Below are 230,686 nucleotides of genomic sequence, written 5' to 3' on the forward strand. Positions count from 1 at the left end.
GTGGATACGTTCTAAGGTTGTCAGATTGCCGTCTATTTTCTTCATCTCCTTATAACGCTGTTATATATCACTGTTATATTTTATCTCGAGAGGCGGGTTCTGTCAAGAGGGAAATTACCCATAGAAGCATTTCAGAGACATTAGAGATAAAACAAGGTGAGGCAGCGTTTATACACTTCCTCACCTTTCTATTTTTCTTCAAACTTATAGCCGATACCGTAGACGCTTTTTACATAGTCCGGCAGATCAGGGGAAACCCTCAATTTTCTCCGTAGATTGCTTACATGGTTGTTTACCGCTTTCCGTGAATAGTAAGTATAATCTTCTTTCCATACCAGATCCATAAGCATTTCATAGGTGAATACTCGTTTTGGATTTAAGATAAGCAAGGAGAAGATTTCAAATTCTTTGACTGTCAGAGGAATCACATTGCCTTGCACCATCACAAGGCGTTGCTCTAAACAGAAATATAAATCACCTTCCCGGATTTCTGTTAATGGCTGATCCACCTGTAATGGAGTAAAATACTGGCCTCGAAAGTGCGTTGTATATGGAAGATCAGCCGGAATATCGCCAGCCTCATAGTCACGAACAAATTGAGCCAACTCCTTCTTTTGATTCGGGGAAAGCAGGGAAAGCAGTTTTTTGCCTATTTGTCTGCCAGAATCCTCTAAATCCAACACGGCTAATTTCCCATATCACCACCACCTAACCGTCATCAAATGCTTTCTTTAATTTTTGAAACGATTCTGAACTAACTGCGTGTTCAATGCCGCAAGCATCCTGCTCTGCGGTTTCGGGATCCACGCCAGCCAATATAAGTTGCTTTGTGAAAAACAGGTGCTTTTCGTAAATCTGTTCGGCAATCTGCAATCCTAGTTCCGTTAGGGAAAGTGTACCGTCAGCATTTTTAACAAGATGGCCGGATTTTATGAGTTCCTTGACTGCCCGGCTTACGGAAGGCTTTTTTACCCCCAACTGCTCTGCGACATCTACGCATCGAACATAACCGTGCTGCTGTTTTATCATTAAGATAGCCTCCAGATAATCCTCCATCGCTGGTGTCAAAGCCATTGGCACACCTCCCTTCCAGAACATTCTTCGTGTTCACTACCGTTATTTCGCCTTTGACATAATTGCAACTATACACCCGACAAACGCAAGCACAGATCCTGATGAAAGATCGATCCCTCCGGTAATAATGACATACGTCATACCCAGAGCTATAATTCCCGTCATCGATATCTGCGTAATAATATTGAGAAGGTTTGTCACCGAGAAAAACACATCACTTGTCAGCCCGAAAAAAATAATCAGTATTACCAGAAAAATCCATTTGACCAGGCTTGCCCATGCAATTTTTGATTTTTTTACCGTTTCCATCTCTTTCCTCCTGTTATCTAAAAGAGCAATTCCATCGCTCCATATATTCCGGATTTGTCTCCCAGCTTACTTTTTAAAAAACAGACCGGATACGAATCTTTGTTTAACTCATTAAATTTTTCTTTCAGCTGTTCCAGCATCTGCTCCTGCGCCTGTATCATCCCGCCATTGAATACAAAACAATTGATATTCAGCATCTCATACATGTTGTACAGCCAGACCGCAAGATATTCCAGCATCTGTTCCTTCACACGGACGGCAACCGGATCCTGCATATCCGCCGCTTTAAATATATGTTCCATCGAGATATTCTCTACAGACCCGGCCAGTTCCGGCAAAATCGATTTTTCTCCGGCCTGGATGACCCGCTTTGCACGCATGGCCGCCATTTTCCCCGACGCATAAGAATTGAAGCATCCCCGGTTTTCACAGCCACATAAGATTTCATCCCGGCAGCCCACATCAGCGATCATGTGTCCGCTTTCCCCCGCCCAGCCATAACTTCCTCGGAATAGTTTTCTGTCAATAATGATGCTCGAACCGATCCCCGTGCTGATCAGACAATAGACCATATGTTCAAATTCTCTGCCCGCTCCCCTCCGTATTTCCGCAAGGGCCGCAGCATTTCCGTCATTGTCGATAGATAAGGCAATACCTTGTCCCAGTTTTTCCATCAGATAATCCCTGACCGGAAAATCATGGAGTTCCGGCAGGCTTCCGGTCTTGATGATCCATCCTTTTTTATAATCAAGAAAGGAGGGCAGCCCTATTCCGATCCCGTTTATGTTCTCAATCCTGTATCCGCATCCTTTCAGAAATTCTTCCATATCATGGAGAAGCTTATCAAAAAAACTCTTTGCTTTCAGTTTTCTATCTGTCGGACTCCTGAAGGTATGTATCAATGTTTTGTTCCTGTCAAACAGCCCATAGGCAATTTTTGTTCCCCCTATATCTATTCCGATATACATAATGCACTTCCTTTTTAATTGCCGTTCCTGCACAATTCTTGAACTACAGGATCGGAACTTCTGATCCCTTTCTCTTTCAGACTCCGGATCACATCTGAAAACTGCGGCAGGAACTTCTCGTGGGCAACCAGTAATTCATCCAGGACCTGTCTCCCATCTCTTCCGTTTTTTACCAGCGGATTGATACAGAACGCCTGGAGCGCCATTCCATAATCTCCTGTCAAAGCTGCCGCGATCACGCATTGCTCCATTGCTTTCATAGATTTCAACATTGCTTCACATGCCGGGTTCAGTATATCGCAGGGAAGCGGTTCTGCCCCCTCTGAGGAAATAATGCACGACATTTCCCCCACACTAGACTCTCCCAGAACCGGGACCGCGCCATGGTTCACCGTATTTACCACAAGATGTATTTTTTTATCATTAAAGATCGCGCTGATGCATTCGCACGCAGTATCACTGTAGTATGCCCCGCCGCGCTTTTTCAGTAGTTCCGGCATGGTGTCCAGTCCTGGGTCCCTGTAGAGTTCTATAAGCTGCTCCTCTACTTTAAGCATCTGTTCTGCCCGAGTCTGTCTTCCCGCAAATTCCTGGATACTGTGGGCAACCATCTCTTCCGTCTGGAAATAATATCTGTGATATCCGCACGGAACAGCATCCATACTCTTTATCAGATCGAGATCAAAGGGAGCGCCGTAAATATTGACTGGTGTTCCCCCGTCCCTGTCATTTACAAATCCGATTACTTTCTCCGTAAGATCGTTCCCCTCTTTGTCCCAGACCTTATGCCAGTGAAAGTGATTGATGCCCGCAAACCGGTAGGTCAGTTCAGCAGGATCGATCCCCAGTTTTACAGGTTCTTCCATCATTGCGATCGTAGGCACATTGCACAGGCCGATGCATTTATCCCACCCAAAATACCGGATGATCACTTCTGTCAGTATCCCGCTCGGATTTGTAAAATTGATCAGCCAGGCGTCCGGGCATAACTCTTTCATATCCTCTATGATCTCCCGTACCACAGGTATCGTCCGGAATGCATTAAAGATTTCCGCCGCACCGTTCGTCTCCTGTCCGAGCATTCTGTGGAGCAGAGGGATACGCTCGTCCTTTATCCTCGCATATAACCGTCCTACCCGAAACTGAGAGACCACTACGTCCGCATCCGGAAGCGCTTCCCGTCTGTCAAGCGTCGCATAGATCTTTACATTTTTCCCTGCTCTTCTCCACATACGGACAGCCAGATTTTTGATGACTTCCATCTTCTCTCTGCCTTCTTCTATATCTACAAGCCAGATTTCTTTGACTGGCAGTTCGTCATATCGCACAATCAGCCCATTCATAAATTCCGGAGTATAACTGCTCCCAGCTCCGATGATCACGATCTTCATAAAATCCCTCCAACTCTTTGTTTGTTTAGTGATTAAATAAAGTGTAGCAAAAAAAGACTTTGTTGTCAATACCCAATTATTTCCTGGATATATAATGCTGCCGCTCCGACCACTCCTGCATCATCCGCCAACTCAGACAGAACAAACTCCGTATTTTTTCCCGACTCATACATACACAGCCGGACCGCCTCTTCTTTCAGCGGTTTGAGGATAAAGTCCCCCAGCTTTGACATACTGCCCCCAAAAATCACAAGATCCGGGTTCAGGATATTGACCGCATAGGAAACCGCTCGTCCTATATATGTACCGATCTTTGACAGCACTGAGATCGTAAGCTCATCCCCGCTTTCTGCAGCTTCCAGCACTCCTTCTATATCAAGAGAGTCTTTCTTTGTCTTTAACAGAGTATCTCTGCCTTTTTCAATCTCCTCACGTAGCTGATTCAGCATACTGTATTCTGTGGCAACAGTATCAAGGCACCCCTTCTTTCCGCACACACATTTTCTTCCGTTCTCCTGTACTCTGACATGCCCGATCTCCCCGGCTGCAAATCCGCTTCCCCGGTAAATCTCACCATCGATTAAAATTCCGGAACCGATTCCTTGTCCGATATTAAGAAACAGACAGTTTTTCGCCGTCCTTGCAGCTCCGAACCATCTTTCTCCTACAGCCATAGCATTAGCATCGTTGTCCAGATGCACCTCGAACCCTGTATTTTCTTCCAGATAGGCCTTCAGATCAAAGTTTACCAGCGTCCTGCTCGCCGGGACAAAAAGCGAAATACATCTGTTCAGATCGATGATTCCACACATGCCGACTCCAATTCCTAAAATCACCCTGTTCTGATTCTTTTTTATCACCTTTTCTATACATGTCAGCACATCAAGTTCATAATGCCCGTTTGGATTGGAAAACTCCTGAGCACAGCTTTGCAGCACTACTCCTGCCAAATTCACAAGTCCGCAGCTCACTGATGTTTTATGTACGTCTACTCCGATGATCGCTGTTTTTTCCTTATCGATCGTCAGAAGTACCGGCCGACGGCCCCCATTTGATTCGCCTGTCCCGATTTCCCGGACAAGGCCTTTCTCCATGAGTTCTGCTATATTGCTGGATACTGTGGCAGATGTCAGCTTTAATATTTTTGCGATATCCGCCCTTGAAATAGGTTCATGCTCTCTTATTACTTTCAGGATCGCTGTCTGATTTATCTGTTTGATCAACTGTTTTGTTCCAACCTGATATTCCATATAAGCCGACTTCCCCTCTTCGCTCGTATTTTTCATAATTACTAAAATTATACACTGCTGTTGGAAATATTGCAAAGCTTTCATCGCTTTTCCTAAATCAATATTCTGCCGGATATATTGGCAAATGCACTGACACTTTTGCACCAGCTGTTTGACTTATTTTTTGAATTTATATTTCCCTTTTCCGTGGCCGGATACTGGTTCAATAATATCTGCCTGAACTAAATTTGAAAGAAGTTTGGAAGTCCCTGAGCTTTTCAGCCCAAGAAGCTCCATAACTGCACTTCTTCCAAATATTTCATCAAACCCAAACTTCTCAAAGAGTCTATGGATATGAGCAGTCGTTTTTACTGCAAAACTTCTTCCTCTTGTAGAGAGTATGCTTTCAATATCCACTTTATCGCTTTCAATATCCACTTTTTCATCTTCAATGTCCACTTTTGCTTCATTTAAAATTCCACTTATGTGGAGATTTCGATTATGAAGCTCATTTTTTTTGTTCAAAAGCAGATTCCTGAGAAATATTTCAAGATATTCTGTTGTTTCGTAAATACCTTTTTGCAGGTTCGTGTAGTTTGCGCGCACAAGTGCATTTCTGAAATACCACGCATTTTCCGCAAAAATATCATTGGTTGCAGAGAAACCAAGTGTCCTCAAATATTTAATGAAAAACACTGCGGTTGTTCTCGTATTGCCTTCGCCAAAGATATGGATCTGCCATAACCTTGAAATGAATACTGCAAGATGATGAATGATCTCATCCATTGAAAGACCTTTATAGCTAAAGTTTTTCTCCTGCGAAAAATCATATTCAAGCGTTGCTTTCAGCTCTAAAGCACTGCCATACACAACAGTTGCCCCATCCAACACCCATTCTTTTTTTGTAATGTTATAATCTCTGATTTTTCCGGCTTCTTTGTAAATTCCCTGAAAGAGTCTGCGATGGATAGAGATATACTCATTCGGAGAAAATGAGAACGCTGTTTCAGAAAGAATTTCTGCAATACGGGAAGAAACCTTATCTGCTTCTTCGGTACGCTCATCATCTGGCAAATGCACGGGTCTTTCTTCATAGTAGCTGTTAATAAGCATCTGTGCTTCTTTCATCGTAATTTTGCCTTCAATGTTCTGAATGGCAGTATCTATCAAATATTTAGATGGCCTGAGTCCGTCCACCGCCTGAAGTCCGATTGCTGTACTCCAGGCATAGCCCCTATAAGCTTTATCTGGTTCAGACTCCCTCAAATATCCTTTAAACGGGTCTTGTTCCATATCCACTACCTCACTTCATGGTCTTTCAATCAGTCTGATATCTTCATTATAAGCAAATCCACATCCCCTGTCTATCTTGATCACCTTGAGTTTCCGCAGTTCTGTCCACAGAACTCCCAATCAGACCTGCTGATTACCCACAACTTTCAAAAATGCATAACTCTTATCTTTCCCATGTAAAAGCAGATGTTTCCGTTTGAAAACTTCTGTGTACGGAAAAAGTACATTTCAGCTATTACCGGCTGGCAAAAGGGATCTGCGGTATACTCTCAAATCTAACTGGAAGTTCAGCTTTTTCCGAAAAATAGAACACGCCGAAAACCTGATCACTTATCAAAGTTTTCGGCGCATTTCCCGTCGCTAAGAGGATTCGAACCTCCGACCTACCGCTTAGGAGGCGGTCGCTCTATCCTGCTGAGCTATAGCGACATATATCATTGCTACGTCCGTTTCGACGCAGTTAATAATATATCACGTTTTCTCTGATTTCTCAACCTTTTTCTAAATTTGTATCAGAAATTAATATATCCCTGAAGCCAGACAGTCGCCTTGAATCTTCTCCCGATCTCCGGCTCTCCCATTACTTCTGCCGCAGGAACACACACATCGAACTGCAGCTCATTTACATTCAGCTTCATCTGATAAAGCTCCACCCCGGTGGATATATTTTTCCGCTTTCTCACAGCCAGTATCTCACCCATGATCGAATACAGATCACATTCTACGCCATAGGGCATAAAATAAGTGTCCACGATGGAAAATACGTCCTCTCTGGCCAGCCGCCGGGATACCTGGGAATAGATATCAATGTCATCCAGCGTCAGCGTTTCTATCGCTGTCTGATCTCCATTCCGGGCTGCATTTAAGAGCATCTTCCTGTTGTCCGAGGCTTCCTGCTCACTTTTTTGTTTCTGTTCGTCTTTTATCACGGGCAGCAGAACCGTACCTGAAAGAGCCAATCCGGCCAGCGTAACAGATGTAGTTACTTCCGCTGATACAAATCCCGCCTGGCGCTCTCTCATATATTCAATTCCGTTCTGCAAAGTGAAGATCAGGCTGATACCGATCCTGGAATCTTCGCACATCCCTACATACTGTTCCTTCTCTATCCGCCGTTCTACAGCGATCTCCGCGTAGGTACTGATGCCGCTTCCAAGAAAGTATGGAAAATAGTAGGACGGCTCAAAGTTTTCATATTCGTCGAGTTCACCGCAAATTGCCACTCCGATACATTGTCCGTACTCTTTCCTTATCTCACAGAAATCCTCGCCGGGCTTGTAGGAGACTATGGTCTGATGGCCGTACTCTGCCCGGACTTCCTCCATGATCTCTTTCAGGTCTTTTCTTGTGCGGACATTATCAAACCCGACTGCTTTCAAATATTGATGCATTTTTTTATTCCTTTGGAATCAATTTTTCATTTCCGCCCATATATGGTCTCAGAACTTCCGGAATCCTGACAGATCCGTCCGCCTGCAGATTATTTTCAAGAAAAGCAATAAGCATTCTCGGCGGCGCGACCACTGTGTTGTTTAATGTATGTGCAAAATAGCTCCCTTTTTCGCCTTTAATGCGGATTCCCAGTCTTCTCGCCTGAGCATCCCCGAGGTTGGAACAGCTTCCCACCTCAAAATATTTCTTTTGGCGGGGTGACCACGCTTCCACATCGCAGGATTTCACTTTCAGGTCTGCCAGATCTCCGGAGCAGCACTCCAGCGTCCGTACCGGGATATCCATGGAGCGGAACAGGTCTACTGTATTCTGCCATAATTTATCATACCAGTGCATACTCTCTTCCGGTTTACAGACAACGATCATCTCCTGTTTTTCAAACTGATGTATCCGATATACCCCACGTTCTTCAATTCCATGGGCTCCTTTTTCTTTTCTGAAACACGGAGAATAGCTGGTCAGTGTCTGCGGCAGCTGATCCTCTGTGAGCTGCGTATTGATAAACTTCCCGATCATGGAATGCTCGCTGGTCCCGATGAGGTAAAGGTCTTCTCCCTCGATTTTATACATCATGGCGTCCATTTCAGCAAAACTCATGACACCTGTCACTACGTTGCTTCGGATCATAAAAGGCGGAACACAGTATGTGAACCCTCTGTTTATCATAAAATCCCGGGCATAGGAGATCACCGCAGAGTGGAGTCTTGCAATATCTCCCATAAGATAATAAAATCCGTTTCCGGCAACCCGTCTTGCGCTGTCGAGATCGATCCCGTTAAATGATTCCATAATATCTGTATGGTATGGAATCTCAAAGTCGGGAACCACCGGTTCTCCAAAGCGCTCGATCTCTACATTTTCACTGTCATCTTTTCCGATTGGAACAGAAGGATCGATAATATTCGGGATCGTCATCATGATCTTCCGGATCTTTTCTTCTACATCTTTCTCTTCTGCGGAAAGTTCATCGATCCGTCCGGCGCTTTCTGCCACTTTTTTCTTCAGAGCTTCTGCTTCTTCAAGTTTTTTCTGTGCCATCATGGCGCCGATCTGCTTAGAAGCCTTATTTTTTTCTGATCTCAGCGCTTCTACTTCCTGTTTGATGTCACGGTTTCTCCGGTCAAGCTCTATTACTTCATCTACTAACGGAAGCTTCTCGTCCTGAAATTTATTTTTAATATTCTGTTTTACGATGTCCGGATTCGTTCTTACAAATTTAATATCTAACACGTTTATTCCCTCTCTTCCTTTTCTTTATCTTTCTGTTCTTTTTCTATCTCGTTCTTTTTTTTGACGGAAGGACGTTCTTCCTTCATATCCTTTATATCGTACTCTTCCTGATAGATCGTCTTTTCGAGACACTGTCGTTCTTCTTCCGACAATTCGATATAACTCTCACCTTTTATAATTTCTTTTATATAAGTATAACAGCCCTCTCTGCTGTGCATTGCGTTAAATATCCATCCGTTGTTATTACTATCCAACATGGTCAGTACAAAGCTGAGTGTGCCTCCCATTTCCTGAAACGCGTCATATTTTACTATACCTGCTTTCTGATAATGGCCTTCCATCTGACGGAATATTTCCTGAATCTGCGCTTTATTCTGATCTACCTGTTGTGAAATTTCCTCCAGCTGCTCAAATTTCTTAAAAATGCTTTTTTCCAGGTCCTTACCGTTTTTCCCGCGCATAAATGTTGAATAACTTCTTAGCAGACGTTTATATTTATAATTCAACATGGAATATATGATGATCAGCGCGATCAGCAAAATAAAGACAACAACAAATAAGTAAAAGGGATCTACTCCCATACTTTCAAGTATTCCGTTCATTTGTACTGCATCTCCTTTTAATTATATATCCCCATTCCGAGTAAAGTGCCGCTTTCTCAGATTCCATTCTCCCTGTATATTAGTTTCTGTTAAGCCCATCCTGTTCCCTTACACTTATTACTTTGTCTGGATAGACAGAATCAACTCATAGATTCTCTCCAGTTCTTCCTCTGAATAATATTCTATCTCTATTTTTCCTTTTCCATTCGCTCTGGGCGTAACACTTACTTTTGTTCCAATAACATTTTTCATATGCTCTTCCAGATTTTCATATACGAACGTATGTTCTGTTTTGGGCTTCTGGATTTCTTTTTTAGGATTTTTCAGTGCCTTCACCAGTTTTTCTGTCTCACGAACGCTGAGTTTTTCATCAAATATCCTGTTTGCAAGAAGGTACTGTTGTTCCTCATCATCTATGGCCAGGAGTGCTCTTGCGTGTCCAGTACTGATCATATCATCTACAATCATTTGCTGTACACGTGTACTGAGCTTTAAAAGTCTCATTGAATTGGTAACAGCTGTTCTGCTTTTTGATACTCTTTCCGCCACTTCATCCTGTTTAAGATTAAATTCTTCGAGCAGTCTTTTATAGGCCATGGCCTCTTCGATCGGATTAAGATTTTCTCTCTGGATATTTTCTATCAGTGAAATTTCAACTATTTCCTGATTTGTATACTCCTTTACAATTACAGGGACCTCTTTAAGCCCCGCGATCTTAGCCGCCCTCCATCTTCTCTCTCCTGCTATGATCTCATAATAGTCTTTTTTCTTTTGAACAAGAAGGGGCTGAAGAATACCAAATTGTTTGATCGAGTCAGCAAGCTCCATCAGAGCATCTTCATCAAATTCTTTTCTTGGCTGTTCTCTGTTCGGCTCTACTTCGTTTATTTTAACAAGCATTTCACCGGAGCTGTTGATAGTCTCTTCCTTTTTGATTTTCGTTCCGCTTCCCGCAGATGTTCCTCCAGTTTTATTTGGAATAAGACTGTCCAGTCCTTTACCTAATCCATTTCGTTTAACCGCCATATTAATCCTCTCCTTTATGAATAACTTCTTCTGCCAACATCATATAACTTTCTGCGCCCGTCGATTTAGGATCATAAAGATTGATAGGCATACCATAGCTTGGAGCTTCCGCCAATCTTATATTTCTGGGAATAATCGTCTTATAAATATTCTGATTTAAGTTATCCTTTACATTTTCCACTACCTGAAGAGAAAGATTTGTTCTTGCGTCATACATAGTAAAAACAACTCCTTCTATTTCCAGACCCGGATTTAGTCTTTCCTGGACAAGCTCAATTGTATGGATCAATTGACTGAGTCCTTCCAGAGCGTAATATTCGCATTGAATAGGAACAATTACTGAATCGGCGGTTGTCATGGCATTTATTGTAAGCATACTCAAGGCCGGAGGACAATCAATTACGATGAAGTCATAATTTTCTCTTATCTTTTTTACTTCTCCTTGTAATATATACTCCTTATTGTCAATTCCTATCAATTCAATCTCTGCTGCTGACAGATTAATGTTTGAGGGAAGAACATCCAGATTTTCCAGTGCATCTTTATATATACACTCATCTATGCCGGCGTTACCTATAATAAGATCATATACTGTTTTCTCTACACTCTCTTTGTCCACACCAAGCCCACTTGTCATATTACCCTGCGGATCCATGTCAAGGGCAAGGACCTTTTTATCCATACTTGCCAATGCTGCCGAAAGATTAATAGCCGTTGTAGTCTTTCCTACTCCACCTTTTTGATTGGCAATAGCAATTATTCTCCCCATTTTTTCCTCCTTGTAAATATTCCCAGCTGATACTTTTTCATTATAGCACCTTTCTATTTATTAATCTATAAAATGTTTCACGTGAAACAAAAATTTAATGTTTCACGTGAAACATTTACATAAATAATTTAAAACCGGAACCTTCTTAATATTGCTGTCGTTCCTTGAATTAGATAATTCTGTGTAGTATAATCAAATAAAAGAATGAAAGCAGGTGATATAATGGGTTGGAAAAAGAAACTTGGGTTTATAACAGCTTGCGCTGGAATTACCACAGCAACAATGCATGTAATAAACAGAGTTTTTTCTTATATAGCAACAGCAGACGATCTTCTTCAGGAAGATTCTTTTCAATTCTACGACTGGAGATTTGGGCAAATTGCGTATAAAAAAACAGGTAATGGTGCTCCCGTACTTCTAATTCATGACTTTAGCGTATGGTCATCATCATATGAATGGGAAAATATCCGGACAGAACTTTCTAAAACTAATACCATATATACAATTGACCTGCTGGGATGCGGGTGCTCTGAACGTCCAATTTTCACTTACACGAATTTTTTATATGTACAATTAATTACTGATTTTATTAAACATATAATTGGAGAAAAAACCGACATAATTGTTTCCGGAAATTCGTGTTCTTTCGTTTTGATGGCCTGCGCTAATGATGAATCAATCATAAACAGGGTAGTAATGATCAATCCTGATAACATGGTACATCTTGCGAAAATTCCTACTAAACGCACAAAATTAATAAAATATATACTGTTTACTCCTGTGATAGGCACTTTTATTTACAATATTAAGGTAAATAAGCGCACAATTTCACATGTTTTTGCGTCATCATATTTTTATAATCAAAATGAAATCAAGGAAAAAGATATTCTGGAGTGTTTTGAAGCTTCTCAACGCAACAAAGCTCGATCAAAATATTTATATGCCTGTCAAAAATCAAGATTTACAAACGCGAATATTATGTCCTGTCTGAAAAAACTTAATAACAGCATTTTTATTGTTTCCGGGAATTCTAATCCAGAAAATCTACTAACAGCGAGTCAATATCAAAATCAACTTCCGTCCATTGAGATCGTAAGCATCAATAATACAAAACAGATGCCTCACGTAGAAAAGCCTGACGAATTTCTTGAACAGATAAAAATATTATTTTCGACAGATGAGTAAATCTGAATTTGTTGGAGTGATCCAGGAAATACCGGGGAGAATAGTTAAAGCGTAGGGTATAAAAAGCTGATATCGAAAAATGTATTCTGCGGCGGCAGAAAGAGCTCTTCCAGCCACGGATCTTTGGCATATATTTTCTGATTTTCTTAAAAGCAGACCATATCGTCGATAACGTTCCGCTTTCTCAATCACTTCTAAATCGCGAGATTGTTGAGACGGTAGGATAAGAAGCCGGGAAAGGAAAAGGTGTCCATCGAGGGCCGTGCAGCAACGCCGGCATTTGGGGCGCGTCCTTTGCGCCCTTATGTGCCGTTGCGTTGCAGCTCCGAGCGAAAGCGTGCCCGAGATGGATATCCTCTTCCTTCCCTGGCGGCCACATCCACCCTCAACAAACTCAGATTTCTATTTCAGAGGTTCTTTAGAGGGCATTCCAGCTTTTCTCGGATACCCATTAGGGGTATTTTTAATTTTTTCTATCTGTACCAAGGCACGTCCCATATCTGTACCGGGCAATTCAAATTTATCAATTTTTTTAATTTCTCCGCCCAGTATTTTTACAGCATTTTTTGATTCTTCTATTTCTTCTTCACAATTGCTGCTTTTATACGCCACAAAATTTCCACTTTTCTTTACAAATGGAAGACTGTATTCACTCAGAGTTGAAAGATTCGCAACGGCGCGTGACACACAAAGATCGAATTTTTCTCTGTATTCCAGCTTTTTGGCAAAATCTTCGGCCCTGCCATGTAAAGTGCTTACATTTTCAAGTTTTAACGTTTCCGTAACAGCGTTCAAAAATTTAATTCTTTTATTCAGAGAATCCAGAAGCACCAGTTTAATGTGGGGATAAACGATCTTTACAGGAATTCCCGGGAATCCGGCACCCGTTCCCACATCAATCATCCAGGATATTTTATTTAAGTCAAGGATCCTTGAGATCATAAGACTGTCCATAAAATGCTTGACCAGAGTTTCATGGCAATCAGTAATGGCTGTAAGATTCATAACCTTATTCCATTCAATCAACATTTCATAATAACAGTTAAAAGATTCAATCTGTGAAGAAGATAATGTGATATCTAAATATTCTGATATTATATTTTTAAAATAATTATATTCTGACATATTTTTCATTTTTTTGTATTTTTATTATAATATAATTGTTTTCTGATAACTTTGAAAAAAGGGGTCAGGTACCTTTTAAAAGGGGACAGGCACTTTTTAAAAGGTACACGGCCCCTTTTAAGAAGTACGCGTCCCTTTTAAGTATATAAGCAGCACTGATATATCTGCCGGCGACACTCCCGATATTCTGGATGCCTGGCCGATAGAAGAGGGGCGGATCTGTGTCAGTTTTTGTTTTGCTTCAATTCGCAGGCTTTTAATTGTATCATAATCAATATCTTCGGGTATTTTTTTATTTTCCATTTTCCTGAACTGTTCCACCTGACGCATCTGGCGTCTGATATAGCCGTCATATTTGATATTGATTTCTACCTGTTCTTCTACATCTTCGGGCAGATCCGGCCTGTTTTCATCTATGTCCTCAAGTTTTTTGTAACTGAGTTCGGGCCGTCGTATGAGTTCTGCGAGTGTGGTTCCTGAATTAAGGGGGGTACTGCCGCAGGAAGCCAGAAGTTTCTGCACTTTTTCCGAGGTCCCTATATTTGTTTTTTCTACGCGCTGGATCTCTTTCTGAATCTGTGATTCTTTTTTCAAAAGGTTCTGATAGCGTTCTTCGCTTATGAGTCCGATTTCATATCCGATTTTTGTAAGCCGCAGATCTGCATTATCCTGGCGCAGAAGGAGGCGGTATTCGGCGCGTGATGTCATCATCCGGTAAGGTTCATGGCTTTCTTTTGTAACCAGATCATCAATCAGCACTCCGATATATCCCTGAGAACGATCGAGAACGATCCCTTCCTTCCCCTGCAGTTTTCTGGCGGCATTGATTCCCGCCATGAGACCCTGGGCCGCGGCTTCTTCATAGCCGGAACTTCCATTAAACTGTCCTCCGCTGAACAGACCTTCAATACTTTTAAATTCCAGTGTACTCTTCAGCTGCCGGGCATCAATACAGTCGTATTCGATGGCATAGGCATTTCTCACGATCCTGGCATGTTCCAGGCCCGGAACGCTTCTGTACATGGCGTACTGGACGTCTTCCGGCAGAGAACTGGACATTCCGCCTACATACATTTCATTTGTATGGATTCCCTCAGGTTCAATGAATACCTGATGCCTGTTCTTATCCGGAAATTTAACTACTTTATCCTCAATAGAAGGGCAGTATCTGGGCCCCGTACCCTCGATGGCTCCGGAGAAAAGAGGAGAGCGGTCCAGATTCTTTCTTATGATCTCATGGGTCTTTTCTGTTGTATATGTGAGCCAGCAGGATACCTGGTCGATCTGGATATCTTCCGGATTTGTCGTGAAAGAAAAGGGGACGATCTTTTCATCGCCTTTCTGTTCCTCCATCTTTCCAAAATCAATAGAATTTCTGTCTATACGGGCAGGAGTCCCTGTTTTAAAACGATACATCTGAATCCCAAGAGCCTTCAGACTGTCCGTCAGATAGTTTGCGCTCTGAAGTCCGTTTGGGCCCGTATACGTGCTTATATCGCCATAAATGCATCTCGCCTTCAGATATGTGCCTGTACACAAAATAACGGCTCTGCAGCGGTATATAGCGCCTGAGAAGGTCTGTACACCTGTCACTCTGCCGTCTTCGGCAAGTATGTCTGTCACTTCCATCTGCCGGATATCCAGATTCTCCTGAGATTCCAGTACCTGTCTCATTGCCCTGCTGTAATCCGATTTATCCGCCTGGGCTCTTAAGGAGTGTACTGCCGGCCCTTTTGACTGGTTCAACATCTTAGATTGGATGAAGGTACGGTCAATGACCTTTCCCATTTCACCCCCCAGAGCATCTACCTCCCGGACAAGATGTCCTTTGGAACTTCCTCCGATATTTGGGTTGCAGGGCATAAGAGCGATACTGTCCACGCTGACAGTAAACACTATCGTACGAAAACCGAGCCTCGCGCAGGCCAGAGCAGCTTCACAGCCTGCATGCCCGGCACCGACAACTGCAACATCATATTCGTCTTTATTTTCCCATACAGAATTTGCTGAATATTTCATTGATTAAATCTTCTCCTGCGGACTCTCCGGTAATTTTTCCAAGGGATTCATATGCGTCCATAAGATCAATAGTATAAAAATCTTCCGGCAGAGCGTTCTCAATACTTTCAATTACCTTTTTCATACTTCCGGAGGCATCTTCCAGTGCCTGTTTCTGTCTTGCGTTTGATATATAAATCTGATTATTAAAAGAAATATTTCCGGTCAGAAACATTTCTTTTACAGCATCTTCCAGATCTTTGATCCCGTCTTCTTCCTTCGCGGATACAGAGATAACAGGGATTCCGTCCTTGATATGGCTTTTTATTTCTTCCTGTGAGACAACCATTTCCAGATCAGACTTATTCAGAAGTACAATGGTCTTTTTATTCTGGATTATTTCCAGTATCTCTTGATCATTATCATCAAGTTTTCTTGACGCGTCCACCACATAAATGATAAGGTCCGCGCTTTCCGCGTATTTTCTTGCTCTTTCTACACCGATTTTTTCTATGGTGTCTTCTGTCTGCCGGATCCCGGCTGTATCAACGACGTCAAGGGTTAAATCACCGAGATTTATCTTTTCTTCCAGAATATCTCTTGTGGTTCCTTCTATGTCTGTAACGATTGCCCTTTCATGTCCGGAAAGAACATTCAAAAGAGAAGACTTTCCTGCGTTTGGCTTTCCCACGATAACCGTACGGATTCCTTCTTTTATCACTCTGCCGTTATCTGAAGATCGGATCATCTCTTCAAGTTCCCCTATAATTTCTTCAGAAACATTTTTTAAAACGGTCCCATAACCATCTAAACTGATATGCTCCGGATCGTCAAGCGCAGATTCTATAAAAGCAGTGTTGTATATTATTTTATTTCTTATATTATTTATTTTATTTCTTATACTGCCTTTTAATTGATTCACAGAATTCTGAAGGGCATAGTCATTTTCTGAATGGATCACATCAATGACTGCTTCAGCCTGAGACAGATCCATTCTTCCATTTAAAAAGGCTCTCTTTGTAAATTCACCTGGCTCTGCCGCACGGGCCCCGTTTTTAAGGACTGTTTCCAGAACTTTCCTTACAACATAAGTTCCTCCGTGACAGTTAATCTCAACTGTATCCTCCCCTGTAAACGTGCGGGGAGCTTTCATCACCATAACAAGCACTTCATCGATCAGTCCACTGCCGTCTAAAATATGTCCATAATGGATGGTATGGCTTGCGGCATTCTTTATTAATTCTTTTCCTTTATATACCCTGTCAGCGACGGTAAAAGCATTTTCGCCACTGATTCTGACGATTCCTATCCCGGAACTTGTCATTCCGGTAGATATTGCGGCAATGGTATCTTTTTCCATTGATAAACTCCGTTTCCAGATATTACATCGAAGAAAAAGGGCGTTTAACGCCCTTTTATCATTTCTGACTATCTTTTTAATGTAACTACGACTTTCCTGTACGGTTCTTCTCCTTCACTGTGAGTCGTTACATATGGATCTGACTGCAGCGCAGAATGGATGATCCTTCTTTCATAAGGATTCATTGGCTCAAGTATAACAGGTCTCCTGGTCCTCTTGACTTTATGCGCAATATTTTTTGCCAGGTTTTTCAGCGTTTCTTCCCTTCTCGCGCGGTAATTTTCTGTATCCAGCTTTACCCTTACATATCCTGACTGATGTTTATTCGCGACTCTGTTTGCCAGATACTGGAGAGCATCAAGTGTCTGTCCTCGTTTTCCGATCAGGATCCCCATATGCTCTCCCTTCATATCTACGCAGAGAGCTCCGTCATCATCGATCGAAGATGTGATCTCCACATCCATATCCATTGCTTTTAATGTATCTTTTATAAACTGTTCTACAGCCTGTATCGTCTGATCTTCTACTTTAGCAAGGACCTGTTCTTTTCTTTCTTCTTCCGGGGCACTTTCTGTTTCTTTTTCTTCTTTCTTTTCTGTCTCCCGTTTTTCCGCGGTTTTCTCGTGCTTTTTCTTCTCTTTTCTGGGCTGGAGTGGTTCTGATTTTTTCTCGGATTCATCAGATCCGGAACCCGTTTTTTCTGCAATTTTTTCTTCTTCCGGTTCTTTTTCCTTTTTCCTCCATGCCTCGATCACGGCCTGTTTCATACCGATTCCAAGGAATCCCGCACTGCCTTTTTCGATCACTTCATATTCCAGTCTGTCACTTGTGACTCCCAGCTGGATCAATGCTTCTGTAATCGCATCATCCAATGTTTTCGCTGATACCCTGATACTATCCTTCATCCTCTATTCCTTCCTTTCTCATATGCAGTCCATCATATGATCTGCCAGGACAGACAGTTACTTTTTCTTTTTGTCTTGTGCTTTATCCTCCGGTTCTTTTTCTGCATTACCTGATGCAGGTTTCTCTGTCTTGTTCCCACTGTTATATCTGCTTACGAGATTAGCCTTTGAGGTCAGGCTTCCCGGTTTTGCATTCTGTGCCAACTGCTGCGCCCTCTGGATTTTTTCTTCCTTTTCAGCTTCAGCCTTCTTACTATTTGATCTGGCCGTATTACCTACATTTCTTGTACTTGTTGTGGCCATCTTATTAATCTCTTTTGCGGAAGCACCTTTTTTCTCACGCTTCTTCTGTGCTTTCTTCCTGTTTTCCTCAATGATATCCTCAACACTCTTTTTCTTCAGATATTTATTCACACACAGCTGCTGAATACTTCGGACCACCGCGCTGACAACCCAGTAAAGTCCAAGTCCGGCCGGAAGAGTGAAACCAAATACAACTGAGATCAGCGGCATTGTATAGGTCATCGTCTTCATAGAATTGACCATCGGATTATCAGAATCATTCAAAGCCGCGCCGGTAGAACCCATCTGCGTAAGTTTTACACTGATAAACTGTGTCAGACCCGCAAGTACAGGGATCAGTATGGCAAGAATAATCCCTACGATGGATGCGGCCGCGAAAGCGTCTTTTAACATTTCCCAGGGATGTGATCCTATATCGATCCCGAGAAAATTATTAAGATGCGAAATTTGATTCATTGTCGAATGCGCGACACTTTCGAGATTCGGCATCTTGTCGATCAGAGCTTCCCATGTAGAATTCTGGAACCGGTACAGCACCTCGATCAGTTGTCCTGGATTGGAATAATCAGGACTTCCGATAGCTATTCCTTTCGCAACTTCTTCCATGATTCCCTGATATCCTGATGTAGCCTGTATTCCATCTACAAGAGGAAGATATACATTTCTGACTTTTGTTACATAATCCGGAATATACTGAACAACCGGATAAAGACCAAACAGGATCAGGATCTGGAGAAGAGAAGGGAGACATCCGCTGGACATCTTAACACCGTATTTCTCATACACCATGTTCATTTCGTCCTGCTGTTTCTGCATGGACACCTGATCTCTTTTATTTGCGTATTTTTTCTGGATCTTCTGGATCTCAGGCTGCAGTACAGTCTGCATCTTCGAGAATTTCTGCTGCTTGATCGTAAGAGGCATCAGAAGCATATAAACGATAACTGTAAATATGATGATACAGATACCGATATTTTCTATGCCGATCGAACTCATTACATTATAGATTCCATTCATAACCTGGCCGAGCAGCCATGAAATCTGTTTGATCACCGGCCAGTTATAAATTCCGCTGGCAGCCAAAAGCCCGTATAATTCCATTGCTTGTCCTCCTTAGGGTACCGGATCATATCCGCCTTTTGAAAATGGATTGCAGCGCAGGATCCTCCACAGGGCAAGCATTCCTCCCTTTAAGGCTCCATATTTTTCAATCGCCTCAATTCCGTACTGGGAACAGGTAGGGTAATATTTACACGTACTGTACCCTTTCATACCGGATAAATACTTTCTGTAAAAACGGATCATCCATAACAGGATATGTTTCATCCGCGCCACTTCCTTTATTTATATATCTTATGAAGTCTTCCCAGATGGACAAGTGCACTCTCAATATCACGATAACTTTTTCCTTTTGCACTTTTTCTCGCAATCACTATTATATCATATCCACTCTGGAAATGTTCTTCTGACAGTCTGTAACTTTCTCTGATCAGCCGCGTCAGACGATGTCTGACAACACTGTTTCCAACTTTTTTACTGACCGAAATACCTATTTTGTTTTTGTCAAGCCCGTTATCCAGTACGTACATTACCAGATAACTGTTGGCGAAGGATTTTCCTTTATTATAAACGTTCTGAAAATCTTTTGTCTTCTTTAAAGATTCGGAAAATCTCATCAAAATCTCTTCCTTAATTTCTTTTTATCCCTGCTTTTGGCAGGGATTTAAATAAAGCTGAATAGAAGAAAAGGCCACATATCTGCGGCCTAAGCTGATAACTGTTTTCTTCCTTTTGCTCTTCTGGCAGCTAAAACTTTTCTTCCGCCCGGTGTGCTCATTCTTGCTCTGAAGCCATGAACTTTAGATCTTGATCTTTTCTTTGGCTGAAATGTCATCTTCATCCCCGATACACCTCCCTTTATCTGATATACTTTATTAAAAAGCAATCACAATAATTAACATTTTTTTAAGTATCCTTTTTCTGAAAAGACACTGCTCTTAATTATAGTTAAAAAATCGGTATAAGTCAAGTAAAATCAAGGGTTTTATATGCAAATATTTATCCACACTCCTGATAAAAAAGAAAAACTTTGTGGATAACCTGTTCATAAGTAAAAAATAAAATGTAGATAAAAATTATTTTTCCAGATAAGACTTTATATTTCAAAGTCTGAAACTGTGAACAAAGTTATACACATTATTTTCCGTTGATTAAGGCCTCCTTTTGATGTAAAATGTAGTGGAGAGAGTCTGCCTTAACCTCTCTTTATTCTTAAAAGATCAGGAGTTACTTTCGATGAACATTGTAGAACAAAACTGGGACCGGATATTAGAGAAAATGAAACTTGAATACTGCTCATCCAATATTTCTTATAATACCTGGATTGCGCCTCTTACCGTATATGAAGTCAAAGACAATACCGTATATATCCTTGTAAAATTAAGAGCAAGTCTTGAACATATTGAGGAAAAATATCTTCTTCCTTTCAGAGTTTGTATCGCGGAAGTAACCGGAATTGAATATGAAGTTGCCTTTGTAACTGACAGCCAGGCAGTGATACAGGAAAAACAGGAAAACACTGCTAAGAAGAACCGTGCCAACGCTGTATTTGAAAAAGCCAACTTAAATCCGAAATATACATTTGACACTTTTGTAGTAGGCAGCAATAACAATTTTGCTCATGCCGCCTCACTTGCCGTTGCGGAATCTCCGGGTGAAGTTTACAATCCTCTTTTTATATACGGAGGAGTAGGACTTGGGAAAACTCATCTTATGCATTCCATCGCCCACTTTATCCTTAGCAACGACCCTACAAAGCAGGTTTTATATGTCACAAGCGAGACATTTACAAATGAGCTGATCGACGCTCTCAAAGCCGGTAAGACAGGAAGCGAGCTGGCCATGACAAAGTTCCGTGAAAAATACCGGAACAATGATGTTCTTTTGATTGACGATATCCAGTTCATTATAGGAAAAGAGAGTACACAGGAAGAATTTTTCCACACATTTAACCAGCTGCACGTATCCGGAAAACAGATCATCATATCCAGTGACAAGCCTCCTAAAGATATCGAGACTCTGGAGGCCAGGCTCAGAACCCGTTTTGAATGGGGTCTCATCGCTGATATTTCTTCTCCGGATTACGAGACAAGAATGGCTATATTAAGGAAAAAAGAAGAACTGGACGGACTGGAACGATACCATATTCCGGATGATGTAATGGAATATATCGCCAATAATATTAAATCAAATATCCGTGAACTGGAAGGTTCTCTTAATAAACTGGTGGCGCTGTCCAATCTGGAAAATCGTCCCATTGATATTCCTCTGGCCGCGGAAGCTCTGAAAGATATGATATCCCCTGACAGCAACCGTCCGGTTACGCCGGAACTTATCATTGATATCGTATCAGAGCATTTCAATATTCCTGTAGCAGAATTAAAAGGAAAAAAGAGAAATGCCGAGATTGTTCTTCCCAGACAGATTGTGATGTATCTGTGCAGGATGCTGACAGATACTCCTTTGAAAGCCATAGGCGCATTTCTCGGGGGAAAAGATCACGCGTCTGTAAATCATGGGGTTAAAAAAATTGAAAATGAGCTGAAAACAGATGAAGCGCTTAACAACACCGTCAATATTATAAAAAAGAAGATCAATCCATTATAGATCTGTAAATCTTTTCATAAATAAAAGAATCTGAATACGATGTTGATAAATGTGTTGAAATGATGTGAAATAAAATGTGAAGAAGTTTCCGTAAAATAAAATCTATTTTTTACCAAAGACTTATACCCACATTTTCTTCATATAAACATCACAGAATACACAGACTTTTCAGTACCCGAAAGCTTATATTTTAACGGGGTTTGAAGCAGTTATTAACTTATTCACATCCCCTAATATTAAGAATACGGAATTGCTTTATATCAATATACATACCGCACTTCCGGCTGAATTTTCCACACACCAAGAAAGGAGTCAATCGTATGAAAATCATATGTACGAAATCAAATCTCGCAAAAGGAGCAAGTATTGTCTCAAAGGCAGTTCCTTCAAAAACTACAATGCCTATTCTTGAATGTATTCTGATCGACGCTTCTACAGACGTGATCAAACTGACCGCGAATGATATGGAACTGGGAATAGAGACATCGATCAACGGAGAGATCATTGAAAGAGGAATCGTCGCGTTAAACGCCAGGATCTTTTCCGATATTGTAAGAAAGCTTCCGGACAGTGAGATCACCATTGAGACTCAGGGAGACAGTCAGGCGCTCATAACATGCGAAAAAGCAAAATTCAATATTGCTTCACAGCCGGGAGATGATTTTTCCTATCTGCCCGCGGTTGAGAAAGATGATTTTATCACAGTATCAGAATTTACTTTGAAAGAAGTGATCCGTCAGACAATCTTTTCTATCGCGGACAGTGATACAAATAAGATGATGACAGGAGAACTTTTTGAGATTGAGGACAATATTCTGAAAGTAGTTTCACTGGACGGACACAGGATCTCTATCAGAAAGATCGAACTGAAGGATTCCTATGCGCCTAAAAAGGTCATAGTTCCTGGAAAAACACTTCAGGAGATCAGCAAGATCATCGGAGGAGAAGCGGAGTCAGACGTAGATATATCTTTTACAAAAAATCATATCGTTTTTGAGTTTGACAGAACCGTGGTTGTATCAAGACTCATAGAAGGAGAATATTTCAGGATCGATCAGATGCTCTCAAGTGATTATGAAACAAAAGTAAGGATAAACAAGAGAGAACTTCTGGACTGTATTGACCGCGCGACTCTGCTTATCAAAGAAGGAGATAAAAAGCCTATTATTATTGATATCAGGGATGAATCTATGGAATTTAAGATCAAATCACAGATCGGATCCATGGATGAGGAAATTATGTGTGTGAAAGAAGGAAAAGACCTGCTTATTGGATTTAATCCCAAGTTTCTGATCGATGCTTTGAGGGTTATCGATGATGAAGAAGTTGATCTTTATTTCATGAATCCGAAAGCTCCGTGCTTTATCAAGGATGAGGCTCAGAGTTATGTTTATCTGATCCTTCCTGTGAATTTTAACGCGGCGGTGTAAACGATCGTTTTGAACTTATAAGGAGCAGATAGATGGAAATGTTTCAGTTAAGAGCCGAAGAAGGATTCATCCGGCTCGGACAGGTTTTAAAAGCATCCGGGATCGCGGATTCCGGAGCTGAGGCAAAGCAGATCATACAGAGTGGAGAAGTATGTGTCAATGGTGAGATCGAGACCAGGAGAGGAAGAAAACTCTATAAAGGTGATATTCTCTCCTTCGGCGGCAGAGAGATAGAGATGGAATGACTCTCTTTGGATTGAAAAAAAAGCAAAAAAAGTGTAAAATAGATTAGATGGGAAAGTTATGGTAATCAAATCTCTGAAACTGAAAAATTACAGAAATTATGATCTGCTGCAGATGAAATTTGATCCTGACACCAATATTCTGTATGGAGATAATGCCCAGGGAAAGACAAATATCCTTGAGGCACTTTATCTGTCAGGGACAACGAAATCACACAGAGGGACAAAGGACAGAGACATCATACAGTTCGGATATGAAGAATCCCATATAGAGACTGTTGTTGAAAAGAGGGGAGTTGATTTTCAGATCGATATGCATCTGAAAAAGAACAGTCCGAAAGGAATCGCGATCGATAAAGTTCCTTTGAGACGTGCAAGCGAATTGTTTGGAATTGTTTATTTTGTGTTTTTTTCTCCGGAAGATCTCAACATCATAAAAGAAGGGCCTTCCGGCAGAAGAAGATTTATTGATCTGGAATTGTCACAGCTTGACAAAATATATCTCAGCAACCTTTCAAATTACAATCGGGTTATCAATCAGAGAAATTCCTTGCTAAAAGACATATACGGACAGAAAAATCTTATTGAAACTCTGGATATATGGGATATGCAGCTTGCGTCATATGGAGAAAAAATACGGGAAAGAAGAAAAAAATTTATAGAAGAAATAAACAAAATAATTTCTGATATACATTTTAAGTTAACCGGAGGAAAAGAACATATCTTTTTATCATATGAAGAAAATACAGGAAATATGACTCTTGAAGAGGCTCTGAAAAAAAACAGAGAACGAGATATCCGGATGAAGAGTACGACGTCCGGGCCTCACAGGGATGATATCTGTTTTACTGTTGAAAACAGGACCGGAGAAAGAAAAATAGATATAAGAAGATTCGGATCTCAGGGACAGCAGAGGACTGCGGCCCTTTCGCTGAAACTGTCCGAGATCGAACTTGTAAAAAGTGTGATCGGAGATACACCGATCCTGCTTCTTGACGATGTTTTGTCTGAACTGGACAAACACCGGCAAAACTATTTACTGGACAGTATCCATGACATACAGACGATAATCACATGTACCGGACTGGATGAATTTGTTGATCACAGATTTTCTATCAACAAGATATTTCATATCAAAAACGGACATGCGGCAAATGCGAATTAGGAGGTTATTAAATGGGCGCATCAAGTACAGAATTTGACGCTGAATACGGAGCGGACCAGATCCAGATACTGGAGGGACTGGAGGCAGTAAGAAAAAGACCGGGTATGTATATCGGAAGTACTTCATCCAGAGGACTCCATCATCTGGTATACGAGATCGTGGACAATTCAGTAGACGAGGCTCTGGCCGGATACTGTAATGAGATCCAGGTAGATATCAATAAAGATAATTCAGTTACCGTGCAGGACAACGGAAGAGGTATCCCTGTGGGAATCAACCATAAGGCCGGACTTCCGGCAGTGGAAGTGGTTTTTACAGTGCTTCACGCAGGCGGAAAATTCGGCGGTGGAGGATACAAAGTGTCAGGAGGTCTTCACGGTGTGGGAGCTTCTGTTGTGAATGCGCTTTCCGAGTGGCTTGAAGTGGAGATCTGTCATGAAGGAAAAGTCTACAAACAGAGATATGAGCGGGGAAAAGTTATTTATAAATTAAAAGTAACAGGAGAATGTGAGCCGGATAAAACAGGAACAAAAGTAACTTTTTACCCGGATAAAGAAATCTTTGACGATATTGTTTTTGATTATGATACATTAAAACAACGGTTCCGGGAAATGGCATTTCTTACGAAAGGGCTCAGGATCGTCTTAAGAGACTTGAGGGGAGACGAAGTCCGGGAGCATACATTTCATTATGAGGGCGGAATCAAGGAATTTGTAACATATCTGAACCGGAGCAAGACACCGCTCTATGATCAGATTATTTACTGTGAAGGCATGAAAGACGGTGTAGCTGTCGAGATCGCCATGCAGCACAATGATTCCTACAGTGATAATACGTATGGATTTGTAAACAATATTACGACTCCGGAAGGAGGAACACATGTAGAAGGTTTCCGGAGCGCTCTGACAAAGACATTTAACGACTATGCTAGAAAGAATAAACTGCTGAAGGACAGCGAGCCCAATCTTTCCGGTGAGGATATCCGGGAAGGCCTTACCGCGATCATCAGTGTAAAGATCGAGGATCCGCAGTTTGAAGGACAGACAAAACAAAAGCTTGGAAACAGTGAGGCAAGAGGCGCTGTTAACGCGATCTTAAGCTCACAGCTGGAGATATTCCTGGAGCAGAATCCGGCTGTAGGAAAAGTCACCATTGAAAAATCAGTGATGGCTCAGAGAGCCAGGGAGGCGGCCAGAAAAGCAAGAGATCTCACAAGGAGAAAATCAGCTCTTGACAGTACATCTCTTCCCGGAAAGCTTGCGGACTGTTCAGATAAGAATCCGGAAAACTGTGAGATCTATATTGTTGAGGGAGATTCTGCCGGCGGTTCCGCAAAGACTGCAAGAGACAGAGCAACACAGGCGATCCTGCCGCTTCGTGGAAAAATTTTAAATGTAGAGAAAGCACGGCTGGATAAAATATACGGAAACGCGGAGATCAAGGCAATGATCACGGCCTTCGGCACAGGGATCCATGAAGATTTTGATATTTCAAAACTGAGATATCATAAGATTATCATCATGACGGACGCCGATGTGGACGGCGCTCATATCAGTACATTATTATTGACATTTTTGTATCGTTTTATGCCTGATCTGATAAAAGAAGGATATGTTTATATGGCTCAGCCACCGTTGTATAAACTGGAAAAAAATAAAAAAGTATGGTACGCATACAGCGATGAAGAGTTGAACGAGATTCTTCTGGAAGTGGGAAGAGACAGTAATAATAAGATACAGAGATATAAAGGTCTGGGAGAAATGGATGCGGAACAGCTCTGGGAGACAACCATGGATCCAGAACACCGGATCCTGCTCAAAGTCACTATGGATGAAGAAACATCATCTGAGCTTGATCTCACTTTTACTACTCTGATGGGAGACAAAGTCGAACCAAGACGTGAATTTATCGAAGAAAACGCAAAATTTGTAAAAAATCTGGATATATAGCACTTAACAGCGACGGGCCGATGCTCCCGTAAGGCAGAAATCGAGTTTACTCGAATTTCTGCTTTTAAGGGAGCGGAAGAAGCCGGAACCGGTGAGAAACCGAAGGTTTTAGAACTGGGACGGAGCGGAGCAAAAACAAAAGGAGATAAAGCATGGAAGATAATATTTTTGATAAAGTTCATGAGGTCGACTTAAAAAAGACAATGGAGACTTCCTATATTGATTATGCCATGAGCGTGATCGCGGCGAGAGCTCTTCCTGATGTAAGGGACGGCCTCAAACCTGTCCAGCGGAGAATCCTTTACTCTATGATCGAGCTGAATAACGGACCGGATAAGCCCCACAGAAAGTGTGCGCGTATCGTCGGTGATACAATGGGTAAATATCATCCTCACGGTGACAGTTCTATTTATGGAGCTTTAGTCAATCTGGCTCAGGAATGGTCCACCAGGTACCCACTTGTAGACGGACATGGGAACTTTGGTTCCGTAGACGGGGACGGCGCAGCGGCTATGCGTTATACAGAAGCTCGTCTTAGCAAAATTTCCATGGAAATGACTGCGGATATCAATAAAGATACGGTTGATTTTGCTCCAAACTTTGATGAGACAGAAAAAGAGCCGACCGTTCTGCCTTCCAGATTTCCTAACCTGCTTGTAAACGGAACTTCCGGAATAGCTGTTGGCATGGCGACCAATATTCCGCCTCATAATTTAAAAGAAGTGATCGGCGCGGTTGTGAAAATCATCGATGATCAAATTGAGGATAAAGAAGAGACTGCCATCGAAGAAATTCTGCAGATCATTAAAGGACCTGATTTTCCGACAGGAGCTGAGATCCTTGGAACAAGAGGAATCGAAGAAGCTTATAGAACAGGACGCGGCAAGATCAGGGTCAGGGCAGTCACAAATATCGAGCCTATGCAGAACGGAAAGAACAGGATCATCGTAACAGAGCTTCCGTTCATGGTAAATAAAGCAAGACTGATCGAGAAAATAGCAGAACTTGTAAGAGACAAAAAGATTGACGGAATCACGGATCTTAGCGATCAGTCAAACAGAGAAGGAATGAGGATCTGTATTGAGCTGCGCCGTGATGTAAATCCAAACGTCATTTTAAATCAGCTTTATAAGCATACACAGCTTCAGGATACATTCGGTGTAATCATGCTGGCTCTTGTAAACAATCAGCCGAAAGTCATGAATATTCTGGAGATGCTGAATTATTATCTTCAGCATCAGGAAGAAGTCGTCACAAGAAGGACGAAGTATGACCTGAATAAGGCGGAAGAAAGAGCGCATATCCTGCAGGGACTTTTAATCGCGCTTGATAATATCGATGAAGTAATCAAGATTATCCGGGGTTCCAGAAATGTTCAGATTGCCAAGTCAGAATTGATGGAAAGATTTGAACTCTCGGACGCGCAGGCACAGGCTATTGTGGATATGCGTCTCAGGGCTCTCACCGGTCTGGAGAGAGAGAAGATCGAGGCTGAATATGCCGAACTCATGAAGAAGATCGAAGAGTACAGAGCGATTCTTGGGGACCGGAAGCTTCTTCTGGGAGTGATCAAAAAAGAAATTCTCGCGATTTCAGAAAAGTATGGAGATGAGAGACGGACCCATATCGGATATGATGAATTTGACATCTCAATGGAAGACCTGATCCCGCGAGAAAATGTAGTCATAACAGTCACAAATATGGGCTATATCAAGAGGATGAGCATGGATACCTTTAAGAGCCAGAACCGCGGCGGCAAGGGGATCAAAGGAATGCAGACTCTGGAAGACGACTTCATCAGAGAACTGTTTATTACGACCAGCCATCATTACATTATGTTCTTTACAAATAAAGGGCGTGTGTACAGACTGAAAGCGTATGAAATTCCAGAAGCGGGCAGGACTGCCAGAGGAACAGCTATTATCAACCTGCTTCAGCTCATGCCGGAGGAAAAGATAACAGCTACCATACCGATCAAAGAATATGAAGACGGAAAGTATCTGTTTATGGCAACCCGCAGAGGCCTGGTAAAGAAGACGCCGATCCGGGAGTACATGAATGTAAGAAAGACAGGACTTGCAGCTATTGTGCTCAGAGAGGATGATCTTCTGATCGAGGTAAAGGTGACAGACGACGAACAAGATATCCTTCTCGTTACCAGATATGGACAGTGTATCCGGTTCAGAGAGACAGATGTGAGGTCTACCGGAAGAGTTTCCATGGGTGTCCGGGGAATGAATTTAGGTGATAATGACGAAGTGATCGGAATGCAGATGAGCAGTCAGGGAAAAGACATGCTTATCGTATCTGAAAAAGGAATGGGCAAACGCACCAATATGGATGAATTTACAAGGCAGAACCGCGGCGGCAAGGGTGTGAAATGCTATAAGATCACAGAAAAGACCGGAAATGTAGTCGGAATGAAAGCTGTGGATGAAGACAGTGAGATTATGATCATCAACACAGAAGGGATCATCATCCGTATGAAGTGCTCGGATATCTCACAGTATGGCAGGATCACTTCCGGAGTAAAACTGATCAACCTTCCGGAAACAGACACAGTAGCCAGCGTGGCAAAAGTAAGAAAGGCTTCCGCAGAGATCGACGGAGAACAGGTTGAGATCAGTGAAGAAGCAAAAGAAGATGAAGTAGGATTATAATAAATCTCGATTAAAAAGGGTATGTTTTGATTCTTAAAATTAAAGCATACTCTTTTATTATATTTTATAATGTTGTTGGATAAACAGATCAGGATGATGAAAAGGCTGTGAAAAATCAGGAAATTCATATGGATATCTCAGAATGGACAATACAAAGTATGTGGATAATTCTTGTTCTGTGTAAAGGAATAAAAGATATCTTTTCAGAATATGATAGATTATAACCCCGGGATAAAGGGAGCGGTAAATTTGGGAAAAAAGGCTGCGGCTGCAGTGGTCAATTTTTTTATACGAGCGGCGGTAGGGATGGCACTGATTTTTTTTATCAATCAGTATGTGATCCCGCCTGATTCTTCAATTAATGTGGGACTGAACGCTGTGTCCTTTTTGACATCCGGAAGCCTTGGAATTCCAGGGGTCGGACTGCTTTATGGGATTGTTTGCTATCAGATTTTGTGATATTTTTACAAAAATCGGCGGATTTAAATTTTGCTCTGGACAAAATAAAATCCGCCGTTTATAATGCGTCTTACACGGCAGAACTCAACTGCCAGACACCGCTTTTTAGAGGGACAGCGCGGTGTGTCATAAAGCCGGATGAGGGAGGATATTCCGGCGGTCATAATCTTTATTCACGCTGCAGAGTTTCGCGGCAAAATTCAGATCATGTCAGAAAAGAAAAATAAAAGTATATCAGGGAATTTCGTTGTCTGTGATATACAGGAAGAATACGCGGATCATCTTTTTGAGATCCTGACAGAGTATTTTGCGGGGCAATATCAGTTCCATCTTTTTCACAACACGGACAGGATGTCAGAGTTTCTCAGTGCATCAGAGGCGGAAGTCCTGCTGATCGGGGAGGAATGTATCTGCAAGTCTTTGTTGGAACAGGTAAAAGGGAATCTGTTTATCTTGACCGGGAGACCAAAGAGAAAAGAAAAGGACGGGATTGACAGTGAGAGTGTAACGGGAATTATCTGCTATCCGATTTTCCGGTATCAGTCTGCAGATCAGATCCTTCTGGACATTCGGAAAGGACTTGGGTGGACAGATTTCGATCCTACGGATCTTTTGAAAACTGCCGGGAGGAACAAGAAAGGATCGGAAAAGGTATCCCAGGTCCGGCGTGAGGGGGAAAAGAAACCACGGATCCGCGGGGATCCCGGACTGCGGGGATTAATCGGAGTCTATTCCCCTGTGCACAGGATCGGTAAGACCAGGTTTGCGATCCGACTGGGAGAAAAAGCGGCACAACATCTGCCCGTACTCTACCTCAATCTGGAAGGATATTCAGGACGTGGACATTATTTTCCGGACGGACCATCCCGGGATCTGGGAGATCTTCTGTATTGTGCGAAGCAGGATCTGAAAGATCATGGTCTCAGGATCAGTACCATGGCCGGACAGTTCAAAGGGCTGGACTATATTATGCCCATGGGAAATGAACCGGATTTAAGAGAAATAAAGAAGGAGGAATGGATCCGTCTGATAGATATGATCCTGGAAAAATGTATCTATGAAACAGTTATCCTTGATCTTGGAGACTGTGTTGACGGTCTGTATGAAATCCTTCGAAAATGCGAAAGGGTATATACACCTTACATTACGGACAGGATTTCTGTGGCAAAACTGGAACAATATGAACAGAATCTGAAAGATGCCGGATACAGCGATGTCCTGCGGCGGACAGTGCGCAGAAGAATGGACAGTGCGGACCATAGAAGAAAGGCGGAGCTGGATAGTGAAAAAGACCGAACGATTGTATGAACAGGTTCTGGAACGTCTGGATATGGCGAGGGAGACCGGGGAGGAAGAACTTCAGGAAATTATCCGGGAAGTGCTGGAGGAAGCCCGGAGAAAAGAATTTTTTTCTTTGAGCGAGAAGATCCGTCTTGGCCGGGAACTGTTCAATGCTTTTCGAAGACTGGATATCCTGCAGGATCTGATCGAGGATAACGCAGTCACAGAGATCATGGTAAACGGGACGGAAAATATTTTTTATGAAAAGGAAGGCAGACTTTTCCGGTCCGAACGGAGATTTCCTTCAGAAGACAGACTTTTTGACGTGATCCAGCAGATAGCAGGAGAAGCCGACCGGTATGTCAATGAGGCATCACCTGTGGTGGATGCCCGCCTTCCGGACGGATCACGGGTCAACGTAGTCTTAAAGCCTGTGGCAGTGAACGGCCCTGTTCTGACAATAAGGAAGTTTCCGTCAGAAGCCATTACAATGGGACATCTGGTGTCCATAGAAAGCCTTACAGATGAGGCGGCAGAGATGATAAAAAAGCTGGTGCGTTCCAGATACAATATTTTTATAAGTGGAGGCACAGGGGCCGGAAAGACTACATTTTTAAACGCCATGTCCGATTTTATCCCAAAAGATGAACGGATCATCACGATCGAGGACAACGCGGAACTTCAGATACAGGGTCTTGAGAACCTCGTACGGCTGGAGGCAAGAAATCCCAATCCCGAGGGGGAAGGAGCTGTGACAATACGCGATCTGATCAGAGCAGCTCTCAGGATGCGGCCGGACAGGATCATAGTAGGAGAAGTCAGAGGGGAGGAGACAGTGGATATGATATCATCTGCCATGTTAAACGGCCACAGCGGATCCATGTCCACCGGACATGCCAACAATCCGGGTGATATGCTCCGCCGGCTGGAGACCATGATGATGATGGGGATCGATCTGCCGCTTCAGGCTATCCAGAGACAGATCGCGTCGGCTCTGGACATTATCATCCATCTGGGAAGACTTCGGGACAGGAGCAGGCGGGTACTTCAGATCGAAGAGGTGACAGGCTGGGATCCCTCCGGGATCCAAACCCGGACATTATATGAATTCAGAGAGGAGGGAAGAAAAGATGAAAAGATCAAAGGACGCCTTATGAAGGTGGGTGAGATTGAGAACAGGGGGAAACTTATGGCTGCAGGATATCAGGAAATCTGAGATTGTTGTGGGAATTGCAAAGACGACGGGAATCTTTCTTCTGATGCTTTATATATTTTATGAGTCTCTTCTGCCGGGAGCAGTTTTGTTTCCAATCTGGTTTTTGTATTTCAGAGAATGGCTGAAAGATCTTTCAAGAAAAAAGGAGCAGGAGTTCCGGATACAGTTCCGGGACAGTATCCAGGCCATGTCAACAGCACTGAAAGCAGGTTGCTCTGTGGAGCATGCGATCCGTGAAGCAGGCAAGGATCTGAGCGCGCTCTATGGAAAGGGGACCAGGATACGCAGAGAATATGAAAGGATGTCTCATCAGCTCGATCTGAAAATGGCGGCAGGCAGTGTTCTGGAAGACTTTGCAGAACGAACCGGTCTGGAAGATGTGGAAAATTTTGTCCGCGTATTTGCGTCGGCAAAGAAAAGTGGAGGGGACAGTATTGCCATTATAAGAAACGCAGTCAGGATCATAAGCGGGAAGATTGATACAGAGAAAGAAATCCAAACGCTGCTGGCATCCAAAAAACTGGAATTTGAGATCATGTGCGCGGTTCCTTTTGTGATCATCCTGTACATGAAGCTGACCTTTGGTGAATTTCTTTCTGTGCTGTATGACAGTACGGCGGGGACAGTGGTGATGAGTGTCTGTCTGGCTGTATATCTGGCCGCTTATCAACTGGGAAGAAAGATCACGGCGATAGAAGTTTAAAAAGAAAATCCCGGTGTCGAAGAAATGTAAAAAGAAAGAGATTGGAGATTATGGAACGAAAAACAATCAGACAGCGGATCAAATCGGACCCGGTATGGGTCAAGGCGGGAATCCTGTCAGTAATAACTGTGATATGCTTTGTCTCCGTGTATCTGCGGGACAACAGCAGGAATATTGAAACTAATGAGCAGGGACAGGAAATCCTTTCAAGAGACGGGACAGGACAGGATCGGACCCAGGAGATGACAGTGTCTATAGACGGGAGAGAAAAGAATGTGAAGATCCCGGTATCCGGCCGGCAATATGACAGCCGGGAATTAAAACAGGTATTCCAAAGCTCCGCGGACAGTCTGGATAAGCTGATACTGGGAGAAAATACAAGTCTGGATGAGGTGAGAAAGGATCTGGATCTGATCACCGAAATCCCGGATACAGGAATTTCGGTGTCATGGGAGACGGACAATTATGATGTTGTAGATATACAGGGACATTTAAATCAGGAGGATCTGGACGGAGGCGGAACAGAAGTAAAACTGACCGCGGTTATGCGGTACGGAGCCGAGCAGGCTGTTCATGAACTCTGGGTCAGAGTATTTCCGCCTCTTTTGAGCGGGGAAGAAGAACTGATGAAAGCGCTGGATGAAAGTATCAGAGAATCGGATGAAGATACCAAGACTAAAGAGTATCTGATTCTGCCCGAAACAGTCAACGGGAAAAAAGTAGTCTGGAAGTATGGGACGGAAAACAGGGCATTCGCGATCCTGGCAGCCGGAGCAGGGGCGTCCTGTATGCTGGTCGTATCGGCGGCTCAGAAAAAGAAAGAGCAGGAGAAAAAAGAGGTTCGGCAGATGAAGATAGATTATCCCGGCATTATCAATAAATTTAATCTCTATATCCGGGCGGGAATGACGATCCGCAGAGCATGGTTTCTCATAGCAGAAGATTATGAAAAAAGGAAGGGCAAAGAAAAAAGACGTGCATATGAAGAGATGATTTACACCATGCGCCAGATCCGGGACGGCCGTCCTGAGGGAGAATCTTATGAAAATTTTGGGATCCGCTGTGGAGTTCCCCCTTACAGGAAATTTGGCGCAATGTTGTCCCAGAATGTAAGAAAGGGATCAAAGGGGCTTACGGAACTCCTGGGGCGGGAGGCGGAGGAAGCATTTGAGGACCGGATCAACCTGGCAAAAAAACTGGGAGAAGAAGCAGGGACCAGACTGATGATCCCCATGTTCCTGATGCTGGCAATTGTGTTTGCCACAGTGATCGTCCCCGCGTTTTTTTCCATCCGGATCTGACGCAGTAAGAAAATTAGTAGAAGGAGGAGATTTATGAAAACAGTAAAAATATGGATCAGACAAAAAACCCTAAAGGCAGGAGCCGGGAAGAAAAAATTTCCGGGAGGACACAGAGAAGTTTCGGGGATCACGGTCATTGAACTTGTCCTTATTCTTGTCATTATCATTGCGCTCCTGCTCATATTTAAGAGCCAGCTCATTGACCTGATCAATACGATCTTTGACAAGATCACTTCGGAGAGCGCGGGGATCTGATCATGAAAAAGGCTGAGATCACTGCTTTTTTAAGTCTTGTATTTGTGCTCCTTGTTTCCTTCGTGCTGGGGATGCTGGAAATAACGGTGATACATACAGCCGGCAATCTGAGCCGCCTGGCAGTGGACCGTGCTGTATTCTCCGTTTTCGGGGAATATCAGAGAAACCTTCTGGAAGATTATCATATTTTTTCTATAGAAGGCAGTTATGGGACCGGTGATTTCAGTGAAGAAAGGCTGACGTCGAGAATGCATTATTACGGAAGCAGCGGGATCGGTCACGAGATCACGGCCATACAGTATCTGACAGATAACAGGGGACAGGCATTTCGTGAACAGGTGCTGGAATATATGGAAGATCAGTATGGGATCGGCCTGATCCGAGATTTTACGGGACTTACCGGAAAGTGGGAGGAGGAAAGCATTCAGGGCCAGAAGATGGAGGAAGCGGAAGAAACTATCCTCCATGGATATGAAGAAATCAAAGCAGCGTCAGAAGCAAAAGAAACGGAAGGATCGGCTGTTCCTGCGGATGATGGACAGGATGGAAATCCTTTCGGGTTTGTAGAACAAATCCGGAAATCCGGACTGCTGTCTCTTGTGATGCCGAAAGACATGGAGCTTTCAGGTCTTCAGATCCGTCCGGAAGAGCAGGCTTCCCACAGACAGCTGAGGACCGGAAGAGGGAGCTTTCCCATGCGGCAGAGCACGGGAGTGGAAGATCGGCTTCTCTACGATGAATATGTTCTCAGACATTTTTCCAGCGCGGCGGGACTCCCTGAAGGAAGTACTTCTGAAGATTTCGCCGGCAGGAGTCTGGCCTATGAAGTGGAATATATCATTGAAGGAAAGTCATCGGATAAAGAGAACCTGGAGTCTGTGCTGGGAAAGATCTTTCTTGTTCGGATGGCGCTGAACTACGGATATCTCCTCGGAGATTCCGGGAAGAAGGCCGAGGCGTCAGCCCTTGCTCTGACAATCACAGCCCTGCTGTTAATACCCGAAATGTGGGAGGCGGCAGAACAACTTATTCTTCTGGCATGGGCAGCAGGAGAAAGTATCGTCGATATACGGACTCTTTTATCGGGGGAAAAAGCGCCGCTGATCAAAAATGCCCGGAACTGGCAGCTTCCCTTATCTTCCCTTCTTATTTTTGGCAGCGGATCAGAGGATATCGCCGGGACAGACGTGGAAGACGGGATTTCTTATCAGGAATATCTGAGAGCGTTTCTGTTCCTGAAAGATCCGGATGAGGTGACGATGCGGACGCTGGACCGGATCGAGGAAAATCTGGCTTCGGAACATGGATTGAAGTATTTCAGGGCCGACCAGTGTATTACCAGGACAGAGATACAGAATACTGCAGAAATACTGGGAGGCATTACGTATACATTTCCTGTCTGGTTTGGCTACGGATGAGTTCGCTGTTAGATGTTATCCCCGGTGCAGATGCCCTTTCTTTCTTCGATCCGCATTCCCTCATGCGGAACTACACCTTAACCAGTAAACAAACTTATAAAAAAATGAAAGGAAAATCGGCTGCGATGATACAAATGAATAAAGAGACATCCCTAATGAAATCAGAAAGGGCATCTGCACCGGGGATAATCGACGGGGGAAGAAAAAGTACAAGATCCGGCAGCGTAACGATAGAAGCATCTGTAGCCATTCCTTTTTTCCTGTTTGCGGCGGTCTGCCTGATCTGGCTCATAGAAATGCAGAGTATCCGCATCAGCATTCTTACCGCGGCACAGCATGCGGCCAAAAGCGCGTCGGAACAGACAGCTTTTATGCCGGTACTCAATACAGTGAAGTTAAAGTCAGATATCGTTTCGCTGATCGGAGAAGAGAGGATTGGCAGGAGTATAATCGAAGGAGGCGCCTCGGGAATCAGCTGCTGGAAATCCTGGATGTCTCCGGCGACGGGGGAGATGGAAATAACGGTGGATTATAAGATACAGCTTCCTCTGGGAATCTTCGGGAATCCGTCTGCAGATCAGAGAGAAACATTCCGGCTTCACGGATGGAACGGATATAAGGGTGGAAATGACGATGGAACAGACTCGGAGATTGTATATATAACTGATCATGAAGCTGTCTTTCATGAGGATATCCACTGCTCTTATCTGGAGCTGTCCATCCGATTTGTCTCATCCACTCAACTGGCAGATATGCGCAATGAAGGCGGCGGGAAATATCATGCCTGTGAGAAATGTGTATTCGGTACGGCTATGGCAGGTGTATACATTACAGGGACTGGCACAAAATATCACAATTCATTAAATTGCAGCGGTCTGAAGAGAACCATATACGCAGTGGAAAGGTCGGAGGTTAAAGGATTGAGGGGGTGTTCGAGATGCACAGATTAAAACAAATCGGAGAACTGTTCATACAGAACCGATGGATTCTGTGTCAGGGAATATTTGGGATTTATATGATCATACTGTCCGTTATGGATCTGAAAAAGAAAAAACTGGATCTTCTGTTTCTCTTGTCGGGATTTCTGATTGCGGCAGCGGGCTGCCTCTGTGAAAGGGACACCCCGCCAGTCCTCCTGGCGGCAGGAGGAGGAACCGGTCTTGTGTTCCTGATCATCAGCAGGGTAACAAAAGAGGCGTTCGGTTATGGGGACAGCATCCTGATCACGGTAACAGGATGCCTGATCGGATTCTGGAATCTTCTGTCCGTCCTGATGGCGGCATTTTTCATGGCCGCAATGTTTTCCATGTTTCTTCTGACGGTCCGTCATTTCAGCAGGAAAGCAGTATTTCCGTTTGTTCCATTCCTGGCGGCAGGATATATAGGAGGAATGATTATTGGGATTTATTAGAACACGATTTGAAAAAGAGACCGCACAGGGCAGAAGGAATGAAAGATTTTGCGTAAAGGGAAGTTCTGTCATTGAAATGTCCTATATCATCCCCCTGTTCCTGGGCCTTTTTGTTCTTCTTATACAGACGGTATTTTATTACCATGATAAGGCAGTCTTAAACGGAGCAGCTTCAGAGACAGCCGTACTTGGAGCTCAGGCTGCCCGGAAACCGGGGGCAGAGTATGATCTGGAGAAATTTTTCCGGGAGAGGGTCCGGGGAAAACTGATTTTTATGACAGATACCGATTTGTCGATTCAGGAAGGAGAGAGGGAGATCCGGGTATCGGCATCCGCAGGGAAAGGGTTCATGGAACTCGACATATGCCAGAAAGCACTTATTGTAAAGCCAGAGGCCCGGATCAGACAGATGGGATAAGCAGGAAGGGGTGACCGCGGTGAAAGTGACATATGAATATGAATGGGAACATACTGTGATCTACATTGATCTTCCGATTCCCTATGAAGAAGATTATCAGACGCGTATGCTGGGTCATAACGATATGAAGGGGCTTCTGCCTGTCAGGGGAAACGGAAGGGACGGAGAAAGCCGGTATACGTTCCGTTCTGTGGGTGGTATGAGTATGGAAAAAAAGTATGCCGGCCGCAGGATGTCAGGGACAGAGATCGAGAGATTTGTGGATCAGCTCATAGAAACTGTTGAGAATTTAAGGAGGCATCTGCTGGATCCGGACGGCCTTCTGATCATGCCGGAACTGATCTTCCTGGAAGGAGAAAATTTTAAATTCTGCTATCTTCCCGTGAAACGAGAAAACAGAGAAAAATCACTCTGCGCTCAGTTTCATCAGATAACAGAATATTTTGTTAAAAATATTGATTACGAAAACGCGGAAGGGGTTTTTATTGTATGCAGGCTGCACAGAGAGACCATGAGTGAAAATTATGAACTGAAAAAGATCATAGAGGCATGCAGAAAGGAGGCGGACAGTCTGAAGCCGCCCCCGAAAAACAAACAAAGAGCCAGAAGGAAAGAAGGAGCGGAAAAGCCCCGGATAGCCGAAGAATTTACAGATCTTTCCGAATCGGCAATATTCACGGTAGATGAGGAGGAAGAAAAGGCGAAGGAATCCCGCAGCCGACCTGTCAGAAAGGCCGCGCAAAGGATTAAGACCGGACGGTGGGGAGAGTGGAACGATCTGATCACAGAAAGAGATCTTCAGGCAGGATCCTATTTTCATTTAGATAAGTAAATCAGGTGCCTGCCGATTATAACAGAGTAACTGTCAGACATTGAAAATAGAAGCGGATATTGAAAATGGGATTGAAAATGGAAGCCCATATACTTGCCAGGAACAGCCGGAGCCTTTATAATAAAAAGACTATCTGATACGGAAGTCTTTACAGAAAATGGAGGTTCCAAGTGAAACAGAAAACGGAAGCCATATGTACAGTTGCTCTGATCATTATAAATATAGCGGTATTTCTTATTCTTACTATACTGGGAAGTACAGAAGATGCGGTATTCATGATCCGCTGGGGAGCCATGTATGAACCGCTGATCGCACAGGAACATGAATATTACCGGATCTTTACCAGCATGTTTCTGCATTTTGGGATATCCCATCTTCTCAATAATATGGTATTGCTGGGTGCTCTGGGATGGAATCTGGAGCTGGAGATCGGGAAAGTACGTTTTCTCCTTATCTATCTTCTGAGCGGAATCATGGGCAATATTGTGTCTATGTATCATAACGCTGCCACGGGAAACTATGTTGTCTCCGCAGGAGCGTCCGGAGCAATATTCGGGCTTATGGGCGGACTGATCTATGTTGTGATCGCCAACAGAGGAAGACTGGGCAGACTTTCTGCCAGGGGCCTGCTTTTTATGGCGGCTCTGAGCCTCTATTTCGGACTGACCAGCAGCGGTGTTGACAATCTGGCCCACATCGGAGGTCTTGTCACTGGTTTTATCCTGGCGGCAGCACTGTATCGCGGAAAAACTGATTCGCGGTTCAGATCGGCAGTGTGACGGTAAATACCGTTCCCTTTTCAGATGTAGATTCTGCCCGGATGGTCCCGCCATGAGCCTCTACGATCCGCCTGGAGGAAGACAGCCCAAGACCGGTGCCGTTTTCCTTATAAGTTACAAATGGATCAAAGATCGTGCCCAGGAGATCTTCCGGGATCCCGCATCCATTGTCCGTACAGCGGATCACCACACAGTCATGGAATCTGTCCGCTTCCAGAGTGATCTTTCCCTGAGAGCTGACGGCGTCTCTTGCATTCTGCAGCAGGTTCAGCATTACTTCCTCAAGTTTGATCTTATCTCCGGTGAAATCTCCCATACCGGGAGCAATTCTGGACGTAAACTCAATATCAGAATCAGCGGCGTCAAGAGAAATCGCAAAAGATACCGCGATGTTCTTCAGGAGCTGCTCAATGGAAAATACAGAATGATGGAGTGTGCCGCTTTTATTAAAAGAAGAAAGCTCATTCAGAAGGCTGCACATAAACTGTACATCCTCCATCGTCTGTTTCCAGTTATGGAATTCTTTTACTTCCGGGTGCTGAGCCTCCATGATCTGGAGCGATGAAGAGACAAGAGTCAGGGGATTGCGTATTTCATGAGCGATCATGGAGACAGCGACATGATGGTTTTCAAGCAGCTGAGAGATGATCTGCTTCGCGTCCTTATTCTCTTCCATCAGCCGGTTCATTTTATTGATATCTATATTGGTGAACATGTGGTGGATCCTCCTTATTATATGTCCTCATACCGGTAAAAGCGCACAGTACGTGATTGATCTGCTGTCCGCCCGCATGTCAGGAAAAAGGGCGGCAGACCTGTTCTTATTTAGTCTAGCATGCCCGGGGACAGGCTTCAATAGAATCAATGCGACAGGTTTCGACAAAACATTTGGGGAAATGGCAGAAAACAGGGGATTTTCCGGCAGATAAAAAACTTCTCTTTTTCCATAAAATGGTCTATACTACAATCAGAAATAATTTGTGGAAAAGAGGAATGAAAAATGAGAGAAAAAGACTGTATTTTCTGTAAGATCGCCTCGGGAGAAATCCCTTCGGCAACGCTTTATGAGGATGACGATTTCCGGGTGATCCTGGATCTCGGACCGGCGTCAAAGGGCCATGCGCTGATCATCCCGAAAGAACATTTCCGGAATCTGTATGATATTGACGAAGACACAGCTGCCAAGGCCATTGTCCTTGCCAAGAAAATGGTCAAGAAAATGACAGATGTGCTCGGGTGCGACGGATATAATCTTGTACAGAACAATGAGGCGTGTGCCGGCCAGACGGTGTTTCATTTCCACATGCATCTGATTCCCCGCTATGAGGGAGATCATGTGGGACTTGGATGGCATATGGGTGAACTCACAGAAGAAGATAAAAAAGAGATCCTCGAAAAAATAAAATAAACCGGAGATATTATGGAAACATGTAATCGTGAATTTAACGAGATTTATAAAAAGTATAAGAATCTCGTCCTGAAAGTAGCCTATACGAATTCAGGAAACAATTACGATGCGGCAGACGATATATCTCAGGAAATATTTCTGAAATTGTATGAAAACTTTGACAGTTTAAATACGGAAAGGGTTGGCGGCTGGCTCAGTAAATCAGCCAGGAACAGCGCCATAAATTTCAGAAAGAAATACGGCAGGGAACTGCCTGTGGAAGACGACATCTTACGTTCCGAAGAACCATCCCGTGAAAGCGCGGAAGAAGACTATCTGGATCATGAACTCGAAGCAGAAAGAAGGATACTTCATGAAAAGATATTTGCCGGACTTTCGGAGAAAAATCCAAGATGGCACGAGGCTATTTTGCTCGTCTACTATATGGAGATCCCACAGGCAAAAGCAGCGGAAATTATGGGAATACACGTGAGTGTTCTTCACAGTATGCTGCACAGAGCAAGAAGATGGATAAAGAAGACTTACGGTGCTGAATACGAAGAGATGAAGGTTATAAAATGATACGAAAAAGCAGGCGCCTTAAAAGGCACCTGCCAAACGTGCTAAGCTACACTGTTTACCGTGAGAAAGGATTATTTGCCTGTAATGTCACCTGACGAGGCATCCTCGATCAGAGACAGGATCGTGTTGATAGAATCCTGCTGTTTGGAATCACGCATGGAATCGATAAATGTCCCACGATTATCGTAAAGATCGTGGACAGCCCGGACAAGAGAATCTTCCGTGAGATTTTCTTCTTCCAGGACCATGCTGAATCCCTGGCGTTCAAAAGAACGGGCATTGAGGATCTGATCTCCACGGCTGGCGTTGGCCGAGAGCGGGATCAGGAGGTTCGGCTTGCGCAGTGCCAGAAGCTCACAGATCGCGTTTGCTCCCGCGCGGGAGATCACAATATCCGAGAGGGCAAAAATATCCCGGAGCTCGTCTTTGACATATTCAAACTGGCAGTAGCCTTTTGTATCCTTTAAAGATTCATCTGTCTTGCCTTTTCCACAGAGATGAATGATCTGAAAATCTTCCAGGAGTTTCGGAAGACCCTGCCGTACCGCATTGTTTACAATAACAGATCCCAGACTTCCGCCGATCACAAGGATGACTGGTTTATCCGCGGTAAACCCGCATAGATCCATTGCGGCGATCTTGTTTCCCGAGAGGAGTTCCTGTCGGATCGGAGAACCCGTGAGTATGGCCTTTCCCTTGGGCAGACAGTCCAGCGTCTCAGGGAAATTACAGCATACTTTTACTGCGGAGGGGATCGCGATCTTATTGGCAAGCCCCGGAGTCATGTCTGATTCATGGATAATGACAGGGACTTTGCATTTCTTTCCGGCAAGGACGACAGGAACAGAGACAAAACCACCCTTTGAGAAGATCACATCGGGCTTCAGGTCTTTGATCAGTTTGCGGGCTTCGCTGAAGCCCTTGACAACCCGGAAGGGATCCGTAAAGTTTTTCACGCTGAAGTAACGGCGCAGTTTACCCGAGGAAATCCCGTGATAAGGGATACCAAACGGTTCTATGAGCTCTTTTTCAATTCCATTGTAAGAGCCAATATACTGTATGTCATAACCCAGCTCCCTGAGTCCGGGGATCAGAGCGATGTTGGGAGTGACATGTCCGGCGGTGCCGCCGCCGGTCAGGATAATACGTTTCATAAAACTTAACCTCCGGAGATAGAATAGACAAACTTTCATGCACGTAATGATCCGTATACTGTCGGACAGTACAGCTGTGCATGGCTGAAGTTAATTTCATCTTAACCTTATTTGGTGAAATGTCAAGGAAAAATATAGGACAGAAAAAGGTGCAGAGAAATGAAAAAACTGAAAAAATTGTCGCTGAAAGAAGAAATTGACAGAGAAACCAGACAGATGGAAAAAGAAATCGAGAGCAGGAAGGACCTCGATGATATTAAAGTGACTGAAGAGATGGAGGCTTCTCTTTTTAATAAAATCCAGGAATATGAATATGACAGGCGCAAGAAGACTGAAAAAAGGACCGTGCGCCGGAGAAAGAAAAAACGCTATATTGTACTCGCACTGGCAGCGGTGCTCATTCTTGTGTTCGGAAGCGTGATGACAGGCACAGGAAGCAAGTCATACTGGAAAGTGCTGTGGGAGAGGATGACCGGGGAGGAGAACTTATCACATATTGATGTTGAAGAGATGGAGTCGCGGAATACAGAAGATATTGATGAGGTATATGCGTACAAAAAAATTCAGGAAGAGTTGGGGATCGTTGCTGTCAGATTCGGATATATGCCGGAGGGAATGTATTTAACAGAGTATGAGTTAGATTCGGAACAGAGATATGCTACCATGTTATATCAATATGCGGGAAAAACTTTAAAATATACAATGTACATGAATGATACGGACTCTTCTCTTGGACAAACAGAATTAGACGAAGTTGCAGATGAATACACAATAGATGCTTACAGTGATATCAAAATTGATGTTAAAGAATATAAAGTTAAAGGGATTAGCGAAAAGAGGTATGTAGCAGAATTTGAATATATGGACGCACAATATGAACTTAAAGGTCAGATTGAGAAGGAAGAATTTGACAAAATTTTAAAAAATTTAGCTTTTTTATGAAAATATGCGTAAGTTTTTTGATCTTTGATTGTTTATTTATATAGAAGCATGGAAATATGGACTTGAAAAGGATGGTACAAAAGATGAAAAAGCGTATTTTATCAATTATAGGTAGTCTGTTAATTCTTTGCAGTTTGATGACAGTGTCCGTATTAAATGTAAAAGCGTCAGACGAAGAAGTAAAGATTGTGGATGGATCCCGACTTACTACTGATGACAGTTCTACAGGATACACCTCACCTAAGACAAGGAAATATTTGATGGATGGTGTATCAACCATCTCAAAGGCAGGACGCAACAGAGTATACGCCTACGCATCTACTACAGCGGATATTGTGGTAGATTATATGGCTACCATTGTCTATGTAGAGAAGTACAATAAGGTCGGAGAAGAAGAGTTCTGGGATCAGGTAACCTGGTGGATGGAAAAATCAGAAAATGACAATTATATGTCAACGGCGGATTCTGTTACTGTAGACCGCGGCAATTACTATAGAGTACGTTCTAACCATATCATCGGATATACCGATGAAGAGACCGGAGAGTATGTCTATGAAGAAACTGCATCTGTAACAAATGGAATATTAGTCCCCTGACATACATACAATTTAATAATACCCTCCTTTAAATTCTGAGAGCAGCCGTCATTGAAACGCCGCGGAAACTATTAAAAAATTAGATTAAATAATTTGAGAAACCTGTTCCGAGAAACACCACAATTTATTGGCGATACATATGGCGGCTGCTCTCAGGATTTAAAGGAGGGTATCCATTTACTGTACTGAGAGTAAATCATATAGAGAGGGCAGAGAAAAGCAGCTGGTTATTTTCCGGCTGCTTTTTTCAATGCCTGCGCAAGCTGATCAGGGCAGGAAGTCTGCTTAAATCCGCATCGGATCCCTTCGATGCGGGAGATTGCCTCATCCACATCCATGCCTTCGATCAGGCGGGAGATGCCCTGGAGATTTCCGTTGCATCCGCCGCGGAAAGACACATTTCTGACTTTATTATCTACAATATCAAAATGGATCTGCCGGGAGCAGACGCCGCTTGGTGTGTAATCCATCTTTCTGCTTCGCCTCCTTTAAATAGCTGGTCTTATAAGACTGGATCTTTTTTGACAAATCCTTTTGCAATTATAACAGAACAAATTGGAAAACACAAATCAGCATGCCGGAGATTCGATATGGAGCAGCTGAAGATAGTTTTCTGACAGGACTCAGAAATTTTTTGTATGTCAGCATTCGTGAAGAGCTGACTGCTTCTGACATAAAAAGAAACTGCATGAAAGGAAGAGAAAGACTGGAATCCGCAGCTCTCTGCCGCAATAATTCCAAGGGTCATATAAGCGTCATAAAAAGCCGGGGAGGAGTCAGGATACGAAGAGGGGAGAGGGCCTGTGCTGTAGAATTATGTAGAACGGTTTTTGAGGACAACCCCGGACAGATGGTCTATAATGTGCACAAACACAATACGAACCGTCACAGGACATGGGAACATTGTGGGAGATCAAACGAGACAGGAGGGTTTTCTATGTTAGAGAGATTGGCAGCAGATACCAGCATCATCACATATCTGATGGCAGCTATGGGCATCATGGGGATTCTTGCAAAGATCATTAATCATTTTACCCTGGTCAGGCTGGTAAACGCAGCGGGCAACATGCCGAAGAGTACACACCGATTGATAAAGCTTGTACGGGCAAAATACGAACATGCGTGTATGATACACGACTCTGTGGAAAATATCGACGCATTCGTGGAGAAATACATATATGAGTACAGAGGATTTTTGTTCCGGATTCACACATGGAGGCAGATTGAGATCCTGACGGTATGGTTTTCCGGTATTCTGGCGGCGCTGGGAGCGTCGCTCCACTATTTTTTCTATGGGCCGACAGAGCCCGTTTACCAATATATTGCAGGGGGGATTGCGGAAATGGTTCTTCTCTCAGTTCTTATCCGGCTGTCGGATGAGCCGTATAAGATCAACGCGGTAAAAATGTATATGGTGGACTATCTGGAGAATATCTGTGCGTTCCGTTTGCGGAAACAGCTTCAGAGAGACAGGGAGTCCATTGATGTGATCTCAGCGGAGGGAAATAGCAAAGGCGTGTTCCAGCCGGTGGCTGATACCCGCGCGGAGATGCAAGGAGACGCGGGCAGTCCGGAGAGGACACAGGAGATCGCAGGGGCGGCGCCAAAGAAGCGCGGAGATAACCGGCAGAGTGTGTACGCGGCGCAGGATGCCGGAGAAGACACACCCCACATCGCACAGAATGCGGAAGCAGCACAAAGGAACGATGTGGATCAGACATACCGTCAGGATCAGGAAACTGTCCGGGGGCAGCGGGTCATATCGGCGGCCGAAGAGTCCGGGGCAGCCGGAAAAGCCGCGGACCGCAGGAGGGCAGAACAGAGGATCCGGCCAGAGTCCGGGCTTTCTATAAATATTGAGGGAGAACCCAGGGACGCGAGAAAAGGAGACGCGGCAAGACAGGCGGTCCGGCAGTCTGCCGTCAGAAATGAAACAGATCCGGACAGGCCGGCCCTGCGGGAAGAGGCGATCCGGCAGATACTGGAGGAGTTCCTGGCATAGGAGACCGGGAGCGCATCGGTGCATGAACAGCACATTTCTGTACGGCCGCAAGGCTGCCTGCATGATGACAAAAGCTGTCCGCATGATACTTGAATAAGAGCACAAGATTTGGTAGAATATGTTTAAAGTGGCGGCACAGGCGTTTCCGGCCGGTGTCGCGCTTCAAATGATGAGAATGATATCAGAGAATATCAGAGAGGAAGGATAACGATGAGCAAAGTAACATTTGACTATTCGAAGGCGTGCGGTTTTGTGCAGGAGCATGAAATGCAATACATGGGCGAGCTTGCTGCTCAGGCGAAGGAAAAGCTTCTTGCAAGAACAGGAGCGGGGAATGATTTCCTTGGATGGATCGATCTTCCGGTGGATTATGACAAAGAAGAGTTTGCGAGGATCAAGAAGGCGGCGGAGAAGATCCGTCAGGATTCAGAGGTCTTGCTTGTAATCGGGATCGGCGGCTCCTATCTTGGAGCAAGGGCTGCCATTGAGTTCCTGGGACACTCTTTTGCGAATATTGTTTCAAAAGATATCAGAAAATCTCCGGAGATCTATTATGTTGGAAACAGCATCAGCAGCACTTACATCAAAGATCTGATTGATGTGATCGGCGACAGAGATTTTTCCATTAACATGATCTCAAAATCCGGAACGACGACGGAGCCGGCCATTGCCTTCCGCGTATTTAAAGAGATTCTTGAGAAGAAGTACGGAAAAGAGGAAGCCGCGAAGAGGATCTACGCGACGACAGACAAGGCAAAGGGAGCTCTTAAAAATCTTGCCACTGAGGAAGGATATGAGACTTTTGTAGTGCCGGACGATGTAGGCGGACGGTTTTCTGTACTTACGGCAGTAGGCCTGCTTCCTATTGCTGTCAGCGGCGCTGACATTGACAGCCTGATGGAAGGAGCTGCCGCCGGGAGAAAGGAAGCTCTGGAGAATGATTTTGCGGAAAATGACGCGATGCAGTATGCGGCAATACGTAATATTCTGCTGCGTAAAGGAAAGACGATAGAGGTGCTTGCGAACTATGAGCCAAGCCTGCACTATGTATCTGAGTGGTGGAAACAGCTTTACGGAGAGAGCGAAGGGAAAGACCAGAAAGGCATTTACCCCGCATCCGTAGATCTGACAACAGACCTGCATTCCATGGGTCAGTTCATCCAGGACGGAAACAGAGTCCTGTTCGAGACTGTTCTCAATGTTGAGAAGTCCAGGGAAGAGATCATCATCAATGAAGAACCGGTAGATCTGGACGGACTGAATTATCTTGCGGGAAAGAATGTTGACTTTATCAATAAGAGTGCCATGAATGGAACGATTCTGGCTCACACAGATGGAAATGTGCCGAACCTGATGGTAAAGATCCCGGAGCAGAATGAATTTTTCCTGGGGCAGCTGTTCTATTTCTTTGAGTTCGCGTGCGGAGTGAGCGGATATTTACTCGGCGTTAATCCGTTCAATCAGCCGGGCGTTGAGAGCTATAAGAGAAATATGTTCGCTTTGCTGGGCAAGCCGGGATATGAGAAAGAAAGAGAAGAGCTCATAAAGAGATTGTAATCATGATCATCACGTGCAATTTCAGCTTTCGGAGCTGAACGGGAATAGCTTGTTCCGTTCTGATAAATGAGGTATAATAATAAGCAGTCGAAGAAACGCGGCTGCTTATTTGATTTTAAAGCTTTTAATAGACCGGGAAAGGACGCAGCCGGGAAAGTAAAGGAGGAAGCATTATGTTAAGAATTGGAATGTTGACCAGCGGTGGGGACTGCCAGGCTCTGAACGCGGCTATGAGAGGAGTCGTGAAGGGGATCTGTTCAAAAAGGGATGACGTAGAGATCTATGGATTCAGAGACGGATATAAGGGACTGATCTACGCGGAATTTGATATGCTTACCTCAAAGGATTTTTCAGGGATACTGACGCGGGGCGGAACGATCCTGGGGACATCCAGGCAGCCGTTCAAACTGATGAGAGTACCGGACAAAGACGGGCTTGACAAGGTAGAGGCGATGAAGCATACATACCATAAGCTCAATCTGAACTGCCTTGTCATTCTGGGCGGAAACGGAACGCATAAGACAGCGAACATGCTCCGTGAGGAAGGACTGAATGTGATCACGCTTCCGAAGACGATCGACAATGACCTGTGGGGTACGGATATGACCTTCGGGTTCCAGAGCGCGGTGGATATTGCGACGGATACGATCGACAGGATTCACACGACAGCTACGTCTCACAGCCGGGTATTTATTATAGAGGTTATGGGACATAAGGTAGGACATGTCACCCTGCATGCCGGGATCGCTGGGGGAGCGGATATCATTCTTATTCCTGAGATCCCATATGACATCAAGTCCATTGTAAAGGTGATCGAGGGACGCTCCAAAGCAGGAAAACCGTTTACGATCCTGGCTGTGGCAGAGGGGGCGATCTCAAAAGAGGACGCGAAATTAAAGAAGAAAGAGTACAAAGAGAAGCTGGCAAAAAGAAAATATCCATCCATTGCCTATGAACTGGCGGAGCAGATCCAGAAGGAGACGGACAAGGAGGTCCGTATTACCGTGCCCGGACATACACAGAGGGGCGGCTCTCCGTGCCCGTATGACAGGGTGATCGCCACAAGAGTCGGCGCCAAGGCGGCGGAGCTGATCCTGGAAGGAAAATTTGGATATATGATCGCCATCAAGAAGGATGAGACTACAGCTGTGCCGCTGGAAGAAGTGGCCGGAAAGTTAAAGACAGTAGATCCGAAATGCGGTCTTATCAAAGAGGCGCGGATGGTGGGCATCAGTTTTGGTGATGAATGATGATCTCAGAGAAGATTGTTTCTGGGAACAATTGATCAGGTAAGAGGTGTAATACATGTCATATACGGCACTTTACAGAAAGTTCCGCCCTGCGAAATTTGAAGATGTGAAAGGGCAGGACCATATCATTACTACATTGCAGAATCAGATCAGGGCGGACCGTATCGGACATGCGTATCTGTTCTGCGGGACAAGAGGGACCGGGAAGACTACCGTCGCGAAGATATTTGCCAAAGCAGTAAACTGTGAGCATCCTGCCGATGGGAGCCCATGCGGAGAATGTGAGATCTGTAAGTCTATCGCGGCGGGGACCTCTATGAATGTGATCGAGATCGACGCAGCATCCAATAACGGTGTGGACAATATCCGTGAGATCCGGGAAGAGGTCGCGTACCGCCCTACAGAAGGGCGATATAAAGTCTATATAATCGATGAAGTGCATATGCTTTCCATAGGTGCTTTTAATGCGCTTTTAAAGACGCTGGAAGAGCCGCCGGAGTATGTGATCTTTATTCTGGCCACCACGGAGGCGCACAAGATACCGATTACGATCCTGTCCAGATGTCAGAGATATGATTTCAAAAGAATCAGCATAGAGACGATCACAGACCGGATGGGGGAACTGATGGACGCAGAGCAGGTAGATGTGGAGGACAGAGCTCTGAAATACATTGCCAAGGCGGCGGACGGATCCATGCGTGACGCGCTCAGCCTTCTGGACCAGTGTATTGCGTTTTATCTGGGGCAGAAGCTTACCTATGATGATGTGCTGGAGGTCCTGGGGGCAGTGGACACGGATGTGTTCAGCCGTCTGTTAAGAACGGTCATCGCCCGGGATGTGCCGGGGGTCCTGGATGTGGTCGAGGAACTGGTCATGCAGGGCCGGGAGCTGACCCAGCTGACAGCGGATTTCACATGGTATCTGCGGAACTTGCTTCTGGTAAAGACTTCTGATAATATAGAGGATGTTCTGGATGTATCAACAGAAAATATGACGCAGCTGAAGGAAGAGGCGCAGATGGTCGAGCCGGATATGCTGTTCCGATATATCCGCATTTTTTCTGAATTATCAGGGCAGCTAAGGTACGCCTCTCAGAAGAGGGTGCTGCTGGAAGTGGCACTGATCAAGCTGTGTACTCCTGCCATGGAGACAGAGCAGGATTCTCTTCTCGACCGGATACGTTCGGTAGAGGAAAAGGTGGAGAAAGGTCTGGAGAATCCTTCCGGTGAGAGAATCGTATATGTGAATGGTTCCGGAGCAGGGGACACGGGTGAAGGCCGCGATTCTTATGCGCAGAAACCGGAACTGCCTGACGCAATTCCGGAGGAAGTACAGGAAGTAGTGAAGAACTTCAGATCCATTGCAGATGAGACATCCGGGATGATCCGAAGTTATCTGAAGAAGGCACGGCTGAGCCTGGGCGGTGATAACCGGCTTCTCCTTGTACTGCCGGATGAGCTGGCAGCCAGCGTGGTCGGGAGTCCGGATCATGTGGCGGAGCTTGAAGAGCTGATCCGTCAGAAGATCGGAAAAAAAGTAGAAGTGGAAGTGCGGCATGTCGAAGAAGGCAGGCATTTTGAGGATACATTTATAGACATAGAACAGAAGATCAATATGGAGATAACAGTGGAGGATTGATATGGCAAAGCGTGGAGGATTTCCGGGCGGCGGAATGCCGGGAAATATGGCGAATCTCATGAAACAGGCGCAGCGGATGCAGCGTCAGATGGAAGAACAGCAAAAAGAGCTTGAGGCAAAAGAATTTACAGCGGCAGCAGGCGGCGGAGCGGTTGAGGTAACTGTTTCCGGAAAAAGAGAAGTCCTTAAGGTGAAGCTGGCGGAAGAAGTGGTGGATCCCGAGGACATCGAGATGCTGGAAGATCTTATTGTGGCGGCGACAAACGAAGCGCTCCGTCAAGTAGATGAAGAAAACGGAGCCGCGATGTCAAAGCTGACAGGAGGACTTGGCGGCGGAATACCGGGGATGTTTTAAGTAAATTATCAGAAAACTTTGATAAAAGGGGGACGTGTACCTTTTAAAAGGTGCCTGACCCCTTTTTACGCCGTTTTCTGACAATTCAACTTATTGATTCTACAACAGGAGTATGATCATGGATTATTATAGTAACCAGATCAGCCGTCTGATCGAAGAGTTCTCCCGTCTGCCGGGGATCGGGAGTAAATCAGCTCAGCGGCTGGCTTTTCATGTTATCAATATGCCGGTGGATCAGGTTGAGAGCCTGGCGCAGGCTATCGTGGAGGCGAAGAAAAACGTCAGGTATTGCAAGGTGTGCTGTACGCTTACGGACGGTGATATCTGTCCGATCTGCGGGAATGAACAGCGGGATCACAAAATGATTATGGTGGTGGAGACTCCCAGGGATCTGGCGGCCTATGAAAAAACAGGAAAATATAACGGTGTGTATCACGTACTTCACGGAGCCATTTCTCCGATGCTGGGGATCGGGCCTGGAGATATCCGGCTAAAAGAACTGATGGAGCGCCTCCAGGGGGATGTGGACGAAGTGATCATAGCAACAAATTCCAGTCTGGAAGGTGAGACGACAGCAATGTATATCAGTAAGCTTATCAAGCCTGCCGGGATCAAGGTGAGCAGGATTGCCAGCGGAGTGCCGGTGGGAGGCGATCTGGAATATATCGATGAGGTTACGCTGCTGAGAGCTTTGGAAGGACGCACAGAATTATAGAGGCCGAAGTAAAGCATGAACTGAGTGAGAGGTGTTTCTATGGGGAGAAACAAAGTGACATCCTCGGACGTGGCAAAACGTGCGGGCGTGTCCCAGGCCACAGTGTCGATGGTGCTGAACAAAAAATACAATGTTTCATTTTCAAAAGAAGTTGTGCGGAAAGTGGAAGAAGCGGCTGAGGAGCTGGGCTATGTCCTGCCGAAGCGCAGGGCCCGGAAGGAGGAGCGCAGGGAAAAGTTTCTGGTAGTGATCAGTCCGAATCTTACCAATCCCTATTATGTTATGCTGCTCCAGGGGATTGAGTCAAGAGCGGCGGAACAGGAGCTGGGAATTTTTGTATGCAATACGCAGAGGGACTTAAAGCTCGAAGAACGATATTTGAAAATGATCGCGGCTATGAACCCCCAGGGGATCATCTATATGTGTAATCCGGGAAAATGTTTTATGGGTCAGGTAGAGAAGCTTGCTCAAAAACTTCCGGTGGTGGTCATTAATAATCAAAACGAACACTTGAATGTGGATGCGGTGGAACTTGACAATTCCAAACTGGGACGCCTGATGGCCAGGCATCTTCTGGAGCTGGGGCACCGGGATGTGGCTTATATCGCGCCGCCTCTTACTGTCAGGCAGAAACAGCGTTCCAGGAGAGTAGAAGGATTTCTCGAGGAATTTCGAAAAGCGGGACTGGGTGATCACGTGGTGATCAAGGCGGCCAGCGAGGAAATCGACAAGGACATGGCAGGAATTGATTCAGAGTATCGCATCGGGTATGATCTGACAAAGGAGCTTTTGAAGGAGCACCGAAAACTGACCGCTATCGTGGGGCTTAATGATATGATCGCCTTCGGGATCATGGATGCTCTGCATGATGAGAAATACAAAGTTCCCGGCGATATGTCAGTTATGGGATGTGATAACACTCTGTTCGGTAGAGTCAAAAGAGTGTCCCTGACAACCATCGAACATTTTGTCATTTACAAGGGAATGGATGCCTGTGACATCATTATGAAGAAAATGCTTTCACAGAGGAAGAAATATACAGAGATCGAACCTGTGAGTATTTATCATGTAGAGTATGAACCTAAAGTCGTGGTGCGTGGAACAACGTCATATCCATGTTATCAAAAAAATAAAATTAATAAAAAATAGATATATTATTATTAATAAATTTTATTTGCTCTACAGGCGGATACTTAAAAGAAATAAGAATTTTCCGCAGTTTAAATAATTTAAATAAAATTCAGATTTGTAAAATATTAATTTGTATTAATAAAGTGCCGATAATAATTCATATTTTTAAAAGTGAGATATAATTAATAAATTTTCAGCGTGTTGACCTTCATTTTTTATCCTTATATAATCAGGACAGAGACAGAAACAAGTATATTTGATCTGTTCATTTTCAAAAGGAGCAGACGCTTACAAGGAGGAGTAAAAATGAAATTCTTTATCGACACAGCAAATGTAGATGATATCAGGAAAGCCAATGATATGGGTGTTATCTGCGGAGTCACTACAAACCCCTCACTTATCGCCAAAGAAGGCCGCGTGTTTGAGGAAGTCATTGCTGAGATCGCTTCTATTGTGGACGGGCCGATCAGCGGGGAAGTAAAGGCCACAACAACAGACGCTGAGGGGATGATCCGGGAGGGCCGGGAGATCGCGAAGATCCATCCCAATATGGTGGTTAAGATTCCTATGACAGTAGAAGGGCTTAAGGCTGTGAAAGTGCTTGCAGCTGAGGGGATCAAGACAAATGTAACGCTGATTTTTACCGCCAATCAGGCGCTTCTCGCAGCAAGAGCAGGAGCTACATATGTTTCCCCGTTCCTCGGACGGCTGGATGATATTTCCGTAAGAGGAGTAGATCTGGTAGCGGAGATCGCGGAGATCTTTGCGGTAGCCGGGATTGAGACAGAGATCATAGCAGCCAGCGTCCGCAACCCCATACACATTACAGACTGCGCACTCGCAGGAGCTGATATCGCTACAGTTCCCTATAAAGTAATCGAACAGATGACACATCATCCACTGACAGATGCCGGAATTAAGAAGTTTCAGGAAGATTATATTGCTGTGTTTGGAGAATAAATGTGAAAATTCTGTGAAAGGGGACGTGTACCTTTTAAAAGGTGCCTGACCCCTTTTCTCAAAGTTTTCTGAATATTTAAAAAGGAGAAGCTTATGGACAAGTTAGAATTAATGAAGACGGCAAATGAGATCCGTAAGGACATTGTGACTGCGGTTCACAGTGCAAAGGCAGGACATCCTGGCGGTTCGCTGTCTGCGGCAGATATTTTCACATATCTGTATTTTTGTGAGATGAATATTGATCCAAAGGATCCGAAGAAAGCAGACCGGGACCGGTTTGTGCTTTCTAAAGGGCATACAGCTCCGGGCCTTTATTCTGCACTGGCCGAGAGAGGGTATTTCCCGAAAGAGGATCTTAAGACGCTGCGCCATATGGGCTCTTATCTTCAGGGGCATCCGGATATGAAACATATCCCGGGGGTGGACATGTCTTCCGGATCCCTGGGACAGGGGATTTCTGCCGCAGTCGGAATGGCGATTGCCGGAAAACTTTCAAATGCGGACTATAGAGTGTATACATTGCTCGGAGACGGAGAACTGCAGGAAGGACAGGTATGGGAGGCTTCTATGCTGGCATCCCACCGCAAGCTGGACAATCTTGTTGTCATAGTGGACAATAATAATCTTCAGATCGACGGAGCCATTGACGAGGTAAACTCTCCGTATCCGATTGACAAAAAATTTGAGGCATTTAATTTCCATGTAATCAAGATTGACGGAAATGATTTTGATCAAATTGATGCGGCATTTAAAGAGGCCAAATCCGTGAAGGGGCAGCCTACGGCAATCATTGCGAAGACCGTGAAAGGGAAAGGTGTTTCTTTTATGGAGAATCAGGCCGGATGGCACGGCAAGGCGCCGAATGATGAAGAATATAAGATTGCGATGCAGGATCTGGAGAAGGCAGGTGAAGCGTTATGTCAGATGTAAAGAAGATTGCTACGAGAGACAGTTATGGAAATGCGTTGGCTGAACTTGGAACAGAGCATGAAGATGTCGTTGTGCTTGACGCCGATCTGGCGGCAGCTACAAAGACAGGTGTATTTAAAAAAGCCCATCCTGACCGTTTTATCGACTGCGGTATTGCGGAGAGCAATATGATCGGTGTGGCGGCAGGTCTTGCGGCAGCAGGTAAGGTGCCGTTTGCCAGTTCATTTGCTATGTTTGCAGCGGGCCGGGCTTTCGAGCAGGTAAGAAATTCTGTCGGATATCCTCATCTGAATGTGAAGATCGGGGCGACTCATGCGGGAATCTCCGTGGGAGAAGACGGAGCCACCCACCAGTGTAATGAAGACATAGCTCTGATGAGGACGATCCCGGGGATGGTCGTGATCAATCCATCTGATGATGTGGAGGCAAGAGCGGCAGTCCGCGCTGCTTATGAACATCAGGGACCCGTCTATCTGAGATTTGGCCGTCTGGCTGTGCCGGTAATCAATGACCGTCCGGATTACAAATTTGAACTTGGAAAGGGCGTTGTGCTCCGGGAAGGAAAAGATGTGACGATCATTGCCACAGGACTTCCGGTAAACAATTCTCTGGAAGCGGCGGAGAAACTGGCATCAGAGGGAATAGAGGCGAAGGTCATCAATATTCATACGATCAAACCGCTGGATGAAGACTTGATTATTGCGGCAGCCAAAGAGACCGGAAAAGTCGTTACAGTTGAAGAACATTCCGTGATCGGCGGACTGGGAAGCGCGGTGTGTGATGTGTTGTCGGAAAAATTGCCGACGAAAGTCATGAAGATAGGAATTAATGATGTATACGGTGAATCCGGACCTGCGCTGGAACTGCTCAAAAAATACGGATTGGATGCGGACAGCATTTATAGAAGAATAAAAGAGTTTGTGTAAATTCTGTGAACGGGGACAGGCACTTTTTAAAAAGTGCCTGTCCCCGTTTATCAGCAAATTCAGAATTGTTTTACAGCAACCGTAATGTTTCCAGCAGACTACAGTATTTATCGGACAATACGATGAGCCAGCCTTCTTTTGTACGTGGAAAATGAAAAAAGGTAACAGGCCACATATGATTTAAAATGGTATCCTGCTCTATATGATTTAAACGAAAATGGCGCCTAGCATTTAGAAGAGCTGTTTTTGGGTGGGTCAGTCCATGAAGTCTTTCCCCGGTTTCTCTGGCGTGAGTGTGCCAGTCATAGAGAAAAAGATCGTGCAGCATGCCGGCCCGTGCGGCGGAAATGTGATCCAGCTTGAACCTGCGCGCCCACATATAATTAAAAAACGCCACATGGCGGCAATGATCATAACAGCTTGTCTTCCCGTGATGAGTATAGTATTTCATACGGAGGACCTCAGGATGTCTGGATGTTCTTTGAAGTGTACGATGGAAATCCAGAATCCAGCCTTCCGGGTAGGTCGATTTTTTTGATCTGCCTCTGTGAAGATAATTTTTAAACAGCATTCGAAAAACTCCATTTCTAATTCACCTATATCTTTATGATAGCAGTTTCTTTAACAGGATTCATAAAATGATTGCAAAATTTTTCTTTAATTTCTCTTTAAAATAAATAAAAGAAATGTTATCCTGTACATATCTTAATTTATTCTGAATCGCTACTTACCTTGTAGAAGGATCTTTGTTGATCGGTTCCCTGTCGGGAGATAATTCAGACTCAGTAAAATTTTATACCAAAGGAGATAATTTATGCCAAGAAGCAAGAGAAGAAAAAGCGGCACGGATGTTTACCATGTTGTTTCAAGGGGAAACGACCAGATGGATATCCTGCCACAGGACGGTGATAAGAAATATTTCCGCGGATTAATGAAAAAGGAAGCGGACCGGATGGGGGTAGAAATTTATGCGTACTGCGTGATGTCCAATCATCATCATATGCTGGTGAAGACAGATTTCAAGAATTTATCACAGTTCATGAAAGAAGTAAATTTTAGATATGCCGTTTATTATAATGGAAAATATGATCATAGCGGACACGTTTTTCAGGGCAGATTTTACAGCAGCGGGGTGGAAACGGAAGCATATTTGCTGAGCTGTATCAGATATATCCATAATAATCCTGTAAAAGCGTACATTGTTCCGGATATTCTTGAATATCCGTTCAGCAGCGCGGCAGAATATTTTTCTGATTTTCCCAGAGATTTTTCTGGAAAACTATCTGAAAATATCAAATTCCGGAAAGGCTGCATATCACAGGAAATAGTTCCCATTTTAAATTCAAGATTCGAAAATATTGAAGATTTTTTGAAATTTCACAATATTTTCGACAGTCAAGAATTCATAGATATCGATGAAGAAAAATCAGAATACGATTATTTGAGAGTAAAACATTTCATCGAGTCATATAAAAAAGAAAACGAAATTAAAGACAGTGATTTACTTGGAAAAGTACCATCTCTGAGAGATGAGTTTATAACGCGATGCAGCAGGGAGACCGGACTGGCGAAAAATCGAATAAAGAATATTCTGAAAATGGTGATAAAAGGTGCCTGACCCCTTTTAAAAAGTACCTGACCCCTTTTGTCGAACTTATCTGACACCAACTGATAAATTCAGCTAATTCCATATGCTATGCTTAGAAAAAATTTGATCAGAGGTGCATATAAATGGAGAGACAGATACCAAAAAATGTTCGGCAGATCGGGAATGTCAGTGACAGTCCCAAGATCTATGTGGAGGATTATGTGGATACATTTTTTGCCCAGCTGTGCGAAAAATGTGAAAAGGCCGGGAAGGGGCCCATGGGAGCGTTCCTGATCGGAGATCTCCAGCCCGGAAAGGACGAGGAATATGTCTACATATATGGAGCGGTCCAGATGCATGACCTGAAAATGTCGGGCAGCGACTATGTTATCGACGAGGATACATGGAAGCGGGCGTATGAGGACTGCAAGCAGTATTTTGAGGATGGGGAGATGCTTGGATGGTTTGTGGTCCATCCGGGTGTGCCGCTCATCCCGGAGGCATCCACAGTAAAGCTCCACAAGAAATCTTTTCCCAAGAAAAATACAGTGTTTATTATGAAAGACCCTGTTGAGAAGGACGAGACATACTATGTACATAAAATGAATGACCTGATGGAGATCGGCGGCCACTACACGTATTATGAGAAAAATCCGTGCATGCAGAACTATATGATCTCCAGTCGAAAAAAAAATGGGGTATTTCCCTCGGAGACTGTTGAGGACAGAGCTGCGAAGGACTTTCGTAATCTGGTTAGAAAGCGAGAGGAACGTCAGAAAGGGAAAAGAGCAGGAGGCCTGATGTACGCGGCCAGCGCGTGCCTGGTCCTTGTGCTGGTCATTATGGGCGTTTCCATGATCAACAGTTTCGATCGTATGAAATCCGTTCAGGATACGCTGGATACGCTGGCCGGAACAACAGATGAAGTGGAGACAAGAGAGACAAGCGGTTCAGTGACAGCGGTGACAGAGGAGCAGACAAAAGACGGACAGGCCGCGGACAGCGGTCAGGAGGAGAAGACAGAAAATGAAGCCGGGCAGAACAGTACAGGCCATTCCGATGTGGCCACATCTGCGGAAACGACCCGGGAGGAGAATGCTGCCGGGGCGGCGGATACCACTGCTGATACAGAAAACGGATCAGATTCCGCTGCGGCACAGGACAGTACCTCTACAGATAGTACCTCTTCAGGTGAAAATGGAAGTGATGGGGTATATATCGTGGAGGAGGGCGACACACTGGCGATCATCAGTAAAAAAATGTACGGGGATGTCACACATGTGGACGCGATCTGCAAAATGAACGGCATCACAGACGGCAATCTGATTTATGTCGGTCAAAAATTGCTATTGCCGTAAAATCGTGTTATACTCAACAGGAAAAACAAGATCATAAAAGCGGGACTATAAAAACAAGACCATAAATAAGGGGAGTTTTATGACGCAAAAGAAAAAAACACAGTTTAAGATCTTGGCGTCCCCGGATGATTTAAGTGAGCTGAAGAACAAACTGAGAAAGATCCGTTTCGCGAAGGCGCGGCGGTGGCTGGTGCTGGCAGTACTCATTCTCCTTGCCATATGCGGAACATTCCTTCTTCTGAAAAATCAGGCTTACGGACAGGCACGGACTGCGGCGGAGTATCCCGGAGAGACCACGGATTCGAGCAATTTTGCCGAATTTGCCGGAGGGATCGTCCGATACAACCGGGACGGAGTGGCCTTTCTGAATACGAAGAACGAGGAACAGTGGATCCAGCCCACCCAGATACAGAATCCGGTGATCGAGATAAAAAAGAACGCTTTCGCCGTGGCAGACAGCGGAGGCAATACGATCCTTGTGTTTACAGAGGACGGGCTCAAGGGGGAGATTGAGACCACGCTCCCGATCGAGAAGATCGCTGTCTCAGACCAGGGGATCGTAAGTGCTATCCTGAAAAATGAAAATACGCCGTATATCATAACTTATGACGCCACGGGGAATATCCTTGTTGAGCAGCAGGCCACCCCGGGGACGACCGGGTATCCGGCAGCTCTGGAAATGTCTGACGACGGGGAAGTGCTGGGGGTTTCCTATCTTTACACAGAAGGGACTGCCGTGAAGTCCAGAGTGATCTACTATAATTTTGGAGAAGAAGGGCAGAGCAGGACCGACAACATTGTTTCTACAGCAGAATATACGGATACGTTGATCAGCGACCTCTTTTTTATGGACGCGGATACATCTGTGGCAGTAGGTGATAACTCTTTTATTATCTACAGGGGGAATTCTGTACCAGAGAAAGAAAAAGAAATATCGCTGGATCAGGAGATACAGAGTGTGTCCTGCTCAGAGGACTATTTAGGACTGGTGCTGCTGAACAGAGAAAAATCAGGGTATGAGCTCAGGCTGTATAATCGTTTGGGAGAACAGGTCATCAGCCGGGATCTCCCGGGGAAATACAGCAATATGAAAATAGACGGAGATGAAGTTATCCTGTTTGACGGCAGCCAGTGCTGTATCGTGACGGCCACCGGCCTTATCAAATTCGAGGGCGACATCAGGATAGAAGCGCAGGAAATTTTCCGTGCGTGGGGACTGAACAGATACTATGTGATGAACGCGGATGAATTGCGGATAATTTATCTGACGAAATAGGAGATATCATGAATAATTGGCTTTTGATCATTGTTGCGACAATCTTTCTTGTCTGTATTGTGGTTGGGTATGTAAAGGGATTTTTGAAACTTGGGATTTCGCTTCTGTCAACGATCCTGACACTTGTCCTTGTACTGTTTCTTTCGCCTTTTGTGGCAGACGCTCTGGTGAAATTCACACCGGTAGACGATTACATCGAGGAAAAGACCGTGGAGGCATTCATGCCGGAGTTGACGGAAGAACAACTCGCCGATATTGATGTTTCAGGGACTCCGCTGGAGGATCTGTCACAGGAACAGCTGGCGAACCTGGGGGATCTGGACTGGGAAATGCTGGGAATTACCGCGGATGACATTTTGAGCATTATCGGAGAGATCCCAAAAGATATGCAGATCAAAGAGATTGAGGGCGCAGCCATGCCCCAGTTTCTGAAAGATCAGCTTATTGAAAATAACAACAGTACGATCTACAGCGAACTGGGAGCGGACAGTTTCCCCCAGTATGTGGCAAAATATATATCCAGACTGGTGCTCAATCTGCTGTCATTTCTGGTAACATTTTTATTGGCCATCATTATCGTAAAGGCACTGATGTTCGCGGTCAATATCATTGGTGAGCTTCCGGTTCTGGGGCTGATCAATCATATCGGGGGCGGCGTTCTGGGGCTGGTGCTGGCGGTGGTGATCGTGTGGATCGGTTTCCTCATCATGACCCTGGCGTATACGACAGATGTAGGAACAGCGTGTTTTGAGATGGTGGAGAAAAGTAAGATCCTGCGGTTTTTATATGAGACGAATCCTCTGCTCATCCGGCTGTTGGGATTTTGAAGACCTGCTGAGTCAATTAAGGATTACCGTATAATAAAAAATATGGAAATACAGATAAGGTATTCATGCGGAGAAAGGTACCGCATGGGTACTTTTTCTTTTTGTCCGGAGGTTTGCGGTATCTCTAGATCCCCGTTCATGGAACTGTGAGTGGGACTGTGAAATCTTTCCCGTTGTGCGCGCGGGAAAAACAGGGTATAATCGAGACAAGAAGACACGAATCGGATGAAGAGACAGGGAGAACAGTACAACGGAGAAAGAGACGACAGCAAAAGACCTTCAAAAAGAGAACGGCACAGACCTGCAAAAAAACTCCGGGCAGAAAAGGCATGGAAGGAGAAGGCGTAATGAGGGCGGGGTGAAAAGCCGTATGGTGTGGGCAGTGATCCTGCTGACGGCGAGTGCGGGGCTGATGATCGCCGGCGCGTATCTGCCGGATTTTGCGGAATGGTATTCGGAGAATATCTATCCGCTGTTTGTGACGACAGCCGGGCGTCTGTGGGGGATGGTCCCGTTTTCTGTATCAGAGGCGGCACTTTACATACTGGCGGCGATATTTGTCCTGTCGCTTGGGAAAGGAATCGTCCGGGTCATACGTGCGGATGGCAGCCGGAGGACAGAAGCGGGAAGGCAGGCAGTATCCTTTTTTTCGGGCCTGCTTCTGACAGCGGGAATACTGGCGGCGCTTTATACATTGTGCTGCGGGATCAACTATCACCGAAGGTCATTTTCGGAAGAGGAAGGGATCGTGACCGGCCGGTACGATGTGCAGCAGCTGAAAGAGATCTGCCTCTGGTTGACAGAAGAAGTGAATGAGTTAAGCAATGAAGTATCCAGAGATGAAGATGGCATAATGGAGCTGGACGCGCCCGAGGGAGACAAAGCGGTGGAGGCAATGGAAAGGCTGGCAGAAAAATTCCCTGCGCTGGAAGGGTTTTACCCCAGGCCGAAGAAGCTGGTGATCTCTCAGATCCTGTCTTATCAGGGACTTTCAGGTATCTATTCTCCATTTACGGTGGAAGCCAATTATAATGGAGATATGACTGCCTATAATATGCCGTTTACTGCCTGCCATGAGTTGTCCCATCTGCGGGGGTTCATGCAGGAAGAGGAGGCTAATTTTATCGCTTTTCTGGCCTGTGTGGAGTCAGAACGGACCGATTTCCGATACAGCGGGTATCTGTCCGGATGGGTATACTGCATGAACGCGCTGTACCGTGCGGACTACGGGCAGTGGCAGGAAGTGAGAAGTCTGCTGAGTGACGAGGCGGAGCCGGACCTGGCGGCGAACAGTGCGTTCTGGGACAGCTACGAAGGCCGGATCTCCGAAACCGCGGATAAGATCAATGACGCATACCTGAAAGTAAACGGCCAGGCTGACGGGGTGAACAGCTATGACAGGATGGTTGATCTGATCGTTGCTTATTACGGGAGGTGAAAAGTGCGTTATTATTTATTGAGAGGGGTGTCATCTGTCTGACAGATGAGCAATACAATCAACGGAGGAAAAAGTAATGAAAAGACGAAAAGAAAGACTGGCCGCTGCAGGACTGGCAGCGGCAATGGCAGCGATGCTGCTGGCAGGATGCAGGGCAGGAGGGACCAAGGCCACACCGGAAAATCTTATCCGGGATATGGAAAAGAATTCCCAGGCCATAGAATCCGTCCTGATGAACATCAAGATGGAGATGGAGATGGCCTACGATTCCCAGAGCATGGCGCTCCGGATGGATATGGATATGGAGAGCACCAGCGATCCGGAGGCATCTCACGGAAAAGGAACTGTAGATATAGAAATGAGCGGGACAACTCTGGGAACCGAGACAGAGGTCTACATGGTCAGAGAGGACGATGAGTATATCACATATACCATGCTCGAAAATCAGTGGACAAAAGAGACCAGTGACGTGGAAGCAATGACCGGCGATCTGGAGGAGATAACCGGCAGTATGGAAGATTATGCGGATCAGTTTGATCTAAACGCGGAACTGGTGGACGTAAACGGGAAGGAATGCTTTGAGCTCAACGGAGAACTGGACGGGGACATCTTCGCGGAGATCATGGACACAGATCTGCTGGATTCCCTGGGCGAATACGGTACGGCAGCCGAGGCTATCGAGTCTCTGACATTCCCGTGCACGATCGACATTTACCGGGACAGTATCCTTCCGGCAAGACTCAGCTTTGATATCGGAGATACACTGGCTCCGATGGTGGAGGAAGCAGGCATTGAGCTGCCGGCCTGCTATATAGAGATCACATTTACAGAGTATGACAGTGTAGACGCCATTGAAGTGCCGGAAGATGTGATTTCTCAGGCAGAAGATGCATCCGGGGACGATGGCGGGCTTCTGGATCTTGACGGCGGCGGGGCAGGGGTGACGCCCGCGGAACCGGCAGAACAGAACGCGGATCTGGGGGATGACTGGGAAAGCTATACCGTACAGATTAATGATACGGTAGTGACTCTTCCCTGTACGATCGCTGAACTGGAAGCGGCCGGCGTCACGATGGACCGGGAGTATACACCGGAAGACTATGTTGTCAATTCAGGAGAGTATGAGCTGGCATGGTTCGTAGATGTGAGCGGCAATGAGATCATGGCAGACATGGTCAATACTACGGACAGCCCGATCGAACTGAAGGACTGTCTGGTCGGAGGAGTCGCGGTCTACTCTTATAACGTGGAGTACGGCGGACTTACCGTGATTTTCCCCGGCGGCATTCAGATCGGTTCTGCACAGGACGATGTGCTGGCGGCTTACGGAGACGCGGACGATGTCTATGAGGATGAGGAGTATGGCAACTCTTATTACTGGTACGCGCAGGACAGCTATTTTAACGGGTGTACGATTGATACGGAAGCCGGCACCGGGCTGGTGCAGTCTATGAGTCTTGATCATATGGAATAGGAGGAATGAGAGATGTTTTGCAGATACTGTGGAAAAGAGATACCGGAAGGAGCGAAATTCTGTGTTGGATGCGGCCGGGAAGTAAGCGCCCAGGACAACAGCGGACAAAACGCGCAGCAGCCGCAAAATTTTCAGGCCGGTGAGCAGCAGTCATGGCCGAACCCGCCCCAGATATATCCGATGAAATGGTTTAAATTTATCATTTACTTCCAGCTGTTCGCAAGCGCGGTCCTGATGGCGATTTCAGCAATTGTCCTGATCACGGGCGCACAGTATGAAGGAGCCGCGGAACTGGTGTACCTTGTCTGCCCGCCTTTGAAGGCAGTGGATGTGATCTACGGTATTGTGTGCATTGCGATCACCGTGTGCGCGATCCTCATCCGTCAGAGACTGGCCCACTATGTAAAAGGCGCGCCGGCTCTCTACATTGGATTTACCGCGGTAGTAATGGCCTCCTCCCTTGTCTATCTGTTCGCGGCCATGGGGGCGCTGTCGACAGTATCATCAGACGCGGTGTTTACAGCCACGGGGGATATTGTGGGCACGGTGATGGGCACGCTCATCGGAGCGGCAATCTTCCTTCCGCTGAATTATGTCTACTTTAAAAAACGCAGAGAACTGTTCGTGAACTGAAAGAAGAAAATTTAATATAAGAAGCCAAAATGGCATAAAATCCAGGAATCATGTGAAATCTTCGCAGGCACTTCCCCAAGAGGAGCCCTGTACGCGATTTTCCCAAGAAAAATTTTACTCGGCAAGTGAAATGTGGTAAGATAAATGGGTATCAATCGTAAAAAGGAGGTTTCACATGATTCGTTTATATGACAATGGTGTCTATCTCTTAAATGGCACTGAGATAGTGGAAGATACAGGAAATGTCCAGGTTCCGGTATCAAAGGAAGAAGCCGCGCGCGGCACGATGGCTTACGGTATTTTAAAAGACCACAATACTTCCGGAAATATGCAGAACCTGCAGATCAAGTTTGACAAGCTGACATCCCACGATATTACGTTTGTCGGGATCATCCAGACAGCGAGGGCGTCAGGGCTTAAGAAATTCCCCATCCCCTATGTGCTGACCAACTGCCACAACAGTCTGTGCGCGGTGGGCGGGACCATCAACGAGGATGACCATATGTTTGGGCTGACCTGCGCCAAGAAGTACGGCGGTGTCTATGTTCCGCCTCACCAGGCGGTCATCCATCAGTTCGCCAGGGAGATGCTTGCTGGCGGCGGGAAGATGATCCTTGGTTCCGACAGCCATACCCGTTATGGGGCCCTGGGCACCATGGCCATGGGAGAAGGCGGACCGGAGCTTGTAAAACAGCTGCTCAATAAGACATATGATATCAAGATGCCGGGAGTGATCGCGATCTACCTGGACGGCGAGCCTATGAAAGGCGTGGGGCCTCAGGATGTTGCCCTGGCGATCATCGGAGCTACATTTAAGAACGGCTACGTAAATAATAAAGTTATGGAATTCGTGGGCCCGGGCGTGAAGAACTTAAGCGCGGATTTCCGGATCGGCATCGACGTTATGACCACAGAGACAACCTGCCTGTCCTCCATCTGGACCACAGATGAAAAGATTGAAGAATTCTACGAGATCCATGGCAGAAGAGAAGACTATAAAGAACTGGATCCAGGCGCTTGTACTTATTACGACGGCTGTGTTTATGTGAACCTGAGCGAGATCCGACCCATGATCGCCATGCCGTTCCATCCCAGCAATGTCTATACCATTGACGAGGTGAATGCAAACTTAAAAGACATCCTCCACGATGTGGAGCAGAAAGCGCTGATCAGTCTGGACGGAGCGGTCGAGTATTCTCTTCAGGATAAGATCCGGGATGGAAAGCTCTATGTGGAGCAGGGGATCATCGCGGGCTGCGCGGGAGGCGGATTTGAAAATATCTGCGCCGCGGCAGACATTATAAAAGGGCGTAATATCGGATCTGACGCATTTACGTTCAGTGTATACCCGGCAAGTATGCCGGTCTATATGGAACTGGTGAAGAACGGCGCGGTGGCCGACCTGATGGAGGCGGGAACGGTTGTGAAGACTGCGTTCTGCGGGCCCTGCTTCGGCGCGGGGGACACACCGGCGAACAATGCGTTCTCTATCCGTCACACCACAAGGAATTTCCCCAACCGTGAAGGAAGCAAACTTCAGAGCGGGCAGATTTCTTCCGTGGCGCTCATGGACGCGCGCTCGATCGCGGCGACAGCGGCCAACAAAGGATTCCTTACACCGGCTACAGCCATGGATGTAGAGTACAAGGGACAGAAATATCATTTTGACAGCAATATTTACGCAAACCGTGTCTTTGACAGCCACGGCGTGGCAGATCCGGATGTGGAGATCCAGTTCGGACCCAACATCAAAGACTGGCCGGAGATGTCAGCATTGCCGGAGAACCTGATCGTCAAAGTGGTATCTGAGATCCATGATCCGGTTACCACAACGGACGAGCTGATCCCCTCCGGAGAGACTTCTTCTTACCGTTCAAATCCACTCGGACTTGCAGAGTTCGCGCTTTCCAGAAAAGATCCCGCATACGTGGGACGGGCGAAAGAAGTACAGAAAGCGCAGAAAGCCATCGAGGCGGGCACATGTCCTTTCGACGCTCTTGAAGAACTGAAGCCTGTGATGGAGACGATCCAGAAGACTTATCCGGAAGCGGGCAAAGGCAATATCGGAGTGGGGAGCACGATCTTCGCTGTGAAACCAGGCGACGGTTCCGCGAGAGAACAGGCGGCTTCCTGCCAGAAAGTACTGGGCGGCTGGGCGAATATCGCCATCGAATACGCTACAAAGAGATACCGTTCCAACCTGATCAACTGGGGAATGCTTCCATTCCTGACGGATGCGGATCATGAACACCTTCCGTTCAAGAACGGAGATTATATTTTCGTGCCGGATGTCAGAAAAGCAGTCGAAGAAAAAGCAGAGGTTATCAAGGCATATGTAGTAGACGGTGACCTGAAAGAGATCGACCTGAGGCTGGGAGACCTGACGGACGCCGAGAGACAGATCATACTGGACGGATGCCTCATCAACTACTATAAAGCGACAATCTGAGTTTGCCGGAATGATTCAGGAGACACCGGGGAGGATGGATAGAGCTTGGTGAACAGAGAAGAGCCGCTCTCGAAAAACCATATTCTGCGGCGGCAGATGGGTGTCCCGCCTCCGTTCCGGAATCCGGGAAAAACATAAAGGGACTTAAGCTCCACCTAAAAGCAAGACAGGCCGATGGGCAGCTCACTTCGTTCGGACAATCCCATCGGCCTGCCTGACGGTGCAGCTTAAGTCCCTTAAGTTTTTCTGCGGATTCCTTCAAAGTCGTCGGTCCACCCATCTGCCGCCGCAGAAAGGCTCTTCCGATCGCTGCTCTTTCCCTGCTCTGCACTTTATCCACCTCTCCGTCGTCACGATTCATCCCCCGTCAATCTCGCGATCAGAAAGTAATGCGAAAGCGGAATGCTATTGAAAAAAAGATATTTACGAATCTCGGGCATATGTTTTCTGACTTTCGTGAAGGCAGGATATATAGTCAATAACGTTCTACTTTCATGATCACTTCTAAATCGCGAGATTGTTGAGGGGGAGGATGGGGAGCCGGGGAAGGAAGAGGTGTCCGTCGAGGGCCGTGCGGCAACGCCGGCATTTGGGGCGCGTTTTTTGCGCCCTTATGTGCCGCTGCGTTGCTGCCCCGAGCGAGAGCGTGCCCGAGATGGATATCCTCTTCCTTCCCCGGCGGATACATCCACCACCACAACAAACTCAGATTTTTTATTTTTTGATGCAACAATTCCATGTCCGGATGACTCTAATTAATATAAAGGAACGATTCTAAGACCAGATTCCACTGTCGGCGCGCAGGAAGGGAGGAGGGAGCGGATGTACGATTATGAGAACAGCCCGGAGCCGGATTTGATCCGGCGGGCGAAACGAGGCGACGTGAAGGCGTTTTCCCGGTTGTATGCGGGAATCTATCAGGATCTTTACAGATTTGCCCTGTACATGACAAGGCACAGGCAGGACGCGGAGGACGCGGTGAGCGAGACAGTCATGACTGCTTATGAGAAGATCGGCAGGCTCAGGAAAGAGGATTCTTTCAGAAACTGGATGTTTACGATTCTGAACCATCAGTGTAAAAAGATGCTCAAGAGCGGACAGAAAGAGCTGGCTCATCGGGCAGAGACCGGTCTGGAAGCAGAAGAGTCTGAAGGCACAACTGCCGGACGGAGGGAGCCGAAAGGGCATGAGCCGGATTATGCCCAGTGGCACGACGTACGACGGGCGTTTGACAGTCTGGACGAAGAGGAGCGCATGATCGTTGCGTTTTCAGTATTCGGGGGTTACCGCAGTGATGAGATTGCCCGGATGCTGGATAAAAACGCGGCCACAGTACGTTCGAGAAAAAGCCGTGCGCTGGAAAAGATGAGGAACGCTCTGATCTGAGCATCGGAAAGGAGGACGGACATGGACGGAAATGAGAAAAAATGGGAAAACGGGAATGGAACAGAAGAGGCGCGGGCAGAGGAGATCCAGATGGAAGAGATGCTGCGTGATCTGACCGATGATGTGCAGGTGCCGCTTTCTCTGGAGCCGGAGGCAGTGGAGGAGATGCTGCTGAAGAGGAAAAGGGAGAAGAAGCGAAAGAGCGGCGGGAGATACTGGAGGAAAAACGCGGGGATTGCCGCGGCGGCCTGCCTCTGTCTTGCGGTCGGAATCGTGGCTGCTGTGAACTTTGGCGGGCTGGGGAATCTTGTTTCCGGCACGGCGGATCAAGCCGTATCCGGAAAGAATTCTGCGTCGGAGAGCAGCATGGCAGAAGCCGGCGGGACGGAAGACGGGACCGTGGAGAATATGGTCACGGCAGCAGATTATGATGAAATCTATGATTATATTCAGGAAGGGGTAAAACAGCAGGAAAAACAGGCGCGCCTGTTTGATTCCGGCAGCGCCACAGGCGACGGGGCTGTGGCCTACAGCACCGAGGAAAGCGCCATGATGGACAGTGGGGCAGCTGCGGACACTGGAAATACCGGAGCGGCTACCGGGGACTATTCAGATACCAATGTCAGGGAAGAAGGGGTTGGAGAAGCCGATGTTGTCAAGACAGACGGTGAATATCTGTATCTCGTTGCCAGGGGGAAGGTCAGAATTGTTGACATTCGGTCTGATGAGATGGATGAGCTGGCCGAGATCGGTGTGGATGAGGATGGTGAAATCCGGGAGATCTACGTGGAGGATGACCGGCTGGCGGTGCTGTATTACCGGGCGGAGTATGATGACGGGGAAACAGGATATGACGGATATTTCCGGAATTTTACCTGTACGGATGTTTATGATATCAGCGATCCGACAGCCCCGGAGAAACTGAGTACCATTTCCCAGAGCGGAACCTACAATACCATGCGGGCAAGAGACGGATATCTGTATGTGCTCAGTGATTTTTATGCGGATACCGCGGCGCCGCGTTCCGGTGTCGATCTGTATGTACCTGAGGTTCAGGGCGGGATGCTGGAGGCGTCGGATATCTATATGCCTCAGGGCGGGACCGGAAACTCTTACACGGTGATCTCGGCGTTCTCCCTTGCCGATCCGGCGGAAAAGACGGATGGCAAGGCAGTGTTCGGGAATTCGGGGATCTGTTATGTGAGCACGGAAAATATCTATATCACAGAATCTTACTATGGACTGGCTGATGTGACCCAGACATCCGTCCGCAAGATATCTTATCATGACGGGCAGCTGGAAGGCGTGGGCCAGACGAAAATAGACGGCACACTCAACAATTCCTTCAGTATTGATGAATATAACGGATATCTGCGCCTGGTGACTACGGTGGAGCCATGTGACACAGGGAATGCAGTTCCCATTTTGGGAGACGGACTGTTTCGTTCTGACTCGGAGGATGCAAAGAGCAATTCTCTGTATGTGCTGGATGAAGAGCTGGAGATCACGGGACAGATCACGGATCTGGCAAAAGAGGAGCAGATTTATTCCGCCAGATTTATGGGAGATGTAGGATATTTTGTCACTTTTAAACAGGTGGACCCGCTGTTTTCAGTAGATCTTTCTGATCCGGCAGATCCCAGGATCATCGGAGAACTGAAGATCCCGGGATTCTCCGATTACCTGCATCCCTACGGCAGCGGGCGCCTGCTGGGCATCGGGATGGATGTGGATGAGGAGGGCGTGACCACGGAGGGGGTCAAGGTGTCTATGTTCGATATTTCTGATCCGGCGGATGTGACGGAAATGTCCAAGTATGTTCTGGAGGATATGTACGGCACAGATGTGTATGATTATCGGGCAGTGTTTGTGGACGTGGAGAAAAATCTGTTTGGATTTACGGCTTATGGAGATACGACAGAATATTATATGTTCTCCTATGATGAGACGGAAGGATTCCGGGAAGTGTTTTCAAGAGAACTGATGTCCTATGGAAATGTAAGAGGACTGTATGCGGGAGAGCGGTTCTATCTGGTGGATGGAAATACCGTAATATCCTATACGCTGGACGGATTTGAGAAGATCGATGATATCGTGCTGTAAACAGACAGGGGCTGTCGGTTAATACCGATTTTTAGCCCCTGACATGCAGGGAAGAGACAATCCCAGGGAATTCGGACTTTTTTAAGTCCTGAATTCTCCAGTGGACAGTCTCTTCCCTTTTGTAACCCTTATTTCAGGGCACAAAATCCCCTTGTCTGGATTTTTTGAAGCACGCCTTTCGCTAAGCGGTTTTCTGCTCCTTTTTCCCTTCGTATTTCTCAATCTCATGATGTAAAAATCGATGGTATTTCATGATATTCCTGCCAATCGCATACAGCATGAATTCTTTATATACCTTCTCGTATAATCCAATCATATTAGATAGTGATTGGAAATTGATATTTCCAAGTACAAACACGATTGCTGCATCCTCTCCGCAGTTGATCAAAACGTCGTTACGAAATTTGCTATCAAAAATGATAACTCTGGATTTCAACAGCTTATCAAAACTTTACATTCGCTCTCCAATCCCGAGGATATAAAAATAGGGTTTGAATCTACTGCCCACTATGCCCTCAATCTGGAACTTTTCCTTGAGAATGCCCACCACAGCTTCATGGAAATCAATCCACTCCTCATCAAGGAATATAAGAAATCCTCTTCTCTCAGGCGTACCAAAACCGACTCTGTTGACTGCGAATCAATAGCCCGCTGGTTAATGACAGTAGAGTACAAACCCCATTCAAAAGGATTTTACCATGCTTACTCTCTAAAGTCACTAACTCGTTTAAGGGATAGGCTGGTTCGACAGCGCTCTTTCTATCTTGTGAAAATCACAAACGTTCTGGATCACACTTTTCCTGAGTTTAAGCCATTCTTTCATGAACGCTTATCTAAAACTGCACTGTATCTGCTCGAAAACTACGGTTCTGCTGAAAAATGGCACGAATGAACTCCGCTTCTTATGAAAAACTCCGCTCTTTATCAAGAGGACGTTTCTCCCCACAGCAGTTCCTTCGCCTAAAAGAACTTGCTGCCAATACGGTCGGCATAAATAATTCTATCTTTGATGTGGAACTCAACAGCCTTCTTACGTTATACAAATCTCTTGTAAAGGAGATTGGCACACTGGAAGCAGAAATCAACAAGTTGATCGAGGAGGTCCATCCTCACTATATGTCCGTTCCCGGAATCGGTCCCATATCTGCCGCTGTCATCTACTCTGAATACGGAGATCTGTCAAATTTTTCTACACCGGCTCAGATGCTCGCCTTTGCCGGCATTGAACCTGACATAAACGAATCAGGAACAGAATCTCACGGAGGGCGGATGGTAAAACACGGCTCATCACGGCTCCGGTATGTCCTCATCAACTGCTGTCTTCCATTAATTCGTTTTGATATGACATTCGCAGCTTACTATGCTAAAAAACGTGCAGAAGGCAAACCACACAGAGTCGCGATCACTCATGTTGCCAAAAAGCTTGTTAGAGTCATCTATGCATTGGAGAGGCAGGGGACAGACTTTAACACCCAAAAACTCAGATAGCTGCTTACATCAATAAACGTTGTCCCATCTGAAATACGATGTATTCAGATGGTCTGTTAAAGTTACCCTTTTTTATACATCAAAAAACTTCCAAAATCCTCTTGACTATTTATAGTTTGTCACCTCTGAACGGTAGTTAAACCGCCGGAAGTTTTCATTCTCTTTGATATCTCCAAAGTGCCCCTCTGTCTGGATCGACCGTATCTGCCGTTTCAGGATCCCTTCTTCACTCTGGATATTCCTGTTGGACTCTTCCTTCAGTTCTTCCCAGCGTTCGCTGATCTTCATGACCTTATTCCGGTCCGGATTTTTTTCGGCTTCGTATTTAGAAAGACATCTGGATTTCTGCTCACAGCCGCTGCAGTCCGCACGGCCGTATACCTCTACCGTCTGGGTATAGCCGTCCTGCTCTTTGCTCTCCGTCCGGATATGGCGCAGCTCCCTTCCATCATGGCAGATATCAATAATGCTCATCTTCAAAGACGGTGTATGTCATGTTGGAATACTTCCCGATGTCCTCTTTGTACGCCCGTGTCTTCCGCTTCTCATGGTCTTGAAGTTTGATATAACTCCGGATCTCATTCTCTTTCAGGTATACCAGGTTCTTTTCACTGCAGTAGCCGCTGTCAGCCGTCACTGCCTCCAGGGTATCCCCAAACGCGTTCCGGTGCTTTTCCAGAACCGGGATCAGCGTATTGTAGTCTGTCCGGTCATTACTTACATATCCGTGGACAATAAAGTAATTCTCTACCGCGATCTGGACATTGTATGCCGGTTTCAGCTGCCCGTTCAGCATATGGTCTTCTTTCATCCGCATGAAGGTTGCTTCCAGGTCGGTTTTTGAATAGCTGTTGCGGTCTTTCCCCATGATCTCAAAACATTCCTTATATTCCATCAGGCGGCTCCCGCATTCTTCCAGTTCCTCGTAGAGCTTCTGGATTTCCGGCTTATGTTTTCCCTTTCCAAAAACGAACCGGATCCCTTCTCCTTCTGCAATCCGCATCAGGTTCTTCTGCAGTTTCAGGATCTCAAGCGGGGAACAGTGATCGATCTCGATGATGGTGTTATTGGAGATCTTCTTATGCTTTGTCAGCTTCCGTTTCCTGTTTTCCGCGATAACCTTCCTGACTTTATCCATTCCTTCGATCACGAACATATGGGCATCCCCGAGGTCGTATTTGGGGCCGTATCCATTCTCAAGCAGAAAGGCATTATACTTTGCGTAAAGGGCATCTATGCTGTCCAGCAGTTTGACAAGGTGATAGTTCAGGCTGCCCCGCCAGACGAACGTATACCTGTTTGCATTCGCTTCGATCTTTGTCCCATCGATATAAAGCTCTTTCAGCGTGATCAGCCCTTCCTTTTCCAGACGGCGCATGAACTGATAGTTCAATTCATCTAACGCTTCTCCCGTCAGCTTTTTCCCTTTAAAATCGTAAAAAACATCCCGCTGAGGCTTCTGCCCTTTGGTCAGCCAGATAAAGGCAAGATCTCTCTGGCATAAGTCTACAATACGGTCAACCGCCCTGACCCCGCGCATGTTTGCGTAGGTAACAACAGCATACAGCATGATTGGATTATACCCGGTTCTTCCCTTATCTGAATAACAGGCCAACAGGCCTGAAAAATCTAATTCCTCCATCACGTTTTTCAGGGTATAGACTGGATCGTCATCGGGTAAATTCAATTCGAAGAAACTGAAGTTAATTTTTTGTTGCCCAATTTCAAAAAAGTCGTTATAATAATCTTGTTTTTGCATAGTTCCATTATAACATGGAACGGAGAGAAGGATGGTTGTCGTTAGCCATCTTTCTCTTTTTAGGGGATAAACTCAGGGGCAGGTGTGACTCGTGCGAGTCACACCTGCCCCTGTTTGGAACTATCTATTTCCCGATAGCCCCTTCTTCAGGATGAAATCGCCAAAACAGTTCCGCTTACTCTTCAGCGGCGGTGTCAGCCGCTTCATCTGCATCCGTATCAGCGGCGGCCGAAGCGCGGACTTCTGTTACGATTACGACAGTCGCGTCCAGGTCTGTCATAAGATCTACATCTTTATCTTTCGCGATGTCAAGGTCCTTCACATGGATCGTATCTCCGACTTTCATGTCTCCGATATCCAGCTCGATCTTTTCTACCAGAGCGGATGGCAGAGCCCGGAAATCAACTTCATGCAGCATCTGCTGGGCGACGCCAGCTACAAGCTTGTCTGCATTAAGAAGATGGATTTCCGCAGAGGAGTGTACCTTCTCTGTGCTCACCAGAGCCTGGAAATCGATCTCATCCACCCAGCCTTTCATCGCGTTGTAATCAACCTCTTTAATGAGAGCGTCAAAAGTCTGGCCTTCAACCTCAAGGCGTACTCTTCCTCCTTTGCCCTCTGTCTTGAGCAGCTGGTCCACATCTTTTTTCGTCATCTTGAGCGGAATGGATTCCGTCATCTCACGGCCGAAGATGCATCCCGTAACAAATCCTTCACGTCTGAGTTTCTTGGCTTTGATCGTCATGTCTCTTTTTTCAGCTTTTAAAGTATTCATTTATCTTTTCCTCCAATCACTGAATCACGCTTAGCAGCCTTCAACTTTTCATCACAAGCAGGTCTTGTTAAGTGTATTTCTTTGTTACACCTATAGTATAGCACCGGTGTCAAGGGGATCCGTATTTCAAATTTTACGTAAGATGGAAAGAGGCGGAAAATAAGGATTTGCAGTCAATTATAATAAAAAATTTTCAGGGGGGGGGTGTAAAAATTCAGTAAAAATACTTGCAAAATACAAATAGAAATAGTAATATAAAATGCGATCAAAATAATATGTGTAAAAGTGAAAAAGAAACATTTCCGTTTCGATTTAACTTCTGCCGCAGAAGGCAGAAGGATCAGAAATAAAATAAATTCTACGGGCCGATTTATCAGGCATCAAGAACAGTCATAAGCATATCGGAGTTATTCTAAATATAAAGTTTAAAGGAAAAGGGTGTGACAGGGTTATGAAAAGACACCAGTATCAAAGAAAGATTCCAATGATAAAACGAATAATGGCAGGACTTCTGTCTCTGTTACTTACCGTGGGAGTATTTCAGTGGGATATGCTCGTAAACGCCGCAGAGTATGTGCAGGCCGTGTTTTCTGAAGAGCTTTCAGAGGACAAGGCTTCTTCCGATGTAACGATAACCGTGTCTAAAGCAGCGGAAGATGTAGAGATCGTCCGGATCGAGACCCCGGATGGAACCGTCCAGGAAAACGCTGTTGAGACAACGTATCATGCCACAGAAAACGGCGATTATGAATTTACCGTAGTATACAGAGTCGGGGAAGGATCAGAAACAGAAGAAACTTTTTCATATACTGTCAGTGATATAGAAGATTCAGGAAATACAGAAGATAAAAGTCAGGATACGGAAGAAAATGCCCCGGCAAAAGCTCCCAGGGCAGCAGGTGATGTGACGATAAATTCAACAAATTTTCCGGATGAGGCGTTCCGGAATTTTCTGCTGGATCAGGAATATGGCGCGGACGGCGTGATCAGAGCGGCTGAGATAGAGAATATTACAGTTATTGAGCTGCCTTCAGGAGTAAGTTCTTCATATGGATATGTAGAAAGCCTGGAGGGAATTAAATATTTTACAAACCTGAAGGAACTAGAATGCAACAATAATAATTTATTAAGCATAGATGTAAGCGAGAATACAGCGCTTGAAAGGTTAGAAATTGATTACAATGAACTGACCAGTTTGGATGTAAGTGAAAATATAAATTTGACGGATTTAGCTGTTTCCTATAATAGTATTGCTTCACTGGATGTAAGCAGAAATATAAATCTTGAGTGGCTGAGATGCGGTGGCAATGATCTGTCAGAACTTGATTTAAGCAACAACCCTGCGTTGCAGTATCTTAATGTCGGGCGTAATCAATTGAAAGAATTGGATGTGAGCGATAATCCGGAACTGTATCATTTAGAATGCCGTTATAATCAATTGACTGAGCTGGATTTAAGCGAGAATCCGGAGATCAGCACTCTTTATTGCGATAATAATCAGCTTACAGAACTGAATCTGGCAAATAATAAGGAAGTATATTCCCTGCAGTGTGATAACAACCGGCTTACACAGCTTGATTTTTCGCCTAATACAGCCTTAAAATGGCTGGAATGTCAGGACAATGAACTTGAAAGCCTGATTATAAATTCAAGCAGGATAGAAGAGATTAATTGCAGCGGGAATAAGCTGACCAATATAGAATGCGCTGACGCGTCGAGTCTGACAGAATTTGACGGAAGTTCTCAGACGCCGGAAGTCGGATTGTACGAAGACAGAAGCCGGATGCGGTATCGAAGTGTTGCAGGTATTTTCCCGGAATCGACTACTATAACAAATTCTAATATCAGATTCGATAAAGACAGCAGATATATCTGGTCATTAAGTAACAGTGGTATATCAAATGTAGGCTTTACGGCATATCCTTTTGAAGATCAATCTCTGGGAGCGCTGACAGGGACAATGAACCTTACATATAGTGAATCCGGATTTACGATTGACGAACTGAATTTCCCCGATGAAAATTTCCGTAATTTTCTTCTGGAGCAGGATTATGGAAAGGATCGTGTCATTACAAATACCGAGCTGACCGGGATTACGGAAATAAACTGCAGTGGACGGGGAATAGAGGATCTGACAGGGATTGGATTTTTCACCTCACTTATAACCCTGGACTGTTCGGATAACAATCTGACAGAACTGGATGTCAGCAGTAACACAGTTCTGAGGAATCTATACTGTTCAGATAATGAACTGACCAGCTTGGTTACCGGAAACAGCCAGACGTTAAATTATCTTGACTGCCAGAGGAACCATCTGACAAACATGGATCTTTCAGGACAGCAGTCGATAGGAACCTTTTTTGCTGGCGGACAGACGATTACCGCTCCGGTTGAATACAACAGATACATACATTATTATACGGAAAGCGGCGTGCTGGAACCGGGAACAGAGTTGATACAGAGTGACGGGGCCACACTTGGAGACGATGGATCGATTACGATCAATAATATATTACAAACGCCCAGTGTAAGATTCAGTCTGGAAGTTTTAGAGTCGCATTATTCGGGCTATCTTCAAGGTACGGTTACTTTTTCATACGTGAAAGATATTACTGTCAAGGGTGGAATTATTACACAGACCGAAGCGCAGTCGGATGATGCATCCGCTGTATTATCGGAGAATGACTTGATCAGCGGGTACCCTTCTTATATGGGAGATACTGTTACGGCAACACCGGATAATACGAGGAATTTCTCGGAAGGTGTGCTGGGGAAATACCGTGTTACATATACATGGTCGGATCTTCCGGATGGAGCCCATGAGGAAGAACGGGATGTATATATTGTCCGTGATGACAGTGTGATTTCTTCTGACCGATCACAGAGTATCTATGCGGGGGATATAACGATAAACGCAGACGATGTTATTACGGCTGAGGAAGTTTTGACAGAGAGCGCTCCGGAATATACATATGTAGGCGATGAAACCAGTTATGTTTCTACGGATATTGCGGACTTCAGCATTTCAGAAGAAGATATTGATAAAGTAAACCAGTCGGAAAATGACAGTGAAGTCATCACCGTCACGCACACTGCCAGCGGTCTGTCAAAAGAAATTACTGTACAGCTGGAAAGGTTTACCGGTGTATGGATAACAGAAGAGTATTTCCCGGATGAGAATTTCAGAAATTATATTCTGGAACAGGAAAACTGGGGAGTAGATGACAACTTCCTTTCATTGGAAGAGCTGGCTGCTATCACGGAAATAGACTGTTCCAACAGAGGAATTTGGGATCTGGCCGGAATCGAATATTTTACGGCTCTGGAGCGGCTGACCTGTACCGGGAATCATCTGACAACGATAAAGTTCAGCAAGGAACAGACGATAAAAGCGCTTTTTGCTACAGATCAGGAACTGATTGTGCCGGTTACTCCGATTAATCCTTACCAGTATCAGACAGAGCCGGGCGTATTTAAAGGGAGCAATAGCACTTATATGTTCTCGCCTTATTCGATTCGGATAGATTCAGAGGGGCGTGCGATAGTAGGGCTCAATGTAGGATATGTGGAATATAGTCAGTATATTTTGACAGGGGTTCCCGAAGAGGGAAGCGCGCGCCTGGAAGGAACTGCTTATTTTGAAGGGTTTGGACTGCTTATAATAAAACAGAATTTCCCTGATGATAACTTCCGGGCATGGCTGCTTGAGCAGAGCTGGGGACAGGACAGACTGATAACTGACGGCGAGATGTCAACGATCACATCCATGAATTGCGCAGGAGAGGAAATAGCCGATCTGACCGGAATTCAGTATTTTACATCTCTGAACACCCTTGACTGTTCAGGAAACAGTCTGACAAGCCTGAATCTGAACGGTATGTCAGCACTGGATGATTTATATTGTCAGAATAACAATATCAGCAGTATAAATCTGACAGGATGTACGCTTGAAAATGCGGATATCAGCGGTAACAGTATCCGGGAAATAGAGTGTACGGCAAGTGTATTTCAAAGCCAGGAAAATTTCCGGGGAAGTAATCAGAGCTTGCCGATAACAATGACATATGATCTTGGCAGCGGTAAGTGGAAAAGTACGGAGCCGGTATTTAACACAGCACTGAATCCAAGATTGCCATCAGGAGCGGCTCTGGGTGCAGAAGTAGATGAAGGTGGATACATTTTACTGGATTCTACAGACAACCCTGCGTCAACGGTGTTTGAGACAGCAAACGCATCGGAGTATGACCTGGGATATCAGTTGAGTGGTACAGTTGCCTTTAGTTATCCGGAAGGTATCGTTATAAACGAAAAGAATTTCCCGGACGAAAACTTCAGGAACGTTCTTCTTGAATTAGAAGAAGGGAAAGACGGATTCTTCACTGTGGAAGAGATTGCGGGCATCACCACGCTGAACTGCCAGGGAAAACGCATCAAAGATCTTACCGGAATCAATTATTTTACCGCGCTGGAGACACTGAACTGCAACGCAAACGAGCTGACCTCGCTGAATATCGCGTACCTTGAAAATCTGCGGGTTCTGTACTGCGCGCATAATGAACTTACCAGTCTTAGTTTTGGAAGAATAAGGAATCTGGTGGAGATCGACTGCGGATTCAATCATTTAAAGACGGTACCGTCGTTGGGGGTTATGTCGAATCTGTACAAGTTTGAAGGAAGAAATCAGACGCTGGTATTTCCGGTTACATATGATACCGAAGACGCAGTTTATAAAACTGCGGAGTTTGTTCTGGAAAGCGGGACGGCAGTCACGGGAGACGGAATCAGTTTTGATGATATCTTCTGCCAGATTTCGCTCGAGACAGTGACCACAGAAACTCAGGCTAACTTCAGTTTAAAGGTTGCGAATACATACACGCCGAATCTGGAAGGAACGATCACATTTACCAACGTACAGGATATTACGGTTAAGGATGGGATCGTTACAGAATCCGAGGCAAAGCAGGGCGCGGATGCAGAGAATTTAAAGAATCTTGGCCTGATTACAGCGAATCCGGAAGAAGCGGCAGATACTGTCACAGCTACGGTCGGTTCTGACGCAGATTTTGCAGCGGGTAAATCCGGAGATTATGATGTCACTTATGAATGGACAGATATTCCGGACGGATCTCACAGCGAACAGCGCATGATCCGGGTAGTCCGGGACGGCAGCGTAATATCCGATGACCGTTCCCAGAGCATATATGCCTCTAACATTACGGTCAATGCCAGCGAATTAAAAGATATCACCGTGACAGATCTTTTGACGGAGTGTGCGCCGGAATATAACAAAATAGACAGCTCCGGCGGCTCTGCAGAGACTTCCCTGGGGGCTTTCAGTATTACAGAAGATGATCTTGCCAAAGTGCGGGCATGCGGAGGCGGTGAAGTCCAGATCACAGTCATCCACACGGGAAGCGGCATGGAGAAGGAGATCACAGTCCATATCAATCCGGATGAACCGACAGCTCTTGTGATTATTCCGAAAGAGATCGAGCTGGAGAAAACAGAGGGAAGCAGGACCGTGGAGGCCTCGGCCGAGTCATCCGTGAAAGTGGCTCCGGGACTGGGAGCAGATGTAGTGACTGAGGATATTACGATCATGTCGGATGCCACATTTGTGATCAGAAATGAAGAGAATGATTTGTTGAACTGCAATATCTATGTAGACGGAAAGAAATTCGGAGGAAGCCTGGTGGAAGGACGCTGCAGGCTTGCGGTGCTGAATGTATCAGGCAAACAGGAACAGGCCTTCGAGATCCGGGCGGTAAAGGATGAGCAGGATCCCAATACCCGGGGAATTTATACGGGAATAATGAATTATACGGTGAGGTATGGAGAGTAGAAAAGTATGAAGAGAATATTAAAAGCAATCACAGGTATTCTTGCCGTCTGCTCCTTCACTGTACTTACCGTACTTACGGCAGGGGCGGCAGAAACAGGAGAAGCGGAGACAAAAGTCAGCTTTACCGTCTCCCGGGATGGGAAATACACTTTAAGCGTTGAAGCTTCGGGCAACGGTGTGATCCGGGATGGAGAAAAGGACATCCGGGACGGTATCGTGGAGTACCAGCTGTCTGTGGGTGAGACCAAGGTTTTCCGGATCGTGCCGGACGAAGGATACAGGATCGGAAGAGTTATCTACGAGCAGCCGGAACTGTCCAGAACAGAAGATCTGACACAGCAGGCGCTTTCTGGAGAGATTCAGATTTCCATGGAGAGTACGGGGGCTGTCCTGAGAGTAGAGTTCGTTCCTGATACGTCATCAGGAGAAGTCGGACAGGAAGGTTCCGGAGCAGACGCAGCCAGGACCGGAGATACGTCTCGAATGCTTGGGTATATGGCGGCGCTGGCAGGAGCAGGACTGGTTCTTGCGTATCTGTCAAAGAAGAATAAGAAAGAACAGCAAAGCCATTTAGATTAAATGCATATGAACCGCATATGTGTGCACACAAAGTGCATTTGACATATGACGCCGGACTTCCGGCGGAGCAACAAAATTTCATTTTCAAGGAGGAGAAAAAATGAAAAGAAGAATTTTAAGTGGAATTCTTGTAGCTGCAATGGCTACAGCAATGTTCGCTACAACAGCATTTGCGCTGGAGGACAATCAGGCTGAAACAAAAGTCAGCTACAACAACACAAATCAGATCCCGGATCCGGACAATCCGGAAGATCCCCAGTGGGCAGTGGAAGTTCCGAGCAGCATCGTATTTACGGATGATATAAAGGAAGTTGACGCTACAGTAAAACTGGTTGCCACAGAGGGCGGCAGCATTTCAGGAGTCAGTGGCGTTAATGTAGCCGTTGCTTCTGCGCATAAGTACAAGCTTGAACTGGCAGGCGGCGCTGACCCGGTAGAGTATACGCTGACATACAGCGGACAGACGGCGAACAGCGGAACAGTCGGAACTCTGGCCGAGACTACTGCAGAGGAAATCAGCGGTAAAGCTGTGATGACAGGTACTGCTACACAGGCAGGAGACCATACAGATACTCTTACATATACGGTAACAAAAGAGTAAAGTCAACAACTTCATAAGAAGGGCTGCAGAGCAGCCCGCCTTTCACCGGGGGAGGGGCATTCGCCTTTTCCCCGGAAATTATGTTATAGAAAGCAGGTGATCTGCATTGGACCTTTCTTACATCAGGAGAAAAGGCTATGACAAAGAGCTGAAGAGGGCAGACGGCTCTATTATTGAATATTACAGCAAAGCAAGAATGAAGAAAAAATTTCCCCGGGGAGGGTATATCCTGGCAGGAGGGATCGGGAGCGGAATGGGCAGGCCCATCGGCCGTCTCCATACGGAGGAGGACAGCGTGCCTTATTACACGCTTCAGTATTCCCGGTTTACCCATGGCATTGACGGATATATTGACTGCGGGGATAAACAGTTTCTGGCTGTGGTGAAGAACCGTCTTCCCAGGAACCTGGCTCTGCTGATCCTTGCCATCGCTCTTGTGGCGGGCCTTGGGGTGCTGATCTGGTATCTGGCCGGAAGAGGAGACGGGCAGGGGCTGGATCCCAACGCTGAGGATTACGAGCCGTCGTTCGAGTACCAGGGATCCACAGACCCGGATCATATCGCCCTGCCGGGATATGAGGAGATCAATATGGCTGCGGGGACGGATACGGCCTATGTGGCGCTGTGGAATCCGCCGAGCAATCCCTGCTATTTCCAGTTTCAGGTGACCTATGAAGGAGAGACTCTCTACGAGAGCGGCCTGATCGAACCGGGGAAAGCAGTGACGGAAGTGCCTCTGGGACGGACCTTTGAAGCGGGCACTTACGATCTGGAGATCGTCATTAAGACGTTCTCGCTGGAGGATGCCGAGACGCCTATGAATGGCGGAAACATCGAATGTACTCTGAACGTATATGAGCAATAGACGGAAGGGGAGCAGACAGGGAGGAGAAAAAGGATGGAATACCGTTTAAGAGAGCGGGAAGAATGTGACAAGACCTGGCCTTTGGGAGAAGGAAGAGAGGCAAAGGGATACTCCTGCCGGGCTTTCCAGGAGCGATATCCGAAAGAAGCCGGCGGCTATACAGTGATCGGAGCCGTTGGTGAGGGATGTGGAGAAGAAGCCGGGGAATGGCATCTGGGGGAGGAGACAGAGAAATACTATGAACTTCCTGCCGGGCATTTTCTGTATAAGACGGCAGGATACATCGAGGTGGGAGAGAACGTTTATCTGGCAGTAAGAAAGAGCAGGCTGGCAGAGCGGATCTTAGAACTGCTCCTTCTCATTGCCGTCATTGCCGGGATCGCGGCCGGAGTATATTACCTGTTTCAGGAGAAAGAAGGGCCGGATATTGATCCGGGAGCGGGAAAATATACAGCGGATGTAGAACTGCCGGAGAATGTTGATCCGGACCGGATCACTCTGCCGGGCTATGAACAGATCACAATAGCGGCCGGTACAGATACGGCTTATGTGGCGCTGTGGAATCCGGATCAGAACCCCTGCTATTTTCAGTTTGAGATCGTGCTGGACGAGACAGAGGAGACAATCTATGAGAGCCGGCTGATCCCGCCGGGAAATGCGGTGACAGAGGTGCAGTTTGACCGGACATTCGGAGCGGGGACATATCCCGTGACGATTCGGATCTCCACATATAATCTTGAGGATTATGAGCAGGAGATGAACGGGGGAGAAGTTAAGGCTGAGCTGGTGGCAGTGGCGCAGGAATAGAGGGATATACAGACATAGAGAAACCGGAGGCGGACTTGCTTCCGGTTTCTTGGTTTTCGGGAGTAATAGTGAAGAGATTTTGCGCATTTTGGTAGAAATTCTGAGACAGATATGGTAGTATAAACACAAAGCATTTTCCACATTTCCATCATGGTTTATTCTCAGACGGCATGTGCCGTGTCAAAGTTCTGATAACAGATCCAGGAAAGAATTTCAATGCTTTTATCCCCAATCAATATGGCAGAGAGGCTTTCCCGGAGACAGAAGAAGGCGGGGCCTCCTGCACCAGTTTTACAAGAGGAGGGCGCCTATGAAGGACACGAAAGACACCAATGAGACCCATGTGAACCGGACCTATAAGTCCACGGTATTTGCCATGCTGTTTACAGAGAAGGAGAACCTGCTGGAACTGTATAATGCCATCAGCGGGAAGCATTACACAGATCCGGAACTGCTGGAAGTGAATACCCTGGAGAACGCCATCTATATGTCCATGAGGAATGACATTTCCTTTGTGGTGGACGGAAGGCTTTCCCTGTATGAGCATCAGTCCACTTACAGCTCGAACCTGCCCCTGCGGTTCCTGTTCTACATCTCGAACCTGTATTCGGGGATGACCCGGGAGGCGAACCTGTACGGGACGCGGACAGTGAAGATCCCGGGGCCGGAGTTTCTGATCTTCTATAACGGGAGAGAGGAGATGCCGGAGCGGCAGGTGCTGCGGCTGTCAGATATGTTTACCGCAAAGGGAGAGCAATGCGGACTGGAGCTGGAAGCGGTGATGCTGAACCTGTGCGGGGAGCACAACCGGAAGCTGAAGGAAGCATGCCGGAGCCTGCGGGATTATGCAGAGTATACGGACCGGATCCGGAAGTATGTCAGGGAGATGGAACTGGAGGACGCGGTGGAACGGGCGATCCGGGAATGCATCGGGGAAGGGATCCTGAAGGAATTTCTGGAGAAACACAGAGCGGAGGCGAAGAGCATGAGCATATTTGAATATGATCAGGAGAAGCACATGCGGATGGAGCGGGAAGAGGCCTGGGAGGAAGGCCATGCCCAAGGCCATGCAGAGGGTCATGCCCAAGGTCATGCGGAAGGATTTGCCGAAGGACAGACTGAGCTGCTGCAGAATCTCATCCGAAAGAAGTTGAAGAAAGGAGAGAGTGCTGCTGAAATTGCGGCTGATCTGGAAGAAGATGAAGCCATGGTCCGGAAGATGATAAAACAGCTGGAAAAGGCAGGTTCAAACAGCGGACCAAACGGTATGGAGATTCCGGAGAAAAACTCTTGCAATTGAATCCAGGTTATGTTAATATAAAAAACGGTCACTGCATATGCAGTGACCATTACAATGGCCCCGTGGTCAAGCGGTTAAGACATCGCCCTTTCACGGCGGTAACACGGGTTCGATTCCCGTCGGGGTCAGTCGCACGTAAGCGACTAAAATACAGTCGCTAAGTGCTCATACTCAAGGCGCAGTAGCCAAGTGGTAAGGCGTGGGTCTGCAACACCCTGATTCACCGGTTCAAATCCGGTCTGCGCCTTTTAAGGAACTCAGAACACATTATTTTGAGTTCCTTTTTTTATGCAGATTAATCAGTATCAAATTTTATACAGAAAAAATAAATTGCCCTGATTTTTCCGCTTTTAGAGCTTTATTTCAGTGATAAGCCATCATCCGCCTCAAGATTTTCCAGACAATATTCCAATGCCTGTATCACAAGTTCGTTAAATGATATCTCATGTTGAGCGGCGACTTTGGAACAGCTGTCGATCAGTTTCTCAGGAAGTCTCAGTGTTTTGTTCTTATACGTCTCTTTTTCAATTCTGAATCCCATTGCAATCTCTCCGTTCTTCTTTAATGTATATGTTTACAAGTCGTTACGTTTATAATACATTTTATTGCAAAAATTGTTCGATTTATACACTCTTATTTGACACAACAAGAAATAAACGGAATAATTAAAGATATTTGCAAATGAAAACATGTGTGTAAACTTATTTTTTATATTGTTAAAAAATGAGTTTCATATCGTTTAATCCGTATACAGGTTATCCTGATCCTGTTATTTTATGCCCTGTCTTTTCCTCTTAGAAATGATTATGAAAACGCTGAAAATCCGATTTTAGAAAGATATTATCTGTAAGTCTGTTAAATTCACGTTAAGAGCAATTTTTAAGGGAGAAAGTTATGGATATAAGTATTTACAAATATAAAAATAAGTGTAAAATATAAATATGAAAAAGTGTGTTCATTGGCGGAAAGAACATATGAAGAGGTGGAAAAAGTGAACGTAATGAGAGGGAATCTTAAGCGGCTAATTCTTACAGCGGCTTTTATAGCCGCATTCTGTCCTGTTTCGACACAGGCTGCCGGACAGGGGATCGTTAATATCCAACTTGAAGACTTGAAAAAAGAAGATTCTGATCGGACCGGAATCCGGTTTGAGCTGTATCAGGTAGGGGAAGTGACAGAAGGAGACAAACCATATTTGTATCCGGAGTATGAGATTACCTCCTATCCTCAGAGCGCGGATGAGACAGAGAAAGCGGCTGCTCAGATCATGGAGCGGCTGGAGGATGAAGCAGTGGCGTCCGGCATTACAGATCCGGAAGGAAAGCTGTCATTTACTGATCTGCCCAACGGAGTATATCTGCTGGTCGCGGAGGAACCGAATCATTACGGGACCATTCTGCCCATTCTTTTACATCTGCCTCATTATGAAGTGATTGATGATGTGCTGACAGGACCGGAATATACAGTGAATGTGGAGCCTAAGGCATCGGTGGAGGAAGAACCCGAGGAGCCGGGCAAAGAGCCTGACGACACAGAAGGGACAAGTGTAAAAACAGGAGTCGAAGACGGCCTGTATGTCTGGATATTCCTTGCCGCGGTTTCAGGAGCGGCTGTATTTTGCCTGAGAGGTAAAAGGAGGGTGGAAAAATGAAGAGATCAATATACCAGAAAATAACATCCTGGATCATCCTTGCCGCTGTTCTCGCGACGAGCGTTGATCTTTCTGCTTTTGCGGCAGATGGCAGCAGCGTACATGCAGTAAATGGCCGTATTTTTGAAGACGCCAATCAGAATGGAACATGGGATGAAGGAGAGGCAGGCATTGCCGGAGTTACCGTAAAGGCTTATTCGGAAAGCACAGGTGAACTTGTTACATCTGCGGATACAGCAGGGGACGGTACCTATAAGCTGGTGGATCTTGCAGATGATTCTTATACGGTTCGTCTCTGCGCGGAGGATGGACAGACCGCCGCGTATGATCTTGACACAAGTATTGCGGTACAGGAAGCACGGCTGGCACAGCTGGGCGGAAAGCTGGCAAAGCCCGCTGAGGGCGAGGAAGGCTTTCTCTGCTATTCTGAGCTGGCAGTGGCCCAGGATATGGAGCTGGATCTGGGGCTTTTAAGGAGCGTGGATAACAGCCTGACAGTTCAGGCAGGAGAGAGTGCAGACGCGTCTGCTGAAAACAGCGCGGACGTATCCGGGGGAGAGGCTGAAGAACCTTTCTCTGGAGATTCCGCAGAAGGTTCAGAAGAGGATACCAATGCACCTTCTGAAGGATCTGATACGGCGACAGACGGAGAGCAGGAAGCAGAAACCGGGGAAGAGACAGGTTCTGAAGGAGAAGAAGGCTCTGACACAGAGACTCCGGTTTACGCTGTCAACGGACTGGTCTACGATGACGCGGACAGCGATGGAGAAAAAGGCGAAGACGAAGCAGGTATCAGTGGGATCGAAGTGACTGCCTATAAAGCGGATACAGCGGAGGAAGTTGGAAGCGCAGTTACCGATGACAACGGAAACTATAGGATCGAAGGGCTGGCAGCAGGTTCTTATGATATCGAACTGTGGCTGGATAATGAGACGCTTGCGCCTTACGATCTGGCCATGACTATGGAAAATAAAGAGGGATTTACAGGGCTGTACGGCGAGGATGGATGTTACCTTTCTTATACAGCTGTAGAACTCAGCGAAGACACGTCGCTTGAACTGGGACTGTTAAGAGCAGAGGAAGAGACGGAAGAGGAAGTTTTATCTGAAGATGAACTTGCAGATTCTAACGAAGCAAAATCCAGCGCCGCGTCTTCCCGGGCGAATTATACAGTGGCAAAAGAGGTTCTGAAAGTGAGTTATGGCGGGAAGTCATATGAAGTGCAGTGCAACATCCATATGCCAGGCGGGAATGCAATCGGGAAGGGTGATTTTCATTATATTTATCTAGTAGGCGATAAAGGACGGCTGTTCTGTATTTCTCCGGGGATCCCTGCGGAAAAGACCGTAACGTCCGTAAATGGCAAAATGGCTGACTACAATGATCTTAAAGTGGGAAATTATGCGACAACAAGAGACCAGCGGATCAAAGCGCAGCGTATTGCGTATTACAGTGGATGGTATACGAATCATGACAATACTTCAATGAATAACAGAAAACAGAAGGAATATTATATAGCGGCACAGATCCTGATCTGGCAGGCGCTTGGATGCAAGGATATCCCGGTCAGTCTTAAGGGAGCAAACAGCGCAACGAACAATGAGTTTCGAAGCAGCATTAATGCGAAAAAACAGGATATCAATACCGTGCTGGCGCAGCATGGCCCACCGGAATTTAAAGGAAGTTCCTACAATAAAAAAACAAATACATGGGAGATCATAAGGTCAGGCGCAGAACCGAATAAAGTTTACTCGCTTGAAGATACGACAAAGTCCTTGCAGCACTTTACAGTTCAGTCTTATGGCAATGGGCTGCAGTCTGTGGACATCCGTAAAGTGACGAATCGGGAAACCGGGGCGGTAAGCACATTTCTTGATGTGCGGGTCAAGGCAAATGCGACTCCCGGACAAAGTTATGAGATAAAACTGAATCGAACCTTTCCGAAGATGACAGCCGACAACCGATATTACAAACCGCAGGATGGGAAGCAGGCACTGGCGGAATTCGGGCAGCCGAATGCCATCACGGCAATCGTGAATGTCAGGGTTGAAACAAACGGTACCGTACAGATCCAGAAAAAGGATGATGCGGGGAATCCGGTGGCAGGTGTTGTATTCAGGTATGGCTACAGCGCAAATGCGCTGAATTATACTACGGCTGCGACAAACGCAAGCGGTGTCGTAACACTGACGGAACAGACACCCGGACAGACAATCTATGTCAGGGAGCAGTCGGTGCCGTCGCATATTGTGATAAGCAATGAGATAAAAAGCGTAAAAATAGTGAAATCAAAAACGGTTTCACTGAATTTTAAGAATGACAGAGTGACCAGGACATTTACTCTGCGTAAGGTCAGCGCGACTACGGGAAAGCCGATCGCGGACGCCATGTTCCAGTACAGGGATGTAAGGGAATCCTGGTACTACACTGCGTACACAGACGAAAATGGTGAGTTCACATCGGCTGTGGCATACCCGGCAGGAACGGATGTACAGATTATTGAACAGTCAGCCGGGCCGGGATTTATAAGGCCAAACGACGGATCAGAGCAGCAGCATTTAATCATCAGCGCAAATGCCGCGGATAATGTTGTCCGCTTTGTTAATACGCCGATACAGGTAAATCTTACAATCTATAAGCGAAACGCCAATACCCAGGAACCGATCCAGGGGATGGTATTTAAAGTGGGGCCGAACCTGAACGGCACACTGAATGATCCCGCCGGGTATCAGCTGCTGACTACGGATGCCCAGGGCAAGATAACGACCCGGAACTATGACGCACGGACGACGATTTACTATCAGGAAGTGAGCGGGCCCGGGAATATTTTGGTAGACAGTACAATAAAACGGGTCGATTTCCTCGACAGTAATGAAGTGGAATATGTCTATAACGAAGAAATGCCGGTGACGATCCGGGTGATCAAAACAGGAGTAGATGATCTGCCTCTTGCAGGTGTTCAGTTTGATCTGCAGCAGTATGTAAACGGGACGTGGAGAACCCAGGCAATGGGCGTCACCAATCTATCCGGTCAGTTGGCCTTTTCCACGATGGTCAGCAGGGAGGATATCCGCAACGGTCTGGTGCGCCTGGTGGAGACAAAGACGGTAACAGGATATGAATTGCTGAAGGATCCAATCTATGTGTCGTCCGACAATCTGAACGTAGAAAATAACATCATAGATGTCTCTGTGGAAAATCCGAAGATTCCTACAGAGTTTACTGTCTATAAATATGATGAGGACACGCGGGAACCAATAAAAGGTGCTGTCTTCCATATTACAGACGCAAGAGGCAATCTGGTGCTCGAACTGGAAACAAATGAGGAAGGAATTGCAAAAACAGAAGAGCTTTTTGCGGATACGACGTATTATATCGAGGAGGTCACGCCTCCGAGAGGATATGAGATTATTGACACGGGAAGAAAAGCCTTCCGGCTTACAGAGGATATGAACTATGAAGCCAGAAGGGAATATCCCAATAAGCCTATTTATGGATATATTGAGATTAATAAAGTAAACCAGAATGATGTTCCTCTGGAGGGAATCGAATTTACGGTTTACAAAAATAATATGCCTGTTACAAGGCTTATCACAGATGAGAACGGTTATGCAAAATCGAACAAATTACTGGCAGACGCAGAATACACGGTAAGGGAGACGTATGCTCCCGCACAGTTTAATGTGGAATTCCCGGCTCATACTTTCGATTTCCTTGATGGAAGAAGTGAAAGCGGGGACTATTGGAGTGCGTCCTTTAACGAAGAAACTCTGACCATGAGCTATGAGATCGAGAATCCGGAGAAGACCGGAACGATCACGCTTACCAAAGTGGATTCAGAAGATCCCTCTATTGAAGTACAAAATGCAGAATTTATCCTTGTAAATCGTTATACAGGTGAAATTTTAGACAGGCAGGTAACAGGAATATATGGAACGGCAACATTTAATGAAGTGCCAATTGTAAATCCGAGTGTGGATCCCCGGCAGGGTTATTATTATCTCGAAGAAGTGACACCTGGAGATAATCATATCCTCCCAGAAAATACAAGAAAGTATTTCTCGATGACTGTACAGTCATTGGATTATAGTGTTACTTTTGAAAATCCACCGATTAGAGGCGATATAGTAATTAAAAAAGTGGATGAAGATAATCCAGATAAAGTTCTTAAAGATGCAGAATTTGCACTTTATAAAGTAAGTGATATGGAAAATCCTATAAGAACAGGTATTACTGACGAAAATGGGATTTTGAGATTTGAAGATTTGCGTTATGGTTCCTATTATGTTGAAGAAACAAAACCACCAAAATATTATTATCGGGATTTAGAATATGGAAAAAAGGGAGAGTACGTTCTTATTGATGAGCATGAAGAGGTTATAGAGCTTCAGATAACTAATCCCAAGCTTTATGTTCAGGTTGAAGTTAATAAAACCGGATTTAATGACGTTAAATTGCCAGGTGCTAAATTTAACATTGTTTCATCAGACGGAAAGGTGCTTGACACTGTTATTACTGATGAAGATGGCAGAGCGGTAAGTAAGGAGCTTAGCGCTGAAGAGCTAGGGGATGATGCCTATGTAGTAGAGGCAGAAAAGCTGATCAATTATGAACTTAATACAACAAAATATCCCATTTCTATAGACTCTAACTCAACAGTTAGAGTGCAATTAGTAAAACAGGATATAAAAAATACTATCGAAGTACCGAAATTAAAATTAAATAAGGTAAATGAAGCTGGAGAAGGTGTAGCAGCGACATTTAAAGTGTCTGCTTCGACCACGAACGGCTATATGAAAGATTTTACATATAGTACGACAAAAGAAGATCATATTATAGAACTAGATGATATGTTAAGAACTGTCGTAGATGACATTGATGCAGGTCATTATGGATCATTGGTGATTTTTACCCTACAGGAGATTGAGACGGAAGATCAATATCAGTTGCTTCCTGGGGGAAGTAATGGGGAAAATCTTTTCGGGTACTATTATATAGAAGAAGGAAGATTTGAATGGTCTCGGGTGCAAGAAGGCGTAAGTTGGGACAATGATACATTAACAATAACAGCCGTAAATAAAAAGATTCCTATTACTTTAAATCTAATTAAACAAGGCACAGATGATAAATATCTTTCCGATGCTGTATTCCAGATTACACCAAACCGTGACGGGGTAGATTTGGAGCCGATTGAGGTCATAACGGATGGAACTGCGGAAGGCGTAGAAGTCAGCCTGCCATATGCAGACAGTTATTTGATAGAAGAGACAGAAGCCCCGGAAGGGTACCGGGGAACTGTATCTCAAAGAATATACCTTGATGATTTTCAGCAGGAAACAACAGGTACGGAAGGCCTTATAGTCGGATATAATCATACAGTTACGTTTACTAATGAGAAAATGCCAGAGTTAAGGATCAGAAAGATAGGCTCTGATGGGAAACCGCTGGATGCAACTTTTGAGCTACAAATAACAGAACGTTCCACTATTATTCAAACAATAAATACTTCTGCAGAAAACGATGGATATGGGGAAATAGATTCCAATATATTTTACAACTATGCAAGTGGAGACATAGCAATTACGGAACGTGCAGTAAATTCTAATTATGTCGGTTTATCACAAAGTATAGAGGGATTCTATCTTCGCACTCGTAATGCTGAAGGAGAATGGGAGGTTGATTTCCAATTTGACCCAATGCCGGACGGGGTACAGATGCTCACAGAATCCGATGGATCAATTACTTTTGTAGTTACAAATGAGCGAAGAACCTTTGATTATCAAATTAAGAAAAAAGGAACCGGAGACGATTATGTCAGTGCAGAAATAGCGGTAGATGCTATATGCAAAGATGATAGCGGTGAGGGCATTGACTGGGCATGGATGATGACGCTTGATACTGTTTCTGAACAGGAGCTCAGCATTTTTAAAGATAACCTGACGGATGAACAGGGATATGAGATATACATAACAGAATATAGTACTTCCACTGGCTACCAAATATTAGACCGGTTTAAGGCATTTGATTATTATCCGGAAAATGAAGGCATCGAGAAATTCCAGAATATTGATGAACATATATCAGTGTCCTTATCTGGAGATACTTTTGAGATTACACTGGAGAATCCGCCAATCCCAGCGGAAGTTACCTTGAAAAAAGTGGATGAATCTACCGGTGAGCCGCTGGCAGGAGCAGTATTTGAAGTAACGACAAGCAACGGAGTAACGGAGCGTATTACGACAACCGGAAGCGAAGAGGGCGATAAGGTTACATTGCCCTATGCGGCTTCTTATACTGTGACAGAGATAGAAGCTCCGGCAGGATATAAGCTGCTTGATGAACCACAGACCTTTAATATCAGTTCCTTTACCGAAAAGGAGGATGAAGACGGGAATACTTATTATGAAAAGGAAATTATATTAAAAAACACCCATGAGTTTGGCCTGTATTTGAAAAAGACAGACGAATTTGGAAATAAGGCAAACGCTAAATTTAGTGTAAGGGCAACTACTCCAAGTGTACAGTACGGTCCCATGTGGGAAATCGAGACAGTGGATGGTATAGCGGATTTAACTCCGTTTTTAGAGGAAATCATTGAGGAATATGGTTCTAATCTGGATTGGAATATCTATGTAGAAGAAATAGAAACCGAACCCGGGCTTATTCTGTCTTCAAGAACACTTCAAATGGTATTCCGGTCAAGCCTTTTGGATTCTAGTCCGGGATATATAGATATAATGAGCGGCGGTTCAGAATGGATATCAAGCGAGAGAGATCCGTCCAATATGTTTATCGCAACTGCTATATATAGGAATGAGAATATTCCAATTAATTTGACAGTGATAAAAAGGGACAGTGAATCTCCTGATAAATACCTGGCAGGTGCAGTCTATGAGATTACACCGGAAGGTAAGAATCCGATTACCGTGGAGACGACAGCTGATGCCAGCGGAACAACGGTGAAGCTTCCTTTTGCAGATACTTATATTGTTCGAGAAATTACAGCTCCCGAAGGATATATACTTGATCCTACAGTATATGTATATTCACGTGACGATTTTGGCAGTATGACAAATTACCATATGACTGCGGAGTATACCAATGATCCCATCAAGGGTCAGATAGAGATTACCAAGTACGACGCCAACGATTCGACAACGGACAAGGCGAAGCTTCAGGGGGCTGTTTTCGAGATCTACGAGGGAACAGTACCGGAGTCCGGAACCGAAGATGAGAAGTACGATGAGGTAAGTACTGATAACGGATATGTGTTGGCAGATACTGTCACGATTGGAGAGGACGGAACCGGAATTTCAAAGGAAATTCCATACGGGCAGTATATTCTCAAGGAGATCACTGCTCCGGAGAACTATCAGCTGTCTAAAGAGCTTATCCAGACTGAGGTCAGAAGGGAAGGGGAGACAGTTTATGTAAACATTCCTAATGATCCGATGGAAGGGACACTGCGTATCTTCAAGTATGAAGAAGGCACGGATCCGAAAGCGCCTCTGGCGGGAGCTGTATTTACCATCCACCGGGCGGACACGGATGAGCAGATCGGCGATCAGTATACTACAGGTCCGGATGGATATATCGGGCCGGTATCTCTTCCATATGGAGAGTACTATGTGAAGGAAGTCAGCTTCCCGGCAGGATATATTACATCTAAGGGAGCAACACATCCGTTTACGCTGAACGGAGAAAATACCGAAGCAGTACTGGAGATCGCAAACGAGAAAGCCGAGTACAGTTTCCGTCTGCACAAGATCAACGGAGATACAGGTGACCGGCTTGCCGGTGCCAGATTCGGACTGTTTGCTGACGGGGAATCCCCGTACGATATCCAGAATCCGGCTGAACCGATCCTGGAATTTGAGACGAATACCAACGGCGTTGCCACAGTAATGCTGGAGAATCCGGGAGATTTTGACATCTATGAGCTGCAGGCTCCGGAAGGCTACGTAAAGCTGATAGAAAAAGTGGCGGACATCCATGTGGATGAAGAGGAACGTACTGCCGAAGTAACTGTAGAAAACTTCAGCCAGAAGATGACGATCCGGATCGAGAAGAGCGATGAACAGAGCGGGGAACCGCTGCCTGGAGCTGTTTTTGAGATCTACAACAGAGAGACAGGCGAACTGGTTGCCACTACAGGAGAGACAGGAGCGGACGGTACAGTGACCGTGGAAGTTCCCGCCCGGAATGTAGAATATACAGTCCGTGAGATCAAGGCTCCGGATGGATATATTCTGAATGACGCAGTATATAACGTAATGGTGAACCGGGAAGGAGATGCGGAAGGCAATGTGATCTATACCGCGGAATCGGTCTATGTTACGAACCGACAGATCACTTCCGGAAGTATCCGGGTGATCAAGGTGGATGCTGATAACCCTGAAAAACGGCTGGAGGGAGCAGTATTTGAAGTCTATGACGAATCCGGGGATAAGGTCGCGGATCTGGTGACGAATTCTCAGGGAGAAGCCATGACGGGCAACCTGCCGATGGGAACCTATACTGTAAGAGAAACCCAGGCCCCGGAGGGCTATGACCTGAGCGATACCACAGAGTATACTGCCCAGCTGCTTGCCAGCGGACAGGTTGTGGAGATTACGGTAGAAGATCCCCAGAAGACAGGTGGGTTCACTATCCGGAAAGTGGACGTACAGGACGATTCCAAAGTGTTGGAGGGTGCGGAGTTCACGGTTTATGGAACTTACGATGACGCATGGGATATGACGGATCCGATCCAGGCAGATGTCATTACCGGAGAAGACGGAATCGCGGAATTCTCAGGACTGCCCTATGGCACCTATTATGTGAGAGAGACGAAAGCGCCGGAAAACTATGAACTGAGCAATGAGATCATAGAAGTTGAAGTAAATGCGGACAGTGCGGCAGCGCCGTCGATCACATATGTAGATTATCCGCTGCCGACGACAGCGTCCTTCCGTGTGGTCAAGAGAGACCTTGATACAAGGGAGACACTGGAAGGAGCAGTATTCCGGGTAACAGGAGGTCCGGACGGCACCTATTCAAGAGAATATACGACAGGCGCCGGTGGAAGCTTTATGACAGAGGAGCTGGCATTCGGCACCTATCAGGTAGAAGAGATCCAGGCTCCCGAGGGGTATAAGCTTAGCAATCCGACAGTTCAGACTGTGGTGCTGGATCAGGAAGACGCGGAAGAAACGCTTACGGTTGAATTTGACAACCCGCAGATTTCGACATCCATCCGTATTGTGAAGACAGATAACAATGCGGAGGATCCCAAACCTCTTGTCGGCGCAGTGTTTGATATCTACTCGCTGGATGAGGATGGGAACCGCGGCGAGACTGCGGTGGACCGGCTTGTGACGGATGTCAACGGTGAGGCGGTATCACGCAGACTGCCCCAGGGCAGATATGAAATCGTAGAGGTTATGGCGCCGTTTGGCTATGTGCTGGTCAGCGGCAGTACAACAGATAATTTTATCACCATAGATCAGGACAGCCCGGAGGTCATTGACAGAACATTTACCAATGAACCGGTGACAGGAAGCCTTGAGATCCACAAGACAGATCTGGATACCGGAGAGCCTCTGGAGGGTGTTGAATTTACAATCTATCATTCGGACTGGTCGGTCTATAAGACAATCGTAACGGGGGAGGACGGAATTGCTTCCCTTGAGGATGTTCCCTACGGTATGTACCTTGTAAGGGAGACCGCGGTGCCGGACGGATATGCGGTGGATGATGCATATTCGGACGTATTCAATATCGGCAGCGAAGAAACACAGAGAAATGTTGTTCTGGAAGTCACCAATGAGAAAGTGAAAGGGACATTCTCCCTTGTGAAGGTGGACAGCACCGACAATACGATTGGAGTGGCCGGAGCGAGATACGGGATTTACACGGCACTGATTGAAACTACGCAGGGTGTCGTGGATGTAGATCCGGAATCTTATCTGGGTTCAGAGTACGATCTGGTGACAATGGCGGATACCATACTTCCGGATGAAGAAGATCCGGACACCGGAGAGATAACCGGCGGAGGCCGCCGGCACAATCCGGTGGAATCAGCGGAACTTCCGCTGGGAACTTACTATGTGAAAGAGCTTGCTTCACCGGTAGACTACAAACTCAATGATACGGTTTACATAGTCAGCCTGACAGAGGAAGATCCCTTTATTGAAGTTACGGCTGAAGATGAACCGCTTACAGGCACCGTCAGTGTAAGGAAAGAAGACGCTCAGGGACAGCCTCTGCCCGGCGCGGTATTTGCGGTATATACGGAAGACCAGTATGAAAAAGTGCTGGCGGAGGAAGAACTTCCGGAAGAGCCCCCGGTGATCTATATTGAATCGGATGAGACAGGGATCGCCAGTACGTCGGAGCTGAAGCTGGATGAAAACTATGTGCTGGTCGAGTACAGAGCCCCCGGCGGCTACGAGGCAGATGAATCCCATGTTGAGAGATTTACGCCGACGCTGGAGGAGCAGACTTTTGAATTCACTTACGTAAATCATAAAAAGTCGGAGATCGTGATCTATAAAGTAGATGAAGCCGGAGAGCCTCAGCAGGGAGTGACATTCGGGCTGTACAAACTGGGAGATGACGGACGCGCAGAGACGGCAGATGATGAATTTGTCGCATTCTTCGGAACCAGTATTGAAGAATCCGGAGTCGCGAGATATGAGACAGATGATCTTGCAAACGGCTGGTATTTCGTAAAAGAGGAGGTTGGCCCCGCCGGCCATGATATGACGGACAGGGTTGAGATCTTTGAAATTACAGACGACCGGAGAGAATTTGAATTTACATACGTTAATCCCCGGTCGAAAGGAGCTTTGGAGATCCGGAAGACCGACGAAGATGGACGGCCGCTGGCAGGCGCGGAGTTTGAACTGTATATTGCAGGTGATTCCTGGTTTGATGAAAGCATTACTGAGAATACGGATGAATTCGTGCAGACTGTGAAACTGGATGAAAACGGATATGCGCTGGTCGAAGATCTTCTGCTTTATACCTATGTGCTGAAAGAAACAGTTGTGCCTGACGGCTATATGAAAGCAGACGATATTCTCGTCGACCTGGGAGAAGGGACCATTGAAGACGGCAGATGGGTCTATGAAGTGACGGTGCCGAATGAGCTGATCAAAGGGCAGATCCAGATACAGAAGGCGGCAGAAAATACCACCGGTATTGAAACAGGCATCGATCTGTCGGGAGCTGAATTCGAGATCGCAGACCAGGACGGAACCGTGGTCGATACGCTGGTGACGGATGCGGACGGCCAGGCTCTGAGCAAAGAGCTGCCGGAAGGTACGTATACCATTACCGAGACGAAGGCGCCGGAAGGGACTGTACTGAATTCGCAGCCGGGACAGGTTATAATCGACGGATCCAAAGAAGACCGGATTTACACATACACACACCAGAATCCTTTGGTGACCGGGCGGATCAACATCGTGAAAGTGGACCAGGATGGCGCGAAACTGGGCGGAGCGGAGTTTGACATCCTTAAGAAAGACGGCACGGTCGTAGACCATGTTGTCAGCGATAATAATCTTGAGTATATCAGCAGGCCGCTGCCTTATGGAGAATATATTATCCGGGAGACAAAGACGCCGGATGGCCACAATATGGAATCGCCGGGACAGATGTATGAATGTGAGATTAGGGAAGCCGACCAGACAGTAGAAATACAGATCACAAATCCGGAGGATGGCGGACACGGGCTCTATGTTGTGAAATATGATAAAGACGATGTGCAGCAGTATCTGCCGGGAGCGGTGTTCCAGATTTCAAGCGCGGCGGATCCGGAATCTGTGCTGGGAACTTACGAAAGCGGCCCGGATGGAATTCTTGAGGTTACGGATCTTGAGGCAGGAGATTATATTTTGACGGAGATCCAGCCGCCTCCGGGATACCAGTTAGACCCGACCCCATATCCGTTTACATTAGGTGAGACGTCTTATGTGACCTTATATATTGCGAATGAGCAGGAAAAAGGCAGGATCCGTTTTGAGAAGACCGGCGAGATGCCTTCCGAACTCAGGGATGATACATCTTATCCGGAGCTGAAAGAGATCGTCTGGAGTCAGCAGGAGCTGGAAGGAGCCGAGATCGGCATTTACGCTACGGAAGAGATCGTACTGGAAGGGAAGATCTATCAGCCGGGCGAGCTGGTCACGACGGTGAAGAGCGGAGAGACAAGTATTTACCTGCCTGCAGGCGATTATCAGTACAGAGAGCTGAGCGCTCCGGGATCATACATCCTGGATCCGCAGATGTATGATATCACAGTGGAGCCGGAGGAGATTGCAGAAGCAGAGCCGACTGTGGCTCAGATGGAGAATCCCCATGCGGGTGTGGATCTGGAGATCTATAAGACGCTTGAGAACTGTACGGATCCGGAAAAATACCGGGAAGTGAAATTTGGGCTGTTTAATAACAGGGCGATCACGGCTGGTTCTGTGGAGATCGAAGAAGATACTCTGCTGGCAGTCATCGGTATTGATGAGACCGGAAAGGGCACATGTACGGATCTGAAGCTTCCAGAAGGAGCGTATTACCTCCTGGAGCTGGAGGCGCCGGATGATTATATGATAAGTGAAGAGTCCCAGGAATTCACCGTATCCTACGAAAACGGCGACACGTCCATCCAGATCGGCAGTCCGGAAGAGCCTATCGTAAATGAGCAGGTGTACGGCACGATCCGGATCGAGAAAACCGGTGATATCTTCAATACAGTAAGCTGGAGAACAGAAGGCTCCTATGAGATCTGTGAGCCGGTATACGAGACAGGAGATCTTGAGGGAGCGGAGTTTACCATCTATGCCGCGGCGGAGACGGTAATAGACGGCGTAACCTACCAGGCCGGCGACGCGGTTGACACAGTGGTCACTTCCACGGCCGGATCAGACGAAAATGAGAGCCGGCACCTTCCATTCGGGACCTATATCGTGAAGGAGACGAAGGCTCCGGACGGCTATATCCTGGATGATACAGAGTACGAGGTGACGCTGGAACAGCCGGCAGAGCCTCATACGATCACGGCAGAAGAGATCTACCCGTATAATCGGAAAGCCTCCGTGGAACTGACCGTTTACAAGCAATTCTTCGGATCAGAAGATGCGGATCTGTATGAGAGCGTTCTGTTTGGTGTATACGCCGACGAGGAAATCAGAGGCGCGTCTGGTGGGGCCGTGCTGGCAAAAGATACGCTGATCCAGTTGATCGAGATCGGCGCTGACGGAAGCGGCAGCATAGAACAGAAGCTTCCGCCGGGACACTACTACATCAAAGAGCTGGAGACCGCGCAGGGATATGAGGTGGATGAGACAAAGTATTCGTTTACTGTAGAAGGAAACGCTACAGGCGCTGTAGAGATCGAAGGAATCAGTGAACAACAGCCGGTAGTAAATTATCCGGAGGGGACAAGGACACCGTTCGCGTTCAGGAAAGTGAATGATCTGAAACAGCCTCTGGACGGGGCAGTCTTCCGTCTGTATATGTGCAGTCAGGATCATGAACACAGTGATCTGGCCGGAGAGAGCGGAAGCTGCTGGATGGAAGCAGAAGGACTGTCGCCTCAGACAAGCGGCGAAGACGGAATCGTGAATTTCGGTCAGCTGCCGGACGGAGACTATCAGCTTCAGGAAACCGAGGCACCCAGTGGATATGAACTCCCGGCAGGACAGTGGAGGATTCACATTGATTCTTCCAGTCCGGAACCAATAACAATCACTGCCCAGGGGACAGAGACTCCCCCGGCATTCGCAAAAGTGGATGGACAGGAAACTTACCAGTACCAGTTGGCAAATCACAGAAAGAGTGAACTGCCGATATTAGGCGGTGCGGGAATCGTACCATATATAGGAGGCGGAGGCATCCTGCTGTTCGTTGCAGGACTGTTCCGCAGGAAAAAGAAAAAAGGAGGAGATGTAGAGACAGGGTAACAATTTAAAAAGAACCAAATCAGCAGCAAAGAAAGGAAGGAAAAAACATGAAAAAGGTGAAGAAAATTTATGCATGGCTATTGAGTTTTGTAATGCTGGCTTCTGTCCTGGCCGTAACCGGCATACGGACAGAGGCTGCGGATCCTGCGGATTCTGAAACAGGAAGCATTACGGTTCACAAGTTAAGAGTGGAAACCAACGAAGAATATGAAACGCTTACAAAAAGAGGGGACGGTAATGAGATCACCGACGGGACCCTTGACAGATATGAGCCGCTGGAAGGCATCACATTCACCCTGATCAAGGTGCAGGAGACAGATGATCTGACAGTTGAGAACGCACAGCCGGATTCAAGTTTTGCGCAGCGGCAGCTGACAACAGGGGTAGATGGAGTCATCACATTTGACGAGCTGCCGCTGGGTGTCTACAAGCTGACAGAGGAAGAAAGCCCGGCGGTCAAAGAGGCAATGGAGCCGGTGCTGATCCAGGTTCCTACCTATAATCAGGTATATAAAAAGGATCCCAGTCAGCCGGAATTCATCTATGACATCCATGTATATCCGAAGAACCTGGTGAACTCTGACGGACCGGATATCGACAAAGCTGTGAAGGTGGAAGACAATCAGCATGCGAGCGCCGACATCGGAGAATCCTTCCCATGGATCATCTCCACGGATATTCCGGAAGGGATCGAGAACGGCCAGCACTATATCATTACAGATACGCTGGACTCAAGGCTGGATTATGACAGCGAAGTGACACCGGTTGTAAAGATGAGAGCGGAAGGCGGAAGTGAGACACAGCTGACAGCGGATACGGATTATGCATTCTCCACAGGCGACAGCGGACGTGACCTTACCTGGACGATGACATCGACAGGTTTGACGAAGCTGGCAGGAGCTGTGAACGGCAAGGTGATCATCACATTTAATACCAAGATCAATGGGACGGCAGAAATGGGAACCGCCATTGAAAACCAGGCGAAGCTTGACTACCTCAATCAGGCAGGAGAGCAGTATGTCCCAAGATCTCCGAAACCGGAGGTACATACCGGCGGCGTGAGGATCAAGAAAGTAGACAAAGAGAATCCGGAGACAGTACTGCAGGGAGCGGAGTTCAAGATCTACACGTCAGAGGCTGACGCGAAAGCCGGCACCAACGCGGTTCAGAGAGAGGGGAAAGACTATGTAGCTACATCTGGCGCTGACGGATTCGCGGTATTCACAGGACTTGAGTACGGCGTAAATGGACAGAGTGCGACAGAGGGCAGCTCCGAGTACTGGATCGTTGAGACAAAAGCTCCCACCAAAGACGGCGAGCAGTACAATCGTCTTAAGGATCCTGTAAAGGTGACAGTCAACGCGACGAGCCATCAGGATGAAAACGCGATCGAGATCAGAAACTCGAAAGACGGCTTTGAACTTCCGTTCACCGGCGGCATTGGCAGGATCATCTTTATGGCAGCAGGCTTGGCCCTGATCGGAGCAGCTATTGTGGTCATGAGACGCGGCGGTAAGAAAGAAAAGAACTGACGGCAAAGCAGATTGAAGACAAGAAAACTTATAACAGTTATTTTGGTGGCGGCGGGACTGGCTCTGGTTTTATATCCGAACCTTCAGACTGTGATCTCGCAGTTTTACCAGTCCGAAGCCATCCGGAAATATGAGGACAGCCTGCTGCACTATGACGAAGAGCAGGTGCGGCAGGAGCTGGCAGCGGCCGAAGAATATAATAAAAGTGTTGCCGGCACGGAAGTGCATGATCCTTTCGTGCCGGGAAGCGGCGCTGTCATACCTGACAATTATGATGAAGTCCTGAATATCGATCAGGGGATCATGGGACGGCTGGAGATACCGTGTATCAGTGTAGATCTTCCGATCTATCACGGAGTGGAGGAATCTGCGCTGAGAAACGGTGTCGGTCATCTCAAAGAGACTCCGTTCCCCATCGGAGGCGAGGGAAATCATTCTGTGCTGAGCACCCACCGGGGGCTGCCTGAGGCGCGGCTGTTTACAGATCTTGATAAGATGGAGATCGGAGATGAATTTTATATTCATATTTTAAATGATGTTCTGGCATACCGGGTGGATCAGATCAAGGTCATTACACCGGACAGGACGGATTACTTAAAGCCTGTGGAAGGCGAAGACCATGTCACACTTCTCACATGTACACCCTACGGGATCAACAGCCACCGGCTGCTGGTGAGAGGGATACGTACGGAATACAATCCGGAAGTAAAGGAAACGGTACAGACAAGAGTAATTCCAATCGAATGGCTCGTGCTGGCCGCAGTATTTGTGGGGCTTGTCATCGTCCTGATCTGTGGGATATCCCGCAGACGGAAAAAGCGCAGGAACAGAAACGGCAGAGAGTCAGACTGCCGGGACATAAAAAAGAGGAACACAGATGAAGAGAAGACTTAACCATTGTATCGTGATATTGATGACAGCATGTTTTTTGCTGTCAGCCGCCGGCTGCTCTTCGAATAAGGAGCCGGATCTAAGTACCCCGTCCGGGATCACAGAGGCATTTCTCGAGCACATGAAAGCCGGTGAATACAGCGAAGCATGTGAAGTGGCGGGGACAAAGTTCGACGAAGAGGCGTATGAGAACAGTGTTCAACTTCAGAAAAATGTTATGAAAGAGACATATGCCCAGATGGACTATGAGATCGTCGAGGAGAAGATAGAGGAAGATGAAAGCAAGGCCGGTGTGACGGTAAAGATTACCAATATCAATTATATTGATACTCTGAATGACGCTGTATATGAAACGATGCAGGCGAATGAAGATGACGAATATACAGAGGAACTGTATAAAGAGGCCATGAAGGACGCGGAGAGAAATGAATCTACCGTTCTTGTAAGCTACAGGAAAGATGAAGGCAAGTGGGTCTTCGACGGCAGTAACTCGCAGCTTTACGCGGCCATGCTGGGATATCTGCAGGAAACAGATACATAATACAGCCTCCACTTTAAATGAAAATAGATTGGAGTATGTCATTGTCGTGCTCCGGATACGCTCCCCTTCTGAGGACTGGTAAAACGTCATTCAGGAGGGGAGCGTATTATTTGAAAAGTCATAAAAACTGGACGAATAACTTATGTCAATAACTTATTGAAAAGTCATGAAAAATACAGATATAATATATTGAAATGTCGGATTAAAAATCCAATATGACCAGGAGTTATAGAAATCACATATGATGTAAGGATGGATACGATGAAATTTTTATTTGCGTCAGATTCTTTTAAGGGATCCCTCTCCTCGCGGAGAACCGCGGAACTGCTCTCACAGGCAGCAGGGGAGGTTTTTCCGGACTGTATGTGCAGTCATGTGGAAGTGGCTGATGGAGGAGAAGGGACGACAGACGCTGTAACAGAGGCAGCCGGGGGCAGCAGGATCTCTGTGAAGGTACATGGGCCGCTCTGGGAAGAAGAGACAGCATTTTTGGGGAAACTGGATGACAAAAGAGCAGTTATAGAGATGGCGTCCGCGTCAGGTCTGACCCTGATACCGGAGAAACAACGGGATCCCAGGAAGACTACAACATTCGGGACGGGGGAATTGATCCGGGAAGCGCTGGACCGGGGATTTTGCGATATTTCTATCGCCATTGGAGGCTCTGCCACCAATGACGGCGGGATCGGCTGTATGAGAGCGCTGGGTGTCCGTTTTCTGGATGAGCACGGACGGGAACTGGAAGGGTGCGGAGAAGACCTGATCCGGATCCGCGAGATCGACACGTCAGGATTGGATCCAAGGACGGCCGACTGTACGTTTACTGTGATGTGTGACGTGGTCAACCCGCTCTGCGGAGAGAATGGGGCTACATATACATTCGGGAAACAGAAGGGAGGGACGCTTAAGATTCTGGAAGCGCTGGAAGCGGGAATGCAAAATTACAGAGATCTCCTGATCCGAAAGTTCGGAATCGATATGGACCATGTCCCGGGAGCCGGCGCGGCCGGAGGACTGGGCGCGGCCCTTATGGTATTTCTCAAAGCGTCGCTGAGATCTGGAATTGACACCGTGCTGGATCTGATAGAATTCGACAGGAAATTAGAAGGAGTTTCTCTCGTGATTACGGGAGAAGGACGGGCAGACTGGCAGTCTGCCTATGGAAAAGTTATAAAAGGCGTGGGACTCCGGTGCAAAGCACATGGGATTCCCGTGGTGGCTCTTGTGGGGAGCATGGGAAAAGGGGCAGAGGACCTTTTTGAGTATGGGATTGACTCCATGCTGACAACAGTGAACGGGATCATGTCTCTGGAGGAAGCGCTGGACCGGGCAGAGGAGCTGTACCTGGGCGCGGCCAGGAGGATGTTCCGTATGCTGCAGGCGGGGACTGACCTGTGAAAATACTTGCTTTTTATGGATGCCGCCTATATACTGTACGTGTATCAAATCAGGGGGAAAGCGGCAGCTGCGGGTATTTTACGGGACATGCCGTTTAAAAGAGAAAATGATCATCAGAAAGCAAATGAAAAAACAGGGAAGGAAGTCCCTGAAAAAGCACTATATTATTTTTGTGGCGGCCTGCCTGATCTCGGCATTTCTGGCCGCTGAATTCAGTGGATCTCTGGATTTTCTGACAGCAAGAAATTATGAACAGACCTATACCCAGATCAAGAGCGATCTGATCGGGGAAGGGGATTTTAAAATTAAGACCACGGTAAAAAGCGTCAGCTGGGAAGACGTGATCCGGATTATGGCAGAACGGGATACGGAAACCGGTAAAGAACTTTCAGAACAGGTCCGGGAGAACGCTGTCGAGCATGCGGAAAACGGGAATCCCATGTTTGGCCGTACCAGAGGCGTGTTTTCTCATATTGTGAACCAGATCAGCTCCGGCTCCTTTGTAGTGACAGCCGTGGCAGCCATTTCATCGATCACGGGTTCTGAAAACCTGGGGATTCTGATTTTGATCCTTCTGGGAGCGCTGGGTCTTCTGACATTCTGGTTTTTTGTGCAGAATACATTCGCGGTCGTAATGCGGAGACTGTTCCTGGAAGGCCTGGGGTATGAACGTGTTACGGCACAGCGTTTTCTGTTCCTGCTCAGGATCCGGAAATGGATGAAAGCCGCCTGGATCATGTTTGTGAAATATATTTTCTATTCGTTGTGGTGTCTGACCATTGTAGGGATTGCGGTAAAACGGTATTCCTATTTTCTTGTGCCCTACATTGCGGCGGAAAATCCGGACATGAAGGCCTGTCAGGCGATCACCCTTTCCAGGAAGATGATGAAAGGGCATAAATGGGAATGTTTCGTCTTTGAACTTTCCTTTATCGGGTGGGAGATCCTGGGATTTGTTACCGTGGGAATCCTTAACATTTTCTATACGAATCCATATAAGACAGCGGCATTTACACAGTATTATGCGAAGCTGCGTGCGGAAGCGCTGGAAAAACATCTGCCGGACGCAGATCTTTTGTATGACCGGTATCTATATGAAAAACCGGCAGGGCAGGCTATGGAAGCGAAGTACGCGGATGTTTTTGCCGCAATGGAAAACGCAAAGACAGGACAGGACAGCATGCCCGGATGGAGAGGATTTCTGGCCAGGAATTTCGGCATTCTTTTTCTGCCCAGAGAACAAGAGAGAGAATACGAGAAGAGACAGGCAGAGTTTGTCAGACTTTATGAACTCATTGATGACGCGGAAGGAAAAGCTTATCCGGTGCGGTTCTATCCGCTTCCGGAAGAGAGCCGGCGAAAGCTGGTACAATCCATGAACTATATGCGCCATTATTCTATTTCATCCCTGATCGCCATATTCTTTGGGTTATCGATCTTCGGCTGGCTGTGGGAGGTCGGAATCGGGCTGGTCACATACGGGGAATTTATCAACCGTGGAGCGCTTCACGGCCCATGGCTTCCGATCTACGGGTCCGGAGCGGTGCTCATCCTGACCGTGCTGAACCGGCTGCGCAGCAATCCTGCGCTGGAGTTTACGGCTGCTATCATTCTGTGCGGATTCCTGGAGTATATGACGTCCCTTGTAATGGAGATCGTGACCGGAGGAACAAAATGGTGGGACTACAGCGGGTATTTCCTGAACTTAAACGGCAGGATCTGCGCCGAAGGGCTGCTGGTGTTCGGCATCGGGGGCCTGGCAATCGTGTATGTGGCAGCACCTGTTATCGATAATCTGCTGGCCAGGTTTGACCGGAAGAAGATACGTGTGATTTGTATCGCGCTGCTGATCCTGTTTTTGGCTGATGTGGCATATTCCCAGGTGCATCCCAATGTGGGGAAAGGGGTAACAGACATAAAGGCGGAAACACGGAGCCGGGAATATCCAAAGAATGAGTACACTTTCTAAAATATGTGTCATAGGATACCTTCTTTTTTCATGCTATTGTTGAGAAAATGAAGAGAGGTGCTTATGACTATGAAAATAACGGTTTTGGGAGGGACAGGCTGGCTGGGCGCGGAGATATGCGCTGAAGCGACAGCACGGGGCCATGATGTGACGGTCGTCTCCCGTCACCCGGATGATATCAGATATACGCTGACGCCGGAACTGGTCTCTTTAAAAGCGGACGCGGCAGATTTAAAACAGCTGGTGGAGGTGATGCCGGAAGATACGGACGTATTGGTCAATTCGTTGATTCCCGATCCCTTCCAGCATGATACATTTCCCGGCTGGTGTGAAAATGTGATTGAATGCTGCCGGCAGAAAGCGATCCCGAGGCTGATCGCCGTGGGAGATTCCTGTGTCTTTCCGGTAGCCCCGGGGAAAAGATTGATGGATACTACTTTTCTGACTCCAATGTACAGAGAGTGGTTTGGCGAGCATGTCAATACTCATGAATTGTATTTGAAAGAAAAGGAGATTGTATGGACTGAGATTGCGCCGGCGGCAAAATGTCTGCCGGACAAACAGTTGAAGCAATATATCGTGGCGGAAGATTCGCTGTGTACCCTGGATCCTGCGGTTGCGCGGCTGCAGACGCCGGATCCGGACCACTATCCTTTTGCGGACAGCAGCTATATTTCGACGCAGGATTTTGCGTACGCAGTGCTGGATGAGATCGAGCAGAACCGGTATCCCTTCAGTCGGATCTGTGTGGCATGGAACAGAAGACATGAGATGTACTGGAAGGGGGAAGAGGCATGAGAATAGCTATACTGGGAGCCAGTGGACGGGTAGGAAGCAGAATCGCCAAAGAGGCACTTATGAGAGGGCATCAGGTGGTGGGGATCGATCTGAATATCAGAGAGGATCTGAAAAGGCAGGTGGAATTCCATAAACTGGATATGGAAGATGTAGAAGGGGTCGCGGATGCGATCAGGGGGTGTGATGTCTATATCTTTGCTGTTATTCCGGTACTTAAAGGACTGGACAAGATCACTTGCGTAGTACAATGTGCCATAGATGCCTGTAAGATGGCGGAGGTTCCAAGGATGATTTATATCTGCGGCGGAGTGTCATCCTGGGTGAGGCCGGGAGTATATATGCTGGATGACCAGAAGACACCGGGCCATCGACAGACTCATAAGGCCAATGACGCGATCATAGGAAGTCACGAGGTGGCTTTGGAATATCTGCGAACGGTAAAAGATTTTGACTGGTGCTGTCAGACCGCGCCGCTCTGGATGGAAGAGAATATGGGCGGAAGGACCGGGAAATACCGAATGGGAACGGAATATCCGGTATTGATCGATCCGGACAACAAAGAGATCAGTCTTCAGCAGAACTGCCATATCTCAATGGAAGATTTTGCCGTGTGCATGATCGATGAAGTGGAGCAGAAGCGCCATCACCAATGCAGATATACAGTAGGATATTAGCGGGGAATATAACAGATAAAGAGAATCCACAGGCATCCTTTAAGGATGCCATTTTTTAGATAGTGTGATATTCTGATAATATGGTTTCTGTCTGTGAAAAGCAGAAATTTCGGCAATACTGAAAAAAGAGCAGCAAAAAGGAACGGGCAGGTGAGAACGATGAAGAGTGTACTGATTGCGGACGATGAAATTCATGTGAGAAGTTTGCTGAAACATTTGATCCACTGGGATGAGTTTGAACTGATCCTAAAAGGAGAATTCGACAATGCGGAAGATGTAGTCAGTTTTGTAAAACAGGAAAAGGTGGATATTATTATCACGGATATTATGATGCCGGGGATGAACGGGATCGAAATGATAAAAACCGTCAAAGAAATACAGAACCAGTGCAGATTTATACTGATCAGCGGGTACCGGGATTTTGAATTTGCCCAGGCGGCGGTGAAGCTGGGAGTTTCAGATTATATTCTGAAACCATTAAATGAGGAAGAGGTGAACACTGTTTTAAAAACGCTTGCTTCTGAAAAAGATGAAAACCAGGAAGAGCTCTACAAAAAGACAGTGCTGCGGCAGAAATTCCGGGAGATTCTGGAGGGAGAAAGAAAACTGGATGACCTTGGTATGGCGGAAGAAAAATATGGGATGCATTTTGAAAAGGAAGGGGTATTCCGTGTGCTCCTGTTGGGATTCTGCAGCTGTTCCGAGGAGGAGAACATTGAAAAATGCGCGGGGGAAATCCTGCAGGTGCTGAAAAAGAGCATCCGGGAATTCTGTACGGAACAGGAGACTTTCCAGGTTTCCAGGCTGCGCTATAATGTTGTGATACAGATCAGAAAAGGGATGGAAGTACAGGTGCTGCGCACGCTGGATACGACTTACCGGGAGCTGGCGAAAGAAGACAGGAGCTTTACAGCGGCAAATTTTTATCTTGCAGTGGGAAAAGCAGTAGATGATATAAACGAAATAAAGAGCTCAGCCCAGAGCGCGGCGTTCTTCCTGAGCGGAAGGCTTGTGTGGGGAAAACAGAGAGTGTACGTGGCAGATATCCTTCCCCAGGCAGATCGGCTGCTGGGGGAGAGTATTCAGATCGAGCCCGCGGTTATCCGGAGATTTGAGCGTTCAGTGGAGGCTATTGATGAAGCGGGGATTAAAAGTGTGATCCGGCAGGTTTTTGAGGAGTACCAGAAGCAGAGCGAACAGAATTTTATGCTGTATTTCTACATGGTATATGAGCTGGGAAACCATCTGGCTCTTGTGCTGAACAGACTGAACATACATCCGCGAGAGACAAAAGAACTTCAGGCAAGGCTGGAAAAACTGACAGAGAACTGCGACACGATCCAGACGCTCAGATCTGCCGCGGAGAAATTCTGTATTGACACGATGAACAAGTATCTGGCAGATAAAAAAGACCATGGCCTCTCCTATGTTCATTTTGCCAGAGAATATATTGAACAACACTATGCGGAGGAAATCACCCTGAATCTGATCGCGGAAAAAGCGCATGTAAATCCGGCGTATCTCTCTACCATATTCAAAGAAAATACAGGCGTGAATTATTCTGCCTATCTTACATCTGTGCGCGTGGAGAGGGCTAAGAGACTTCTGGAACAGCTGGATATGAATCTTTCTCAGATCGCGAATGCGGTTGGCTACAGCAGTACACGCTATTTCAGCAGGACATTTGAACAGGAGACGGGGATGAAGCCAAGTGAATACAGAAGGATCTATCTGAGAGAACTGAGAGGATAAACATGTCGGAAAAAATGAACGTGAAAGAGAAAAATGACAATACTACGCAGAGGATCCGGCTGCTCTGGCTGTGCGCGGCTGCCGAGGCGCTTGTCACAGCCGCTCTTTTTATGAAAGATCCGGATGTGATTACAGCGATCCTTCTTGTGGCATGCTACGGGATTCTTTTTGTAATCATTCGGATCTCAGTAAAAAGTATGCAGCAGATCCGCCAGATTCTTCTGCAGAAAGCCGAGTCAGAAAAAAAGGCAGTAGAGGCTGAGCTGGAGCAGAAAAGGCAGCATCTTCTGGCACTGGAAAGCCAGATAAACCCCCACTTTCTTTATAATACACTGGATACATTCAGAGGGATCGCGCTGGAAGGCGGGAACAGGCAGCTGAGCGATATGATAGAGGCACTGTCGCGGATGTTTAAATACAGCGTAAATTATGAGGCAGAAATGGTAACGATCAATGCGGAGCTGGATTATCTCTCCAGGTATATTCAGCTCCAGCAGCTCCGGTTTCCCGGAAGGTTTGTGTATCAGGAGGATATCAACTGTACGCCGGAGCAGCTTCTGCTGGAGCCCTGCCCCAGATTTGTTTTGCAGCCCATCGTGGAAAACGCTGTCCGGCACGGGCTTAAAGACGTAAGAAGCGGAGGATGCATAACCGTGGCGATGGAGATCCGCCACGATGATTTTTACATTTTTGTAGAAGATAACGGATGTGGGATGAGTCAGCAGGAGACAGCCCGGCTGAATCAAAAGCTGGCAGAAGGAGCAGGAGAGGAATCCGGCCGGAAAGAGAAAATGCGGGAGAGGGGCGGGATCGGACTGTTTAATGTAAATAAGAGGATTAAGATGTTTTGTGGAGAGGAGTATGGACTGAAGGTGAGCAGTGTGCCGGATGTGGGAACGCAGGTCTCCATCTGTCTGCCACTCTACGAGGAAGCACGTACCAGAGTATAAAGGTCATTGCCGATGCAGAAGAGATTCTGTCCGGCAATGATCTTTTTTTATAAAAAATGTGCCCTTTTTCTAAATATAGATACATTATAAGCGGCCTCAGGGAAAGATAAAATTAAGACAGAAAAAAGCTAGAAGAAAGACAGGAGGTACAAAATGAAAAAGAAAAAAATCGCGGGAATCTTTCTTGCGGCGGCAATGTGTCTTATGGCAGTGACAGGATGTTCATCAGAAAGCCCTGCAGAGGCGGACAATGGAGGAGACAGCAGCAGCGCGGAGGGCAGTGGCTCCATAGGAATCCTGGTGGTAAGTACGGGATCGCAGTGGTGCAATGATATTATAGATTCGGTGTCCGCGGCGGTGGAGAAAGAGGGGTATGAAGTGATCGTATCAGATTCCCAGACATCAGCTGACAATGAACTGTCCGGAATGGAAAATCTGATCAACGCAGGATGTGAGGCAATTGTTGTCAATTCCATGAATCCGGCCGGACTTGCGGACATTTGCAAGGAAGCACAGGACCAGGGGATCTATATCATCGGCTGGTCGGACCTGCTGGAAAATTATGATGCGCTTGTAGTAGAAGATCCGGCGGCGGAGGCAGAAATGATCGCGGGGGCTATCACAGATTATATAGACGAAACAGAAAATGAAGGCTGTGAGATGGCTACAATCTGGCTTGCAGACGCGGCAAATCCGGATACGACAGCAGGTGTTTTCAAAGAAGCGCTGGAAGCAGAATTTGAGGAGACCCTTGTCCAGGGGAAAAATGTAAATATTGTCAACAGCCAGTATGCGTCTGACACAACAAATGCCATGAATACGGCAGAGGCGATCCTGGCCGCCAATCCGGATGTGAAGGTGATCTTCTGCCAGAGTGATGAGATGGGTGTGGCAGTAGCGCAGACTCTTGAGAGCAGCGGGATCGGAGCTGATGATATCATGGTATGCGGGCTGGACGGCAGCAGTGAGGCAATCAGTACGATCGCGGGAGGCCAGTCTACATTAAGGAGCACTGTCTTTGCGGACACGACGACAGTAGGGACGAAAGTTGGAGAATCGATCTGCAATTATCTGTCCGGTGGAGAGGCTGAGGATGTAGTGGCGGAGTACGCTCTGGTTAACCGTGAAAACGCATCAGAATACATCACAGAATAAAGCAGAAAAACAAGGCGAGGAAAAGGACAAAATCATGAAGAAAAAGGTATTGGAATTCCGTAATATCTGTAAAGTATATCCGGGTGTAAATGCTCTGTCCGATGTGTCGCTGGATCTGTATGAAGGCGAGATCCTCGCCCTGATGGGAGAAAACGGCGCCGGTAAATCTACATTGGTCAAATGTATTACCGGTGCCAATGTGCCTACATCAGGCAGGATCATTATTGACGGACAGCCGTATTCTGAAATAACGCCGGCGCAGGCAAGACAGATGGGGATCAGCGCGGTATATCAGGAATTTACTCTTGTGCCGGAACTGCCCGTGGTAGAGAACATATTTATGGGGAATCTCCCCGGCAATAAAATCCTGGTAGACAAGAAAAAAATGAAAGAAGAAGCAGAGAGGATCTTTGAAAGTTTTGGAGTCTCTATTGATCCGACGGCGTTGGTGAGCTCTCTGTCCCCTGCGATGATGCAGATCGTGGAGATCGCTAAGGCAGTCTCCTTAAAAGCCCGGATCCTTATACTGGATGAACCTACCGCGCCTCTTACGATAAAAGAGGTAGACACACTGTTCTCCATTATCAGAAAACTGAAAAAGGACGGGGTGTCCATTGTGTATATCAGTCATCGGATGGAAGAGATTTTCGAGATCACGGACCGGGTAGTCGTCATGCGGGACGGGAAGTATGTATGTGAGATGGAGACAGAGATGACTTCCCGCCCGGAATTGATCCGCGCGATGATCGGGAGGAGTCTGGGGGATATTCAGTATCCCCATACATGCTGTGCCTCTAAAGAGGTAGTCATGGAGACGAGCCATCTGAGCGGGAATGGAGTGACCGATATCAGTTTTCAGCTGCACAGGGGCGAGATCCTTGGCTTTGCGGGCCTGGTAGGAGCGGGAAGGACAGAACTGATGAGCGTTCTGTTTGGAGATGTAAAAAAAGACATGGGAGAGATGATTGTCCATGGAAAATCTGTAAATATCAGGCAGCCATATCAGGCGATCAGTCTTGGCATCGGACTGCTCCCGGAAGACAGAAAGGCAAAAGGACTGCTGCTGGATAAATCTGTGCTGGTCAATATTACTTTGTCCAGCCTCAGGAAATATTGTCGGAAGGGGAAGATCAACAAAACTCTTGAAAGAAAACAGGTAGAGAAGTACATCAAAAGCCTGAAGATCAAGACTCCGGACCTGCAGAAGGAGGCGCAGTATCTGTCCGGCGGGAATCAGCAGAAATTGATCGTGGCAAAATGGCTGGACATGGAAAGTGATATTTTGATATTTGATGAACCTACAAGAGGAATCGATGTAGGCGCAAAATTTGAGATCTATCAGCTGATGCATGAACTGGTGGAACAGGGAAGATCGATCATCATGGTTTCCTCTGATTTTGAAGAGCTGATCGGCATGTCGGACCGCATTATTATTATTGCAGAGGGCAGGATCGTGGGGGAAGTCAAAGATGGTGATTTCGATAAAGAAAAACTGCTTGATCTGGCATCGGGCAGCAGGTAAGGAGATAAGAAGATGAATACAGGCATGACGTTATCAGATAAAATAGGGTATTACGCAAAAAAATTTGTGGCACAGATCCTCCTTGTCATCATCATTATTATTTTTGCGGTAATGGAGCCTTCTACATTTTTTACACTGGATAATCTGCTGACGATTGTCAGGCAGGTGGCGACCATGGGAATGGTGGCGCTGGGAGTTTCGTTCCTGATGCTTACCGGCAATCTGGATTTTTCTGTGGGAAAGATCTATGCGTTTGCGGGAGTGCTGTGCGCGCTTCTGTATCAGAAAGGAGTGCCGATCTGGCCGGCGGTCTTGATCGCCATTCTGGCCTGCATCGGAATCAGTATGATCACCGGGTATGTTTCCATGAAGTTCGGGATCCCGATGCTGATCGTATCTATCGCGATGATGCAGGTGGTGGACGGACTGAACCTGATCCTTACGGATGGAGCGACGATCTACGGATTACCGGACAGTATCAAATTTCTTGGACAATATTATATTCTGGGGATCCCGGTAGCGGTAATTATTTTTGCTGTCCTGGCCCTGATTGTGGCATTTGTGCTGAATGAAACTTATCTCGGAAGATACTTTTTCGCGGTGGGCGGCAATAATGAAACGGCAAGACTTTCCGGGATTAATGTGAATAAAGTGAAGATGATTGCCAGTATCCTCTGCGGTCTGCTGACAGGGATAGCCGGAATTATCATGATGTCCAGATCATTCTCGGGAAGTCCTTATACAGGAACAAATATTGGAAATGACGTGATCAGTGCGGCAGTTCTGGGAGGAGTTTCTATATCAGGAGGCACCGGAAAGACAAGCGGAGTCGTTACCGGAGTTCTGATTATCGGTGTACTGTCACAGGGGCTTGTAATGGTGGGATTGAGCAGCAATTATCAGAATATGATCAAAGGCGCTGTCCTCATCCTGGCTGTGATCATGGATACCCGGTCCAAGATCGTAAAGACAAAGACGGTAGAACGGGAAAACGTGGACAGGAATGCTAAAAAATTACAATCAGAACAATGAAACGGAGAATGCAATGACAGAATTAAGAGGAAATCCCTTCTTTCTCGAGGAGGAAGAAGTGGTGTGGGTGGAGACGACCCTGAAAGCAATGACGATGGAGGAAAAGGCAGGGCAGCTGTTTCTTGCGATAGGGATTTCGGACAGAGACGAAGACATTCTTGAAATGGCTGAAAAATACCATATTGGTGGGATTATGTACCGGCCAAATCATGCAAAGAAGCTGAAAGAGAGAAACGATAAATTGCAGGCAGCAGCAAAAATTCCTCTTTTGATCGCTGCCAATCTGGAAAACGGAGGCAGCGGCGCAGTGTTAGAAGGGACAAATTTTGCCAGCCAGATGGAAATCGCGGCTGCCGGTGAGACAGAACAGGCCCGCCGGCTTGGCGAGATCAGTTCCCGGGAGGCAAAGGCGGTAGGAGTGAATCTCTCCTTTGCTCCGGTATGTGATATTGACAGAAACTGGAGAAATCCGATTACAAATACAAGAACCTATGGAAGTAATCCTGAAACAGTACGGGAAATGTGCGCCGCGTACATAAAAGGCGCCCACAGCAATGGTCTGGCCGTATCGATCAAACACTTTCCCGGTGACGGATGTGATGAAAGAGACCAGCATCTTGTAACTTCCGTGAATGACTTAAGTTGTGAGGAGTGGGACGCCTCTTATGGGAAAATATATAAAGAACTGATCGATCAGGGAGCCCAGACGGTGATGGCGGGACATATCCTGCAGCCTGCCTATTCCCGATATTTCAATCCGGAAATAAAGGAAAGTGAAATGATGCCGGCCTCCTGTTCCAAAGAATTGATCCAGGGCCTCCTGCGGGGCCGTCTGAATTTTAACGGGGTAGTACTGACAGATGCCGCGAATATGCTGGGGTACTGTACGGTGATGAAGCGCAGCCGTCTTATACCGGCGACCATCAATGCAGGAGTGGACATGATCCTGTTTGGGAAGAATCTGGGTGAGGATATCAGTTATCTGAAAAATGCCATAGAAACAGGAGAAGTAAGTGAAGAACGTCTGAATGAGGCAGTCACGAGAGTTCTCGCGCTGAAAGCCTCTCTGGGTCTGCATAAAAAGAAAAAGTTTACATCAGACACTTATGAGGCAGAACTGTGTACAGATGAAGCTCTCAGAATGGCGAAGGAATGTGCGGATAAGGCGATTACTCTTGTGAAAGACACGCAGCATCTCCTCCCGGTTACGCCTCAGACTCACAGAAGAGTTTGGCTGTTTGTAAATGGAGACAAGCCGGGATTTACGGGAGGAAGCCGCTGCCGGGAAATGGTCATCCACGCGCTGGAAAGAGCCGGGTTTTCTGTGGATGTTTATGACCCTGAGCATGCGGACCTGAAAGAAACCGAAGTGACGACAGAATTCATCAGAAAGAAATATGATGTTATTATGTATTTTTCCAATGTGATTAATGCCAGTTACCAGACTACGGCTCGGATCCAGTGGCAGGGCGCCGTAGCCCAGGAGGGACCATACTATGTAAAAGAAGTTCCGACCCTGCTTGTTTCTCTTGGGAATCCTTATGGGTTTGTAGATGCCCCGATGATTCCGACCATTATCAATACTTATCATGTGTCGGAGACGATCATTCAGGAGACAGTAAATAAGATCATGGGGAAAAGCTCCTTTAAAGGCATTTCACCAGTTGATCCGTTTTGCGGAAAATTTGGCAGCAGGATTTAATGAACAGAGGCGGAAAACGGAAAATGAAATGGAAAGGAATCATTTTTGATCTGGACGGAGTACTCTGCACAACAGATCAATATCACTATAAAGCCTGGAAACAGGTCGCAGACAGGCTGCCGGCATATTTTGATGAACAGATCAATCAACGCCTGCGCGGGGTGTCAAGGGAGGAAAGTCTTGAGATTATCCTGGAAAATTATGCCGGTCCGCCTTTGGCCGAAAGCGAGAAAAAGAAAATTTTAGAAGAAAAAAATCAGATCTACAGGCAGTACCTGAAGAACATCGGCAAAAAAGACGCGTCAGAGGGAGTGTATGAGACACTGCGGGGATTACAGAAGGACGGGTATCGATTAGCTGTGGGCTCCTCCAGCAAAAATACAGCCCTGATCCTTGAGCGTCTGGACATGAGAACGTTTTTTCAGGCGGTTGTAGACGGAACACAGATTACATATTCGAAACCCTATCCGGAGGTGTTTCAGAAGGCTGCAGAGGCCCTGAAGCTTCCTGCTCAGGACTGTCTGGTAGTGGAAGACGCTGCGGCCGGCGTAGAGGCAGGGCACAAGGCAGGTATGGAAGTGGCATGTGTTGGACAGGCCTCTGCGGAGAAACTGGGAGATTATAATCTTTCCCGGATAAAGGATATTCTGAATATAGTCGGCTGTACAGGACAGCCGGTGTGGAGATAAAAATTTTCTGTCACATGGGTTTCCTTCTTGAAGCAATATCCTGGAACCGGAAGTAGTCCGGCCTGTGCCTGGACTGTGTATATTCAAACTGCATGCCGTTGTCATCAAATGTCTGGCTGGTGATGACGGCCATGCAGTTATAGTCATTCAGATCGATATATTTTTCGTCCAGCTGAGTCACCCGCTCTACAGTGAGCGTTCTTTTACTGGTGGTGATCACAAGCCCCAGTTCCCCCTCGAGATAATCATATATAGAACGGGACGCGATCGTCGGTGTAAGTCCGGGGGTCAGTGCCTTCAGAAAATAATTGTGGTCAAGAATGAGCGGCGTTCCGTTCAGTGAGCGGAGCCGCTGGATATAGTAGAGTTCGGCTCCGGGCTCAAAACCGGTACGTTTTGCCACTCTCTGATCCGCGATGATCTCACTGAACTGGAGGATCTTTGTGAAGGCCTCCCTGTGATTCCGCCGGGCAGATTCTTTAAAGGATTCAATCCCGCCTACGGTAAACGCGGCCTGTTCCACTGGCTGGAAGATATTCCGGACCCCCTTGCCGTGCATGGGCTGCACGTAGCCCTCAGCGGTCAGTTCTGCCAGCGCCCTGCGTACGGTATTGCGGGAGCAGTCATATTCCAGCACCAGCCCATGTTCTGACGGGAGCATCTCCTGATAAGAATAAAAGCCAGTCTCAATCTTTTCTTTTAAATCTCGATAGATCTGTCCATATTTTGCTTTCGGCATAATGATTCCTCTCTTGTTTAAACATCTTAATTTTATTATAAAAATACATGCCTAAAAATGCAAGTAATTAACAAATAACAAAGTTGAAAATTTGTTGACATGTTTAAACAAGTATGCTATATTAAAGTTGTTCAAACAAGTTGAGACTTATTCATGACTGAAATACGCGATTTTGGAAACACTGGATTCAGATACGTTCTGGATATACCTGGAGAACGTACATGAGAAAGGAAAGGAAGAGAAGCGATGGGAAAGTATGAAAGCGACGTCAGGCAGCTGCTTGAGCTGGTGGGAGGGAAAGAAAACATCCAGGCAGTCTCCCACTGCATGACGAGGATGCGGTTTGTCCTGGTCGATGCCAGGAAGGCAAGGGAGAAGGAGATTGAAGCTCTGCCAGGCGTAAAAGGGACGTTTACGCAGGCAGGACAGTACCAGGTCATCATCGGAAATGATGTGGCCGCGTTTTACAACGAATTTACTGCTTACGCGGGTATCGAGGGAGTGAGCAAGGACGCGGTAAAGGCCGCGGCCAAGACGAATCAGAACTGGCTCCAGAAGGCTATGGGAACGCTGGGCGAGATCTTCGCTCCTCTGATCCCGGCTCTGATCTGCGGCGGTCTGGTGCTGGGGTTCAGGAACGTGATCGGCGAGATCAATTTCTTCAACAACGGGACTCAGAGTCTGGCTGACATCTCACAATTCTGGGAAGGAACATACAACTTCCTGTGGCTGATCGGCGAAGCGGTGTTCCACCTGCTTCCGGTGGGCATCGTATGGTCCATCACGAAGAAGATGGGCACTACCCAGATCCTTGGTATCATCCTGGGACTGACACTGGTATCCTCCCAGCTGCTGAACGGATTCAGTGTTTCCTCTACCCCGGCGGCTGATATTCCGGTGTGGGATTTTGGATTCGCGAAGGTGCAGATGATCGGGTATCAGGGACAGGTCATCGCTGCGATGATGGCGGGATTCGTCCTTGTCTACCTGGAGAAATTCTTTAAGAAGCACTGTCCGGAAGTGGTCAGCATGATCGTTGTTCCTTTCTGTTCTCTGGTACCGGCGGTGATCATCGCCCACACAATTGTAGGTCCCATCGGATGGAGGATCGGAGATGCCATCGGAAATGCTGTTTACGCAGGACTGACCTCTGATTTCCGGTTTGTGTTCGCGGCCATCTTCGGCCTGCTGTACGCGCCTCTTGTCATGACCGGACTACATCACATGACCAATGCCGTGGATTCCCAGCTTCTGGCGATTCCGCCCAAGACAACGATCCTGTGGCCCATGATCGCCCTTTCCAATATCGCGCAGGGTTCCAGTGTGCTGGCAATGTCCGTGCTCCAGAAGAAAAACGAACGTGCCCAGCAGGTGAACGTGCCCGCATGTATTTCCTGTTATCTCGGGGTGACAGAGCCGGCGCTTTTTGGCGTGAACTTAAAATATGTATTTCCTCTTATCTGCGGAATGATCGGATCTTCCTTTGCGGCAATGATCTCCGTAGGATTCGGGGTGGAGGCATTCAGCATCGGCGTAGGAGGCCTTCCGGGGATCATTTCCATCCTGCCGAAATATTATCTGATCTTCCTGCTGGCCATGGCAGTGGCCATCGTAATCCCGTTCACGCTGACTTTTATCGTAGGAAGAGTCCGCCTGTCCGCGACAGACCGTTTCGGAGCGGAAAGACCGGCCAAGACCGGTGAAGAAAAATCCGTGGTGAATGAAGCGAAAGAGAGTGCCCGGGCCGGAGAAACTCCGGAGGAAGCCGGTGCGGCAGAAGCTCCCGGAGAACTGAAGTCCATCCTGGACGGGAAGGTAATCCCGATTACAGATGTGCAGGATGAAGTATTTTCCCAGAAGGTCATGGGAGACGGCGTGGCCATCGAACCCACAGGCACGGTGGTGACAGCCCCGGCAGACTGCGAGGTGACCGTTGTTATGGCAGATACCGGACATGCGTGTGGACTGACACTGGCAAACGGACTGGAACTGCTGATCCATGTAGGAGTAGATACCGTCGATATGGGCGGTGACGGATTCCGCCTTCTTGTAAAAGAAGGCGACCATGTGAAGACCGGACAGCCGCTGATCGAGTTTGATCCGGAGAAGATCCGGGCAGCGGGACATCCGTGCACTACCATGCTGATCGTCACCGGAGAAGGAAGCGCGAAAGATATTACGATGCATACAGGGACAGAGACAAAAGCCGGAGAGACGGCAGTCATAACGTGGAAATAAATGTGAAAAAAGTGTGAACGGTGCCTGACCCCTTTTAAAAGGGGTCAGGCACCTGTGAAAAGGGGAACGTCCCCCTTCACAGTTTTTTCATATTAAAGAAAGGGCAGATGAAATATGAATCAAGATTTCAGAAAAAGTGTTGTTTACCAGATCTATCCGAAGTCCTTCCGGGATACGAACGGGGATGGAACAGGTGATCTCAGGGGAGTGATCGAGAAGCTGGATTATCTCGGGGAGCTGGGCGTGGATTATATCTGGCTTACTCCGTTCTTTGTCTCGCCTCAGAACGACAACGGGTATGACGTGGAAGATTATTATAAGATCGATCCTGCCTACGGGACTATGAAAGACGTGGAAGAGCTGATCGCCGAGGCAGGGCGGCGCGATATCAGGGTGATGTTCGACATGGTTTTTAATCATGTGTCCACCCGCCACGAATGGTTCCGGAAAGCCATGGAGGGAGATCCTTACTATAAAGAATTTTTCTTTTTTAAAAAAGGGAAGCCAAACGGCAGTGCGCCCACAGACTGGGAGAGCAAGTTCGGCGGGAGCGCCTGGGAGTATGTAGAGAAATTCGACGAGTATTATCTGCATCTTTTTGACATATCCCAGGCGGATCTGAACTGGGACAATGAAAATGTACGTCGGGAGATCCGGAAGATCGTGAAGTTCTGGATGGATAAAGGAGTGAAGGGATTCCGGTTCGATGTGGTCAACCTGGTCAGCAAGGGTGAATTCCGGGATGATCCCACAGGCGACGGGCGGAAATATTACACGGACGGCCCGAACATCCACAAATATCTGAAAGAACTCCACGACATGACATTCGGGACAGACGCTGAGATCATAACCGTGGGAGAGATGTCCAGCACGTCCATTGAGAACTGTTACCGGTACGCCGGCTGTGACACAGGGGAGCTGTCTATGGTATTCAGTTTCCATCATCTGAAGGTGGATTTCATGGGCAATGAGAAATGGGTCCTGGTACCTGCGGATTTTGGGAAGTTAAAGAGCATTCTTTTTGAGTGGCAGACGAAAATGGCAGAGCACAATGCCTGGAATGCGGTGTTCTGGTGCAATCATGACCAGCCCCGGGTCGTCTCCCGCTTCGGAGATGAAGGAAAATACTGGAAGGAGTCCGCAAAGATGCTGGCCACGGTTATCCACTGCCTGCGGGGCACGCCCTATATATATCAGGGCGAGGAACTGGGAATGACCAATACAGATTTTACGGAGATCGGCCAGTTCCGGGATGTGGAAAGTCTGAACCACTATCAGATCCTGCAGGAAAAAGGTCTGTCCCCGGCGGACGCGCTGAGAATCATCCAGATCCATTCCCGGGATAACGGGCGGACTCCGATGCAGTGGGATAGTACAAAATACGCCGGTTTTACCTCCGCGGACGGCAGGGAGCCCTGGATCGGGGTGAACGGGAATCATACCCGGATCAACGCGGCAGATCAGCTTCGGGATGAGGATTCTATTTTTCATTACTATCAGAAATTGATCCGCCTTAGAAAAGAGCTGGATGTGATCGCTTACGGCGATATTGAGCCGCTGGCCTTAGGTCACCCGATGCTCTTTGCCTACAGAAGATCCTGGGAAGGGCATGAACTCATCGTGACGGCGAATTTCTATGGAAGAGATTGCCGGTGGACGGATGCTCCGGATCTGAGCGGATATACCTCCGTACTGTGCAATTATGCTGAGGCAGGACAACAGAAGGACGGAGTTCTCACGCTGCGGCCTTATGAAACAGTGGTATGGTATCAATAGGTATCGATCGCATATAAAAGCAAAAGCAGAGCCCGGCAGTCCGCTCCACGTTGTGGAAGGGGATCCATTTTGTATCGAAGCCGACGAAAGAAAAAATACCCTTCATATACCGGTTGTATTCTTTTAGTTCCAGAACAGAATCTGCCATTGTCCGGTTCATCATCCGGAAATCCCCCTTCCCGTCGCCCATGTCCAGTCCGCAGGTTTTTCCGATGATGTGATAGAAGGAGCGGGACAGAAAGGAGCGGAGCCGGTTTTCGCCCTGGCGGTCCTCTCTCAGTCCGGCACAGCAGTCATAGCCGTCCTCTTTTATCGTGTGGTACATCTCGTTTAACAGTTCCGGCGGATGCTGCAGATCTGCGTCCATGAACACACAGTAGTCTCCGGAAGCATTCTGCAGGCCTGCGTACATGGCTGCTTCCTTTCCGAAATTCCTGGAAAAGGAAAGGAATCTGCACCGGCTGTCTGGCCGGGAGAGATCCTGGAGGATGTGCGGTGTTCGGTCCTGACTCCCGTCATCTACAAAGATGAACTCACAGTCTGCTCCCCGGATTTTGCCCACAGCCTCTGCTGTGGCACGGTAAAACGCGGGCAGCGATTTTTCTTCGTTGTAGCATGGTACGATGATGCTGATGAGATCCACAGAGGTTTCTTTTTCTGTTCTGACGGTTTCTTTTTCTTTCATGACAGGATCACCTTCCTTTCCCGGCAGTGCGTATTTCTTTTAAAGACGCCGTATTTACAGAGCACATAATTCCCGCTCACAGTGACGATGCTCACCAGAACTTTTGCGGGGATAGGCAAAAGGCCCAGTCTGCCGATCAGGAGCCAGAGCAGCGCGTTTTCCGCAAGCAGCGTGAGCAGCCGCATGGCCGTAAATGAGGCCAGCTCCCGGACGACGTGGTTTTCCGAGCGGAATACCCAGCGCCGGTTGAGAATGTAAGCAGTCAGTACCGCGCCTGCCCAGGCAATGCTGTTTGCAGTCAGATATGGAAGATGCAGGTACATAAATCCGGCATACAACAGATAGTTCACTCCGGTGGTGATACCGCCGCTTAGCAGGTAAGCGATCAGTTCTTTCTTTGTCTTCATAAAAATTCACTCCTTTATAACTTTTATATAAATATTCCCCTTTTGGCGCCGTCTTTCCGGCGCGCTTTTTTCAGACAGGATGCCAGGAGGAAGCAGGTATATCCGGTTATGGACGCCAAACTGACCACGCAACCCAGGAGTTTCCCCGGCGGTGAAAATGTGATCAGGATCCGGTGACTCCCCTGTTCCAGGAAGGCGCCGATAAAAGCTTCATTGACTGTGACCGCGTCGGCAGGTTTTCCGTCTACATAGATCTGAAGTCCGTTCTGCATGGGAACAGAAGTGGCAAAGAGGCCGTCATTTTTGGCTGTAACTGTGCCGGACAGGACCTGAAATCCCTGGTCTGCTGTCTGCCTGGTATCCAGATCAAGGGGAGTATACTGCTTCTCTTTAAATGCCGCCTGATCGTACAGGTGCCAGGTCACGTTCTTCAGATCATAGTGCCCTTTGGAAAATGTGACGGAAAACCGCGTCACTCCCTCTTCCGAGTCTGTGCTGAACTGGTAGTGGAAATCCCGGTTCCTGTTGGGATAAGGCGCAAAGGTTCCGGACAGTTTGTTGCGGATATTGTTAATATCGATGACGACAGGATCCCATGTGAGATTCTTTACCTTGAACTGAAGGAGCACGATATTCTGCGGGACCGGATCCGTAACCGCAAGTTCCAGCGTGCAGGTTTTTTGGGCTGTGACTTCATATCCTTCTTCCGTCGGGCGGATGTCAAGTCCGTCCGGCAGGCCGGACGCCAGAGTGAGAGAGGGATTCCATGATTTTAAGCCGGAGTTATTTTTGGCGGACGCGGGGTGGGCGTAAGCCACATCAGCGGGCATGTCCTCTACCACGGTCATCCTTGTAACTGCATCCAGCTGTTCCTCAGGGGACAGAGATTCATATTCCTTGCGGGAAATGAGATCCTCGGTAAAGTAAGCGGAGGGCAGAACTTGTTCATTCTCGGCGATCACACCGGAGTCGGTCTCCTGGATGATGTGATAGCCTGCAGGCACGTTGTCCTTAGTGGTTTCCAGATACCGGACGCCCAGCAGATGGAATAAGAAGGGGTTGTCCGATATCAGCAGGGCCACCCGGTTGTTGATCCGGATGGGTGTCTGCAGGGTATCGTAATAAAACGAGGAGTATGCCTGGTTCATTACGGAAGAATACATGGTGCTGCGGGGCATATCCGGACGGACCAGTTCATTTCCGGTGGCAAGAGGCTCTGTCAGACTGTCGAAATGATAGAGAGGATCCAGATCCAGGTCTTCTGTCTGACCGGCAGCAAGAACGGTATTGACCTGATCGGCGCTGACCCAGTCTTCTGTACCGGAAGTAGTAAGATACAGGCCCACGGGAGCGGCCAGAAGAAGAAGGAAGGCACCCGTTCCTGCCAGCAGCCTTTGCATATAACAGCCAAGGCAAGAGGTCTTCGGAAGCCTGACAGAACCTCTCTGGATCAGGCAGAAGATCAGCAGGACCCCTGCCTCCCCCAGGATCCAGGGAAACTGCTTCTGGCTGAACCAGAGGAGTCCCACCGGCAGGATCACCGCAAAGGGCCAGAGAGGCCAGACGGAGCGCGGATGTTCTCTTCCGGCAGCCGCCCGCCCGAAAGTTTCCTGGAAAAAGCGAGTGCAGTGGAGGATCACCAGAGGCATAAAAGGGATCAGGATCTTGGGACGGGCGTAGAGTGTGCCGTTCAAAATCCAGGAGAAAATGCCGAAGACTCCAAACAGCAGGAAAAGGATGCTGTTTCTGCGGAAGTTTTTTCGCGCCAGACCGGCGAGGATGGCATACAGGCAGACAAAGGTCAGTCCCATGCCGTACTCGTTGAACAACAGATTGTTCATGACCGGATTTGGGGCGAAGAGTTCCAGCACAAATTTCAGCGAAGAGCGGCACGAATCCGCGCGGTGCTCCAGCAGGACCAGCGCGGTGGGAAGGAGCAGAGCCGCTGACATGCAGGCGGCCGCAACTGCGGAAGGAAGAAATTTCCGGAAGAGGGATGTTTTCCAGAAAGAGGCCCCTTCTTTTTGATACCAGTACCACGCTACGGCGGCGAAAGCGGCTATGGAAAAGTAGAAGCTGCTCAGGCAGATAAGGCACAGGCACACAGGAAGCCATCGGATCCGTTTTTTACTGACGCAAATAAAAGCAAGCAGCAGGAACGGCAGGTAATTAACGAACATGACCTGGCGGTGCATATGGAAGAGACAGCCGGCAGTCATGAACAGGACGCTTCCGCCAAACGCAAGGACCGGCCGGACGCCTTCTCCTTTCAGCCAGAAAAAGCAGAGGAGGACAGAGATAAGATAAACAGCCAGCATGCAGCAGATGAGGATGGTGACCATGGGGATCCGGGGCAGCAGGCATCCGATGAGGATATCCGGGCGGAGAAAGCCATAATACGCGACCTGATATCCGTTGCTGCCTCCGCACAGAGGAATCCAGGATGGCAGAAGAGTATGCTGATCCAGGCAGGCGTCCCGTATGGTTTCAGCAAGAGATGCGTGCTGGCTTAGCCAGTCGGTGTTTGATCCAAATACAGATCCGGCAGGGATAACGGCCAGGATCAGGAGGATAAAAAGTGCGATGAGGAGGAAAGGGTATGTGTATTTACTTCGTAATATCGTTTCGAGTTTCTTGTGGAATCTTTCTGTATTCGTGTCCATAGTGTCAGTTCCCTTTCTGTAACGCCGGAGGTCCATAAGAACACGGGTACTGTTTTTTGCAGATATAAGGGTAGTACCCATTTCTTAATAAACGGCCGAAGAGAATCTAAAGAATTTTTAAGAAATATCCCCCAATTCTTAAAAGCATAGTCAGAATTGTCTATCAATATTCAGCACACTACATAAATATAGTGTGTGACAGCGCGGGAAGACACTATGGACCATATAAATTATCAGAAAATTCACAAAAAATAATTAAGTAATAAATTTATTTAAAATAAATTTTAAAAATGTGTTGACAAATAACGGGTGCGATGCTATTATATAACCATCCAAAAGAGATTAAGAAAAGTCTCGAAAGGATATTTATCTAAGAGAACAGACGGAAGAATAACCAGTTGTTCGATTAGGTTAAAAATAAAAGGCAACAGGAGGTTAGTCCCATGGACAGTATAGTTTCAGTTTCTTATCAATATGTCAGTGGTACGGCAGATGGAAGTTCCTGTGATGTAAGAGACCTTTGCTGTAGAGAAGATTAAGGATCCGGAAAAATCAGAATGAAATGAAAATGATCGGAGAGTTGAGAAGTCCGGATGAAGATAAAAAGATTTAACATCTGCAGACGTATTGAATATAGATACCACATATAGCAGAATTTCGAAAGATGTGTAAAGAAACATTGAGTAGAATATCATTTTATAGTAAAGGATATCGAGTTATAGAAGGAATAATCCAGTAGACGGTTGGAATACCAGATTATGGTACTGCGACGGACAAACGATTATAGGAAGAATAACCGGGGATATTCTTTAAGAATATAAAACGGTACCGGGAATGTGGACAGAAGAGAAAGCAAAAGGATGCTGCTATGAACCTCAGTTTGTTATTGAAGGAGGAAAGATTTAATAAGCAGGTCTTAATAAATCGACCGCAGATCAGATAACAGATGGCAGAGGTCTCACAGGAACTGAATCTGGTAATTGTCTCCGATTTCAAATATAAAAGAAAAATGAAAAAATTAAATAAAAATTAAAATGCATCTTCAGCGTCAACTGAGGATGCATTTTTTTGACATTGAAGTGCTCATATGATAAACTATTGAAAGAATATCGGCCTGTGTCCGGAAGGGTTCAGGCGGCAGAGACTGACCGATGGAATATATTTTCGATGAGGTGAATACGGTGGATAAGTACGAATATAAGTTAAAGACAGAACAGATGCTTGAGCTTATGGAGGAGGGTTCATACAGGAAAGCCGCGGAGATCGCTGATACGATCGACTGGAAGAGAGTGCGTAATGCAGCGATGTTGACGAATGTCAGTGACATTTATGAGAAGAACAGAGAGTATGAGAAAAGCTATGAGGTACTGAATCTTGCCTATCGCCGCGCGGAGGGGAGCAGGAAGATTATCAGCCGCCTGTGTACGCTTGCTCTGAAAACGGGCAATGTAGATGAGGCAATTGACTATTATGATGATTTTATGCAGGTAGCGCCGAAGGACCCGAATCAGTATATTTTGAGATACCAGATTCTCCGCGCTCAGAGGGCTCCGATAGAACAGCAGATCGAGGCTCTGGAAGAGTACAAGAAATCTGAATATATTGAAGAGTGGGCCTATGAGCTGGCAAAGCTGTATCAGGAAGCGGGTATGACTGCGGAATGTCTGGAGGAGTGTGATGACCTGATCCTCTGGTTCAGTGAGGGCCAGTATGTATACAAGGCGATGGAACTGAAGATGCAGTATAAACCGCTGACTCCGTCGCAGCAGGAAAAGTATGACCGGCGCTATGAGAAGCTGTCTTCAGAGACAGAGGAGATGCCCGATATCGTGACTTACGGCGAGAAAAAGGCGGAAGGATCAAAAGAGACAGAGGAAACTTCAGACGTTCTGGCATTAGGAGAAAGTGGGGAAAACAGTTCCAGAGTTACCGGGGAAGAAGATCAAAGCGCGTACCGGTCAGAAACGGGAGAGACAGACAGAAGCGGAGATGGCAGCGGAACGCAGGAAAAGAAAAAGATCGGCGATACTATGCCGCTTGACGAAGCACTGAGAAAGCTGTTACATCCGGAAAAGGAAGAAGAACCGGAGCTTCAGGATCTCCAGGAGGATATTGGGGAGATTGAGGCCGTGGCAGATATGGATATCGTTTCCCAGATCATGGATGAGAAAAAGAAATCAGTATTGCCTTCCGGCGAGATGACCGAGATCACACCGGATACACTGCCCGTGGATACCGGTGCAGAAGACGCTGAGGAGTTAGAGGAAATCAGAGAAAATATGGATGAAGGGGCTGCCAATGTAACAGAAGAGGCAGCGCCGGTAAGCGCTGCGGAAGAGTCTGCTGCGGATGAGGATAAAGATGATGATCAGATCACCGGGCAGATGAGCCTTGAAGATATCCTCACCGGATGGGAAGGAGAACCGGAGAAGGAAGAGGATATTATGGAGGAAGTGGAGCCGAAAGAAGAGGCGATCATCGAGGATGCCACAGAGCCGGAAGCTGCGGCAGAGGCTGCGGACAGCGAGATAGCCGTTGCAGAAGAGAATGAGGACAGTGATAATAAGGCCGCGGAGAAGGAAACAGAAGACAGCAGATCTGTGGAGAAAAAAGCGGCAGAACCGATTCTTCCCCCGGATATCCAGAGAATGATCGATGAAATCGAAGGAGTGATTCCACCGGAGGAGGAACATCCGGTGCCGACAGTGAAATCTGATAAGAAGAAAATAGAAGAGCCCCACGAAAATATGGGTAAAGTGACAGAAGAACTGCGCATTGACGATATCCTTGAAGATGAAGATGAATTCCTGGATGAAGAAGATGAAGAGGAATTCTTCGATGAGGAAGAAGAGCTGGAAGACGACGATTCAGAGCTTTTCGATGAGGGAGAAGAATTGGAAGAGGATGACTCAGAACTTCTCGATGAGGGAGAAGAATTGGAAGAGGATGACTCAGAGCTTTTCGATGAGGGAGAAGAATTGGAAGAGGATGACTCAGAGCTTTTCGATGAGGGAGAAGAATTGGAAGAGGATGACTCAGAATTTTTCGATGAAGAAGACGAGGAATTCTTTGAAGAGGAAGAAGATCTGGAAGAGGATGATACAGATGAAGCAGAACCGGAAGGCGCGGTATCTGATCTGGATGAGGAGTTTCGTGTGAATCCGGATCATGCACGGCCGGATGACAGAGAAATTCCGGATGATGACGATGACGACATGGATATTCTTTCGGCTACAACTCCGCTGAGTCGGAAAGAGACAGCGAAGATGATCGCGACTGGAAAGACCGCGCCGCTTCCACTGGACGAAATTTCAGACGCACTGTCCATGTCTGATACCGGATTTATTGTACACGGACGCTATGAACTGGAAACCCAGAGCGGCATCGGAACGAGGGCGGGCCTTACAGAAGAACAGAAGAAACTGTTTTCATATTTTGTGCCTGTGCGTGGAATGAGCGAACAGCTGGTTGATGTTCTGGAACAGGACAAGAACTGTACGAACAGAGAAGGTACATCCAGATCAGGAAATCTGCTCATTATTGGAAATAAAGGAAACGGTAAGACTGTCCTGGCTGTAGATGTGGTGAAAGCAATCCAGAAACAGCGTAATATTCGTCAGGGTAAGGTGGCGATCGTTACCGGAGATTCCCTGAACAAGAAGAAGATGAGCGATATTTTTGACAAATTGTACGGCGGAGCCCTTATTATCGAGAAGGCCGGCAAGATGAATGAAAAGACAGTTGCCCGTCTGAATAAAGCAATGGAAAAGGATACCGGGGAACTGCTGATCGTACTGGAGGAACAGAGAAAGCCTCTTGACAGACTTTTGTCTTCCAATAGAGAATTCAGAAGAAAGTTTACATCCCGTCTGGAAATTCCGATCTTCATCAATGATGAGCTGGTTACATTCGGCCAGACTTATGCTCAGGAGAACGGCTATCGCATCGACGAGATGGGAATCCTGGCGCTTTACAGCAGGATCGATTCTCTCCAGAGAGAAGACCATGCGGTGACAGTCGCTGAGGTGAAGGAGATTATGGACGGAGCGATCCAGCATTCACAAAAAGCGTCCGCCAAAAAACTTGTAAAGCGCGTATTAAGGAAAAATACAGATGACGCGGACAGGATCCTTCTGTCGGAGAAAGATTTTAATATCTGACCAGAACTGACAAGACATAAACGGCAGGTGTTTCGGCAAGAAACAGCTGCCGTTTGCATAAAGAGGAATACATGATGAGCCTGACGGATGAGATAAAAGAATATGCCCGGCATCTCGGATTCTGTAAGATTGGAATCACGACAGCACAAAAATTTGAGCGGGCCCATGAAGAAGCGGATCTGCGAGAGGGCTATGACTGCTGGAAGGAAAAATTCGAAAAAGGAGCGGATCCCCGGAAACTTTTGCCCGGCGCCCGATCGGTACTGGTCCTGGCATATGACTATGCGCAGTGCGCGTTTCCTGAGAAACTGCTTCCTATGATCGGGAGAGCGTATCTGTCCGGGTGCTATCTTCCGCAGCCCGGGACGCCGGTATATGAACGGCTGCAGAGCATGCATCAACGCCTGCCCAACGAAAGCCCTGTATGCGCCTTATAAACTGGATCCTGCAAAATGCATTGGATATAATAACTGGATAAGAAGAGAAGGCCGTATAGATCCGGTTATACCGAGAGATATACGGTCAGAACTCGGGTGTCATATTCATGGATGTGATGTGTGTCAGGAAGTCTGTCCCCATAATAAAGAAAAACTTACCCATCTGTATCCGGCAGATGAGAAGCTGGAGAAAATGGCCGAGGAATTTACACTTGAAAAGCTGCTGCATATGCCGGAGGGATTTTATGAAAAATGTGTCCGGCCGATTATGTATCACTATTTGAAAGACAAAAAATATTTTCAGAGAAACGCCGCGATCGCTATGGGAAATTCAAAAAATACAGAGTATGTTCCCCATCTGATAAAAGAACTTTCAAATCCTCATGAAATCGTGCGGCAACATGTTGTATGGGCACTGGGGGAAACAGGAGATGACGATGCCATGTGTGCATTAAGACAGCATGTAAAAGAAGAAACCTGCCAGGCAGTAGTGGAAGAAGCAGAGATCATTCTAAAGAATACACAGGCCGGAATATGTAAAAAATATTCATAATACGGAATAGGGTTTCTGCTTTTCTTTTCCTCTTCTATCAAGTATAATATTACTATATAAAAATCGAGCGACGAGGTGGGCTTTATGGAAAAAAAGAACACAAAGAAAAAAAAGCAGCCATATGAGATCGGCGAGCTGGATCAGTATCTTTTCGGACAGGGAAATCATTATGAGATCTATGAAAAAATGGGAGCTCATAAAGCTGTCCGCGGGGGCAAAGAAGGGGTTTATTTTGCCGTGTGGGCTCCGAACGCGCGCCGGGTTGCCGTTGTGGGAGATTTTAATGACTGGGATTTTGAGGCAGATTATATGGAACGGCAGGAGCCGATGGGGATTTATACATGTTTTGTACCGGGCGTGAAAGAAGGCGATCTGTATAAATTCTGCATTGAGACGCAGCAGGGGAAACGGATCTTCAAGGCAGATCCGTTCGCGAATTATGCGGAACTGCGGCCGGGGACAGCTTCCAGAGTTACGGATATTTCTCACTTGAAGTGGACGGACGACGCCTGGATGAAGACGAGGGAGAACTGGGATAACCGGGTCAGTCCCATGTCTATTTATGAAGTTCACATGGGATCCTGGATGCGCCATCCGGGGCGGGAAGACGAAGGATTTTACACATACAGAGAGTTCGCGGAAGCGATCACAAAATATGTAAAAGACATGGGATATACTCATGTGGAACTGATGGGGATAGCAGAGCATCCGTTTGACGGATCCTGGGGATATCAGGTGACAGGATACTATGCGCCTACATCCCGCTATGGAACACCGGAAGATTTTGCCTATATGGTGAATTATCTGCACCGGAACAATATCGGCGTGATCCTTGACTGGGTGCCGGCACATTTTCCGAGAGATGCCCATGGACTGGCTGACTTTGACGGGACTCCTACATTTGAGTATGCGGATCCCAGAAAGGGAGAGCATCCGGACTGGGGAACAAAGATCTTTGATTACGGGAAACCGGAAGTGAAGAATTTTCTCATTGCCAATGCGCTGTTCTGGATCGAGCATTTTCATGTGGACGGGCTCCGGGTGGACGCGGTGGCATCCATGCTCTATCTGGATTACGGGAAGCAGGATGGACAGTGGGTGGCCAATAAATATGGCGGGAATGAGAATCTGGAGGCCATAGAATTCTTCAAGCATCTCAATTCTGTTGTCTTGGGAAGAAATAAAGGCGCGGTCATGATCGCGGAGGAATCCACTGCCTGGCCGAAAGTAACCGGAGCGCCCGAAGATGATGGCCTTGGATTCAGCCTGAAGTGGAATATGGGATGGATGCATGACTTTACCGAATACATGAAACTGGATCCCTATTTCAGGAAAAACGCCCACAATATGATGACATTTGCCATGACATACGCATACAGCGAAAACTATATCCTGGTATTGTCTCATGATGAAGTGGTGCATCTGAAATGTTCCATGATCAATAAGATGCCCGGGCTTGGGTTTGACAAATTTGCCAATTTAAAAGTCGGATACGCGTTTATGACAGGACATCCCGGAAAGAAGCTTCTCTTTATGGGGCAGGAATTCGCGCAGCTGCGTGAATGGAGTGAGGAGCGGGAGCTGGATTGGTTTCTTCTGGCGGAGCCGGAACATCAGTATATCCAGAACTGGTACCGGGATCTGCTCCACCTGTATAAGAAAAATAAGGCGATGTATGAGCTGGATACCGATCCGGAGGGATTCGAATGGATCAACGCCAATGACGGATTCCGGAGCATCTACAGTTTTGTCAGACATTCAAAAGACAAGAAAAAGAACCTGCTCTTTGTGTGCAACTTTACACCAATGGAACGACCGGATTACCGTGTGGGTGTCCAGCGGAGAAAGCAGCATAAACTTGTACTGAACAGTGATGATCCCAAATACGGTGGAAAGGGAGAGCAGCGGCCACTGGTCTATAAGCCTGTAAAACAGGAGTGTGACGGACAGAAATACTCGATCGCATATCCACTTCCGGCATATGGAGTCGCAGTGTTTGAATTTTGATCATCAATAAAATGTAAAAAAAGTGTGAACGGGGACGTGTACCTTTTAAAAGGTACCTGTCCCCTTTTTAAGATAAAATCAGAAAATTATATAAAAAATCAGAATTTAGTGGTATAATCATTTGTATACATAATAATTGTTTTTCAAAAGAGGAATGGAGGAGAAAATGTAATGGACAATCAATTAGCGTTACTGACATTATGCGGTTCCATCATCGCTCTGGTCTTCGCGGCGAGCAGGGCGCAGAAAGTTCTTCGCTTTCCGGAAGGCAATGACAGGATGAGGAAGATTTCGGCATCGATCCATCACGGTGCGATGGCGTATCTCCGGCGGCAGTACAAGATCCTGATCGCGTTTTTTGTAGGAATGTTTGTAATCCTGTTTATTATGGCGGCGTTGGGTCTTCTGACATGGTTCGTTCCTTTTGCCTTTGTCACAGGAGGATTTTTTTCTGGTCTGTCCGGATTTGTAGGAATGCAGATCGCCACGAGAGCAAATGCAAGGACAGCGGCTGCCTGCCAGAAGAGTTTGAATAAAGGGCTTAATGTGGCATTTTCCGCCGGTTCTGTTATGGGGTTTACTGTTGTAGGACTGGGACTTCTGGATATTTCCATCTGGTATCTTCTGCTGAGGCTTGTGTTTGATCTTCCCATTGAGGATATCACCAGCACGATGCTGACCTTTGGTATGGGAGCCTCATCCATGGCGTTGTTTGCCCGTGTAGGCGGCGGTATTTATACCAAAGCGGCCGATGTGGGCGCAGACCTTGTCGGGAAGGTGGAGGCCGGAATCCCGGAGGATGATCCCAGAAACCCGGCTGTTATCGCAGACAATGTAGGGGATAATGTAGGGGATGTCGCCGGAATGGGCGCGGATCTGTATGAATCTTATGTGGGATCTATCCTGTCGGCATGCGCGCTGGGAGTGATCGCTTTTAATAAGATCGAGTCTGTCGACCGGGTAAACGCTGTCGTCATCCCTATGATCCTGGCAGCGGTAGGCGTGCTGGCGTCCATTATCGGTTCTTTGCTTGTAAAGACAGGTGAGAGTACGGAACAGAGTACCCTGCTGAAAGCACTGAGAAGAGGGACAAATACCAGTGCGGTGATCATAGCCATTGTTGCGTTCCCTGTAGTATGGTTTATCCTGGGAAAGGAATTTATCGGATTTTACTTTGCCATCCTGGGAGGTCTGCTGGCCGGTGTACTGATCGGATTCTTTACGGAATATTTTACATCAGACACCTATAAACCTACTCAGAATCTGGCGGGGAAATCGGAGACAGGCTCAGCCACGATCATTATTGGCGGACTCAGCCTTGGAATGCTTTCCACCGCAGTTCCGATCATTATAATCGCCATCTGTGTTATGGCGGCATATGCGCTGTCCGGAGGATTTATCGAGGCTACAAGAGGGCTTTATGGAATTGCGCTGGCAGCAGTGGGCATGCTTTCCACGCTGGGAATTACTCTGGCGACAGACGCCTATGGCCCCATCGCGGACAATGCCGGAGGTATTGCGGAAATGGCAGGTCTGGAGGCTGACGTAAGAAAACGGACAGATGCCCTGGATTCCCTTGGAAATACTACGGCCGCGACAGGAAAGGGATTTGCCATCGGCTCGGCGGCTCTTACGGCACTGGCGCTCATAGCTTCTTATGTTGAAAAAGTGCAGGAAGTAGGCGGTTCCAATGTCGTACTCGATATGAGTGTAATGAATCCGACAGTACTTGTGGGAATTTTTATCGGAGCATGTCTGCCATTTGTGTTTGCCGCGCTGACGATGGAATCCGTAGGCCGCGCGGCTCAGAGTATTGTAGTTGAAGTGCGCCGCCAGTTCCGGGAGATCAAAGGGCTGATGGAAGGCAAAGCAGACGCGGATTACGAGACATGCGTTGATATCTGTACAAAAGCAAGCCTTCATGAGATGATCCTGCCCACTCTTCTGGCGATTATCACACCGGTCATAACGGGACTGATCCTGGGATATAATGGGGTGATCGGAATGCTGGCAGGCTCCACTGCGACCGGATTTCTGATGGCTATTTTCATGGCCAATGCCGGAGGCGCCTGGGATAACGCCAAGAAATACATAGAGGGCGGAGCGTATGGAGGAAAAGGGAGCGAGGCTCATAAGGCAGCCGTTGTAGGAGATACGGTGGGAGATCCTTTCAAAGATACATCAGGTCCGTCCATCAATATCCTGATCAAGCTGCTGTCCATGGTATCCATCGTGTTCGCGGCCCTGGTGGTGAATTATCATATTTTTTAAGGCGGATGGATGCAGAATTTAATAAATCCGATTTGCAATTGAACAGCCTAAAGTAAGGCCACTGTATGAAAAAAGCTGTACAGCGGCCTTTTTATGAAGAGTTTGTGAAGGGAAAACAGATGTGTACAAATGAAAAGAAAAGGCATATGAAAAAAGGAGCAATGAAAAATATAAGAAATGTTAGTATTGCAGTGTTCATTATCATTGTAATTAATTACTTATTCCGCTCGCAGGATAATATCCTGGAAAAAGTTTCGGAAGGAGAAACCATTGCGATTATACTGACAGTCTATGTGATCCTGATTTTTATAGTGAATTTTTTTGAAAGTGATAAAATAGAAAAGATCGTAAGGATCATAGAAAGAAACGGAACTGTAAATTCGATTCTGACAACAACTCTTTTAATGTCTTTTATTACGGTATTTCCTGTGATCCAATCCAATCAGATAGCTCAAAGACAAGTAGAAATTGAAAACAGAGAAGCGTCTCCGGGACTGAGCATATCGACCCGGGGAGAGGAAGATGAAAAAACTTATGAAATTACAAATGAAAAAGGAATGGCCTCGAACATGACATTGATATGCTCCCCTTTAGGTAGACAGTTGAAATAATAAAACTGTTTATCTGGAGGGGAGTTTTATTATGCCTAGAGGAATATTACCAGAAGTGAAGCTGCAGGCTGTAAAAGATTACATTTCAGGAAACGGATCCTATCTATCACACGCCAGCGAACTTGGAGTGAATGAAACCGTTTTTAGAAGATGGGTTAACAAGTATAAAGCATTTGGAGAATCCGCTTTCCTCAGAACAGGGCACAATCAATCCTATTCAGCCTCCTTTAAAAAAGATGTTGTTGAAGCGTATCTAAACGGAGAAGGATCTTACAGGGAACTGGCAGTCACCTATAACATTCCTTCCGAAGATACAATCAGGAAGTGGGTTTTGAGGTATAATGGACATGAGAAGCTGAAAGCTTCCGGAACAGGAGGAAATGCTATCATGACCAAAGGAAGAAAAACCACTTTCGATGAACGGGTCGAAATCGTGCAATACTGCATTGCCCATGATCATAATTATGCCAAGACATCAGAACAGTTTAAGATTTCTTACCAACAGGCACGTAATTATACTATAAAATACGAGAAGCAGGGAGTGGAGGCTCTTCGTGACAGACGTGGAAAACGAAAACCAGAAGCGGAAATGTCAGAACTCGAAAAGCTGCGGGCAGAAAACCGGATTTTGCGGGCAGAAAAAGAACACGCGCAAATGGAGGCGGACTTCCTAAAAAAACTTGCAGAAATCGAAAGGAGGCGGGGCTGAGCCGGCAAAGAAACAAACACATTTATCAGGTGATCAAAGAGGAACATGAAGAACACCATTACTCGATCCGATCCTTATGTAAACTTGGCGGCATTACAAGAGCGGCTTACTACAAATGGCTGAACCGTATAGAAACAGCAAATGACCGGCTGAACAAACAGATTTCTGACCGGTTGGAAGCAATCCATCAAGAACATCCTGACATGGGATATCGGAGATTAAATGACAAGCTCCGTCACGATAACGGCATCAAAGTAAATGACAAAAGAATCCTGCGCATATGCAGAAAACAGCAGATAAGATCAAACTTGAGATATCGTTATGACGGCTGTACCCGGCCATCAAAAAATCCGGCTTTTATAGCAGAAAATGTTTTAAACAGAGACTTTCATGCAGATGGTCTGAACAAGAAATGGGTAACTGATGTAACAGAGTTTAAGTATGGCACTTCATTTGATCATATCCATAAGCTATACCTGAGTGTGATTCTGGACTTATGTGATCATCGTCCAGTTGCATATGTGTTAAGTGATCACAATAACAATCAATTGGTATTTGATACTTTCGATCAGGCAGTAAAGAACAATCCGGGAGCTCATCCAATCTTTCATAGTGACCGGGGCTTCCAATATACCTCCCGCGCGTTTCACCAAAAGCTAATAGACGCGGGAATGACACAGAGCATGTCCCGAGTAGCACACTGTACGGATAATGGACCTATGGAAGGATTCTGGGGGATACTAAAACGCGAAATGTATTATGGGAAGAAGTATCATACCAGAGAGGAACTTGTACAAGCGATAACGGCATATATAGACTATTACATAAATGACCGCCCGCAAAGGGGCCTTGATGTATTAACACCGTTTGAATTTCATGAACGGTTATTAGCCGCATAAAAAGATTGCCCGGCACAAGCCGGGCAACACAAAAATTTTATATTTTTTTCATTGTCTACTTGACGGGTAGCACACCACATTTCATGCCTATGAACAGTTTTATTTTATGTATCGAGGAGAAGGATATGAGATTAATCTGGCAAGCTTTTATGAGGAAAAGAACGGCCAGTCAAATTTGGATGAAAGCTGCAGTCAGTTAATTTTTGAGCCGACATATGAAGAATTTGACAGAGAACTGGCATTTGAATTGATAAGAAATTATGTAAATGAAAAGACGGAAGAGGAGGTTGAGGTTTACAGAACCAGAAAGATGGAGGTGGGGTTCTTTGATTATAAAAACGAAAGCTGCCGATTCCAGTATACTGAAAATGATGGGAAAATCAGTCTTCTGAGTACCAGTCAGACCGTTTCAAGAGAACATAATTATACTATATATGTATCAGACAGTGCGATGCTGGAACAGTCCATAGAACAGGCAGTAGCTTTTATATTAAACGATGAATAAAAGCAGATGAGGTAAGCCGGGATTGTGTTGACAGTAAGCTGTTAAGTTCAAATGAAAGAAGGAAACTTAAGGAAAAAGTAAGAACAAATTTTATGATTATGATATACTGTTCGTAACAGAGGAAAGAAGATATTTTACAGATCAGTAGAAGGAAGAAGGAAAGATGAAATCATATCAGTTAAAAATAATACTTAAAAAATCAAAACCACCGGTATGGAGGCGCTGTGTCATTCCATCCGGGATCACTTTTTCCCAGCTTGCGCTAATTCTGGAGGAGATTACGGAAACGGAAATATCCTCTGATTATGAGTATGAATTTTACCATGCGGGGATCCAGATCCGGGAATGGACAGAGGCAGAGCGGCATGTTACGTCATATTACTATGATTATATGTGCGCTTCCGATACATATATCGATACGCTGGCTGATACAGAAGGATGGTTTACATTCCGCCCGGGCAACGGCGAAGAATATCGGGTTGAGATCGAAAAAAGGCTGCCAGACAGGATCCCGTGGCCATCTGTCCTAAAACAGAAGGGCAGCAGGCCGGTCCGGGAATGGTCAGATACAGAGACTGTGAATGGAAAGTTGCGGAAGCGGTATCCGGTCTCCTATGGAGAACCGGACTACAGGACTTTTGCTGAACTGGCAGAGGAGCAGAGCGCCGGAAGGTGCGGGATCAAAGGGACGGAAAAACCCACAGACCGTACAGAGAGAAACGAGAAATCCGGAAATTCTATGATGAAAGACTTCGCGGAGAAGCTGACCCGCGCTTTCTCAGATAAAGTGACAGAAAAAATACTGGAAGAGACAAAAGAATCGGGAAATCCGGCTGATATCAGTGTAGACAGACTGCGGGATATTCTGGAGGAAAACGTGTGGCAGATGAAAAAAGAAGCCAGAGGGCAGATATTCGGAATGTCTGGAGAAGAAGAGTCCCGAAAACCAGATCTCAGAGAATTTCTTTTCAGCGCAGACAGGGAAGATCTTCTGGAAATGGCTGGAGATTTAGGGCTTTCTCATTTCACATCCCTCAACAAGAGTCAGCTGGCGGAACGGATCCGGGATGAGATCCTGAAACCGGAGGTGATGGCAAAGCGTATGCTGCTCCTGAGCGATGACGAGATCCGGGAATTTGAGAAAGCGGCGGCGAAGGAAAACGGGTTTTATCCCGAGAGGGATGAGATGAGGAAACTGGAGAAGCTCTATGATCTGGCATACATAGTGATCTACCATGATGATTATGCCGAAGTCCCAAGGGAGGTTGTGCGCGTTTACGAAAAGATCAATACGCCGGAATATCAGGAAAAGAGAAAGGGGACATTCTGGATGTACCATTGCCTGATGGCGGTGGAGATGTTTTACGGGACAGCGCCGGAACAGATTGTCCGCAGAATGCTGAGAAAATGTCTGGGGCATAAAGTAACGCCGGAGGAGTTTAAGACATTCTTCTTCAATGTACCGGAGGATCTGAATTTGTGCGTGCTGCGGAATGGGAGGGTGATCGATAAGGAACTCCTGAGAGACGACATGTTTCTAAAACTGGAAGAGATCCAGGAAGGGAAAGATTTCTATATTCCCGGACCGGAAGAGATTTTGGATTATACGGAAAACGGATACCCTACCAGCGATCTGTACTACTGCAGACTGAAGACGTTTCTGGTAAAAGTGCTGGAGGTTGGCCTGGAGGAAGCAGAAGAGTTTCTGGCGCTGATCTGGCGTCAGCTGAGTGTGGGAAATGATTTTCCGGATGTCATGGAAATGTTCAGAGAGGAGAACATCGTCTTCCCGGACGAGGATGCGCTGAAGGAATTTGCGGAGCTGATCCCGGATGTGAATAATCATACAAGAATGACGATTCACAGAGGGCATACTCCCATTGAGATGATGAGGAGTATGCCGGCTATGCCAAAGGGAAAACGCCCGGTGATCGTCCCTATGAGCAGCGGGGCGGCAGAACTGCTCGGCAGTGCTGCGGATGAGATTGGGGGAATGGGATTTGATCTGGATCTTGACTACAATGCGGATGAGATCACGACAATGGCTATGCCGAGCGGAGTTTCAGGGGAAATGGTAACCGGAAAGAAAAAGATATATCCCAATGATCCATGCCCATGTGGGAGCGGGAAAAAATATAAGAAGTGCTGCGGGAAAAAGTAGTTTTGAGAAGAGGACAGAGAAAAAAGTTTTGGCATGTTTGGAGGCAGGGAGCAGACAGTAAGGCTTCTGGTGGATAACAGCCTTGCCGGCGTTATCATCGACCGCTTCGGGAAATCAGTCATGATGATCCCTGCGGATGAGAATCATTTTACGGTAAATGTAACAGTTCTTGTCAGCGGCCAGTTCCTGGGATGGATATTTTCTCTGGGAGAAAAAGTTAAGATCATCGGACCAGATGAGATGGCAGAGCAGATGAAAAAGGAAGGGGAAAGACTGCTGCGGCAGTATGGACAGGTTTAAAAAGGAAAAGGAGGCGTAAGGCATGAGACTGTTTGTGGCGATCCGATTATCGGATGAGATGAAAAATGCGCTGGTCGCCTGTATGCATGATCTGAAAAAACAGGGAGTGGAGGGCAGCTATGTCCCGGCGAGAAACCTGCATCTGACACTGGCTTTTATCGGGGAGTACGATGATCCGGCACGGGTGAAAAATGTTCTGGCGGATGTTCCTCTTCCTGAGTTCCGGCTGGCTCTTTCAGAGAAAGGAAACTTTGGAAACCTTCTGTGGGCGGGAGTCAAAGGCAATCAGAAATTGAAATCCTATGTAAAGGATCTGCGCGGGGCGCTGAAAAAGGAAGGGATACCTTTTGATGAAGATAAATTTGTCCCCCATATCACACTGATCCGCAGGGTGTCTGCCAGGAAGCCTTATCAGGTGCATCTTCCAAAGGCAGAGATGGCGGTAAAAAAGGTTTCCCTTATGAAGTCGGAGATGAAAAACGGGAAGACGGAATATCGGGAGATCCAGTTTGAGTTTTGATATAATTAATTTTGCCATGGAGTAAAAATAGTGTGATATACTAGAAGAAAATCAGAAATCGTTATTTTGGGGAGGTGAACTGTGTGATGTTAGAAAATAAATTAGGAATTGAGAATTCTGCAGAACTGGCTCGAGAAGAAGAAAAAATAAGTAAGGCAAAAGCGATAGAACTATTTGAAAAAAATTTGCTGGATAACTTTGAAGTAGGAACATTTAAAGGATTGTCCCAAATCCATAAGTATTTATTTGATGAGATTTATGAATTTGCCGGGAAGATCAGAGAGGTAAATATAGCCAAAGGGAATTTCCGTTTTGCGCCTGTAATGTATTTACATGCGGCGTTGGAAAATATAGATAAGATGCCGCAAGGAACCTATGATGAAATCATTGAAAAATATGTAGAAATGAACGTGGCGCACCCTTTTCGAGAAGGGAACGGGCGCAGTACCAGAATCTGGCTGGATCAAATATTAAAAAAGGAGATAAAGCAGGTTATAGATTGGAGTAAAGTTGACAAAGGAGACTATTTGCTTGCTATGGAACGCAGTCCGGTCAAAGATATTGAGATTAAGGTGTTATTGAAATCCGCTTTGACAGACGCTGTTTCAGATCGAAGTCTGTACATGAAGGGAATTGATGTGAGTTATTATTATGAAGGATATAATCTATATAAAACAGAAGAAATTGCGGCTGGGAGTTAAAATGGAATTAACCGTTTCCCGCTTCTGACGAAACGCAAAGATATTGAAACACTCCCTCCTAATAACCAAAATACACATCGATCCCATTGGCGATCCCCTGGACGAGGCTGTTCTGATATTCGTCTGTCGCCATAAGGGCGTCTTCCGTCGGATTGGTCATATAGCCCATCTCCACGATAGTGGCCGGCACCTGGCTCCAGTTGTTGCCGCTCATGGTGTCCGTCTCCCACACCCCGTCATTTTCGCAGCCTGCCGCGGCGCACAATTCGTTAATAATACTGTCTGAAAGGGCTCTGGACTGCTGATAAAGCGCCGGGTAGAAAGGATTATATGGAGTGATGCAGATCGTCATAGCCCCCTGGGCCGAAGGATCCTCACTTCCGTTGGCATGGATCCGCACAAGAGCATCCGCTCCCGCGCTGTTGGCGACTTCTGCCCTCTGGACGCAGCTTACCGGCACATCATTTGACGCTCTTGTGAGGAGGACAGTATATCCCCTGGCCTCCAGTTCTGTCTTCAGTTTCTGGGTTACCTGCAGATTCAGCTCATACTCCGCAAGTCCGGTAGAAACACCGCTGGTTCCGGTAGAGTCTGCCGCCTTCAGTTCCGCAGAACCGGGGCCGAGGGGCTCTGTTCCCCCGGCCACAACCGCGGAATGGCCCGGATCCAGTACAATAATTTTGTCTTTTTCCGGGATCTCCGGTTCTGTGTTTTCGGTTTCCTGTTCAGAACTGTCCTTGGAGAAGCTATCGTCCTCGATTTCGATCACAAGATCCGGCGCATCCTGCTCAGTATCCTCTGTGTTTTCCGCAGTTTCCTGTCCATCTCCCGTTTCATTGGAGGCACAGGCGGTCAGCAAAAGGACCAGCGCCAGAAACAGAACTGCCGGAAATTGCTTTTTTATCTTATATCCCCATTTATTGATCAAGCTGATACCCTCCCGGTGAAAGTTCATTTTCCGCATCGCTCAGGAACTCCGCGTTCGCTTTTTCTGTCGCGTTCAGGACCGAGCCGCTCATCTCGTCAAATTCATCCGCGGTGTATTGGCCGTCATACCAGGACTTACTCTCAAAATACTCCCTCAGCTCCGCGGAATCAAATATACGTCCATGTCTCGCATAGATCTCGTTCTTTGCATAGTTCAGCTCCCGTGCTGACAATCCCTCGATATCCGAGTCAGTCAGAAGTTTTGTGTCACTGTCCGGGATAATATAATCTGCGGTCAGATCTTCATTATCATCGGCGGCCGGAGCTGCTGAACCTGTGACCTGGATTTCCTGGCTGACCTGCGCTTCCGAATCCAGAGGGGCAGCGGCCTGCAGTTCTGTCTGTGACGGTTCCAGTACGGATCTGCCGCTGCCGGATCCCACAGGCCATATAAGAAGCAGCACGATTCCCGCGATCACTATGACCAGCAACAGTCCAAGCAGTGCTGCCATGCATTTCCATACGGTATTGTTCGTTGTATTTTTTTCCATTCTATATACCCTCCATCCATTTTATGAAACAACCGGCGTCCTACTGCCACCATAAGTAGTTGGTAATGGAGGCAGGCATAAGTTTATAGGTGTCTTCCTCATATATGAAAACCGCGCTTACGCTGTTGTTAGTCCCGGTGGAGGTGTCGCTTCGGGTACCGCCGAAGCCGCTGTAGGTGTATGCGATCGTATAATCGAAATAAAGTTCTCCCATGAGCATTCCATTCTCCATATAAGATTCAAAAGAGAAATTGTCGAAGGTGATCTGATTGAACGTATAGTAATCGTCGGCATCATGAGACATCGAGTCTTTCAGATCTTCATACCGGTCTTTTATATTGTCATAAATATCGGTATTTTCCGTTTCCGCGGCAAACATTCCTTCAATCTCGCTGAAGTCTGCTCCTGACGCAGCCGAAGAATAAAATGTTTCCAGCATTTCCTGCAGTTTTGCCTGGAATGCCAGGGATCCCTCGGAGGTGGGGGTCAGCCCTGACAGGACCAGACTGCCGCCTTCCGAAGTATTAAATTCACTTTCGTACATTTCGCACCAGGGTGCCGCCGCGGTGATCGTATGGACACCATTGAATAAAGTTAACTGATAGGTGTCTGTTCCGCTGCCGGCTGACGCAATTTTGGCGTCATCTGAAAGTTCTGTTCCGTCGACAGCTATCCGGGTTCCGGCCGGCACTGTGATCTGATAATCTTCGGAGAGGATTCCGTCCATCCATACCTTCCAGTTATCAAAAAAGAGCATTTCATTATCTCCTTGTTGCACAAGGGATAAATTCATACTTGACGTTCCGGATCCGGCAATGGAATACTCTACAGAGTAATTTCGTGAAATACCGTCCTCCGAGCCGCCCGCAGGCGTGATATTATAATTGGTAATGCCCTGGATCTGAGAATTTTCCATCATTTTCTCGAACATATCCTCCTGCAGGAAAGCTCCCTCCGGAAGATCCAGGTGTGCATACATGGTTTCCCAGTCCCCGGATGCATACGCGGCGAAAAAACGTTCAGCCACCGTTTCCGGACTGTATTTGTGGTTTCCGGCTACGAAAAAAGCCGCGACAGCCACGATCAGGCATATTGCTTCTGCGATTACGGCTTTCTGGAGTTTTGACAGTTTCTTCTTTTGAATCGGGGCCGCCGGTATCTGCTCTTCCCATACCGTTTTATCATCGTAGTGGAGAGAGCCCTCCATCTCATTTGTCTGCTGGCCGGCATTATGATACTCTTCGTCAGGAATGGCGTGTGAGTCCGGATTTTGGGGATTTGTGTTGTCTTCCCGATCCAGTTTTGTTCCGCAGTTTTCGCAAAATCTGTCATCGTCACCATTCATAGTTCCACAGGATGGACAAAAACGCATGATCTTACCTCCTATTTTTATGGCGTAAATTGATATAAATGACTTTATATGTATAATTATAAATTTTTTGTGCTTTTTTTCAATATAAAACAGCAAAATTATATTGGAAAAATTCCAAAAAAACTGCAGAATTTACAAGGTAATAAGATGTTTAAAATATTGACAATAAAGGGAGGTCTTTTCTATAATAAAACTGTAGATTTATAAATAATTTATAAAGGAAATCTATGGGGCAGGAGGAGAAAACAATGGCAAAATATTGTACAAAATGCGGAAGAAAGCTTGAAGATGGTGAAGTCTGCAACTGTACTTCCCAGAGTGCCGGCAGTACGCAGAACGCGGAGCAGCAGGCAGGTGCGGGCCAGCAGCAATATCAGCAGGGACAGTCGGGAGCGACTCAGCAACAGTATCAGCAGGGGCAGACAGGAGCAGTTCAGCAGCAGTATCAGCAGGGACAGACAGGAACAGCTCAGCAGCAGTATCAGCAGGGACAGCCGGGATCCCAACAGCAGTATTACCAGCAGGGACAGCCGGGCGGCACCACGAAGGAGTCTGAATGGATCAATCGTCAGAAAGACGTGATTATATCCGGAACAAAAAATATGTTTTCAGAGATCATTCCCATATTAAAAGCTCCTGTGAGCAGAGTCCGGGAAATTTCAGCGGCAGGCAGCAGTGCAGGGCTCCAGCTGATCATCGCAAAAGCGGTCATCTTCCTTGTTGTTATGCTCATTGCGATGCTGGTAATATCCAGCCGGATCAGAGAGATCAGTTATGGGTTCGTAACGATTGACATGCCGTATTTTCAGCTTATTCTGCTTACTCTTCTCCTGACGGCAGGTGTTGATCTGCTGGAAGCTGTGCTCTTAAAGTCAATTACCGGAGCTTTTAAAGGAACGACGAACGTCAATACGATGTTCAATGTCATCGGAGGCAGGTGCATTTATGATACAATCGTATTTCTGCTTGTGATCATATTGGGGATCATCTCGTGGAATGCGGCCTTTGTTGTATTGATTTTCGCAACACCGATCAGTGTTTACATACAGTTTTCTGCCTATCAGGGATGCGTGAGGATGAATGAGAATCGCAGGCCTTATGCATATTTCCTGACAAAACTGTGTATGAGCGTGATCAGTTTTCTTGTAGTATATCTGATCATCAGGAATTACATCAGTACTATAATGAACTATATATTATATTAGACGGAATCTTTTAACAGCAGGAAACCGCCGGATCCATGAGCAGAGCAGACATGTATATGATATTTTGGACGAATGCAGATATGAATTATAAATTAGACGGATAAGAGAGTATGACTTTCTTTTCCTCTGCATACACTGTAAAAAGAAAACAGGCATATTGCAAAAAGAAGCATGTGTCTGTTTTTTGCGCGCAAGAACAGTTTGTTTTGTACTTTTTCCATTGAAATTTCCAAGGGCTGTGTGATAATGTTTGAATAAAAATGGTAAAAATGTCAAAAATATTCAATATGGAGTTGTGAAAAAAATATTGAACGTCTATAATTATACTAAATAAAAACGGTAAAAGTGTCAAAGATATTCAATATAAGGAGAGAAAAGGATGGAAATTAAAAGAGATAAATATCTTCGGGATTTGATCAACCGGATGCATAATCATATGATTAAAGTTGTGACGGGCGTGAGAAGATCGGGGAAATCCTATCTGATTTTTCACATATTCCTAAATTATCTGCTGGAACAGGGGATATCGGAATCTCATATTATCCGAATTGAGCTGGATCAGAGAAAGCACAGGAAGTATCGTGATCCCGACTCCATTCTGGAATATATAGAATCTTGTATTCAGGATAATGAAATGTACTATGTTCTTCTGGATGAGGTGCAGCTTTTAAATGAATTTGAAGAGGTATTGAATTCACTGCTGCATATTGAGAATGTTGATGTGTACGTCACGGGAAGCAATTCCAGGTTTCTATCCAAGGATATCATAACAGAATTTCGCGGCAGAGGAGATGAAATCCATATCTTTCCACTGACGTTTAAAGAATTTATGCAGGTGTACGGGGGAGATATGTACCATGGCTGGGCGGACTATATGCTGTATGGCGGGCTTCCTCTCACTGTGATCATGAAGACAGAGGAGCAGAAGATTTCCTATCTGACAAGCTTGTTTGAAGAAACGTATCTGAAGGATATTATTGAGAGACATCATATTGAAAAGACACAGGAGCTGGAAGATCTGGTCGATATCCTGGCCTCAGCAGTCGGCTCTCTTACCAATGTTCCGAAAATTGAATCCACATTCAGAAGTGTGCTGCAGTCAAAGATCAGTGGAAATACAATACGTCAGTATATCGAATATCTGGAAGATGCTTTTATTATTCACAAGGCAAACCGGTATAATGTAAAAGGAAGGAAATATATCGGAACTCCTGTTAAATATTATTTTGAGGATGTCGGACTGCGGAATGCCAGGCTGAGATTCCGGCAGACAGAGGAGACACACCTTATGGAAAATATTATTTATAATGAACTTCGAAGCCGCGGCTATATGGTAGATGTGGGAATTGTGGAAAAGCGGAAGAAAGATGCAGCGGGTAAGGCAGAACGAAAACAACTAGAAATAGATTTTATTGCCAACAGAGGGAGCCAGAGATATTATATCCAGTCTGCTTTTGCCATGCCTGATGAAAAAAAGCGGGAGAAGGAGAAAATGTCCCTGCTTCAGGTTAGAGATTCTTTTAAAAAGATCATTGTGGTAAAAGACGTAGTGAATGTGACACGGGATGAAAATGGAATTACAACAATGAGTGTGTATGATTTTCTGTTAAAAGACAATAGTCTGGAACTGTAGTATCTATTTGTTTACATAGGAGAAACATTTTATGAGTGGATGGAAAAAGTTATTTCGGGAGCATATCCTCGCCCGTGGAGAAGCGTATTACTATGATGCCGCAGTTCTGGAACTCCAGAAAACAGAACATGGATATCATGCCGTTGTGGAGGGGACGGAGGATTATGAAGTAGATATTGAGATCGAAGAGGGACAGATCTATGAGATGTACTGTTCCTGCCCCTACGCAGAAGATGGAAATAATTGCAAGCATATGGCGGCTGTTCTTTTTGAGATTGAGGACCAGGTAGAAGAGGATACTCTGACAGAAGAGACTTGTCCGGATAACCCGGAAAAAGAAGCAGAAGAAATCATTGAAAACATGCCGGAAGAGGAATTACGATCTTTTGTAAAGGGGATTGCTGCGCAGGATAGTGAGATCCGGAATATGCTTGTGACCAGATATGCGGTAAAGATAGACGAGAAACAGATGAATTGGCTAAAACAGGGAGTAGATCAGCTTGTATGGGAGTACGGTGACAGAAGCGGTTATATTGATTACCTGAAAGCCCCGGATTTTATCTGGGAGATGGAGAATTATCTGGAAGATAAAGCGGATATATTGATTGACCGGAACTGTTATCGCCAGGCATTTGAACTGACAAATTATGTTTTCAAAACGATTGGAAATATAGAGATGGATGATTCTGACGGCGGTATATCCCAACTTGCAAATCTATGTTATGATAAATGGAAAGAAATACTGGAGAATTGCGGTGAAGAAGAAAAAAGCGAGATGTTTTCCTGGTTTATGAGTCATCTGTCATGTGATTATGTTGTAGATTACATGGAAGACTATATGGAAGATTTCCTGACTCATGAGTTTCAGAACCGTGATATGTTAGAAAAGAAGCTGAAATATCTGGATGAAAGAATTGAAATACAGGCATCATCTGCAGATTGTGGAAGTACGTGGAGCAATCAATACGGCTACGAGGATAATATTATAAAGCGGCTGGAACTCATGGAGCGGCTGGATTTTTCAAGGGAAGAGATTAGAGAATATCGAAGGAAACACTGGAGATTTCCGGAGGTAAGGGAGCTGGAAATACAAGAGAACCTTAACAATGGAAATTTGGATGAGGCGATTCAGATCTTGCAGGAAAGCAAAATTCTGGATAAAGAGTATCCGGGGCTGATTGACCGGTACAGTGAGCAATTGGTTTCTATATATGAAACACGGTCAGATCAAGAAGCGTACAAAAAAGAACTGCTGTATTATGTCTTTGAGTGTCCACAAAAAAATCTGATCCACATTTATAAACTTAAAGCGGTCTGCACAGAGAATGAGTGGGATGATTATAGGGAACAGATTCTGAAAAGCAGTAAAAATTACAGGATTCTGTATCCGCTTATGGAGGCAGAGGGAATGTATGAGCGTATGCTTGAATGCATTAGGAAAGAAATGTTCATCTATAATCTGGACAGATATGAAAAAGTGCTGAAGGACAGATTCCCGGAGCAGGTACGGGATATCTATATTTCATATCTGAATCATGAATCGGAAAGGGTAAGTGATCGAAGCCGGTACAGAGAATTAATGAAATATTTGAAAAAGATCCAAAGATATCCGGGCGGGAAAGAAAAGGCGTCTGAGATTGCGAAGAACTGGCGGGCAGTGTATTATCGAAGGAAAGCCATGATGGATGAAATGCTGAAAGCAGGGTTTTAAGAACAAGGGAATAGCAATAGAAAAATTAAAAGCGCGAAGCTTAAAGGCATGACTTTATATCCTCTTGCATACATTGTAAAAACGATGTTTGCAGGGGGATTTTTTTGAAAGATTATATTGAGGAGAGAGCCGTGGAAATCGCTGATTATATTATAGAAAATAACGCGACTGTGAGGCAGACGGCGAAACAGTTTCGAATCAGCAAGAGTACGGTACATATAGTTGTAACAAAAAAGAACTATTTATAGAGATAAAATATAGGGTGAAGTAAATTACAAATTAGAGAGAGGATGTGTGCTATAGGCATATGTCCTCTTTTGTTTGAAAAGTTAAAAGCTGGATTATGGAATAGAAGAGATTGGAAATTCGCGAAAATTACAAGACCTTTTCTGGAAAATGTAATAAGCAAATACGCAAATAAGTGTTGCTATCACGTTAACGTGATGGGCTATACTTTGATTTGCGGAGAAAGGAAAGGCCGTAATGAAAAAAATTAATGAAGTAAGTGGAATTGTAGGGGTGAGCAAACGAACGTTACAATACTACGATGATGAAGGAATTCTTCCCATAGAAAGAGCACCTAATAATCACAGAGTATATGACCAACAGACGTTAGAGCAGATCTGGCAGATACTCATTTATAAAGAAATGGATTTTGAATTAAAGGAGATCAAAGATTTAATTAAGCTCCCACCCGAGCAAAAAGAAATATATTTTATTAGACAGAAAAAGAAAATAGAAAATAAGATCATCAGAATGAAAGTACAGTTAAAATTTATTTCATTGGCGCAATGTGATAAGTTTCCTATAAGACCGGAAGAGTATTTAGAAAAGACATATAGACTGTATATTGAAGAACTGAAAGAAAAAATAAAAGAAGAAATTATGGAAAGGGCAAAAGAAAATGAAAAAGAGTAAAGTAGTATTGGTAATGTGCAGTGTGATAGTATTGTTGTCAGCATGTGGACCGACAAGAAGTGATGATATGGGAAAAAGTGTGGAAAAGCAAACAGAGGAGAATGAGAAATCTTCAGAAGAACATAAACCTAAGAATGTAAAAGTTTCTCCGGATAAATATACTTGGTATATTAAGGATTACGTCGGAAGAAATCTTGCTTCATTTGGATATACGTCCATGGGCGGTGATAGAATGGATACATATGGAGAAGGTTATTTAAAGCTTGTCTTTGTCAATGGACAGGGAACATATATTAATATTGACGATGAGGAAGAGTTGAAAAAATATGTTGTAATAAATCAGAATATAACGCCTGATACGGAAATGAAATATGTTTTTGAGAAGGATGAAGGAGGAAAAGAGTTAGACGGATTGATCGAACATCAGACATATGAAGAAATCGTACTTTCGATAAAATTAGTAAAAGAATCTGGAAAATCAGAGAAAGATGTGCTGGAAATTAAAGCTTCTCCAGATAAATACACACAATATATTCGTGATTATACAGGAAGAAATCTTGCTACGTGTGGATATGTATCAATGGCAGGAGATTTCAGAGACTCATATGGGGCGGCTAATGTTAAACTTATTCTTATACCGGAGGATGGATCATATATCGATATCTCTGATGAAGAAGTGCTGAAAGAATATAAAGTAACTCAGCAAAGTATAGAACCAAATACAGAGATGAAATTGGAGTTTATGAAAAATGGAAATGGGGATGAGTACAGTAACCTTGTGGAGAATCAAAATATAAGTGAAATTGAGTTGTATGTGACTAAGATATCAAAGTAGAAAAAATTTTAAATACAATGGGGAATTATGATTTAAATGAATCATAGTTCTCCATTTTGAGTATGGAAATTTATTTATCTCTAGTATAGAGTTTGTAGTATAAAATATTTTATCAAGGTTTCTATAAAAAAGTAAAAACTCTTTTACGAATAATGAACATTTGGTGTAAAATAATAATGAAAAATTTTTATGTCCTAAAGTTTGGTTTTACATTTTTATTGATGAGAAGAAAGGAGAATAGCAGAGGCTGCCCAAGGAAGATGGAGAAAAAGTTTGGAAAACTAATTACAGGTATATCAGAAAATACAAAAGAATTGTTAGAAAAATCAAAGAACATTGTGGTAAAAACAGTAGATCAAAATGATGATGGAAAAGTAGATTTAGAAGATGTTTCAGTAATCGCAGAGTCTGTTGGGAGCATTGTGAGAAAAAGTGCAAAGACGTTAAAAGAAACTGCAGATGAAAAGGCGCGTCAAATAGAATTAAAGACTTTACAGCCAATATTTTTGGAAACTTTGAATGATGCAGATTTTCTTATGCCTAAACTTATAAGAATAACAGAAAGGGATAAAAAATATGCAGAAAAAGAAGTATGTAAAGGTTCTATTGGGTTTATATCTAATCAAAAAGGACTTTATGTTATAAATATTTTTAGAGATTCTATAGACTTATATGGACTTTTATTTTATCCAGATCAAGAGAATGAGTTTTATTATGTGGATCCAAGCGAAAGACGAAATTATATTGCGTTAGATGAATATTTTAGTTATTTGAAACAAGTCCGTATAAATGAGTTGCAAAAGATCGCACAGGATCTTGGTGCAAAGCACTTTAGGGTTACCTACAAAGAAGAAAAAATATTATTTTCCGAAAGAAATAAAAAGAGAGATGTAGATCTGCAAAAAACAGGATCTGTAGACATTGAAGAAAATTATACAGATAAAAAATATACTACAGTGGAAATTGCTGCTGAGATGGAGTGCCCAGGGCATGATCCAGTAAATCCTAAATTGAAGTATATGAGATATGATCCCAGTATAGTAGGGCTTGTGGAAATGCGAATGAACAAACAGGCACCATTGCTTCATCAAAAATTCATGTTGAAACTTAGTAATTCTTCTGGGTTAAAAGAGCGGGATGCTATAAAAATTGATGCTGTATTAAAGGGGATGAAATGTACTGGGAATTCAACAGTAGTGAATGAGGTACAGAACGAATCCAGAAGATATCTTGAATATGAGATAGATTTTTGATTTAATTATATATTCTATTTATACTAAGGAAAAAGGAGAAGTGCAGTTATGCAGGAAAATGCTACAAAAAAGAAAAAGAATAATAGATTTAGAGAAATGGTTAGTAATCTTTTTGCAAAAAGAATAATAATGCTACTCGTGTTACTAATAGTTATAGTGCTTATAATTATTGGTGTGAGAAGAGTAGTTTCTTTTGATAATCAGACAACGAAAATAGGATTTGAAGATATTGGTGAAATAGCGACTCAATCAGCTTACTGCACTCAAGTGAGCGTTACGGATTCATCGAGAAAATTGTTTGGTGCAAAAATTCCATTTACACAGAGCAAATACATATATAGTTATGGTGTAATTATTAAAGCAGGTTTTAATTTTGAAGAGATAGAATGGAGTGAAAAGGAGAATACCATTGAAGTTAAACTGCCGGAAACAAAAATATTAAGTAGTGAAATTGATACGGATTCTTTTAAGGTATATCATGAAGAAGAAAGCATTTTTAATCAGGTGACTTTAGAAGAGAATAACACGGCACTTAAAGAATTAAAACAGGAGGCAGAAGAGGAAGCTGTTGCCAATGGATTGCTTGATAATGCACGCAGTAATGCAGAAGCTATTTTGACAGGATTTTTCGGACAAGTGTATGATCTGGATCAATATAAAATAGTCTATGAGGATAAATAAAAGGAGACTTATGATATGAAAAAAATATTAATAGTACTAGCAGTTATAGTAGCAATTATTATTTTGTTTTATTTTGCATTATTTCTTACAGCGAGGTAGTTTTGCTTGCAAGACATGATTTAGTGGTCTTTCTATTCATAAAAATAGTGCTATTATGAGATGAACGGTAAAACAGTTTAGATTAGTAAGTGTAGAGAGGAGCTTTCACGAGAGCAAGATCCACTGATGTATTACTATAGCGCAATTTTATTGCTGAATGTTAATCCTGTATAGTTAGTTTCTTTCGAGTATAAAATATGTGACTTTAGAGTGAGGGATGATAAGATATATGTAGATTAACCGGAGCAACAGGATAGGTAGAGCGAAAAATTTCTGAGTGTCATAATGTTCATTGGAAGTTTGTGTCTAGGGTGAATCCTATAGTATATATCACCGGGCAGGGCAGAGACAGTAAAAATACAAATTGTTAAATATATACATACGAGGAGAAGAACAGTATTGAATGTGTTTAATGAAAATTTACTAAGGGAAGGATTTACAACTGCATACGTGGATAAAGCGTATTCGTCAAATCTGGCTTATAAGCCGCAGTTCATTTCCAATAATTATAAAGAAGGGCGTAAAGTTCTCTCATCCATTGAGGATGAGCTTTTGTCATGTAAGGAATTCTTTATCAGTGTTGCTTTTATCACTATGGGTGGAATTACTCCTCTGCTTCAGACATTAAAAGAGTTGGAAATACGTGGGATACCGGGGAAGATTCTCACAACAGATTACCAGAACTTCAGTGAACCCAGGGCCCTTCGAAAGCTGGCTGAGTTAAGTAATATTACACTGAGAATGTACCGGACTGATAAGGCGCAGCAAGGTTTTCACACCAAAGGGTATATTTTCAAAAACAAAGAGCTTTATCGGATCATTGTAGGAAGTTCTAATTTGACCTTGAGCGCATTGACAAAAAATAGAGAGTGGAATACTAAGGTGGTTTCCACAGCTCAGGGGGAATATACGGAAGATCTGATGGCCGAATTTACAGAACTATGGAATTCAGAGAATACAGTTGCATTTGATGATTTCATTGAAGAATACGCACTTAACTATCAGATTATCCGAAGTCAGAGAAGGATTGCGAAAGAAACACAAATTATATCGCTGGAACAATATAAACTGCAGCCCAATTCCATGCAGTTGGGGTTTATTGCTAATCTTGAAAAAATTTGCGCAGCAGGAGAATCGAAAGCACTGCTGATTTCAGCAACGGGAACGGGGAAAACTTATGCGTCCGCATTTGCACTGCGGGAAGAAGGTGCAAAGAAAGTATTGTTCCTGGTACACAGAGAGCAAATCGCGAAGCAGGCAATTGCCAGTTATAAAAAAGTCTTTGGAAACACAAGATCTTTTGGATTGCTTTCCGGTAATTCAAAGGATTATGATGTGGATTATCTCTTCTCGACCATGCAGATGATGGCAAAGGAAAAGATCCTTACAAAGTTCCAAAAAGATGAGTTTGATACGATTATTATTGACGAGGCTCATCGCACCGGTGCTGCTAGTTACCAGAATATCATGCAGTATTTTACGCCCCAATTTTGGTTGGGAATGACTGCATCACCAGAACGAACAGATGCTTTTGATGTTTATGCGGCTTTTGATCATAATATTGCGTATGAGATACGACTTCAGCAGGCACTGGAAGAAGATCTGCTGTGTCCGTTTCATTATTTTGGAATCACGGATCTGCAGATTGATGGTAAAGCTATAGATGAAAATACCGGGCTGAAAGATTTTAATAGACTTACCAGTGAGGAGCGTGTCAATTACGTGATCGAGCAGATGGAGTATTATGGTTATTGTGGAAAGAGGCCGAAAGGGTTGGTTTTCTGCAGCTCCAAGAAAGAAGCCTGCGTCTTGAGTGCAAAATTTAATGAACGAGGATATCGAACACTGGCATTGACAGGAGATGACAGTCAGGAAAAACGAGAGAATGCGGTTGAGCGCCTTGTCCTCGATGATGGAGAAGACAAGTTGGATTATATTTTTACTGTGGATATATTTAATGAAGGTGTTGATATACCGGAAGTGAATCAAGTGATCATGCTCCGGCCAACAGAATCACCAATTGTATTTGTACAGCAACTGGGACGTGGCCTCCGGAAAGCAGATGAAAAAGAATATGTAGTGATCCTGGATTTCATTGGGAATTATAAAAATAATTTTATGATACCGATCGCGTTGTCTGGAGACAGAAGCTACAATAAGGATAATATCCGGCGGTATGTGCTGGAGGGAGAACGGATTATTCCGGGCTCTTCGACGATCCATTTTGATGAAATATCACGAAAAAGAATTTTTGCGGCCATTGATAATGCAAATTTCAGCGATATTAAGTTGATCAGAGAGAATTATAAAAATCTGAAAAATAAACTGGGACGAATTCCGGATCTGAAAGATTTTGATGATTACGGAGAAATGGATGTCCTTCGTATTTTTGATAATAACAGTCTGGGGTCTTATTATAAGTTTTTGGTTAAATACGAAAAGGAATATACAGTCAGACTTTCGTCTGCAGAAGAAAAAGTGGTCGAATTTATTTCAAAAAAGCTGGCCAGCGGGAAACGGATTCATGAACTTGCCATGCTCAATCGTATGCTGACTTACCACCATGGATTTTTTAATCTATGGAAAAAAGATCTGTCAAATGCTTATGGAATAGAGCTGCAGGAAAAAACGATCAAAAATGTGGTTAATGTAATGACCAATGAATTTCCTTCCGGTTCAGGAAAGAAAACCTATGCAGACTGCGTTTTTCTGGAGAGAACGGGTATGGGGGAATATGATATATCGCAGGATTTTGAAAAAATGCTGGAAAATCCTGAGTTCTATAAGATTGTAAAAGAACTGGTTGAGTTTGGTGTTTCAAGATATAAAGAGAATTACAGTCACAGATATCAGGATACAAATTTCGTGCTTTATCAGAAATATACTTATGAGGATGTATGCAGGCTTCTGGAATGGGAAAATAACGAGGTTCCATTGAATTTGGGCGGATATAAGTATGATCGGAAAACGAAAACATTTCCAGTATTTATTAATTATGATAAGGATGATGATATAAAAGATACGATCAAATATGAAGACCATTTTGAGAGCCCGAACAGACTGGTTGCAATATCAAAGCAGAGCAGAACAAAAGAGTCTGAAGATGTGCAGAATTTTCTTCATGCAAGAGAGCGTGGAATTAATGTAGAGTTGTTCGTTCGCAAAAATAAGGATGATAAGATATCAAAAGAATTCTATTATCTGGGAAGGATGACAGCAACTGGAAAAGCAGAAGAGTTTATTATGGCAAACACGGATAAGACGGCGGTAGAGATTGAATGGGAGTTAGATACTCCGGTACGCGAAGATATCTACGAGTATATTGTAAATAATTAGCGGAGGACTAAAATGAAAACAGTAAAGGTAGTTGCGGCAATCATAATAAACAATAATAGAGTGTTTGCCACACAGAGAGGATACGGTGAGTTCAAGGATGGCTGGGAATTCCCGGGCGGCAAGATTGAACCGGGGGAGACACCGCAGGAAGCGCTTGTACGAGAAATAAAGGAAGAACTGGATACTGAGATTGAAGTAAAAGATTATCTGGAAACAGTGGAGTATGATTATCCGGAATTCCACCTGTCAATGGATTGCTTTTTCTGTAGGATCAAGTCAGGAGAGCTTGTGTTGAAAGAGCATGAGGCAGCGAAATGGCTGACAGCGGAGACTCTGGACAGTGTGGATTGGCTGCCTGCAGATAAGGGATTGATAGAACAAGTCCGTAATAGGATTAAATTATAAATTGGGCGTTTATGCTATAGTTATATTTTCTAATACTAGAGCCATTGAAAGTTGAATCAGTGGCTCTTTTTTAATTTCAAAAATTGGGAGAATATCTATCCGTTTTGGTTATCTTTTGGATTTTGGAACAGAGCGAGGGGCGGATTATGGACTGGAAACAGTGTATAGTGTTCTGGGTGCCAGGTAAACAGAGGGAAAAAGATGATCATTATGATCAATCTTTCCCTTCAGCAGATAAAGAATCCGGAAGATGAGATGCATAAAAAGATTTATGACCGGACAAAAAAATGTGTGCCGGTTCAGTTCGATGGGGAAAGCAGGCGTCAAGCTGCGGGAAAAGATAAAATGCAGCAATTCAAAAAGATGCTGCTGGAAGCGGAGGAAACTATATAAAATGCCTTTAAAATCTATTCTAATCTGTGACTGATTTTCATAGGCTGTAAAAAATGGACAAGGAGGTGGGACTGCCGTGAAGAGGAAAAAACTGAATTACCGCTTTCATGATCCAAATGATCCGGCAGTTGCTGCCGAGTATATATTGAAGGTGTTTATTGAGGCGAATCAGAAAAAGGTGGAAGAGGTGATCAGAAAGGCGAGTATGGAGAAACAGATATCGGAAAATGAAGGAATACGAATTCAGGTTTGAAGATATGTTTTTTGAGATGAAAATCATCTGATACGATATTGCATCAGGTGATTTTTTATCTTAAAACAGCACAAATCAGGGATTACATAGAAAAATATGAGATTTTATCTCAAATATTGTTTACAAAATGGGAGAAATGAATATAATAGAGGGTGAGAGAATATAAAATTGTGGTGTTGAAATAAAATGGAGGTAAACACAAATGTTATGCCAGTTTACAGTAAAGAATTTTAAAAGCATTCGTGATGAAATGACATTTGACATGCAGGCAGCCGCCATTTCAGAGCATGAAGACAGGGTGATCAAAGATAGAGACGGAGAATTATTTCTTCCGGTATCAGCGGTTTACGGACCGAATGGCGGGGGAAAATCCAATGTGCTGGAGGCACTGCACAGTCTGGTGTTTAAAGTGCTGAGACCGTTATATGCGACCAGTGATAATGAAAATGCGGCAATCAGAATAAAAAGAATATTGATCGAACCGTTTGCTTTTTCTGCTGAAACGGTGAATGCGCCGACAGAGTTTGAATTATTTTTCAGGACTGCATTAGCAGAATACCGCTACGAGTTGACTGTCAGGAAAGATGTGATCGAGTATGAAAGGCTGGACCGGGTAAAACTGGAAACCGGCCGCAGATCAGCGCTTTTTGAAAGAGATGAAAATGAAATCACGCTGAAAGGTGTTTTTTCAAAATTAAAGATAAGTGAAGATTTATCCGAGACTTTGCCACTGCTTTCTTATTTGGGTATTACTTATGCCAAGAATGAAGTGGTGCAGGATGTATTGAGCTGGTTCGATGATGGAATCGATTTCTTGAATTATGGAAATCCGCGCCAGGAACTGCGTATGGCGATTTCAAATTCGGAACATGTGAAGAAACTGATGCTGGATATGATACAGGAAATGGATCTGGATATTGTGGACTTCCGAGTGGAAGAGAGAGAACATGATCGGATTGAAGTATTTACAAAACATGTCGTTGACGATTACGAGACGGAATTAAATCTGTTTGATGAATCCAGCGGAACAAAGAAGCTATTTGGCCTGCTTCCGTTTATTGCGAAGAGCCTCTCAGTGGGAACAACGCTGGTAATTGATGAACTAGATGCTAAAATACATCCGGTTTTGCTCCGATACATTATTATGATGTTCAATAATATGAAGATAAATAAACATGGGGCTCAGTTGATTTTTACATCTCATGATTTATCTACGATGAATAGCGAAGTGTTCCGGAGAGATGAAATCTGGTTTGTTGCCAAAGGAAATAAAGAGAATTCTAAATTATATTCTCTGGTAGAGTTTAAAAATGATAAAGGCGAGTCAGTACGGAAAGATGCAAAATTCGACAAACAGTACCTGGAAGGGAAGTATGGGGCTGATCCGTACCTCAGAAAAATCATAGATTGGGGGAAGGTTAATGCCTAAAAAAGCCGGAATGGAGGCATGGAAGAAAAAACGACGCAAGGAATATCTGGAAAAGAGAGAATTCAGATATTATATCTTCTGTGAGGGTCAGCAGACGGAGCCATTATACTTTGAAGGATTTAAAAGATATATTGAAGATAATCCGATTTACCGGGATATGGTACTGATCGAAATAGAACCATGTCAGTCAGAAACGATGCGCGTGATTGGTATGGCGGAGAGATATGTGAAAAAGAACAAAATCCAAAAAGGACAGGTTTGGTGTGTATATGACAAAGACAGCTTTCCACCGGAAGATTTTAATGGAGTTGAACAGCGGGCAAGGAAGTTGAGCCAGGAGAATCTAGATTTGCAGTATCACGCAGCATGGAGTAATGAGTGTATCGAATTCTGGTTTCTGCTGCATTTTGCATACTATACGTCAAATAATCATCGAACCGAATATATTTCATTTCTGAATGATAAGTTCCGGGATTTGGGAATTGGAAAATATCAGAAGAATATGAAAAGCATATTCGAGATTCTGATGGAAAAAGGAAATCCGAAGCTGGCGATACGGTATGCGAAGAGGATCATAAAAGATGGACAAGGGAAAACGCCGACAGAAATAGCACCGGGAACGAAGGTGTATGAGTTGGTGGAGGAACTGGCGAAGTATTTGCCGGAGGAGATACGTTTGAAGTATTGAGAGGAGAATATGATTGGAAACAGTAGAAAAAATAAAGAAATTACAAACATTACCGTGGTATGCTTTGCATGATATAGCTATTCAGAATGGCGTTGAGCAAAAAGAAGTTAATGGAAAAGATAAAGAAGTAATAATAGAAAAAATACTGTCAAATGGTATCTTAACTGATGAAGAAATCGAACAATATGTAAACGACTATATTTATGGGGATAGGATTACATTTACATTATGGACTTTTCAAGAGAGTTTGAAAGATGAGGATTTTGATGAGATTTGGACCTTAGTGAATACGGAAGATGAGTATTTGTCTATTTCTGGGTATAGAAAGATGAAAATTCTTTCTGTTAATGATTATGAGAATCGTGTTGAAATTTTATATGTATATAGTAAAGAATATTCATATGTAAATGAAGAGGGCAAAAATGATGGAGTTTGGGAACAGCATAGAGGATGTCTGTGGGTTGGAAAAAAAGCAACATATCTTGCGTGTATGAGCAAACATGAAAAAATGACAACATTTATTACTCATTTTATCTCAGACACATTATCAAATCCGATAACTCAAATCAAGCCACCTAAATCTGCAATCGATAAATGTACAAATTTTAAAGCGATTAGCAGGATGGTTTTACAAGGTCAAGCTGGAGAAAAGACGATTGTATCGCGAGCAGGTGGAATTACAGATAAACAAGAAGAAGAAATTGGAAGAATTCGTGCCGAAAGAATAGATACTTCTGGAAGTTTTATTGCAGAAATTACGGATGATATAGATGCAACTATCAAATATAATATAAGAAAGGGCAGCATTGGTATATATCGTCACTTGCCAGCACCTGTTTTGTTTGAGTGGTCTGAAAAAGCCATTGAAACAATTTTTGAGGAAATTGAAAATTTAAAAGGGAAACCGGCAGAAGAAATTTACAAAGAAACAGGACAAGAGATAAAATGGACAGGAATTTCTACAGCAGAGTATCCACAATTAAATTGGTATTTGACACAGGTAATATCTGCCCTTGAGCAAGAAAATTATGAGGTACAGATTCCCCAAGATAAATTAGCTGTTTTACAAAATAATAAATTTTTTCTCAAGTTTATTAGAATTTATTGTAACTCATGTGATTCCTATGAAATACCGTATTGTGCTAATTGCGGAGCAGAATTACAAATAATTAAAGGGAAAATTCAGCCATGTGGATGTGGTGCTCCAATTAGGATTCAATGTTCAGAGGGGCATAACGGTTGTGATATTGTTCCATGGTTTATAGGTACAGAATCATTAAAGCGAATGATAGATAAAAATATAAGAAAAATTTTTAAGGATTCAACATTAAATTATAATATTTTTATTGTGGATGATAAGCTTAATATTATTAACGGAATAGATAATATACAGACGGAAGTTGAAGTTCCATTTGAAGAAATAGAATGTTTTAAACATGACACGATAACTTTATCGAATAGATTAAAAGCATATGCAGTAAACATGAATGAAAAATGTAAATCGGGAGTTTGTTCTAATAAAAAAATTAATGAGTGCATAAAAAATAAGGATATGGTTTGTCTGCCTAAATTGTTCTATTCGATTTTGCCTAATTATCGTCCCCAACCGCATAAAGGAACAGAATATGGTGATGTATCTTCTCAAGTGCGAATTGGCAATAAATCATATGAATTGCTAGGAATTATAAAAAAGAATAGTAAAAATAATTCAAGGGGGAATAAAACAGTTGATGATAAAATTTCAAGTCCGTTATTATCAACTTCATCAGAAGGTCAGGAAATAATACGACAGTTTATAGAACAAGGAATGTCAGACAATCGTTGCGAAATTATAGCGGTAATTGTTCCGCAGTATATAGATGCGGGACTAAAAGGCACCTTAAGATATCTGGCAAAATTATCAGGTAAAAAAGTAACATTTATTGAATTAGATGAGGTATGCGAACTAATTTCTATGAATGAAAATATAAGAGTTTCATAATATTAAGAAAATATATCCGGCGTATATGCGCCGGAATTTTCTTTTCGCTCTGTACAAATCAGTCTTATGTGTTATAATCAAAATATAAATAGTAACTGATTGTAATAGATGTAACAGAAAGGCAAATGCTTATGAACATCGCAGCCTATTGCCGTGTTTCCACGGATAAATCCGACCAGCTGAACAGTTTAGAGACCCAGAAGCAATTCTTCACTGAATATGTGCAGCGTACCGGCGATCATCTCGTTAAAGTATATGCGGATGAAGGCATTTCCGGAACCAAAATCAAAAACAGAAAAGAGTTTTTACAAATGATGGCCGATGCGGAGCACGGCCTTTTTGATATGGTTGTTGTCAAGGATATTTCCCGTTTTGCCAGGAACACAGTGGATCTGCTCCAGAATGTACGGAGATTAAAGACATTGGGAATAGAGACACAGTTCCTCACTGCCAATATGACCAGCATGGGCAACAGTGAATTCGTCCTGACTATATTCGGCGCCCTGGCGCAGGAGGAGAGCGCCAATACATCAAAGCGTATCAAATTTGGCAAGAAAGTGAATGCGGAGAAAGGCCGGGTGCCAAATATTGTTTACGGCTACGATAAAACGATAGGGGATTATTTCAATCTGACGATCAATGAGAAAGAGGCGAACGTGATCCGTCAGATTTTCCAGTGGTACATTCAGGACGGTTTTGGCTGTGCGTCCATTTCCAATAAATTGAATGAACAGGGGATTCGGACGAAACGGAACTGCCGATGGAGCCAGAATGCCATCAGCCGTGTCCTTACGAATGAACTCTATACCGGAAAGATAATTAATGGCAAACAGGAAGTAGCAGATTTCCTTACCGGTCAGCGGAAGGAAAAGGAAGAGACGGAATGGCTTGTGACGGAGCGGCCGGAATTGAAGATCATTGATGAGGAAGTGTTTGAGCAGGCACAGAAGATCCTCCATTCCCGTCATCAGGCATTTAACTTGAATCATGAAAGGCAGAGCAACAAGTATCTTTTCTCCACGCTGATCAAGTGTAAAGAATGCGGCTGGTCGTTCCGTCGGACGGTCCGTAAGTATAAGAACACCTATGTACGTTGGGTGTGCTCAGGGCATAACGGACGGGGCGCAGATTCCTGCCCTAATACGGTGACACTGGATGAGGAGGAATTGATTGAAGTTCTACAGGAATATTTTTCAAATGTATTGAAGAATAAAAAGAAAGTGATCCAGTATGTGGTGAAGGAATTCCAGCGGGTATATAAGGCGAAAGATGAAAATGTGGAGTACGAAAAAGAACTGCGGGATAAGCTTTCCAAATTGAAAGCCATGCGTGAGAAATATATGGACATGTACACTGATGATCTGATTACACGCCAGGAGCTCAATGACCGGATCGGCGGGGCAAGGCAGGAGATCGAGCGTCTGGAAAATGAACTGAAAATGGTTTCCTATCAGATCACCAAGGGCGACCAGTTGGAGGAACTATTGAATACAACTTTCAGGGAAATTGAGGATATCACGGATGTGCACCAGATGACGAACACGCAGCTGAAAAAGATCATCCAGAAGATCGAGGTGGACAAGGACGGAAATGTGGATATTTATCTGAAACTTCTGGGTGAACTGGGGCTGGATGAAACGGTATTGATCGAAGATGGATCTGCTGAAAATAAAACAGTTCAAAATCATCACGACCGCACATAAAGATGTAACCGAGCGGCTCCTCCAGATCAATCCCTCCCTTGCCAGGGAAGCCCGAAAGGTGCTTGACACAAATAAATCTGAACGGCATATCCGGGGTGGGATGGCTACGAGAGAGAAATATCTTCATCAGCATTAGATTGAAATACGAGGCGCAAAGAATTCCCGGCAGATTTTTGCAAACCTGTCGAGAATTCTTTTTTTATCGGGAATGACATGCAGAAAACAGGATAATTCTGTAGAAAAATAGAGGAATTTGGAAGACAGAATGTAAAAAGCTGTAAAAATAATTCGATTTTGTTAAAATTTTATCTTTCTTTGAATGGAATTATGTGGTAGTATGGATAACGGAAAACTGTAAAAGAAGACCAGAAGACATTTTACTGAAATGTGTAAACAGATTGCAACATAAGTTCTCACAACGATTCAAAGAAGAGGTGAAATGAGTAATGAATGAAATGAAGGTTACTTTTAAAAATCCGGATGAGATTCTTGAATTTGTAAACACAGTCTCCAGGTATGACTTTCACATGGACATGAAGAGGGGACGGATTGTGGTTGACGCAAAGTCCCTGCTTGGTATCATGAATCTCGGACTCAATCAGGAAATTCAGCTTCAGATGTATTCGGATGACTGCGATGAGCTTCAGAAAGAGATTGCGAAATACGCAGCATAAAAGCAGAAACTGGAAGAAATTGGTCTGTATAAATTTCCCGGCGTATTAGCGCCGGGAATCTTTGATTATCCGAATATAAAATAGCGTGTGTTTTACGGAGAGTTTTATCTGGATCCGGAGGAGTGAGATCCGATGGAAGGAAGGGGAAAATGAGAGGCAGATGGTTTATGAAAAAGTATAACATTGAAAAAAGCAGGTTGTTATTTGACAATAAAAAACTGGCAGCGCTGATTCTTCCATTGATCATCGAGCAGTTTCTTACTGTGCTGGTCGGAATGGCAGACTCCGTCATGGTGGCCAGTGTCGGGGAGGCAGCGGTATCCGGAGTTTCCCTTGTAGATAATATCATGACTCTGTTTATTAATCTTTTCGCGGCTCTGGCAACGGGCGGCGCAGTCATTGCAGGACAGTATCTTGGACAGAAGAATGAAAAGCAGTCGTGCAGGGCAGCGACACAGCTGGTCTGGTTTACCACGATCCTCGCGGTGGTGATCATGGCGCTGATCTACTGCGGAAAATGGTTTATCCTGCATGTTGTGTTCGGGCAGATTGACGCAGATGTCATGGCACATGCCAACACCTATCTGCTGATCGTGACGGCATCGATTCCGTTTATCGCTCTTTACAACGCAGGCGCGGCAGTTTTCCGTGTGATGGGGAATTCCAGGATATCCATGCAGGTAGCAATCATCATGAATGTGATCAATGTAGCCGGAAATGCCACTCTGATCTACGGATTTCACAGAGGGACAGAAGGCGTCGCGATTCCGACGCTGGTATCACGGATCACGGCGGCAGTGCTGATCATTGCGCTGCTCTGCGGGCAGCATCATGTGATTCATTTAAAAAAGACATTCCGCTACCGGCCGGAATGGACGATGGTGAAACGGATCCTGGGCATCGGAATCCCGAATGGAATGGAAAACGCCATGTTTCAGCTCGGAAAGATCATCGTGCTCAGTCTGGTATCTACATTTGGGACATATGCCATTGCGGCAAATGCGGTCTGCAATGTAGTCGCCAGTTTTCAGATTCTTCCGGGAATGGCTATCAATCTGGCGATCACGGCGGTTATCGCGCGGTGCGTGGGCGCGGGAGATTACGAGCAGGCAGAGTATTTTACAAAGAAGTTGCTCAAGCTGGTGTACGTATGTATGTGGGTGATCAACCTTGTGATCCTGGCGCTTGTACCGTTTATTCTGTGGGCATATAACCTTTCTGACGTGACTGCGGAAACTTCCCGTGTGATCATATATTTCCACAGCGTGAGCGCGTGCCTGATCTGGCCGGTAGCATTTTCTCTTCCTGCTACGCTGAGGGCGGCAGGGGACGCAAAAGTTACTATGATTATTGCGCTGGCGTCCATGTGGATTTTCCGGATTGTATTCAGCTATATACTGGGCGGATATTTTGGCCTTGGTGTGCTGGGAGTATGGATCGCTATGGTAATCGACTGGTGTGTGAGAGCGGTATGTATGGCACTCAGATATAAGACAGGGAAATGGAAGCTGATCCATTCGATCTGAGGATTGGGAATACTAAGGGGAGACGGGCAGCGGCAGGGCTGTGGGGGACCGGGAGACAAGATTTCGGAGATCGCAATGAGAGACACAGAGTATCTAAGAAATGCTTGTAAAACAAAAGTCGCTCAACTATAATTGATATCAACAGGAAAGTTAAAAACAGAAAAGTGTTCTGTATGGAAGCCAGACCATGACGGATGCATGTTTTACAGGAGGGAAATCTTGAAGAACGAATTAGTGATCGTGCTGGATTTCGGCGGGCAGTATAATCAGCTTGTCGCCAGGCGGGTAAGGGAATGTAATGTATATTGTGAGATTTATTCTTACAGGACAGAGATTGAGAAGATCAAGGAAATGAACCCCAAAGGGATCATCCTGACAGGGGGGCCCAACAGCTGTTATGAGCCGGACTCTCCTACATATACGGACGAGCTGTTCCGGCTGGGGATTCCGGTACTGGGACTTTGTTACGGCGCTCAGCTGATGATGCATGTGCTTGGCGGCAAGGTAGAGCGCGCGGATGTCAGGGAGTACGGGAAGACAGAAGTGATTATTGACAAGGCGGCATCCAAAGTGTTCCAGGGCGTTTCCTCGCCCACAGTCTGCTGGATGAGTCATTTCGATTACATCTCTCAGACCGCTCCGGGATTTGAAGTTACAGCCCATACTGCCGACTGCCCTACAGCTGCCGCTGAAAATGAGGCGGAGAAACTGTATGCCATCCAGTTCCATCCGGAAGTGCTTCACACGGCGGAAGGGACGAAGATGATCAATAACTTTGTCAAAAATGTATGTGGCTGCGCCGGTGACTGGAAGATGGATGCTTTCGTAGAAAATACCGTAAAGGAGATCCGCGGGAAGGTAGGTGACGGCAAAGTGCTGTGCGCTCTGTCCGGCGGAGTGGACTCTTCTGTGGCTGCGGTTATGATGTCCAAGGCGATCGGGAAACAGCTTACATGTGTATTCGTTGACCATGGTTTGCTCAGGAAAAATGAGGGCGACGAGGTGGAGGCTGTGTTCGGTCCCGAAGGTCCCTATGACCTGAATTTTATCCGCGTGAATGCCCAGGAGCGATTCTACGGGAAACTGAAAGGAGTGGAGGAGCCGGAGAAGAAGCGGAAGATCATCGGAGAAGAATTTATTCGTGTGTTTGAAGAAGAGGCGAAAAAGATCGGCGCTGTGGATTTCCTTGTACAGGGAACGATCTATCCGGATGTGGTGGAGAGCGGCCTGGGAGGTGAGTCGGCTGTGATCAAGTCCCACCATAATGTGGGAGGTCTTCCGGATTATGTAGATTTCAAAGAGATCATTGAGCCGCTGCGCGATCTGTTTAAAGACGAGGTACGCAAGGCCGGACTTGAACTGGGGCTTCCGGAACATCTTGTATTCCGCCAGCCGTTTCCGGGACCGGGGCTGGGTGTGCGCATTGTGGGTGAGGTGACTGCGGAAAAGGTGCGGATCGTCCAGGATGCGGACGCGATCTACAGGGAAGAGATCGCAAACGCCGGGCTGGACCGCAGTATCGGACAGTATTTTGCCGGGCTGACCAATATGCGGAGCGTGGGAGTCATGGGGGATGAGAGGACCTATGATTATGCCGTGGCGCTGCGGGCTGTGAATACAGTGGATTTCATGACTGCCGAGGCGGCCGAGATCCCATATGAAGTGCTGAATAAGGTGATGAGCCGAATCATTAATGAAGTCCGCGGGGTCAACAGGGTCATGTACGATCTGACCAGTAAGCCGCCGGGGACGATCGAGTTCGAATAATTTAAAGCGTTTGGCATATAATTTTAGAGGGAAGTTCTTGAGTTTCCGCAGATTGTACTAAAAAGATGAGTATGTCTTTCTAAAGTACCAATCTGCCCATTTTTTGAGAGATTTAGAATGGCAGCACCGAGAGTAGAGGCACTTTTATAAGCCCCGCCGGAACCGGGCTTTGGGAGACATATACTTTTATCTATTCAGGCGGTCAGCTTAAGGCAGAGTTGACGGTATGTCGGACGCTTTGTCCTGTACCAGAGCCGGATGCCCTCTTTGGCATGTGACAGTATGCCGGAGATGCCTTTTGCCAGCCGGTAATAGCAGAAACTGACTTTTTCCTTGATCGGGTCTGCTTCCTGTATGATTGAAACTTTCAGGGCGTTTGTCTCAGGACTTAATTCTTCCTGAGCTAAAAATGCCATGGCTAAAGTAATATAAAAGTTAAGCGCATTAATGGCTTCCAGTTTTCTTACACGGAAATTTTCAAACTGATAGGTCTGCTTTTTACAACGGAAATATTCCTCGATCCGCCATCTGGAAAAATAAGTTCTGGCAATGCGGATCACATCATCCTTTGAACGGATCTCTTTGTTTGTAGCCAGCATCATGGGATGTTCCGTGATCCCATAGACCAGGACCAGATAAATATTTTTCCGGGAGGCAGTGATCTGAACTTTTACGTGGGAAAGATATGCGGTATGCTCTTTTCCCTTATAGAAAACATCCGCTTTTACTTTCCCTTTCCTCCGATTCTGCAGTTCCGTTGCCTTTGTCCATTTGTTGTGATAAAGAAGTTTCCGGTTGGATTTCAGGCGGATCACGTAATCCTGCTTCAGATGGTCGAGGATGAGAAAGATCTTATTGTCATCATAACCGCGGTCCATAACAAAGGTGGCCTTTCCGAAAAGAGCAGATGCCTGTTTGATCGCATCAAATGTGATGGTATTTACAGATTTATAGTCCTTCTCAACAGAAGAATGGATCATGGAAAAAACACTGACAGGATGCTTGTTGGCAGTCAGGACACAGGCCTCTGTTACATGGTATCCTTTTTTATAAACACTTTTCGTCTGTGTGCTTTCAGAACCATCGCGAACGATACCAAGAGCTTCAAACTGTTTTCCATCTGGTTTTACGATATCACTTTCATCAATGAGGACCACTGGTTCAGAGGGAACGAGTCTCTTTACGGTGTGGAGATAAGAAGCGGCAGCAGAAGCCGGCGTTCCTTCCGAAAGATGATTTGAAAGCCGTTTTACAGTATTCACCTTATGTACCGTTTCATGAAGCTGGTCGGAAATATCAGTGAGCAGACAGCTTCTGGATGCCAGAATGCCATAAACCATATCTGCTGTGAACTTCCGATCTGGTTTCGAAAGTCTGCGGGAGATTTTATTAGTAAAAGTCAAAATTTTTCTTTTCAAACGGTAGGTAATTGATGTAGAATTAGCCATAAGGAATCCCCTTTCTTTTTGTTTAGTAAGGTTTTTGTTTTGCAGCTTAATTTTACATCAAAAAGGGACAGGATTCCTTATATTTTGGCCATTTTTTGAAAGTTGTGGATAACAAAACGCAGCAGATTTGTCTGAGGGAATAATTCTGCGGAAACTCAAGGAGGGAAGTTCTATTGACTTTCCGGTTTGTGCTTGCTAGAATATAAGCACAAAGAAAGTTTACCACTGACCGATATGTGGTATATAAATGGTCGGGTTGAAAGTTTACCGCTGACCAATATGCGGTATATAAATGGTTGGGTCGAAAGTATAGTCCTTCGCCGCAAGGCGAGGGACTTTTTCCATAATCAGGATAAATAAATGAAGAAAACAGGATTTTATATTATCAAAGATAAATTTTTTAAAGATATGTCAGATCCGTATCTTAAAGGAAATAAGGCGGGAAATAGACCGCATTATTACTGCTTTGAGGATACAAGTACCGGAATATACTGGATGATACCATTGTCCAGCCGTATTGATAAATATAGACGGCTTATGGAGAAAAAGGAAAAAGCAGGGAGACCTTGCGATATTATCCATATTGTCAAACTGGATGACAGCCGGGAAAGCACATTTCTGATACAGGATATGTTTCCGATAACAGAAGAATACATAGAACGGGAATACACGATTGCCGGAAATCATTTGATGCTGACCAGTGAGCATACCGCCAGAGAGATTGAGCGAAAAGCAAGAAAAGTTATGGGGATGTTGAAACGTAACATTAAATTTACCCCAACACAGCCAGATGTTATGGCGATATTGAAGAAGCTGAAGGGACGCATCCAGTGATTCTAACTGGCTCAATCTATCCACTGAGGAGTTCGAATAAGCAAAAAATCTGAGAATCCACATAAACAGGGCGTTTGAGATGCATTAGAGTTGATAACACCGGCAGAGACATAGATTTAACTGTCATTTTTGTTATGGTCCATTAATCCATATGTCCGATAATAAGACAACATCGCCTGAAGGTGCAGTTTATTGGCGAAAAGCTGGCGGTAGGTGACGGTTTTCTCCCTGCCTTCAGCTTTAAGTCTTGCCATTTTTTCTGATGTATCGTCATACTGCCTGCAGATGGCGGCAAGCATATCTTCAAAGGCTTTCAGTCTTTTTTCATCCATTGCATACCTCACTGTTTCTCAGCCCGAGTTTAATCTTTGATCTTCAGATTCGTTTTGTTGTCTCGGTATTGGGAGATTTAAAAATACAGCATAATTGTACAGTGAAGCAGGAATAAAATCGATGCTATTCGCCGGGTTATTTCCGTTATTTCCGGTTTACTGGGAATTTTTCAGGGTATGATTGTTATCGGGGCTTGAACATCCCGGGAGGGCCGGAAGTTCCGGTTGCCCATATCCTGTTTTTCATCTATACTGTGTTTAGTAGTACAAATGATACATCAATTATAAAATAGAAAAGGAGACGAAACGATGGATAATAACAAACGTCCGGATGACATGGTCCGCATTTCAACAAGCGAGTTGGCTGAAGCTTTTATTGAAGAGCAGGTGAAAGAGATCCAGGCGCAGGTTGGAGATAAGAAAGTACTGCTGGCGCTGTCAGGCGGGGTAGATTCTTCTGTTGTGGCCGCCCTGTTGATCAAAGCGATTGGCAGGCAGTTGGTATGTGTTCATGTAAATCACGGACTGCTCCGCAAGGGAGAGCCGGAACAGGTGATAGAGGTATTTCGTAATCAGATGGACGCCAATCTTGTGTATGTGGACGCGATCGATCGATTTCTTGGCAAGCTGGAAGGAGTGGCAGAGCCGGAGCAGAAGCGCAAGATTATTGGCGCGGAATTTATCCGGGTGTTTGAAGAAGAGGCCCGGAAGCTGGAAGGGATCGAGTTCCTGGCACAGGGCACGATCTATCCGGATATCCTGGAGAGCGACGGAGTGAAAGCGCACCACAACGTGGGCGGCCTTCCGGAAGATCTGCAGTTCAGCCTGGTAGAGCCGCTGAAATTGCTTTTTAAGGACGAGGTCCGCGTTGTTGGAAAGACGCTGGGGCTGCCGGACGGTATGGTGTACCGTCAGCCGTTCCCCGGACCGGGGCTTGGAGTGAGATGCCTTGGCGCGATCACACGCGACCGATTGGAAGCAGTGCGTGAATCTGACGCGATCCTGCGAGAGGAGTTTGCGAAAAATGGACTGGAAGGCAAGGTATGGCAGTATTTTACTGTGATCCCGGATTTCAAATCAGTGGGTGTGAAGGACGGCAAGCGCTCCTTTGAGTGGCCGGTGATCCTCAGGGCCGTGAACACAAAAGACGCGATGACAGCGACGGTCGAGGACGTGCCGTTCTCCCTTCTGCAGCACATCACAGACCGGATCACAAAAGAAGTGCCGGGGGTAAACAGGGTGTGTTTTGACCTGACACCGAAGCCGACGGGGACGATCGAATGGGAGTAAAGGTCAAAATTCCACAGAGTATCTGTTTTATTTGAAAAGAACTGATTCCACTGTGCTTATCCATGTCCTTTGGATTATTCTCTTTTTTGAGATAATACTGTTTTAAAAAAGTGAATCGTTCCAAGTATCCTCTGATCCCTCTGATCCGGAAGCTGATCCGGATCGTTCATGAAGACCGGGATGGGGTAACACTCAGCTCTTTGCCATCATATCGCCTAGTTCTGCGAGAGACTGCATCCACTTTTTGTGGATCAAAAGCAGCCTCTCGTATTTTTTATTATTTTCGGGATCGGGATAGATAAGTTCCTCCTGTCTGTGCAGAGAGGAGATTTGGCAGTATCCGTCCCACAGGCCCACGGCGTTTGCGGCCAGAGCGGAAGCTCCAAGGGATGCGGCATTCTGATCGATATTGGTTTTCAGAACCGGCATGTTATAAATATCCGAGAAGATCCTGCGCCAGAGGGGGCTCTTACTGCCGCCGCCGCAGAGGAGCATTTCACCCTGCACGCTGATCTGGGAACGAAGGATGTCCAGAGTGTGGCGCAGTGACATGGCGATCCCTTCCATGGATGCGCGCACCAGATCCTCCCGGGTGTTTTTCAGGGTCAGCCCCATAAAGCCTCCGGCCAGGTAAGGGCTGGGCTCCTGTGCGCTGCCTCCGGCCAGGGTAGGATTAAAAAGTACGCCATTACTTCCGGCAGGAATATTTTCAGCCATTTTGTTCATTACTTCGTATACGTCTGTCTCTGGCGGATAATCCCGGCACAGATTATCCCGGATCCACCGGAAAGAATTGCCTGCGGAAAAGATTGAGACCGCAGAGGTATAATATCCTTTTCTGACATGAGCAAATACAAATGGATGCGTTCGGATATCGAGCACAGGGGTGCGGGAGGTTACGGCGATCCAGCTGGAGGAGCCGAGGGAAGTATAGACGCTGCCCTCGCCAAGTCCTCTTGCGCCCAGGGACATGCATGTATTGTCGACAGCGCCGCAGGCGACAGGCGTCCCTTCCGCAAGTCCGGTGGCCTGCGCGGCTTCCCGGGTGACGGTCCCCACTGTGGAATCTGACGGGCGGATCCCGGGGAAGATCGAGAATGGGACCCCGGCGGCATCGGCAAACTCCGGGCGATAGTCCCATGCGGCCAGATCGAAGATGCCGGATCCGGAGGCGTAAGATGGATCGGTACAGATCTGTCCGGTCAGGCGGTAATTGATATAGTCTTTGGAGCCGAGGACTACCCGGATCTGTCGGAACAGCTCCGGCTGATGTTCTTTCATCCAGATGAGCTTGAAGAGGGTATATGTCTCCGGCGGATCTCCGTTTCCGGTGGTCAGATACCAGCGGTCATAGTCCGTTTCTTTGAAAAAATTTTCGGCCTGTAAAAAAGAGCGGGCGTCACACCAGATAGGAACAGAAGAACACAGCTCCCGGCCATTCCCGTCCAGCGGGACGGCGACGAGGCTGTGTCCTGACAGAGCGGCGGCCGCAATGTCCTTTTTATCTGTGCCGCTCTCCTCGAGCAGGATGCGTGTGGCGGCGCATACGCCATTCCACCAGTCTTCCGGACGTTGTTCACAGTATCTGTCTTTTGGGAAATAAGTAGGATACTGCCGGAATACATCCTGGATCACATCTCCGTTTTCTGTAAACAAAGAGGCCTTGATGCCTCCGGTACCCAGATCATAAGCGATAAGATATTTCATCTCCTTCATCTCCTTCGGTTCCGATTCTATTGCTGCTCAGTATAGACGATGTATAAACCGGAATATTATGGTTCAGGTAAAACTGTTTGTATTTGGCGGGAGTACTCTCGTTGATGATCACACTGTGGGGGAAATCCATATCGGCGATCTTCAGGAAGGTGCGCTTTCCGTATTTTGATTCATCGATAGCCAGGAACAGTTCATCGCATTTGGTGCGGAGCAGATTGATGGTATCGTACGCGTCGATATCAGTCAGGGTGTACCCATACTTGATCCTGGCGCCGTCGACGGAAAAGAAAGCTTTGCTGATATGCTTATTCTCCAGTTCTTTCTCCAGATTATCAGGCAGAGTATACATTCCGTCGGCATGGACAATCCCGCCGATGACCAACGTCTGGCAGGAAGGATTGGCGCCGAGGATATTGGCCACGAGCATATTGTTGGTGAGTACAAAGATATTGCGCCTCTGGGACAGGGCCTTCGCGATATAGTAGCTTGTGGTCCCCAGACCGAGGAAGATCCATTCCCGTTCCTGGATCAGGTGGGAAGCGATCTTCCCAAGTTCTTCCTTATTTTGATTATATTCCACATTGCTGCCCCGGAGAGCAAGGTTGATCTCGGCCTCGTGGAAGCCGGCGGAATTTAATGCGGCTCCGCCGTGGAAACGGACAATAAACCCGGCTTTCTCCAGCTCGTTGAGATCGGTCCGGATGGTGGCGCCTGAAACGCCGAGCATGCTGCTCAGTGTCTGCACATCTGCCTGTTTGTGTTCTGTGATATAGTCTTTGATCTGTTTGTGTCGTTCCTGTTTATACATGATTGGAAATCTCCTGAAAATCTATTTGAAATTATCATACTACATTTAAAAAGAAAACGCAAATAAATGATAATAAAATATTTAAAAATTGTCAGAAAAATTAATTTGAAAGAATATAAAAATTTAAAATAAAAATAAATGAAAAAATATAATAAATAATAACGAAAAATAAAAATAAATATTGACTAAAATGAAAATTAATGATAACATATAAAAAAAGAACGAGACGGAAGGAGCGGAGCAACAGAATTGTTGAATACAAGAGAAAAGGAGGTTGAAAAAGTGGCTGAGGATTATTTGCTGGAAGTCAGGGATGTTACAAAACGATTTGGAAATGTAACAGCGCTGGACAAGGTCCGGTTTGATGTGAAGAAAGCGGAGATCCATGTACTGTGCGGCGAAAACGGCGCGGGGAAATCTACTTTGATGAATGTCCTGGGCGGGATCTACCCGAAGGGGACCTATGAAGGGGAATTCCTGTTTGAAGGGAATGTATGTCATTTCCGCGATATTAAGGACAGTGAAGCAAAGGGCATCGCTTTCATTCACCAGGAACTTGCGCTGATTCCTTCGTTATCGATCGCCGAAAATATTTTTATGGGAAATGAGCAGGGCAGAAACGGGATCATAAACTGGGATACCACAAGGCAGGAAGCAGTAAAGCTTATGGAAGAGGTGGGTCTTAAAGAAAATCCGGAGCGCCTGATCCGTGATATCGGCGTAGGACGGCAGCAGCTGGTGGAGATCTGCAAGGCTCTGTCCAAGAAGGCAAAGCTTCTGATCCTGGACGAACCTACGTCTGCGCTGAACGAGGAAGAGAGCGACGCGCTTCTTAACCTGCTTGTGGAATTCAAGAAACAGGGACTGACCTCGATCCTGATCACACACAAGCTGCATGAGATCACAAAGGTCGCGGACCGGATTACGATCATCCGCGACGGGAAGACGATAGAGACTCTTGAAGTGGTGGACAACAATATTTCTGAGGACCGGATCATCAAGGGCATGGTAGGACGGGAGATGTCCAACCGGTTCCCGTCCCGGGAAAAACATATCGGAGATATGAAATTTGAAGTGAAAGACTGGAACGTGTTTGATCCGCTGAACGATTCCAAACAGATCATCCACAACGTGAATTTCCATGTCAACAAAGGAGAGGTCCTCGGGATCGCCGGACTGATGGGCGCCGGGAGGACAGAGCTGGCCATGAGCATTTTCGGGCACAGCTACGGGAAGAAGATCAGTGGAAAGCTCTATAAAGACGGGAAAGAGATCACCCTGAAGAGCGTAGCTTCTGCGGTAAAGCAGGGAGTCGGATACGTGTCGGAGGACCGCAGGGTCTATGGCATGATCGGGATCCAGTCCATTAAGAATAACATGACGCTCCCGAACCTCTCAAAGTTTGTGTCCGGACTCAGCATCAATGAGAATGAGGAGATCAAAGAGGCAAACAAATATAAGGACAAGCTGCACATTAAAGCAAGAAGCGTAGATCAGGCTATCGACAAGCTTTCAGGCGGGAATGCCCAGAAGGTCATCTTCAGCAAGTGGGTCATGTCAGGGGCGGACGTACTTTTCCTGGACGAGCCCACCCGGGGGATCGATGTCATGGCGAAATATGAGATCTATGAGATCATCAATGAGATCGTAAGCGAAGGGTGTTCTGTCGTGCTGATCTCTTCCGATATGACAGAGCTGATCGGCATGTGTGACCGGATCTATGTCATGAGCGGGGGACGGATGGTAGGCGAGTTGTTTGACGATGAGATCGAGCAGGAAAAGATCATGGCGTGCATTTTGAAGGCAGAGGAGGTTAGTTGATATGCAGGCAAAGAAAAAGATCAATATCAATATGAGAGATTACGGGATGTTCATTGCCCTTATCTTTATCATCGTGTTATTTCAGATACTTACAAACGGAAATATGCTCCTGCCCATGAACATTTCAGGGCTGATCCTGCAGAACAGCTATCTGATCTGTATTTCAGTGGGTATGTTCTTCTGTATCCTGACCGGAAATGTGGACCTGGCAGTAGGGTCCTCCCTGGGATTCTGCAGCGCGGTAGGGGGCTGGCTCATCGTACACCACGGCGTCAATATGTGGCTGGGCATCCTTCTGGTGCTCCTGGTGGGGCTTGCCATCGGATCCTTCCAGGGCTTCTTCATCGCAAAGCTGAAGGTGCCTCCGTTTATCGCTACACTTGCCGGTATGCTTGTATTTCAGGGCGGAGCGCTCTGCATCCTGCAGGGCCATTCCATCTCCCCGTTCCCGCCGGCATTCCAGTTTATCGCGTCAGGGTATGTGCTGGAGGATGTGGAAGTAGGAGGGATGAACCTGTTTGCACTGCTCTTCGGGCTTCTGTTCTGCGCGCTGGTGATCTATTCTGAGTGGAGCCAGATCAGAAAGGATAAGAAGTACGGATTTGAGAAGACAAACATTGGGGTTTCTGTGGTCAAAGTGATCCTGTTCTGCGCAGGTATCCTGTTTATTACAGTGAAGCTGGCCAATGCCAGAGGAATCCCGGTTGTCCTCTTAATCCTGAGTGTGATTATTGCCGCCTATCATTTCATCGCCTCAAAGACAGTACTTGGAAGGCATGTATACGCGTTGGGAGGCAACGCCAAAGCGGCGGCACTCTCCGGAGTAAAGGTGGACAAGATGATGTTTATTGTGTACGCCAACTGCGGATTTATGGCGGCGCTGGGAGGTATTCTTGTGGCAGCCCGGCTGAACGCGGCATCCACTACCGCCGGGAGCGGAAATGAACTTGACGCTATTGCGTCCTGCTACATAGGCGGGTGCGCAGCGGCCGGAGGAGAAGGAAAAATATTAGGCGTAGTTGTCGGAGCTCTGGTCATGGGTGTCCTCAACAATGGTATGTCGATGATGGGGATCGGCACGGATATCCAGAAGATCGTAAAAGGTCTGATCCTGCTTCTGGCGGTTACGTTTGATATATATTCAAAATCTAAATCATCATCGAATTAAAGGAGGTAAAAAATGAAAAAGAAACTGCTTGCACTTTTATGTGCCGGAACAATGCTTGCAGCGCTCCTCGCAGGGTGTGGGAACAAGGCAGGAACCGACGGAGAAGAAGCTTCCGGCGGAGACGGCGACCGCCCGGTGATCGGAATATCCATGTCGACACAGACGCAGGCGCGTCAGCTCAAAGATGTAGAGTACCTGACAAAAGAGCTGGATGCCCTCGGCTATGATGTGACCGTACAGTATGCGGAAATGAAGCCGGTGGATCAGGCCGCACAGATCGATAATATGGTGGCCAGCGGCTGCGCGGGGATCATTATTTCCGCCTGGGACGCGGAGTCTCTTTCCACAAATGTGGACAATGCGGCGGCCATGGACATCCCGGTCCTGTGCTACGATATGTTGATTTCAAATACGGAAAATGTAGATTATTACGTTACAGACAACCTGTATGACTGCGGAAAACTTCAGGGTGAGTATGTGATCTCTGCGCTGGGGCTTGACGCGGGCGAGACAGGACCGTTCAACATCGAGATCTTCTCCGGGGATCCGGCTGACAGTAATGCGCCGTATTTCTACAACGGAGCCTACGATGCGCTGAAACCGTACCTTGACGATGGATCACTGGTAGTACAGAGCGGCCAGGTGGACCGGACCGTGACAGCCATAGAAGGCTGGAAGGGTCTGAAGGCCCAGGAAAGGATGGACACGATCCTTTCCGCGAACTACGGGGACAAACGTGTGGACGCGGTGCTGTGCAACAACGACGCGCTGGCGCTGGGCGTGCTGGCATCTCTTGAGAACGCGGGTTACGGGACAGAAGAACTGCCATACCCGGTGATCACAGGAATGGACTGTGATATTGCCAACATCAAAGCAATCATTGCCGGAAAGATCAGTATGACGGTATTTAAGGATAACAGGCTCATCGCCGCGAAAGCAGCAGAAGTCATGGACTGTATGATCAAAGGTGAGACGCCGGAGGCGGGAGACGCTTACGAGACTACCTTCAACAACGGAGTGAAAGATGTAACTGCGTTCCTGATCGCTCCGGAAGTGATCGATGCGAACAATTATCAGGAAGTCCTGTTTGACAGCGGATACTATACCGAAGACATGCTCGACGAATAATTAATAAACTGTACGGAAGGATGGAAATGATGAGTGCACTCATGGATCGCTTTGCGGCGATGAATATGGTCTACCAGAAATATTCTCTGGATTACTTTTTTGAATCCATGAAGCGCCTGGATGTAAAAAACTTTGAACTGTGGACAGGCAGCCCCCATCTGTTCTGTATGACGCCGTCTCTGGCGGATGTCAGCGCCATCAGAAAAAAAGTGAAAGAATACGGGATGCACATTGTCTGTGTCACACCGGAGCAGGTGATGTACCCGTACAATATCGCAAGTCCGGATGCGCAGTTCCGCCGTGAAAGTATCGAGTATTTTATCCGGTACATACACAATACGGCAGAGCTCGGCGCGGATAAACTGTTATGCTGCGCGGGCTGGGGAAATTACGATGAGGATAAAGAGGAAGCGTGGAAACGTTCCGTGGAGAGCCTTCAGATCATGACGGCATGCGCGGAGAACGAGGGCGTCAGGCTGGCGTTTGAAATCCTGGGGCCGCAGGAAAGCAACCTGGTACATGACTTTGAGGGCACCAGAAGGATGATGTCGGAAATCCGGTCAGAGAATTTCACGCTTTGTGTCGATACAGTACCGGTCCGTGTGGAAGGGAGAAGACTGGAAGACTATTTTGAAGAATTTGGCAGCAGGATCTCCCATTTCCATCTGACGGACGGGACCCCGGCAGGGCATGTACCCTGCGGGACCGGAGAACATCCGGTATCGGAATATCTGGATGTTCTGCAGCGGTACGGCTACAGTGGGTATATCACCCTGGAAATCGGGGATACCGGCTGCTGCATAGATCCGGAGAAGGCAACACGTACCGGGTTTGAAACAGTGAGAAATCTATGCAGATAAACAGCAGCGCGCCGCACTGCAGGTCCTCACCGGCGGCGCGCTGTGAATGAAGAAAATGAGGGAGCAGTAATGGACTATGATATTTTAACAGTTGGATTTCCCATGGTGGAGATCATGAGAAAGCAGCGGGGCGTGACTTTTCGGGAAACAGCAGATTTTATCGGCCCATATCCCAGTGCCGACACCTGCATCGTCCTGGATGTAGCATCCAGGCTGGGTAAGAAATGCTGTCTGCTCGGAGTGGCCGGGGCAGACGTGTTCGGCGATCTGGTCCTGGAAAGGCTCGAAGCAGACGGGACAGATGTCTCGTCTGTACGGAGAGTGAAAGGATACCCGACGGCTGTTGTTTTTGTCAGGTACGAGCAGAACGGAAAAAGAGAATATCTGGATCTGGCAGCCCACTCTGCCTGCACGCAGCTTATGTCAGAAGATATTGTGGAAGAAAAGGTAAAGAGCGCAAAATGGATCCATTTCAGTGGCGAGGTGCTGGGACTGTGTATGGAAGGCGAGGCAAGAGAGGCCGTGCTGCGGATGCTGGAACTGATTCCTGAGAGTAGCCGGGTGAGCCTGGATCCTAATTTTACTGGAACGGCGTCTGACGTATATCAGGTGCTGAAACCCTTTATAGACCGGGCGGATCTGATCTTGCCCAGCGAAGGGGAGGCAGCGGTGATGCTCGGAAGCGGATCGGATGAAGAGGCCTGCATGAGTCTTGCCGACAGGGGGAAGATCGTCGCGTTGAAGAGAGGATCTGAAGGCTGCGAAATCTTTTTCGGGAAAGAGCGCATAAAAGTGCCGTCATACCAGGTGGAGGAGATCGATCCGACAGGGTGCGGCGATTCCTTCTGCGCGGGCTTCCTCTGTGGACTGATCGACGGGATGCCAGTGGAAAAGGCGGCCGATTTTGCCAATGCCGCAGGCGCTCTGCAGGCTTCCGGTTTCGGCCCCATGGAAGGGATACATAGTCTGAAAGAATTGAAAGATTTCATGAAAAATAAGGAGGAACTATGGTAATAGACGTACATTATCATCCGGCGTTTTTTGAAGAGGTGTGCGGAAGCGAAGAGCTTGCTGAAAAGAGAAGGGACAGCATGGCGTATTACAAGACTCCGAGGGCTTCGGTCGAAAGGATCTTTGAGCGCATGACTTCATCGGGTGTCGACAGGTGTTTCCTGCTTCCCCATGATTATTCTTCCGAGGACGGGGACCGGATTTCCAATGAGGAAGTGTCTGCTCTTGTAAATCTTGGAAATGGAAGGTTTTATGGCTTTGCGTCAGTGGATCCAAACCTGGAGGACGCGGCCGCGCAGGTAGAGCACGCATTTCGGGATCTGCGGCTGTCCGGACTGAAGCTTCATCCGTCCAGGCAGAAATTTTACCCGGCAGATCCTAAAATGTATCCCATCTATGAGGTGTGCCGGAAATACAATAAGCCGATCATGTTCCATGCCGGTTTTACATGGCAGCCGGGAACGCTGGCAAAGTATTCTCATCCGCTGAATTTTGAGCAGGTTGCCATGGATTTCCCGGATCTGAGAATGTGCCTTGCGCATATGGGTTTTCCGTGGATCAAAGAGACGGCGATGCTGCTGCTGAAATATCCAAACCTGTACGCCGATACAGCTGTCCTGTATTTTGACAGCGCATATGAATTTTATGATTTTATGTTCAAGCAGGAAATGCCGCTTACATGGCTGGACCGGAGCATCCGGCACCAGGTGATGTTCGGGTCGAACATGCCCAGGTTTGAGGAAATGCGGATGCTTACCGCGCTAAGACGGCTGGGACTCCGGGAAGAGACCGTTTCCCTGATAACAGAGCACAACGCGAAAGTTTTCCTGGGAGAGGAGGAACAGCCATGGTTAGGATAGACCATTTTGTATTACATACTGTAAAGTACCAGGATTTTATCAATATTACAGAACAGATCGAGAATATCGTAGAAGGATCGGGGGTTCGCGAGGGGATAGCCTTTGTGATAACAGAACACACGACGACAGGGATCACAGTAAATGAGGCCCTGGAATGCCTCCAGAGCGATATGCATGAAATGTTTTCACGCATGCTGCCTGAAGACGCGCCGTATGCGCATGGGAGGATGCTGCATTCTTACGGAACGACAGCTGGAAATCCCACCGGGCATCTTCGGGCGATGCTGACCGGGAACCACAGTGTATTTCCGGTACAGGACGGCCGGCTGGTGCGGGGCGGAGCCCAGGAAATCTTTTTCTGTGAATACGACGGCGCTCAGAGCCGCACGGTTTATGTCGTAACAATGGGTGAGAAATAAAAAAAGAAAAGAGGCAGTCAAAATGAAGGAGTACAGAAAAGAAATTTTAACAACTGACGACATCGCGTACATGATGGATCCGAGTGTTCTGAAACTGGACACCACGCTGGAGGATGTGGAGGCAATGGTAGAGCTCTGTAAGAAATACGGATGCGGTTCCTGTTTCTGCTGGCCCTGCTATTATCCTCAGCTTGTAGAGCTTCTGAAGGGAACGAACACAAAATTCGGGACCTCCCTCGCATTTCCCAGCGGACAGGAAGCAACGTCCACAAAGGTTGCGATGGCAGAGTATTTTATGACAATGGATCCCGCAGAAAATGATATGGTCATGAATGTGGGCTGGCTGAAATCAGGCCGCTATGACCTGGTGCTCCAGGACATTCAGGCAGTGCGGGAAGCGACAAAGGGAACTTCCCTGAAGGTCATTATCGAGGCGATGCTGCTCACAGATGACGAGATCCGCAAGGCGTGCGAGCTGGTCATCGAGGGCGGCGCGGACTATGTGAAGACCGGAACCGGTTTTTCACAGGCTCCGTCTACAGTCCACCACGTAAAGGTAATAAAAGATGAGGTGGGCGACCGCATCAAGATCAAAGTAGCGGGCGGCGTGCGCAATCTGGACACGCTCCTGAAGATGTACAAGATGGGGGCGTGCCGGTTCGGGATCGGATGCGGCTCTGCCGAGCGGATTCTGAAAGAGGCGGAAGACCGGGGCGGAAAATTCGACCTGAAGGATGTAGTGATAGAGGAAAGTGAACTGTAAAAGGATCAGACAAGGTAGCAATAAAAATTTAAAAATAAATATTTCAATCACAGGAGGATGAAACATGTTTAACTTTGATGTGCCACGTTACGAGAAGGTAGTAAATGACGCGATCGCCCTCAGGCCGCAGATCGAGAAAGCAGTAGACGAGATCTGTGCCCAGGGTTATTCCAACATCTTTTTCATTGGGTGCGGCGGGACATACGCTCATTCACTTCCTATGAAGTACTGGTTTGACACTACCTCGGATATTGACACCTATTCCGTGATCGCGGCGGAGTTCCTTGCTTCCGGACACAGGAAATTCTCAAAGGATTCCGTGTGTGTCTTCTCCACAAGGAGCGGAAACACAAAGGAGATCGTTGCGGCGATCAAGTACTGCCATGAGGCAGGAGCTCGCACGATGGTCTATGTGTCCAATGACAACACGCCGGCCTGCGAGTACGCGGATTACAAGTTTTTCAGCTTCGCGGAGGACGACTGCCTGTGCGAGGCGATCTATACATACATGATCACGCTGCTGGCCAGATTTAAAAAGAATGCCGGTGAACTTAACAGCTATGATGAATTTATGGATCAGTATGGAGCGATCACGCCGTATCTTCTCAAGGCGAAGGAGCAGGTAGAAGACAAATGTGCGAAGATGGCTGCCGAGCACAAGGATACAGACTATCACATGGTGATCGGATCCGGAATGCTTTGGGGCGAAGCATATGATTATGCGATGTGCATCCTGGAGGAGATGCAGTGGATCAAGACAAAGTCCATCCACGCGGCAGAATTTTTCCATGGCACTCTGGAGCTGGTAGAGGAAGATACCAGCCTGATCCTGTTCTACGGCGAAGACAAGACCCGGCCGTTGATGGACCGTGTTATGAACTTCAGTAAGAATATCACAAAGGTGATCAATGTATTCGACACCCAAGAGGTGGAGCTTCCGTTTACAGACGCAGAGTACCGCAAGATCGTGTCCCCGATGATCATCTACGCCATGACAGAACGGCTGAGCTGTCATCTTGAGAAAGAGAGAAACCATCCTCTGACGACAAGAAGATACTACCGCCAGATGGAATACTAAAATTTCAAATAGGCAGGATAGAAAATCCCCGGGAGCATGCGGTGTCTCCCGGGGATTACTTAATTCATCAAGCATGACATTTATCCTGTGAGCGTAATCAGCAATATTTACTTTGCCTTGATATTGAAACAAAACAGGATATTTTTTCGACTGCCGGATATCTGGAATGGTTTCATCCGTTTCCCTTAGTTAAAGATATTGTTGAGTATCTTAAGATGTGTCTGCCGATAAAGCGGTAGAAGATTTCTACCTCCTGTTCCCGGCTTCCGTCCTCACTTTTGACCGCTTCATGGACAAGGATTTTTTCAATCAGCATATTCAGAAGTGCAGCCGTCATTCTGTTTTCAAGGTGCTGTCCATCGATGAACTACCTTAAGTCTACACGAAAAAATGTAATCTCCGGAATTTTGCGAGAATTGCATTTTGATGAAGTCTACACTTTGGAAATTACATTTTTGCAATCATGCTGTATAATGGAAGTATGCGGAGGAGGTGCGTATCTATGGCTTTACCCGGAACACCCGGACAGCGGATTTCCGATTTATGCAACGGGAACCATACCACACAAAAGGAACTTGCGGAGAAAATCGGCGTTTCTGCTTCCCAGTTGAGCCGCATTGTCAGCGGCGAAACGAGAACGGTCAGCAGTGATATTCTCATAGGTGTGGCAAAGGAATTTATGGTATCGACAGACTACATACTGGGCTTGTCCACCGTGAGTGTCCGTAAAAGCTACGATATTTCTGAATTAGGCTTGTCCGAGGGAGCCGTGAAAGGGCTTGTAACGGGTGCTGTTGATGTGCAAATCCTCAACCGCCTGTTGGAACACAGGAATTTTCCTAAGCTGATAGATTTGATACGGATTTATTTTCAGGATACGGCGGCAAAGGGGATAATGGCACGAAACCAGCTTGTCGAGATAGCAACGGCTTCCCTGTCCGACCTGATGAAAGAACACCCGGAACACCGGGCGGAAGAAAAGCAGGATTTACAGCTTTTGAACGCCCAGAAGATGGGGGAACATGAAGCGGAGATTGAGAAAATCAAAAATGTATTCCTTGCAATCCTGCGGGACATTAAGAAAGACATTGACAACGGGGAACAGCCGGGAGAAGCTGTGACCGCCGCGATGTTCCAAGCCATGCGGGACGCTCTGGCGGAGCAAAAGCAAAACCCGCTTTCCATTGACGATGTAGCGGCGATGGTTGCCGGACAGATCGGACAACTTGCGCCAATGAATAAAGAAATCGTTGAACTGTTCCAGCAGTTTGCGAAAAAGATGATTGAGCAGGTGGGAAAAGAAACTGATTGAGATGAAATTTGCTGTGTCATAGGTAAAAAAGGATAAATTTTTGTTTATGGAGGTGTCTTATTGAAACATACTATTGGCTGTTCCACTATATGGACTGTTATGATTTTATTCATCCTTGTTTTAGTACCGTGTACAGCTTTCGCATATAATATGCCGGATTTTGATACAATTAACGAACAGCTCGAAGCAGATGTCGAGGCGTGTCATATTCCAGGAATGGCAGTGATTGTGGTCAATAAAGATGAAGTATTATTTGCCGAAGCTCATGGTAATTGCGAGAGTATTGATACGCCCTTTATCATAGGCTCTATGAGCAAATCTTTTACGGCATTGGCAATCATGCAGCTTGTTGAGCAAGGCAAGATTGATTTGGACACACCAATTTCAGACTACATTGATGTGTCACTATATCTAAAGAACTCTTTGGATGGCAACAGGATTACAGTTAGACAGTTGCTTAATCATACAAGTGGGCTTGGTACTTACCAAAGATTTGGGTCCGCACAAATTACCGACAGCTATGGTAAATATGAATATGCAAATGTAAATTACGGTTTGCTCGGAAAGATTATAGAATCAGTAAGTGGTAAAAGTTATTCAGATTATGTAGAGCAGTATATCTTTTCTCCACTTGACATGGAGCATTCATCAGCTACATTCGATAACAGTAAGGCTGACGGGCTTATTGCCGGATATAGAAATTATTTCGGCATACCTATCGCAGGAGAACCCGACTATCCCGATGACCGTTCATGGTCAACCGTCCCTGCTGGATACATAAGTTCTTGTGCCTCGGACATGGGAAATTATTTGCAGATGTATCTGAATAACGGTAGCGGCATTATCAGCCAGGACAGCCTTGATACTATGTTTTATGATAATGTGCCGCAAGATGAAAACAATCTGTATTTCTATGGAATGGGTTGGGTCTTATCCAATGACTTTGATGAACCAGTTCTCAATCATGCTGGATTAGTCGAAAATTACACATCTAATATGTTTATTTTTCCTGAAAGCGGAATTGGTATCGCAGTTTTGGTGAATATGAACGACTATCTTGTGGGAAACAATCTAATTAACAATATTATTATGCATCTTCTTGGAGAAGAAATGACAGAAGTTTCAGGTAATCTTTACGTTAATTACCACATGCTGCTCAATCTGTGCTATCTTTTGGTAATATTAATTGCTGTATTCCCGATACTCTTTATTAGGAGATGGAGAAAAAAGAACCATACAAAGGAACAAATTGTTATAGATATTTTTACACATGTCATTTTGCCTATAATCCTATTACTTTTGCCCTATTTAGTGGGGGTTCCTCTTTGGGTGGTGTGGTACTTTGTGAAAGATCTGTTCTTTGTTTTAGTTGTAAGTGCGTTCTTGTTGCTCAGCACTGGGATATATAAAGCTTTTGTAGTATTGGGATCGAAAAGTACTGAAGATTAATTTGAAGGATAATATCAAAGCTAATCAGTGCTGTCATTTCATATAAATGCGCCGCTATTGACAGTCCCATCCGTCTTTGCTAAAGGGCAATCAAGGCGGGAAAGCAAAAATGTCTTTCCACCCATTTCAAATTTGAGAGAAAAACGCTCCAAAATCAGAAAGAGAGCGGCCAAGCAATTTGAGGGATTGGTTGCCTTGTCCACCCATTCAGCGGTACGGCGTGAGCGGGCAGGGCCAGGACGGCCGTGACTTTCTGGGGATTTTATACGGACTGGGCGCGGCTGTATTTTACGCGGTGGTGATCCTGATGAATAAATTTATCAAAACCACAGTGGGGATACACCGGACATTTCTGCAATTTATTGCGTCTGTCGTGATCCTGGAGCCCTATGTGGCGTGTACAGGAGGAATGAGCCTGGGCAGGCTGGATATGACGGGATGGATCTGCCTGCTGACGGTAGGACTGATACATACAGGAGTTACCTACTGTATGTACTTTTCTGCACTGAAGGATCTTCCCGGCCAGGAAGCGGCGATCCTGAGCTATATCGATCCTCTGACGGCGGTACTTGTATCAGCAGTGTTCCTGGGAGAACAAATGACGCTCCGGCAGCTGGCGGGAGGATTGATAATCCTCGGTTTTACGCTCTGGAACGAGAAAGATTCCGGGAGGAAAGAAAAAGCAGAGAGCCGGGATCCGGAATAGTGAATATTTATTGTAGAAGGAACAAATGACCGGATCGAGTGAACAGATCAAATGGAGGACAAACAGATATGAAGGACAAAAAATCAGATATACAGCTAGAACAGCAGTTTGAATTCAGGAACATTTTTCCCGGAGAAGCGGATCAGGCCGCCCGGATCGAGGAGATCTGCTTTCCGCCCAATGAGGCATGCTCAGAGGAAATGATGAAGGAGAGGGTGCTTTTGGTGCCGGAACTTTTTTTAGTTGCGGTAGACCGTAAGACCGGCCGGATCGTTGGATTTTTGAACGGGGTGGCGACGAAAGAGCGGACGTTTCGAGATGAGTTTTTCATTGATGCGGGCCTGCATGATCCGAATGGGGATGTAGTCATGCTGCTTGGCCTGGATGTGCTTCCAAAGTACCGTGGACGGGGACTGGCAAGAAAGCTTATGTCTGTGTATGCCGCCAGGGAGCGCCAGAACGGCAGGGAAGCCCTGCTTCTGACCTGTCTGGAATCAAAGGTCAGAATGTATGAAAAAATGGGGTTTCAGGACAAGGGCTTATCAGGATCTTCCTGGGGCGGCGAAACCTGGCATGAATGTGTTCTTTTTCTGAATGACGGCCGGAGCACTGGTGCTGCGGCTGATCTCCATCGTGGGAGTGAGGAACGATAGATGAATTTTGGTTAATTTTATTTACCGGAAACATAACGTTCATTCAGTTGTGGGAATACTTCCTGTCTGTTAAGCTTAATTACAGCAGAGGCCGATGCTGGATAATCCAAAAAGGAGGCATTTATCATGCAGATAGGAGAAACGATACGGAAATTCCGGAAAGAGAGAAATATGACGCAGGAGGAAATGGCCAGGCGGCTGGGCGTAACACCTCCCGCTGTAAACAAGTGGGAGAACGGGATATCACTTAGATAAAGATACCACACCATTCCCACGCTGACTTTTGCTCAACCGATACAGCCGGAGGGCTGGATAACAAGAAAAGGCGGTATGCGCCCCGTGGAGGGGTAGCATATCGCCTTTTCTTGTGGGGGTTTCCAAAGGGGGCAACGCCCCCATTTGGCACACGACTTTGCTTGCAAAGTGTAGTGTGTTATACGCTCTGTCGGCGTTGCCGTGAAAATGCCGTTGCCGCCGGGGAGGGCAAGGGCATTTGAAGCGGCAGGAAAACAGGGCTGTGCTTGCGTGGCGTGGAGCCGTAAGCGCAGGTCTGGTTTCAACAGCAGACTGGGCGTATATGAAAGCCCCCGTCCCTCGTCCTACGCTCCGACTTGTGGACAAAGTGTCCAGAAGTTGTGGCAACACTCCCGGAAAAGTAGCAGGACAGCGGGCAACCATCAAGGCTGATATGAACGGGTTTACACCCGGCCTTGACCGCCGCCCGCCGTCCCGCTGAATGGGTGGACAAGGCGGCCAATCCCTCAAAGTGTTTGGCCGCTCTCTTTCTGATTTTGGAGCGTTTCCTTTCTAAAAATTGAAATGGGCGGGAAGCCATTTTAGGGCTTTCCCGCCTTGATTGCCTATCAGCAAAGACGGGCGGGACTGTCAACGGCGGCGCATGAAATGCGCCGTTCATCTTGACCGTTGACTGGCTCGGCTGGCTTTGCTATTTATAAAATTGTTCAACAAAATCCGTATCCTTTAGTTTGTCTTGTACATCATTTCTCCACTTCTCCTGTTCAAGCAGATTTGACAAAGGAGTGCCGAATACATCTTCGATTTGCGTTCGTTCAAAGGAATAACTATCACCGGAAAAGTTATAGGTTATCCCCGACAAATTATCAATCGCTGCCATAGCAGCTACCGAGTTATAAATCAAATCACGCTGCACCTTTTCTTCCCCGATATTCCAAACGGTATCAAGGTAATTTACCGTTAAAGTGCAGGCTTCTGAATCGATTTCAAACTTCATATCGACATTGTTCAGTGGCAAATTCCAAAACAAATTGCCGACATTACTTGCGTTCCCGATATAGGGGTTTTTGTAATCCTCAATGCTCGTTATGTCATGCGTCAAAGCGTCTGTCTGATTTTTTGCATACTCTACTTGTTTTTCCTGATCAGCAGGAATGATCCCAAATTGGATAATGCAAAACAGGATTACAGCAATAGCTAAAAGGCCGATAATCATTTTATTTTTCTTATTCATCTTCATACTCCCTTCTGCTTTTCAGCAGGATTTTTGAAAAGTTGCTGATTGTAATAGGAATGATAATAGTCAATAGTGGCAGATAAAACCGTACTGCGATATTCGCCATTTGACAAGGACCGTCAATGTTTAGCGGTCTGCCAAACCAAATATCACTTCCAAATGTTAATGCTGCCATTGTTCCAACAATTACAAGGAAGAACATCCCCCAAATACCCCATGCTATTTTGCTTCGCCGTTTACTCGCTGTAATTGAGAGAAATGCAACGGTATTTTCTTTTTTGTCTTTCCTCAAAATGTAGGCGCAGCCGGAAATAATAACAAGCGCAAGCCCTGTATAACTGAATAGCGCATAATGGGTAAAGAGCAGCGGCAAAGAAAAAATCCAAAAAACAATACAGTTGAGCAATAGCGTTTGCATACATTCCAGATGATATTTGCTAACATCGGTAAGCTGATTTCCGTCTATCAGATAATCAATCGCTGACAAACTTTCCTTTGCTTTCTCGGTTGCGTTCTCTGCGCTCAATCCCTGTGCAAGCAGATCGTCCCGCTTTGCAATCATATTGCTCAATATTTCTTCCTTTAAGTCTTGTACCTCCGGCGTTAAACGCTGGTGCCGGAATAACCCGTCAACATATTTTTGTAAATCTATCATTCGTCTTTACCCCCTTGCAGAAGCATAGTAATAATGTTTTTTGCGTGCAGCCATTCTGAAAGTGCTTTTTCATAGGCGGCGTTACCGCTATCTGTAATATGATAATATTTTCGTCGCCCGCCTTGCGATTGGTCGCCCCAATAGCTAACAATATGGCCTTGTTTTTCAAGTCGTTTTAGGCTTGTATATAAAGATGGCTCTTTCAACTCATATTCATTATTGCTGTTCATGGATACAGCTTTCATAATTTCATAACCGTAATTGTCGCCATCTCTTAATATTTTAAGAATGATGGTGTCAATATGACCACGGATTAAATCGCTGTTGATGTTCTGCTCTGGCATCCGCTTCACCTCCATGCCCATTATATCTGATATTACTATGTGTGTCAAGGTACTATGTTACAAATTATGTTGGTGTCCAAAAATAGCGGCAGATAAATTTCTGCCGCCAGAATTGGCTATATGTGTTCAGCTTTTCATTTTCGTTTTTTTCCCCGCTGCGGGATATGCGATTTCATAAAATCCGACTTTGAGCCTATCCGTATCAGACTTTGCTTTTCCTCTTCCGTTAAGCGGTTATAGGGTATGCGGTTTTGCTTGCAGTAAATCAACAGCCATTGCTCCAAACGGCTCCCCTTAAAGTTTGCTACCTCGTCCAAATCCTTTTTCAGTTCGGCAGCAACGGATTTCTCCGGCGCACTCTCTGCCCGCCCCTTGTGGGCTTCCTTTATGTCCTCCATGATACCGTCTATATCGTCATGTACCCGGCGGCTGAAATACTCGCCCTCCTGCACATGGATTGCGTTCAACAGATAAGCGGTCTTGTCATGCTCCCCCGGCTGGTATTTCTCCATGATTTCCGCCCTCGCCACATCAACCCATGCGTTTAGATTTTGGATTTGCCCGGTGGCGATACCGTTCACATAGATTTCAATATCCGCCAGCAACTTCACAAAATCCTTGTGTGTGGCCAACTCGCAAAACAGGGCTGTGTCAATCCGCCCGTTTTTCAACAGGTCTATCAACTCGTCACTCAAATGCAGGTCTGCAAGATCAGCGTTTGGGTGATTTTTTGTTTCGGTCAATCCCAGCAGATAGTCAGCGGTCACGCCGTAAAACTTCGCCAGCTTGATAAGGGCATAGTGGCTGATGTCCTTATACTCGTCAGCTTCATAACTGCCCAGCGCAGATTTGGAGAGGTGCGTCTGCTCCGCAAGCTGTTCCAGCGTCAAGCCACGCTCCACACGCAGGTCTTTTAGGCGTTCTTGAATGGTTAAGGCCACTATCAAGCCCCCCTTTTCTCTATGATAATCCCATTTTATCACAATTCCGAGAGCGTGGATATAGCCTGTTTTTCAAGCTGATTTCCTACCTTTCGGATATACGGGACGGACGGTCATTTAGGTGTAGACTTAGGGTAGTTCATCGATGAACGGCACCTTGAAAACAGAATGACCGTCCGAAAAGGAATACCCCGGCTGGGGAAGCACCGCAAGGAACCGGACTTCGGGACAGAATGTCCCGAAGCTGTGGGGAGCGTGCCAACGCTGGAACACGCCGCAGAAATGGGGCAGGAAGCCTTTTCGGGGAGAACGGCAACGGAATGAAAAATGGAGGGAACACATGACAGATAACCCCTATAAAGATTTGCCGCCGCTGGAACGCAGGCCGGACGGTTCCCTTTACCGCATGACACCGGCGCAGAGAAAACAGGCGGCCAGCCTGATACGCCGGGAGTGCTGTTGTTGTGAGAACGGCAACTGCATTGTCCTTGACGATGGGGACACCTGCACTTGCCCGCAGACGGTTTCTTTCTCGGTCTGCTGTAAGTGGTTCCGCTGGGCGGTCTTACCGCTGGACGAGACGCTGGAAGCGGGGATTTTCCGAGATAAGGACTTGAAACGCTGTGCGGTCTGCGGCGGAGTGTTCGCCCCCAAATCCAACCGGGCAAAATACTGCCCCGGCTGTGCCGCCAGAGTTCACAGGCGGCAGAAAACAGAAAGTGAACGGAAAAGGAGGTCTGCTGTGGACAGTTAGGAGCGAAAAAAGCCTTGATTTATCAGGCTCCGCAAGCACCAAACCGGGGCTGGTGGTATAAAGTATCGCCCGCCCCGGAAAATGGGCTTCTAACCGTCCACAAAACGCACTATGACAAATACCATTTATATCCATCAGCCGGAAAAGGCGTTCAGCTTCACCCAGCTCCCGAATTTTCTCTTTGAAGCCCCCACATTCAAGCCCCTGTCCAACGAGGCAAAGGTGCTGTACGCCTTTATCCTGCGCCGGACAGAGTTATCCCGCAAGAATGGGTGGGCGGACGAGTGCGGGCGGATTTACCTGTACTATCCCATCTGCGAGGTGGTTGACCTGCTCCATTGTGGGCGGCAGAAAGCGGTGAACACCCTGCGGGAACTGCAATACGCCGGACTGGTGGAGATCCAGAAGCAGGGCTGTGGAAAACCCAACCGCATTTTTCCAAAATCCTATGAAGCGGTTCCAAACACCGACTTCAAGAAATCCCGTTCTGGTACGCCAGAGGACTGAAAACCGCACCCATGAAGTACGGAAATCGCTCCTGAGAAGTACGAAAACCGGACGGTATATAGAAATACAAAGATAAAAAGATTGATTTATATTCTATCCATTCCAATCCTATCCGAGCTGTTTTCTGCGGGATTTCCCTGTGGAATCCCCCGGATGGGAAAGGAATGGGGAAAGGAGCAGAATGGCACAACACGCAATCTTGCGGTTTGAGAAGCACAAGGGCAACCCGGCAAGGCCGCTGGAAGCCCATCACGAAAGACAGAAAGAACAATACGCCAGCAACCCCGACATTGACACCAGCCGTAGTAAATACAACTTCCATATCGTCAAGCCGGAGGGACGCTATTACCACTTCATTCAGAGCCGGATTGAGCAGGCTGGGTGCCGAACCCGCAAGGACAGTACCCGGTTTGTCGATACGCTCATCACCGCCAGCCCGGAGTTTTTCAAGGGGAAATCTCCAAAGGAGATACAGGCGTTTTTCCAAAGGGCGGCGGCTTTCCTCATTGGACGAGTAGGACGGGAAAATATCGTGTCGGCGGTGGTACACATGGACGAGAAAACGCCCCACCTGCATTTGACCTTTGTTCCGCTGACAAAGGACAACCGCCTGTGCGCTAAAGAGATTATCGGCAACCGGGCAAACCTGACGAAGTGGCAGGATGATTTTCACGCCTATATGGTGGAGAAATATCCTGACTTGGAGCGTGGAGAGAGTGCCAGCAAGACAGGCCGGAAGCATATCCCCACCCGGCTTTTCAAACAGGCGGTTTCCCTCTCCAAACAGGCCAGAGCCATTGAAGCCACTCTTGACGGCATTAACCCGCTGAACGCCGGAAAGAAAAAAGAAGAAGCCCTCTCCATGCTGAAAAAGTGGTTCCCGCAGATGGAGAATTTCTCCGGGCAGTTGAAAAAGTACAAGGTCACAATCAATGACCTGCTGGCGGAGAATGAGAAGTTGGAAGCAAGGGCAAAGGCCAGCGAAAAAGGAAAGATGAAAGATACGATGGAACGGGCAAAGCTAAAAAGCGAACTGGACAATTTACAGCGGCTGGTTGACCGTATCCCGCCGGATATACTGGCGGAACTGAAACGGCAGCAGCGGCACACGGTAAAGGAAAGGTGATAGATATAAGCAGAAGTTTTCGCCGTCCCTGTGCGGCATTGTACCTTGAAAACTGAATATGGAGGACACTGGATGGCAAAAAGCGAAAGCGATACTTTTACACCCCGGACAGGGCAGGTCATACAAGCAGAGAACGGCACGCAGTATTTTGTATGTGGGAACAACCGTATAAAAATCTCCGAACACTTCGCCGCAGGCGGGAAGCCCCTCGGTGATCTGATTGTAGATGTGGTGCGGCACGCCGCAGAAAAAGCCGCTTCAACCTGATAGCCCATCATTGATAACACGCCCACGCTTATGATATAATTGCCATAGAGCAAAAGTATTGTAAGCGTGGGTTGTTTCTTTAGAAGGAGGATTTTTAACGGTGAAACAACCTTACAATACTACGATTTACAACACGGCGCTTTATATGAGATTGAGCCGGGACGATGAACTGCAAGGAGAAAGCGGGAGTATTCAGACACAACGCATGATGCTCCGGCAATATGCCGCCGAGCATGGCCTGAATGTCATAGATGAATATATCGACGATGGATGGTCTGGAACGAACTTTGACAGGCCGGATTTTCAGAGAATGATTGATGACATTGAGGACGGGAAAATCAACTGCGTTGTTACGAAGGATTTATCCCGCTTAGGCAGAAACTACATTCTGACCGGCCAGTACACGGAAATCTACTTTCCCAGCAAAGGCGTCCGCTATATCGCTGTCAATGACAATGTGGACACCATCAACGGAGAGAATGAGCTTGCCCCATTCCTCAACATTCTGAATGAAATGCACGCCCGCCAGACCAGCAAAAAGGTAAAAGCGGCCATGCGGACACGGTTTGCAAATGGCGCACACTATGGAGCCTATGCCCCGCTGGGCTATGTCAAAGACCCGGATAAGAAAGGTCATCTTTTGGTTGACCCGGAAACAAGGTGGATTATCGAAAAGATTTTTGACCTTGCCGTTCATGGCCGGGGAGCCGCCAGCATTACACGGATTTTGGTCGAAGAAAAAGTACCTACTCCCGGCTGGCTGAATTTCCAGAGATACGGCACTTTCGCAAATATCTATGCCGGAGCGCCGGAGGAAAAAGCCTATGCGTGGACGATAGCGCAGGTGAAAAGTATTCTGAAAGAGGAAACCTATATCGGACACAGCGTCCACAATAAGCAGACCAACATTTCATTCAAAAACAAGAAGAAAGTACGCAAGCCAAAAGAGGAATGGTATCGTGTGGAGAACACCCACGAAGCGATTATTTCCGAAGATGTGTTCCGGCAAGTACAGGAGCAGATTTGCAACAGGCGCAGACGGCAGAAGAATGGCACAACGCAGATATTTTCCGGGCTGGTAAAATGTGCGGACTGCGGCTGGTCGCTGGCCTATGGGGAGAACAGGCAGAACAGCAAGCCTTACGGCCATTATCATTGTAGCAAGTACGGGCAAGGATTGCACCAGTGTTCCATGCACTATATCCGCTATGATGTGCTTTATGCCTATGTCCTTTCCCGTCTGCAATACTGGTCTGTGCTGGCACAGCAGGACGGGGACAAACTTCTGAAACGGCTACTTAACGCCAGCGACAAGGAACGCAATACCGCAAGGAAGCGGCAGACAGCCGAACTGAAAAAGGCGGAAAAGCGCAAAGCAGAAGTAGACACCCTGTTTGCAAAAATGTATGAGGACTGGTCTGCCAGACGCATTACAGAATACAATTTCAATATGCTGTCCGAAAAGTATCAGGGCGAACAGCGAGAATTGGACGCAAAAATTGAACGGCTTCACGAAGCGATGGAGACCGCCGCCCAGACAGCGGTTGACGCTGAAAAGTGGATAGGTCTGATGAAACAGTATGTCAATCCCACAGAATTGACGGCTGAACTTCTGAATACGCTGATTGAAAAAATCCTTGTCCATGAAGCGGTCAAAAGTGAGGACGGAAGCCGGGAACAGGAAGTGGAAATCTTCTACCGCTTTATCGGCAAAATCGAATGACACATCTTGAGATACCCAACAATATCTTTAACTAAGGGAAACGGGGAATTCTTATCCGGACATCCTGCTTTTGGCCCCGATTGCCAGACTGCTGGATATTTCACTGGATACCCTTCTGTCCTTCCACGGAGAACTGACACAAGAAGAAATCCGGGATATAGTTGTCCGGGTAGATGAAAAATTTAAAGAACAACCATATGAAGAAGTGTTTCTGTGCGCAAAAAGAGAACTGGAAAAATATCCGGGCAGCGACCAGCTGACATGGCAGCTGGCAGTGATACTCGATGCCCACCGTCTTTTAAAAGAAGTTCCGGAGCCGGAGAAATATGATTCCTTTATTACAGAGTGTTATACAAGGGCAATGAAAAGTGAAGATGAGAGTATCCGATACAGCGCCGCGGAGTCTCTGTACAATTTATACCTGAGAAAAGAGCAGTATGAAGAAGCGGAGAAGTGCCTGGAACATTTTTCTATGCAGAATCCGGAGAAGAAGAGGAGACAGGCGCTTATTTTCAGCAGGACGGGACGGCCGGAAGAGGCGTATAAAGCATATGAGGAGCTGTTGTTTTCCGATTACCAGATGATCAGCATGATCTTCAACGGTCTTTATATGATGGCAATTCAGGAAGGAGATCTGGAGAAAGCGAGTTATTTTGTTGATAAACAGCGAGCGCTGGCCCGGATCTTTGAGATGGGGGAGTACTATGAGGTTTCCCCCGGACTTGAGCTGGCGGCCATGGAAATGGACGAAGAGGCCACAATCGGAATTGCGGAGAAAATGCTGTCTTGTATTGAGCAGATCCAGTCATTTACCAGAGCGCCCCTCTACAGTCATATGACATTCAAGCATACGGATGGGGAATTTCTGGCGGAGATGAAACAGGATCTGCTGAAAAGTTTCCGGACGGAAGAGACCTATGGATTTCTGAAGGGAAATGAAAGATGGGAAAAACTCCTGGGAGGAAGCTGATCTGAAAGAATACTGGCGGCAGATCGAGCTCCGTGACAGAAAGGCCCGGGAAGTCCCTGAGGAGATATTTTCTCTCGATTATCACATCTACGAGATGGAGGATCCGGAACAAAACGGCATACAGATAGAAACAGAGGATCAGTGGGGGTTCCTGGGGGTGTCTTTTGGCGGCAGCAAGAAAGCCATGAAAAGATTCCGGCAGACCGCGAGGGAAATCTATCTGTACTATGGCGTCAGCGCGGAGGATATCCGGACAAGATCCGACAGATACCGGGAGCTGGTGACAGAGCTCTGTCTATGAACCGGGCCTCAGGATTTTCGTCTGCCGTCTGACCTCATCAATGACGCGGACGGTATCCAGCGAATAGTCCAGGTATTTATGGGAGATCTCGCCGGAGCTGATGAGCCGGAGAAATTCCCGGATTTCATAGATCATATTATTTTTTGCCGGGGTGAAGGGGAGTTTTTCCGTAATCCCTCCGTTCACGGCGTCTCTGCTGCCCTCCCGCAGGCGCAGCTCAATGGTTTCCGGTCTGCTGATGTAGTCGATCAGGATGGAGCCGTCCTCTCCCTGGATCACGCTGCGGTTTACGGAGACAGAGATCTTGGAATAAACAGCTTCTGCGATCATATCGTCATATTCCATGAGGACGATTCCGCTGCCGTCGAATCCGTTGTCCAGCTTTGTAGAAAGGGCCCTGACGCTTTTCGGCATGCCGAAGAAACGGACGAGAGAGTGGATACAGTACACGCCGATGTCCATGATCGCGGCGTTTCCCAGTTCCGGATTAAAGGCATTCTGTATAACTCCCTCGCGGTAACTGTCGTAGCGGCTGGAATACTGACAGAACTCAAAAGTGGCCCGGCGCAGTTTCCCGATGCGGGGCAGGTTTTTTTCTGTCAGATCAAACGCCGGATCAAAATCCGGACGCATGGCCTCCAGAAGAACCGCGTGATTCCGGTGGGCACATTCGATCATGGAACGCACTTCCTGCTCACTGTTTCCCATAATTTTTTCACAGAGAACATGTTTTCCACATTCCAGAGCCCGGATCGTCTGGGAGCAGTGCATGAAATTGGGAGAGGCCACATAGACCGCGTCCAGCCCGGAATCGAGAAATTTTTCAAAGTCTGTATATACAAGAGGAATGTCATGTTTTGCCGCAAAGGCATCGCCCGTCTCCTGTTTTCTTGAATAGACAGAGTACAGTTCGATTCCGGGGACCTGGAGAGCAGCCTCGCAGAAATCATCACTGATAAAATTTGTCCCGATGATGCCGATCTTGATCGTCATGAGAAAAGCCTCCTTTTATTTCATTCTTTATTGTCCTTATTGATGATCATCCGACTGCCGGAGAAAGCCCGCAGTGGATTGGAAATCAGCAGTAAAATTTCTCTGCCGCCCGGATCAGATATTCGGTATCCTCTATACCGGCCGTCTCATAGGGAGAATGCATGGCCAGCTGCGGGAGGCCGATGTCGGCGGTATTGAGGGCTACCTGCGTATTGGAGATATTTCCCAGAGTGGAACCGCCCGGCATGTCTGACCGGTTGACGAATGTCTGCACCGGTACGCCGGCTTCCCTGCAGAGATCCCGGAACATGGCGGCGGAGATCCCGTCCGTACAGTATTTTTGATTGGCGTTGAATTTGAGGACAATGCCGCCGTTCAGATAAGGGCGGTTGGAGGGATCAGCCTTGTCGGGATGATTGGGGTGGACCGCATGGGCGTTGTCCGCGGAGAGCATGAAGCTGTCCGACAGGTGGATCAGATACTCTTCCTGCGTGCAGCCGAGACTGCTGTGGACTCTTGTCAGTGTATCATAGAGGAAGGTGGATGCCGCGCCCTGTTTTGTGCTGCTTCCCACTTCTTCATTGTCCAGAATACAGCAGACTGCCATATTCTCTGATTTCTCTCCCGACAGGAAGCCTTTCAGGGAGGCAAAGGCACACTGAAGGTCGTCCAGACGCCCGGAGGAGATAAATTCGCCGGAGGCGCCCCAGATGCTGGGCTTCTGCCGGTTATACAGGAACAGGTCATGGCCGAGGATCTCTTCTTCCGGGATACCGGCCGCTTCCGCGACAATTTTCATGAACGTGCCCTTTGCGGCCAGACTTCCATAGAGAGGGAGCATATCCCTCTGTGCATTGTATTTATATCCATCATTGGCCTCCCGGTTCATGTGGATAGCCAGATTCGGGATCAGCACAAGATCCCGGTCTACGTTGACCATACGGGAGACATAGCGCCCGGAGCTGTCTTTGACGATAACGCGTCCCGCCACAGAAAGCGGCCGGTCCAGCCAGGGAGCGCAGAGCATTCCTCCGTACGGCTCTACGTTGAGCCGGATATAATGACCATCTGTCTCCAGTTCCGGATTTTCTTTGATCCGGAAAGAAGGAGAGTCACTGTGGCTGGCAATGATGCGCATTCCGGTCATGTCTTTTTCAGGGATCGTAAAAGCAATGAGTGAAGAATCATTGCGGGTTACAAAATACCTGCCCTTCCGGCGCAGGCTCCACTTTTCATTCTCCTGTAATTGAACGAATTGTTCCTTAAGAAGGATATTTTTGATATTGTCTATGGCCTGGAAACAAGAAGGACTGCTTTCCAGGAAATGCGTAAGTTCTTTCAGAATTGTACAGTCCATGCCGATCAGTTCACTCCTTTGTGTGAAGATTTCGGTAACGGGGGTCAGGCCCCTTTTAAAAGGGGCCTGACCCCCGTTACCACTGTTTTCAGAATATAGCCCCCATGTAACTCTGTCAAGCTGAATTTTCAGTCTTCTTCAATCCTTTACATTCTGTTTTTTCTTTCGTATACTGGACACCAGAAGGAGTTGAGTATATGCGGATATTGATCGCGGAAGACGAGAAAGATTTAAATCAGATTCTGACAGCACGGCTGACGGCAGAGCATTACAGTGTGGATTCATGCTACGATGGGCAGGAAGCGCTGGACTATCTGGCAAGCGCGGAATATGACGCGGCAGTTCTGGATATTATGATGCCGGCCGTGGACGGACTGACGGTATTGCGAAGGATGCGGCAGAGAAATGACAGAACGCCGGTGATCCTTCTGACAGCAAAGGACAGCATTGAGGACAGAGTGAAGGGACTGGATGCGGGTGCCAATGATTATCTTGTAAAGCCGTTTGCGTTTGAAGAACTTCTGGCCCGGATCCGGGTGCTGCTGCGCAGGCCGGAGGAGACTCCGAAAACTTGTTATCGGATCGCAGATCTGGAGGTGCATCTGGATACAATGCAGGTGACGCGTGGGGGGAAAGAGATAAAATTGTCCGGAAAGGAATTTGCCCTTCTTCGGTATATGGTGCAGAATGAGGGAATCGTCCTGTCAAGAGACCGGCTGGAGGAACATTTGTGGAATTTTGATTATGCAGGCGGTTCCAATGTGATCGATGTATATATCCGGTATTTGAGAAAAAAGATTGATGAAGGGCACGAGCCGAAACTGCTCCATACTGTCCGCGGGGCGGGTTATGTATTGAAAGTGGAGGGATAAGATACGGATTTATGAAACGGATATCTCTGAAATTTAAACTGACGTTATTATATACATTCTTTATGGCGCTCTTAACCTGCGCGGCGCTGGCTATTCTGTTTTCTCTGAGCAGCCGGGAGATTCTTTCTTCAACCCAGAATAAGCTGGAACAGAGAGTGCAGAACAGTGTCGACGACCTGGATTATAAGGACGGAGAGCTGCAGGTGGATTCGGATTTTTATTCAGTAAACCGGGATGTCTATCTGTCACTGTATGACAGCGACATGTATTTTCTGTATGGGAAGGTGCCCTATGGATTTAATCAGAGTCCGGAGATTTCAGACGGCGAGACAAGGACGATCCGGGATGGGAATAAAGAGTGGTATGTGTATGATATGTCTTTCCGTCTGACCTCGGATTACACGGTCTATGTCCGGGGGATAACTTCTGTGACGGAAGCAGAGGAGAGTTTTACTGTCACACTGCGGTTCGCGCTGATCCTTTTGCCGTTGATGGTACTGGCGACAGCGTTCATCGGATACCGTTTTACCCGAAGGACACTCCTGCCGGTCCGGCGGATCACAAAGACAGTTCAGAAGATACGGTCAGACGCGGATCTTTCCAGGCGGATCGGCCTGACAGATAACACAAAACCAGAGGAAGGAAAAGAACGGGATGAGATTTATGTCCTTGCGGGGACGTTTGATGATATGCTTTCAGAGCTGGAAGAGGTGTTTGACCGGGAAAAACAGTTTACATCGGATGTTTCTCATGAACTGAGGACGCCGGTCAGTGTGATTCTGGCACAATGCGGCGCTCTTCTGAAAGACAGGTCTTTGACAGAGGAACAGAAGAGACAGATCGAGTTGATTGAAAGAAAAGCAAAGGGAATGTCAGAAATGATTTCCCAGCTGCTGTTTTTATCCAGAGCAGATCAGGGACGGCAGCCTTTGAGCAAAGAGTGGCTGAACCTGAGCGAACTTACGGAGATGACAGTGGAGGAGCAGCAGATACTTTCGGATGAAGATGGCAGAGGCATCAGGATCGAGACGCAGATCCGCCCGGATATTTATGCGTGGGTGGATGAGACATTCTATATCAGAATCTTTACAAATCTGATCTCAAACGCCCGCCGTTACAGCAGGGACCACGGCCGGGTGGAGGTTATGCTTGCTTCCGATAAAAAAGAAGTGACAGGCGTGGTGCAGGATTACGGGACTGGGATTTCGGAAGAGGCTCTCCCCCATATCTGGGAACGTTTTTACCGGGCAGACTCTTCCAGGGCAGAGGGAAGCCGGGAGGGACATTCAGGCCTGGGGCTGTCCATGGTGAAATGGATGGTGGAAGCCCACGGAGGAAATGTAGAGGTCCAGAGCAGAGAAGGGGAGGGAAGTCGTTTTGTGGTCCGTATCCCGGTCGGCAGCGAATAAGGATGGAGAAAGCAAAGGCTGCAACTGAAATTTTGATTTTATATAAAAAAATTTTTCTCTTTAATGTTTCTTTAATCTTTGCCCGGTATATTGATATCAGCAAAAGCAAATCAATAGAAATATATAAAAAAGAAATGAAGGGAGAAATCAAAATGAAAAAATTAGCGGCAGCGATAATCGCAGTGGCAGCAGCAGGTATGTTTACAGGGTGTGGTATTTTCGGGGGAAATGATATTGGAAGAGACGAAGCTCTTCAAGTGGCACTTGATGATGCAGGCGTGGATGAGGCCGACACCACCAGGCTGAAAGTATCCGAAGACCGGGATGACGGCAGAAAAGTTTACGAGATTCAGTTTGACGCCGGAGACAGAGAATATGATTATGAGATCCAGGCATCCGACGGAAGAATTTTAAGCGCGGATACAGAGATGATCGCACAGGGACAGAATTCCGGTTCCCAGAATAATACTTCCGGCGGACAGAGCACGGATACGGCGCAGGATTCCGGAAGTACGCAGAACAGCACCCAGGATCAGTCAGGGAGCGGGAATGCACAGAGTACACAGAATAATGCAGGTACAAATACCGCGAATGTAGCGATTACGCTTGAGCAGGCGACTGCTATCGCTCTTGAAAGGGTACCGGGAGCTACGGACCAGGATATCCGCATCAGTCTTGATAACGATGACGGCATACAGAAATACGAGGGGGATATCATATACGATCAGAAGGAATATGATTTTGAGATTGACGCCAATACAGGAACTATTCTCGAGTGGAGCGAAGAACGGGTATAAAGTACAAAATTAAAGGGCAGCAGGCGGATACTGATACCCGGAAAGGGGTGGCAGATATAAGAAAATATTTGACGTATCAGGGGAATTTTGGTATAATCCCATTTTTGACAGTTGAAAAGAAAAAATGAGTGCCACAATCCTTGAAAATACTGGGGTTGTGGCACTTTTTGCTCTATACTTGAAATATAGTAATGTTTTATCTTCGCTTACTTTTTTTCTGGATCTCTTTCATTTTGCGTTTTGTTATAAATTGATAGTCTGTACGGAAGCCACATACATCATGAAGGTCATCCGTGATCCTTTGACGTTCATATACCGGCATAAAACCTTGTTCTTCTATATCGGCAAACTTCATGCTGCGCAGTACGTGCAGCAGCTGCTCTGTAGTACAGGGATTTTTTAATGTCTTTTTCAGCATCCGGAAATGCAGCAAAGCTAAAAAGCAGATGAGGAAATGGGCTTTTATCCGATCTTCACGGCTTACATAAACAGGCCTTGCGTCAAAGTCTGTTTTCATGGTCCGAAAGCAGTCTTCAATCTGCCATCTGCCTTCACTGACTTTCAGGATGTCTGCTACATCATCATCTAACAGGTCGGTACAGACGGCATAAAGCCCGTCATACTTTTCTTCTTCTGCGATCTTCTCGGGATCAAGATAGTAATGGATTTCCGCTTTTTCTCCTTCTTTTGTTGTTGCGATCTTATTTACGAACCTTGCAGGATCGTTGGGATTTTTTCGCTGCCTTTTCAAAGAGCCGCTGGCAACCATTTTTTCAGCACGGCTGACCTGCTCGGCACGGACAGCCTTCTGGTATGCGGCATATTTGGGGGAATAGGTTATGATCAGACGCTGATGGAGTTTCTTTGTAGTGTACGGTTCATCTTTATAAAAAAGGCCTTGTTTATCATCATCAGAAAGCTTCGTGATATCAACAGGGGAATCATCTGACAGACGTTTAAATCCTTTGGTGTCCAGGGCCCATTCCCGATCCTCTGCCGGAAGTTTTTTGATAGACTGTGTCACAATAAATGCACGCTGTCCAAGATGGTTGAAGGCTCGATTATCTTCAGAAGCCAGTCCGGCATCGCTGCAATAGATAAATTTCTGACAGCCGAACTGCTGAAGGATCTTTGTTTCCAGGGGCTTTAAGGACTTCTGCTCATTCTGATTGCCTGGGAAAAGAGAAAAAGCTAATGGAAGCCCATCTCCATCGGTAAACAGTCCCATCTGAATGATAGGATTGGGTCTGTGTTCTTTGCTCTTTCCATACTTTTTATCACCGTCTTCCTGCTCGGTTTCGAAATAGTAGTTTGTACAATCATAATAAAGCACTTTATCGTTTCTGTTCCCCATGAAAAAACTGTTCTTGTAAACTTCGGCCTGAATAAAATCGCTTTCTTTTGCGAGAACAGAAAGCGCGCGGTAGACATCATGAAGTTCATAAGTTGGTGCCTCCAGGAATTGCTGTGCAGCCTTGAAAGAAGAAGTTTTGCTGGAAGGCTCCAGGACTCTGGTATAGATCAGATCCGAGAGAATCGCATTCAGGTCATATTTAAATTTGTAACGATATCTGATCTTTCGGCAGATGGAATCCATCTTCAGACCATAATAAACAGACTGGAGGAAGAGATAACCGCCGGTAAAAAGTTTTTTTCTGTTATAGTCCATGAGCCTGTTAGAATGGAAAGGGATCGTAACAACTGCATCTTCCGTTTCTTTTTTATATTTTTCTGTTTCGATTCTTGCCTGTTCTTTTGCCCACGCCATGACGCCATCCCGGTCGGTGCCAAGACGTTCCGATAATTCGGCCAGGGTACCCAGTTTTTTAATTGTGGTAGAAGTGCTCTTACCCTGGGCATTTGTATAGGATTTTGTAATGTAAAAGGATTCGGAATTTTTTGATTTAGATGTAGTAACACGCATTGAAATCACCTCTATAATAATTATATCATATATCACTATATATTACTAGATAGTAAAACAAAAAATTTGACAAAAAAAGTACAGGCTCTATGCGGCCTGTAAGCACTTTTTTAATTATGCAACTGTCAAACTCCCGTGGAGCGAAGAACGGGTATAAAGTACAAAATTAAAGGGCAGCAGGCGGATACTGATACCCGGAAAGGGGTGGCAGATATAAGAAAATATTTGACGTATCAGGGGAATTTTGGTATAATTCAGAGGATGCACGAATAGAATACTTAATGCATCAATGTCAGTGCCTGGAGACCAGGCGCTGAGTGCCCGCTGCATGGCGCAGTAGCCAAGTGGTAAGGCGTGGGTCTGCAACACCCTGATTCACCGGTTCAAATCCGGTCTGCGCCTCTTAGTAACCTGGGAAACGCTGTTTTCCAGGTTATTTTTTGTATAAAGAAAACCACGCGATAGTCGCGTGGTTCCATAAAAGCTTTAGCGGTGTATTCAGAAATAAAACTCCTAATGTGTATAATAAAAACGTGACCTGCCAGTTACGTAAATAAAAACACATTAGGAGGACCGTATAATGTCAGAACAAAATACAGACGTAAAAAGCTTAGCACATACAAAATGGAATTGCAAATATCATGTGGTGTTTGCTCCGAAATATCGAAGGAAAGTATTTTTTAATGAAAAGAAAGAAGCAATTCGGGAAATTATTAGAACACTGTGTCAATGGAAGGGCGTTGAGATAATCGAAGGAGAAATCTGTCCGGACCATATCCATTTACTTCTGAGTATCCCGCCCAAAATGAGCGTTTCGGGATTCATGGGATATTTAAAGGGAAAGAGCAGTCTCATGATATTTCAAAGATTCGGAAATATGAAATTTGCATACCGAAACCGCGAGTTTTGGTGCAAGGGATACTATGTCGATACAGTAGGAAAGAACACTGCAGCAATAAGAAGTTATATAGCCAACCAACTAAAGCAAGATAGGGAAATGGACCAGATTAGTCTATTTGATCCGAGAGACCCGTTTACGGGTAGCAAGTAATCCTGCGCGTGGCTGGCAGGCCAATAGAGAACGCACTTGTGCGTGGCTAGTAGTATTAGGGCTATGCCCGAAAATGAAAAACCACCCGCTGTGGTGTGCTACCCGTCAAGAGGACAATGAAAAATAATAAATTTTTCTCCGTCAGCCTATTAACCGGCTGGCGGTATTTTTATGCTGCCTTCAATGTAAGTTCATGAAAGGCCATTGGTGTCATTATATGTAACTTGCGCTGCAGGCGTCGGTTGTTATAGTATTCAATATAGTCTTGGATGCTTTGGATCAATTCTTCTCTTGATGTAAAGCGTTTTCCATAATACATTTCCCGTTTTATGATTCCCCAAAATCCTTCCATTGGTCCATTGTCAATACAGTGTGCAACTCTGGACATGCTTTGTTTCATATGACGTTTCTTCAGCCGACTATAAAATGCCTGACTGGTATATTGGAATCCCCGGTCCGAATGAAAAAGCGGATGCGCATCAGGCTCTGCTTTTATCGCCTGATCAAAGGTATCCATAACAAGAGCAGTATCATTGTGAGCACTGATCTTATACGAGACAATCCTGCGATCGCACAGATCAAGGATTGCACTTAAATAAATTTTGTGTACTTCTACCCCTATATAATATTTGAACTCTGTTACATCTGTCAGCCATTTTTCATTCGGTCTGTCCGCATGAAATTCCCGATGAAGAAAGTTTTTCGCAATATGGGCAGGATTCCGGTCTGCTTTCGTACAGCTCTTCGGCTTCCATTTGATAGATGACTGTATTCCGATTTTGCGGCAGATTCTCAAGATTCTCTTATCATTGGCAGGAATTCCATAATATACAGCCAGTTCATCTCGGATCCGTCGATAGCCCATATCTGGATGCAGCCGGTGTATTTCCCTGATCATATCGGCAATCTGTTCATTCCTGATCTCATTGTCGCTTTTGGGATGTCTCAGCCAGCGATAATAGGCAGAACGAGTGATTCCAAGGTATCGACACATTTGTTTGACTGGATATCCTTTTGATTCGGACAGTTCCCTGATTGCCTGATATTCACATAATTTATGTATTAAAGAAAGCGATCCCTCCTTTCTAATTCCCTTACTTTTTTTAACAGGTCATTCTCCATCTGTAAGTCTTTATTTTTACGTTCCAGCTCTGCGATACGGTCTCGTAATTCTTCTTCCGGAGTGCGGCTTGGCTTAGAGCCGATGCGCCTGCCTCTCCTGTCTTCCAAACCGGCACTTCCCATCTTTTCATACCGCTCCACCCAATTTCGGACCTGCTGATAGGAGCAATCATACTTCAAGGCCATTGCTCCATAATTCCGGTCATGGTCAAGACAGTCTTTTACAATGCAGATCCGTTCCTCCAGTGTTGTTTTTCTTGCTTTCTTCATAGCGCTACCTCCGGTAAGTTCTTTTAATTCCTTACCTTCATTATACGCCTTGATCCAACTTAATAGTTGAGGATGCTGTCGGATTCTGAACCTTGCACATATTTCATCTAACGATCCCTCTCCGGAGAGGTACGCATGAACTGCCTGCAATTTCAATTCTTTTGAGTACCGTTTATTTGTTTGAAGGGCCAGGAAACCTTCTGGTCCTTCTGTCTTATAGATTCTGATCCAATCCTGAACACTCCGCTTATTTACACCGCACATTTTTGCAGCGCCTTTTTGGCTAAGTTCTCCGTTCAGGTACTGTTCTACGATTTCTACCTTTTTTGCTGCATCAATTTTACTTTTTCTGGACATAAAATACCCCCAAGTAGGTTTTTTTATTTTTGTGTCCTACTTGAGGGTATCATATCACTGTGCGGGTGGATGTTTATTGCTGTTTTACATAATAGGCAGAAAAAAAGGAGGAAAATGTCAATGATACTCGAGACAGAACGGCTGTATCTGAGAGAACTGACACAGGCGGATTATAAAGATCTGTGTAAGATCCTGCAGGATGAGGAGACCATGTATGCCTATGAAGGAGCGTTCAGTGACCGGGAGGTCAGGGAATGGCTGGACCGGCAGATATCCCGTTATCGGCGATGGGGTTTCGGCCTGTGGGCGGTGGTATTAAAAGAATCAGGAGAGGTGATCGGTCAGTGCGGCCTGACCATGCAGCCATGGAAGGGGAGAGAAGTACTTGAAATCGGATATCTTTTTCAAAGAGCGTACTGGCATCAGGGCTACGCGACGGAAGCTGCCCGGGCCTGCAGGAAATATGCTTTTGAGGAGCTGGATGCCGGAGAGGTCTGTTCAATTATCAGAGATACCAATACTGCCTCTCAGAAGGTGGCGCTCCGAAACGGCATGACGGCAGCCGACCGATGGACAAAACATTACCGGGGTGTGGATATGCCCCATGACCGTTATGTAGCGGTCAGAGAGGAGGACGCTTGATTTCCGGGCAGGATAGAGTATAATGAAAAAGGAACTTCGTAGAAGATAATGAGGAAGGCAGTACATTATGGGAATATTGGATAATCTTACATCATCGGTCAATAAAGGGATCGCGGCGACGAACCGCGCGACGACTACAATGAAGCTGAAAGCACAGATGAACGACGCGCTTAAGAGGCGCCAGAACCTGGCCGCTCAGCTGGGAGCCAGCCTGTATGAGGCAACGAAAGATGACGAGAATCTTCGCAGGGGCCGGGAGGCGCTGTATGACGGTATTGCGGCGTGTGACGAAGAGAGGGCGGCATATCAGGAAGAGATCGCCCGTATTGAAAGTGAGGCGCAGTCAGCGGCAGCGTCTGCGGCAACGACGTCCTGTCCGTTCTGCGGAGCGAAGATCGGAGTCAGTGATATGTTCTGCTCCGGATGTGGAAAATCTATGGATGAGATCCGCGCGGCAGGGGCTGACCGGCAGGCGGCACCGGATGAACACACAGGGGCGGTCTGTCCGTCCTGCGGAGCGCCGGTGCTGGAGGAAGATATTTTCTGCATGAACTGCGGGAATAAATTAAAGTAGTAACAGAGTGCCATTTTTATGTGGGAACCGGTAAGGGGAGGACAGGAAGTTAAGCCTATCCTCCTCTTTTCTCGGCGCTGTGTATGAAATTTTTGCTGTTTTAATCTTAGTAGAGCCCGGGACCAGGGACTTTAGTACTGGGAATACGGATTGGGCAGGAGGTAACATTATGTTCGCGGATTATCATATCCATACAGAGTTCAGCGATGATTCCGACTATCCTATGGAAGAGACAGTAAAAGACGCGGTCCGGATGGGATTGGAGGAGATCTGTTTTACCGACCATGTGGATTACGGGATTAAAAGAGACATCGATGATCCCCGGGGGATACTGTGCCGTAACGGAGGACCGGGAGAACCCGGGCGGACAGAGCTGAAAACGTAGACTACCCTGAATATTATGCACTGATAAAGAAGCTGCAGGATCAGTACAAAGAACAGATTACATTGAAAATGGGTCTTGAATTCGGGATGGAAATTTCAACAATCCCGGAATATGAGGCATTGTATCAGAAATATCCGTTTGATTTTATTATTTTGTCTGTCCATCAGATTAATGGAAAAGAGCTGTGGACTCAGGAGTTTCAGAAAGGATTCACGCAGAAACAATATAATGACCGCTATTATGAAGAAATTCTCTCCCTGGTCCGACAGTATCACGATTACAGTGTGCTGGGCCATCTGGATCTGATCAGCCGTTATGACTTGGCAGGTTATTACCCATTTGAAAAGATCCGGCCGGTCATTACAGAAATTTTAAAAACTGTGATCGCAGACGGAAAAGGGATTGAAGTCAACACTTCAAGTCATCGATATGGACTGCCGGATCTTACTCCATCCCGGGATATCCTAAGATTGTACAGAAAGCTTGGCGGAGAAATCATAACGATAGGCAGTGACTGCCACAGGAAAGAGGATCTGGGAATATATATCGAAGAGACAAAGCAGGAACTGAGGGATATGGGCTATACACACTTCTGTACGTTTGACAGGATGGCGCCAGTGTTCCACAATTTATAGCAGAATAAAAACAGGGAATAATAAAATTTATATATGAACGGGGGATTTACAGTGAAAACCGGTAAATACGAAATCGATATGTGCAACGGATCCATTATGGATAAACTGATTTCGTTCTCAGTTCCTCTGATGCTTTCCAGCATTCTTCAGCTGATGTTCAACGCAGTGGACATTATAGTTGTGGGAAGATTCAGCGGCAGCCAGGCCCTGGCGGCGGTGGGCTCCACGACTGCTTTGATTAATATATTCACCAATCTTTTTATCGGGATCTCCATGGGTGCTAATGTCCTGGCTGCCCGGTACTTCGCGGCCGGGCAGGAAAAAGAGATGTCAGAGTCAGTCCATACGTCGATCACTCTGGCGCTGATCAGCGGCATCCTTATGTTATTTGTAGGAGTGGGAGCGTCCAGATTTACGCTGGAGATGATGGCCACGCCCGCGAATGTGATCGATCTGTCCGTGATTTATATGAGGATCTACTTTATGGGAATGCCGTTCTTTATGCTGTACAATTATGGGGCGGCAATTTTGCGGGCGGTGGGAGACACAAAACGGCCGCTGCTCTTCCTGACCATTTCCGGCATGGCCAATGTGGCGCTGGACCTTCTCCTGGTCATTGTCATTCCGCTGAATGTGGCGGGAGTGGCGATCGGGACAGTGGCTTCTCAGATGATCTCCAGCATCCTTGTTCTCAGATGCCTTTACAAATCGGAGGGAAGCTACCGGTTGCGTTTTTCAAAACTGATGGTCCGGGGAGTCTATCTGAAACGGATCTTTCAGGTGGGGATACCGGCCGGGATCCAGAGTACGGTGATCAATTTTTCCAACGCCCTGCTCCAGTCATCTGTCAATTCTTTCGGCGATACGGCCATGGCGGGCTACACGGCGGCAAATAATATACTGGGATTTTTATATGTTTCAGTGAATGCGGTGACACAGGCCTGCATGAGCTTTACCAGTCAGAATTACAGTGTGGGAAAGACAAAGCGTATGGACCGGGTGTTCCTGGACTGTATCCTTTTGTCAGCCGGTGCCGCGGCAGTCCTGGGAGTGTCTGCCTGGGTATTCGGCTCTCATATACTGAGGATCTATACAGCAGATGCGGAGGTCATCCGGTGCGGTCTGGAGATCCTGTCCATCACTACAGTCCCGTATTTTCTCTGCGGAATTATGGATCTGATTCCGGGAGCCTTGCGGGGAATGGGACATTCGGCGGTGCCGATGATCCTGTCCGTGATCGGGACGGTGGGGACCAGAATCTTGTGGATCTACGTATTTTTCCCGCAGCACAGATCGCTGTATTTTCTGTTTATTTCCTATCCGGGATCCTGGATCGCTACGATCCTGATGCAGGCAGTGTGTTTCTATTTTGTGCGGAAGAAATGTGTGCGCCAGCTGCAGGCGGCGGGAGCTGAAAAACTGGCAGGAGGCTGATGCGGATGAAGAACATACTGGATTACTTTACAATAGAAGGGGCTGTGGGCGGCAGCCAGGAGTGGTTTAAAAACGTGGTTATGTACATCGGGGGATGTGCGGCAGCGACGGCCTGTGACTGCTGCATCTATCTGGCCCTCAGCCGGGGGATGACGAAGCTGTACCCCTATGATGTCCATGCCCTGACAAAGAAGGACTATATTGATTTTTCCATGAAAATGAAACCGTATCTGAAGCCAAGGGTGAACGGGGTAAATAAACTGTATATGTTCACGGAGGGCTTTGGCCGGTATCTGGAAGATGTGGGAGAACAGCGGATCGAGATGGATGAACTCCCGGGCACCAGGAGTGTCCGGGAAGCGGAAGAATTTGTCCGGGCACACATCGACGGAGGCTGCCCAGTTCCCTGGCTGATGCTGCGGCATAAAAAAGCGCGCTATAAAGACTTTGTCTGGCATTGGTTTCTGTGCTACGGCTATGAAGAGAGCGCGGACGGACTCCGGATCACCGTGGCGACCTATGGTGCGTCACATACGCTGCCGCTGAGAGACCTGTGGGATACCGGATATGAAGAAAAAGGCGGCCTGATCGGGCTGAGGATGAAAAAGAAAAAGATCCCAGGAACTGATATGAGTGTAAAGGAGTGACCGAATGATATTATATGTCGATGGAACTGTCAGAAAAGAATCCAGAACCCGGGAATTATCCGATTATCTTCTGAAGAAGATGAACGGACAGGTAGAGTATGTAAAGCTGGAGAAGGAGAAGCCGCTTCCGATGGATGCTCAGACTCTTACGATGAGAAGTGATCTGACAAAAAACAAGGATTTCAGCGCTCCTTATTTCAGATATGCCCGACAGTTCGCAAGAGCTGATGAGATCATACTGTCCGCGCCTTACTGGGATCTGTCCTTTCCCGCGTCGGTGAAAGCCTATCTTGAAAGTATCTGCATAACGGGCCTTACATTTTATTATTCTGACGCAGGGATACCTGTGGGAATGTGCAGGGCAGAGCGGCTGTACTATGTTACAACGGCCGGCGGAACGATCACGGAGGAAGCCTATGGATATGGCTACGTAAAGGCGCTGGCACAGGAGATGTTCGGAATAAAAGAGGTCATTTTGATCAAGGCAGAAAATTTTGATATCATAGGAAACGACCAGGCGGGAATCCTGTCAGAGGCAAAAAGGGAAATAGACAAGTTGTTTTTTATATAAAATCTATTATTTACCTTATCTCCGGGCAGTGTTATACTGTTATGAGAATACAGAGAAGGAGTTATTTTGATATGGAACTGACAACGATCCGTGAGATATTTAAGAACAGGGAGGCGTATCTCGACAGGCAGGTGACTGTCGGCGGCTGGGTGCGCAGCATCCGGGATTCCAAAACATTTGGGTTTATCGTCGTCAATGACGGATCCTATTTCGAGCCTCTTCAGGTCGTATACCATGATAAAATGGAAAACTTTGCGGAAATTTCAAGATTAAACGTAGGAGCGGCGGTTATTGTGACCGGCACGCTGGTTGCCACGCCCCAGGCCAAGCAGCCATTTGAGATCCAGGCGGATGAAGTGCAGGTAGAGGGAGCTTCCGCGCCGGATTACCCGCTCCAGAAGAAACGGCACAGTTTTGAGTATCTGAGGACGATTTCCCACCTGAGACCGCGGACAAATACATTTCAGGCCGTGTTCCGCGTAAGGTCACTGGCAGCTTACGCTATCCATAAATTTTTCCAGGAGAGAGGGTTTGTGTATGTACACACGCCGCTGATCACCGGGAGCGACTGCGAGGGCGCGGGAGAAATGTTCCGGGTGACGACTCTGGACATGGAAAATGTCCCGAAGACGAAGGACGGGACAGTGGACTATACACGGGATTTCTTTGGAAAAGAGACCAATCTTACTGTGAGCGGACAGCTGAACGGTGAGACTTACGCCCAGGCGTTCCGCAGCATTTATACATTTGGGCCCACGTTCCGGGCTGAGAATTCAAATACTACCCGGCATGCGGCGGAATTCTGGATGATCGAACCGGAGATCGCGTTCGCAGATCTGGAGGATGATATGGATCTGGCGGAAGCAATGCTGAAATATGTGATCAATTATGTGCTGGAAAACGCGCCGGAGGAGATGGATTTCTTTAATTCATTTGTGGACAAGGGGCTTCTGGACCGTCTCCACAACGTGGCAAATTCTGATTTCGCCCGTGTGACCTATACGGAGGCCATCCAGATCCTGGAAAAGAATAATGACAAGTTTGAGTATAAAGTTTCCTGGGGATGTGACCTGCAGACAGAGCATGAGCGCTATCTGACCGAGCAGGTGTATCAGCGGCCGGTGTTTGTGACAGATTATCCGAAGGAGATCAAGGCTTTCTATATGAAGCAGAACGAGGACGGAAAGACGGTTGCCGCAGTGGACTGTCTTGTGCCGGGGATCGGAGAGATCATCGGCGGGAGCCAGAGAGAGGATGACTACGACAAACTCCTGAACCGCATGAGAGAGCTGGGACTCAGAGAGGAAGACTACGGGTTCTATCTTGATCTGAGAAAGTACGGTTCCACCAGACACGCGGGATTCGGGCTGGGATTTGAGCGGTGCGTGATGTACCTGACGGGAATGTCCAATATCCGTGACGTGATTCCGTTCCCGAGGACAGTAAACAACTGCGAATTATAGACCGGATGACGGCAGCAGAGGCGCGGCATTTCAGATGTGGCGCCTTTTCTGTATTTCTGTATATCCGCAGCGAGATATGACATTTATGATATTCAGGGAGGCAGTATGAAATTTATCCATATCGCGGACGTGCATCTGGGCGCGAATCCGGACGCAGGACCGCAGCGGGCAGGGGAACTGTGGGATACGTTTGAGCGTGTACTTCAGATCTGTGAGGAGGAGCAGACAGACCTGCTGCTCATCGCGGGAGATCTGTTTCACCGGCAGCCTCTGCAAAGAGAGCTGAAAGAAGTGGATTATCTTTTTTCGGAGCTGAGCCATACAAAAGTGGTTTTAATTGCGGGAAATCATGATTACATCAGAAGAGAGTCCTATTATCGGACATTCGAGTGGAGCGGAAACGTATATCCCCTTTTCGGGGAAACGCTGGAGTATGTGGATTTTCCGGAGCTGCAGACGGCGGTATACGGACTCAGCTATCACAGCAGGGAGATCCGGGAACCTCTGTATGACGGCCTGCGGGCACGGGGGCTGGAGCCGGTGGAGATCCTGCTGGTCCACGGCGGCGATGAGAAGCATATCCCCATTGACAGAAAGGCGCTGGAACGTTCCGGATTCTCCTATGTGGCGCTGGGACATATCCATAAGCCACAGGCGCTGCACAAAGACCGGATCGTGTACGCCGGGGCGCTGGAACCGATTGACCGGAACGATACAGGCCCTCATGGATTTGTCAGAGGAGAGGTTACAGAAAAGGACGTCAAAGTCCGGCGGGTCCCATGCGCCCTGCGAGAATATGTCCGACTGGATATTCAGGTGAATCCGGAGGATACCCAGGGGAGCGTGCGAAGAAAGATCCGACAGTGTCTGGAGGAATCCGGAGATAGGAATATTTATCAGGTAATCTTAAAGGGAAAGCGGGATGCAGACCTTTCCTTTGACCTGAAACGGCTGGCAGGAGAAGGGAATATTCTGGAAGTGGCGGATGAGACAGCTCCGGCCCTTGATTTCCGGAAGTTATATGAAGAGAATCAGGAGAACCTGCTGGGAAAATATATCGGGCGTTTTTCTGAATGTGGGGAGGGCAGCCAGGAGTATCTGGCACTCTGCGAAGGCGTGGAGGCACTGCTTCAGAGCCGGAAGTGACAGGAGCGTGTCAGCCAAAAACCAGGGAGAGACTGAAATACAGGGGAAAATACAGGGATTTTACGGGGAGGTTCCGGAATGATCATCAGAGAACTTTATATCAAGAATTTCGGAAAATTTTCAGAAGAACATTTCTATTTTCATGAAGGACTCCAGACAGTGACCGGAGAAAATGAATTCGGGAAATCGACTCTCCATGCCTTTATCCGGGCCATGCTTTTCGGTTTGGAGCGGGGAAGAGGAAGAGCTGCGGCGAAGGATGATTTTACCCGGTATGAACCCTGGGATAATCCGGGATATTATGCGGGGGTGATGCGCTTTTCCTGCGGAGGAAAGACATTCCGGCTGGAGAGGAACTTTCATCCGGCCTCAAAGCGTGCTTCTTTGATCTGTGAAGATGACGGGGAGGAGCTGTCCGTGGAGCACGGTGATCTGGAGATGCTCCTGGGCGGCATGACCCGGGAGATTTTTGACAGTACAGTGTCTGTAGGGCAGCTGGCGGCAAAGCCGGGGCAGAGTCTTTCAGAGGCATTGGAGAACTATGCGGCCAATTATTTTACTTCCGGCGGCGGTGGGTTTGACCTGGCCCATGCATTTCAGATCCTGCAGGACCGGAAGAAGGAGGCTGCCCGGGCACTCCGGGAGGAAGAAGAGGCCCTGGAGAAAGTCCGGGGCGGACTGGACCAGGAATGTGGTTATCTGGAGCGGGACATGGACCGGCTTAAGGAGAACCTGAAGGAGAAACAGGCGAGGCTTGCCTATGTCCGGGAGAATTGCAGAAAAGAATCGAAAAAAGAACCGAAAAAAGGGCGGGGAAGGGGACTGCTTCTATCCGGGATAACCGGGGCGCTGGCGGGGGCCGCGGGGCTGCTCTGGAGTCTGCTGGCCGGCAGACAGAGCCTGTCTTCGGCATTTTTCCCTGTGATAGTGACCGCCTGCTGTCTTCTGGCGGCGGGCCTCCTGCTGCTGGCGGCAGGAGCTGCGATATCCCGCCGGGAGAGGAAGAAAACAGCCCCAGAAAGCCGGGGGCAGAATGGCAGCCCGGCCGCAGAAGCGGACGGCACGGAAGAAGAGAACCGGCTGCTCTGGGACATGGAACGGATCCGGGCAGAGCGGAAGGAGAAAGAGATCCGCCGGAACAATCTTCGGGAACAGTGGGAGGAATCTGGGAAGAGCGGGCTACAGATAAAGCTGGAGGACCGGATCCGGGCACTGACGACGGCGGAGGAAGAGCTGAAAAAAGCGGCCGAGGAAACAGGAGAACACACGTCAGAAATGGTGGACCGGAAAGTCTCAAAGATCGTGTCCGCTGTAACAGAGGGCCGGTATCCAAGGACAGAGTTTGGAAGAAACGGTCGGATTTCTGTGTGGGACAAGGAGAGGAAGATTCCCGCGGACCGTCTGAGCCGGGGAACAGTGGAACAGATTTATTTCGCGGTCCGCATGGCGGCGGCGGACATGCTTTTGGAGGAGCCTATGCCTGTCATCCTGGATGACGTATTTGCGTTTTATGATGACAAAAGACTGGAATCTGCGTTAAAATGGTTGAGCAGTCAGAAGAAGCAGGTTATAATATTTACCTGCCATAAAAGAGAAGAAGAGTTGTTAAGAGGGAAGACTTTTAGATGAAGATAGAATTGCCACAAAAAGTAACGATGATCATTCAGAATCTGCAGCTTCACGGGTATGAGGCCTATGCGGTGGGGGGATGTGTCAGAGACTCCATTCTTGCCCGAAGACCGGAAGACTGGGATATTACTACGTCCGCGCGGCCGGATGAGATCAAAAAGCTTTTTAACAGAACAGTGGATACCGGGATCGAACATGGAACAGTCACAGTGCTGATCGGAAAAGACAGCTATGAGGTCACCACATACCGGATCGACGGAGCATATGAAGACGGCAGGCATCCGAAGGAAGTGCGGTTTACAAGGTCTTTGAAGGAAGACCTGCGGCGCAGGGATTTTACGATCAATGCCATGGCATATAACGATGAGGTCCGTCTGGTGGATATATTCGGAGGAATGCAGGACCTGAACCACCATCTGATCCGCTGTGTGGGAGATCCAAAAGAGAGGTTTTCCGAAGACGCCCTCCGGATTCTGAGAGCGGTAAGATTTTCCTCCCAGCTGAATTTTCCCATTGAGTCAAAGACGGCGGAAGCTGTAAAAGAGCTGGCCCCTACTTTGAAAAATATCAGCGCGGAGCGGATCCAGGCGGAACTGGTGAAACTTCTGGTATCTCCCCATCCGGAACGGATCCGGGACGCGTATGAGCTGGGGATCACAAAAGTGATCCTGCCAGAATGGGACGCAATGGAGGGAGTGGAGCAGAATACGCCCCATCACCAGTACGATGTGGCAGAACACACGATCCACGCGTTGAAAAATGTAAAGCGCGACAAGATTTTACGGCTTACCATGCTGTTCCATGACATGGGAAAGCCGGAAATGAAGACTACCGATGAGAAAGGCAGAGACCACTTCAAGGGCCATGCCCTGGTCAGTGAGGAGATTGCCCGAAAGGTGATGCGCAGGCTGAAATTTGATAATGACACAGTTAAAAAAGTCACCAGGCTTGTGTGCTATCACGACTACCGGGCTGAGGCGACGCCGAAGAATGTCCGCCGGGCTATGAATCGGATCGGCGTGGAATTATTTCCTTACTACCTTGCGGTGCGTATGGCGGACGCAAAAGCCCAGAGCTCTTACCGGCGCCGCGAGAAAATAGAAAATATCATCGAAACGCGCAGGCTCTATCAGAAGGCGCTCCTTACCGGCGAGTGCGTCACACTGCGTCAGCTGGCGGTTGGAGGCCGGGATCTGATGGAACTGGGCATGAGGCCGGGCCGGGAGATCGGTTCCATGTTAAGTGAGCTTCTGGAGTATGTCATCGATGATCCGAAAAGAAATAAGAAAGAGATCCTTTGCGATTATGTAAAAGAAAAACTCGGTTTATAAGAATACTTGGGCTGTCCCCTTCATAGATTAGAGAGAGTCGGAATACGCAGTTGACAGGGGGCAGCCATGAGGGAAGAGTATGAACTGGAAGTATTGGAGCATTATGATATAGAAGTGAAAGGCACCCGAAGGATGAGGGGTGCGTTTTTTTGCGATACAGATAAAGGCACAATGCTGCTGAAGGAGACGAAGATATCAGGGCGGCGGGCCCTTCTGCTGTATACTGTGCTCAGCTGCCTGGAAGAGCGGGAAAATGTCAAAGTCGACACTCCGGTATTTACAAGGGACAAAGAGCTGCTGGTCACATCCCGGGAAGGCACAAAATATATGCTCAAGAAATGGTATCAGGGGAGGGAATGCGACATACGGCAGGAGGAAGAACTTTTCAGATCGGCACGGACCCTGGCTCTCCTTCACGGGGAAATGGAGCAGGCCGTTCCGCAAAAGGAAAGGGTCCCATCTGTATTTCCCGCGGGGAAGGACCCGGCGGAAGAGATCGGGCGCCATAACAGAGAATTAAAGAAAGTCCGCTCTTTTATCCGGGGGCGGGTAGTAAAAAATGAATTTGAATATCTGTTTCTCGACAGTTTTGATAAAATGTATCAGATGGCGGAAAAGGTAAGCGATCGGTTGGAAAGATCCGGGTGTGCCGGGCTGTACAGGGAGAGCATGGAGCAAAAAAGTATGATCCATGGGGACTACAATTATCACAATCTTCTGGTATTTCGAGAAGACGGGGATATGGCAGTGACGAATTTTGAGCACATGCGTGTAGATATTCAGGTCCGTGATCTTTGCTATTTTTTGAGAAAAGCAATGGAAAAACATCGGTGGAAACAGAAAACAGGACGCGGGATTCTTGAAGCGTATGAGTCCGTCCGTGTTCTCAGGCCGGAAGAACGGGAGTATATCGGGCTCAGCCTTGCTTATCCGGAGAAATTCTGGAAGACAGCCAGCAGCTATTATCATTCAAACAAAGCATGGCTGCCGGAAAAATGTGTAGAAAAACTGGAATTGTCTGTACGGCAGTCGGAAGAAAAATATGACTTCCTGGAAACGATATTTTCTTTAAATTTATAACGGGATGATGTATAATAAGGACAGCGCCGGCTTAAACCGACGCTGTCCTCGTCTGATCCGGGTGAATGTCCGAAAGCGGGGATGTCCATTGAAAAGAAAATATTTTCAGGAGGTATTGATCTATGGATTACAGAGAGAGGTATAAAGAGTGGGTGTCCGGATCTTACTTTGATAAGGATACCAGAGCAGAGCTGGAAAGTATCAGTGATAATGAGAAAGAGATCAAGGAACGTTTTTATAAAGACCTGGAGTTTGGCACAGCGGGACTGAGAGGGATCATCGGCGCGGGGACCAACCGTATGAATATCTACACGGTCCGCAAGGCGACCCAGGGACTGGCTAATTACATCTTGAAAAATGATAAAGCGGCGCAAGGTGTGGCGATTGCGTATGACTCCCGTCATATGTCCCCGGAATTCGCGCGGGAAGCAGCATGCTGCCTGGCAGCCAACGGGATCAGAGCCTATGTGTTCGAGTCTCTGCGTCCCACGCCTGAATTGTCCTACGCGGTGAGAAAGCTGGGATGTATCGCCGGGATCAATATCACGGCCAGCCACAATCCGCCGGAATATAACGGATACAAAGTATACTGGGAGGACGGCGCCCAGATCACTCCGCCCCACGATAAGGGGATCATGGATGAAGTCAATGCCCTGGAGGATTATACTACGTTGAAGAGCATGTCTGTGGAAGACGCGAAGATCGCCGGACTTTATGAAGTGATCGGAGCAGAAGTGGACGATGCCTATATCGCGGAACTGAAGAAACAGGTTCTTCACCAGGATGCCATTGACGCGGTTGGAAAAGAGCTTAAAATTGTATATACACCGCTGCATGGGACAGGCAATATTCCGGCCCGCCGGATTTTGAAGGAGCTGGGATTTGAGAATGTATATGTGGTGAAGGAGCAGGAGCTTCCGGACGGGGACTTCCCTACTGTATCCTATCCGAATCCGGAGGCGGAAGAGGCTTTTGACCTGGGCCTTAAGATGGCGAAAGAGCTGGACGCGGATATTGTTCTGGCCACAGATCCGGACGCGGACAGGCTTGGCGTACGTGTGAAGGATAAGGACGGCGTATATCATACACTGACCGGCAATATGTCAGGATGCCTTCTGGCAGATTATGAGATCGGTCAGAGAAAAGCGCTTAAAGGACTGCCGGAAGACGGATATCTGATCAAGACCATTGTGACCTCCAATATGGCTGATGCCATCGCGGACTATTATCACGTGGGACTGATCGAGTGCCTGACCGGATTTAAGTATATCGGACAGCAGATCCTTGGTTTTGAGACCACAGGCAAAGGTCAGTATCTGTTTGGGTTTGAGGAGAGCTACGGCTGCCTGATCGGGACATATGCGAGAGACAAGGACGCGATCGTGGCCACAATGGCGCTGTGTGAGGCGGCGGCGTACTACAGGACCAAAGGAATGACTCTCTGGGATGCCATGATCGATATGTATGAGCGTTACGGCTATTACAAGGATGATATCCAGTCCATAACGCTGAAAGGGATTGAAGGACTGGCAAAGATCCAGGAGATCCTGGATACACTTCGGAAGAATCCGCCTTCTGAGATCGCGGGATATAAGGTACTCAAAGTGCGGGATTACCAGGCCGGCACGATCCGTGATATGGAATCAGGAGAGACCGTTCCCACAGGGCTTCCGGTATCCAATGTGCTCTATTATGATCTCCCGGACGGAGCATGGCTGTGCGTAAGGCCATCCGGAACAGAGCCTAAGGTTAAGTTCTATTATGGAGTAAAGGGGACCTCTCTTCCGGATGCGGATGAGAAGTCAGAGAGTCTTGGAAAAGAAGTCCTGGAAATGATAAACAAGATGATGTAAAAACAGCAAAAAATCTTGACAAAGCCCGAGGAAACCGTTATAACAGTACTTAAAGGCGGAAATGTGCGGACGGTCAGGCATTTTCCCCTTTATGAGAATAATTGTATGCAGGTACAATAAAGAGGAGGATTTACCTATGAACAAAACAGAATTGATCGCGGCGATTGCGGAAAAAGCAGAGATTTCCAAAAAGGATTCTGAAAAAGCTTTAAAGGCTTTTATTGACGTAGTGACAGATCAGCTTAAGAAAGATGACAAGGTTCAGCTTGTTGGATTCGGAACATTTGAAGTCAGCAAGAGAGCTGCAAGAGAAGGAAGAAACCCGCAGACAGGCAAGACAATGAAGATCGCGGCTTGCAAGGCTCCGAAGTTTAAAGCAGGAAAAGCTTTAAAGGATGCCATCAACTAATCTTATTGCAAAAGAGATCAGATAAAAGAGCGGACAGGCACTTACGATGCAGAGACATTGTAAGTGCCTTTTCTTGAGAAAGGAAAGAACAGATGCGTCTGGATAAATTTTTAAAGGTGTCAAGACTGATCAAGAGGCGGACTGTGGCAAATGAAGCCTGCGATGCCGGCCGCGTGACGGTCAACGGCCGGCCGGCCAAAGCGTCGGTGCAGGTAAAGCCTTCGGATGTGATTGAGATTCAGTTCGGAACAAGGAATGTAAAAGTGGAAGTGCTGAAACTGCAGGATACGACGAAAAAGGAAGATGCCGCGGAGCTGTTCCGGTATTTATAGTCATAAAAGGAAACAACCTCTCATATATTTAAAAGCAGAGTGGGAGGGAGTACTATGGAAGAACAGCGGATCGCAAAAACGCATAAACTCGTAGTGAACAACAGGAAAACAAGCATGGTAACAGGTGTGCTGGACGTCCTTTCCTTTGACTTAAATGAGATCCTCCTGGAGACAGAGCAGGGGATGCTCATGGTAAAGGGGACGGATCTGCACGTCAACCGCCTGAGCGTGGAGAAGGGAGAGGTAGACTTGTCCGGGAATATCGACAGCATCGCCTATTCCAGTGTTTCTCAGGCAGGAAAACAGGGAGAAAATTTCCTGTCAAAACTTTTTAAATAGAGGCGGCTATGATACTTGGGATCGGTGTGGAAGCCGGGGTCTTTCTGTATGCGGGACTTACCGGGATGACGGTTTGGTTTTTCTATGGGATACTTATCTGCCTGAGAAAGATCATTCCCCATACTTCTCTTTTTGTGGGCGTGGAAGATTTTCTGTTCTGGATCGGGACCAGCATTTATATTTTTCGGAAAATGTATGACACCACATATGGCAGTATCCGCTGGTTTTTTGTGCTGGGAGTCGTGTGCGGAGGCGCCATGGGATGGCTTTTGTGGCGCACCGCAAAAGGAATTTGCGGCAGGATGAAGAAAAGGCTTGAAAAGTACAGAAAAAACAGATAAAATATGAGAAATAGGGAGTGTTAATACAGTTTCATAAGCGGGTGAGTATTTGATGAATAAGGAAAGGCGGCCGGAGGCTTCCCGGCAGCAGAGAAGGAAGAAGGCTTCCAGGCTCCGGCGTTATAAAAGGAGCATCCTGATGATCTGTATGGTCCTTGTATTTCTTTCAGGAGTTCTTGCGGTGAGTTCTCTAAAGCTTCAGGCAAAGAACGCGCAGTACAAGGCTCAGGAGGAAGAACTGCAGGCTCAGATCAAGGAAGAGGAGAAGCGTTCAGAAGAAGTAAAAGAATATGAGGAATATGTAAAGACGGATGATTACATCAAGGAGACCGCGGAACAGAAGCTTGGACTTGTGGATCCGAATGAGATCATCTTTAAGCCGTCCAGATAACGGGCGCTGGGATAAAAGAATAAGAATAGCAAAGATATTTACCAATGAAGACTCCGGGAGAAAGACTCCCGGAGTTTTTGCTGCTGACAGGGCGGCTATCATGGCGAAGGGAGACATAAATATGGACGGGGGACAGGCATTGCACGGGAGTCCTTATGTAGAACAGATAGAAAAATTCGCTCATTCATTAAAGCAGCTTTCCCAGACATTTCTGGGGCTTGAGGAAAAAAGACAGTCTTTTTCTACAGAAGAGATTGAGGAGATGTTTGCCAGAGTCAGAGAAAGAGTGTGTGGGAAATGTGAGAAATGCGGATGGTGCTGGGGCGAAAACTTCGTCCACACCTATCAGATGGGATATGAAGTACTCTCCGCCGTAGATCAGTATGGAAACGAGCTCAACACGGAAACCAAGAGAAAATTGATGCAGAGATGCATAATGGCACCCAGGTTCCTGCGGGAGATGCTCGCAGGTTTTCATGATGCCAGGCAGAATATTATATGGGTAAACCGTATGGCCAGGAGCAGAGAGAGCTGTGCCATTCAGATGGACACATTCGCGGACATGATACAGACCACAGCAAAAGAACTGGAGAACAGTATATTTACAGATGACCGGCTGGAGAAAAAAATCATGGCGGCGCTGAAAAAGAAAGGGATCCGCGTGTTGTATACCCATTTTTTCATGAACGGAGAAGGCAAATACGAGATTCATGTGACAGCCCGGAGCATGAGAAAACAGAAAGTACCCGTCCGGGAGGTGGTAAAAGCAGTCTCGGAATGTGCGGGCCGGAAGTTTATCCTGCCCGGCGGAAGTATCCAGATGATCGGGCCCAGTTATATGACGGTCATATGCCAGGAAGGTCCGTCCTACTACACGATGCAGGGAACCGCCCGGATCGGGAAGGGCTGTTCTCATATATCGGGAGATAATTTTTCACTCATGGAAATACCGGGCGGAAGACAGGCAGTGGCCCTTTCAGACGGAATGGGTTCCGGAGAGGAGGCATGCCGGGAGAGTACTCTCGTGATCGAACTTCTGGAAGAACTTCTAAGTGCGGGGTTCCCGGAGAAGACGGCGATCCAGATGATCAATACGACTCTTGTCATGGGCCGTGAGGAAATCCACTATTCTACGGTAGATATGACAGTATTCGATCTGTATACAGGAGAGTGCGAGATCATTAAGGCGGGGGCGTCCTCCACGTTTATAAAGAAAAAGGACAGCGTGGAACATTTAAGCTCCACCAGTCTTCCCATCGGAGTGACCAGCCATATGGAGCTGGATTCAGTGAAACGTGCTCTGGAGGACGGTGATTTTGTCATTATGGTCACAGATGGTGTTCTGGACGCGCTTCCGGTCGGAGAGCAGGATATCCTGCTGGAGACGATCATACAGGGAAGCACCATATCGAATCCCCGGGAAATGGCACATCACGTACTTGAGCAGGTACTGGCCTGGACAGGGAAAGAGCCCGCAGATGATATGACTGTGCTGGCCATCGGCATATGGGAGGAATGATCTGGCTTACGCTCTTTACTTTTATGAGTGGATTGGTTATAGTTTACATATGATGAAAGAGGTGGAAACAGAGAAGAAGATAGAGGCATTCATAAAAAGACACGGCATGATCGAAAAGGGTGATGTAGTGGTCACAGGCGTATCGGGCGGAGCAGATTCGGTATGCCTGCTTTTTGTGCTCTTCGCGCTGCAAAAGAAGATGGGGTTTCAGATTCTGGTATGCCATGTCAATCACGGGCTGCGGGGCGCCGCCGCAGACAGGGATGAGGAGTATGTGAAAAAACTGTGCCGGCACCTCAACGTTCCGTGCCGTATATTTCATAAAAATGTGGAATTAATTGCCGGAAAATGGAAACAATCTCTTGAGGAAGCTGGGCGCGCCGTGCGCAGGGAGGCTTTCGAGACTGTATGTCAGGAGAACGGCGGGACGAAGATCGCGACGGCCCATCACAGGGATGACAACGCGGAGACCGTTCTCCTGAATCTTGCCAGAGGTACGGGACTGAAAGGTCTGTGCGGAATCCATCCGGTCCGGGGGAAATGGATCCGACCGCTTCTGGCACTCTCCCGACAGCAGATTGAGGAGTACCTGGACAGAAAAAAGATCAGCTGGCAGGAGGATGCCACAAACGGAGAAGATGATTATACGAGAAACCGGATCCGGCACAACGTGATCCCGGTGCTGGAGGAACAGATCAATTCCTGTTCAGTTCAGCACATAGATGAGCTGTCACGGCAGGCGCAGGAGATCTGGGAATATCTTGAGTATGGGACAGAACAGGCATGGGAGCGCTGCGTGACTGTAAAGTCAGATCCGGAAGAAATCACGGGTGCCAAAGCGACCCCGGCACTTGAGATAGCCGCTCTTTCTTTCCGGCAGGAGATGCCGGCTGTTCGGAAGCAGCTGTTGAGAAAATGCCTTGCCTTTGTGAAAGGCGGGGAAAAGGATATCGCGGCTGTGAACATCGCGGATTTGATGCTGCTCTTTGACCGGCAGACCGGCAGAAGACTGGACCTGCCGGGAGAGATCAGAGCAGAGCGGACCGGAAACGGTGTCCGGCTGGGAAAAAGGATACTGGAAACAGTCTCCCGGACACCGGAAGAGACCTTGCTGAACATTCCGGGGGTGACGCAGATCCCTGGGACAGATCTAAGGATTATCTGCAGTTTTGTGGAAGGAGCAGATATTTCTCGGGCAAAAGAGATGCCACAAAAAAGCTACACGAAATGGCTTGATTATGATATAATAAAATACACTGTTTCCGTCAGGACAAGGCAGAGCGGTGACTATTTTGTCATGGATACGGAAGGGAACCGGCAGAAGCTGAAGTCCTATTTTGTCAATGAAAAGATACCCCGCAGTGAGCGGGATAAGATGCTTTTAATTGCTGACGGGCATCATATCATCTGGATCCCGGGCAGGAGGATGAGCCGGGCATATCAGATCGGAAGCGGGACAAAGAGAGTTCTTGAGATAAAGATATTGGATGAAAGAAAAACGGAGGATAAGGAAAATGTCAGAGACAATCAGGGTGCTGATCCCGGAGGAGAAAGTTGATAAAAGGATCAGGGAACTGGGGCGTATCATCAGTGAAGATTACGCCGGGAAACAGATCCATCTAATCTGCGTATTAAAAGGAGGAGTCTTCTTTATGTGCGAACTGGCGAAGCGGATCAGCTGCCCGGTGACTATGGATTTTATGTGTGTCGGCAGCTACGGCGACGGGACCGCTTCCAGCGGAGTTGTCCGCATCGCCAAGGATCTGGATGAGTCTATCGAGAATAAGGAAGTATTGATCGTTGAAGATATCATTGATTCAGGGAATACTTTGTACTATCTTATTGATGTGCTGAAGAAGAGAAATCCCGCCAGCATCCGGCTGTGTACGCTGCTGGATAAACCGGAGCGCAGAGTGAAAGACGTGAAGGTGGATTACTGTGGTTTTGAGATTCCGGATGAATTTGTTGTGGGATACGGACTTGACTATGCGCAGAAATATAGAAATCTTCCCTATATCGGAGTAGTGGAAGGGCTGGAATAAGACTGAGACAGGAGGAACAGAAAATTTGGACAACAACAGAAAATACAGAGGCCTGAATGGTTCCGCGATTCTGATGTTCATCGTGATCGTGGTAGCCGCGCTTTGGATGGCCAGCCGGCTGCAGGTACACCGGCAGGAAATGAGTTATACAGATTTTGTCTCTGAGGTAGAGAGTGGAAATGTAACGGAGGTCTATATTGACCTGAACAGTGCCGTGCCCACGGGTACGGTCTCCTTTATGCTGAAGGATGAGCAGACCGCGAGATCGACCAATGTCTCTGACGTGGAAGAGGTAAAGGATCTGCTGGATGAGCATGATATCAACTATGGAATGTCCGCCATTCCTGAGGAATCCATGCTTACATCTATCCTGCTTCCGCTGCTGATCACGCTGGGCGGAATCTTCCTGATCTTTTATCTGATGAACCGCCAGGGCGGAGGGGCCAATGCCAAGGCAATGAATTTCGGGAAAAGCCGCGCCAGGATGACCGGACAAGATGAGATGAAGGTAACATTTGCTGATGTGGCAGGTCTGAAGGAAGAAAAGGAAGAGCTGGAAGAGATCGTAGATTTCCTGCGGGCCCCGAAGAAATACGTACAGGTTGGCGCAAGGATCCCCAAAGGAGTCCTTCTGGAGGGACCTCCGGGAACCGGTAAGACTCTCCTTGCCAAAGCTGTGGCAGGGGAGGCCGGAGTGCCGTTTTTCAGCATTTCCGGTTCAGATTTTGTGGAAATGTTTGTCGGTGTGGGCGCCTCCCGTGTCCGGGATCTGTTTCAGGACGCGAAGAAGAATGCTCCCTGCATCGTGTTCATTGACGAGATCGATGCTGTCGCAAGGCGCAGAGGAAGCGGTCTTGGAGGCGGGCACGACGAGAGAGAACAGACGCTGAACCAGCTGCTGGTAGAGATGGACGGATTTGGAGTCAATGAAGGAATCATCGTCATGGCGGCCACAAACCGGAAAGACATCCTTGATCCCGCTATTTTAAGGCCAGGCAGATTTGACCGCAATGTGGTAGTAGGGCGCCCGGATGTAGGCGGAAGAGAGGAGATCCTTCGGGTACACGCGAAGAATAAACCGCTGGGAGATGACGTAGACTTAAGGCAGATCGCGCAGACGACCTCCGGTTTTACCGGGGCAGATCTGGAGAATCTGCTTAATGAGGCTGCGATCCTGGCGGCAAAGGGCAATCGTATCTATATACAACAGCAGGATATCCGGCACGCTTTTGTGAAAGTAGGGATCGGCGCGGAGAAGAAGAGCCGTATTGTATCCGAGAAAGAGCGTCGGATCACGGCTTATCATGAGTCGGGGCATGCCATTCTTTTTCATGTGCTTCCGGATGTGGGACCAGTGTACAGTGTTTCCATCATCCCCACAGGCGGGGCAGGAGGCTATACGATGCCGCTGCCCGAAAAAGACGAGATGTTTAATACAAAGGGCCATATGCTTCAGGAAATTACAGTGGCTTTGGGAGGACGCGTGGCAGAAGAAGAGATTTTCGACGACATTACGACCGGCGCGTCCCAGGATATCAAGCAGGCTACAGCTATCGCCAAGTCCATGATCACGAAATTCGGCATGTCTGAGAAGCTGGGGCTGATCAACTATGACAATGACAGCGACGAGGTATTCATCGGCCGTGATTTCGGGCACACATCCCGGGGGTACGGTGAGAAAGTGGCGGGCACTATTGATGAAGAAGTCAAGAGGATCATTGATGAGTGCTATGTGAAAGCGCGGGCTATCATCCAGGAACATCATGATGTTCTGGATAAATGCGCAGCGCTGCTCCTTGAGAAGGAAAAGATAACGAGGGACGAGTTTGAAGCATTATTTGGGGACAGCGGGGTAGAGGAGGCCTGACAATATGAACAGAGACGCGCTGTTCTGTGACGGCACGCAGGATTACGTGATCCCTGCGGAGCCGAAAGCGAATGAGAGGATCCGGCTGAGGTTCCGCACGGCGCACAACGACGTGGAGGAAGTAATGATCCTCACCGAGAACTTCAGCCATGCCATGTGGAAGGTCTGTTCCGGCGATGACTTCGATATCTATGAGATCGAATGGCAGCTGGGGACAGAGCCCTTCCGTTATTCTTTTGAGATAAAAAAAGGTGAGCAGATCTGGTATTATAACCGCTATGGCGTTTCAGACCACAGGGAGGATTACTATGCGTTTGTGATCGTTCCCGGCTTCTCCACACCGGAGTGGGCGAAAGGCGCGGTCATGTACCAGATTTTTGTGGACCGTTTCTATAACGGGGATCCGTCTAATGACGTGGAAGACAGAGAATATATCTATATCGGGGAGCCCAGCTCAAAGATCCGTGACTGGGATCAGGTGCCGGCGGCCAGGGACATCCATAACTTTTACGGGGGCGATCTCCAGGGAGTTCTGGATAAACTGGACTATCTCCAGGATCTGGGCATCGAAGTTGTCTATTTTAATCCCCTGTTTGTATCCCCGTCCAACCACAAATATGACATCCAGGATTATGATTATATTGATCCCCATTATGGGAAGATCGTGGCAGACGGGGGTGATGTGCTGCCTCAGGGCGCGCAGGACAATACCGGCGCCACGAAATATCAGAAGAGGACGGGAGATATCCTCAACCTTGAGGCGAGCAACCAACTGTTTGCACGTCTTGTGGAAGAAATGCACAGGAGAGGCATGCGGGTGATCATAGACGGCGTGTTCAATCATTGCGGGTCTTTTAATAAATGGATGGACCGGGAACGGATCTACGAACAGCAGCCGGAATATCCGAAAGGTGCCTTTGTCAGTGCGGACAGTCCATACCGGGAATTCTTTCATTTTTTTGACAACCGCGATGAGGCGTGGCCTTACAACGGAAGTTACGACGGATGGTGGGGACATGATACCCTCCCCAAACTTTCCTATGAGGACTCCCCGGAACTGGAACAGTATATCATGGATATTGGGAAAAAATGGGTCTCCCCGCCGTACAACGCCGACGGCTGGCGGCTTGATGTGGCGGCTGATCTGGGTTGCAGCAACGAATATAACCATATGTTCTGGAAACGTTTCCGGAAAGAAGTCAAAGAGGCCAACCCGGAGGCGCTGATCCTGGCGGAGCATTATGGAGATCCTATCGAATGGCTCCAGGGCGACGAGTGGGACAGTGTGATGAACTATGACGCGTTTATGGAACCTCTTACTTGGTTCCTGACAGGTATGGAGAAACACAGTGATGAGCGGCGTACCGATTTGTGGGGAAATCCTGACAGTTTTGCGGGGGCAATGCGCCATTTTATGGCCAGTATGCTGACTCCATCCCTCCAGGTGGCAATGAATGAATTGTCGAATCATGATCATTCCAGATTCCTGACCCGTACCAATCACATTGTCGGAAGAGCAGAGCATGTGGGAGCAAAAGCTGCGGAAGAGGGCGTTAATCGCGCTGTCATGCGTGAGGCCGTGACAGTTCAGATGACCTGGGTGGGAGCGCCTACTATTTATTATGGAGACGAAGCGGGACTCTGCGGTTTTACAGATCCGGACAACAGACGGACTTACCCGTGGGGGAAGGAAGATCAGGAAATGATCGCATTCCACAGGGAGATGATCCGCATCCACAAAGAAGAAAAGCCGCTCCGCAAGGGCTCCATCAAGCTCCTGACAGCATCTCACAATATTCTCTCATATGCCAGATTCCAGGGAGATGAGCAGATCGTGGTCGTCCTTAATAACAGCAAAGAGCTGAAAGAAGTGACTGTGCCGGTCTGGCTTTCCGGTGTGGCGAAAGAAGGGCGGATGAAACGTCTGATCTATACATATGAAGAAGGTTATACAACAGTGTATGATGAATATATCGTGGAGAAAGGCGAGATCGTGATAAACATGGGGCGGCATTCCGCTGTTGTGCTGAAACCTTTGAAAACAGAGAAAAGATAAGGGCCGGAGAAAGGAATTTTGATATGACAAAAAAGATAGCAGTCGTCAATGATCTCTCCGGTTTTGGGAGGTGCTCTCTCACTGCGGCGATCTCCGTGATCGCCGCAATGGGAGTACAGCCGTGCCCGGTTCCCACAGCGGTCTTAAGCGCCCAGACGGGATATCCCAGCTATTTCTGTAAAGATCTTACGGATGAAATGGAGCTGTTCCGCAGAGAGTGGGAGAAGATGGATGTCCGGTTTGACGGGATTTATACGGGATTCATGTCGGGAGAACGCCAGATAGAGAAAGCCATGGATTTTCTCAGGGCATTCAAAAGAAAAGACACCTTCCTTCTGGTAGATCCGATCATGGGTGACGGAGGAAAGAGATTTTCTATCTTCACACCTCAGTTCCAGGCCAGGATGACAGAACTGGCAGAACAGGCAGATATTATCACACCCAACCTTACGGAACTCTGTCTTCTGGCAGATACAGACGGTCTGACGGCGGCAGAACTGACCGGGCAGGGCGGGATCCTTCCCGATCAGGAGAAAGCAGCGGCTTCGGCAGAACAGATGGCCCGCAGAGTGATGAGCCGGGGCCCGAAGGAAGTGGTAGTTACCGGCCTGCGTTTTTCTGATCGTCAGACCGGTAAAGAAAAAATGGCAAATCTTACCGTTACAGAAAAAGCGGCGATTCTGTCCTCACGGACATTTATCGGAGAAAGTTATTCCGGAACCGGAGATTTGATGGCGTCTGTGATCGCGGGCGGAAAGGCACGGGGAGACTCTGTTGAAGACACGGTAGAACTGGCTGGAGAGATGATCGCCAGGGCGATCAAAGATTCCGTGCGGGATAAAGTGCAAAGGAACGAAGGAGTCGAGTATGAAAAATACCTCTGGATGCTGACAAATCTGAGTTTGCCGGAGTGATGGATGTAATGCCGGGGAAGGAAGAGGATATCCATCTCGGGCACGCTTTCGCTCGGGGCTGCAACGCAGCGGCACATAAGGGCGCAAAAAACGCGCCCCAAATGCCGGCGTTGCTGCACGGCCCTCGACGGACATCTCTTCCTTCCCCGGCTTCTCATCCTCTCCCCTCAGCAATCTCGCGATTTAGAAGTAATTGTGAAAGCAAAACGTTATCGACACCCAGGCGGAGTAAGCAGCATCCTGCCGCTTACTCCGTCATAATAACCTTTGGTCTCGTAAATGTCTTTTTCTCCAATACGGCTCCCATCCCCTACTACTTTCAAATCGCGGGTTTGCTGCGGGGGATGAATCATGACGCCGGAGGGAATAAATAAAGTGCAGAAAAGGGAAAGAGCGGCAATCGGAAGAACCTTTCTGCGGCGGCAGATGGGTGGACCGGCGACTTTGGAGGAATCCGACGGAAAAACTTAAGGGACTTAGGATCCGCCGTTAAGCAATCCGATGAGATTGTCTGAGCGAACGCGAGTTGCTCATCGGATTGCTTTGTATTTAGGCGGGTTCTAAGTCCCTTTATGTTTTCCCGGATTCCGGAACGGAGACGGGGCACCCATTCTGTTGCCGCAGAATACGGTTCTCGATACCGGCGTTTTTCTGTTCTCTAAGCTTTATCCATTCTCCCCGGCGTCTCCTGAATCACTCCGGCAAACTCAGATTTTCTATTTTGTCAGGACTTCTATCCCGTCTTCTTTTACGAGTACCATATACTCAATCTGTGCGGAGAGGCCGTCATCGATCGTATACACGGTCCATCCATTATCTTCATCTACAAAGAATTCAGGGCTTCCTTCATTGATCATGGGTTCAATTGTGAACATCATTCCCGGTACGAGGAGCATTTCACTGCCTTTTGGCGTTACATAACTGACAAAGGGATCTTCGTGGAACGCCAGCCCGATACCGTGTCCGCCGATCTCTTCTACCACGGAGTAGCCGTTCGCCCGGGCATGGGTATTGATGGCATCGGCTATATCACCCAGATGCCCCCACGGTTTTGCCGCGGCGAGACCGAGTTCTACGCACTCCTCCGTTACGCGGATCAGACGCTCTGCGCGGGAAGAGATCTTTCCCATTTTGAACATACGGGAGGCGTCGGAAAAATATCCGTCTACAATGGTGGATACATCTACGTTGATGATGTCGCCTTCTTTGAGAACGATATCCTTATCGGGTATGCCGTGGCAGATCTCATTGTTGAGCGAAGTACACACGCTTTTCGGGAATCCCTGGTAATTCAGGGGCGCCGGGATGCCTCCGTGTTCTGTGGTAAAGTGGTATACGATCTCGTCGATCTCAGCGGTGCTCATACCGATATGGATCTTCTTGGCCACTTCATCCAGTACAGCGGTATTCAGGGCAGCGCTTTCCTTGATCTTTTCGATTTGAGCCGGAGTTTTGAGGAGCTTCCGGGTGGGGACGATCTCTCCCTTTTCCTGATGGAGAAGCATCTGTTCCTCGATAGGCATGTGACATTTTTTATATTTCTTCCCGCTGCCGCACCAGCAAAGATCATTTCGTTCCATGTAAAATACATCTCCTTTAGAATGATATCTTTTTATTTTCGCTTTTAAAAGCGGTGGATAAACAGCCCGCTCCGGAGTTTGGGCTCAAACCATGTAGATTTTGGAGGCATGAGCATTCCGGCGTCAGCGACGCGCAGCAATTCTTCCATAGACGTCGGATACATGGCAAATGCCATCCCGCCGGAAGAATCTGCAGCCTGCTCCAGGGCAGAAAGTCCGCGTATCCCGCCGATGAAACGGATGCGGGGATCAGTCTTGGGATCCCGTATGCCAAAAACCGGATCCAGGACATTGTCCTGAAGGATAGAAACATCCAGGCTTTTTACCGGATCATCGGAAAACAGGACAGGACGCGCTTTCATCCGATACCAGGTTTTCCGGCAGTACAGCCCGATCTCTCCTTTGGTTTTCGGATGATACGGGGCGGAGCCGATCTGTGTGATCTCAAATCCATCCTTTATCTTATCAAGAAATGTATCAAATGTATAGCTGTTTTTGTCAGTGACGACACGGTTGTAATCATAGATCTTTAATTCGTCCGCCGGGAACAGTACTGAAAGAAAATAATTGTACTCCTCAGTGCCTGAAAAGCCCGGATCTTCTGTCCTCCGCTTCAGAGCGGCCTTTACCGCGGAAGCTGCTCTGTGGTGCCCGTCCGC

206 protein-coding genes, 4 tRNA genes and 3 pseudogenes (2 of these 213 cut by a window edge) are annotated in these 230,686 nt (G+C 46.5%); 159 read left to right on the top strand and 54 right to left on the bottom strand.

The genetic code is table 11. The annotated features are described in order from the left end of the window. The 14 genes from BQ7367_RS04215 to BQ7367_RS04280 form a co-directional block, all read right to left on the bottom strand. A protein-coding gene (locus tag BQ7367_RS04215) for a TetR/AcrR family transcriptional regulator (RefSeq protein WP_072524344.1) crosses the window boundary here: on the bottom strand, positions 1-45 show its 5' end (the start). The gene continues 579 nt to the left of window position 1, outside the view; the window shows 45 of its 624 coding nt (coding positions 1-45); its start codon is at positions 43-45; its stop codon lies off the left edge, out of view. A 143-nt stretch (positions 46-188) separates the two neighbouring features. Next, the gene (locus tag BQ7367_RS14545; RefSeq protein ID WP_235837541.1) at positions 189-680 is read right to left on the bottom strand and encodes a winged helix-turn-helix domain-containing protein; all 492 of its coding nucleotides are present in this window, start codon (positions 678-680) and stop codon (positions 189-191) included. 28 nt (positions 681-708) lie between these two features. After that, complete coding sequence (locus BQ7367_RS04225) at positions 709-1,074, bottom strand: metal-dependent transcriptional regulator (RefSeq protein WP_044992169.1); 366 nt, start codon at positions 1,072-1,074, stop codon at positions 709-711. Positions 1,075-1,116: 42 nt separating this feature from the next. Then, positions 1,117-1,383 (bottom strand): ABC transporter permease, encoded by a 267-nt coding sequence (locus BQ7367_RS04230; protein ID WP_072524345.1) that lies wholly within the window; start codon positions 1,381-1,383, stop codon positions 1,117-1,119. A 17-nt stretch (positions 1,384-1,400) separates the two neighbouring features. Next, complete coding sequence (locus BQ7367_RS04235) at positions 1,401-2,351, bottom strand: ROK family protein (protein WP_072524346.1); 951 nt, start codon at positions 2,349-2,351, stop codon at positions 1,401-1,403. A 14-nt stretch (positions 2,352-2,365) separates the two neighbouring features. After that, entirely contained in the window at positions 2,366-3,742 is a 1,377-nt protein-coding gene (locus BQ7367_RS04240; protein ID WP_072524347.1) for a 6-phospho-beta-glucosidase, read from the bottom strand. 65 nt (positions 3,743-3,807) lie between these two features. Next, positions 3,808-5,028 (bottom strand): ROK family transcriptional regulator, encoded by a 1,221-nt coding sequence (locus BQ7367_RS04245; protein WP_072524348.1) that lies wholly within the window; start codon positions 5,026-5,028, stop codon positions 3,808-3,810. 120 nt (positions 5,029-5,148) lie between these two features. Then, positions 5,149-6,264, bottom strand: coding sequence for a Fic family protein (locus BQ7367_RS04250; RefSeq protein WP_072524349.1), 1,116 nt, complete (start codon positions 6,262-6,264; stop codon positions 5,149-5,151). Between the two features lie 355 nt (positions 6,265-6,619). Next, a tRNA-Arg gene (locus BQ7367_RS04255) sits at positions 6,620-6,693 on the bottom strand. An 83-nt stretch (positions 6,694-6,776) separates the two neighbouring features. Further along, positions 6,777-7,655 carry a DUF3881 family protein gene (locus BQ7367_RS04260; protein WP_072524350.1) on the bottom strand — a complete coding sequence of 293 codons (879 nt, stop codon included), beginning with the start codon at positions 7,653-7,655 and terminating at the stop codon, positions 6,777-6,779. A 4-nt stretch (positions 7,656-7,659) separates the two neighbouring features. Next, positions 7,660-8,946 (bottom strand): serine--tRNA ligase, encoded by a 1,287-nt coding sequence (serS, locus tag BQ7367_RS04265; protein ID WP_072524351.1) that lies wholly within the window; start codon positions 8,944-8,946, stop codon positions 7,660-7,662. Between the two features lie 2 nt (positions 8,947-8,948). Continuing rightward, the gene (locus tag BQ7367_RS04270; protein WP_072524352.1) at positions 8,949-9,548 is read right to left on the bottom strand and encodes a DUF4446 family protein; all 600 of its coding nucleotides are present in this window, start codon (positions 9,546-9,548) and stop codon (positions 8,949-8,951) included. Positions 9,549-9,665: 117 nt separating this feature from the next. Beyond that, positions 9,666-10,574 carry a ParB/RepB/Spo0J family partition protein gene (locus BQ7367_RS04275; RefSeq protein ID WP_072524353.1) on the bottom strand — a complete coding sequence of 303 codons (909 nt, stop codon included), beginning with the start codon at positions 10,572-10,574 and terminating at the stop codon, positions 9,666-9,668. Between the two features lies 1 nt (position 10,575). After that, positions 10,576-11,343, bottom strand: a complete 768-nt coding sequence (locus BQ7367_RS04280) for a ParA family protein (protein WP_072524354.1) — start codon at positions 11,341-11,343, stop codon at positions 10,576-10,578. 222 nt (positions 11,344-11,565) lie between these two features. On the opposite strand from BQ7367_RS04280, the gene BQ7367_RS04285 reads away from it, so the two are divergent. After that, positions 11,566-12,528, top strand: a complete 963-nt coding sequence (locus BQ7367_RS04285) for an alpha/beta fold hydrolase (RefSeq protein ID WP_072524355.1) — start codon at positions 11,566-11,568, stop codon at positions 12,526-12,528. A 402-nt stretch (positions 12,529-12,930) separates the two neighbouring features. Here BQ7367_RS04285 and rsmG read toward each other — a convergent pair whose 3' ends face one another. From rsmG to rpmH, 8 genes are all read right to left on the bottom strand, one after another. Next, the gene (gene rsmG, locus BQ7367_RS04290) at positions 12,931-13,653 is read right to left on the bottom strand and encodes a 16S rRNA (guanine(527)-N(7))-methyltransferase RsmG (protein ID WP_442855347.1); all 723 of its coding nucleotides are present in this window, start codon (positions 13,651-13,653) and stop codon (positions 12,931-12,933) included. A 117-nt stretch (positions 13,654-13,770) separates the two neighbouring features. Beyond that, on the bottom strand, positions 13,771-15,672 hold the full coding sequence (gene mnmG, locus BQ7367_RS04295) for a tRNA uridine-5-carboxymethylaminomethyl(34) synthesis enzyme MnmG (RefSeq protein WP_072524357.1): 1,902 nt from the start codon (positions 15,670-15,672) through the stop codon (positions 13,771-13,773). Then, the gene (gene mnmE, locus BQ7367_RS04300; RefSeq protein WP_072524358.1) at positions 15,638-17,011 is read right to left on the bottom strand and encodes a tRNA uridine-5-carboxymethylaminomethyl(34) synthesis GTPase MnmE; all 1,374 of its coding nucleotides are present in this window, start codon (positions 17,009-17,011) and stop codon (positions 15,638-15,640) included. Before mnmE ends, mnmG begins: the two co-directional genes overlap by 35 nt. A gap of 68 nt (positions 17,012-17,079) precedes the next feature. After that, positions 17,080-17,916: an RNA-binding cell elongation regulator Jag/EloR gene (jag, locus tag BQ7367_RS04305; protein ID WP_072524359.1), complete on the bottom strand. Its 837-nt coding sequence runs from the start codon at positions 17,914-17,916 to the stop codon at positions 17,080-17,082. A 57-nt stretch (positions 17,917-17,973) separates the two neighbouring features. Further along, entirely contained in the window at positions 17,974-19,320 is a 1,347-nt protein-coding gene (locus tag BQ7367_RS04310; RefSeq protein ID WP_072524360.1) for a YidC/Oxa1 family membrane protein insertase, read from the bottom strand. Positions 19,321-19,332: 12 nt separating this feature from the next. Next, positions 19,333-19,545 carry a membrane protein insertion efficiency factor YidD gene (gene yidD / locus BQ7367_RS04315; protein ID WP_072524361.1) on the bottom strand — a complete coding sequence of 71 codons (213 nt, stop codon included), beginning with the start codon at positions 19,543-19,545 and terminating at the stop codon, positions 19,333-19,335. 14 nt (positions 19,546-19,559) lie between these two features. Continuing rightward, entirely contained in the window at positions 19,560-19,895 is a 336-nt protein-coding gene (rnpA, locus tag BQ7367_RS04320) for a ribonuclease P protein component (RefSeq protein ID WP_072524362.1), read from the bottom strand. 89 nt (positions 19,896-19,984) lie between these two features. After that, on the bottom strand, positions 19,985-20,119 hold the full coding sequence (gene rpmH / locus BQ7367_RS04325; RefSeq protein ID WP_004847680.1) for a 50S ribosomal protein L34: 135 nt from the start codon (positions 20,117-20,119) through the stop codon (positions 19,985-19,987). Between the two features lie 395 nt (positions 20,120-20,514). On the opposite strand from rpmH, the gene dnaA reads away from it, so the two are divergent. The 18 genes from dnaA (at position 20,515) to BQ7367_RS04415 (ending at position 39,404) form a co-directional block, all read left to right on the top strand. Beyond that, positions 20,515-21,885: a chromosomal replication initiator protein DnaA gene (gene dnaA, locus BQ7367_RS04330; RefSeq protein ID WP_072524363.1), complete on the top strand. Its 1,371-nt coding sequence runs from the start codon at positions 20,515-20,517 to the stop codon at positions 21,883-21,885. A gap of 320 nt (positions 21,886-22,205) precedes the next feature. Beyond that, positions 22,206-23,315: a DNA polymerase III subunit beta gene (dnaN, locus tag BQ7367_RS04335; protein ID WP_072524364.1), complete on the top strand. Its 1,110-nt coding sequence runs from the start codon at positions 22,206-22,208 to the stop codon at positions 23,313-23,315. 32 nt (positions 23,316-23,347) lie between these two features. Next, positions 23,348-23,560, top strand: a complete 213-nt coding sequence (locus BQ7367_RS04340; protein ID WP_072524365.1) for an RNA-binding S4 domain-containing protein — start codon at positions 23,348-23,350, stop codon at positions 23,558-23,560. A gap of 58 nt (positions 23,561-23,618) precedes the next feature. Continuing rightward, positions 23,619-24,722 (top strand): DNA replication/repair protein RecF, encoded by a 1,104-nt coding sequence (gene recF / locus BQ7367_RS04345; RefSeq protein WP_072524366.1) that lies wholly within the window; start codon positions 23,619-23,621, stop codon positions 24,720-24,722. An 11-nt stretch (positions 24,723-24,733) separates the two neighbouring features. Beyond that, on the top strand, positions 24,734-26,671 hold the full coding sequence (gene gyrB, locus BQ7367_RS04350; protein WP_072524367.1) for a DNA topoisomerase (ATP-hydrolyzing) subunit B: 1,938 nt from the start codon (positions 24,734-24,736) through the stop codon (positions 26,669-26,671). A gap of 152 nt (positions 26,672-26,823) precedes the next feature. Continuing rightward, positions 26,824-29,331, top strand: a complete 2,508-nt coding sequence (gyrA, locus tag BQ7367_RS04355) for a DNA gyrase subunit A (protein ID WP_072524368.1) — start codon at positions 26,824-26,826, stop codon at positions 29,329-29,331. A 210-nt stretch (positions 29,332-29,541) separates the two neighbouring features. Next, positions 29,542-29,790 (top strand): pro-sigmaK processing inhibitor BofA family protein, encoded by a 249-nt coding sequence (locus BQ7367_RS04360; RefSeq protein WP_442855348.1) that lies wholly within the window; start codon positions 29,542-29,544, stop codon positions 29,788-29,790. A 207-nt stretch (positions 29,791-29,997) separates the two neighbouring features. Further along, positions 29,998-31,098, top strand: coding sequence for a P-loop NTPase family protein (locus BQ7367_RS04365; protein ID WP_200786701.1), 1,101 nt, complete (start codon positions 29,998-30,000; stop codon positions 31,096-31,098). A gap of 22 nt (positions 31,099-31,120) precedes the next feature. Then, positions 31,121-32,287, top strand: coding sequence for a TadA family conjugal transfer-associated ATPase (locus tag BQ7367_RS04370; protein WP_442855393.1), 1,167 nt, complete (start codon positions 31,121-31,123; stop codon positions 32,285-32,287). Further along, positions 32,235-32,990, top strand: coding sequence for a type II secretion system F family protein (locus BQ7367_RS04375; RefSeq protein WP_235837543.1), 756 nt, complete (start codon positions 32,235-32,237; stop codon positions 32,988-32,990). Before BQ7367_RS04370 ends, BQ7367_RS04375 begins: the two co-directional genes overlap by 53 nt. Before the next feature lie 50 nt (positions 32,991-33,040). Beyond that, entirely contained in the window at positions 33,041-34,291 is a 1,251-nt protein-coding gene (locus tag BQ7367_RS04380; protein ID WP_072524371.1) for a type II secretion system F family protein, read from the top strand. A 33-nt stretch (positions 34,292-34,324) separates the two neighbouring features. After that, the gene (locus BQ7367_RS04385) at positions 34,325-34,546 is read left to right on the top strand and encodes a Flp1 family type IVb pilin (RefSeq protein WP_083588870.1); all 222 of its coding nucleotides are present in this window, start codon (positions 34,325-34,327) and stop codon (positions 34,544-34,546) included. A gap of 2 nt (positions 34,547-34,548) precedes the next feature. Then, the gene (locus BQ7367_RS04390) at positions 34,549-35,964 is read left to right on the top strand and encodes a DUF5702 domain-containing protein (protein ID WP_200786703.1); all 1,416 of its coding nucleotides are present in this window, start codon (positions 34,549-34,551) and stop codon (positions 35,962-35,964) included. A gap of 155 nt (positions 35,965-36,119) precedes the next feature. Next, on the top strand, positions 36,120-36,914 hold the full coding sequence (locus tag BQ7367_RS04395; protein WP_235837544.1) for a pilus assembly protein: 795 nt from the start codon (positions 36,120-36,122) through the stop codon (positions 36,912-36,914). Further along, positions 36,902-37,375 (top strand): prepilin peptidase, encoded by a 474-nt coding sequence (locus tag BQ7367_RS04400; protein WP_083588871.1) that lies wholly within the window; start codon positions 36,902-36,904, stop codon positions 37,373-37,375. Before BQ7367_RS04395 ends, BQ7367_RS04400 begins: the two co-directional genes overlap by 13 nt. After that, the gene (locus tag BQ7367_RS04405) at positions 37,362-37,793 is read left to right on the top strand and encodes a TadE family protein (protein ID WP_235837545.1); all 432 of its coding nucleotides are present in this window, start codon (positions 37,362-37,364) and stop codon (positions 37,791-37,793) included. The genes BQ7367_RS04400 and BQ7367_RS04405 overlap by 14 nt, the downstream gene beginning before the upstream one ends. Positions 37,794-37,812: 19 nt before the next feature. Further along, entirely contained in the window at positions 37,813-38,625 is an 813-nt protein-coding gene (locus BQ7367_RS04410) for a DUF6382 domain-containing protein (protein WP_072526065.1), read from the top strand. A gap of 170 nt (positions 38,626-38,795) precedes the next feature. Further along, positions 38,796-39,404, top strand: a complete 609-nt coding sequence (locus BQ7367_RS04415; RefSeq protein WP_072524374.1) for a rhomboid family intramembrane serine protease — start codon at positions 38,796-38,798, stop codon at positions 39,402-39,404. Here the strand turns inward: BQ7367_RS04415 and BQ7367_RS04420 are convergent. Beyond that, complete coding sequence (locus tag BQ7367_RS04420) at positions 39,388-40,119, bottom strand: two-component system sensor histidine kinase NtrB (RefSeq protein WP_072524375.1); 732 nt, start codon at positions 40,117-40,119, stop codon at positions 39,388-39,390. The two genes, BQ7367_RS04415 and BQ7367_RS04420, sit on opposite strands and share 17 nt — an antisense overlap. Positions 40,120-40,404: 285 nt before the next feature. Between BQ7367_RS04420 and BQ7367_RS04425 the strand changes: the two genes are divergently transcribed. After that, a complete protein-coding gene (locus tag BQ7367_RS04425; protein ID WP_072524376.1) occupies positions 40,405-40,812 on the top strand; it encodes an HIT family protein in 408 nt (135 codons plus the stop codon). Positions 40,813-40,824: 12 nt separating this feature from the next. After that, positions 40,825-41,373, top strand: coding sequence for an RNA polymerase sigma factor (locus BQ7367_RS04430; protein ID WP_072524377.1), 549 nt, complete (start codon positions 40,825-40,827; stop codon positions 41,371-41,373). A 71-nt stretch (positions 41,374-41,444) separates the two neighbouring features. Here BQ7367_RS04430 and BQ7367_RS04435 read toward each other — a convergent pair whose 3' ends face one another. Continuing rightward, entirely contained in the window at positions 41,445-42,527 is a 1,083-nt protein-coding gene (locus tag BQ7367_RS04435; protein WP_072524378.1) for an undecaprenyldiphospho-muramoylpentapeptide beta-N-acetylglucosaminyltransferase, read from the bottom strand. Between the two features lie 159 nt (positions 42,528-42,686). On the opposite strand from BQ7367_RS04435, the gene BQ7367_RS04440 reads away from it, so the two are divergent. Next, on the top strand, positions 42,687-43,469 hold the full coding sequence (locus BQ7367_RS04440) for a DUF4367 domain-containing protein (protein WP_072524379.1): 783 nt from the start codon (positions 42,687-42,689) through the stop codon (positions 43,467-43,469). An 83-nt stretch (positions 43,470-43,552) separates the two neighbouring features. Then, a complete protein-coding gene (locus tag BQ7367_RS04445; RefSeq protein WP_072524380.1) occupies positions 43,553-44,065 on the top strand; it encodes a hypothetical protein in 513 nt (170 codons plus the stop codon). Positions 44,066-44,292: 227 nt separating this feature from the next. Here BQ7367_RS04445 and BQ7367_RS04450 read toward each other — a convergent pair whose 3' ends face one another. Further along, on the bottom strand, positions 44,293-44,535 hold the full coding sequence (locus BQ7367_RS04450; RefSeq protein WP_072524381.1) for a TIGR03905 family TSCPD domain-containing protein: 243 nt from the start codon (positions 44,533-44,535) through the stop codon (positions 44,293-44,295). A gap of 467 nt (positions 44,536-45,002) precedes the next feature. Here BQ7367_RS04450 and BQ7367_RS04455 point away from each other — a divergent pair, with 467 nt between their 5' ends. The 10 genes from BQ7367_RS04455 (at position 45,003) to BQ7367_RS04500 (ending at position 55,530) form a co-directional block, all read left to right on the top strand. Then, the gene (locus BQ7367_RS04455) at positions 45,003-46,067 is read left to right on the top strand and encodes a hypothetical protein (RefSeq protein ID WP_072526066.1); all 1,065 of its coding nucleotides are present in this window, start codon (positions 45,003-45,005) and stop codon (positions 46,065-46,067) included. Between the two features lie 210 nt (positions 46,068-46,277). Next, positions 46,278-47,624, top strand: coding sequence for a glucose-6-phosphate isomerase (locus tag BQ7367_RS04460; RefSeq protein WP_072524382.1), 1,347 nt, complete (start codon positions 46,278-46,280; stop codon positions 47,622-47,624). A 173-nt stretch (positions 47,625-47,797) separates the two neighbouring features. Continuing rightward, positions 47,798-48,874, top strand: coding sequence for a 6-phosphofructokinase (locus BQ7367_RS04465; protein WP_072524383.1), 1,077 nt, complete (start codon positions 47,798-47,800; stop codon positions 48,872-48,874). Positions 48,875-48,929: 55 nt separating this feature from the next. After that, positions 48,930-50,513, top strand: a complete 1,584-nt coding sequence (gene dnaX / locus BQ7367_RS04470) for a DNA polymerase III subunit gamma/tau (RefSeq protein WP_072524384.1) — start codon at positions 48,930-48,932, stop codon at positions 50,511-50,513. A 1-nt stretch (position 50,514) separates the two neighbouring features. Further along, the gene (locus BQ7367_RS04475) at positions 50,515-50,868 is read left to right on the top strand and encodes a YbaB/EbfC family nucleoid-associated protein (RefSeq protein ID WP_072524385.1); all 354 of its coding nucleotides are present in this window, start codon (positions 50,515-50,517) and stop codon (positions 50,866-50,868) included. Positions 50,869-50,986: 118 nt separating this feature from the next. Next, positions 50,987-51,583, top strand: coding sequence for a recombination mediator RecR (recR, locus tag BQ7367_RS04480; RefSeq protein WP_072524386.1), 597 nt, complete (start codon positions 50,987-50,989; stop codon positions 51,581-51,583). Between the two features lie 39 nt (positions 51,584-51,622). Continuing rightward, complete coding sequence (locus BQ7367_RS04485) at positions 51,623-52,732, top strand: LacI family DNA-binding transcriptional regulator (RefSeq protein WP_072524387.1); 1,110 nt, start codon at positions 51,623-51,625, stop codon at positions 52,730-52,732. Between the two features lie 288 nt (positions 52,733-53,020). Beyond that, complete coding sequence (fsa, locus tag BQ7367_RS04490) at positions 53,021-53,674, top strand: fructose-6-phosphate aldolase (RefSeq protein ID WP_072524388.1); 654 nt, start codon at positions 53,021-53,023, stop codon at positions 53,672-53,674. Positions 53,675-53,767: 93 nt separating this feature from the next. Further along, the gene (locus BQ7367_RS04495; protein ID WP_072524389.1) at positions 53,768-54,604 is read left to right on the top strand and encodes a transketolase; all 837 of its coding nucleotides are present in this window, start codon (positions 53,768-53,770) and stop codon (positions 54,602-54,604) included. Then, on the top strand, positions 54,592-55,530 hold the full coding sequence (locus BQ7367_RS04500; protein WP_072524390.1) for a transketolase family protein: 939 nt from the start codon (positions 54,592-54,594) through the stop codon (positions 55,528-55,530). The genes BQ7367_RS04495 and BQ7367_RS04500 overlap by 13 nt, the downstream gene beginning before the upstream one ends. Positions 55,531-55,600: 70 nt before the next feature. Here BQ7367_RS04500 and BQ7367_RS04505 read toward each other — a convergent pair whose 3' ends face one another. Next, positions 55,601-55,981 (bottom strand): HD domain-containing protein, encoded by a 381-nt coding sequence (locus BQ7367_RS04505; RefSeq protein ID WP_442855349.1) that lies wholly within the window; start codon positions 55,979-55,981, stop codon positions 55,601-55,603. 363 nt (positions 55,982-56,344) lie between these two features. Between BQ7367_RS04505 and BQ7367_RS04510 the strand changes: the two genes are divergently transcribed. The 11 genes from BQ7367_RS04510 (at position 56,345) to BQ7367_RS04560 (ending at position 70,062) form a co-directional block, all read left to right on the top strand. After that, on the top strand, positions 56,345-57,148 hold the full coding sequence (locus BQ7367_RS04510) for a transposase (RefSeq protein ID WP_072524391.1): 804 nt from the start codon (positions 56,345-56,347) through the stop codon (positions 57,146-57,148). A 113-nt stretch (positions 57,149-57,261) separates the two neighbouring features. After that, positions 57,262-58,476, top strand: coding sequence for a LysM peptidoglycan-binding domain-containing protein (locus tag BQ7367_RS04515; RefSeq protein ID WP_072524392.1), 1,215 nt, complete (start codon positions 57,262-57,264; stop codon positions 58,474-58,476). Between the two features lie 79 nt (positions 58,477-58,555). Beyond that, positions 58,556-59,752: a DUF5711 family protein gene (locus tag BQ7367_RS04520; protein ID WP_072524393.1), complete on the top strand. Its 1,197-nt coding sequence runs from the start codon at positions 58,556-58,558 to the stop codon at positions 59,750-59,752. An 8-nt stretch (positions 59,753-59,760) separates the two neighbouring features. Continuing rightward, a complete protein-coding gene (locus BQ7367_RS04525; protein WP_072524394.1) occupies positions 59,761-60,579 on the top strand; it encodes a CvpA family protein in 819 nt (272 codons plus the stop codon). Between the two features lie 225 nt (positions 60,580-60,804). Beyond that, a complete protein-coding gene (locus BQ7367_RS14875) occupies positions 60,805-60,927 on the top strand; it encodes a hypothetical protein (RefSeq protein WP_268874765.1) in 123 nt (40 codons plus the stop codon). A 10-nt stretch (positions 60,928-60,937) separates the two neighbouring features. Beyond that, complete coding sequence (locus tag BQ7367_RS04530) at positions 60,938-62,017, top strand: DUF3810 domain-containing protein (RefSeq protein WP_235837546.1); 1,080 nt, start codon at positions 60,938-60,940, stop codon at positions 62,015-62,017. Between the two features lie 76 nt (positions 62,018-62,093). Beyond that, positions 62,094-63,491 (top strand): DUF6612 family protein, encoded by a 1,398-nt coding sequence (locus tag BQ7367_RS04535; RefSeq protein WP_072524396.1) that lies wholly within the window; start codon positions 62,094-62,096, stop codon positions 63,489-63,491. Positions 63,492-63,503: 12 nt separating this feature from the next. Continuing rightward, positions 63,504-64,124 carry a zinc ribbon domain-containing protein gene (locus BQ7367_RS04540; RefSeq protein ID WP_072524397.1) on the top strand — a complete coding sequence of 207 codons (621 nt, stop codon included), beginning with the start codon at positions 63,504-63,506 and terminating at the stop codon, positions 64,122-64,124. Positions 64,125-64,299: 175 nt separating this feature from the next. Continuing rightward, entirely contained in the window at positions 64,300-66,573 is a 2,274-nt protein-coding gene (locus BQ7367_RS04545; RefSeq protein WP_072524398.1) for a hydratase, read from the top strand. Positions 66,574-67,395: 822 nt separating this feature from the next. Then, the gene (locus tag BQ7367_RS04555) at positions 67,396-67,959 is read left to right on the top strand and encodes an RNA polymerase sigma factor (RefSeq protein ID WP_072524400.1); all 564 of its coding nucleotides are present in this window, start codon (positions 67,396-67,398) and stop codon (positions 67,957-67,959) included. A 21-nt stretch (positions 67,960-67,980) separates the two neighbouring features. Continuing rightward, entirely contained in the window at positions 67,981-70,062 is a 2,082-nt protein-coding gene (locus tag BQ7367_RS04560) for a beta-propeller domain-containing protein (RefSeq protein ID WP_072524401.1), read from the top strand. A 181-nt stretch (positions 70,063-70,243) separates the two neighbouring features. Here BQ7367_RS04560 and BQ7367_RS14880 read toward each other — a convergent pair whose 3' ends face one another. Beyond that, positions 70,244-70,378, bottom strand: a complete 135-nt coding sequence (locus tag BQ7367_RS14880; protein WP_268874766.1) for a hypothetical protein — start codon at positions 70,376-70,378, stop codon at positions 70,244-70,246. Between the two features lie 12 nt (positions 70,379-70,390). Here BQ7367_RS14880 and BQ7367_RS14770 point away from each other — a divergent pair, with 12 nt between their 5' ends. Next, a complete protein-coding gene (locus BQ7367_RS14770; protein WP_235837547.1) occupies positions 70,391-70,954 on the top strand; it encodes an IS110 family transposase in 564 nt (187 codons plus the stop codon). Further along, on the top strand, positions 70,942-71,550 hold the full coding sequence (locus tag BQ7367_RS14775) for a transposase (protein WP_235837548.1): 609 nt from the start codon (positions 70,942-70,944) through the stop codon (positions 71,548-71,550). The genes BQ7367_RS14770 and BQ7367_RS14775 overlap by 13 nt, the downstream gene beginning before the upstream one ends. A gap of 105 nt (positions 71,551-71,655) precedes the next feature. Here BQ7367_RS14775 and BQ7367_RS14995 read toward each other — a convergent pair whose 3' ends face one another. The 3 genes from BQ7367_RS14995 to BQ7367_RS04575 form a co-directional block, all read right to left on the bottom strand. Next, positions 71,656-72,024, bottom strand: a complete 369-nt coding sequence (locus BQ7367_RS14995) for a transposase (protein WP_442855350.1) — start codon at positions 72,022-72,024, stop codon at positions 71,656-71,658. After that, positions 72,011-73,237 carry a transposase gene (locus BQ7367_RS04570; protein WP_442855351.1) on the bottom strand — a complete coding sequence of 409 codons (1,227 nt, stop codon included), beginning with the start codon at positions 73,235-73,237 and terminating at the stop codon, positions 72,011-72,013. Before BQ7367_RS04570 ends, BQ7367_RS14995 begins: the two co-directional genes overlap by 14 nt. A 247-nt stretch (positions 73,238-73,484) precedes the next feature. Continuing rightward, positions 73,485-74,084 carry a 50S ribosomal protein L25 gene (locus tag BQ7367_RS04575; RefSeq protein WP_072524402.1) on the bottom strand — a complete coding sequence of 200 codons (600 nt, stop codon included), beginning with the start codon at positions 74,082-74,084 and terminating at the stop codon, positions 73,485-73,487. Positions 74,085-74,568: 484 nt separating this feature from the next. On the opposite strand from BQ7367_RS04575, the gene BQ7367_RS04580 reads away from it, so the two are divergent. The 8 genes from BQ7367_RS04580 to BQ7367_RS04615 all read left to right on the top strand — a co-directional run bounded on the left by BQ7367_RS04580 (position 74,569) and on the right by BQ7367_RS04615 (position 84,325). Continuing rightward, complete coding sequence (locus tag BQ7367_RS04580; protein WP_072524403.1) at positions 74,569-79,926, top strand: leucine-rich repeat domain-containing protein; 5,358 nt, start codon at positions 74,569-74,571, stop codon at positions 79,924-79,926. A 6-nt stretch (positions 79,927-79,932) separates the two neighbouring features. After that, complete coding sequence (locus BQ7367_RS04585; protein WP_072524404.1) at positions 79,933-80,505, top strand: hypothetical protein; 573 nt, start codon at positions 79,933-79,935, stop codon at positions 80,503-80,505. A gap of 100 nt (positions 80,506-80,605) precedes the next feature. Then, the gene (locus BQ7367_RS04590) at positions 80,606-81,106 is read left to right on the top strand and encodes a hypothetical protein (RefSeq protein ID WP_072524405.1); all 501 of its coding nucleotides are present in this window, start codon (positions 80,606-80,608) and stop codon (positions 81,104-81,106) included. A 106-nt stretch (positions 81,107-81,212) separates the two neighbouring features. Then, positions 81,213-81,971, top strand: coding sequence for a hypothetical protein (locus tag BQ7367_RS04595; RefSeq protein WP_072524406.1), 759 nt, complete (start codon positions 81,213-81,215; stop codon positions 81,969-81,971). A gap of 33 nt (positions 81,972-82,004) precedes the next feature. Continuing rightward, on the top strand, positions 82,005-82,778 hold the full coding sequence (locus tag BQ7367_RS04600; protein WP_072524407.1) for a hypothetical protein: 774 nt from the start codon (positions 82,005-82,007) through the stop codon (positions 82,776-82,778). Between the two features lie 310 nt (positions 82,779-83,088). After that, complete coding sequence (locus BQ7367_RS04605) at positions 83,089-84,078, top strand: RpnC/YadD family protein (RefSeq protein ID WP_072524408.1); 990 nt, start codon at positions 83,089-83,091, stop codon at positions 84,076-84,078. Positions 84,079-84,134: 56 nt separating this feature from the next. Next, positions 84,135-84,206: transfer RNA gene (locus BQ7367_RS04610), tRNA-Glu, on the top strand. Positions 84,207-84,253: 47 nt separating this feature from the next. Then, positions 84,254-84,325: transfer RNA gene (locus tag BQ7367_RS04615), tRNA-Cys, on the top strand. Positions 84,326-84,436: 111 nt separating this feature from the next. On the opposite strand, the gene BQ7367_RS04620 is transcribed toward BQ7367_RS04615, so the two are convergent. Then, positions 84,437-84,619, bottom strand: a complete 183-nt coding sequence (locus BQ7367_RS04620) for a hypothetical protein (protein ID WP_072524409.1) — start codon at positions 84,617-84,619, stop codon at positions 84,437-84,439. 450 nt (positions 84,620-85,069) lie between these two features. Between BQ7367_RS04620 and BQ7367_RS04625 the strand changes: the two genes are divergently transcribed. From BQ7367_RS04625 to pgmB, 16 genes are all read left to right on the top strand, one after another. Further along, complete coding sequence (locus tag BQ7367_RS04625; RefSeq protein ID WP_143142957.1) at positions 85,070-85,729, top strand: hypothetical protein; 660 nt, start codon at positions 85,070-85,072, stop codon at positions 85,727-85,729. Continuing rightward, entirely contained in the window at positions 85,726-99,672 is a 13,947-nt protein-coding gene (locus tag BQ7367_RS04630) for a SpaA isopeptide-forming pilin-related protein (protein WP_072524411.1), read from the top strand. Before BQ7367_RS04625 ends, BQ7367_RS04630 begins: the two co-directional genes overlap by 4 nt. Before the next feature lie 47 nt (positions 99,673-99,719). Then, positions 99,720-101,204: a SpaH/EbpB family LPXTG-anchored major pilin gene (locus BQ7367_RS04635; RefSeq protein ID WP_072524412.1), complete on the top strand. Its 1,485-nt coding sequence runs from the start codon at positions 99,720-99,722 to the stop codon at positions 101,202-101,204. A 12-nt stretch (positions 101,205-101,216) separates the two neighbouring features. Beyond that, positions 101,217-102,098 carry a class C sortase gene (locus tag BQ7367_RS04640; RefSeq protein ID WP_083588873.1) on the top strand — a complete coding sequence of 294 codons (882 nt, stop codon included), beginning with the start codon at positions 101,217-101,219 and terminating at the stop codon, positions 102,096-102,098. Continuing rightward, positions 102,082-102,636: a hypothetical protein gene (locus tag BQ7367_RS04645; protein WP_072524413.1), complete on the top strand. Its 555-nt coding sequence runs from the start codon at positions 102,082-102,084 to the stop codon at positions 102,634-102,636. Before BQ7367_RS04640 ends, BQ7367_RS04645 begins: the two co-directional genes overlap by 17 nt. 261 nt (positions 102,637-102,897) lie before the next feature. Continuing rightward, a complete protein-coding gene (locus tag BQ7367_RS04650; RefSeq protein WP_072526069.1) occupies positions 102,898-104,034 on the top strand; it encodes a glycerate kinase family protein in 1,137 nt (378 codons plus the stop codon). A 124-nt stretch (positions 104,035-104,158) separates the two neighbouring features. Next, complete coding sequence (locus BQ7367_RS04655) at positions 104,159-106,003, top strand: DUF975 family protein (RefSeq protein ID WP_235837549.1); 1,845 nt, start codon at positions 104,159-104,161, stop codon at positions 106,001-106,003. A gap of 63 nt (positions 106,004-106,066) precedes the next feature. Beyond that, on the top strand, positions 106,067-106,801 hold the full coding sequence (locus tag BQ7367_RS04660; RefSeq protein ID WP_072524414.1) for an NAD(P)-dependent oxidoreductase: 735 nt from the start codon (positions 106,067-106,069) through the stop codon (positions 106,799-106,801). After that, the gene (locus BQ7367_RS04665; protein WP_072524415.1) at positions 106,798-107,475 is read left to right on the top strand and encodes an NAD(P)-dependent oxidoreductase; all 678 of its coding nucleotides are present in this window, start codon (positions 106,798-106,800) and stop codon (positions 107,473-107,475) included. The genes BQ7367_RS04660 and BQ7367_RS04665 overlap by 4 nt, the downstream gene beginning before the upstream one ends. A 159-nt stretch (positions 107,476-107,634) precedes the next feature. Further along, positions 107,635-109,227, top strand: a complete 1,593-nt coding sequence (locus BQ7367_RS04670; protein WP_072524416.1) for a response regulator transcription factor — start codon at positions 107,635-107,637, stop codon at positions 109,225-109,227. Between the two features lie 2 nt (positions 109,228-109,229). Further along, positions 109,230-110,177 carry a sensor histidine kinase gene (locus tag BQ7367_RS04675; RefSeq protein ID WP_072524417.1) on the top strand — a complete coding sequence of 316 codons (948 nt, stop codon included), beginning with the start codon at positions 109,230-109,232 and terminating at the stop codon, positions 110,175-110,177. Positions 110,178-110,330: 153 nt separating this feature from the next. Continuing rightward, a complete protein-coding gene (locus BQ7367_RS04680; protein ID WP_072524418.1) occupies positions 110,331-111,332 on the top strand; it encodes a sugar ABC transporter substrate-binding protein in 1,002 nt (333 codons plus the stop codon). Between the two features lie 34 nt (positions 111,333-111,366). Then, complete coding sequence (locus tag BQ7367_RS04685; RefSeq protein WP_072526071.1) at positions 111,367-112,854, top strand: sugar ABC transporter ATP-binding protein; 1,488 nt, start codon at positions 111,367-111,369, stop codon at positions 112,852-112,854. Between the two features lie 12 nt (positions 112,855-112,866). Continuing rightward, positions 112,867-113,886 (top strand): ABC transporter permease, encoded by a 1,020-nt coding sequence (locus tag BQ7367_RS04690; protein ID WP_072524419.1) that lies wholly within the window; start codon positions 112,867-112,869, stop codon positions 113,884-113,886. A 13-nt stretch (positions 113,887-113,899) separates the two neighbouring features. Continuing rightward, entirely contained in the window at positions 113,900-115,588 is a 1,689-nt protein-coding gene (locus BQ7367_RS04695; RefSeq protein WP_072526072.1) for a glycoside hydrolase family 3 protein, read from the top strand. 23 nt (positions 115,589-115,611) lie between these two features. Next, positions 115,612-116,277 (top strand): beta-phosphoglucomutase, encoded by a 666-nt coding sequence (gene pgmB / locus BQ7367_RS04700; protein WP_072526073.1) that lies wholly within the window; start codon positions 115,612-115,614, stop codon positions 116,275-116,277. 10 nt (positions 116,278-116,287) lie between these two features. On the opposite strand, the gene treR is transcribed toward pgmB, so the two are convergent. Beyond that, the gene (treR, locus tag BQ7367_RS04705) at positions 116,288-117,016 is read right to left on the bottom strand and encodes a trehalose operon repressor (RefSeq protein WP_072524420.1); all 729 of its coding nucleotides are present in this window, start codon (positions 117,014-117,016) and stop codon (positions 116,288-116,290) included. A 246-nt stretch (positions 117,017-117,262) separates the two neighbouring features. Here treR and treP point away from each other — a divergent pair, with 246 nt between their 5' ends. Further along, on the top strand, positions 117,263-119,254 hold the full coding sequence (gene treP / locus BQ7367_RS04710) for a PTS system trehalose-specific EIIBC component (protein WP_072524421.1): 1,992 nt from the start codon (positions 117,263-117,265) through the stop codon (positions 119,252-119,254). 114 nt (positions 119,255-119,368) lie between these two features. Further along, positions 119,369-121,030, top strand: coding sequence for an alpha,alpha-phosphotrehalase (gene treC, locus BQ7367_RS04715; RefSeq protein ID WP_072524422.1), 1,662 nt, complete (start codon positions 119,369-119,371; stop codon positions 121,028-121,030). On the opposite strand, the gene BQ7367_RS04720 is transcribed toward treC, so the two are convergent. Genes BQ7367_RS04720 through BQ7367_RS04730 form a run of 3 tightly spaced genes read right to left on the bottom strand, consistent with a single transcriptional unit; the run spans position 120,990 to position 124,866 of the window. Further along, on the bottom strand, positions 120,990-121,715 hold the full coding sequence (locus tag BQ7367_RS04720) for a glycosyltransferase family 2 protein (protein WP_083588874.1): 726 nt from the start codon (positions 121,713-121,715) through the stop codon (positions 120,990-120,992). The genes treC and BQ7367_RS04720 overlap by 41 nt on opposite strands. Further along, the gene (locus BQ7367_RS04725) at positions 121,712-122,122 is read right to left on the bottom strand and encodes a GtrA family protein (RefSeq protein WP_072524423.1); all 411 of its coding nucleotides are present in this window, start codon (positions 122,120-122,122) and stop codon (positions 121,712-121,714) included. Before BQ7367_RS04725 ends, BQ7367_RS04720 begins: the two co-directional genes overlap by 4 nt. 23 nt (positions 122,123-122,145) lie before the next feature. Continuing rightward, complete coding sequence (locus BQ7367_RS04730) at positions 122,146-124,866, bottom strand: YfhO family protein (RefSeq protein WP_083588875.1); 2,721 nt, start codon at positions 124,864-124,866, stop codon at positions 122,146-122,148. A 1,070-nt stretch (positions 124,867-125,936) separates the two neighbouring features. On the opposite strand from BQ7367_RS04730, the gene BQ7367_RS04735 reads away from it, so the two are divergent. The 13 genes from BQ7367_RS04735 to fic all read left to right on the top strand — a co-directional run bounded on the left by BQ7367_RS04735 (position 125,937) and on the right by fic (position 140,619). Then, positions 125,937-128,945: a hypothetical protein gene (locus BQ7367_RS04735; protein ID WP_235837550.1), complete on the top strand. Its 3,009-nt coding sequence runs from the start codon at positions 125,937-125,939 to the stop codon at positions 128,943-128,945. A gap of 71 nt (positions 128,946-129,016) precedes the next feature. Further along, a complete protein-coding gene (locus BQ7367_RS04740) occupies positions 129,017-129,382 on the top strand; it encodes a hypothetical protein (RefSeq protein WP_143142958.1) in 366 nt (121 codons plus the stop codon). Continuing rightward, positions 129,321-129,935, top strand: a complete 615-nt coding sequence (locus BQ7367_RS04745) for an epoxyqueuosine reductase (protein WP_072524426.1) — start codon at positions 129,321-129,323, stop codon at positions 129,933-129,935. The genes BQ7367_RS04740 and BQ7367_RS04745 overlap by 62 nt, the downstream gene beginning before the upstream one ends. An 84-nt stretch (positions 129,936-130,019) precedes the next feature. Further along, positions 130,020-131,942 carry a 1,4-alpha-glucan branching protein GlgB gene (gene glgB / locus BQ7367_RS04750; protein ID WP_072524427.1) on the top strand — a complete coding sequence of 641 codons (1,923 nt, stop codon included), beginning with the start codon at positions 130,020-130,022 and terminating at the stop codon, positions 131,940-131,942. A gap of 171 nt (positions 131,943-132,113) precedes the next feature. Then, positions 132,114-134,213 carry a sodium-translocating pyrophosphatase gene (locus BQ7367_RS04755; RefSeq protein ID WP_072524428.1) on the top strand — a complete coding sequence of 700 codons (2,100 nt, stop codon included), beginning with the start codon at positions 132,114-132,116 and terminating at the stop codon, positions 134,211-134,213. A 65-nt stretch (positions 134,214-134,278) separates the two neighbouring features. After that, positions 134,279-134,824, top strand: coding sequence for a hypothetical protein (locus BQ7367_RS04760; protein ID WP_072524429.1), 546 nt, complete (start codon positions 134,279-134,281; stop codon positions 134,822-134,824). Between the two features lie 31 nt (positions 134,825-134,855). After that, positions 134,856-135,533 carry a helix-turn-helix domain-containing protein gene (locus BQ7367_RS04765; RefSeq protein ID WP_072523737.1) on the top strand — a complete coding sequence of 226 codons (678 nt, stop codon included), beginning with the start codon at positions 134,856-134,858 and terminating at the stop codon, positions 135,531-135,533. A 29-nt stretch (positions 135,534-135,562) separates the two neighbouring features. Beyond that, positions 135,563-136,432: an IS3 family transposase gene (locus tag BQ7367_RS04770; protein ID WP_235837510.1), complete on the top strand. Its 870-nt coding sequence runs from the start codon at positions 135,563-135,565 to the stop codon at positions 136,430-136,432. Between the two features lie 106 nt (positions 136,433-136,538). Then, on the top strand, positions 136,539-136,937 hold the full coding sequence (locus BQ7367_RS04775; RefSeq protein ID WP_072524430.1) for a hypothetical protein: 399 nt from the start codon (positions 136,539-136,541) through the stop codon (positions 136,935-136,937). 163 nt (positions 136,938-137,100) lie between these two features. Next, positions 137,101-139,098 (top strand): IS1096 element passenger TnpR family protein, encoded by a 1,998-nt coding sequence (locus BQ7367_RS04780; RefSeq protein WP_072524431.1) that lies wholly within the window; start codon positions 137,101-137,103, stop codon positions 139,096-139,098. 33 nt (positions 139,099-139,131) lie between these two features. Beyond that, a complete protein-coding gene (locus BQ7367_RS04785) occupies positions 139,132-139,398 on the top strand; it encodes a helix-turn-helix transcriptional regulator (RefSeq protein ID WP_083588876.1) in 267 nt (88 codons plus the stop codon). Positions 139,399-139,420: 22 nt separating this feature from the next. Further along, positions 139,421-139,918: an RNA 2',3'-cyclic phosphodiesterase gene (gene thpR, locus BQ7367_RS04790; protein ID WP_072524432.1), complete on the top strand. Its 498-nt coding sequence runs from the start codon at positions 139,421-139,423 to the stop codon at positions 139,916-139,918. A gap of 86 nt (positions 139,919-140,004) precedes the next feature. Further along, positions 140,005-140,619 carry a protein adenylyltransferase Fic gene (gene fic / locus BQ7367_RS04795; RefSeq protein WP_442855394.1) on the top strand — a complete coding sequence of 205 codons (615 nt, stop codon included), beginning with the start codon at positions 140,005-140,007 and terminating at the stop codon, positions 140,617-140,619. A gap of 58 nt (positions 140,620-140,677) precedes the next feature. Here fic and BQ7367_RS04800 read toward each other — a convergent pair whose 3' ends face one another. Genes BQ7367_RS04800 through BQ7367_RS04810 form a run of 3 tightly spaced genes read right to left on the bottom strand, consistent with a single transcriptional unit; the run spans position 140,678 to position 143,469 of the window. Continuing rightward, positions 140,678-141,547: an N-acetylmuramoyl-L-alanine amidase family protein gene (locus BQ7367_RS04800; RefSeq protein WP_235837551.1), complete on the bottom strand. Its 870-nt coding sequence runs from the start codon at positions 141,545-141,547 to the stop codon at positions 140,678-140,680. After that, positions 141,537-142,097: a YARHG domain-containing protein gene (locus BQ7367_RS04805; protein ID WP_072524434.1), complete on the bottom strand. Its 561-nt coding sequence runs from the start codon at positions 142,095-142,097 to the stop codon at positions 141,537-141,539. Before BQ7367_RS04805 ends, BQ7367_RS04800 begins: the two co-directional genes overlap by 11 nt. Before the next feature lie 40 nt (positions 142,098-142,137). Then, positions 142,138-143,469 (bottom strand): zinc-ribbon domain-containing protein, encoded by a 1,332-nt coding sequence (locus BQ7367_RS04810; protein WP_072524435.1) that lies wholly within the window; start codon positions 143,467-143,469, stop codon positions 142,138-142,140. A 248-nt stretch (positions 143,470-143,717) separates the two neighbouring features. On the opposite strand from BQ7367_RS04810, the gene BQ7367_RS14550 reads away from it, so the two are divergent. The 20 genes and pseudogenes from BQ7367_RS14550 (at position 143,718) to guaA (BQ7367_RS04910) (ending at position 165,959) form a co-directional block, all read left to right on the top strand. Beyond that, positions 143,718-144,674: a hypothetical protein gene (locus BQ7367_RS14550; RefSeq protein WP_072524436.1), complete on the top strand. Its 957-nt coding sequence runs from the start codon at positions 143,718-143,720 to the stop codon at positions 144,672-144,674. A gap of 379 nt (positions 144,675-145,053) precedes the next feature. After that, positions 145,054-146,307 carry an ATP-binding protein gene (locus tag BQ7367_RS04820; RefSeq protein ID WP_072524437.1) on the top strand — a complete coding sequence of 418 codons (1,254 nt, stop codon included), beginning with the start codon at positions 145,054-145,056 and terminating at the stop codon, positions 146,305-146,307. Positions 146,308-146,338: 31 nt separating this feature from the next. Then, positions 146,339-148,018, top strand: coding sequence for an SWIM zinc finger family protein (locus BQ7367_RS04830; RefSeq protein WP_083588877.1), 1,680 nt, complete (start codon positions 146,339-146,341; stop codon positions 148,016-148,018). Between the two features lie 104 nt (positions 148,019-148,122). Next, positions 148,123-148,254, top strand: a pseudogene (locus tag BQ7367_RS04835) (sporulation transcriptional regulator SpoIIID); the annotation flags it as partial. Positions 148,255-148,501: 247 nt separating this feature from the next. Further along, positions 148,502-148,936, top strand: coding sequence for a MerR family transcriptional regulator (locus BQ7367_RS04840; RefSeq protein WP_072524439.1), 435 nt, complete (start codon positions 148,502-148,504; stop codon positions 148,934-148,936). Further along, a complete protein-coding gene (locus tag BQ7367_RS04845) occupies positions 148,923-149,771 on the top strand; it encodes a hypothetical protein (RefSeq protein ID WP_143142959.1) in 849 nt (282 codons plus the stop codon). Before BQ7367_RS04840 ends, BQ7367_RS04845 begins: the two co-directional genes overlap by 14 nt. Positions 149,772-149,947: 176 nt before the next feature. Continuing rightward, positions 149,948-151,024 carry a hypothetical protein gene (locus BQ7367_RS04850; protein ID WP_235837552.1) on the top strand — a complete coding sequence of 359 codons (1,077 nt, stop codon included), beginning with the start codon at positions 149,948-149,950 and terminating at the stop codon, positions 151,022-151,024. 48 nt (positions 151,025-151,072) lie between these two features. Further along, positions 151,073-151,705: a DUF4230 domain-containing protein gene (locus tag BQ7367_RS04855; protein ID WP_072524442.1), complete on the top strand. Its 633-nt coding sequence runs from the start codon at positions 151,073-151,075 to the stop codon at positions 151,703-151,705. A gap of 504 nt (positions 151,706-152,209) precedes the next feature. Beyond that, positions 152,210-155,140 carry a DEAD/DEAH box helicase gene (locus BQ7367_RS04860; protein ID WP_442855395.1) on the top strand — a complete coding sequence of 977 codons (2,931 nt, stop codon included), beginning with the start codon at positions 152,210-152,212 and terminating at the stop codon, positions 155,138-155,140. 12 nt (positions 155,141-155,152) lie between these two features. Next, a complete protein-coding gene (gene mutT, locus BQ7367_RS04865; protein ID WP_072524444.1) occupies positions 155,153-155,545 on the top strand; it encodes an 8-oxo-dGTP diphosphatase MutT in 393 nt (130 codons plus the stop codon). Positions 155,546-155,746: 201 nt separating this feature from the next. Next, the gene (locus BQ7367_RS04870) at positions 155,747-155,938 is read left to right on the top strand and encodes a P-loop NTPase family protein (RefSeq protein WP_072524445.1); all 192 of its coding nucleotides are present in this window, start codon (positions 155,747-155,749) and stop codon (positions 155,936-155,938) included. 76 nt (positions 155,939-156,014) lie between these two features. Further along, positions 156,015-156,191 (top strand): hypothetical protein, encoded by a 177-nt coding sequence (locus BQ7367_RS14555; RefSeq protein WP_200786706.1) that lies wholly within the window; start codon positions 156,015-156,017, stop codon positions 156,189-156,191. A gap of 202 nt (positions 156,192-156,393) precedes the next feature. Continuing rightward, entirely contained in the window at positions 156,394-157,620 is a 1,227-nt protein-coding gene (locus tag BQ7367_RS04875) for an AAA family ATPase (RefSeq protein ID WP_072524446.1), read from the top strand. Continuing rightward, positions 157,613-158,308, top strand: coding sequence for an RloB family protein (locus BQ7367_RS04880; RefSeq protein WP_072524447.1), 696 nt, complete (start codon positions 157,613-157,615; stop codon positions 158,306-158,308). Before BQ7367_RS04875 ends, BQ7367_RS04880 begins: the two co-directional genes overlap by 8 nt. A 13-nt stretch (positions 158,309-158,321) precedes the next feature. Further along, the gene (locus tag BQ7367_RS04885) at positions 158,322-160,289 is read left to right on the top strand and encodes a hypothetical protein (protein WP_072524448.1); all 1,968 of its coding nucleotides are present in this window, start codon (positions 158,322-158,324) and stop codon (positions 160,287-160,289) included. 125 nt (positions 160,290-160,414) lie between these two features. Continuing rightward, a complete protein-coding gene (locus BQ7367_RS04890) occupies positions 160,415-161,992 on the top strand; it encodes a recombinase family protein (protein ID WP_442855352.1) in 1,578 nt (525 codons plus the stop codon). Continuing rightward, positions 161,979-162,128: pseudogene (locus tag BQ7367_RS04895) on the top strand (sporulation transcriptional regulator SpoIIID); the annotation flags it as partial. The gene BQ7367_RS04890 and the pseudogene BQ7367_RS04895, both read left to right, overlap by 14 nt. A 310-nt stretch (positions 162,129-162,438) precedes the next feature. Beyond that, positions 162,439-162,666, top strand: a complete 228-nt coding sequence (locus BQ7367_RS04900; protein ID WP_072524449.1) for an HPr family phosphocarrier protein — start codon at positions 162,439-162,441, stop codon at positions 162,664-162,666. A 167-nt stretch (positions 162,667-162,833) separates the two neighbouring features. Continuing rightward, positions 162,834-164,192 carry an MATE family efflux transporter gene (locus tag BQ7367_RS04905; RefSeq protein ID WP_235837553.1) on the top strand — a complete coding sequence of 453 codons (1,359 nt, stop codon included), beginning with the start codon at positions 162,834-162,836 and terminating at the stop codon, positions 164,190-164,192. 219 nt (positions 164,193-164,411) lie between these two features. Beyond that, positions 164,412-165,959, top strand: coding sequence for a glutamine-hydrolyzing GMP synthase (gene guaA / locus BQ7367_RS04910; RefSeq protein WP_072524451.1), 1,548 nt, complete (start codon positions 164,412-164,414; stop codon positions 165,957-165,959). A gap of 194 nt (positions 165,960-166,153) precedes the next feature. Here guaA (BQ7367_RS04910) and BQ7367_RS04915 read toward each other — a convergent pair whose 3' ends face one another. Then, on the bottom strand, positions 166,154-167,299 hold the full coding sequence (locus BQ7367_RS04915) for a transposase (RefSeq protein WP_235837530.1): 1,146 nt from the start codon (positions 167,297-167,299) through the stop codon (positions 166,154-166,156). Positions 167,300-167,767: 468 nt separating this feature from the next. On the opposite strand from BQ7367_RS04915, the gene cptIN reads away from it, so the two are divergent. Continuing rightward, entirely contained in the window at positions 167,768-168,241 is a 474-nt protein-coding gene (cptIN, locus tag BQ7367_RS15000) for a type III toxin-antitoxin system CptIN family toxin (RefSeq protein WP_072524452.1), read from the top strand. A gap of 116 nt (positions 168,242-168,357) precedes the next feature. On the opposite strand, the gene BQ7367_RS04925 is transcribed toward cptIN, so the two are convergent. Next, positions 168,358-168,573 (bottom strand): hypothetical protein, encoded by a 216-nt coding sequence (locus BQ7367_RS04925; RefSeq protein ID WP_072524453.1) that lies wholly within the window; start codon positions 168,571-168,573, stop codon positions 168,358-168,360. A gap of 336 nt (positions 168,574-168,909) precedes the next feature. Between BQ7367_RS04925 and guaA (BQ7367_RS04930) the strand changes: the two genes are divergently transcribed. Then, positions 168,910-169,863: a glutamine-hydrolyzing GMP synthase gene (gene guaA, locus BQ7367_RS04930; RefSeq protein WP_268874780.1), complete on the top strand. Its 954-nt coding sequence runs from the start codon at positions 168,910-168,912 to the stop codon at positions 169,861-169,863. Positions 169,864-170,055: 192 nt separating this feature from the next. Here the strand turns inward: guaA (BQ7367_RS04930) and BQ7367_RS04935 are convergent, their stop codons facing one another. Both BQ7367_RS04935 and BQ7367_RS04940 read right to left on the bottom strand, forming a co-directional pair. Further along, positions 170,056-171,570, bottom strand: coding sequence for a xylulokinase (locus tag BQ7367_RS04935; protein WP_072524455.1), 1,515 nt, complete (start codon positions 171,568-171,570; stop codon positions 170,056-170,058). Then, on the bottom strand, positions 171,548-172,387 hold the full coding sequence (locus tag BQ7367_RS04940; protein WP_072524456.1) for a DeoR/GlpR family DNA-binding transcription regulator: 840 nt from the start codon (positions 172,385-172,387) through the stop codon (positions 171,548-171,550). Before BQ7367_RS04940 ends, BQ7367_RS04935 begins: the two co-directional genes overlap by 23 nt. A 252-nt stretch (positions 172,388-172,639) precedes the next feature. Here BQ7367_RS04940 and BQ7367_RS04945 point away from each other — a divergent pair, with 252 nt between their 5' ends. From BQ7367_RS04945 to BQ7367_RS04985, 9 genes are all read left to right on the top strand, one after another. After that, a complete protein-coding gene (locus BQ7367_RS04945) occupies positions 172,640-174,208 on the top strand; it encodes a sugar ABC transporter ATP-binding protein (RefSeq protein ID WP_235837555.1) in 1,569 nt (522 codons plus the stop codon). Position 174,209: 1 nt separating this feature from the next. Further along, a complete protein-coding gene (mmsB, locus tag BQ7367_RS04950) occupies positions 174,210-175,376 on the top strand; it encodes a multiple monosaccharide ABC transporter permease (RefSeq protein WP_072524458.1) in 1,167 nt (388 codons plus the stop codon). A 12-nt stretch (positions 175,377-175,388) separates the two neighbouring features. Beyond that, the gene (locus BQ7367_RS04955) at positions 175,389-176,504 is read left to right on the top strand and encodes a substrate-binding domain-containing protein (protein ID WP_072524459.1); all 1,116 of its coding nucleotides are present in this window, start codon (positions 175,389-175,391) and stop codon (positions 176,502-176,504) included. Positions 176,505-176,530: 26 nt separating this feature from the next. After that, the gene (locus BQ7367_RS04960; protein ID WP_207647042.1) at positions 176,531-177,364 is read left to right on the top strand and encodes a sugar phosphate isomerase/epimerase family protein; all 834 of its coding nucleotides are present in this window, start codon (positions 176,531-176,533) and stop codon (positions 177,362-177,364) included. 42 nt (positions 177,365-177,406) lie between these two features. Beyond that, the gene (locus BQ7367_RS04965) at positions 177,407-178,378 is read left to right on the top strand and encodes a sugar kinase (protein ID WP_143142961.1); all 972 of its coding nucleotides are present in this window, start codon (positions 177,407-177,409) and stop codon (positions 178,376-178,378) included. Next, complete coding sequence (locus tag BQ7367_RS04970; protein ID WP_072524461.1) at positions 178,372-179,235, top strand: amidohydrolase family protein; 864 nt, start codon at positions 178,372-178,374, stop codon at positions 179,233-179,235. The genes BQ7367_RS04965 and BQ7367_RS04970 overlap by 7 nt, the downstream gene beginning before the upstream one ends. After that, positions 179,223-179,654 (top strand): secondary thiamine-phosphate synthase enzyme YjbQ, encoded by a 432-nt coding sequence (locus BQ7367_RS04975; protein ID WP_072524462.1) that lies wholly within the window; start codon positions 179,223-179,225, stop codon positions 179,652-179,654. Before BQ7367_RS04970 ends, BQ7367_RS04975 begins: the two co-directional genes overlap by 13 nt. 22 nt (positions 179,655-179,676) lie before the next feature. After that, complete coding sequence (deoC, locus tag BQ7367_RS04980) at positions 179,677-180,417, top strand: deoxyribose-phosphate aldolase (RefSeq protein WP_072524463.1); 741 nt, start codon at positions 179,677-179,679, stop codon at positions 180,415-180,417. Positions 180,418-180,481: 64 nt separating this feature from the next. After that, positions 180,482-181,495, top strand: a complete 1,014-nt coding sequence (locus BQ7367_RS04985) for an SIS domain-containing protein (protein ID WP_072524464.1) — start codon at positions 180,482-180,484, stop codon at positions 181,493-181,495. A 172-nt stretch (positions 181,496-181,667) separates the two neighbouring features. Here the strand turns inward: BQ7367_RS04985 and BQ7367_RS04990 are convergent. Further along, a pseudogene (locus BQ7367_RS04990) lies at positions 181,668-181,832 on the bottom strand (DUF4368 domain-containing protein); the annotation flags it as partial. A gap of 165 nt (positions 181,833-181,997) precedes the next feature. Between BQ7367_RS04990 and BQ7367_RS04995 the strand changes: the two are divergent. From BQ7367_RS04995 to BQ7367_RS14785, 6 genes are all read left to right on the top strand, one after another. After that, positions 181,998-182,807 (top strand): helix-turn-helix domain-containing protein, encoded by an 810-nt coding sequence (locus BQ7367_RS04995; RefSeq protein ID WP_072524465.1) that lies wholly within the window; start codon positions 181,998-182,000, stop codon positions 182,805-182,807. Between the two features lie 60 nt (positions 182,808-182,867). Further along, on the top strand, positions 182,868-184,256 hold the full coding sequence (locus BQ7367_RS05000) for a serine hydrolase domain-containing protein (protein ID WP_235837556.1): 1,389 nt from the start codon (positions 182,868-182,870) through the stop codon (positions 184,254-184,256). Positions 184,257-184,476: 220 nt separating this feature from the next. Continuing rightward, positions 184,477-184,962, top strand: a complete 486-nt coding sequence (locus BQ7367_RS05005; RefSeq protein WP_072524466.1) for a DMT family transporter — start codon at positions 184,477-184,479, stop codon at positions 184,960-184,962. A gap of 68 nt (positions 184,963-185,030) precedes the next feature. After that, on the top strand, positions 185,031-185,615 hold the full coding sequence (locus BQ7367_RS05010; protein WP_072524467.1) for a GNAT family N-acetyltransferase: 585 nt from the start codon (positions 185,031-185,033) through the stop codon (positions 185,613-185,615). Positions 185,616-185,741: 126 nt separating this feature from the next. Beyond that, a complete protein-coding gene (locus BQ7367_RS05015; RefSeq protein ID WP_072524468.1) occupies positions 185,742-185,870 on the top strand; it encodes a helix-turn-helix domain-containing protein in 129 nt (42 codons plus the stop codon). Positions 185,871-186,108: 238 nt separating this feature from the next. After that, positions 186,109-186,351: a hypothetical protein gene (locus tag BQ7367_RS14785; RefSeq protein WP_235837557.1), complete on the top strand. Its 243-nt coding sequence runs from the start codon at positions 186,109-186,111 to the stop codon at positions 186,349-186,351. A gap of 210 nt (positions 186,352-186,561) precedes the next feature. On the opposite strand, the gene BQ7367_RS05030 is transcribed toward BQ7367_RS14785, so the two are convergent. From BQ7367_RS05030 to BQ7367_RS05045, 4 genes are all read right to left on the bottom strand, one after another. Further along, a complete protein-coding gene (locus BQ7367_RS05030; RefSeq protein ID WP_159431626.1) occupies positions 186,562-187,104 on the bottom strand; it encodes a DUF4825 domain-containing protein in 543 nt (180 codons plus the stop codon). Continuing rightward, positions 187,097-187,762 carry a permease prefix domain 1-containing protein gene (locus BQ7367_RS05035; protein ID WP_072524471.1) on the bottom strand — a complete coding sequence of 222 codons (666 nt, stop codon included), beginning with the start codon at positions 187,760-187,762 and terminating at the stop codon, positions 187,097-187,099. Before BQ7367_RS05035 ends, BQ7367_RS05030 begins: the two co-directional genes overlap by 8 nt. Further along, positions 187,759-188,106 (bottom strand): PadR family transcriptional regulator, encoded by a 348-nt coding sequence (locus tag BQ7367_RS05040; protein ID WP_072524472.1) that lies wholly within the window; start codon positions 188,104-188,106, stop codon positions 187,759-187,761. The genes BQ7367_RS05035 and BQ7367_RS05040 overlap by 4 nt, the downstream gene beginning before the upstream one ends. A gap of 134 nt (positions 188,107-188,240) precedes the next feature. Then, positions 188,241-189,047, bottom strand: coding sequence for a helix-turn-helix domain-containing protein (locus BQ7367_RS05045; protein WP_072524473.1), 807 nt, complete (start codon positions 189,045-189,047; stop codon positions 188,241-188,243). 168 nt (positions 189,048-189,215) lie between these two features. Between BQ7367_RS05045 and BQ7367_RS14560 the strand changes: the two genes are divergently transcribed. The 8 genes from BQ7367_RS14560 (at position 189,216) to BQ7367_RS05085 (ending at position 194,695) form a co-directional block, all read left to right on the top strand. Beyond that, entirely contained in the window at positions 189,216-189,371 is a 156-nt protein-coding gene (locus BQ7367_RS14560) for a hypothetical protein (protein ID WP_200786709.1), read from the top strand. Positions 189,372-189,387: 16 nt separating this feature from the next. Next, the gene (locus BQ7367_RS05050; RefSeq protein WP_072524474.1) at positions 189,388-189,801 is read left to right on the top strand and encodes a cysteine-rich VLP protein; all 414 of its coding nucleotides are present in this window, start codon (positions 189,388-189,390) and stop codon (positions 189,799-189,801) included. A gap of 111 nt (positions 189,802-189,912) precedes the next feature. Beyond that, on the top strand, positions 189,913-190,308 hold the full coding sequence (locus BQ7367_RS05055; RefSeq protein ID WP_072524475.1) for a replication initiator protein A: 396 nt from the start codon (positions 189,913-189,915) through the stop codon (positions 190,306-190,308). Between the two features lie 181 nt (positions 190,309-190,489). Then, the gene (gene mobV / locus BQ7367_RS05065) at positions 190,490-191,434 is read left to right on the top strand and encodes a MobV family relaxase (protein WP_072524476.1); all 945 of its coding nucleotides are present in this window, start codon (positions 190,490-190,492) and stop codon (positions 191,432-191,434) included. Between the two features lie 72 nt (positions 191,435-191,506). Further along, entirely contained in the window at positions 191,507-191,701 is a 195-nt protein-coding gene (locus BQ7367_RS05070; RefSeq protein WP_072524477.1) for a hypothetical protein, read from the top strand. 100 nt (positions 191,702-191,801) lie between these two features. Beyond that, a complete protein-coding gene (locus BQ7367_RS05075) occupies positions 191,802-193,424 on the top strand; it encodes a recombinase family protein (protein ID WP_072524478.1) in 1,623 nt (540 codons plus the stop codon). Positions 193,425-193,494: 70 nt separating this feature from the next. Then, the gene (locus BQ7367_RS05080; protein ID WP_072524479.1) at positions 193,495-194,394 is read left to right on the top strand and encodes a tetratricopeptide repeat protein; all 900 of its coding nucleotides are present in this window, start codon (positions 193,495-193,497) and stop codon (positions 194,392-194,394) included. Continuing rightward, on the top strand, positions 194,360-194,695 hold the full coding sequence (locus tag BQ7367_RS05085; RefSeq protein ID WP_072524480.1) for a hypothetical protein: 336 nt from the start codon (positions 194,360-194,362) through the stop codon (positions 194,693-194,695). The genes BQ7367_RS05080 and BQ7367_RS05085 overlap by 35 nt, the downstream gene beginning before the upstream one ends. On the opposite strand, the gene BQ7367_RS05090 is transcribed toward BQ7367_RS05085, so the two are convergent. Continuing rightward, on the bottom strand, positions 194,690-195,688 hold the full coding sequence (locus BQ7367_RS05090; protein ID WP_072524481.1) for a Gfo/Idh/MocA family protein: 999 nt from the start codon (positions 195,686-195,688) through the stop codon (positions 194,690-194,692). The two genes, BQ7367_RS05085 and BQ7367_RS05090, sit on opposite strands and share 6 nt — an antisense overlap. Before the next feature lie 85 nt (positions 195,689-195,773). Next, positions 195,774-197,045: a M18 family aminopeptidase gene (locus BQ7367_RS05095; RefSeq protein WP_072524482.1), complete on the bottom strand. Its 1,272-nt coding sequence runs from the start codon at positions 197,043-197,045 to the stop codon at positions 195,774-195,776. A gap of 197 nt (positions 197,046-197,242) precedes the next feature. On the opposite strand from BQ7367_RS05095, the gene BQ7367_RS05100 reads away from it, so the two are divergent. The 3 genes from BQ7367_RS05100 to BQ7367_RS05110 all read left to right on the top strand — a co-directional run bounded on the left by BQ7367_RS05100 (position 197,243) and on the right by BQ7367_RS05110 (position 200,123). Beyond that, on the top strand, positions 197,243-197,917 hold the full coding sequence (locus BQ7367_RS05100) for a response regulator transcription factor (protein ID WP_072524483.1): 675 nt from the start codon (positions 197,243-197,245) through the stop codon (positions 197,915-197,917). A gap of 11 nt (positions 197,918-197,928) precedes the next feature. Continuing rightward, positions 197,929-199,326, top strand: a complete 1,398-nt coding sequence (locus BQ7367_RS05105; protein WP_072524484.1) for a sensor histidine kinase — start codon at positions 197,929-197,931, stop codon at positions 199,324-199,326. A gap of 152 nt (positions 199,327-199,478) precedes the next feature. Beyond that, on the top strand, positions 199,479-200,123 hold the full coding sequence (locus BQ7367_RS05110) for a PepSY domain-containing protein (protein ID WP_072526081.1): 645 nt from the start codon (positions 199,479-199,481) through the stop codon (positions 200,121-200,123). Between the two features lie 196 nt (positions 200,124-200,319). On the opposite strand, the gene BQ7367_RS05115 is transcribed toward BQ7367_RS05110, so the two are convergent. Then, positions 200,320-202,047: an IS1634 family transposase gene (locus BQ7367_RS05115; protein ID WP_072524485.1), complete on the bottom strand. Its 1,728-nt coding sequence runs from the start codon at positions 202,045-202,047 to the stop codon at positions 200,320-200,322. Between the two features lie 330 nt (positions 202,048-202,377). Between BQ7367_RS05115 and BQ7367_RS05120 the strand changes: the two genes are divergently transcribed. Together BQ7367_RS05120 and tnpA are read left to right on the top strand one after the other, a co-directional pair. Next, positions 202,378-202,449, top strand: a tRNA-Cys gene (locus BQ7367_RS05120). Positions 202,450-202,627: 178 nt separating this feature from the next. Next, complete coding sequence (tnpA, locus tag BQ7367_RS05125) at positions 202,628-203,098, top strand: IS200/IS605 family transposase (RefSeq protein WP_072524486.1); 471 nt, start codon at positions 202,628-202,630, stop codon at positions 203,096-203,098. Positions 203,099-203,267: 169 nt separating this feature from the next. On the opposite strand, the gene BQ7367_RS14565 is transcribed toward tnpA, so the two are convergent. Next, entirely contained in the window at positions 203,268-204,188 is a 921-nt protein-coding gene (locus BQ7367_RS14565; protein WP_328586534.1) for an IS3 family transposase, read from the bottom strand. Continuing rightward, positions 204,161-204,847 (bottom strand): helix-turn-helix domain-containing protein, encoded by a 687-nt coding sequence (locus tag BQ7367_RS14570; protein ID WP_072524274.1) that lies wholly within the window; start codon positions 204,845-204,847, stop codon positions 204,161-204,163. The genes BQ7367_RS14565 and BQ7367_RS14570 overlap by 28 nt, the downstream gene beginning before the upstream one ends. Before the next feature lie 120 nt (positions 204,848-204,967). On the opposite strand from BQ7367_RS14570, the gene BQ7367_RS05140 reads away from it, so the two are divergent. From BQ7367_RS05140 to BQ7367_RS05250, 24 genes are all read left to right on the top strand, one after another. Further along, positions 204,968-205,489, top strand: a complete 522-nt coding sequence (locus tag BQ7367_RS05140; protein WP_072524487.1) for a GNAT family N-acetyltransferase — start codon at positions 204,968-204,970, stop codon at positions 205,487-205,489. 67 nt (positions 205,490-205,556) lie between these two features. Next, the gene (locus BQ7367_RS05145) at positions 205,557-206,063 is read left to right on the top strand and encodes a zinc ribbon domain-containing protein (RefSeq protein ID WP_072524488.1); all 507 of its coding nucleotides are present in this window, start codon (positions 205,557-205,559) and stop codon (positions 206,061-206,063) included. Positions 206,064-206,232: 169 nt separating this feature from the next. Then, complete coding sequence (locus tag BQ7367_RS14940; protein ID WP_328586521.1) at positions 206,233-206,448, top strand: PHP domain-containing protein; 216 nt, start codon at positions 206,233-206,235, stop codon at positions 206,446-206,448. A 32-nt stretch (positions 206,449-206,480) separates the two neighbouring features. Beyond that, a complete protein-coding gene (locus BQ7367_RS05150; RefSeq protein WP_328586535.1) occupies positions 206,481-207,083 on the top strand; it encodes a histidinol-phosphatase HisJ family protein in 603 nt (200 codons plus the stop codon). Positions 207,084-207,134: 51 nt separating this feature from the next. Next, positions 207,135-208,517: an MATE family efflux transporter gene (locus BQ7367_RS05155; RefSeq protein ID WP_442855353.1), complete on the top strand. Its 1,383-nt coding sequence runs from the start codon at positions 207,135-207,137 to the stop codon at positions 208,515-208,517. Between the two features lie 5 nt (positions 208,518-208,522). Further along, positions 208,523-209,164, top strand: a complete 642-nt coding sequence (locus BQ7367_RS05160) for a hypothetical protein (protein WP_143142962.1) — start codon at positions 208,523-208,525, stop codon at positions 209,162-209,164. Positions 209,165-209,168: 4 nt separating this feature from the next. Beyond that, the gene (locus BQ7367_RS05165) at positions 209,169-209,735 is read left to right on the top strand and encodes an NAD(P)H-dependent oxidoreductase (protein WP_072524491.1); all 567 of its coding nucleotides are present in this window, start codon (positions 209,169-209,171) and stop codon (positions 209,733-209,735) included. Positions 209,736-209,806: 71 nt separating this feature from the next. Continuing rightward, positions 209,807-211,198 carry an asparagine--tRNA ligase gene (gene asnS, locus BQ7367_RS05170; protein ID WP_072524492.1) on the top strand — a complete coding sequence of 464 codons (1,392 nt, stop codon included), beginning with the start codon at positions 209,807-209,809 and terminating at the stop codon, positions 211,196-211,198. Positions 211,199-211,303: 105 nt separating this feature from the next. Next, on the top strand, positions 211,304-212,344 hold the full coding sequence (locus tag BQ7367_RS05175; RefSeq protein ID WP_072526082.1) for a metallophosphoesterase family protein: 1,041 nt from the start codon (positions 211,304-211,306) through the stop codon (positions 212,342-212,344). 78 nt (positions 212,345-212,422) lie between these two features. Further along, entirely contained in the window at positions 212,423-213,973 is a 1,551-nt protein-coding gene (locus tag BQ7367_RS05180) for an ATP-binding protein (RefSeq protein ID WP_072524493.1), read from the top strand. Next, positions 213,970-215,304 (top strand): CCA tRNA nucleotidyltransferase, encoded by a 1,335-nt coding sequence (locus tag BQ7367_RS05185; protein WP_072524494.1) that lies wholly within the window; start codon positions 213,970-213,972, stop codon positions 215,302-215,304. Before BQ7367_RS05180 ends, BQ7367_RS05185 begins: the two co-directional genes overlap by 4 nt. A gap of 66 nt (positions 215,305-215,370) precedes the next feature. Continuing rightward, positions 215,371-216,384, top strand: a complete 1,014-nt coding sequence (locus BQ7367_RS05190; protein WP_072524495.1) for a CotS family spore coat protein — start codon at positions 215,371-215,373, stop codon at positions 216,382-216,384. A 122-nt stretch (positions 216,385-216,506) separates the two neighbouring features. After that, positions 216,507-218,237, top strand: coding sequence for a phospho-sugar mutase (locus BQ7367_RS05195; protein WP_072524496.1), 1,731 nt, complete (start codon positions 216,507-216,509; stop codon positions 218,235-218,237). A gap of 136 nt (positions 218,238-218,373) precedes the next feature. Beyond that, the gene (locus BQ7367_RS05200; protein ID WP_072524497.1) at positions 218,374-218,646 is read left to right on the top strand and encodes an HU family DNA-binding protein; all 273 of its coding nucleotides are present in this window, start codon (positions 218,374-218,376) and stop codon (positions 218,644-218,646) included. A gap of 92 nt (positions 218,647-218,738) precedes the next feature. Then, on the top strand, positions 218,739-218,978 hold the full coding sequence (locus BQ7367_RS05205) for an RNA-binding S4 domain-containing protein (RefSeq protein WP_072524498.1): 240 nt from the start codon (positions 218,739-218,741) through the stop codon (positions 218,976-218,978). A 54-nt stretch (positions 218,979-219,032) separates the two neighbouring features. Continuing rightward, positions 219,033-219,317 carry a sporulation protein YabP gene (gene yabP / locus BQ7367_RS05210; protein WP_072524499.1) on the top strand — a complete coding sequence of 95 codons (285 nt, stop codon included), beginning with the start codon at positions 219,033-219,035 and terminating at the stop codon, positions 219,315-219,317. 8 nt (positions 219,318-219,325) lie between these two features. Beyond that, positions 219,326-219,658 (top strand): spore cortex biosynthesis protein YabQ, encoded by a 333-nt coding sequence (yabQ, locus tag BQ7367_RS05215; RefSeq protein WP_072524500.1) that lies wholly within the window; start codon positions 219,326-219,328, stop codon positions 219,656-219,658. 52 nt (positions 219,659-219,710) lie between these two features. Then, complete coding sequence (locus BQ7367_RS05220; RefSeq protein ID WP_072524501.1) at positions 219,711-220,049, top strand: septum formation initiator family protein; 339 nt, start codon at positions 219,711-219,713, stop codon at positions 220,047-220,049. Beyond that, positions 220,021-221,568 carry a SpoIIE family protein phosphatase gene (locus BQ7367_RS05225; RefSeq protein ID WP_442855354.1) on the top strand — a complete coding sequence of 516 codons (1,548 nt, stop codon included), beginning with the start codon at positions 220,021-220,023 and terminating at the stop codon, positions 221,566-221,568. The genes BQ7367_RS05220 and BQ7367_RS05225 overlap by 29 nt, the downstream gene beginning before the upstream one ends. Positions 221,569-221,617: 49 nt before the next feature. Next, the gene (gene tilS / locus BQ7367_RS05230; RefSeq protein ID WP_072524502.1) at positions 221,618-223,126 is read left to right on the top strand and encodes a tRNA lysidine(34) synthetase TilS; all 1,509 of its coding nucleotides are present in this window, start codon (positions 221,618-221,620) and stop codon (positions 223,124-223,126) included. Next, a complete protein-coding gene (hpt, locus tag BQ7367_RS05235; protein ID WP_072524503.1) occupies positions 223,083-223,610 on the top strand; it encodes a hypoxanthine phosphoribosyltransferase in 528 nt (175 codons plus the stop codon). The genes tilS and hpt overlap by 44 nt, the downstream gene beginning before the upstream one ends. Before the next feature lie 73 nt (positions 223,611-223,683). After that, entirely contained in the window at positions 223,684-225,477 is a 1,794-nt protein-coding gene (ftsH, locus tag BQ7367_RS05240) for an ATP-dependent zinc metalloprotease FtsH (RefSeq protein ID WP_072526084.1), read from the top strand. Positions 225,478-225,481: 4 nt separating this feature from the next. Then, entirely contained in the window at positions 225,482-227,533 is a 2,052-nt protein-coding gene (locus BQ7367_RS05245; protein WP_072524504.1) for a glycoside hydrolase family 13 protein, read from the top strand. Between the two features lie 23 nt (positions 227,534-227,556). After that, the gene (locus BQ7367_RS05250) at positions 227,557-228,447 is read left to right on the top strand and encodes a pyridoxamine kinase (protein WP_072524505.1); all 891 of its coding nucleotides are present in this window, start codon (positions 227,557-227,559) and stop codon (positions 228,445-228,447) included. A 716-nt stretch (positions 228,448-229,163) separates the two neighbouring features. Here BQ7367_RS05250 and BQ7367_RS05255 read toward each other — a convergent pair. Both BQ7367_RS05255 and BQ7367_RS05260 read right to left on the bottom strand, forming a co-directional pair. Next, positions 229,164-230,027, bottom strand: a complete 864-nt coding sequence (locus BQ7367_RS05255) for a methionyl aminopeptidase (protein WP_072524506.1) — start codon at positions 230,025-230,027, stop codon at positions 229,164-229,166. Positions 230,028-230,071: 44 nt separating this feature from the next. Beyond that, a protein-coding gene (locus BQ7367_RS05260) for a DUF1015 domain-containing protein (RefSeq protein ID WP_072524507.1) crosses the window boundary here: on the bottom strand, positions 230,072-230,686 show its final stretch. The gene runs 621 nt beyond the window's last position; the window shows 615 of its 1,236 coding nt (coding positions 622-1,236); its start codon lies off the right edge, out of view; its stop codon occupies positions 230,072-230,074.

Source organism: Clostridium sp. Marseille-P3244 (genome assembly GCF_900120155.1).
Taxonomy (GTDB): Bacteria; Bacillota; Clostridia; order Lachnospirales; family Lachnospiraceae; genus Mediterraneibacter.

Excerpts from the sequence above, each read along its gene's own strand:
- BQ7367_RS04225 (WP_044992169.1), bottom strand. The coding sequence starts at position 1,074 with ATGGCTTTGACACCAGCGATGGAGGATTATCTGGAGGCTATCTTAATG.
- BQ7367_RS04230 (WP_072524345.1), bottom strand. The coding sequence starts at position 1,383 with ATGGAAACGGTAAAAAAATCAAAAATTGCATGGGCAAGCCTGGTCAAA.
- BQ7367_RS04235 (WP_072524346.1), bottom strand. The coding sequence starts at position 2,351 with ATGTATATCGGAATAGATATAGGGGGAACAAAAATTGCCTATGGGCTG.
- BQ7367_RS04240 (WP_072524347.1), bottom strand. The coding sequence starts at position 3,742 with ATGAAGATCGTGATCATCGGAGCTGGGAGCAGTTATACTCCGGAATTT.
- BQ7367_RS04245 (WP_072524348.1), bottom strand. The coding sequence starts at position 5,028 with ATGAAAAATACGAGCGAAGAGGGGAAGTCGGCTTATATGGAATATCAG.
- BQ7367_RS04250 (WP_072524349.1), bottom strand. The coding sequence starts at position 6,264 with ATGGAACAAGACCCGTTTAAAGGATATTTGAGGGAGTCTGAACCAGAT.
- BQ7367_RS04260 (WP_072524350.1), bottom strand. The coding sequence starts at position 7,655 with ATGCATCAATATTTGAAAGCAGTCGGGTTTGATAATGTCCGCACAAGA.
- BQ7367_RS04270 (WP_072524352.1), bottom strand. The coding sequence starts at position 9,548 with ATGAACGGAATACTTGAAAGTATGGGAGTAGATCCCTTTTACTTATTT.
- BQ7367_RS04275 (WP_072524353.1), bottom strand. The coding sequence starts at position 10,574 with ATGGCGGTTAAACGAAATGGATTAGGTAAAGGACTGGACAGTCTTATT.
- BQ7367_RS04280 (WP_072524354.1), bottom strand. The coding sequence starts at position 11,343 with ATGGGGAGAATAATTGCTATTGCCAATCAAAAAGGTGGAGTAGGAAAG.
- BQ7367_RS04285 (WP_072524355.1), top strand. The coding sequence starts at position 11,566 with ATGGGTTGGAAAAAGAAACTTGGGTTTATAACAGCTTGCGCTGGAATT.
- rsmG (WP_442855347.1), bottom strand. The coding sequence starts at position 13,653 with ATGTCAGAATATAATTATTTTAAAAATATAATATCAGAATATTTAGAT.
- mnmG (WP_072524357.1), bottom strand. The coding sequence starts at position 15,672 with ATGAAATATTCAGCAAATTCTGTATGGGAAAATAAAGACGAATATGAT.
- mnmE (WP_072524358.1), bottom strand. The coding sequence starts at position 17,011 with ATGGAAAAAGATACCATTGCCGCAATATCTACCGGAATGACAAGTTCC.
- jag (WP_072524359.1), bottom strand. The coding sequence starts at position 17,916 with ATGAAGGATAGTATCAGGGTATCAGCGAAAACATTGGATGATGCGATT.
- BQ7367_RS04310 (WP_072524360.1), bottom strand. The coding sequence starts at position 19,320 with ATGGAATTATACGGGCTTTTGGCTGCCAGCGGAATTTATAACTGGCCG.
- yidD (WP_072524361.1), bottom strand. The coding sequence starts at position 19,545 with ATGAAACATATCCTGTTATGGATGATCCGTTTTTACAGAAAGTATTTA.
- rnpA (WP_072524362.1), bottom strand. The coding sequence starts at position 19,895 with ATGAGATTTTCCGAATCTTTAAAGAAGACAAAAGATTTTCAGAACGTT.
- rpmH (WP_004847680.1), bottom strand. The coding sequence starts at position 20,119 with ATGAAGATGACATTTCAGCCAAAGAAAAGATCAAGATCTAAAGTTCAT.
- dnaA (WP_072524363.1), top strand. The coding sequence starts at position 20,515 with ATGAACATTGTAGAACAAAACTGGGACCGGATATTAGAGAAAATGAAA.
- dnaN (WP_072524364.1), top strand. The coding sequence starts at position 22,206 with ATGAAAATCATATGTACGAAATCAAATCTCGCAAAAGGAGCAAGTATT.
- BQ7367_RS04340 (WP_072524365.1), top strand. The coding sequence starts at position 23,348 with ATGGAAATGTTTCAGTTAAGAGCCGAAGAAGGATTCATCCGGCTCGGA.
- recF (WP_072524366.1), top strand. The coding sequence starts at position 23,619 with ATGGTAATCAAATCTCTGAAACTGAAAAATTACAGAAATTATGATCTG.
- gyrB (WP_072524367.1), top strand. The coding sequence starts at position 24,734 with ATGGGCGCATCAAGTACAGAATTTGACGCTGAATACGGAGCGGACCAG.
- gyrA (WP_072524368.1), top strand. The coding sequence starts at position 26,824 with ATGGAAGATAATATTTTTGATAAAGTTCATGAGGTCGACTTAAAAAAG.
- BQ7367_RS04360 (WP_442855348.1), top strand. The coding sequence starts at position 29,542 with ATGATAGATTATAACCCCGGGATAAAGGGAGCGGTAAATTTGGGAAAA.
- BQ7367_RS04365 (WP_200786701.1), top strand. The coding sequence starts at position 29,998 with ATGTCAGAAAAGAAAAATAAAAGTATATCAGGGAATTTCGTTGTCTGT.
- BQ7367_RS04370 (WP_442855393.1), top strand. The coding sequence starts at position 31,121 with ATGGCGAGGGAGACCGGGGAGGAAGAACTTCAGGAAATTATCCGGGAA.
- BQ7367_RS04380 (WP_072524371.1), top strand. The coding sequence starts at position 33,041 with ATGGAACGAAAAACAATCAGACAGCGGATCAAATCGGACCCGGTATGG.
- BQ7367_RS04385 (WP_083588870.1), top strand. The coding sequence starts at position 34,325 with ATGAAAACAGTAAAAATATGGATCAGACAAAAAACCCTAAAGGCAGGA.
- BQ7367_RS04390 (WP_200786703.1), top strand. The coding sequence starts at position 34,549 with ATGAAAAAGGCTGAGATCACTGCTTTTTTAAGTCTTGTATTTGTGCTC.
- BQ7367_RS04395 (WP_235837544.1), top strand. The coding sequence starts at position 36,120 with ATGAAATCAGAAAGGGCATCTGCACCGGGGATAATCGACGGGGGAAGA.
- BQ7367_RS04400 (WP_083588871.1), top strand. The coding sequence starts at position 36,902 with ATGCACAGATTAAAACAAATCGGAGAACTGTTCATACAGAACCGATGG.
- BQ7367_RS04420 (WP_072524375.1), bottom strand. The coding sequence starts at position 40,119 with ATGTTCACCAATATAGATATCAATAAAATGAACCGGCTGATGGAAGAG.
- BQ7367_RS04425 (WP_072524376.1), top strand. The coding sequence starts at position 40,405 with ATGAGAGAAAAAGACTGTATTTTCTGTAAGATCGCCTCGGGAGAAATC.
- BQ7367_RS04430 (WP_072524377.1), top strand. The coding sequence starts at position 40,825 with ATGGAAACATGTAATCGTGAATTTAACGAGATTTATAAAAAGTATAAG.
- BQ7367_RS04435 (WP_072524378.1), bottom strand. The coding sequence starts at position 42,527 with ATGAAACGTATTATCCTGACCGGCGGCGGCACCGCCGGACATGTCACT.
- BQ7367_RS04440 (WP_072524379.1), top strand. The coding sequence starts at position 42,687 with ATGAAAAAACTGAAAAAATTGTCGCTGAAAGAAGAAATTGACAGAGAA.
- BQ7367_RS04445 (WP_072524380.1), top strand. The coding sequence starts at position 43,553 with ATGAAAAAGCGTATTTTATCAATTATAGGTAGTCTGTTAATTCTTTGC.
- BQ7367_RS04450 (WP_072524381.1), bottom strand. The coding sequence starts at position 44,535 with ATGGATTACACACCAAGCGGCGTCTGCTCCCGGCAGATCCATTTTGAT.
- BQ7367_RS04455 (WP_072526066.1), top strand. The coding sequence starts at position 45,003 with ATGTTAGAGAGATTGGCAGCAGATACCAGCATCATCACATATCTGATG.
- BQ7367_RS04460 (WP_072524382.1), top strand. The coding sequence starts at position 46,278 with ATGAGCAAAGTAACATTTGACTATTCGAAGGCGTGCGGTTTTGTGCAG.
- BQ7367_RS04465 (WP_072524383.1), top strand. The coding sequence starts at position 47,798 with ATGTTAAGAATTGGAATGTTGACCAGCGGTGGGGACTGCCAGGCTCTG.
- dnaX (WP_072524384.1), top strand. The coding sequence starts at position 48,930 with ATGTCATATACGGCACTTTACAGAAAGTTCCGCCCTGCGAAATTTGAA.
- BQ7367_RS04475 (WP_072524385.1), top strand. The coding sequence starts at position 50,515 with ATGGCAAAGCGTGGAGGATTTCCGGGCGGCGGAATGCCGGGAAATATG.
- recR (WP_072524386.1), top strand. The coding sequence starts at position 50,987 with ATGGATTATTATAGTAACCAGATCAGCCGTCTGATCGAAGAGTTCTCC.
- BQ7367_RS04485 (WP_072524387.1), top strand. The coding sequence starts at position 51,623 with ATGGGGAGAAACAAAGTGACATCCTCGGACGTGGCAAAACGTGCGGGC.
- fsa (WP_072524388.1), top strand. The coding sequence starts at position 53,021 with ATGAAATTCTTTATCGACACAGCAAATGTAGATGATATCAGGAAAGCC.
- BQ7367_RS04495 (WP_072524389.1), top strand. The coding sequence starts at position 53,768 with ATGGACAAGTTAGAATTAATGAAGACGGCAAATGAGATCCGTAAGGAC.
- BQ7367_RS04500 (WP_072524390.1), top strand. The coding sequence starts at position 54,592 with ATGTCAGATGTAAAGAAGATTGCTACGAGAGACAGTTATGGAAATGCG.
- BQ7367_RS04505 (WP_442855349.1), bottom strand. The coding sequence starts at position 55,981 with ATGAAATACTATACTCATCACGGGAAGACAAGCTGTTATGATCATTGC.
- BQ7367_RS04510 (WP_072524391.1), top strand. The coding sequence starts at position 56,345 with ATGCCAAGAAGCAAGAGAAGAAAAAGCGGCACGGATGTTTACCATGTT.
- BQ7367_RS04515 (WP_072524392.1), top strand. The coding sequence starts at position 57,262 with ATGGAGAGACAGATACCAAAAAATGTTCGGCAGATCGGGAATGTCAGT.
- BQ7367_RS04520 (WP_072524393.1), top strand. The coding sequence starts at position 58,556 with ATGACGCAAAAGAAAAAAACACAGTTTAAGATCTTGGCGTCCCCGGAT.
- BQ7367_RS04525 (WP_072524394.1), top strand. The coding sequence starts at position 59,761 with ATGAATAATTGGCTTTTGATCATTGTTGCGACAATCTTTCTTGTCTGT.
- BQ7367_RS14875 (WP_268874765.1), top strand. The coding sequence starts at position 60,805 with ATGAAGAGACAGGGAGAACAGTACAACGGAGAAAGAGACGACAGCAAA.
- BQ7367_RS04535 (WP_072524396.1), top strand. The coding sequence starts at position 62,094 with ATGAAAAGACGAAAAGAAAGACTGGCCGCTGCAGGACTGGCAGCGGCA.
- BQ7367_RS04540 (WP_072524397.1), top strand. The coding sequence starts at position 63,504 with ATGTTTTGCAGATACTGTGGAAAAGAGATACCGGAAGGAGCGAAATTC.
- BQ7367_RS04545 (WP_072524398.1), top strand. The coding sequence starts at position 64,300 with ATGATTCGTTTATATGACAATGGTGTCTATCTCTTAAATGGCACTGAG.
- BQ7367_RS04555 (WP_072524400.1), top strand. The coding sequence starts at position 67,396 with ATGTACGATTATGAGAACAGCCCGGAGCCGGATTTGATCCGGCGGGCG.
- BQ7367_RS04560 (WP_072524401.1), top strand. The coding sequence starts at position 67,981 with ATGGACGGAAATGAGAAAAAATGGGAAAACGGGAATGGAACAGAAGAG.
- BQ7367_RS14880 (WP_268874766.1), bottom strand. The coding sequence starts at position 70,378 with ATGATTGGATTATACGAGAAGGTATATAAAGAATTCATGCTGTATGCG.
- BQ7367_RS14775 (WP_235837548.1), top strand. The coding sequence starts at position 70,942 with ATGGCACGAATGAACTCCGCTTCTTATGAAAAACTCCGCTCTTTATCA.
- BQ7367_RS14995 (WP_442855350.1), bottom strand. The coding sequence starts at position 72,024 with ATGAGCATTATTGATATCTGCCATGATGGAAGGGAGCTGCGCCATATC.
- BQ7367_RS04575 (WP_072524402.1), bottom strand. The coding sequence starts at position 74,084 with ATGAATACTTTAAAAGCTGAAAAAAGAGACATGACGATCAAAGCCAAG.
- BQ7367_RS04580 (WP_072524403.1), top strand. The coding sequence starts at position 74,569 with ATGATAAAACGAATAATGGCAGGACTTCTGTCTCTGTTACTTACCGTG.
- BQ7367_RS04585 (WP_072524404.1), top strand. The coding sequence starts at position 79,933 with ATGAAGAGAATATTAAAAGCAATCACAGGTATTCTTGCCGTCTGCTCC.
- BQ7367_RS04590 (WP_072524405.1), top strand. The coding sequence starts at position 80,606 with ATGAAAAGAAGAATTTTAAGTGGAATTCTTGTAGCTGCAATGGCTACA.
- BQ7367_RS04600 (WP_072524407.1), top strand. The coding sequence starts at position 82,005 with ATGGAATACCGTTTAAGAGAGCGGGAAGAATGTGACAAGACCTGGCCT.
- BQ7367_RS04605 (WP_072524408.1), top strand. The coding sequence starts at position 83,089 with ATGAAGGACACGAAAGACACCAATGAGACCCATGTGAACCGGACCTAT.
- BQ7367_RS04620 (WP_072524409.1), bottom strand. The coding sequence starts at position 84,619 with ATGGGATTCAGAATTGAAAAAGAGACGTATAAGAACAAAACACTGAGA.
- BQ7367_RS04630 (WP_072524411.1), top strand. The coding sequence starts at position 85,726 with ATGAAGAGATCAATATACCAGAAAATAACATCCTGGATCATCCTTGCC.
- BQ7367_RS04635 (WP_072524412.1), top strand. The coding sequence starts at position 99,720 with ATGAAAAAGGTGAAGAAAATTTATGCATGGCTATTGAGTTTTGTAATG.
- BQ7367_RS04645 (WP_072524413.1), top strand. The coding sequence starts at position 102,082 with ATGAAGAGAAGACTTAACCATTGTATCGTGATATTGATGACAGCATGT.
- BQ7367_RS04650 (WP_072526069.1), top strand. The coding sequence starts at position 102,898 with ATGAAATTTTTATTTGCGTCAGATTCTTTTAAGGGATCCCTCTCCTCG.
- BQ7367_RS04655 (WP_235837549.1), top strand. The coding sequence starts at position 104,159 with ATGAAAAAACAGGGAAGGAAGTCCCTGAAAAAGCACTATATTATTTTT.
- BQ7367_RS04660 (WP_072524414.1), top strand. The coding sequence starts at position 106,067 with ATGACTATGAAAATAACGGTTTTGGGAGGGACAGGCTGGCTGGGCGCG.
- BQ7367_RS04665 (WP_072524415.1), top strand. The coding sequence starts at position 106,798 with ATGAGAATAGCTATACTGGGAGCCAGTGGACGGGTAGGAAGCAGAATC.
- BQ7367_RS04670 (WP_072524416.1), top strand. The coding sequence starts at position 107,635 with ATGAAGAGTGTACTGATTGCGGACGATGAAATTCATGTGAGAAGTTTG.
- BQ7367_RS04675 (WP_072524417.1), top strand. The coding sequence starts at position 109,230 with ATGTCGGAAAAAATGAACGTGAAAGAGAAAAATGACAATACTACGCAG.
- BQ7367_RS04680 (WP_072524418.1), top strand. The coding sequence starts at position 110,331 with ATGAAAAAGAAAAAAATCGCGGGAATCTTTCTTGCGGCGGCAATGTGT.
- BQ7367_RS04685 (WP_072526071.1), top strand. The coding sequence starts at position 111,367 with ATGAAGAAAAAGGTATTGGAATTCCGTAATATCTGTAAAGTATATCCG.
- BQ7367_RS04690 (WP_072524419.1), top strand. The coding sequence starts at position 112,867 with ATGAATACAGGCATGACGTTATCAGATAAAATAGGGTATTACGCAAAA.
- BQ7367_RS04695 (WP_072526072.1), top strand. The coding sequence starts at position 113,900 with ATGACAGAATTAAGAGGAAATCCCTTCTTTCTCGAGGAGGAAGAAGTG.
- pgmB (WP_072526073.1), top strand. The coding sequence starts at position 115,612 with ATGAAATGGAAAGGAATCATTTTTGATCTGGACGGAGTACTCTGCACA.
- treR (WP_072524420.1), bottom strand. The coding sequence starts at position 117,016 with ATGCCGAAAGCAAAATATGGACAGATCTATCGAGATTTAAAAGAAAAG.
- treP (WP_072524421.1), top strand. The coding sequence starts at position 117,263 with ATGGGAAAGTATGAAAGCGACGTCAGGCAGCTGCTTGAGCTGGTGGGA.
- treC (WP_072524422.1), top strand. The coding sequence starts at position 119,369 with ATGAATCAAGATTTCAGAAAAAGTGTTGTTTACCAGATCTATCCGAAG.
- BQ7367_RS04720 (WP_083588874.1), bottom strand. The coding sequence starts at position 121,715 with ATGAAAGAAAAAGAAACCGTCAGAACAGAAAAAGAAACCTCTGTGGAT.
- BQ7367_RS04725 (WP_072524423.1), bottom strand. The coding sequence starts at position 122,122 with ATGAAGACAAAGAAAGAACTGATCGCTTACCTGCTAAGCGGCGGTATC.
- BQ7367_RS04730 (WP_083588875.1), bottom strand. The coding sequence starts at position 124,866 with ATGGGTACTACCCTTATATCTGCAAAAAACAGTACCCGTGTTCTTATG.
- BQ7367_RS04735 (WP_235837550.1), top strand. The coding sequence starts at position 125,937 with ATGGAATATATTTTCGATGAGGTGAATACGGTGGATAAGTACGAATAT.
- BQ7367_RS04740 (WP_143142958.1), top strand. The coding sequence starts at position 129,017 with ATGATGAGCCTGACGGATGAGATAAAAGAATATGCCCGGCATCTCGGA.
- BQ7367_RS04745 (WP_072524426.1), top strand. The coding sequence starts at position 129,321 with ATGAACGGCTGCAGAGCATGCATCAACGCCTGCCCAACGAAAGCCCTG.
- glgB (WP_072524427.1), top strand. The coding sequence starts at position 130,020 with ATGGAAAAAAAGAACACAAAGAAAAAAAAGCAGCCATATGAGATCGGC.
- BQ7367_RS04755 (WP_072524428.1), top strand. The coding sequence starts at position 132,114 with ATGGACAATCAATTAGCGTTACTGACATTATGCGGTTCCATCATCGCT.
- BQ7367_RS04760 (WP_072524429.1), top strand. The coding sequence starts at position 134,279 with ATGAAAAAAGCTGTACAGCGGCCTTTTTATGAAGAGTTTGTGAAGGGA.
- BQ7367_RS04765 (WP_072523737.1), top strand. The coding sequence starts at position 134,856 with ATGCCTAGAGGAATATTACCAGAAGTGAAGCTGCAGGCTGTAAAAGAT.
- BQ7367_RS04775 (WP_072524430.1), top strand. The coding sequence starts at position 136,539 with ATGTATCGAGGAGAAGGATATGAGATTAATCTGGCAAGCTTTTATGAG.
- BQ7367_RS04780 (WP_072524431.1), top strand. The coding sequence starts at position 137,101 with ATGAAATCATATCAGTTAAAAATAATACTTAAAAAATCAAAACCACCG.
- BQ7367_RS04785 (WP_083588876.1), top strand. The coding sequence starts at position 139,132 with ATGTTTGGAGGCAGGGAGCAGACAGTAAGGCTTCTGGTGGATAACAGC.
- thpR (WP_072524432.1), top strand. The coding sequence starts at position 139,421 with ATGAGACTGTTTGTGGCGATCCGATTATCGGATGAGATGAAAAATGCG.
- fic (WP_442855394.1), top strand. The coding sequence starts at position 140,005 with ATGTTAGAAAATAAATTAGGAATTGAGAATTCTGCAGAACTGGCTCGA.
- BQ7367_RS04805 (WP_072524434.1), bottom strand. The coding sequence starts at position 142,097 with ATGGAAAAAAATACAACGAACAATACCGTATGGAAATGCATGGCAGCA.
- BQ7367_RS04810 (WP_072524435.1), bottom strand. The coding sequence starts at position 143,469 with ATGCGTTTTTGTCCATCCTGTGGAACTATGAATGGTGACGATGACAGA.
- BQ7367_RS14550 (WP_072524436.1), top strand. The coding sequence starts at position 143,718 with ATGGCAAAATATTGTACAAAATGCGGAAGAAAGCTTGAAGATGGTGAA.
- BQ7367_RS04820 (WP_072524437.1), top strand. The coding sequence starts at position 145,054 with ATGGAAATTAAAAGAGATAAATATCTTCGGGATTTGATCAACCGGATG.
- BQ7367_RS04830 (WP_083588877.1), top strand. The coding sequence starts at position 146,339 with ATGAGTGGATGGAAAAAGTTATTTCGGGAGCATATCCTCGCCCGTGGA.
- BQ7367_RS04840 (WP_072524439.1), top strand. The coding sequence starts at position 148,502 with ATGAAAAAAATTAATGAAGTAAGTGGAATTGTAGGGGTGAGCAAACGA.
- BQ7367_RS04845 (WP_143142959.1), top strand. The coding sequence starts at position 148,923 with ATGAAAAAGAGTAAAGTAGTATTGGTAATGTGCAGTGTGATAGTATTG.
- BQ7367_RS04850 (WP_235837552.1), top strand. The coding sequence starts at position 149,948 with ATGAAAAATTTTTATGTCCTAAAGTTTGGTTTTACATTTTTATTGATG.
- BQ7367_RS04855 (WP_072524442.1), top strand. The coding sequence starts at position 151,073 with ATGCAGGAAAATGCTACAAAAAAGAAAAAGAATAATAGATTTAGAGAA.
- mutT (WP_072524444.1), top strand. The coding sequence starts at position 155,153 with ATGAAAACAGTAAAGGTAGTTGCGGCAATCATAATAAACAATAATAGA.
- BQ7367_RS04870 (WP_072524445.1), top strand. The coding sequence starts at position 155,747 with ATGATCATTATGATCAATCTTTCCCTTCAGCAGATAAAGAATCCGGAA.
- BQ7367_RS04875 (WP_072524446.1), top strand. The coding sequence starts at position 156,394 with ATGTTATGCCAGTTTACAGTAAAGAATTTTAAAAGCATTCGTGATGAA.
- BQ7367_RS04880 (WP_072524447.1), top strand. The coding sequence starts at position 157,613 with ATGCCTAAAAAAGCCGGAATGGAGGCATGGAAGAAAAAACGACGCAAG.
- BQ7367_RS04890 (WP_442855352.1), top strand. The coding sequence starts at position 160,415 with ATGCTTATGAACATCGCAGCCTATTGCCGTGTTTCCACGGATAAATCC.
- BQ7367_RS04900 (WP_072524449.1), top strand. The coding sequence starts at position 162,439 with ATGAATGAAATGAAGGTTACTTTTAAAAATCCGGATGAGATTCTTGAA.
- BQ7367_RS04905 (WP_235837553.1), top strand. The coding sequence starts at position 162,834 with ATGAAAAAGTATAACATTGAAAAAAGCAGGTTGTTATTTGACAATAAA.
- BQ7367_RS04915 (WP_235837530.1), bottom strand. The coding sequence starts at position 167,299 with ATGGTTTATGGCATTCTGGCATCCAGAAGCTGTCTGCTCACTGATATT.
- cptIN (WP_072524452.1), top strand. The coding sequence starts at position 167,768 with ATGAAGAAAACAGGATTTTATATTATCAAAGATAAATTTTTTAAAGAT.
- BQ7367_RS04925 (WP_072524453.1), bottom strand. The coding sequence starts at position 168,573 with ATGGATGAAAAAAGACTGAAAGCCTTTGAAGATATGCTTGCCGCCATC.
- guaA (WP_268874780.1), top strand. The coding sequence starts at position 168,910 with ATGGTCCGCATTTCAACAAGCGAGTTGGCTGAAGCTTTTATTGAAGAG.
- BQ7367_RS04935 (WP_072524455.1), bottom strand. The coding sequence starts at position 171,570 with ATGAAATATCTTATCGCTTATGATCTGGGTACCGGAGGCATCAAGGCC.
- BQ7367_RS04940 (WP_072524456.1), bottom strand. The coding sequence starts at position 172,387 with ATGTATAAACAGGAACGACACAAACAGATCAAAGACTATATCACAGAA.
- mmsB (WP_072524458.1), top strand. The coding sequence starts at position 174,210 with ATGCAGGCAAAGAAAAAGATCAATATCAATATGAGAGATTACGGGATG.
- BQ7367_RS04955 (WP_072524459.1), top strand. The coding sequence starts at position 175,389 with ATGAAAAAGAAACTGCTTGCACTTTTATGTGCCGGAACAATGCTTGCA.
- BQ7367_RS04960 (WP_207647042.1), top strand. The coding sequence starts at position 176,531 with ATGATGAGTGCACTCATGGATCGCTTTGCGGCGATGAATATGGTCTAC.
- BQ7367_RS04970 (WP_072524461.1), top strand. The coding sequence starts at position 178,372 with ATGGTAATAGACGTACATTATCATCCGGCGTTTTTTGAAGAGGTGTGC.
- BQ7367_RS04975 (WP_072524462.1), top strand. The coding sequence starts at position 179,223 with ATGGTTAGGATAGACCATTTTGTATTACATACTGTAAAGTACCAGGAT.
- deoC (WP_072524463.1), top strand. The coding sequence starts at position 179,677 with ATGAAGGAGTACAGAAAAGAAATTTTAACAACTGACGACATCGCGTAC.
- BQ7367_RS04985 (WP_072524464.1), top strand. The coding sequence starts at position 180,482 with ATGTTTAACTTTGATGTGCCACGTTACGAGAAGGTAGTAAATGACGCG.
- BQ7367_RS04995 (WP_072524465.1), top strand. The coding sequence starts at position 181,998 with ATGGCTTTACCCGGAACACCCGGACAGCGGATTTCCGATTTATGCAAC.
- BQ7367_RS05010 (WP_072524467.1), top strand. The coding sequence starts at position 185,031 with ATGAAGGACAAAAAATCAGATATACAGCTAGAACAGCAGTTTGAATTC.
- BQ7367_RS05015 (WP_072524468.1), top strand. The coding sequence starts at position 185,742 with ATGCAGATAGGAGAAACGATACGGAAATTCCGGAAAGAGAGAAATATG.
- BQ7367_RS05030 (WP_159431626.1), bottom strand. The coding sequence starts at position 187,104 with ATGAATAAGAAAAATAAAATGATTATCGGCCTTTTAGCTATTGCTGTA.
- BQ7367_RS05035 (WP_072524471.1), bottom strand. The coding sequence starts at position 187,762 with ATGATAGATTTACAAAAATATGTTGACGGGTTATTCCGGCACCAGCGT.
- BQ7367_RS05040 (WP_072524472.1), bottom strand. The coding sequence starts at position 188,106 with ATGCCAGAGCAGAACATCAACAGCGATTTAATCCGTGGTCATATTGAC.
- BQ7367_RS14560 (WP_200786709.1), top strand. The coding sequence starts at position 189,216 with ATGACCGTCCGAAAAGGAATACCCCGGCTGGGGAAGCACCGCAAGGAA.
- BQ7367_RS05050 (WP_072524474.1), top strand. The coding sequence starts at position 189,388 with ATGACAGATAACCCCTATAAAGATTTGCCGCCGCTGGAACGCAGGCCG.
- BQ7367_RS05055 (WP_072524475.1), top strand. The coding sequence starts at position 189,913 with ATGACAAATACCATTTATATCCATCAGCCGGAAAAGGCGTTCAGCTTC.
- mobV (WP_072524476.1), top strand. The coding sequence starts at position 190,490 with ATGGCACAACACGCAATCTTGCGGTTTGAGAAGCACAAGGGCAACCCG.
- BQ7367_RS05070 (WP_072524477.1), top strand. The coding sequence starts at position 191,507 with ATGGCAAAAAGCGAAAGCGATACTTTTACACCCCGGACAGGGCAGGTC.
- BQ7367_RS05085 (WP_072524480.1), top strand. The coding sequence starts at position 194,360 with ATGAAAGATGGGAAAAACTCCTGGGAGGAAGCTGATCTGAAAGAATAC.
- BQ7367_RS05090 (WP_072524481.1), bottom strand. The coding sequence starts at position 195,688 with ATGACGATCAAGATCGGCATCATCGGGACAAATTTTATCAGTGATGAT.
- BQ7367_RS05095 (WP_072524482.1), bottom strand. The coding sequence starts at position 197,045 with ATGGACTGTACAATTCTGAAAGAACTTACGCATTTCCTGGAAAGCAGT.
- BQ7367_RS05100 (WP_072524483.1), top strand. The coding sequence starts at position 197,243 with ATGCGGATATTGATCGCGGAAGACGAGAAAGATTTAAATCAGATTCTG.
- BQ7367_RS05105 (WP_072524484.1), top strand. The coding sequence starts at position 197,929 with ATGAAACGGATATCTCTGAAATTTAAACTGACGTTATTATATACATTC.
- BQ7367_RS05110 (WP_072526081.1), top strand. The coding sequence starts at position 199,479 with ATGAAAAAATTAGCGGCAGCGATAATCGCAGTGGCAGCAGCAGGTATG.
- BQ7367_RS05115 (WP_072524485.1), bottom strand. The coding sequence starts at position 202,047 with ATGCGTGTTACTACATCTAAATCAAAAAATTCCGAATCCTTTTACATT.
- tnpA (WP_072524486.1), top strand. The coding sequence starts at position 202,628 with ATGTCAGAACAAAATACAGACGTAAAAAGCTTAGCACATACAAAATGG.
- BQ7367_RS14570 (WP_072524274.1), bottom strand. The coding sequence starts at position 204,847 with ATGTCCAGAAAAAGTAAAATTGATGCAGCAAAAAAGGTAGAAATCGTA.
- BQ7367_RS05140 (WP_072524487.1), top strand. The coding sequence starts at position 204,968 with ATGATACTCGAGACAGAACGGCTGTATCTGAGAGAACTGACACAGGCG.
- BQ7367_RS05145 (WP_072524488.1), top strand. The coding sequence starts at position 205,557 with ATGGGAATATTGGATAATCTTACATCATCGGTCAATAAAGGGATCGCG.
- BQ7367_RS14940 (WP_328586521.1), top strand. The coding sequence starts at position 206,233 with ATGTTCGCGGATTATCATATCCATACAGAGTTCAGCGATGATTCCGAC.
- BQ7367_RS05160 (WP_143142962.1), top strand. The coding sequence starts at position 208,523 with ATGAAGAACATACTGGATTACTTTACAATAGAAGGGGCTGTGGGCGGC.
- BQ7367_RS05165 (WP_072524491.1), top strand. The coding sequence starts at position 209,169 with ATGATATTATATGTCGATGGAACTGTCAGAAAAGAATCCAGAACCCGG.
- asnS (WP_072524492.1), top strand. The coding sequence starts at position 209,807 with ATGGAACTGACAACGATCCGTGAGATATTTAAGAACAGGGAGGCGTAT.
- BQ7367_RS05175 (WP_072526082.1), top strand. The coding sequence starts at position 211,304 with ATGAAATTTATCCATATCGCGGACGTGCATCTGGGCGCGAATCCGGAC.
- BQ7367_RS05180 (WP_072524493.1), top strand. The coding sequence starts at position 212,423 with ATGATCATCAGAGAACTTTATATCAAGAATTTCGGAAAATTTTCAGAA.
- BQ7367_RS05185 (WP_072524494.1), top strand. The coding sequence starts at position 213,970 with ATGAAGATAGAATTGCCACAAAAAGTAACGATGATCATTCAGAATCTG.
- BQ7367_RS05190 (WP_072524495.1), top strand. The coding sequence starts at position 215,371 with ATGAGGGAAGAGTATGAACTGGAAGTATTGGAGCATTATGATATAGAA.
- BQ7367_RS05195 (WP_072524496.1), top strand. The coding sequence starts at position 216,507 with ATGGATTACAGAGAGAGGTATAAAGAGTGGGTGTCCGGATCTTACTTT.
- BQ7367_RS05200 (WP_072524497.1), top strand. The coding sequence starts at position 218,374 with ATGAACAAAACAGAATTGATCGCGGCGATTGCGGAAAAAGCAGAGATT.
- BQ7367_RS05205 (WP_072524498.1), top strand. The coding sequence starts at position 218,739 with ATGCGTCTGGATAAATTTTTAAAGGTGTCAAGACTGATCAAGAGGCGG.
- yabP (WP_072524499.1), top strand. The coding sequence starts at position 219,033 with ATGGAAGAACAGCGGATCGCAAAAACGCATAAACTCGTAGTGAACAAC.
- yabQ (WP_072524500.1), top strand. The coding sequence starts at position 219,326 with ATGATACTTGGGATCGGTGTGGAAGCCGGGGTCTTTCTGTATGCGGGA.
- BQ7367_RS05220 (WP_072524501.1), top strand. The coding sequence starts at position 219,711 with ATGAATAAGGAAAGGCGGCCGGAGGCTTCCCGGCAGCAGAGAAGGAAG.
- BQ7367_RS05225 (WP_442855354.1), top strand. The coding sequence starts at position 220,021 with ATGAGATCATCTTTAAGCCGTCCAGATAACGGGCGCTGGGATAAAAGA.
- tilS (WP_072524502.1), top strand. The coding sequence starts at position 221,618 with ATGATGAAAGAGGTGGAAACAGAGAAGAAGATAGAGGCATTCATAAAA.
- hpt (WP_072524503.1), top strand. The coding sequence starts at position 223,083 with ATGTCAGAGACAATCAGGGTGCTGATCCCGGAGGAGAAAGTTGATAAA.
- ftsH (WP_072526084.1), top strand. The coding sequence starts at position 223,684 with ATGTTCATCGTGATCGTGGTAGCCGCGCTTTGGATGGCCAGCCGGCTG.
- BQ7367_RS05245 (WP_072524504.1), top strand. The coding sequence starts at position 225,482 with ATGAACAGAGACGCGCTGTTCTGTGACGGCACGCAGGATTACGTGATC.
- BQ7367_RS05250 (WP_072524505.1), top strand. The coding sequence starts at position 227,557 with ATGACAAAAAAGATAGCAGTCGTCAATGATCTCTCCGGTTTTGGGAGG.
- BQ7367_RS05255 (WP_072524506.1), bottom strand. The coding sequence starts at position 230,027 with ATGGAACGAAATGATCTTTGCTGGTGCGGCAGCGGGAAGAAATATAAA.